This window comes from Pseudomonas sp. HS6-2 (genome assembly GCF_049325675.2).
GTDB lineage: Bacteria > Pseudomonadota > Gammaproteobacteria > Pseudomonadales > Pseudomonadaceae > Aquipseudomonas > Aquipseudomonas putida_N.
This window is the reverse complement of the sequence record NZ_CM143906.1, coordinates 5744915-5972243: the sequence shown is the minus strand read 5'-3', so window position 1 is coordinate 5972243 and position 227329 is coordinate 5744915. Positions and strand designations below refer to the sequence as shown.

Sequence of the window (227329 nt, the reverse complement as noted above, 5' to 3'; positions counted from 1 at the left end):
CAGTGACGGTGCTTGCGGTGGCCATAGTGGCGGCCACGGTCGTAGTGGCGACGGTCGTCGTAGTCACGACGGTAGCGACGGTCGTCATGGCGCTCGTCTTCATCGGCCTTGTTGCCCATGTAGTTACCCAGCGCACCGCCGGCACCGCCGCCTGCGGCCGCACCGATATAGCTACCGGTTGTACCGCCTACCGAGCGACCTACCACGTTACCGCCTGCAGCGCCCAGGGCACCGCCGATGGCGGCTTCGCCACGCTGGCGCTTGTCGGCACCCAGGGCACCGCCGGCCGCACCGCCCAGACCTGCACCAATGGCACCGCCGGTGCTACCGCCGATGGAGTTGCCCACTACGGAGCCGAGTACCCCACCCAATGCGCCGCCAATGCCAGCCTCGGTATTGCCGCCTGCCATGGCAACGCCGCTGAGCAAGCTGAAAGACAACAACAGAATCGAGGAGTACTGAATCGCCCCTGGTTTCGTAGACACCTCCAAGCCTCATAATGAGGCCCAAATAGGAGGTGCCATGAGTCGTCAGCGTTACCCCGAAGAATTCAAGATCGAAGCGGTCAAGCAAGTGACCGAGAAAGGCAAACCTGTCGCCGATGTCGCCCAGCGCCTGGGCATGTCCGTGCACAGTCTTTACGCCTGGATCAAGGTCTACAGCAAGCCCCAAGAGCAGCGTCAGCAAGACGACGATCAGCAGGCCGAACTGCGCAAGCTACGCGCTGAACTCAAGCGCGTGACGGAAGAGCGAGACATCTTAAAAAAGGCCGCCGCGTACTTTGCCAAGGAGTGCGGCTGAAGTACGCCTTCATCAAGAAGCACTCGACTGATTACCCGGTGCGGCGCCTTTGCCAAACCCTCAAGGTGCACCCCAGCGGCTATTACGCCTGGCTGGCCGAGCCTCAATCTGCCCGAGCAAAAGAAGATCAACGTCTGCTTGGCTTGATCAAACACGCTTGGCTGGAAAGCGGAGGTGTATACGGCTACCGCAAAATTCACGATGACCTGCGTGAGCTGGGAGAGGAATGCGGCCGAAATCGAGTCAGGCGCTTGATGCAGGCGGAGGGACTGCGTTCTCAAACGGGCTATCGGCGGCGTCCAGGGTTCTATGGTGGAAAACCAACAGTGGCCTCGCCCAACCACCTCGCGCGGCAGTTCAAGGTAAGTGAGCCGAACAAGGTCTGGGTGACAGATATCACTTACATCCGCACCTATGAAGGGTGGCTCTACCTCGCGGTAGTGCTGGATCTGTTCTCACGCCAAGTAATTGGTTGGTCAATGAAGCCAAGGATGTGCAGCGACCTGGCTATCGACGCGATGTTGATGGCTGTTTGGCGACGCAAGCCTCAGCAGCAAGTTATGATTCACTCAGATCAAGGCAGTCAGTTCAGTAGCTCGGATTGGAAAAGCTTTTTGAAGGCCAACAATGTAATCAGCAGCATGAGCCGGCGGGGAAACTGCCACGACAATGCCGTAGCCGAGAGCTTTTTCCAGCTTTTGAAGCGAGAGCGAATCCGACGAAAGATCTACACAACCCGTGAAGAAGCCCGAAGTGATATTTTCGATTACATCGAGATGTTCTATAACCCTAAACGCCGACACAGCAGTGCTATGCAGCTGTCTCCAGTAGAGTATGAGAAACGCTATTTCCTGAGCTTGGAGAGTGTCTAGAAAACCAGGGGCGATTCATACTTCTTCATCAAAAGAGCCTCATAGGGATGACGTGGGCGAATTTGAGGCTACGGAGGGCGGCTGGCAACGAAAATCCGACGAGTAACACGAGTTGTACACAATTATCTAAGTTGCTGTATTTGCTGTGAAACTTTATCGCTTTTCGCGTGTCTGAGCTATTTGTGACAAAGCCCTGGACCTCGCGGTTCAGGGCTTTTTTCGTTCTTGCCGCGGCGTTTCTGCTTACAGGATTCGACCGTCGTCCCGGGCGCGTTCCAGCTTGATGGCAACGAACTTGGATGTCGGCGTATGGCTGCCGTCGCCGATGCTTTCCAGCGGGATCAGCGGGTTCACTTCCGGATAATACGCCGCCGCCTGCCCGGCAGGGATGTCGAAGGCCAGCAATGTGAAGCCATGCACACGGCGCACGTGCTCATCACCCCACAACGAGACGATGTCGACCTTCTGCCCAGGCTGAAAGCCCAGGCGGATGATGTCGGCCTCGTTGGCAAACAGCACCTCGCGCTGGCCGCGCACACCTCGGTAGCGGTCGTCCAGGCCGTAGATGGTGGTGTTGTACTGATCGTGCGAGCGCATCGACTGCATGATCAGGTCCGGCAACTGGCCGCTGGCGCGCACGCGCTCGTCGATCAGGGTGTCGGGCAGCAGGTTGGCCTTGAAGTTGGCGCGGCCCGTGGTGGTCTTCCACTGACGGCTGCCGGCGCTGTTTCCCAGGTAGAAGCCGCCCGGGTGGGCCAGGCGCTGGTTGAAGTCGGCAAAGCCGGGAATGGTGTCGCCGATCAGGTCGCGGATGCGTGCGTAGTCAGCCACCAGCCAGTGCCAGTCCACCGGCTGCTTGCCCAAGGTGGCGGCCGCGATACCGGCGACCACGGCAGGCTCCGAGCGCATCTGGGGCGACAGTGGCTTGAGCTGGCCATTGGAGGCATGGACCATGCTGAACGAGTCTTCCACGGTGACCGCCTGCGGCCCATCGGCCTGCAGGTCGATGTCGGTGCGGCCCAGGCACGGCAGTATCAGTGCCTGCTTGCCGTGGATCAGGTGGCTGCGGTTGAGCTTGGTGCTGATGTGCACGGTCAGTTCGCAGTTGCGCAGGGCCTGTGCGGTGCGTTCGGTGTCCGGGGTGGCCTGGGCGAAGTTGCCGCCAAGGCCGATGAACACTTTCGAACGGCCATCGAGCATGGCGTGGATCGCCTCGACGGTGTTGTGGCCGTTGTGCCGTGGCACCGAGAAGTTGAAGCGCTTTTCGATGGCGTCGAGCAGGGCCACCGGCGGGCGTTCGTTGATGCCCATGGTACGGTCGCCCTGCACGTTGCTGTGGCCACGTACCGGGCACAGGCCAGCGCCCGGCACGCCAATGTTGCCGCGCAGCATCTGCAGGTTGACGATTTCCTGGATGGTCGGCACCGAATGGCGGTGCTGGGTGATGCCCATCGCCCAGCACATGATCACCCGCTTGCCGCGGCAATACATGCGTGCGGCCAGCTCGATGTCGGCTAACGTCAGGCCGGATTGTTCCTGGATGTGCGCCCAGGAGGTGGCGTCTACCGCGGCCAGGTATTCCTCCACGCCATGGCCGTGCTCGGCGATGAATACGTGGTCGAAGACTGCCGGCTCGCCCTTGGCCTGTGCTTCGCGCTCCCATTGCAGGACGAACTTGGCCATGCCGCGCAACAACGCCATGTCGCCGCCCAGTGCTGGGCGGAAGAACGCGGTGTTGGTCGGGCGATCGCTGTTGGTCAGCATCTCCAGCGGGTTCTGCGGGTGCTGGAAGCGTTCCAGGCCACGCTCCTTGAGCGGGTTCACGCAGACCACCTGGGCGCCACGTTTGACCGCGTCGCGCAGGGGGTCGAGCATGCGTGGGTGGTTGGTGCCCGGGTTCTGGCCCCAGACGAAGATCGCATCGGCGTGCTCGAAGTCGTCATAGGTGACGGTGCCCTTGCCGACCCCGACGCTCTGCCCCAGCGCCACGCCACTGGCCTCGTGGCACATGTTCGAGCAGTCGGGGAAGTTGTTGGTGCCATAGGCGCGCACGAACAGCTGATATAGGTAGGCCGCTTCGTTGCTGGCACGGCCGGAGGTGTAGAACTCGGCCTGGTCAGGGCTGGTCAGCTTGTTCAGCTCGCGGGCGATCAGGGCGAAGGCGGCATCCCAGGTGATCGGCTGGTAGCGATCGCTCTGTGGGTCGTAGACCATCGGTTCGGTCAGGCGGCCCTGATACTCGAGCCAGTAGTCACTCTGCTGCAGCAGCGCACTGACGCTGTAGCGCGCGAAGAACGCCGCATCGACGCGGCGTTTGGTGGCCTCCCAGTTGACCGCCTTGGCTCCGTTCTCGCAGAACTTGACCATGCCGCCCTCGGGCGAATCGCCCCAGGCGCAGCCGGGGCAGTCGAAGCCGCCATTCTGATTGGTCTTGAGCAGGGCGCGGATGTTCTTCAGCGCGTTGTCACTGCCGACCCAGGCCTTGGCCACGCTACGCAGCGCGCCCCAACCACCGGCGGGGCCGTGGTAGGGCTGGTAGCGAGGGGTGGAGGCTGGGGCGTTGTCCGGGAGATGCTGGTACGAGGTCACGACTGTTACGACTCCGCCGCTGGGCTGTAGACCCGCGGTGCACTGTGTTTGGGCAGATGAATAAGGTTGAGGTTGTGCTTGCGCGCCCATTGCAGGGCCAGGCCGGTAGGCGCCGAGAGGCTGACGAGGGTCTGGATGCCGGCGCGCAGCACCTTCTGGATCAGCTCCAGGCTGCAGCGGCTGGTGACGATGGCAAGGCCGCCCTGGGTGCTGACGCCTTGGCGCAGCAGGGCGCCGATCAGCTTGTCGAGGGCGTTGTGCCGGCCGATGTCTTCGCGGCCCATCAGCAATTCGCCCTGGGCGTTCATGAACAGCGCAGCGTGCACGGCACCGCAGTGCTGGCCCAGCGGGGTGAACGTATCGATGCGATCGCGCAGGCCCGCCAGCCAGTGCGCTGGCGGTAACGGCGCGCCAGGCAAGGCGGTCAGTTCCGGCAGCGCCTGTTCCAGGGCTTCCACCCCGCACAGGCCGCAACCACTGGTGCCGGCCAGCTGGCGACGTTGGTTCTTCAGGTTCCAGAAGGCGCGGCTGGAAATCTCCAGGTCGGCATACATCGCCGAGCCACTGCCGGAGAGTTTCAGATCATAGATTTCCGAAGTGCCTTCGACGATGCCGCTGCCAACGCTGAAACCGACCGCGAAGTCTTCCAGGTCGGTGGGGCTGACCAGCATCACTGCCTGGTTCAGGCCGTTGTAGGCAATGGCCAGCGCGACTTCTTCGGCCAGCGGCGTGCAGGCGTGTTCGCCGTCGCAGAGCTGGACGTAGTCGTAGGTGTTGCTGGCGGCAGGCAGTGCCAAGGGCATGGAGGCCGCACAGACCGGAGGTTTGCTTTGCATCGGGCGAGAGAACCGGCGGCTATTTGATAGCACCAGCCTAGGCCGACGGGCCGGGCGCGTCTAATCGCTAGGGTCTATGCCTTGATAGATCGCGTCGATTGGTCGCAGAGGGGGCGGGCAGGGCAATCCTGGCCTAGACTCCTGGCTCCGAGGTTTACGTCAACAAGGAGCGCGTCATGAGCCTGTTCAGTTTCGTGAAGGAAGCCGGCGAGAAGTTGATCGACCTGCTGACTCCCGGCAATGCCAATGCCGAAGAGCAGCTGAAGAAACACGTGGAAAGTGTCGGCCTGGGCAACCCGAACATTTCGGCCACTGTAGAGGGTGACAAGGTCATTCTCAAGGGCGAGGTGGCCAGCCAGGAAGAGAAAGAGAAGATCATTCTCGCCGCCGGCAACATCGAAGGGGTGGCCAGCGTCGACGACCAGATCACCGTGACCGGTCCGGTCGTGGCGGCGGCAAGGTTCGTCACCGTGAAAAAGGGTGACACGCTGTCAGCGATCTCTGTGGTCGTGTATGGCAATGCCGGCCAGTACAACAAGATTTTCGAGGCCAACAAGCCGATGCTCAAGCACCCGGACAAGATCTACCCGGGGCAGGTGCTGCGCATTCCTGACTGATCTCTACCGCCTGGTCCGGCCTCTTCGCGGGGCAAGCCCGCTCCTACAGGTAATCACCATTTCAGCGCTTGTGGATAACCTGTAGGAGCGGGCTTGCCCCGCGAAAGGGCCCTAAAGGCCGACCAACAATTCCCGGTAATCCTCGACCGCTGCGAATTCTTCGGTATCCCTGGGCTGCGCCCGGCTATCCGGCTGGCGCACCGCCAAAAGATGCCCCACGCCAAACCGCCGCGCACTGCGCAGGATAGCCAAGGTGTCATCGATGAACAGGCTGCGCTGCGGATCAAAGCCGATATCCGCCTTCAAGGCATCCCAGAACTGCGCGTTTTCCTTCGGGTAGCCGTAATCGTGCGAACTGATCAGCCGTTCGAAATACGGCGCCAGTTCCACCCGCTCCAGCTTCAGTGACAGTGAGTCGCGATGGGCATTGGTGATCATCACCACGCGCTTGCCCGCCTTGCGGATGGCTGCGAGAAAGGTATCGGCATCGGGCCGTAGGGCGATCAGGTCGGCGATCTCGCGCTTGAGCTCGCGAATCGGCAGTTTCAGCTCGCTGCTCCAGAAGTCCAGGCAGTACCAGTTGAGGGTGCCGGCGTTGCGCTCGAACAGCGGCTGCAGCTCCATTTCTGCCGTGGCCCGGCTGACACCATGCAGCTCGGCGTAGCGCTGGGGCAGGTGGTCGAGCCAGAAGCGGTTGTCGTAGTGCAGGTCGAGCAGGGTGCCGTCCATGTCCAGCAGGACGGTGTCGATGGCAGACCAGGGAAGAACAGGCATGGGAAATTCTCGATCAGTCGGCTAGCCACGGTATAGTAACCCGTTCACGCCAAGGAGCTGCCCCATGCGCCAGAAACCCACCGTCCTCAGTCGCGAGATCGTCGCCAGCAGCCGCCTGTTCCGTGTCGAGGCCGTGCAGTTGCGCTTCAGCAATGGCAGCGAGCGTACCTATGAGCGCCTGGTCGGCCGCGGCAACGGCTATGGCGCGGTGATGATCGTGGCAATGCTCGATGCCGAGCACGCGGTGCTGGTGGAGGAATACTGCGGCGGCACCGACGAATACGAGCTGTCATTGCCTAAAGGCCTGATCGAGCCGGGTGAGGACGTGCTGGCCGCCGCCGACCGCGAGCTCAAGGAAGAAGCCGGCTTTGGCGCTCGCCAGCTGGAACACCTGACCGAGCTGTCGCTGTCGCCTGGCTACATGAGCCAGAAGATCCAGGTGGTGCTGGCCAGCGACCTCTACGAGGAGCGCCTGGAGGGCGACGAGCCGGAGCCGATGCGGGTCGACAAGGTCAACCTGCGCGAGCTTTCGGCCCTGGCCATGCACCCGCAGTTCACTGAAGGGCGGGCGCTGGCGGCGCTGTACCTGGCCCGTGACCTGTTGATCCAGCGGGGGCTGCTCGAAGCATGAACGACCTGCAACTGATGCGCGAAGTGGTCAAGCTTGCCCAATTGGCAGGCGAAGCCATCCTGCCGTTCTGGCGCGCCGACGTGGCGGTGACCAACAAGGCCGACGATTCGCCGGTGACGGCCGCTGACCTGGCGGCGCATCGGGTCATTGCCGATGGCCTGCTGGCGCTGGCGCCGCAGATCCCGGTGCTCTCCGAAGAGGACTGCAATATCCCGCTGGCCGAGCGCCAGGGCTGGAGTCGCTGGTGGTTGGTTGACCCGCTCGACGGCACCAAGGAGTTCATTGCCGGCAGTGAGGAATTCACCGTCAACATCGCGCTGGTCGAGAATGGCGAGGTGGTGTTCGGCGTGGTATCGATGCCGACCAACGGGCGCTGCTATTTCGGTGGCCGCAGCTTCGGCGCCTGGCGCACTGAAGGGGCTGCTGAGGCCCTGCCTGTCCAGGTGCGCAATGCGCCGCCCGTCGGTGGTCGTTTCACCGTGGTGGCAAGCCGTCGCCATTCCAGCCCGCAGCAAGAGGCGCTGCTGGCTGGCCTGAGTGCTGCGGTGGGTGAGCTGGAATTGGCAAATATCGGCAGCTCGCTGAAATTCTGCCTGCTGGCCGAAGGCAGCGCCGACTGCTACCCGCGCCTGGCGCCGACTTCACAATGGGACACGGCGGCGGCGCAGGGTGTCTTGGAGGGTGCCGGTGGCGAGGTGATCGAAGTGGATGGCCAGCCTTTCCGCTACCCGGCGCGTGACTCGCTGCTCAATCCGTTCTTCCTGGCGTTGCCTGCCAAGGCTGCCTGGCGCCAGGCCTTCCTTGACCTGGTCTGAAGCTCGCGCGACAGCCTTGTCAGCGATGTAGCACGTACTGCCCGCTGAAGGTGACGGCGGGCTCATCACTGCCGGCGTTGCTGACGCTGGTTGCCAATGTCAGCCGCGCCCGGCCACGGCGCTGGTACATCGTCAGGAACCGCTCCCAGGTCTTTTCGTCCGGCGCCGTGCAACGCGCTACCGCCGCGCCGGTCACCGGCAGCGGGTAGTTGATCAGGCCTTCCTGGATGACGATATGCCCGTCATCGATGCCCAGTTCGCGCAGGCGCAGGTGCAGCCAGCCCCATCCCACCAGCACCGCAGCACAGTACAGGCTGCCGCCGAACATGGTGCTCTTGTGGTTGACGTTGGCGGCCAGCGGCAGTTGCAGGCGCAGGGTATGGGCTTGCCAATCGATGACTTCCAGGCCCATTTCACGGGTTAGCGGAATGTCGCCGTGCAGCACGGACTGCAGGTATTGGCTATCGGAACTCATGGGCGGTTTTCCTCGTGGTCGTCGCTGCCGCTGCTACCGCCTTCGAAATGCAGACCGTGCTTGCGCAGCTTGTCGTGCAGGGTCTTGCGCGGGATGCCGAGGGCTTCGGCGAGGCTGCGCATGGAGCCATGGGGCTGGGCCAGTTCGGCGGCGATCAGGGAGCGCTCGAACTGCTCGACCTGTTCGCTGAGATTGCCCGGCAGTATCGGCGTAGCGCTGGGGGCAGGCGCCGGTGCCTGACCATCGAGGGCCAGCTCCAGGCCCAGGGCAAAGCGTTCGGCAGCGTTCTGCAGTTCGCGCACGTTGCCCGGCCAGTCATGGCGCAACAGCATGGCCCGCTGGGCCGGTTGCAGGCTGTGAGGTGGCAGGCCATGGCGCTGGCTGGCGGCATCGGCGAAGTGCTGGAACAGCACCAGGATGTCGTCACCACGTTCGCGCAAAGGTGGAATGCGCAGCGGCGCCACGTTCAGGCGGTAGTAGAGGTCGGCACGAAAGCGGCCCTGGTCGGCAGAGGTGCGCAAGTCTTCCTTGGTGGCGGCGATGATGCGGATATCCAGCGGGATCAGCTGGTTGCCACCGAGGCGCTCGACCACTCGCTCCTGTAACAGGCGCAGCAGCTTTACCTGCACGTCCAGGCTCATGCTCTCGATTTCGTCGAGGAACAGCGTTCCGCCGTTGGCGAACTCGAACTTGCCGATGCGCCGCTTCTGCGCACCGGTGAAAGCGCCTGGCTCGTGGCCGAACAGCTCGCTTTCGACCACCGACTCGGCCAGCGCACCGGCATTGATGGCCACGAACGGGCCGTCGCGGCGGCTGGACAGGTCGTGCAGGGCACGAGCGACCACCTCTTTGCCGGCGCCGGTTTCACCGAGGATCAGGACATCGGCACGGGTGCCTGCCAGGGCGCCGATCTGCTCACGCAGGCGCTGCATCGACGGTGAGTGGCCGACCAGCCGGGTGGCCAGTTGCTGACGGTCGCTCAGGGCCAGGCGCAGGCTGCGGTTGTCCAGCACCAGGCGGCGCAGGGCCAGGGCGCGGCGCACGCTATCGAGCAGGGCGTCGCTGGCGAAGGGTTTTTCCAGGAAGTCGTAGGCGCCCGCGCGCATGGCCTGAACTGCCAGCGGCACATCGCCGTGGCCGGTAATCAGCAGCACCGGCAGTTCGCTGTCGCGGCCGTGCAACTGCTCCAGCAATTGCAGGCCGTCGATGCCAGGCATGCGGATATCGCTGACCACCACGCCCGGCCAGTCGGGCTCGATGCGCTCGGCCAGGCCTTGGGCGTCAGCCAGGGCAACGACCTTGAGCCCGGCCAGGTCGAGGGTCTGGCTCAGGGCCTGGCGCAGGTGGGGGTCGTCGTCGACCAGGATCACCTGGGCCTGGCTGTCGATGTAAGGCTCGGTCGTCATGCCGAGGAGTCCTCCGAAGTGGGCAAGGTAGCGCCGGGTGCAGCCTCGCGCAGTTGCAGGGTGAGCAGGGCGCCACCTTCAGGGTGGTTGGCCAGCAGCAATTCACCGCCCAGCGTGCGCATCAGGCTTTCGCAGATGGCCAGGCCCAGGCCCAGGCCCTGGGTGCGGGTCTTGGTGGTGAAGAACGGCTCTTTGGCGTGCTCCAGAGCCTGGCGGCTGAAGCCCGGGCCATTGTCGCGAATGTACAGGTAGACGTAATCATCGTGCTTTTCGGCACTCAGCCACAGGCGCCGCGGGTTGGCCTTTTCCGTCAGGGCGTCGAGGGCGTTGGCCAGCAGGTTGCCGAGCACCTGGCGCAGGCGGGTTTCGCCGGCCTGCACCCACAGGGTGGCCTCGGGCAGGTCGCGGATCAGCTCCACGGCCATCGCCCGACGGCGCTTGGCCAACAGGGCCAGGGCATCATCCAGTGCCGGTTGCAGGGCCACGCTTTCCGGGGCGTGGCGGTCGCGACGGGCAAAGGCGCGCAGGTGGGCGATGATCGAGGCCATGCGCCCGGTCAGTTCGCCAATCAGCTTGAGATTGCCGCGGGCGTCCTCGGTGCGCTGGTGGTCGAGCAGGATTTCGGCGTTCTCGGCGTAGCTGCGGATCGCCGCCAGGGGTTGGTTGAGCTCGTGGCTGATGCTCGCTGACATGGTGCCGAGCACCGACAGCTTGCCGGCCTGGACCAGTTCATCCTGGGCGCGCACCAGCTCCTGCTGGGCGTTCTCGCGTTCCAGCACGGCGCTTTTCAGCCGGGCGTTAAGGCCTTCGAGGGCGGCGGTACGCTCGGCCACGCGGGTTTCCAGCTCTTGACGGCCACGGGCCTCGAAGTCGATGCGGTCGATGTAGTGGCGGCGCCGCTGCATCACCAGGCCGGCGAACAGCATCAGCACCAGCAGCGCGCCGGCGCCGATAGCCATCACCGTCTGCACCGAGCGATCGACCAACAGGCGCGGGGCGAGGATGCTCACCTGCCAGCCGGTTTCCTTGATGTCGCGGGTCTGGGTGAGCCAGGCGTCCTGGTTCAGCACCAGCGGTTGCGGGGCCTGGGTCGGGTAGGGCTGGATGGCGACGATTGCCCGGCGCTCGGCGTCAGTCAGCTCGCGGGTGGCGCGAAAACGCCACTCGGGGCGCGAGGTGAGGATCACCACGCCGTTGTGGTCGGTCAGCAGCAGTTGCTCGGGGGTACGGCCCCAGAGGGTTTCGGTGTGGTCCAGGTCGACCTTGACCACCAGCACGCCAACGATGCGCTCGCGGTCGCGCACGGCGGCAGCGAAGAAGTAGCCGCGTTTGGCCGAGGTGGTGCCCTGGCCGAAGAAACGACCCAGGCGGCCGGCCATGGCTTCGATGAAATACGGGCGGAAAGAGAAGTTGCGGCCTACGAAGCTGTCCTGCTTGTCCCAGTTGGAGGCAGCCAGGGTGTTGCCGCTGACGTCCATCAGGTACATCACCTCGGCGCCGGTCTGCTGGACGATGTCCTTGAGCAGGCGGTTGGCGTTGGTGACTGCTTCGAGGCGGAACGGGTCGGCCAGCACGCCGCGCAGCGCAGGTAGATCGCCGAGGATCTGCGGCAGGGTTTCGTAGCGGTGCAGGGTGCCGAGCAGGTTGGCGACGTACAGGTCGAGGGTCTGGCGGTTCTGCGAGGCCAGTTCGTCCTGGTAGTAGCGCTCGGCCAGATGGTGCAGTGGCCACAGCAGTGGCGCCAGGCACAGGGCCAGCAGGGCCAGGCTGCGCCAGCGGGGACGGCGAGGGGAGGTGGGTTTTGCAATCATCGCGTAAGTGCGCCAGACGGGTCTGGCGCAATTATGCGCTACTTGAGGCAGTCGATCAGCGCTTGCTGCCAGTGCGGCAGGTGTACGTCCCACTCACGGGCCAGGCGCGAGCAGTCCAGGCGTGAGTTGGCCGGGCGACGCGCCGGGGTCGGGTACTCGCTGGAAGGGATCGGCAGCAGCTCGGCGCAAGGCAGGCCGCGCGCCTTGAGGTGTTCGCCGATGGCCTGGGCGAAGCCAAACCAGGAGGTATCGCCCTGGGCGGTCAGGTGATAGGTGCCCCAGGCGCCGCGCTGCCCGGCTTGCCAGCGCTCGATGAGTTCCCGGGTGGCGGCGGCAATGGTCGTGGCCCAGGTGGGGGCGCCGATCTGGTCGTTGACCACGCGCAGCTGCGGTTTTTCCTGCAGCAGGCGTTGCATGGTCAGCAGGAAATTGCGCCCGTACAGCGAGTACACCCAGCTGGTGCGCAGAATCAGGTGCTCACCATCCACTGCGGCGATGGCTTGCTCCCCGGCCAGTTTGCTGCGGCCGTAGACACCCAGCGGGTTGGGACGGTCGGCTTCGGTATAGGGCAAGGCCTTTTCGCCATCGAAGACATAGTCGGTGGAGTAGTGGATCAGCGGCGCACCCAGGCGCACCGCCTCTTCGGCCAGCACTCGCGGGCCTTCTGCGTTGATCGCGAAGGCCAGGTCCGGTTCGGTTTCGGCCTGGTCCACTGCGGTATGGGCGGCGGCGTTGATGATCAGTTGCGGGGCCAGGCGCCGCAATGGCTCGCGCAGCGCCTCGGGGCTGGCCATGTTCAGTTGGTCACGGCCCAGCAGATGCACGTCGCCAAGCCCGTTCAACTGGGCCAGCAGTGCCTGAGCGACCTGGCCATGGTGGCCACAGACGAGAATCTTCATGGGAACAGGTCCGCATCTTTCAACAACACGGCTGCCTGGTCCTTGGCCGACAGGGTCGGGTTCTCCACATCCCAGTCGATGGCCAGGTCAGGGTCGTCCCAGCGGATCGAGCGCTCGGCGGCAGGGTTGTAGTAATCGGTAGTCTTGTACAGGAAGTCGGCTGTTTCGCTCAGCACCAGGAAGCCATGGGCGAACCCGGGTGGAATCCAGAACTGCAGGTGGTCGGTGGAGGTCAGGCGCCGGGCAACCCAGCGCCCGAAGTACGGCGAACTACGGCGGATGTCCACGGCCACGTCCAGCACTTCGCCCTGCACCACGCGCACCAGTTTCCCCTGGGGGTTGTCGATCTGGTAATGCAGGCCGCGCAGTACGCCACGCTGGGAGCGCGAATGATTGTCCTGGACAAAATGGCCGTCGAACCCGGTCTGTTTCTCGAATTCGCGGGCATTGAAGCTTTCGAAGAAGAAGCCACGGCTGTCGCCGAAGACCTTTGGTTCGATGATGACTACGTCGGGTATCTCGGTCGCTATGATGTTCATGGAGATTCTTCGGTCAGTGTGCTGAAGGTCCGACCTTGAAAGGTCCGCTCTACATCCGCCGTCTTGGCAAACTGAGCCTAGATCGGCTGGCGGTGAGCCAGCACGCGCCCACCTGTCGATTTCATCTTCGCACCGGGTTATCGGCCACAAGCCCGGCTTCCCCAGTAGAAACATGAAACAGGTTTCATCTTGAGGCTTTTTGGCATGCTGATGCAGCCTGTGCCAAGCGATTATATCGAACGTCGAGTGCCGGTAGATCCTGGCTGACCATTTGTCGATCTATATCGGTAAATAATAGCTAATGGTTGGTTTTTAATCGTTTTCAAGGCTTTTAAAGTCGATATGTATCGGTTATAAATTAGCCAGTCGCGGCGGGCATGACGCACCGTCGGCAATGTCACATTCACTTGCTATCCATCGACCATCGGCCCAGTGCCTTTGCAGAGGTTACCCATGAAAACCCTCAACTCCACCCCCCGCGCCGACGGTTTCCACATGCCCGCCGAATGGGCGCCGCAAAGCCAGGTCTGGATGGTCTGGCCAGAGCGCTCGGACAACTGGCGCCTGGGCGGCAAGCCAGCTCAGGCGGCCCATGTCACTTTGGCCAAGGCGATCGCCCGCTTCGAGCCAGTGACGGTGGCCGTTTCTGCCGCTCAGTACGAAAACGCCCGTCGTCAGCTCGACCTGCCGAACATCCGTGTGGTGGAAATCAGCAACGATGACGCCTGGGTGCGCGACACCGGCCCGACCTTCGTGATCAACGACCATGGTGAAGTGCGCGGCGTGGACTGGGGCTTCAACGCCTGGGGCGGCTTCGACGGTGGCCTGTATGCGCCGTGGAACCGTGATGAGGAACTGGCGGCCAAGGTACTGGAAATGGAGCGCTGCCAGCGCTACCACACCGAAGGCTTCGTGCTTGAAGGCGGTTCGATTCATGTCGATGGCGAAGGCACCCTGATCACCACCGAAGAATGCCTGCTCAACCGCAACCGCAACCCGCACCTGAATCGCGAGCAGATCGAAGAGATCTTGCGCGAGCACCTGTCGGTGGAAACCATCGTCTGGTTGCCCGATGGCCTGTACAACGACGAAACCGACGGCCACGTCGACAACTTCTGCTGTTACGTCAGCCCAGGCGAAGTGTTACTGGCCTGGACCGATGATTCCAACGACCCCAACTACGCCCGTTGCCACGCCGCCTACGAGGTGCTGAAAAACACCCGTGATGCCAAAGGCCGCGAGTTCGTGGTGCACAAGATGCCGATCCCCGGCCCGCTGTTCGCCACCGAAGAAGAGTGCGCGGGCGTTGATCAGGTAGCCGGTAGCCAGGAGCGCGACCCGTCGGTGCGCCTGGCCGGTTCGTACGTGAACTTCCTGATCGTCAACGGCGGCATCATTGCGCCGAGCTTCAATGACCCGGCAGATGCCCAGGCCAGAGCGATTCTGGCCAAGGTCTTCCCGGGCCACGAAGTGGTGATGATCCCAGGCCGTGAGCTGCTGCTCGGCGGTGGCAACATCCACTGCCTGACCCAGCAGCAACCGGCACCGGCCAAGCGCTGATACAGGCCACACGAAGAAGCCCGTCGAATGACGGGTTTTTTTTTGCCTGGACGATATCCGGAGGGCTGGATGGCATATGTTTTGTATTGTTTTTCAGTGAGTTACCCAGACAGGCCGGGCACACCGTTCTGTAACAATATCGACGTAAATTAGCCGCTCACGGGCCCAGGGAGTACGTGTAGACATGAACGCAGCAAGTGAGACGGCTTTGCGCCCATCGGCAGTGAATCACCAATCGCTCAGTATTCTGGCGCAGTGGTTGAAATACCATGGAGGCAAACGGGTCAGGACGACCGACCCACGACGTCTGCTTGACGGCCGCTATCCTCAAGGGCTGATCAGCGATGCTGAGCTGGATGCGCTGCTAGGGGTCTGGCACTGACCAGGGCAGGAGCCCGCCCCATGAAAAACGCCACCGCAGATGCGGTGGCGTTTTCGTTTGTACACGGCGCAGACGGCTGATCAGAAACTGTAGGTACCGGTCACCACCAGGCTGCGTGGGTCGCCGACCTGGATCTGCGCGGCGCTGGTCGCCGAGCTGTAATAGGTTTTGTCGGTGATATTGCTCAGCGCTGCCCGCACATCCCAGTCATGGGTACGGAAACCAACCAGCGCATCCCAACGGCCATAGCCTGGCAATACCGTGGTGTTCTGGTTGTCGGCGTAGCGTTCGCCGACCAGTGTGAGCCCAGTCTCGGCATACCAGCCCAGTTCGGGTTTCCAGGTCACGAACAGGCTGCCGTTGCGTTTGGCCACATCGTTGATGCGATTGCCTTCCAGGCCATTGTTGTCCTTGACGATGGTCGCATCCTGCAAGCCAATGCCGCCGCGCACATACCAGTTGCCGACGATATTGCCGGTGGCGGTCAGTTCGATGCCGCGCGAGCGTTGGAGGCCGCTGAGGAGGGTGATCTCCGGGTTGTTCGGGTCGCGGGTGCGGCGGTTGTAGAGTTCCAGTTCATAAATGGCCAGGGTGGTGCTCAGGCGCTCGTCCAGCCAGTCGCTCTTCACCCCGATCTCTTTCTGCCGGGTCAGCTCCGGGCTGGTGTCGTTGGTGTTGCCCGGCGCGCCTGGGGTAATGCCGATCAAGCCGCCGCCCACGGGCGAGAATGTCTTGCTCCACGACGCGTAGAAGGAGTGGTCGCGCCAAGGGGTGTAGACCACGCCCAGGCGCGGACTGGTGGTATTGCTGTCCTGTTTCTCGGACAGGTTGCGGACCTTGTTGGTGGTCTCTACCTCGAACTGGTCGAAACGCACCCCGGCCAGCAATTGCCATTGGTCATTCAGGCGGATCTGGTCCTGCAGGTAGAGCCCGCGGCTGTCGACCACGGTGTGGTTGTCGCTCGACACCACCATGCGGCCATTGTGCTGCAGGCTGCGGTCGGGGTTGTAGACATTCAAAGGGGGGACTGGGCTGCCCCCGGCCGAGACCGGCGCAGCGGTGTACAGCGTCGGGTCGCGGCGCTGATTGCCGAACTCCAGCCCGATCAACAGCTTGTGCTCAAAGCCGAGGGTAGCGAAATCACCTTCGGCTTCCAGGTTGTTGAACAGATTGCGGGTGGTCAGGTCTTGTTGCCAGCGCTGGCGGGTGACTGTCTGGTTGCTGGCGTTGTAGCCGGTCAGGTAGGTGTTGTCGAAGTCGCTGTCGAGCTTGAACAGGCCAAGCGTGTGGCGCAATTGCCAGGTTTCATTGAGCTGGTAGTTAAGCCGAGAGCGCAGCGATTGCGCGCGGTCATCGATGTAGTCGCGCTGGGTGTCGCCATAGGTGGTGCTGCGGCCGACATCCGCCGGGCGCCCGTTGACACCAGGAATGCCACGGTCAGGCGTGCGGTTGTAGCGGCTGTATTCGTACTGCACCAGCCAGTTGAGGTCGGGGGAAAGCTGCCAGCTCATCGACGGCGCGAACAGTTGCCGGCTACCGTCGATGCCATCGCGGAAACTGTTGTTGTCCTGGTTGCCCATGTTCAGGCGCAGGCTGATGGTGTCGCTGGGGTCGGCGCTGAGGTCGGCATACAGGCTGCGCAGGTCTTCACTGCCCCCTTGGGCTTCGATTGACGAGCGCCGTCCATGTTCTGGCGCCTTGCTTACCCGGTTGACGATGCCGCCCTGGCTGCCACGGCCATAAAGCACGGCTGCTGGCCCTTTGAGGACTTCGACCCGTTCGATGTTATGCAGGTCGCGAATGTACTGGCTGTCGTCGCGAATGCCGTCCAGATAGAAGTCGTTGCTGGCCTCGAAGCCACGAATACGGATGCTGTCGAAGCGTGTATCGGCACCGCTGCTGACGTTGGGAATGCCCTCCAGCGCCTTGCCCAGCGTATGGCTGCCGTAGTCCATGACGTTGGAAGTCTTCACCGTGTCGATGGCTTGCGGCACATAGCGCACCGGCGTAGACGTACGGGTCGCGGTGCTGACCTCCTTGACCTGTGGGTTGTCTTTTTCGCGCTCGCTCTCGGCAGTCACCGAGAGTTCGGGAAGTGTGGTGCTGGTGGCGCTGGCTAGGCTGGAGCTGATCAACAGAGACAGGCCAAGGCCAAGGAAAGGCAGGCGATTGGGGAAGGGCATCGGAACATCCGGGCAGGAGTAAATGAAAAACAGGCGCGAATGGTAATGCTTGTTATTTGCTTCTGCTCGGCTATTTGTAAAGGCTTGTCTTTACATATGTGTCAGTTTGTAAATTCCGCTTTTCCCCGGTTTGGTGCCGAAAAATCCCACGGAAGTCAAAATGACTGCCGATTGCGTCAAGTGGCATGAAAATGCACCAGTCACGGAAGTGAAATTGGTTATATCAACCTGCAATTCACGACTTTTTGACATTTGTAATCGCAGGCAGCTAGGATTCGGCCAACGCTTGCTGGCCACGACTGGCCATGCTGCTGCTTAAAGCCCGCCACACCACTGTCGGCGGGCTTTTCAGTTCGGATCCGCACAGCGTCGAACCTACGAAGGGGCGTTGGTTCCTGGCGTAATGGTGCAAAGCGTTTTTGATTTAGAAATAAGGAAAACAACATGTTGAAAACCAGGATCAGCCTGGTCGCTCTGGCGATGATCGCCGCGACCCAGGCCCAGGCCAACGATCAGGCCGACAGCAAGGGCTTCCTCGAGGACAGCCACGCCAACGTTCTGCTGCGCAACGCGTTCATCAACCGTGACAAGAAGCACGGCAAGAACGACCAGAGCGAATGGGGCCAAGCGTTCATCGGCAAATTCTCTTCCGGTTTCACCCAGGGCACCGTCGGCGTGGGCGTTGACGCCTTCGGCCTGTATGCAATGCGCCTGGACGGCGGCAAAGGCCGCAACGGTGCTGCCGGCATCGACTTCTTCAAGGCCAGCGACAACGACCCGAAGAACTCGCCGCACAACCTGGCTCGCGGTGGCGCTGCCATCAAGTTCCGCGTTTCCAACACCGTGCTCAAGTACGGTGACATGATGCCTGAGCTGCCGGTGCTGCAGTACGACGACAGCCGCCTGCTGCCCGAGAGCTACACCGGTACCTTCATCACCTCCAAGGAGATCGAAGGCCTGGAGCTGAACGCCGGTCACTTCACCGAGGAAGCGCGCAAGAGCGCCGAAGGTCGCGACAGCGGCCACCTGAAGTCGATCGATGTGTTCGGTGGCAGCTACAAGTTCACCGACAACTTCACCGCCTCCGCCTACACGTCGAACATCGAAGACGTGATGAAGAAGCATTACCTGGGCATGAACTACGTCTTCCCGATCGCGGCAGACCAGTCCCTGACCCTGGACTTCAACGGCTACAAGTCGGACATCAACAGCAAGTACGTCCAGAAAGCCGAGCTGACCGGTGACGAAAACACCATCTGGAGCCTGGCGGCCACCTACGCCTTCGGCCCGCACTCGGTGACCCTGGCGCACCAGCGCAGCACCGGCAGCACCGGCTACAACTACGGCTGGTACCAGGATCGCGGTGGCGTGGGCGACGGTGGTTCAACCATTTACCTGGCCAACTCCTACTGGTCCGACTTCAACGCCGAAGACGAGCGCTCCTGGCAGCTCGCCTACGGCCTGGACTTCGGCGCCTTCGGCATGCCGGGCCTGACCTACAAGATCGCCTACGTGGCGGGTGACAACATCAACACCCACGGCTTCGGCGAAGGTAAAGAGCGCGAAATCTTCAACCAGCTGCGCTACGTCGTTCAGGACGGCCCGGCCAAGGACCTGTCGGTCAAGCTGCGTGGTTCCTGGCTGCGTACCAACAACGCGGTACAGCAGAACGGCTACAACGACGACGGCAACGAAGTCCGCGTATTCGTCGAGTACCCGATCAGCATCTTCTGATCCTGACCGAGCGTCTCAAGCAGCCCCGGCCTATGCCGGGGCTGTTGCTTTGCGGCGCACGCTGGCCGCTGCCGGTGCGACTGCCACCTCGGCTGTCTCCGGCGCAAAGCTGTCACTGCGTGCCATCCGCCACATCCGCGCATGGAACTCGCTTTCAATCGAGCCGCTGAGCAATTCGCCCGGTTTGAGGAATTGGTGCAGGTCGGAAAACAGGCTGATCTGGCTGGTGCTGATGCGCCGCGCCAGGTGCTTGGGCTTGAGCTCCGAGGGGTGCTCCAGGCCAGCGGCCGCGAGCATTTCGGCCAGGGCATGCAGGGTGTTGCGATGGAAGCTGGCCACCCGCTCGGCCTTGTCGGGCACCACCAGCGCACGCTGGCGCAATGGGTCCTGGGTGGCGACACCGGTCGGGCACTTGTTGGTGTGGCAGCTCTGCGACTGGATACAGCCGATGGCGAACATGAAGCCGCGAGCGGAGTTGACCCAGTCGGCACCGATGGCCAGCACGCTGGCGATATCGAAGGCGCTGACGATCTTGCCTGCGGCGCCGATGCGAATGCTCGAACGCAGGTTCAGGCCGACCAGGGTGTTGTGCACGAACATCAGGCCTTCGCGCATCGGCACGCCCATGTTGTCGCTGAACTCCCGAGGTGCCGCGCCGGTACCGCCTTCCTTGCCGTCGACAACGATGAAGTCCGGGGTGATACCGGTGACCAACATGGCCTTGGCGATGCCCATGAACTCCCACGGGTGGCCCAGGCAGAACTTGAAGCCCACCGGTTTGCCGCCCGACAGCTCGCGCAGGCTGGCGACGAAGTGCAGCAGTTCCACCGGGGTGCGGAATGCGCTGTGCGCAGCGGGGGAGATACAGTCTTCGCCCACGCGCACGCCCCGGGTAGCGGCGATTTCCGGGCTGACCTTGTGGGCCGGTAGAATCCCGCCGTGGCCGGGCTTGGCGCCCTGGCTGAGCTTGATTTCGATCATCTTCACCTGCGGGCTGCGCGCCTGTTCGGCGAAGCGTTGCGCGTCGAAACGGCCGTCCTCGGTGCGGCAACCGAAGTAGCCGCTGCCGATCTCCCAGATCAGGTCGCCGCCATGCTCGCGGTGGTAAGGGCTGATGCTGCCCTCGCCGGTGTCATGGGCAAAGCGGCCAAGGCGTGCACCCTGGTTGAGCGCGGCAATCGCATTGGCGCTGAGCGCGCCGAAGCTCATGGCCGAGATGTTGAAGATCGAGGCGGAGTAGGGCAGGCGGCATTGCGGCCCACCAATGGAAATGCGGAACGACGCTGGGTCGGGTGTGGCGACCGGCAGCATCGAGTGGCTGATGAATTCGAAGCCGGGCTTGTAGGCATCGTTGAGCGTGCCGAAGGCTTTCTCGGCGCTTTCGTTCTTGGCCCGGGCATACACCAGCGAGCGCTGCGAACGGGAGAACGGCAGCTTGTCGTCGTCACCTTCGATCAGGTACTGGCGGATCTCGGGGCGGATGGTCTCGATCAGGTAGCGGATGTTGCCCAGGATCGGGTAGTTGCGGCGCACCGCGTGGTGGCTCTGGCGCAGGTCGTTGAGGCCGACCAGGCTGAGCAGGGCGGTCACCACCGTCAGTGGCCAGAGCCAACTGTGCTGGGCAAGGAATGGGATACTGGCGAAGGTGAACAGCAGGCACAGGGCCAGGCAGGCATAGCGGCTTGGGAGTGAATCTTTCATGGGTCCATCGCAGGCTGGATGACGCGGCCTAGGATAGGCAAACCCCAGGTCGGGAAAACCTGGGGTTTTGGTAAAAGACTATTACCTGAACGTGAGGGGCTGGATCACCGGGGCAGCAATACACTGACGCGCAATCCGCCGCCCTCGCGATTGTGCAGCAGTAATTCGCCGCCATGGCTGCTGGCGATGCGCTGGGCGATGCTCAGCCCCAGTCCATAACCCCCGGATGCCTGATTGCGTGACCCTTCGCCACGCACGAACGGATCGGTGATGGTGGCCAGCAGGCCTGGCGCAATGCCGGGGCCGCGGTCGTCGATGTGGATGTAAACGCCAGTGATGGCGGTTTCCAGCGTCACCGATACCTGCCTGGCGTAACGCAGGGCATTGACCACCAGGTTCTGCAGGCAGCGTTGCAGCAACAGGGCATCGATCCGCAGGCTACCAGCCTTGCCGTGTACAGGCAGTGGCTCCGCGCTGCTGGCAAGGTCTGCGCACAGCCGTGCCACCAGGCGGTCGAGGTCGATGTGCTGGCGGTTTTGCTGTTCGCCGGCGCGTAGGTAGTCGAGCACCTGGACGATCATGTTGTCCATCTGGGTGATGTTCTGCCGCAGGCGTTCGCGCTGCTCGTCATCCGGCAGCCGCTCCAGGCGCAGGCGCATGCGGGTCAACGGGGTGCGCAGGTCGTGGGACACGGCGGCCAGAAAGCAGGCCTTGTCGTTGACCATGGTGATCAGCCGCTGCTGCATGGCGTTGAACGCCAACGCGGCCTGGCGTACTTCCTCGGGGCCGTCCAGAGCCAGCGCAGGTTGTTCGAGGTTGCTGCCCAGCCCGCGCGCCGCGTCGGCCAGGCGCCGTAACGGGCGCAGGCACAGGCGCACCGCGATCAGGCAGACCAGCAACACGGCGACGATCCGCAGCGCATAGACCCGCAGCAGGTAGTCGCTGATCAGCACCCACGCCGACTCGCCGCTCCAGCCCTGTAGCTCCTGACCGTCGATGCTCAACCAATGGCCATCGGCCAATGGCACGGCGAACTGGATATGCGCCTGGGCGGTGCGCAGGCCGAACAGGCTGCGCCAGACGATCGGCTGGCCCAAGTCATCGGTCAGCTGCACCTTCAGCAGGCGCAGTTCCTGGGCATGGCCCAGTTCGTACTTGAGTGCCTGTTGCAGCAACAGCTCGACGCGCCGGTGCCCGCGCCGCTGATCCTCCTGCGGCGCAGGTTCGCTTTCGGCGCAACGCAAGTGGTAGTGCGCCGGTATCTGCAGGTGTTCCGTGTGGCAATCGGCCTGGGCAATCAGCGCAGCGCTGCGCGCGGCCATGAGCCGGATCGGTGCTTCGAGCACTTGGGCGAAACGTACATCGAACCAGATGCTGCTCGACATCAACTGGATTACCAGCGTGCCGCTGACCATGATCAGCAGCAGCTGACCAAACAGCGTGCGTGGCCACAGGCGACGGAGCCAACGCATTTCAGCTGTCGGCCTCGGCACGGGCGATGCTCAGCAAATAGCCTTCGTTGCGGATGGTCAGGATCTGGATGTCGCTGGCCGGCGCACGGCGCAGTTGCTGGCGCAGGCGGCTGATGCACATGTCCACCGAGCGATCGTCAGGGTGGTGATCGCGGCCAAACGCACTGCGTGTCAGCTGATCCCGTGAGACCACGCGGTTGTTGGCCTCCAGCAGTTCGCGCAGCACCCGGTAATCGGAGCGGGGCAGGGTGAGGGTTTCGCCGTCCGGGCGGGTCAGCAGGCGCTTGACGTGGTCGAGGCTGAAACCCGCGAACTGCTGACCTTCGGTTGCTGGCTCTTCGGCAGAACTGTCCAGCCGCTGCGGGCGGCGCAGCACGGCCTTGATGCGGGCGATCAGCTCACGCGGTTCGAACGGCTTGGCCAGGTAGTCATCAGCACCCACTTCCAGGCCGATGATGCGATCCAGCGTGCTGCCCTTGGCCGACAGCATGATCACTGCCAGACCCGGCGTCGCCTGCAACTGGCGGCATAGGCTCAAGCCATCTTCGCCAGGCAGCATCAGGTCCAGCACCACCAGGTCGACCTTGCTCGCGGCGAGTTGCTCGCGCATGCCATCGCCGTCGGCGGCCGCCAGAACGGTATAGCCGGCATCGGAAAGGTAATCGCAGAGAAGTTCGCGGATCTCGTCGTCATCGTCGACAACCAGCAAGGTTGTGCTCATCGGGGTAAAACACCTGTTCGGGGAGGGCTGGCAGCGCTCGTTACGTTCAATTACATCCCCGTACAAGCCGGGTATGGAGCCCAAAGGGCGGATCTCTAGAATCGTAACAAAAAATCATCTGCAAATACGAAGATTTCCCAAATGAATCACAAGAGCGCCATGAACGACTTCACTCCTGTTGTCCGGGGCGGTAGCCGCCTGCACCCGCTTGCCTTCTTCGTTGCCGTTGCCGTCAGTGGCAACGCCATGGCTGCCGAAAGCCAGCCGCTGGAGCTGGATGCCACGCAGATCGAGGACAGTGCGCTTGTGTCCGTAGATGAGACCGGGCAGCTCGGCTACACGGTGGAAAACACCCGCAGCTCCACCGGGCTGAAGCTGACCCCACGGCAAACGCCGCAGTCGGTCACCACCATCACCCGCCAGCAGATGGACGATCGCGATGTGCATTCCATCGAGCAGGCGTTGGACACCACCCCAGGTGTGAGTGCCACCAAGTCAGAAGTGGGTGGGCGCACCGATTTCCGTGCCCGGGGTTATTCGATCAGCAACTGGAAGGTCGATGGCCTGCAGTTCCAGGGTGGTTCCGACTTCAGCGGTGGCGGCAACGCGCTGAACATGGACCTCTACGAGCGCATCGATATTGTCCGCGGCGCCAATGGCCTGCTGGGCGGCACCGGCGACCCGTCGGCCACGGTCAACCTGATCCGCAAGGCGCCGACCAGAACCTTTGGCGGCAGCGCCTACGCCACCTACGGCAGCTGGGACAAACGCCGCCTGGGCGCCGACCTCAACTTGCCGGTATCTGAAGACGGCCGCCTGCGCTCGCGCTTCGTCATGACCCAGGGCGACGCCAACTCGTTCCGCGACAACCAGTCCGAACGCTCGCGCGCTGCCCTGGCCAGTTTCGCGTTCGACATCGACGACGCCACCACGATTGGCGCCGGCTACCAGTACGAATACAACAAGGTGGTCGGTGGCGGCTGGGGCGCCAACATCCCGATCTGGTACAAGGACGGCAGCAAGACCGACTTGCCACGCAGCACCAACGTGGTGCCGAGCTGGAGCTTCGGCGAGTACACCACCCGCACCGCCTTCGGCTCGCTGGAGCACCGCTTCGACAACGACTGGACCCTGGACCTGAAGGCCGCCCAAAGCACGGCCGAAGTGCTCAACCACCGTGGCCTGGCCAAGGTCAACTCGGCCGGCCGTGGCAGCTACGGCGGCTACTGGGACCAGGATGGCAGCGGCGCGGTGCTCAACGGCCTGCACAGCTCCAGTGACACCACCCAGCAGTCCGCGCAGATCGACCTGTCCGGGCCGTTCCAGCTTTTTGGCCGCACCCACCAGGCAATGGTCGGCTACAACGACAGCCGGACCGTGGCCTGGTCGCCGGAATACAGCTGCACCATGGTCAGCGATGACCGCGTCAGCGCGCCATCAGTGGGCTGCCAGTTCCGCGCCAACAACGGCTTTCCGCTTACCGACTGGCACAACGGCGTGGACGGCGACTACGACATGATTGCCTCGCGCACCGGTCGCCACAGCAAGACCACCACCCGTTTGCAGGGCATGTACGCGGCCACCCGGTTGAGCATTACCGACCCGCTGTCGGTCATCGTCGGCGTGCGCACCACCGATTACTCGGCAACCACCAACAGTGTCGCCGGCGTGCGCAGCAACCAACAGAACAACGGCATCGTCACCCCGTACCTGGGCGCGGTGTACGACCTCAATGACACTTACTCGCTGTATGCCAGCTACACCGACATCTTCAACCCGCAGACGGCCGAGACCGAAAGCGGTACCAAGGTCGAGCCGATTCGCGGCCAGAGCTACGAAACCGGCATCAAGGGCGAGTGGCTGGACGGGCGCCTGAACGCCTCGGCGGCGTACTTCCGCACCAAGCAACAGAACAAGGCGGTGCTCGACGACGGCTTGACCACGCCGACCGGTGGTGACGCCTACAAGGCCGGTACCGGGCAGGAAACCGACGGTATCGACCTGGAAATTGCCGGTGCGTTAACGCCGAACTGGAATGTGTATGCCGGTTATACCTACCTGCACTTCCGCCGCGTGGATAGCGACGGGCGCAGCGACCCGTCGCACCTGTTCAAGGCTTCGACCACCTATCGCCTGTCCGGCCCGCTGGAGCGCCTGACCCTGGGCGCGGGTGTGAAAGCGCAGACCAATATTCGCGCGATTTCCAGCCCGGCAGGGCAGCCGGTGAACGGCGTGAGTGCCGGGGCGACCGACGTGAACTGGTCGGGTTATGCGATCTGGAATGCCATGGCCAAATACCAACTGACCGACGACACCTCGGTGAGCCTCAATGTCGACAACCTGTTCGACAAGCATTACTACAACCAGTACGGGTTCTACGCCGGGGCGATCTACGGTGACCCGCGCAACATGTCGCTGACGGTCAGCACCGCGTTTTGATCAATTGGGGTTGCCTTGCAGGCTATGGCTGGCAAGCGCGGCCCCAGCAAGACATGTGCAAGCCTCTTCTTCTTGCATTTCATCCGTAACCATAACGCGCACATGCGCACCGTACGGTTCTTCCATGTGCAAGCCAAAGTAACGGGAGTCGTTGGCATCCCAGAATGCCTCGACCTGCGCCATGGAGGCATTGGCAAGGAGCACTTCGGCGTTGTGCTCCAGGATGATCGAGTAACGGATTTCGGCATTCATTGCAGAGGGGCTCACAACGGCGGATTGAATAAATGGACGGGCGGGTAAATCGCGATGCCATTATGCCAACCTGCTCATTTTCGATCTTCGCCACTCGTCGCACGGCGTAGTCTGTCGTCGGCAATCGATTTGCAGAGGCTTGCTCAACGAGTTGTCGAAACTATCCCAATCCTCCCCAAACAACTCCACCGGATGCATAGTCCGGTCTGCTCCATTGCCACAGGCCAGAGCCTTGGCCGGGCAATACTGATCAGCTCCCACACCGATCGTGTTGGCTTCAAGGCAATTGATTCGGCAGCCCCCAGGCGCTGAAAACAAAAAAGGCCCACCTTTCGGTGAGCCTTTTGAGTATTGCGTATGGTGCCGGCACCAGGAATCGAACCCGGGACCTACTGATTACAAGTCAGTTGCTCTACCATCTGAGCTATACCGGCAATGGGGCGTCATTATAACGATCGGTTGGCGCCTGTAAACCACTTCCTTGCGAAAGCGTGAAAATAGCCTAAGTTACCGGCCCAAAAGGATATTTTCTTACCAGCCGCGGTGGATGGTGTTGACGCTCGGCTCGCTCTTGCCGGGGTTGAAAAACAGCTTGTCGTTGTCGCAGCCGCGCTTGCGGCAGGGGCTTTCCACGCGCAGGGGCAGGCCGTTGTCGCCGCCCAGCTGCATGCCGGGGGTGTTCCAGTCCAGGTTGCTGGCGGGGTGCGGGGCAGGGCTGTTGCTGCAGGCGCCCAGGGTGAAGGTGAAGGCCAGCAGGGCAAGGGATTTGGCTTGGGTCACGATGGTTTAGTCCGTTAGTCCATTGTCGATTCTGGCGCAACGCCAGACGGTCGCAGGGCTGGCGGGCAGCGTGCGACGTAGCTTTTTAATGATTTGGGGGGCAGATGATACACCGTCGGGCCTCTCGCGGGTGAGCCCTCATCCAAAGAGACCGTGGTGGTTTTGTATCGGCACTGATCCTGTTCCAGCATGCATTGGCGAGCATGAGTGATGAGAAGGGGCAGGTGCATGAGTGATGCCGGATATGGAGGATCACCATAAGCTTTTGGGCGCTGCGGATTATCTGCTGGCCCTGGCCAAAGCGCTGAAGAACGATACCGAGATTGCCAAGAACAAGGTGCATTGATTCGAGGGCCCTTTCGCGGGCGCGCCCGCTTCCACAGAGGGGCAATTGCCTAATCGAATTTTTGTTTATGCACAAGAGGCATTGCCGCCTTGCGCGAAAGGCATGCCGCTTCTCCGTACCGCCGGTCTTTGCGCAAACGCCTGTTTTTACTGGGCTTGACGCCCAGGCTGGAATAAGCCAAACGCTTGAAATAGCGCTTTGCTCCATCCAGTCATCAAAAGCTTGTTCACAGACTTATCCACAGGTTGTGCTGCGGCTAACGGTCACGTTCGGCCAGGAGCAACATGTTGCGTGGGGTGAGCGGATAGTCGCAGAAAGTGCCCAGCCGAACGGTGTAGCCCTGTTCTTCGAGGAACAGGGCGCGATCGAGCACCAGCCACAGCTCCAGTGGGCGGCGGAACAGGTTGCGCAGGCGTTCGAGGTTGCGTACTACGGCCAGGCGCTGCCAGCCGGCGGCCTCCAGCGCGGCCCAGTTCGGGTTGCCGCGTATCGCCACACCGCGCAGTTCGGCCAGCTCACCGCAGTACTGCTCGAAAGACTTGTCCAGCCAGGCGATTGGCAGCGAAGGGGTGGACAGGTATTCATCACACTGGCGCTGTTCGCGCTGCAGCAGGTCGAAGCCCAGGCGCCGGGCCATGGAGCAGTCGCGTTGATGCCGCACGCGGGCGCTGGCGGTGACGGCTTCGTTCAGCGGCAGGCCGAGGTCGATCATGCTCAGCTGCAGCGGGGAGTGCTGTGCAGCTGTGGATAACGGCTGATAGTGCTCGCCGGGGATGCGGTTGTAGCAGCAAGGGGCCACGGCCAGGTGGCGGCAGCCTTGCTGGCTGGCCTGGCGCAGCAGGTGCACGTGCAGTTCGCCGCAGGCATGCAGGGCGACCACGCTTTTCTCGTGGTTCAGGTGCTGGGTGCTGCCGGCAGCCATCACATCCTGGTGGATGTGGGTCGCGGGCAGGTGATGGTGATCGCTCAGGGCCTGGCCAGCGGCGACCAGCTCGGGGTTGTACTCCAGGCAGGTCAATTGCTGGCCGGGTTGCAGCAGGCGGCGGCCGAGGTGGCCTTTGCCGGAGCACCAATCCAGCCAGTGACGAGTGTGCTCGCGAAAGCCCAGGCGGCGGCTGAAGGCTTCGATCTGCTGCCATTTGCGGCCGGGTACGGCGACGTCGAGGCGGTGGCCGGCGGTGGGCAGGCCGGTGTCGGGGAGCTCGCCCAGGGCTGACAGTTGCCCGGCTTGTGCGGCCAGTTGCGGGAACGGGGCGGGCAGGCCTTGTGGGTTGGTGTCGGCTTCGGCGTCGGCCAGGGTGCTCTGGCGCAGGTAGGCGGCGAGTTCGGGGTATTCGCTTTCCCAGGCCAGGCGCAGGGCGGTGAAGGGCCGGGGTTTCCACAGCGGTTGGTGCTCGGTCAGGAACTGGTCGAGGGCCTGGAAGCGGTCTTGCAGGTGGGGGCTGTGGAGATAGGAAGGCATGGTGGGGTCTGAGAGTTTGGATATTTTTGAGAGCCCTTTCGCGGGACAAGCCCGCTCCTACAGGGATCGCGCAGCCTCGTGAGAGCGCGATCCCTGTAGGAGCGGGCTTGTCCCGCGATGGGCTGCAAGGCAGCCCCGAGTGATATCAGCTTAGCGGCCCTGGCAGGCGTCCACGCGCAACCAGCGCTCCAGCAGTTTGAAGCCTTGCACCAGCACGAACGAGATCGCCAGGTAGAACACCCCGGCCGCGAAGAAGATCTCCACTGGCAGGTAGGTCCGGGCAATGATCGTGCGGGCCATGCCGGTCAGTTCCAGCAGAGTCACGGTACTGGCCAGGGCACTGGCCTTGAGCATCAGGATCACTTCGTTGCTGTAGGCCGGCAGGCCAATGCGCGCGGCACGTGGCAGCATGATGTAGAACAGTGTCTTGCCCCGCGACATGCCCAGCGCCCGTGCGGCTTCGATCTCGCCCTTGGGGATCGACTGCAGCGCACCGCGCAGGATCTCGGCGATGTAGGCGGCGGTGTGCAGGGTCATGGTCAGCACCGTGCACCAGAACGGATCGCGCAGGTACGGCCACAGCGAGCTGGAACGTACTGCGTCGAACTGCGCCAGGCCGTAGTAGACCAGGAACAGCTGCACCAGCAGTGGAGTGCCACGGAAGAAGAAGATGTAGCTGAACGGCACGGCGCGCACGTACCAGTGGCGCGAGGAGCGGGCGATGCCCAGCGGGATGGCCAGGATCAACCCGGCAACCACTGCGATGGCCACCAGCTCCAGGGTCAGGGTCGCACCCTGGGCCAGGCGTGGCAGCCACTTGAAGATGACTTCCCAATTCATTTATTCGGCCCTCGCAAAGCCGCGAGCGGCGCGTTTTTCCATGAAGTGCATGCCGGTCATGGCGATGATGGTCAGGCTCAGGTAGATGCAGGCAGCGACCATGTAGAAGGTGAAAGGCTCCTTGGTCACGGTCACGCCGATCTGCGCGTGACGCATGATTTCTTCCAGGCCGATCACCGACACCAGCGCGGTGTCCTTCATCAGGATCATGAACAGGTTGCCCAGGCCCGGCAGGGCGATGCGCCACATCTGCGGCAGGATGATCCGCGACAGGATGCGGCCCTGGGACAGGCCCAGTGCGAGGCCGGCCTCACGGTGGCCCTTGGGGATCGCCAGGATCGCGCCACGGAATACTTCCGTGGCGTAGGCGCCGAAGCACAGGCCCAGGGCGATGACACCCGCGGCAAAGGCGCTGAGCTCAAGGCCGGGCATGTTCAGGGCTTCGCCGAGGCTGTTCATCAGGCCGACGGTGCCGAAGTAGATGAGCAGGACCCAGAGCAGTTCGGGCACGCCGCGCACCAGGGTCGAGTAGAAGCCGCCAAGCCATTGCAACGGCTTGATCGTGGAAGTCTTGGCCAGGGCGCCGAGCAGGCCCAGGACCAGCCCCAGCAGCAGGGCGCAGAGCGCCAGTTTTACGGTCATCAGGGTGCCGGCCATCATGGCCGGACCGAATCCGTGCAGGTCGATATTCATGGGCAGGTCATTCTAGGGACTTGCGCGCCGCAGGGGCGCGCAGGTCAGGGCGGATCATTCGATGCTGAATGGGAAGTACTTGTCGTTGATCTTCTTGTACGTACCGTCAGCCTTGATTTCTGCCAGGGCTTTGTTCAGATCGTCGCGCAGTTTGGTATCACCCTTGCGCACGGCAATGCCGATCTTGTCGCTGTCCATCACCGGTTCGCCCTTGAACTCGTAGTTCATGCCGTCCTTGCTTTTCAGCCACTCGTACTGCACGTACTTGTCGGCAAGGATGCCATCGATTCGGCCGGAAACCAGGTCGAGGTAGGCGTTTTCCTGGGTGTCGTAGAGCTTGACGTCCACATCCGGGAAGTTGTCTTCAAGGTAGGTGCCTGCCAACGTGGCGCGTTGGGTGCCGATGGTCTTGCCCTTGAGCGAAGCCTTGTCGGTCTTGAAGTCGACATTCTTCGGCGCGATGAACTGCAGCTTGTTGGAGTAGTACGGGTCGGTGAAGTCGACGGCCTGCTTGCGCTCGTCAGTGATCGACAGCGACGACACCAGGAAGTCGAACTTCTTGGCGTTCAGGGCCGGGATGATGCCGTCCCAGTCGGAGGTGACCACCGAGCACTCGACCTTCATCTTGGCGCACAGGGCGTCGCCGATGTCCTTGTCGAAGCCGACGACGTTACCGCTGGCATCCTTGTTGTTGAACGGTGGGTAGGCGGCTTCGATACCCATGCGCAGTTTTTCCGCGGCCATGGCGTTTGCCGACATCACCAGGGTGGCAGCGGCTGCCAGGAGGAACTTCTTGTAAGTGTGCATGTATTGCTCCGTTAGCGGTGGCTGGACATGAATTGCTTGCAACGCGCCGAGGTCGGGTTCTCGAAGACCTGCTGCGGCGATCCTTGCTCTTCAACCAGGCCCTGGTGCAGGAAGACCACTTCACTGGACACCTGGCGGGCAAAGTTCATCTCGTGCGTCACCAGCAGCATGGTACGGCCTTCTTCGGCCAGTGCGCGGATAACGTTAAGCACTTCCTGGACCATTTCCGGATCGAGCGCCGAGGTCGGCTCGTCGAACAGGATGACCTTGGGCTTCATGGCCAGGGTGCGGGCGATGGCAGCACGCTGTTGCTGGCCACCGGAAAGCTGGGCGGGGTAGCTGTGGCGCTTGTCGTAGATGCCGACCTTGTTCAGCAGTGCTTCGGCGGCTTCGATGGCCTCGGCCTTGCTCTGGCCGAGCACCCGGCGTGGCGCCTCGATGATGTTGTCGAGGATCGACATGTGTGGCCACAGGTTGAAGTTCTGAAAGACGAAGCCGATCTCGCTGCGCAGGCGGTTGATCTGGCGGTTGTCGGCGGCGATCAGGTCGCCGTTCTTGGCGGCCTTGAGCTTGAGGCTCTCGCCGGCAACGAGGATTTCGCCCTGGTGAGGGTTTTCCAGCAGGTTGATGCAGCGCAGCAGGGTGGACTTGCCGGAGCCGGACGACCCCAGGATGGAGATCACGTCACCGTCGCGTGCGGTCAGCGAAATGCCCTTGAGAATTTCCTGCTCGCCGTAGCGTTTGTGCAGATTGCGGATTTCCAGCGCGGGCGTGGCCTGGGCCATGTGCGGTCCTCATGTGATCGGGTGCGTTCCCAGCTGTTGGCGGCCTTCCTGGCGAGCGCCACGCTAGCATAGCGGCAATATGACGGCCAACAGGGTCGCAGGGGGCTCAAGGTGTTGCCGGGGCAGTTTGTCGCATCGTTGCAGTGCAACGTCGCGCAGATGTCCGCAAAGGGTCTCGCCCAGCTCCATAGCCTTGATGAAAAAAGGCGCGATGGTGCCAGTTTTGGCCGGCACTGGGAAGCTGTTTTAGACCATTCGCGAGCCATTTGCTGATCTGTACTGCGGCTACGGGTGCGACTGCGACCTGCTGATTCGAAGACTGAAGGTTGTACCTATGGGTTGCGCTTTTTGTGCATTGCGTCGGTGCAAAGGTGTTACCGAGGAGCACCTTTGGTGCGTTTGTAAGTGGGTATTTCCGTAATCCGGACCTGGAATGGGGATTTGGCGGCCTTTCGGTCAAAGGTTGGCCGAATGCCCTGAAGCCCGCGCCGTTACGAGGTCGGGGTATCCATCTGACGAATGCATTCAGCACATGGCGCGCTTATTGCCAGTAGGAAACCGCCGATTGCAGCGACGCCTAGGCCAACCCCAGGTGCGCTCTGTTCCCGCAGTCGGCGTGGTCCACTCCTTACAAAGGTAGTTTTAATGAGCGGTAACAATTCCAATGACCTCGCTCAGGGGCTCAAACAACGGCATGTCACCATGCTGTCCATCGCTGGCGTTATCGGCGCCGGTCTGTTCGTGGGTTCCGGCCACGCTATCGCAGCGGCCGGCCCGGCCGTACTGCTGGCCTATGCCGCCGCGGGTACCTTGGTCGTACTGGTAATGCGCATGCTTGGCGAAATGGCGATCGCCTCGCCGGATACCGGTTCGTTCTCTACTTATGCCGACCGCGCCATTGGCCGCTGGGCCGGTTTCACCATCGGCTGGTTGTACTGGTGGTTCTGGGTGCTGGTTATCCCGCTGGAAGCCAACGCCGCTGCTGCCATTCTCCATGCCTGGTTCCCGTCCGTGGACCTGTGGGCCTTCTCTCTTCTTATTACCCTGGCGCTGACCCTGACCAACCTGTGCAGCGTCAAGAACTACGGTGAGTTCGAGTTCTGGTTCGCCCTGCTCAAGGTGCTGGCGATCATCGGCTTCATCGTCGTCGGCTGCATTGCCATGTTCGGTTTCGTGCCGAGCAGCCAGGTGAGCGGCGCTTCGCACCTGTTCGATACCCAGGGCTTCATGCCCAACGGCCTGGGCGCGGTACTGGCGGCCATGCTGACCACCATGTTCTCGTTCATGGGTACCGAAATCGTCACCATCGCCGCAGCCGAATCGAAAGACCCGGGCAAGCAGATCAGCCGTGCCACCAACTCGGTGATCTGGCGTATCTGCCTGTTCTACCTGGTGTCGATCTTCCTGGTTGTGGCCCTGGTGCCGTGGAACGACCCGGCGCTGGCCGAAGTGGGTTCCTACCAGACCGTGCTGAGCCGCATCGGGGTGCCGAACGCCAAGCTGATCGTCGACATCGTCGTACTGGTCGCCGTGACCAGCTGTCTGAACTCGGCGCTGTACACCTCGTCGCGCATGCTGTTCTCGCTGAGCAAGCGTGGCGACGCCCCGGCCATCGCCCAGCGCACCACCAAGGCGGCTACCCCGCATGTGGCCGTGCTGCTGTCGACCGCTGCCGCGTTCCTCTGCGTGTTCGCCAACTACGTGGCCCCGGCCCAGGTGTTCGAGTTCCTGCTGGCCAGCTCCGGCGCCATCGCACTGCTGGTGTACCTGGTGATTGCCGTGTCGCAGCTGCGCATGCGCAGCCAGCGTGAAGCGCGTGGCGAGAAGATCGACTTCAAGATGTGGCTGTTCCCGGGGCTGACCTGGGCGACCATCGCCTTCATCGTGGCCGTGCTGGCGGTGATGGCGCTGCGTGAAGATCACCGTGCCGAGATCATCGCGACTGCGCTGCTGAGCATTGGCGTGGTGGCGGCTGGCTTGCTGGTGCACCGCAAGCGCGAAGCTGCCGGGCGGGTGGCGCTGATAACTGATCCGCGCTTTCTGAAATGAAGAAAGGCCGCATCCTGCGAAGGATGCGTCCTTTTCTATTGCCTGTTCCGGGCCATTCGCGGGGCAAGCCCGCTCCTACAGGTACAGCGCATGCCCTAGGCTTGAGGTGATCCTGTAGGAGCGGGCTTGCCCCGCGAATGGGCCGGAACAGGTTGCCAAGCCCGATCAGCCAAACTGCTTCTGCTGTTGCTGCTGCTTGGCCACCAGCTCGGAAGCGGCGATATAGGCTTCCTGGAACTCATCGCTCTCCAGCCAGGCCATGGTGGTGTCTTCGTCGGCGCCGTCGAGCCAGGTGCGGTAGGCGTTGAACACCAGCACGATGTAGTCGGTGGCGTGCTCTTCCTTGTGGCCCTTGAGTACCAGGGCCAGCAGTGGGTCGACCAGGAACACCGAGATCATCGCCACCAGGCTGGTTTCCTGGGCGGCCTTCATCTTGTCGAACAGCTCTTTGTAGCTGTCGGTCTCCATGGCCTTGTTGAACACCTGCTCGATGCTCGCGCTGTCACCGGCGCTGGCCTTGACCGCCTGGCCGCTGCGCACCATGCGGTTCTGCTTGGCTTTGCTGGCGGCGCGCTTGGCGCGTTTCTGTTGCTTGGTTGGGGTGGCCATGGGGTGAATCCTTGGGGTGTTCGGAAATTGCGCGTATTGAAGCGCAGCGGCCCGGGTGATTCAACTGGCGGGTGTTGTCGGCTCATCCTCCTCGAACCCGCGCGATGCCCGCCCGACCAGCAGATCATCCGGTGCGTGCGCCACCCGGTGGTCCTTGCCCGGGTAATCCAGTGAATGCAGGAAGTGGCGGATGCAGTTGATCCGCGCGCGCTTCTTGTCGTCCGACTTGATCACCGTCCATGGCGCATCGGCGGTATCGGTATGGAAGAACATCGCCTCCTTGGCTGCGGTGTAGTCCTCCCACTTGTCCAGCGACTTGATGTCGATGGGTGACAGCTTCCAGTGCTTGAGTGGGTCGTCCCGGCGTGAAATGAAGCGGCGCAGCTGCTCTTCGCGGTTCACCGAGAACCAGTACTTGAATAGCAGGATGCCGCTGTTGCACAGCATGCGTTCCAGATCCGGCGCCTGGCGCATGAACTCCAGGTATTGCAGCGGCGAGCAGAACTCCATGACCTTCTCGACACCCGCGCGGTTGTACCAGGAGCGGTCGAAGAAGACCATTTCACCCGCCGTGGGCAGGTGCTGGATGTAACGCTGGAAGTACCACTGCCCCAGTTCCTGCTCGGAAGGCTTCTCCAATGCGACGATCCGTGCGCCGCGTGGGTTCAGGTGCTCCATGAAGCGCTTGATGGTGCCACCTTTGCCCGCCGCGTCACGCCCCTCGAACAGGATCACCACGCGCTGGCCGGTTTCCTTGACCCAGCTTTGTACCTTTAGCAGTTCGATCTGCAGCGCGTGCTTGGCCTTTTCGTAATCCTGGCGGCGCAGGCGGGTGCGGTACGGGTAGCTGGCCGGCAGGCGCGCCGAGGTGCTGTCTTCGGTACTGCCCTTCGGTGCGCTGGCCACTTCCAGCGCGGCCGGGGCCTGGCTGACCTGAGTGATAGTGGGCTCGGGTTTGCGCTGGCGAGGGCGGCGAGGGCGAGGTGCGACAGGGGCGGGGGAAGAGGATTCGCCGGGGGCGGGGAGGAGGAGGGTGGCTTCTTCGCTCATGGAGGTCCTTGCGAGGTCGGGTCGAATGTCCACCTGCAATTTTGAGTCTGAGCGAGAAAGGGCTTGTTGATACCGGTCAACGGCAGAAGGGAGGGCGGGGCAATAAATCACAGACAACAAAAAACCCGCACTAGGCGGGTTTCTCGTTGTCGCTTCGGGTAACTTTGCAACCACCAGAAGCTTGAAGGTGGTGCCCAGAGACGGAGTCGAACCGCCGACACGAGGATTTTCAATCCTCTGCTCTACCGACTGAGCTATCTGGGCGACGAGGTGAATTAAATAGATTTTCTGACGGCCCGTCAACGACTTTTTGAAAAAATTTTAAATTAATTCCGTCGCTTACGTTTCATGGGGTCATTCGGCGGGTGGAACGTAGCCTTCCGCCTGGGCGTATTCCTCGCCGGCGAAGAACTTGTCCATCTCGCCCTGAAGGAACTTGCGGTCCTCGCCGTTCATCATGTTCAGGCGCTTTTCGTTGATCAGCATGGTCTGGTGTTTCTTCCAGTCTTCCCAGGCTTTCTCCGAGATGTGTTCGTAGATGTCCTGGCCCTTGGCGCCGGGGTAGGGTGGGCGGTCCAGGCCTGGGAGTTCTTCTTTGTACTTGCGGCACATCACGGTGCGGGTCATTGGGCTTCTCCTGCGTTCAGTTCGTCGGCCGCGCGTTTGAGCAGCTTCTTGACCGGGGCGGCGAGGCCCAGGCGCGGCGGGGTGGCGAGGTTATACCAGAGCCAGTCGGCCTCGGCCACGTGCTGGCCGACCGGGTCGACGTGTACCAGCCAGGGCTCGATCGCCAGCTGGAAGTGGCTGAAAGTGTGGGTCAGGCCGTCCAGTGCGCGGCTTTCGGCCAGGCGCAGGCCATGCTGGTAGGCGAGGTCGTCGAGCTGGGCGATATCGTCGAGTTCCGGCAGGCTCCACAGGCCGCCCCACAGGCCGCTGGATGGCCGGCGGTAAAGCAGGATGGCGCCTTCAGGGTTGGCCAGCAGCGGCATCAGCGTGCGCCGTTGTGGCAACGCCTTGCGTGGCTTGGGCTCGGGGTAGCGGGTTTCTTCGCCGTGCAGGTGCGCTTCGCAGCCGAGCTGCAACGGGCAGATCAGGCAGCTGGGCTTGCTGCGCGTGCACAGCGTCGCACCCATGTCCATCATCGCCTGGGTGTAGTGGTTGGCGCGCTGCTGCGGGGTGAAGCGCTCGGCCGTGGCCCACAGCTGGTTGGCCACCTTGGGCTCGCCGGGGTAGCCGGCCTGGGCGGTGTAGCGGGCCAGCACGCGCTTGACGTTGCCATCGAGAATCGGCGCGCGGATGCCCATGCTGATGCTGGCGATGGCACCTGCGGTCGAGCGGCCGATGCCGGGCAGCTCGGTGAGCTGCTCGACGCTGCGCGGGAATTCGCCGCCATGCTGCTCGACGACGATCTTCGCGGCCTTCTGCAGGTTGCGTGCGCGGGTGTAGTAGCCAAGGCCCGTCCACAGGTGCAGCACTTCGTCCTCCGGCGCCGCAGCCAGAGCCTGCACGGTTGGCAGGGCCTGCATGAAGCGGTCGAAGTAGTTCAGCACGGTGCTGACCTGGGTCTGCTGCAGCATGATTTCCGACACCCATACCCGGTATGGGTTGATGCCCTGTTGCCAGGGCAGGTCATGGCGACCGTGCTGGTCGTACCAGTCCAGCACGGCGCTGGAGAACTGCGTGGGGGTCATCGCTTGAACAGCCCCTTGAGCGCGTCTTTCAGTTCTGGGCTCACTTTGTCTCCGAGTTTTTCATCGATCTTGTCTTTGAGGCGATTGCCGGCCAGCTTGGCCGCGACCTTGCCCAGGCCGTCCTGGTCCAGGCGGCAGGCCTTGGCACCGAGTTCCAGCGGGCCGCGGCAGCGCAGCGGCACTTCCACGCCCACGAAGCGTTCGTTGACCTGGCAAGCCGGGTCGGGCATGGCGCGCTGGTCTCCTTCGACGATCACGCCGATGTTGTAGTCCATGCCCAGCACGCGCAGGTCGAGGTCGCCATGGCCGTTGACGGTCAGGCCCGGGATACGTGCCTTGAGGTCAGGGTTGCTGGCCACGCCATTGCGAATCACCAGGCTGCCGCGCAGTTCTTCGAACGGGGTGTCCTTACCGCGCGGCTCACCGCTCAGGGTTTTGCGGTTGAGGGTGGCGATGGCCTGGCAGAGTTGCTGCTCAAGGTTGGCGTTGACCAGCACGCCGTCATTGATGACGAAGTTTGCGCTGCCATTGAGGGTATCGACCAGTGCTTTCTGGCTGTTACCGGTGGCGGTCAGATCACTGGTCAGGGTGAGCAGGCCTTTGACCGGCGGGGTCTGCTCCTTGCCTTCGGCCTTGATGAAGTGCTCGACCGGTACCCGGTTGATCTTGGTGTTGATACCGAGCTGCGGCACGGCAGGGCGTACGTCGAGGTTGCCCTTGGCTTCGAAAGTGCCGTTGTAGAGGCCGCCACGTAGCGCCTGCAAGGTCAGCAGGCCGCCCTGGCCGGTGGCCTGCAGCTGGGCGTCGCTGATCGGCAGCTTGTCCAGGGTCAGCGAGCCGAAGGCCAGGTCGGCTTGCAGGTCGAGTGCGCGCAGGCGGTCGACCGGCAGCAGCTTGTCACCGCTCCAGGCCATCTGGGTCGGGGCGTTGGGCAGCGGCGAGCTACCGGCAGCGGCCACGGCGCTGGATTCCTGTTGCTGGACCTCGGCCTGACGTGCGGCAGTGGCACCCTTGGCCTCTTCGCTCTTGGCCGGCATGTAGCGATCGGCGTCGAACTTGTCGCCTTTGAGCTGCAGGCGCAGGGCCTGCTTGGCGAAGTCCTCGATGGCCACACGGCCTGTGAAGGTGCTGTCGTCCAGTTTCACGGCCAGGTCGGCCAAGCTCAGGCTGGTTGGCGTGCCTTGCAGGCGGGTCACCAGCTCCAGCTTGCCGAACACGGCGGGGTCGGTGGTGACCGGCAGCGGGTGGCCGATGCCGTCGAGGAAGGTGCGCAGGTTGAACTGGGCGATGGACAAGCCGCCACTCAGTTGCGGGGTCTTGTCCAGTTCACGCACGTTCAGCTCGCCGAGGGCACGCAGCTGGTTGGCCGAGACCTTCAGGCTGTTCCACGAGGCCACGTTGGCACCCATGTCGACCAGCAACTGGCCCTGTGCGCCGAAGGTGACGGTCTTGCCACCGGTAGGTTCGCCCGAGGTTTCGCCGGTCAGGCGCAGGTCTTCGAAGTTGTAGCGCTTGAGCTTGCGGTCGAAGCGCAGCTCGCCAGCCAGCTCGGTGCGGGCCTTGATGGCCGGCTGGCTGGCGCTGAGGAAGGCGCTGGCCTTGAGGGCGATGTTGGTGCCTTCGTGGACCGGGCCGGTGCTCAGCTGGATGCTTTCGGCGCTGTAGCTCTGGCCGCTCTTGGCATCGGTGTAGTAGACCCGGGCGTTGTTCACGGTGAGGCTGTCGATGTCGAGCTTCACCGCGCGCTCGCTGCTGCTTTCGACAGGTTTGGCGGGCTGCTCGGCAGGTGCCTTGGCGGGGGCCTTGGCAGTGCCGTCGGTTGCAGCCGGCAGCGGCTTGCCGATGTCTTCCCAGTTGCCGTGGCCGTTTTCGTCACGCGCCAGGGTCAGGTTGAGGCCCTCGACGCGTACATCGCTCATCTGCACTTCGCGACGCAGCAATGGCAGCACGCGCACCGAGAGGCCGAGCATCTGCAGGTCGGCGAACGGTTCCTTGGGTTTGGTCAGGGTGGCGATGCTCGCTTCGTGCAGTTCCAGGCCCAACCAGGGGAACAGGCTCCAGCCGATGTCGCCGTTGAGGGTCAGCTCGACGTGGGCCTTGTCGCGCGCCAATTGGCGGATCTCGTCTTTGTAGTCGTTGGGATCGAAGAGGTGGGTCAGGGCGAAGCCCAGCGCCACGATGATCAGCAGCAACCCGAGAAGCCCAAGTCCCAGGATTTTGCCGAACGCTTTCATGGGCGAGTCCTTGTAGTCCGTAGTGTGAATTCCGAGCGGCTGAGTATAGCGCCGCAGGGGTGGGGCCTGCGTATTCGACTAGCGATGCAGGGCATTTCCGATGTTTGCGTGATTCGACAGCGGTGGTTTTGTCAGTTCCTTCGCCGCTGGATTGTGTAGAAATACCGATTCAGCCAAGCGAAAAATAACGATATCAGATTGCTTTCATGTCATCTGCGAACTGGTACCCTTGTGCCGCTTTGCGGAGCGGCCGCGACCCATTGTCGCGGGCCGTTGCCCAGGGAAAGTCCAGTTCGCCCTGCGTGCGAGCACAAGAGCCCGGGATGCCATCCGCCAGCACTGACTACCTATAAAAGGATCGAATCCATGAGCAGTACCATCACGGCAGAGGGGCTGGCCAGCGCGCCGAGCTTCCTGTCGAAGGAGCGTATCATTGCCCGCCCGGGCTTCAACCGCTGGCTGGTCCCGCCAGCCGCCCTGGCCATCCACCTGTGCATCGGCATGGCCTATGGCTTCTCGGTGTTCTGGCTGCCACTGTCGCAAGCCATTGGCATCACCGCGCCGGTTGCCTGTTCGGCCGACATGGGCTTCATCGCCCGTATGTTCAGCGCCGAATGCGACTGGCCGATCTCGATGCTGAGCTGGATCTACACCCTGTTCTTCGTCTTCCTCGGCTGCTCGGCCGCAGTACTCGGCGGCTGGCTGGAACACGCCGGCCCGCGCAAGGCCGGCCTGGTTTCGGCGCTGTGCTGGTGTGGCGGCATGCTGATCTCGGCGATCGGCGTGAAGACCCACCAGCTGTGGCTGATGTGGCTGGGCTCCGGTGTGATCGGCGGTATCGGCCTGGGCCTGGGCTACATTTCGCCGGTCTCGACCCTGATCAAGTGGTTCCCGGACAAGCGCGGCATGGCCACCGGCATGGCGATCATGGGCTTCGGGGGGGGGCGCCATGGTTGGCGCACCGCTGGCCACCGCGTTGATGGGCCACTTCGGCAACGAACATGAGGTGGGCGTGTGGCAGAGCTTCGTCGCCATGGCCGCGATCTACTTCGTGTTCATGACCGCTGGCGCCCTGGCTTACCGCGTGCCGCCGACCGGCTGGAAACCTGAAGGCTGGACCGCTCCGGTGAAAAAAGCGGGTAACGGCATGGTCACCGATCGTCACGTGCATGTAAGCGTTGCCTGGAAAACCCCTCAGTTCGCCCTGGTATGGCTGGTGCTGTGCCTGAACGTTTCGGCCGGTATCGGCATCCTCGGCATGGCGTCGCCGCTGCTGCAGGAAGTGTTCGCTGGCAAGTTGCTGGGCAACGAGCTGAGCTTCAGTGAGCTGAATGCCGCGCAATTGGCGCAGATCGCGGCCATTGCCGCTGGCTTCACCGGCCTCCTGAGCCTGTTCAACATCGGTGGCCGCTTCTTCTGGGCGTCGTTCTCCGACTACATCGGCCGCAAGAACACCTACTTCGCCTTCTTCGCCCTGGGCGTCGGCCTTTATAGCCTGGTGCCCAACATGGGCCACCTGGGCAACGTGGCGCTGTTCGTCGCGGCGTTCTGCATCATCCTGTCGATGTACGGCGGTGGTTTCGCTACCGTGCCGGCCTACCTGGCTGACCTGTTCGGCACGCAGATGGTCGGCGCCATCCACGGTCGCCTGCTGACTGCCTGGGCTGCAGCCGGCGTGCTGGGCCCGGTGCTGATCACCTACCTGCGCGAGTACCAGCTGGCGGCGGGTGTGGAGCGTGCAGCGGCCTACGACATGACCCTGTACATTCTCGCCGGTCTGCTGGTGCTGGGCTTCTTCTGCAACCTGCTGATCCGCCCGGTCGCCGACAAGCACTTCATGAGCGATGCCGAGCTGGCTGCCGAACGTGCGCTAAGCCACGACAAGGGTGCTGACGGTGCCCGTTCGCTGGAGTGGCATGCCGCACCGGGTAGCCTGCCGCTGGTGCTGCTGGCCTGGGCTGTGGTGGTCGTGCCTTTGGCCTGGGGTGTGTGGGTGACCCTGCAGAAGACCGCTGTACTGTTCCATTGATGTAGCCATCTGGGGGTTGCCTTGCAGCCCCCATGACCTGCTTGTATAGACCTGTAGGGCCGTCCGGCCCCGCAATTCCTTGCCATGCCATATGTCATCCGCGTTTCAAGCTGGCGCGTTCTGGGCCTATAATGGAGCCCTTTTCGCCCAATGATTTTGCGGAGCTGGTGATGGTCGAACGTAAGGCTTCCGTCGAGCGCAATACCCTGGAAACCCAGGTCAAGTGCTCGATCAACCTCGATGGCAGTGGCAAGGCCCGATTCGATATCGGTGTGCCTTTCCTTGAACACATGCTGGACCAGATCGCCCGTCATGGGCTGATCGATCTGGATATCGAGTGCAAGGGTGACCTGCATATCGACGATCACCATACCGTCGAAGACGTCGGTATCACCCTGGGCATGGCATTCGCCCAGGCCATCGGCGACAAGAAAGGCATCTTCCGCTACGGCCATGCCTACGTGCCGCTGGACGAAGCGCTGTCGCGCGTGGTCATCGACTTCTCCGGCCGCCCTGGCCTGCAGATGCATGTGCCCTACACCCGCGCTACCGTTGGCGGCTTCGATGTCGACCTGTTCCAGGAGTTCTTCCAGGGCTTCGTCAACCACGCCCTGGTGACCCTGCACATCGACAACCTGCGTGGCCACAACACCCACCACCAGATCGAAACCGTGTTCAAGGCTTTCGGCCGCGCCCTGCGCATGGCCGTGACCCTCGACGAGCGCATGGCCGGGCAGATGCCGTCGACCAAAGGGTGCCTGTAAATGCAGACGGTAGCCGTAATCGACTATGGCATGGGCAACCTGCACTCGGTGGCCAAGGCGCTCGAGCACGTCGGCGCCGGCAAGGTGCTGGTCACCAGCGACGCTGCGGTGATCCGCGAGGCTGACCGCGTGGTGTTCCCTGGTGTGGGTGCGATCCGCGACTGCATGGCCGAAATCCGCCGGCTGGGCTTCGATAGCCTGGTCCGCGAAGTAAGCCAGGACCGCCCGTTCCTCGGCATCTGCGTCGGCATGCAAGCGCTGCTCGACCATAGCGAAGAGAACGACGGTGTCGACTGCATCGGCCTGTTCCCTGGCCAGGTGCGCTTCTTCGGCAAAGACCTGAAAGAAGACGGCGAACACCTGAAGGTGCCGCACATGGGCTGGAACGAAGTCAGCCAAACCATCGACCACCCGCTGTGGCACGACATTTCCGACCGTGCACGCTTCTACTTCGTGCACAGCTACTACATCAATGCCGGCAAGCCTGGCCAGGTAGTCGGCCGCGGCCACTATGGCGTCGACTTCGCTGCCGCGCTGGCCGATGGCTCGCGCTTTGCCGTGCAGTTCCACCCGGAGAAGAGCCATACCCATGGCCTGCAGCTGCTGCAGAACTTCGTCGCCTGGGACGGGCGCTGGTAAATGAGCCGTTCGAAGACCAAGGCCCCGGTCATCACCCTGGCCCCCGAAGAGGAACGCGAGGCGCTCGACACGCTCAAGCGTTTTCTCGAAGACCGCTTCGAGCTGCAGCTCGGGTCGTTCGAGGTGGCCGAGGTCCTCGAGCTGTTCAGCAAAGAAATTGCACCCCATTACTACAACAGGGCGATTGCCGATGTTCAGCTGCACCTCAAGGAGCGGTTCGAGAGCATCGAAAGCGATCTGTGGGCACTCGAAAAGCCCTGAACCCCCAAGAACAGACAGGTTCCCAAGATGCTGATTATCCCCGCTATCGATCTGAAGGACGGTGCCTGCGTGCGCCTGCGCCAGGGCCGCATGGAAGACTCCACGGTATTCTCCGACGACCCGGTGAGCATGGCCGCCAAGTGGGTCGAGGGTGGCTGCCGCCGCCTGCACCTGGTTGACCTCAACGGCGCCTTCGAAGGCCAGCCGGTCAACGGTGAAGTGGTTACTGCCATCGCCAAGCGCTACCCGAACCTGCCGATCCAGATCGGCGGCGGTATCCGCTCGCTGGAAACCATCGAGCACTACGTCAAGGCTGGCGTCAGCTACGTGATCATCGGCACCAAGGCGGTCAAGCAGCCTGAATTCGTTGCCGAAGCGTGCAAGGCGTTCCCGGGCAAGGTCATCGTCGGCCTGGATGCCAAAGACGGCTTCGTCGCCACCGACGGCTGGGCGGAAGTGAGTTCGGTGCAGGTCATCGACCTGGCCAAGCGTTTCGAGGCCGATGGCGTCTCGGCGATCGTCTACACCGACATCGCCAAGGACGGCATGATGCAGGGCTGCAACGTGCCCTTCACCAAAGCCCTGGCCGAAGCTACGCGCATCCCGGTAATCGCCTCGGGCGGCATTCACAACCTGGGTGACATCAAGGCCCTGCTGGACGCCAAGGCCCCGGGCATCATCGGCGCCATCACCGGCCGTGCCATCTACGAAGGCACCCTCGATGTCGCCGAGGCCCAGGCCTTCTGCGACAACTACCAAGGCTGAGGACTGAACCATGGCACTGGCCAAGCGCATCATCCCTTGCCTGGACGTGGACAACGGCCGGGTGGTCAAGGGCGTCAAGTTCGAGAACATCCGTGATGCCGGCGACCCGGTGGAAATCGCCCGTCGCTACAACGAGCAGGGTGCCGACGAAATCACCTTCCTCGACATCACGGCCAGCGTTGATGGCCGCGACACCACGCTGCATACCGTCGAGCGCATGGCCAGCCAGGTGTTCATCCCGCTGACCGTGGGCGGTGGCGTGCGCACCGTGCAGGACATCCGCAACCTGCTCAACGCCGGTGCCGACAAGGTTTCGATCAACACTGCTGCGGTGTTCAATCCGGAGTTCGTCGGCGAGGCGGCGGACCGTTTCGGTTCGCAGTGCATCGTCGTCGCCATCGACGCCAAGAAGGTGTCCGGGCCAGGTGAAGCGCCGCGCTGGGAGATCTTCACCCACGGCGGGCGCAAGCCTACCGGGTTGGATGCCGTTGAATGGGCGAAGAAGATGGAAGGCCTGGGTGCCGGCGAGATCCTCCTGACCAGCATGGACCAGGACGGCATGAAGAACGGTTTTGACCTGGGTGTGACCCGTGCCATTAGCGATGCGCTGGGGATTCCGGTGATCGCTTCGGGTGGTGTGGGTAACCTGCAGCACCTGGCTGACGGGATTCTCGAAGGGCATGCCAGCGCGGTGCTGGCGGCCAGCATCTTCCACTTTGGCGAGTACACGGTGCCTGAGGCCAAGGCTTACATGGCTTCGCGCGGTATCGTCGTTCGCTGAACCATTGATTGGGGCTGCTGTGCAGCCCCAATGGCATCACCCGTGGTTCTTGCCGAGCAAGGCGTGGTAAAGCTCGGTATCCCCAAGTATCCCCACCACCTTGTCATTCTCCTGCAGCACCAGCTTGTTGCCCGTCTGGTAACGAATCTGCAGCGCCTCACGCATTCCGATATCGGCGTGCACCAGCGTCGGCTTGCGCCCCAGCCCTTCCACGGCCTGCCCCGGCACCCAGTTCTGCATGTCCAGCCCGTTCTGCCCCTGGCGTGCACGCTTGATCGAATTCCCTTCACCCAGGTCCAGCCACGAATCGCCACCCGGGTCCAGGCACACCGAGCCATTGACCCGTTTGCAGTTGTCCAGGCTGCGCATCAGGCTGCGGCCGCACAGCACGTTCAGCGGGTTGGTGTGGGCGACGAAGGTACGCACGTACTCGTCGGCCGGGTTCAGCACAATCTCTTCCGGCTTGCTGTACTGGATGATCCGCCCGTCTTTCATGATGGCGATGCGGCTGCCCAGCTTCAGGGCCTCGTCGAGGTCGTGGCTGACGAACACGATGGTCTTGCTCAGCTTGGCCTGCAGGCCCAGCAACTCGTCTTGCAGGCCCTGGCGGATCAGCGGATCGAGGGCCGAGAACGGTTCGTCCATCAGCAGGATGTCGGCATCCATCGCCAGCGCCCTGGCCAGGCCCACACGCTGCTGCATGCCGCCGGAAAGTTCGTCCGGCTTCTTGTTGCGCCACTGGGTCAGGCCGACCAGTTCGAGCTTCTCGTCGACCAGCTTGCGCCGTTCCTTTTCCGGGCGGCCCTGCATTTCCAGGCCGAAGCTGATGTTCTCGCGCACCGTCAGCCACGGCATCAGGGCGAACTTCTGGAACACCATGGCGATGCGCTTGGTGCGCATCATCTTCAGCTCTGCCGGGGTGCAGTGGGCAATGTCGATGTGTTTGCCCTCATGCTCGACGAACAGCTTGCCGCGGCTCACGGTGTTGAGGCCGTTGATGCAGCGCAGCAGGCTCGACTTGCCCGAGCCGGACAGGCCCATCAGTACGCAGATCTCGCCTTTGTTGATATCCAGGTTGGCCTTTTCCACACCGACCACCAGGCCGGTCTGCTTGAGGATCTGTTCGCGGGTCTGGCCCTTGTCCAGCAGCGCCAGTGCTTCGCGCGGCTTGTTGGAAAAGATGACGTCTACGTCTTCGAATCGAATGATGCTCATGCCTCACCCCTTACCGGCAGTTCCGGTTGCTTGCAGATACGGTCGAGCATGATCGCCAGCAGCACGATCGCCAGGCCCGCTTCGAAGCCCAGGGAGATATCAGCGGTGTTCAGTGCGTTGACCACAGGTTTGCCCAGGCCATCGGCGCCCACCAGGGCGGCAATCACCACCATCGATAGCGACAGCATGATGCACTGGGTGACGCCGGCGGCGATGCTCGGCATCGCGTGCGGCAGTTCGATACGAGTGAGCAGCTGGCGGCGCGAGCAGCCAAACGCCTTGCCGGCGTCCATCAGTTCTTGCGGCACGTCGCAGATGCCCAGGTAAGTCAGGCGGATCGGCGCGGCGATGGCGAACACCACCGTCGAGATCAGCCCCGGCACCACGCCCAGGCCGAACAGGGTCAGGGTCGGGATCAGGTAGACGAAGGTTGGCACGGTCTGCATCAGGTCGAGCACCGGGCGCATGGCGGTGTAGAACATTGGCTTGTGCGCGGCGACGATGCCCAGCGGCACGCCGATGGCCACGCAGACCACGGTGGCGAAGGTCACCTGGGCCAGGGTCTCCATGGTTTCCTGCCAGTACCCCAGGTTGAGGATCAGCAGGAAGGAAAGGGCGACGAATGCGGTAAGCGCCCACTTGCGCTGGATGAAGTGCGCCAAGGCGGCGAACAGGGCGATGAGCACGAACGGGTTGAAGAAGGTCAGGGTACTGGTGACGCCATGGATCATGAACTCCAGGCCTCGGGCAATGGCGTCGAAGTAGTTCGCGCCATTCTGGGTCAGCCATTCGACGAACGACGCGATGTACTGACCCAAGGGTATTTTCTGATCGATGAGCATGATAGCGAGCTTCCACCTGCAAAGATTGAAATCAGTCCGGGGCGGGCACGGTCCCGCCCCGAGGTAGCGCTACGACGTATTGCGTTATTGAGCGAGCTTGGCCTTGGCCGCCTCAAGGCCGGGTTTGCCATCCACGGTGGTGACGCCCGCCAGCCAGGTGTCCAGCTTGCCGGGGTTGTCCTTGAGCCACTTCTTGGCGGCCGCCTCGGGCTTCATCTTGTCGTCCAGGACATAGCCCATCATGGTGCTTTCATCCTTGAGCTCGAACGACAGGTTCTTCAAGAGCTGGCCGACGTTGCTGCATTCCTGCACATAGTCCTTGCGGGTGTTGGTCAGCACGGTGGCCTTGCCGAACTCGGGGCCGAAGAACTCGTCCCCGCCGGTCAGGTACTGCATCTTGAAGCGGGTGTTCATCGGGTGCGGCTCCCAGCCCAGGAACACCACCGCCTCGTTACGCTTCTGCGCACGGTCTACCTGCGACAGCATGCCGGCTTCGCTCGACTGGACGATCTTGAAACCGGCATCCTTCAGGCCGAAGGCGTTCTTGTCGATCATGCTCTGGATGGTGCGGTTGCCATCGTTGCCGGGCTCGATGCCGTAGATCTTGCCGTCCAGTTCCTTCTTGAACTTGGGAATGTCGCTGAAATCCTTGAGCCCCTTGTCATACAGCGCCTGGGGTACCGCCAGGGTGTACTTGGCGTTCTCCAGGTTGGCGCGCACGGTATCCACAGTGCCGGCGTCGCGGTACTGCTTGATGTCGTTCTCCATGGTCGGCATCCAGTTGCCGAGAAACACGTCCAGGTCCTTGCCGGTGGCCAGCGACTTGTAGGTCACCGGTACCGAGATCATGGTGGTGTGGGTCTTGTAACCCAGTGCTTCGAGCACAACGCTGGTGGTTGCCGTAGTCACGGTGATATCGGTCCAGCCGACATCGGAGAAGCGTACCGTCTGGCACTGCTCGGGCTCGGCGGCCTGGGCCAGCAGAGGTGCGGACAGCATCGCAACCAGCAACAGCGAGGGTGAACCTTTCATGGATGGACTCCTGTGATTTTGTCTTCGGGTTCGCATGGGTCGCCGGGCTTTCTCAGGGTCCGGTCGACCAGGCCTGCAGAGGGCAGGTTGCGTGGCCGTGCTTTACGAGTCGCTTTCGATAATCCTCCAGCGCCGGGCAATCGCCTACTGGTGGGGTCGTAACCAGTACGGAACGGGTCGCATCCAGTACTGGCGATGTCGTTTATGAGTTTTTCCACCCCCGTAGCCGCATTTTTGCGTCACCAGGCCGCTCGAAAGCGGCGCGCAGGTGGCCGAAAAGGCTGCGGCGCTGCTGGACAAAAGTACGTCGGTTGCAGACGGCGAGGGGGCAGGCAAAAGCCCGATGATGCGTGCATTCGTGGCGGCTCGCAGCTTCAGCCTAGCAGTTGCCCCGCCCTGCGCATGGCGCGCAGAGACAAGCCCAGCAAGAGGTGATTCGACAATGGCCATCAGCGTGTTCGACCTGTTCAAGATCGGTGTCGGGCCTTCCAGCTCCCACACCGTCGGCCCCATGCGTGCTGGCGCTTTGTTCGTCCAGGGCCTGCGTGAGCGCGGCGAGCTGGAACAGGTGCAAAGGATCGAAGTGCGGCTGTACGGTTCGTTGTCGGCCACCGGCATCGGCCACGGTACTGACAACGCCACCATCATGGGCCTGATGGGCGAATGGCCGGACGCCATCGACCCGACCCAGATCGTCCCGCGCATCGCCGACCTGCGCGAAACCAACACCCTGAAGCTGGATAACCGCCTGCCCATCGAGTTCGTCTGGGCCCGCGACATGCTGCTGTTGGACGAGAACCTGCCATACCACCCCAACGCCATGACCCTGATCGCCGAAGGCGCCCAGGGCGAGCTGCACCGCGATACCTACTACTCGGTCGGTGGCGGCTTCGTGGTCGACGCCGCCCAGGCCGCCAGCGGCGTGCTGGATGCCGACCAGACGGTGCTGCCGTATGATTTCAACAGCGCCGCCGAACTGCTGCGTCTGTGCAAGCAAAACGACCTCAGCGTGTCGCAATTGATGATGGCCAACGAGAAGGTCTGGCGCAGCGAGGAAGAGATCCGCGCCGGCCTGCACAAGCTCTGGGAAGCCATGCAGGAATGCGTCAACAACGGCCTGAAGTACGAAGGCACGTTGCCCGGCGGGCTCAATGTGCGCCGCCGCGCTGCCAAGCTGCACCGCAGCCTGCAGGAAATCGGCAAGCCCAACGTGATCGGCTCGACCATGAGCGCCATGGAGTGGGTCAACCTGTTCGCCCTGGCGGTCAACGAAGAGAACGCCGCCGGCGGGCGCATGGTTACCGCGCCCACCAACGGCGCGGCCGGCATCATCCCAGCGGTGCTGCACTACTACATGCGCTTCAGCGATGCCGTGAATGAGTCCAGCGTGGTCGACTACTTCCTCGCTGCCGCTGCCGTGGGCATCCTGTGCAAGAAGAACGCGTCGATTTCCGGTGCCGAAGTCGGTTGCCAGGGTGAGGTCGGCTCGGCCTGCGCCATGGCCGCTGCGGGCCTTGCCGAAGTCCTCGGGGCGACCCCGCCGCAGGTGGAGAACGCCGCAGAGATCGCACTGGAACATAACCTTGGCCTGACCTGCGACCCGGTCGGAGGCCTGGTACAGGTGCCGTGCATCGAGCGCAACGCGATTGCTGCGGTGAAGGCGATCAATGCTGTGCAGATGTCCCTGCGCGGCGATGGCGAGCACTTCATCTCCCTCGACCAGGTGATCCGTACCATGCGCGACACCGGTGCCGACATGCACGACAAATATAAAGAGACCTCGCGCGGTGGCCTGGCGGTCAGCGCCATTGAATGTTGATGCGCCGATAACGCGCTGATCCGCCTACAGCGCCCCGTTTCGGGGCGTTTGTGTTTCTACCGATCGTCGGGTGTCGCTATCAGTGCGGGCATTGTCGGTGACACTCAAGAGTGTCGTTTCTGGGCAACCTACACTGCGCGTGTCACCAAATTGCTCAGTTGTTACACGCAAGGCGCTAGCACGGCGCTTTGCGCAGACTGGCCAACTCGACCGAAGTCCCTGATTTGCCGAACGAAGGCGTCGTTTTCAGGTTTTTTTGGATGGCCGTTCAATTTCAGGCACGGCCTTTGCGTTGAGATTGGCAACCAAGCCCCTGCATACGAATCTGGGGCCATAACAAGAAATCAGTGCCCGCCTGAGGCATACCCTGCATTTGTGTGAGGAGAAATCGCGATGACGTCGTACACCTCCGGGAATCCAACCCAGAACCGCACAGCACCCCAGTCCATCGGGTTTCTTCTTCTGGACAATTTCACCCTGATTTCCCTGGCGTCGGCGGTCGAGCCGCTGCGCATGGCCAACCAGCTGTCCGGCCGCGAGCTGTACCGCTGGCATACGCTGACCGTCGATGGCGGCCAGGTGTGGGCCAGCGACGGCCTGCAGATCACCCCCGATGCCGCCATGCATAACGCACCGCCGATCGATACCGTGATCGTCTGTGGTGGCGTCGGCATCCAGCGTACCGTCACCCGTGAGCATGTCACCTGGCTGCAGGCCCAGGCGCGCCAGTCGCGCCGCCTCGGTGCAGTATGCACCGGCAGCTGGGCACTGGGCTGCGCCGGGCTGCTCGATGGTTTTGATTGCAGCGTACACTGGGAATGCCTGGCAGCCATGCAGGAGGCCTTCCCGCGGGTCAACATGAGCACCCGTCTGTTCACCCTCGACCGTAACCGCTTCACCAGCTCCGGCGGCACCGCGCCGCTGGACATGATGCTGCACCTGATCAGCCGCGATCACGGCCGCGAGCTGTCGGCGGCGATCTCCGAGATGTTTGTCTACGAGCGCATCCGCAACGAACAGGACCACCAGCGCGTACCGCTCAAGCACATGCTCGGTACCAACCAGCCGAAGCTGCAGGAAATTGTCGCGCTGATGGAGGCCAACCTCGAAGAGCCGATCGACCTCGACGAACTGGCCGTGTACGTATCGGTATCGCGCCGCCAACTCGAACGGCTGTTCCAGAAGTACCTGCATTGCTCGCCGTCGCGCTATTACCTGAAGCTGCGCCTGATCCGCGCGCGGCAGCTGCTCAAGCAGACGCCGATGTCGATCATCGAAGTGGCCTCGGTGTGCGGTTTCGTCTCCACGCCGCACTTCTCCAAGTGCTACCGCGAGTACTTCGGCATTCCGCCGCGTGACGAGCGTGTCGGCTCCAACACTGCGCAGCAGGTGGCGATGATGCCTATCCCGCAGGCCATGACCCTGTCGCCGCACAGCGGGCCGATGGCGGCCCTGAGCCAGGCTCGCAACGAGTCGACCTTTGCCAGCGTAAGGCTCTGAAATAGCACCGGCCTTTTCGCGGGCAAGCCCGCGAAAAGGCCGGTGCAGGAAAACTCGGTCAAGCGCGCTTGTTGAATTGCGCCAACGCTGGCAACAGCTGCTTGTCGATGGCCTGGCGCACTGCCGGTAAAATGGTCGCGCTTCCGGTATACATCTGCTCCACCATCCCCTTCAACGCCCGTGCATTAGGCTCGGTCAGCCCCCGCACCACCGCTTCGCAGGCCTGCTCGGCACTGGCCCCGGCCGGTATGTCGAACCCGCGAGCGCGCAGGTGGCCTGCCAGGTCGTCCTGGTCTATCAAATCCGCATGCATCATGGCTGTTGTCCCTTTTATCGCGAAGAGAGTGCTGCTGTGATTTACGACCGATTCTGTGTCCGCAGCGACAGGCTCGCAAGGGCAGAATGTCGCCATGGCTGGTTTGGCTAAGAACAGGTCGTTCCCGGCTAATTGCACGAGCCGGGAAGCCAGCAGACTGCATCCATTCACGGTCCACGGGGGTTTGGTCACCCTCACTCATGCACAGTGGATGTTGCTCGCTCTTGGCCCCGGATGCTCACGGCTTTCCGGGGTTATTTTTTTTCCATAATGACAATGCGTGCCATCGTCAATCACATGCACCTATCATTTTTGCCAGGTGCGGTAAGCGGCACAGCCTTCTTACAATATGGAAAACACTCCTTGGGCGTGGCCATTATGAAGTTGAAAGTATGGGTGAGTCTGCCGGCGATTTTGGTTTTGCTATTATTGTCTGCGTGTGCTGCGTTGACGAAAAATGGGTCTACTGCCATCGCCCCTGCACAACAGCTTTTTACTGAAACAAGTAGAGCGAGATCGGTGCTTCTGGAGCGGTCAGACAATAAATACCTGAAATCACTGTCAATGGATCCCAGCAGTAAGAAAGTAACCTTTGTTGATGTCAATTTGGCGATCATTGATGCAGCCTCAGAGCACATCGCTGTAACTTTGCCCGGTGGGCAATCTACGCTGTTCAGCAAGCGAGCTTTTAATGAGCTTGCTCCCGGAGTATCTGGTTGGGTTGGATATAAACCTTCCGTGTGGAAAGCGGAGCATCCAGAAGCAACGAAAGAGATTGATGCTGATCCACTCTATTCAATTTCCCTTGTGCGCGAGGGAGAAAATCTGGTGGGGGAAGTAGTCGATAACGGAACGCACTATCGCCTTGAATCAATTGGTCCTGCACAATTTGTACTGATCGAGGTTGACCAGAGCAAGTTACCATCTGAAAAAGAACTACTTATAGATGCGCAGAGCGCACCCACTGAGGATGCACCTGTTATACCAACTTCCGCAAGAAGCTTCATTAGAGTACTGTTGGTGTCAACCATCGAGGCACGCGCTAAAAATCCCAACTACAAAGCAGCAATGGCCCAAGCATTACAGGACGCCAATGTTTATATGATAAATAGTAATGTTGCCATTACTTATGAGATCGCCGGCTACTACGATGCTGAATACTCGGATGAGGGTAAGGGTAGCCAATTGGGGGACTTAAAAGAGCCGACCCGGCCACTCGGGGCCGCAGTGGCGCCCATACGTGACCAGCTCCGTGCTGATCTGGTAACAATGTATTCAACAAATCCAAGCTATTGTGGAATGGGGTTCGTCAATGCTGGCCGCAGTACCGCGTTTTCGGTGATCTCTTGCCTTTCTTCAATGTCACATGAGTTAGGGCACAATCTGGGAGCAAACCATAATTGGGAAGAGGGTCAAGCAGAGGGTAACCCAAAATACCAATATGGATTTCGTTACACTGGTACACCTCGCTTCCGAACTCAAATGTCATACGACTGCTCTGGGGGAGCATGTCCTAAGATAGGTTATCATTCGAACCCTCGTCTCACCTATGAAGGTATCGCAATTGGCACCGTTGAGCATCATGATGTCGCACGACGGTTCAATGAACGTAGAGAAACGGTAGAAAATTTCTATCCGCCACCCGTTACCCCAATACACTATACGCTATACGAGAAACCATTTCACAAAGGTAAGGCCTGCAGATTTGAGCGAAACTCAGAAGATAAAATTGATATCCAGCAACAATGTGGGTCTGATTGGAGCGATGTGGGGTCGGCTCAAGTCATTTATTTGAAGCCGGGGTACAGGGTGAGGTTTGGGTCCGATGAAGGCTCTATCAGCTTTGTCAATGTGGGTGACATGACCATTCTGAGAGCTCTTATTATAGGCTCGTCAATCGCACCCATCGGGTTCGATGTCGAATTTCATGGCGAGACTGGAAAAATAAAGTGGGTAACTACTACTCCGAAGTAGTCATGCGCTGCTCGCGCTTCATAAACTGCGAACCGCGTCAGGGCGGTTCGCAGCTTTATACTTTAGCTTGCCACGATGAATATTTCTATTTTGCAGGGGGGCATAACGCCGTCCCTCTTATATCAATATATTCCATGAGCTGGCACGATTGAACGTGCCGGTACCTGTATATAGGGAAGACTGTATTCAGGAGCCAGCACCCAGGCTCATGACCCGTCCGACGTACTTGGCTGCCGGTAGTTTATGTTGCTCATGCGCCAAGCGTTGTAGCAAGCCGTTACTTCGCTCACTGAACGGCGCCGACTTCGGCCCCGCCAGATCCACATGCAGCAGCATCTGCTCGCTCGCGGCTAGTACTTCGTCAAACCCCGCCCGATGCAGGCTGTGATAGACGTGCAGGCGCTTGCGATCGAAGCCGATGATCTGCGTCTGCACCCACACCTCGGTCCCCAGCTTCACCTCGTGCAGGTAGTTGACGTGGGCTTCCAGGGTGAACAGTGAGTTACCGCTCTGTCCCCGGCTGTCGGCGTCCAGGCCGATGCACTCCATCAGCGCATCGGTGGCGTAGCTGAAAATCAGCAGGTAGAAGGCATCGCGCAGATGCCCGTTGTAGTCGACCCAGTCCTCCTGGACTGGGGTGCGATAGGTGATCAATGCGGGCATCGTCTGCTCCTCAGTCGCCAAAGGCCATGCCGTGGCTGGCCTTGCTGGTCTTCACCGCTTCCAGCACGGCCAGCAGGGCGTCATCACGATAGCGCTCAAGCGCCGCAATGCTGCGGTCACCCAACTGTTCCGACGTGCCTTCGACCACATCGTCGATCAGCTTGTCGGTCAGCTCGGGTGCCGGCAGGTAGGTCCAGGGCAGCTTCAGCGCCGGGCCGAACTGGGCCATGAAGTGGCGCATGCCGGCATCACCACCGGCCAGGGTGTAGGTGAGGAAGGTGCCCATGAACGACCAGCGCAGGCCCGCGCCGAAGCGGATCGCGTCGTCGATTTCACCGGTGCTGGCCACGCCATCGTTGACCAGGTGCAGAGCCTCGCGCCACAACGCTTCGAGCAGGCGGTCGGCGATGAAACCGGGGACTTCCTTGCGCACATGCAGCGGGCGCATGCCGAGGGCGGTGTAGATGGTCTTGGCGGCTTCGATGGCTTCAGGTGCGGTGCGGTTGCCGCCGACGATCTCGACCAGCGGCAGCAGGTACACCGGGTTGAACGGGTGGCCGACCACGCAGCGCTCGGGGTGAGTGGCCGATTCGTAGAACTCGCTGGGCAGCAGGCCCGAGGTACTGGAGCCGATGATCGCGTTGGGCTTGGCGGCGGCGCTGATCTTCGCGTGCAGGTCGAGCTTGAGGTCCAGGCGCTCGGGTGCGCTTTCCTGGATGAAGTCGGCGTCGCGCACGCACTCCTCGATGGTGGCCACGAACTTCAGCCGGCTCTGCGATGCGCCTGGCGCCAGGCCTTGTTTCTCCAGTGCCGGCCAGGCGTTGGCGATGCGCTTGCGCAGGGCCTGCTCGGCACCGGGCGCCGGGTCCCAGGCGACCACGTCCAGGCCATGGGCCAGGGCGCGGGCGACCCAGCCACTGCCGATCACGCCGCTACCCAGAGCGGCGAAGGTCTTGATCTCGGTGATGAAGGGCATATCGGTCTCCAGAAGGGGATCAGCGGCGCTTGAGGTTCATTTTTTCCCGGCCTTCGGCCGGGCTGAGCACGCGGCCACCCATGCGGGTGATGATTTCGGCGGCGCGTTCCACCAGCTGGCCGTTGCTGGCCAGCACGCCACGGTCCAGGTACAGGTTGTCTTCCAGGCCCACTCGCACGTTGCCGCCGAGCAGCACGGCCTGCGCGGCCATTGGCATTTGCATGCGGCCGATGCCGAAGCCGGCCCAGGTAACGTTGGCTGGCAGGTTGTCGACCATGGCCTTCATGGTGGTGGTGTCGGCCGGTGCGCCCCACGGGATGCCCAGGCAAAGTTGGAACAGCGGGTCGTCGAGCAGGCCTTCTTTCATCATCTGCTTGGCGAACCACAGGTGGCCGGTGTCGAAGATCTCCAGCTCGGCCTTCACCCCCAATTCGGTGATGCGCTTGGCGCCGGCGCGCAGTTGCGCGGGGGTGGAGACGTAGATGGCGTTGCCGTCGCCGAAGTTGAGGGTGCCGCAGTCGAGGGTGCAGATTTCCGGCAGCAGGGCTTCGACGTGGGCCAGGCGCTCCAGCGGGCCGATCAGGTCGGTGCCGGGGCCGAATTCCATCGGCGATTCGCCCGGGCCGATTTCCAGGTCGCCGCCCATGCCGGCGGTGAGGTTGACGATGATGTCGACGTCGGCCTCGCGGATGCGCTCCATGACTTCGCGGTACAGCGCCACGTCACGGCTGAAACGGCCGGTCTGAGGGTCGCGGACGTGGCAGTGGACCACGGTGGCGCCGGCCTTGGCGGCTTCGACGGCGGATTCGGCGATCTGTTTCGGGGTGACCGGGACCAGGTGGCTCTTGGCGACCGTGTCGCCAGCGCCGGTGAGGGCGCAGGTGATGATGACGTCGTGGTTCATGGCGAGGTTCCTTGGGTTGTCTTTGCTGGCCCTTTCGCGGGGCAAGCCCGCTCCTACAGGGGACCGTGGAGGCCCTGGCATGCGTGTAATCTGTAGGAGCGGGCTTGTCCCGCGAAGAGGCCGGATCAGTTGGCGGTGAGCTTGAGGTTGTCCGCAGCCGGCTTGCCATCGAAGGTGGTCACACCTTCAAGCCAGCGGGCTTTGTCGTCGGGGTGATCCTTGAGCCACTGGCGGGCCGATTCCAGCGCGTCCTTGTGGTCGAGCAGCGGCTGCATCATGCGGCTCTCGTCCTCGGCGCTGAAGTTCAGGTTGGCCAGCAGGCGGTGGGCGTTGGGGCAGCGTTGGGCGTAGTCCGGCGCGGTCACCGTCCACACCGTGGCACGGCCTTCGTCCGGGCCCAGGGCGTCCTGGCTGTCGCCCAGGTAGGCCATGTCGATGTTCACGTTCATCGGGTGCGGCGCCCAGCCGAAGAACACCACCGCTTCCTTGCGCCGTACGGCGCGATCGACGGCAGCGAGCATGCCGGCTTCGCTGGACTCGACCAGCTGGAACTTGCCGAGGTCGAACTGGTTCTTGGTGATCATCGCCTTGATCTGGGTGTTGGCGCCGGAGCCGGGCTCGATGCCGTAGATCTTGCCGCCCAGTTCCTTCTCGAACTTGTGGATGTCGGCGAAGGTCTTCAGGCCCTTGTCATACAGATACTTCGGCACGGCAAGGGTGGCGCGGGCGTCTTCCAGGCTTGGCTTGTCGAGCACCTTGACCTGGTTGGCGTCGACGAACGGGGTAATGGTCTGGGTCATGATCGGGTTCCAGTAACCCAGGAACATGTCCAGGCGCTTGTCGCGGATACCAGCGAAGATGATCTGCTGCGAGGCGCTGGTCTGTTTGGTCTGGTAACCCAGGCCGTCGAGCAGCACCTGGGCCATGGCGCTGGTGGCGATGACGTCGGTCCAGTTGACCACGCCCAGGCGGACGTTCTTGCAAACTGCCGGCTCGGCGGCGAATAGCGGGGTGGAAGCGATGCTGCTCAGGGCAAGGGTCAACAGGCTGCGGCGGATCAAGCTATGCATGGTGGCTCTCCATCGGCAGTACATATTGTTATTGAGGGCGGCCTCTGCGGGCCGTGTGGATAAGCTACGCTGGCGACAGGGTGGGAAATCGCACCCTGGCGACCAAGATTTGCACGGAGGCGACCACCTTTCGTCGTGGAGCAAGTAATGCCGCAACTGATTCATTTCCTGTTGTTGCCGGGGTTCTCGGCAATGGGGTTCATCAGCGCACTGGAGCCACTGCGCGTGGCCAACCGTTTCAAAGGGCCGTCGTATCGCTGGCGCGTGCTCAGCCTGGATGGCGGTGCGGTACAGGCGAGCAATGGCATGTCGGTGAACGCCGACGCTGCGTTGGCGGAGAGCGAGCCAGGTGATGTGCTGCTGATTGTTGCCGGCTTCGAGCCGCTGGCCTGTTATGGCCCCCGCCTGCAGCAGGTACTGCGCCGGCTTGACCATGAAGGGGCGATTCTCGGTGGTATCGACACCGGCCCGGTGGTGTTGGCCGAGGCCGGACTGCTTGACGGTTATCGCGCGACCTTGCACTGGGAAGCGCTGGATGCGTTCAAGGAGCGTTATCCGCGCCTGCAAGTGACTCAGGAGCTGTTCGAGATTGACCGGCGGCGCATCACTTGCGCGGGAGGCACTGCGTCGATCGACCTGATGCTGGACCTGATAGCGCAGGCCCATGGCAGCGAGCTGGCGGTGCAGGTGTCAGAACAGTTCGTGCTCGGCCGCATCCGCCCGCGCCAGGACCACCAGCGGATGCAAATTGCCTCACGCTATGGCATCAGCAACCGCAAGCTGGTGCAGGTGATCGGTGAGATGGAAAAGCACACCGAGCCGCCGTTGAGCACCTTGGAACTGGCGTCCCGAGCCATGATTACCAGGCGTCAACTGGAGCGCTTGTTTCGTTTGTACCTGAATGACACGCCAAGTGGCTTTTATCTCGGCCTGCGCCTGGACAAGGCACGTCAGCTGCTGTGCCAGACGCAGATGAGCATCACCCAGGTCAGCGTGGCGTGTGGTTTCGAGCTGCCGTCGTACTTCACTCGCCGATATAAGCGGCGCTTTGGCCGCTGCCCGCGCGAAGAACGTCAAGTACTGAAGCCACAGGCGCCAGATCAGAACTGATCGAGGTTGGAAAGCGCCTGCAGTCGGCTTTCGAGCTGGGCTCGCCGAGCCTCGAATGCCTGGGTGTCAAGTTTCGCGCCCAGGTGATTCAGTAGCAGGGCCAGACGCGTGCGAGGGGCGTCCGGGTCGGTCGCACACCACAGGTGAAATATAATTGCCACGGGCTCGCCGTCATCATCCACGTCGAACGCGATGCTCATATGCGAGCTGGCCGATGTGCTGCGCAGCAGTGCGAGGTCTGGCTGTTTCAAACCATGGAGTATGTCACTGGCAACCCGTTTGAACTTGAGGTTTGGCTGTTGAGGTGGCGGAATCCAGCCAGAGAATACATCTTCAAACACAGCGTCCGTAGGCGTGCAGGTGATGTTTCTTGTTGTCCGTTCAAACAGTTTGGCCCCGTAATCTTCCAGGGTGAGCAGAAAGCGACTGAGCCAACGCTGGCCATCTTGCTGGCGGTCATGACTCCCGTTGGCCTCCAGTTGCGCCAGGCGCAAGCAGGCATGCAGGTCTTCGTAACGCTGGGCGGCAGGTTTCGCAGGCATGTAGCGGGCGCTCGGGTTATGCGCAAGAAGGGGAAACTGGCGCCGCAGGCGGCGCCAGGTTCGGGTCAGATGTCGAGAGCCAGGATGTCGAACGCTTGGCTGGCCAGCTTCAACCTGACGGCCTCGCGCATGGCTTCGAAGTGGCGAACACTGAACGAGCCTTGTTGCGAGGCGCGGTACACACGAGTGTTCGACTTGTCGATGATGCGGCCAGCGGAACCTGCCGCCTTTTCGGCCTTGTCGTAGCTCAGCTGAACGCTGGTCATGTGCATGATCGGCAGCCCTTGCGGCGACATTTCGCAGGCGGAAATCTGGATAGTGCTGGATTTGCCCGACACGCTCACGCTGCTTTCTTCAAGCAGTTGCTGCGCCTTTGGCGTTTTCACGATCACTTCGAAAGAGCGTTTCACACAGCGGCTCAAGCGATGGCTGCGGCCGATCTGGACAGTAACAATCTCCGGCGCCAGGGTTGCCAGCGTGTGGGTGTCTTTGTCGAGGGCTTCCTCAACATGGGCGGCGCCGGTCAGTGTCCAGCCGAACTTGCCCAGGCCGTCGTTGTAGTAGTTGTACCACTCGCGCTGCTGGGTTTCCTTGTCGAACTTCTTGTTGGCCGACAGGTTCATCAGGCGCATGCCATCCAGCACGTCTTCCGCAACGCTTGCCGGTACATCCGGAGCAAAGATGCAGACGGTGTTGGCGACCATGACGGCGCGCTCTTCGCCTTCTTTCTTCAGGGCAGCGATGGCGCCGTCCATGTCGGTTTTGCTGAGGTTGGAGGTCATATCTTGGATTCCGATCAAGTACATTCCAGCGCCTCGGGTGAGGCGCCTGGGATGCACTGTGGTTCGGATCACCCACGCAGATAAGCTGAAAGCCTTTCCCGCTCAGCGGACATTTCTACTGCTGGCCAATGGACTGCAAATATTCCGAGCGGTCATCGCTGCGCTGTGCCACGCAGGTATCCCAGGCTGCCTGGAATGCCTTGCTGCCAGGCTTCTCGGCATAGGTCTCGACCTTGCAATCGGCATCGCGCAGCTGCGTCCACAATTTCTCGGCGGCCTCCATGCGCCCGACCAGCGCCGTTGCCTTGTCGCCTTCATCGGCATACTGGTCGCGAATGCGCTGGATCAGGTCGTCATACGCCGATTTCAGCTCGCGCTCGGCGGTCTGCTTGTTGAATGCCGCACAAGCGAAGGTCTGCTGGTCGCTCTCGACGTTGTCGCACGGGGTGCTTTCTTCCTCGCTGGCGTGGGCGCCCGAGACGACCGCCAGCAGTACCAGCCATGCCATTGATTTCATCCGTTTTCTCCTTAACAAGGCTGACGAATCGGCTGGATTCTCGCTCAGCCGCAGAGAAGACGATAGCTCCCAGACGAAATGTTCATGAAACGGCGTGGGATGTCGTTATCGAGACTGTCTCTCATCCCCAGGCGGCGTGCCAGAGGCCGCGATGTCGCGCATTGACGCTTTCGGCAAACCCCCTGTCGTTTTTGCATCGGGGCGCCTTTGGGCACAGGCATATGCTGGCCCCAAAGCGCCGGCAGAAGATTCGGCGCGGCCCAAATCAACAAAGGGGACAGCCTGATGAGCCCAGCCGAACTTCACGCCGACAGCATCGTCATCGACGGCCTGATCATTGCCAAATGGAACCGCGAGCTGTTCGAGGACATGCGCAAGGGCGGGCTGACTGCGGCCAACTGCACGGTGTCGGTCTGGGAAGGCTTCAAGGCGACCGTTGACCAGATCGCCGCCAGCCAGAAGCTCATCCGCGACAATAGCGACCTGGTGATGCCGGTACGTACCACCGCCGACATCCGCAAGGCCAAGGAACTGGGCAAGACCGGTATCCTCTTCGGCTTCCAGAACGCCCATGCGTTCGAAGACCAGATCGCCTACGTCGATGTGTTCAAGCAGCTGGGCGTGGGCATCGTGCAGATGTGCTACAACACCCAGAACCTGGTCGGCACCGGTTGCTACGAGCGTGACGGCGGCCTGTCGGGCTTCGGCCGCGAGATCGTTGCCGAGATGAACCGCGTCGGCATCATGTGCGACCTGTCCCACGTCGGCTCCAAGACCTCCGAGGAAGTCATCCTCGAATCGAAGAAGCCGGTCTGCTACTCCCACTGTCTGCCTTCGGGCCTGAAGGAACACCCGCGCAACAAGTCGGACGCGGAGCTCAAGTTCATCGCCGACCACGGCGGCTTCGTCGGCGTGACCATGTTCGCGCCGTTCCTGGCCAAGGGCATCGATTCGACCATCGACGACTACGCCGAGGCCATCGAGTACACCATGAACATCGTCGGTGAAGACGCCATCGGTATCGGTACCGACTTCACCCAGGGTCACGGCCAGGACTTCTTCGAGTACCTGACCCACGACAAGGGCTACGCCCGTCGCCTGACCAACTTCGGCAAGATCATCAACCCGCTGGGCATTCGCACTGTCGGCGAGTTCCCCAACCTAACCGAGACCCTGCTCAAGCGCGGCCATTCCGAGCGCGTGGTGCGCAAGATCATGGGCGAGAACTGGGTCAACGTCCTCAAGGACGTCTGGGGCGAGTAAGCCGCTCTCCAAGCCTGATAGCCCCTGCCAGCAACGCCGGGGCACCCACATAAAAATTTTATGGAGTTGAGTTTCCATGGCCAAGATCGCCCCGCAATTGCCAATCGAAGTCGACAGCGAGACCGGTGTCTGGACCAGCGACGCCCTGCCGATGCTGTATGTGCCACGCCATTTCTTCGTCAACAACCACATCGGCATCGAGGAAGTGCTGGGCGCCGACGCCTACGCCGAGATCCTCTACAAGGCCGGCTACAAGTCCGCCTGGCACTGGTGCGAAAAGGAAGCCGAATGCCATGGCCTGGAAGGCGTAGCGGTGTTCGAGCACTACATGAAGCGGCTTAGCCAGCGTGGTTGGGGCCTGTTCGAGATCCAGGACATCGACCTGGATAAAGGCACCTGCAGCGTCAAGCTCAAGCACTCCGCCTTCGTGTACGTCTATGGCAAGTGCGGCCGCAAAGTCGACTACATGTTCACCGGCTGGTTCGCCGGCGCCATGGACCAGATTCTCGCTGCCCGCGGCAGCAAGATCCGCACCGTGGCCGAACAGGTCTACGGCGGTTCGGAAGAAGGCCACGAAGATGGCCTGTTCGTTACAAAGCCGTTGTAAGCCGGAGATAGCGTCATGGCATTCGAAGCAATGTTCCAGCCGATTCAGATCGGCAAACTGACCATCCGCAACCGTGTACTCAGCACTGCGCACGCCGAGGTCTACGCCACTGACGGCGGCATGACCACCGACCGCTACGTGAAGTACTACGAAGAGAAGGCCAAGGGTGGTATCGGCCTGGCGATCTGCGGCGGCTCGTCTGTTGTTGCCATCGACAGCCCGCAGGAATGGTGGGCCTCGGTCAACCTGTCGACTGACCGCATCATCCCGCACTTCCAGAACCTTGCTGACGCCATGCACAAGCACGGCGCCAAGATCATGATCCAGATTACCCACATGGGCCGCCGCTCGCGTTGGGACGGCTTCAACTGGCCGACCCTGATGTCGCCGTCGGGTATCCGTGAACCTGTGCACCGCGCCACCTGCAAGACCATCGAGGTGGAAGAGATCTGGCGCGTGATCGGCAACTACGCGCAGGCTGCGCGGCGTGCCAAGGAGGGCGGCCTGGACGGCGTGGAACTGTCGGCCGTGCACCAGCACATGATCGACCAGTTCTGGAGCCCACGGGTCAACAAACGTACCGACGAGTGGGGCGGCACCTTTGAAGGCCGCATGAAGTTCGGCATGGAAGTGCTCAAGGCCGTGCGTGCCGAAGTCGGTGACGACTTCTGCGTCGGCATGCGTATCTGCGGTGACGAGTTCCACCCCGATGGCCTCAGCCACGAGGACATGAAGCAGATCGCCGCGTACTACGACGCCACCGGCATGCTCGACTTCATCGGTGTGGTCGGCTCGGGCTGTGACACTCACAACACCCTGGCCAACGTCATCCCCAACATGAGCTACCCGCCGGAGCCGTTCCTGCACCTGGCGGCCGGCATCAAGGAAGTGGTCAAAGTTCCGGTGCTGCACGCGCAGAACATCAAGGACCCGAACCAGGCCACGCGCATTCTGGAAGGCGGCTACGTGGACATGGTCGGCATGACCCGTGCGCACATGGCCGACCCGCACCTGATCGCCAAGATCAAGATGGGCCAGATCGACCAGATCAAGCAGTGCGTCGGTGCCAACTACTGCATCGACCGCCAGTACCAGGGCCTGGATGTACTGTGCATCCAGAACGCCGCGACCTCCCGTGAATACATGGGCGTGCCGCACATCATCGAGAAGACCACCGGCGTCAAGCGCAAGGTGGTAGTGGTTGGCGCAGGCCCCGCCGGCATGGAAGCAGCCCGCGTGGCTGCCGAACGCGGCCACGACGTGACCCTGTTCGAGAAGAAGGACCAGATCGGCGGGCAGATCACCATCGCCGCCAAGGCGCCGCAGCGTGACCAGATTGCCGGTATCACCCGTTGGTACCAGCTGGAGCTGGCGCGCCTGAAGGTCGACCTGCGCCTGGGCACCGCCGCTGACGTGGCGACCATCCAGGATCTGCGCCCGGACGTTATCGTGCTGGCGGTGGGTGGCCATTCGTTCCTTGAGCAGAACGAGCACTGGGGCGCCGCCGAAGGGCTGGTGGTCAGCAGCTGGGACGTGCTCGACGGCAAGGTCGCACCGGGCAAGAACGTGCTGGTGTACGACACCATCTGCGAATTCACCGGCATGTCGGTGGCCGACTTCATCGCCGACAAGGGCAGCCAGGTCGAGATCGTCACCGACGACATCAAGCCGGGCGTGGCCATGGGCGGTACCACCTTCCCGACCTACTACCGCAGCATGTACCCCAAAGAAGTGATCATGACCGGCGACATGATGCTGGAAAAGGTCTACCGCGAAGGCGACAAACTGGTGGCGGTGCTGGAGAACGAATACACCGGCGCCAAGGAAGAACGCGTGGTTGACCAGGTTGTGGTGGAAAACGGCGTGCGTCCGGACGAGCAGCTGTACTACGCGCTGAAGGACGGTTCGCGCAACAAGGGCCAGATCGACGTGGAGGCGCTGTTCGCCATCAAGCCACAGCCGATCCTCAGCCAGCCGGGCGAGGGCTACCTGCTGTACCGCATCGGCGACTGCGTGGCCCAGCGCAACGTGCATGCGGCGATCTACGACGCCTTGCGCCTGTGCAAGGACTTCTGATCGCACCGCCTCTGTAGAGGCGGGACTGGCCCCCCTGTAGGAGCGAGCAGAGCTCGCGATGGCGTCAGCCTTGGCAACCGGGTTGTCTGATCGGGCGCTATCGCGAGCGATGCTCGCTCCTACAGGGGTCCGCGCCGCCCTTGAGGCGGCGCAAGAATCCAGCTGTTGTGGGAGCCTCCCATGTTGAACACCCTTCTACCCATCCTGCTGTTCGCTGCCCTTGGCCTGGCAGTGCTCGGCGCCCTGCGCCGGGTGCGCATGTGGCGGCGTGGCCGGCCGTCCAAGGTTGACCTGATCGGCGGCCTGCTGGCCATGCCGCGGCGCTACCTGGTCGATCTGCACCACGTGGTCGAGCGCGACAAGTACATGTCCAAGACCCACGTGGCCACTGCCGGCGGCTTCGTGCTGTCGGCGGCGCTGGCGATCCTGGTGCACGGCTTCGGCCTGCAGAGCAAGATCCTCGGCTACGCGCTGCTGGTGGCCACGGTGATCATGTTCAGCGGCGCCATCTTCGTCTTCAAACGCCGCCTGAACCCGCCTTCGCGCCTGTCCAAGGGCCCGTGGATGCGCCTGCCGAAAAGCCTGCTGGTGTTCGCTGCCAGCTTCTTCATCGCCACCTTGCCGGTCGCTGGCATCCTGCCGGCCAACACCGGTGGCTGGGTGATGGTCGGCATTCTCGGCCTGGGCGTGCTGTGGGGCGTGTCGGAGCTGTTCTTCGGCATGACCTGGGGCGGCCCGATGAAGCACGCCTTCGCCGGTGCCCTGCACCTGGCCTGGCACCGCCGCGCCGAACGTTTCGGCGGTGGCCGCTCCACCGGCCTCAAGCCGCTGGACCTGGAAGACCCGAACGCACCACTGGGCGTGGAAAAGCCAGTGGACTTCACCTGGAACCAACTGCTCGGCTTCGATGCCTGCGTGCAGTGCGGCAAATGTGAAGCCATGTGCCCGGCGTTCGCCGCCGGCCAGCCACTGAACCCGAAAAAACTTATCCAGGACATGGTCATCGGCCTGGCCGGTGGCAGTGACGCCAACTTCGCCGGTAGCCCCTACCCAGGCAAGCCGATTGGCGAGCACAGCGGCAACCCGCACCAGCCGATCGTCAACGGCCTGGTCGACGCCGAGACGCTATGGTCGTGCACCACTTGCCGCGCTTGCGTCGAGGAATGCCCGATGATGATCGAGCACGTCGACGCCATCGTCGACATGCGTCGCCACCTCACCCTGGAAAAGGGCGCGACCCCGAACAAGGGCGCCGAGGTGCTGGACAACCTGATCGCCACCGACAACCCTGGCGGCTTTGCGCCTGGCGGGCGGATGAACTGGGCGGCCGACCTCAACCTGCAATTGATGTCGGAGGTGAAGTCCACCGAGGTGCTGTTCTGGGTCGGTGACGGTGCCTTCGACATGCGCAACCAGCGCACCCTGCGTTCGTTCGTCAAAGTACTCAAGGCGTCCGGCGTGGACTTCGCCGTGCTCGGCCTGGAAGAGCGCGACAGCGGTGATGTGGCGCGCCGCCTGGGCGATGAAGCGACCTTCCAGCAACTGGCCAAACGCAACATCCAGACCTTGGCCAAGTACAAGTTCCAGCGCATCGTCACCTGCGATCCGCACAGCTTCCATGTGCTGAAAAATGAATACGGTGCCCTCGGTGGCGAGTACCAGGTGCAGCACCACAGCACGTATATCGCCGAACTGATTGCGGCCAGAAAGTTGAACCTCGGCCAGCACAAGGGCGGCAGCGTCACCTACCACGACCCGTGCTACCTGGGCCGTTACAACGGTGAGTACGAAGCCCCGCGTGAAGTGCTCAAGGCGCTGGGGATCGAAGTGCGCGAAATGGAGCGCTCGGGCTTCCGTTCCCGTTGCTGCGGCGGTGGCGGCGGTGCGCCGATCACCGACATCCCTGGCAAGCAGCGGATCCCGGATATGCGCATGGACGACATCCGCGAGACCCAGGCCGAACTGGTGGCCGTGGGTTGCCCGCAGTGCACCGCGATGCTCGAAGGTGTGGTCGAACCGCGGCCACAGATCAAGGACCTCGCCGAGCTGGTGGCTGATGTGCTGATCGAAGAGGAAACTCCCGCGGCCCCAAAGTCGCCAACGGTTAAACGCGAACCTGCGGAGGTGCATTGATGAGCGAAATCATCCGCCGCGACCCACGCGCCGAGTGGATCGCCCGTAACCGTCTGCATCCGCTGCATGCGGCGATGCAGACGCAACAGACCCGCTGGATGGGGCCAAACGGCCTGATTCGCAAGAACCCCCATGCGATTGCCGCAGGTTTCATCGGCCCTGCCGGCCTCAAGCGCATCGACCGCAGCGGTGCCCAGCAGGGCACCGGTGTCGGTGGGCGGCGTACGGCGGCAGCCGAAGTGCAGCTGCCGCTGCATCAGGTGCCGGCGCCGGCGTTCTATATCGCCGTGGTGCCGGACATGGTGGGCGGCCGCCTGAGCAGCCACGACCGCGACCTGCTGGGCCTGGCCCATGGCCTGGCTGGCAGCGACGGCGCAGTGCTGGCAGTGGTGTTCGGCGAACACAAGGAAAGCAACTTTTCCACAGCCGGTGTCGATCGCCTGCTGGTACTCGAAGGCGAGGAATTTGAAGGTTATGCACCGGAGCAACTGGTGCAGGGCCTGCGCGCTGTGGATAACCAGTTCGCACCGCGCCACTGGTTGCTGCCCGACAGCCGCAGCGGTGGCGGCGAGCTGGGGCGGCGCCTCGGTGCGTCCCTCGGCGAGCGCCCGGCAACGCGGGTCTGGCAGGTCAAGGACGGCCAGTGCATCGGCCGTGCCGGTGCCGGCCAGCAAGACCTGCAACGCGCCGTGCCACGCCTGATCCTGGGCGCGGCGGAGTGTGCCGAGCCGGTCAGCGAAACCCGCCACGAAGCGTTGCCGGTGGAGTTGTCCACAAGCGTGGTGCGCAGCCTGTCGCGCATCGAGGACCTGGGTTCGGTGGCCGTCGACCCGGCGACCATCGCCATGGCCGAAGCCGAGTTCATCGTCTCGGGCGGCAACGGTGTCAAGGATTGGGACCTGTACCACAAGGCCACGGCGGCCCTCGGCGCCACCGAAGGCGCCTCGCGGGTGGCGGTGGACGACGGCTTCATGCCGCGCAACCGCCAGGTCGGTGCCACCGGCACCTGGGTGACTGCACGCGTATACGTGGCTGTGGGTATCTCGGGCGCGATCCAGCACCTGCAGGGCATCGGCGCCTGCGACAAGGTGGTGGCGATCAACATGGACCCAGGCTGCGACATGATCAAACGGGCTGACCTGTCGGTGATTGGCGACAGTTCGGCGATTCTCAAGGCATTGATCGAGGCTGTGGACAACTTCCGCAGCGGCGCTCAACGCGACGCGGCATAAGGGCACGAGCATGAGTACGAAAGTGATCAGCCTGGTTTCCATCGGTGCCCACCCCAGCTCTGGTCGCGCCCGTCGCGCCGAGCAGGATGCCCGCGCCGTGGAGCTGGGCCTGCAGCTGGCTGGGGATAACTTGCAGGTGGTGCATGCCGGCGACCCGCGGGAGGAAGCACTGCGCGCCTACCTGGGCATGGGCCTGGACCATCTGGACGTGCTGGAACAGCCGGCTGGCGCCGATGTGCTGGGCGTGCTGGGTGATTACCTGCGCGATGCTGGCGCCCAACTGGTGCTGACCGGCAGCCAGGCCGAGACCGGCGAAGGGTCTGGCATGCTGCCGTTCCTGCTGGCCGAGAAGCTTGGCTGGCCGCTGGTGGTGGGGCTGGCCGAAGTGGAGTCGATCGAAAATGGTACTGCCCAGGTGCTGCAAGCGCTGCCACGCGGTCAGCGGCGTCGGCTCAAGGTGCGGCTGCCGTTATTGGCCACTGTGGATAACGCTGCGCCGAAGCCGCGCCAGAGTGCATTCGGCCCGGCACGGCGGGGTTTGCTGGCAGCGCGCAATGTGGCGATCGTTGAAGATGAACTTCTGGCCGAAGCCGAATTGCAGCCAGCGCGGCCACGACCTAAGCGCCTCAAGGTGATCAAGGCCAAGAGCGGTGCGGACCGGATGAAGGCGGCCACCGCCAAGGCCAGTGGTGGCGGCGGCAAGGTGCTGAAGGATGTTTCTCCACAGGACGGCGCCGAGGCCATCCTCAAGCTGCTGGTAGAGGAGGGCGTGCTGCGCTGAGCCTGCCTGCGCTTTTTGCAGGAGCGCCCCGGCAAGGCCGCTCCTGCAAAAAGCGGTTACTGCCGGACCACGTTGAACGCCCAGCTCGCCAGCGCTGCGGTCACCGGCATGAACGACACCCGTTCCCCCGCCGACAATCCTCCATTCTCTATCGCACAGCGCAACACCAGGTAATCCCAACTTTGCCCATCAGCGCTGATTACCCCCATCCCATGGCCCTCATCGAACCATTTCACAGTTCCAGCCAAACGCCTGTGCATAAGTTGCTCCTCAGTAATATCAAAGTAGTGGCCAATACTGAAGTACAGGGGCAATTGGGCGAAACTGACAAAAATGTCAGTTGCTTCGCAGTTTTGCCCACGGATTCTGTTCGCCACTATGTGGATAAAGTGTTTGCGCTTCGCTGGGGCCCTTGCCTGGCGCTGGCTAAGCGGGAGTGGTCAAAATATGATCAGCGGCACGGATAATGAAAACAGGCAGCTGCAGAACAGGCGAAGCCAAGTTTCCCACAATCACTGTTGGTGGGCTTGTGGATAATCTGTTTGGTAACAGCTGAAGGCCGCGAATTATGGGTGCTCTAGCGTGTTGTTCAATAAATGATCAAAAGGCTGCAGTTTCGCGCAGAGTCAGCATTTTCAGTCAGTTGTGCTGCTTACCCACAGAGTTTCACAGATCAAAATGCAACTGCGCACAAAAACTGTTGGCGCTTCTGTGGACAAGATGTTCGATATAGGCTGTAAGCCTTTAAATCAGAGGGTTACAGTGTTTTGATCAAATAATGATCGATTGTTGTTTGGGGGTATTGCTGAAGTGATTGCATTGCTGTCCACAAGGGCTGTAGCTAAAGCTGTGGATAACGTGTGAAGAAGCCCTGGATTGTCATGTAAAACGCCACGGCGGTTAACCCGGCCGTGGCGTTTTCAGTACAGTTGAACCATTACTGCGCTTGCACTTCCTTCAGGTAGGGCGCTGGCTCCGCACCCAGGTTGTTCAGCACCCGCTGGCTGTACCAGTCGATGAAGTTGACCACGCCGAACTCGTAGGTCTTCGAGTACGGCCCAGGCTGGTAAGCCGTGGAGTTGATCCCGCGCTGGTTCTCTTCGGCTAGTCGGCGGTCCTGGTCGTTGGTGGCATCCCACACCTTGCGCATGCGCTCCGGGTCGTAGTCCACGCCTTCGACGGCATCCTTGTGCACCAGCCACTTGGTGGTGACCATAGTCTCCTGGGCGCTGATCGGCCACACGGTGAAGACGATCATGTGGTCGCCCATGCAGTGGTTCCACGAGTGCGGCAGGTGCAGGATGCGCATCGAGCCCAGGTCCGGGTTCTTGATGCGGCCCATCAGCTTCTGGCAGGCCTGTTTGCCGTCCATGGTCATCGACACGGTGCCCTTGAGCAGCGGCATGCGCACGATGCGGTTACGCAGGCCATGGCTCTTGTGCAGGTACGGGATCTTTTCGGCTTCCCAGGCGGCGGCGGAGCTGGCCACGTGGTCCTTGAATTCCTGGCTGGCGCGCGGGTCGTTGGTGTCGTCCCATTCCAGCAGGGTTTGCAGCAGTTCCGGGTGCGAACCGGAGCAGTGGTAGCACTCGCGGTTGTTTTCCAGCACCAGCTTCCAGTTGGCCTTTTCCATCAAGGTGGTCTGCACCGCCACCTTGGTGTTTTCCATGTCGTACGGTTCCATGTAGTGGTCCAGGGTGGCCAGGAACTCGTCGATGGCAGGCGGGTTTTCCGCCAGGCTGATGAAGATGTAGCCGCCTGCGACCTTAACGTGCACAGGCTTGAGGCCGTACTCCTTCATGTCGAAGTCGGCGCCCATTTCGGTGCCGGCAAACAGTAGGCGGCCGTCCAGCTCGTAGGTCCACTGATGGTAGTGGCAGACCAGCTTGGCCACCTTGCCTTTGTCGCTCACGCACAGGCGCGAGCCGCGGTGGCGGCAGACGTTATGGAAGGCGTGCACCTTACCTTCAGCACCACGCACCACCAGGATCGGGTTCTTGCCGATCTGCAGGGTGATGTAGTTGCCCTTGGCCGGGATCTCGCAGGTCATGCCGGCGATCAGCCATTCCTTCTGGAAGATCTCCTGCATGTCGATCTGGAACAGACGCTCGTCGGTGTAGAAAGGCTGGGGCAGCGAGTAGGTGCGCTCGCGGGTCTGCAGCATCTCGGCGGTGGCCTTGCGTGCAGGTTCCAGTGGATCGCCCAGGCTCAGGGTTGCGGTGACGTCCATCGTGTATTCCTCGGGGCCGCGTGCGGCCGGCAAAAGGTGGCTAATCGTTGTTGTGGTGCCGCAAGGCTGCTTTTCAAAAACAGCAGTTCGTTTTGCCGTGGAGTGTGCGTCCGAAGACGCCATGAACCGTATCCATGGGCGACATGGCCGATTTGAATTACGACGCGCCAGCCCTTGTAGCGCGGGGCTGGTCGCGATAAGCACGCCGATGTCGCTGGCAGGAATGTACGCAGCCTTCAGCTTGCGCATTATCCAAGCCATAAAAAGGGCCATAGTCGGCCGCTGGAGATGAACATGTCCGATACCTTCCTCAATCCGGTCACCACCCAGACCTGGGCCAACGGCCGCCACATCGTGCGCTGCGTCAAGGTCATCCAGGAGACCTGGGACGTGCGCACCTTCTGCTTCATGGCCGACCAGCCGATCATGTTCTTCTTCAAGCCCGGGCAGTTCGTCACCCTGGAGCTGGAGATCGAAGGCAAGCCGGTGATGCGCTCGTACACCATCTCCAGTTCGCCGTCGGTGCCCTACAGCTTCTCGATCACGGTCAAGCGCGTGCCGGGTGGGCTGGTGTCCAACTTCCTCCACGACACCATGCACGAAGGCGCCGAGCTGCCGGTACACGGCCCGGTGGGGCTGTTCAACGCCATCGACTTCCCGGCGGGCAAGGTGCTGTACCTCTCCGGTGGCGTGGGCATTACCCCGGTGATGTCGATGGCGCGCTGGTTCTACGACACCAACGCCAACGTCGACATGGTGTTCGTGCACAGTGCCCGCTCACCGAAAGACATCATCTATCACCGTGAGCTGGAACAGATGGCTTCGCGCATCCCCAACTTCAGCCTGCACATCATCTGCGAGAAGCACGGGCTGGGTGAGCCATGGGCAGGTTATCGCGGCTACCTGAACCAGCGCCTGATGGAACTGATTGCGCCAGACTACATGGAGCGCACGGTGTTCTGCTGCGGCCCGACGCCGTACATGAGTGCGGTCAAGCGCATGCTTGAAGCGGTCGGCTTCGACATGAAGAACTACCACGAGGAATCGTTCGGCGCGACGCCACCGGAAGCCAAGGCCGATGCGGTGGAGCATGCCGAGCAGGCAGCCGATGCGCCGGAAGTGGCGGCTTCGGACCTCAATCTGGTGGAGTTCATCGGCAGCGAGAAGAGCATCCGCGTCGCCCCGGGCGAGACCGTGCATGCGGCGGCGGCGAAGGTCGGGCTGATGATTCCGAAGGCCTGCGGCATGGGCATCTGCGGGACTTGCAAGGTGCTCAAGCTGGGCGGCGAAGTGGAGATGGAGCACAACGGCGGGATTACCGAGGAAGACGAAGCCGAGGGCTACATCCTGTCGTGCTGCAGTGTGCCGAAAGGGGATGTGCGGATCGATTACTGATCCGAAATTGCCGGGGCCGCAAAGCGGCCCCAGTTACTTCAAGTACGGAACCGGGCTACCAGGCCATTGAGGTCCACTGCCAGGCGCGATAGCTCGGCACTTGCCGCACTGGTCTGATGCGCCCCGGTAGCACTCTGCACCGACAGGTCGTTGATGTTCACCAGGTTGCGGTCCACTTCCCGCGCCACCTGGGCCTGCTCTTCCGCCGCACTGGCGATCACCAGGTTACGCTCGTTGATCTGCGCCACAGCCCCGGCAATGGTATCCAGCGCCATGCCCGCACCCTTGGCGATGTTCAACGTCGACTCGGCGCGTTCGGTGCTGGTGCGCATCGACTCCACCGCCTGTTCGGTACCGCCCTGGATGCTGCCGATCATGCGCTCGATCTCACTGGTCGACTGCTGGGTGCGGTGGGCCAGCGCCCGCACTTCGTCCGCCACCACGGCAAAGCCACGACCAGCCTCACCAGCACGTGCCGCTTCGATCGCCGCGTTCAGCGCCAGCAGGTTGGTCTGGTCGGCCAGGCCACGGATCACGTCGAGCACCTTGCCGATGTCGCGCGATTGTTCGGCCAGGTGAGTGATCAGCTGGGCGGTGGCCTGCACGTCACCGCTCATGCGCTCGATAGCACCCACGGTTTCCATGACCAGGTCACGACCGTCGCCGGCCGAGCGGCTGGCTTCGCTTGACGCCTCCGAGGTGCTGACCGCATTGCGCGCGACTTCTTCCACGGCGCTGGTCATCTCGGTGACGGCGGTGGCGGCCTGTTCGATTTCGTTGTTCTGCTGCTGCAGGCCGCGGGCGCTTTCGTCGGTGACGCAGTTCAGCTCCTCGGCTGCCGAGGCCAGCTGGGTGGCGGAACCGGCGATCAATTGCAGGGTGTCGCGCAGTTTGTCCTGCATACGGGCCATGGCGCGCTGCAGGCGAGCTGCTTCGTCGGTACCTTCGGCGCGGATGACCTTGGTCAGGTCGCCGTCGGCCACTTGCTCGGCCGCCTGCAGCGCTTCTTCGATCGGCTTGACGATGCTGCGGGTCAGCAGGAAGGCACAGAGGAAGGTCAGCACAGTGGCGGCGATCAACAGGCCGATCACCAGGGCGAAGGCGGCGGCGTACTGGTTGGCGGCGGTTTCATTGGTGGCGCGGGTCTGGTCGGTGTTGATCTGCACCAGGGTGTCCATGACCTTGTTGATCTGTTCGGAGTTGGCCAGCAGGTCGCGATTGAGCAGGTCGCGCAATTCGTCCAGGCGGTCGGCCTGGCTCAGGCTGCGCATGCGCGACTCGAGCTGGCGGTACTGGTTGAGCAGTTGGGTGTACTGGTCGAAGGCGGCCTGCTCGTCGGCGGCACCGATCATCGGCAGGTAGGCCTGACGGGCACGGTCGATCTGGGCGTTGCGCTGGTCCAGCAGGTTGAGGGTATCGCGCTGGGTATCCGGGGCGCGATTGAGCAGCAGGCGATAGGACAGGGTGCGCATGCGCAGGTTGAGCGCGGTCAGCTCGTCCAGGGTCTTGATACTGGGCACGCTGATATTCTCGATGTCCACGCCGGCCTGGCGGATGTTGCCCATTTGCATGAGCGAGAAGATACCAAGGCCGAGCATGAGTACGCCGATCAGGGCGAACCCGAGCAACGCGCGCGGGGCGATGTTCATGTTGCGTAGAGACATGGGGAATAGTCCAGGCAAGGAATATGGAGGCGCGGTCCGTGCGACGAAATACGACCTACCTGTGTATCGGTCGTGACTGACCAGTCTTGAGGCTGACCGAGAAAAATGTGAGCCAGCTAACTATTTACCTGACCGGCGGTTGACCCAAGTCGGAACAAGGGGGCCGATACCCTGTCAATCTGCGGGGTAGAAACCTTAAGAATCCGATATTTAATGGCGGGGGCTCACGCTTTTCTTTATCGTGTGCGCCCTTTGCAACAACCCGAGATAGACCCATGCTGGAAGCCTCCCTGAATCAACTCGAGCAACTGGTCAGTGACCTGATGCAGAAAAACGCTCAACTCACCGAGCAGAACACCACCCTCGGCCAGGCACTGGCCCAGGCCAAGGAAGAAAACGAAACCCTGCAGCTGTCGCTGATGGAGCAGGAAGAGAAGCACGGCGCCACCGCTGCGCGTATCCAGGCGCTGGTTGACCGCGCCAGTGCAGGCGTCGTCGGCGCATGAGACTGCAAGCGCAGCCGATCAATGTCGTGTCGATCCTCGGCAGCGACTATTCGATCAAGGCGCCCGAAGGCCAGGAAGAGACCTTGGCCCAGGCAGTGCGGATGCTCAACACCGCGCTGAATGAAACCAAGCGCCAGTACCCGACCCTGATCGGCGACAAGTTGCTGGTGCTGGCCGCGCTGAACCTGTGTTCCAAACAGGTTGAACTGCAAAAGGAACACCAGCAGACCCTCGAGCGTACCCAGGCGCAGATCGACGCCACGGTGGACGCCATCGTCAAGACTATTGCTGAGTCCTGACACCTCTTCGGGGTCGCGATGCGGCCCCATTGTTCCAGATCACTGGATTAACTGAATACTCAAGTGTATACACTTCTCGCAAAACAATAATTAGCGGGGAGCGGGGCATGCGTATCTGGCGTAAGAGCATCCAGTGGCAATTGATTGCGAGCATGGGCGCGGCCCTGCTGGCAAGCATCCTGGTGGTTGTGATCATCTTCACGGTGGCGCTCAACCGCCTGACCGAGCGTTACCTGGTCGATACCGCCTTGCCGGCCAGCATCGAAGCCATCCGTAATGACATCGAGCGCATGCTTGGCCAGCCGTTGGTGGCTGCAGCCGACATCGCGGGTAATACGCTGCTGCGCGATTGGCTTGCCGCTGGCGAAGATCCCGCTCAAGCGCCGCAATTCCTGGAATACCTGCAGGCCGCCAAGCAGCGCAACCATGCGTTCACTGCGCTGTTCGCCTCGACCGAAACCGGCAACTACTACAACGAGAATGGCCGGGACCGCGTCCTCAGTCGCGGCAACCCCAATGACAGGTGGTTCTACGGCTACATCGACAGTGGTGCCGAACGCTTGGTGAATATCGACATCGACCATGCTACGGGCGAACTGGCGCTGTTCATCGATTACCGGGTGGAAAAGGCCGGCAAGCTGGTCGGCGTCGCCGGCATGGGCCTGCGCATGACCGAACTGTCGAAACTGATCCACGACTTCAGCTTCGGCGAGCGCGGCAAGGTCTTCCTCGTGCGCAACGACGGCCTCATTCAGGTGCATCCGGACGCGGCCTTCAGCGGCAAGCGCCAGCTCGCCGAGCAAATGGGCGAGGACGCAGCCAGGGCTGTAATGGCCAAGGGGGGGCAACTGCACAGCGGCCAGTTCAGCCGGGACGGCGAAGACTATCTGGCGCTCGGGTTGCCCCTGCGCGACTTGAACTGGACCTTGGTGGCCGAGGTGCCGAAGGCGGAAATCTACGCGCAGATGCGCCAGGCGGTGTGGCTGACCAGCCTGATCGGCGGCGCGATCGCGTTGATTTCGCTGCTGCTGGTGGTACTGCTGGCGCGTGGTCTGGTGCGGCCGATTCGCCGCGTCACCGCCGCGCTGGTAGAGATTGGCGGTGGGGGCGGGGACCTCAGCCATCGCCTGGACGATGCCCGCCAGGATGAACTGGGCGACCTGGCCCGTGGTTTCAATCGCTTCCTTGACAGCCAGCGCGGCCTGATTGGCGAGGTGTTGCGCACCAGTCAGCGGCTGCACCTGGCTGTGGAGCAGGTCACCCAGGTGGTGGATAACACGGCCGAACGCTCCGGTCGCCAGCAGGAAATGACCGAGATGGTCGCTATTGCCGTGCATGAGATGGGCCTGACCGTGCAAGACATTGCCCGCAATGCCGGCGATGCGGCCCAGGCATCGCAATCGGCGCGGGAGGAGGCGTTGCAGGCACGTGAAGTCGTGCAGCGTTCAATCCGCGGTATCGAGGGCATGTCGGGTGATATCGGCAAGGCGGCCGATGCCGTCGGCCAGTTGGCGGATGAAGTTGCTTCGATCGATGAAGTCTTAGCAGTGATCCGTAGCATTTCCGAACAGACCAACCTGCTGGCATTGAACGCCGCCATCGAGGCCGCGCGGGCAGGAGAGATGGGCCGCGGGTTTGCCGTGGTGGCCGATGAGGTGCGTACCTTGGCCCGGCGTACGCAATTGTCGACCGATGAAGTGCAGCAGATGATCCAGCGCCTGAAGCAGGGGGCAGGTTCGGCGGTCAGTTCGATGCAGGCGGGGCAACAAGCGACGGGCAGCGGGGTTGAATCGAGCCTGCGCACGGGCACATCGCTGGGCGCGATTACCGATCAGGTGGAGCACATCAGCGACATGAACCACCAGGTGGCCACGGCGACCGAGGAGCAGTCGGCGGTGACCGAGGAGATCAACCGGACGGTGCAGGGCATTTCCGACCTGGCGCGGGAGACGGCGGCCGAGGTGCAGGGGTGTCGCGAGGAATGTCAGGCGTTGCGTGGCTTGGCCGATGATCTGGCACGGCAGATGGGTGGGTTCAAGCTCTAGATCGGTGTTGGCTTCTTCGCAGGGCAAGCCCGCTCCTACAGGTGATCGCGTATCCCTGTAGGAGCGGGCTTGTCCCGCGAATGCGATCTGTCAGGCGTTGATGATGCTGCGGATATCCGCCGCCAGCTCACGCACCCGCTCTTCCTCGGTATCCCAGGAACACATGAACCGCGCGCCACCGCTACCAATGAAGGTATAGAACCGCCAGCCCCTGCCGCGCAGCGCTTCAACGGCGTGCTCAGGCATTTGCAGGAACACCCCGTTGGCCTCCACCGGGAACATCAGCTCGACCCCTGGCAGATCACCCACCAGCGACGCCAGCAACTGCGCACAATGGTTGGCGTGATTGCCATGGCGCAGCCAGGCGCCATTTTCCAGCAGCCCGACCCACGGCGCCGACAGGAAGCGCATCTTCGATGCCAGTTGCCCGGCTTGCTTGCAGCGATAGTCGAAGTCCTCGGCCAGTTGGCGGTTGAAGAACAGTATCGCCTCACCCACCGCCATGCCGTTCTTGGTGCCGCCAAAGCACAGCACATCCACGCCGGCCTTCCAGGTCAGCTCGGCCGGGCTGCAACCGAGGAACGCGCAGGCGTTGGTAAAGCGCGCGCCGTCCATGTGCAGGTTCAGGCCCAGCTCCTTGCAGGTGGCGCTGATCGCCTTCAGCTCGTCGGGGCGATAGACAGTGCCGACCTCTGTGGCCTGGGTGATGGTGACCACCCGCGGCTTGGGGTAATGAATGTCCTGGCGCTTGAGCGCCACTTCGCGGATCGATTCCGGCGTGAGCTTGCCGTTGACGCTGGGTGCGGTGAGCAGCTTGGAACCGTTGGAGAAGAACTCCGGCGCGCCGCACTCGTCAGTTTCGACGTGGGCAGTCTCGGAGCAGATCACGCTGTGGTAGCTCTGGCATAGCGAGGCCAGGGCCAGGGAGTTGGCGGCGGTGCCGTTGAAGGCGAAGAACACTTCGCAGTCGGTTTCGAACAGGTTGCGGAAGTATTCCGACGCACGCTCGGTCCATTGGTCGTCGCCGTAGGCACGGTCGTGGCCGTGGTTGGCCTTTTCCATCGCGGCCCAGGCTTCGGGGCAGATGCCGGAATAGTTGTCGCTGGCGAATTGTTGGCTCTTGTCTGTCATGGCGCTTCTGTCTTGTGAACGACGCAGAACAGCACTCTAAACCATCATTTGGTGGGTTGCCTATACAAGTTCGTTTAGGTGAATGGACTGCTGGGGCATGCACCAGGTCGACGATCGGGCATGCCAGCAACGCAAGAGCGTGCAGAGTGTCGCACCAAATTCGCTAGTATTCTCAATTTTCTATCAAGTAAATGTCCCAATAGATGCTATCGAGAAGGCCGGTGACTTCGTCGTAAGTTACATCGATATAGCGAAAATCAATTTTATAATCCTTATTGTTAAATTTTAGATTTCCGCTATTGGCTATTGCCGCATTACCCAGTGCGCTCTTGTCTTCAGGGAATACGCCAATAAGTTCCCCGTTAGTGTAAATATGGACGAAAGTATAAATTTTTTTCGTGACGTTTTCACGGCGGTGGCGGCTCGATCGCTCGGCCTTTCTGTCCTGAAAGCGTTGTGCGTTGATTTTCGCCGAAATATCCTCTGCTTTTAGTTCAGCGCCCGTGATGCGAACTAATGGCTGCGTTTCAATCAGGTCGGATTCAATCAAGCTTAGTTTTGCGGTAGAACGCCTTTGATCAAAAGACTTGATGTCAAGAAAATCTCCAGCCCTCGCATGAATTAATGAGCCATAGGCTTGAGGCTCCAATGGAAATGTAAACAGTCCAAAGCTAGCGTTGACTTGCATGGTCTATCTCCTTTTGTTTCAGCAAGAATGAGCTTCCCGATGAGAGAATCTTCAGGCACCCATATCAAGCTCAGCAACTGGCAGAAATGCTAGGTCTGCACGGGTTCGGCCCAGGCTCAACCCAACGACAGGCGCAGCTGCCTCGAAGGCGGAATGTCGTAAACGCGCCATTGCAAGGCGTGCGCAGGCATCTGACCCGCCCCGGCCAGTCATAACATCGCCACAAAGGGCCACAGTGCCCCACGACAAAAAACGATCGCTGCCGGGAGATACACGATGTTCAGCAAGCAAGACCAGATCCAGGGTTACGACGATGCACTGCTGGCGGCGATGAATGCCGAAGAACAGCGTCAGGAAGATCACATCGAGCTGATCGCTTCGGAAAACTACACCAGCAAGCGCGTGATGCAGGCCCAGGGCAGCGGCCTGACCAACAAATACGCCGAAGGCTATCCAGGCAAGCGCTACTACGGTGGCTGCGAGCATGTCGACAAGGTCGAGGCGCTGGCCATCGAGCGCGCCAAGCAGTTGTTCGGTGCCGACTACGCCAACGTCCAGCCGCACTCCGGCTCGTCGGCCAACGGCGCGGTCTACCTGGCCCTGCTGCAGGCCGGTGACACCATCCTCGGCATGAGCCTGGCCCACGGCGGCCACCTGACCCACGGCGCCAAGGTGTCGTCCTCGGGCAAGCTGTACAACGCCGTTCAATATGGCATCAATACCGACACCGGCCTGATCGACTACGACGAAGTCGAGCGCCTGGCCGTCGAGCACAAGCCGAAGATGATCGTTGCCGGCTTCTCGGCCTACTCCAAAACCCTCGACTTCCCACGCTTCCGCGCCATCGCCGACAAGGTCGGTGCGCTGCTGTTCGTCGACATGGCCCACGTTGCCGGCCTGGTTGCCGCAGGCCTGTACCCGAACCCGATCCCGTTCGCCGACGTGGTCACCACCACCACCCACAAGACCCTGCGCGGTCCACGTGGCGGCCTGATCCTGGCCAAGTCCAACGAAGAGATCGAGAAGAAGCTCAACGCCGCGGTATTCCCGGGCGCCCAGGGCGGCCCGCTGATGCACGTGATCGCCGCCAAGGCGGTGTGCTTCAAGGAAGCGCTGGAGCCTGGTTTCAAGGCCTACCAGAAGCAAGTGATCGAAAACGCCCAGGCGATGGCCCAGGTATTCATCGACCGCGGCTACGACGTGGTCTCTGGCGGTACCGACAACCACCTGTTCCTGGTCAGCCTGATCCGCCAGGGTCTGACCGGTAAAGATGCCGACGCCGCCCTGGGCCGCGCGCACATCACTGTCAACAAGAACGCCGTGCCGAACGACCCACAGTCGCCGTTCGTCACCTCCGGCCTGCGTATCGGCACCCCGGCCGTTACCACTCGCGGCTTCAAGGTCGCTCAGTGCGTGGCCCTGGCCGGCTGGATCTGCGACATCCTCGACAACCTCGGTGACGCTGACGTCGAAGCCGATGTGGCGAAGAACGTCGCGGCCCTGTGCGCTGACTTCCCTGTTTACCGCTGAGTGGAGTAAACGACCATGCAACGCTACTCGGGCTTCGGCCTTTTCAAGCACTCCCTCAGCCACCACGAAAACTGGCAGCGCATGTGGCGCACGCCGACCCCTAAAAAGGTCTACGACGTGGTCATCGTTGGCGGTGGCGGCCATGGCCTGGCCACGGCCTACTACCTGGCCAAGGAACACGGCATCACCAACGTCGCGGTGATCGAGAAGGGTTACCTGGGCGGCGGCAACACCGCCCGTAACACCACCATCGTGCGTTCCAACTACCTGTGGGACGAGTCGGCGCACCTGTACGAGCACGCCATGAAGCTGTGGGAGGGCCTGTCCCAGGACCTCAACTACAACGTGATGTTCTCCCAGCGCGGGGTCTACAACCTGTGCCACACCCTGCAGGACATGCGTGACTCCGAGCGCCGCGTCTCCGCCAACCGCCTCAATGGCGTCGATGGCGAGCTGCTCAACACCGCCCAGGTTGCGGCTGAAATCCCCTACCTGGACTGCTCGAAGAACACCCGCTACCCGATCCTCGGCGCCACTGTTCAGCGTCGTGGCGGCGTAGCCCGTCACGACGCCGTGGCCTGGGGCTTCGCCCGTGCCGCCGACGCCTTGGGCGTGGACCTGATCCAGCAGACCGAAGTGATCGGCTTCCGCAAGGAAAACGGTGCAGTGATCGGCGTAGAAACCAACAAAGGCTTCATCGGCGCCAAGCGCGTCGGCGTGGTCACCGCCGGCAACTCCGGGCACATGGCCAAGCTGGCTGGCTTCCGCCTGCCGCTGGAATCGCACCCGCTGCAAGCGCTGGTATCCGAACCGATCAAGCCGATCATCGACAGCGTGATCATGTCCAACGCCGTACACGGCTACATCAGCCAGTCCGACAAGGGCGACCTGGTGATCGGTGCCGGTATCGACGGCTGGGTCGGTTACGGCCAGCGCGGTTCGTACCCGGTGATCGAACACACCCTGCAGGCCATCGTCGAGATGTTCCCCAACCTCTCGCGCGTGCGCATGAACCGCCAGTGGGGCGGCATCGTCGACACCTCGCCGGACGCGTGCCCGATCATCACCAAGACCCCGGTCAAGAACATGTTCTTCAACTGCGGTTGGGGCACTGGCGGCTTCAAGGCGACCCCGGGTTCGGGCAACGTCTTCGCCGCGAGCCTGGCCAAGGGCGAAATGCACCCACTGGCCGCGCCGTTCTCCATGGACCGCTTCTACAACGGCGCACTGATCGACGAACACGGCGCTGCCGCCGTCGCCCACTAACCGGAGCCACCGTCATGTTGCATATTTTCTGTCCCCATTGTGGCGAGCTGCGCTCCGAAGAAGAGTTCCACGCCTCTGGCCAGGCGCACATCGCCCGCCCGCTGGACCCCAACGCCTGCTCCGACGAGGAGTGGGGAACCTACATGTTCTACCGTGACAACCCACGCGGTATTCACCACGAACTGTGGGACCACGTTGCCGGCTGCCGCCAGTACTTCAACGTCACCCGTAACACCGTGACCTACGAGATTCTGGAAACCTACAAGATTGGCGAGAAGCCGCAAGTGACCGACGCCGGCAAGCCAAGCAGCGCACCGTCGACCGTCAAAGGCCAAGGGGAAAAAGTATGAGCCAGACCTATCGCCTCGCCAGCGGCGGCCGTATCGACCGCAGCAAGGTCCTGAACTTCACCTTCAACGGCAAGACCTACCAGGGTTATGCCGGTGACAGCCTGGCCGCCGCGTTGCTGGCCAACGGCGTCGACATCGTTGGCCGCAGCTTCAAGTACTCGCGCCCACGCGGCATCATCGCCGCCGGTACCGAAGAGCCGAACGCCATCCTGCAGATCGGCTCCAGCGAAGCCACCCAGATCCCCAACGTGCGTGCCACCCAACAGGCGCTGTACGCAGGCCTGGTCGCCACCAGCACCAACGGCTGGCCGAACGTCAACAATGACGTCATGGGCATCCTCGGCAAGGTTGGCGGCAGCATGATGCCGCCGGGCTTCTACTACAAAACCTTCATGTACCCGAAATCGTTCTGGATGACCTACGAGAAGTACATCCGCAAAGCCGCCGGCCTGGGCCGCGCGCCGCTGCAGAACGACCCGGACAGCTACGACTACATGAACCAGCACTGCGACGTGCTGATCGTCGGTGCCGGCCCTGCTGGCCTGGCCGCCGCGCTGGCCGCTGCCCGCAGCGGTGCCCGCGTGATCCTCGCCGATGAGCAGGAAGAGTTCGGCGGCAGCCTGCTCGACACCCGCGAAACCCTCGACGGCAAGCCTGCCACCGACTGGGTCAACGCCGTGGTCAAAGAGCTGGAAAGCCTGCCGGAAGTGACCCTGCTGCCACGCGCCACGGTCAACGGCTACCACGACCATAACTTCCTGACCATTCACGAGCGCCTCACCGACCACCTCGGCGACCGCGCCCCGATCGGCCAGGTGCGCCACCGCGTGCACCGTGTCCGCGCCAAGCGCGTGGTGCTGGCTGCCGGTGCCCATGAGCGCCCACTGGTGTACGGCAACAACGACCTGCCGGGCAACATGCTGGCTGGCGCAGTGTCGACCTACGTCCGCCGTTACGGCGTGGCCCCAGGCCGCAAGCTGGTGCTGTCGACCAACAACGACCACGCCTACCGCGCCGCGCTGGACTGGCACGACGCTGGCCTGCAGGTGGTCGCCATTGCCGACGCCCGCCACAACCCACGCGGTTCGCTGGTTGAAGAAGCACGTGCCAAGGGCATCCGCATCCTCACCTCCAGCGCCGTGATCGAGGCCAAGGGCACCAAGCACGTCAGCGGCGCCCGTGTGGCCGCCATCGATGTGCAGGCGCACAAGGTCACCAGCCCGGGTGAAACCCTCGAATGCGACCTGATCGCCACCTCCGGCGGCTACAGCCCGATCGTGCACCTGGCGTCGCACCTGGGCGGTCGCCCGGTCTGGCGTGAAGACATCCTCGGCTTCGTGCCAGGCGATGCCCCGCAGAAACGCGAATGCGTGGGTGGCATCAACGGCGTCTACGCCCTCGGCGATGTGATTGCCGATGGCTTCGAAGGCGGCGCCCGCGCAGCCACTGAAGCCGGCTTCAAGGCCACCGTTGGCAGCCTGCCGAAAACCGTGGCGCGCAAGGAAGAGGCCACCGTGGCGCTGTTCCAGGTGCCGCACGACAAAGGCACTGCCCGCGCACCCAAACAGTTCGTCGACCAGCAGAACGACGTCACCGCGGCCGCCATCGAACTGGCCACCCGCGAAGGCTTCGAGTCGGTCGAGCACGTCAAGCGCTATACCGCACTGGGCTTCGGTACCGACCAGGGCAAGCTGGGCAACATCAACGGCCTGGCCATCGCTGCCCGTTCGATCGGCATCACCATCCCGGAAATGGGCACCACCATGTTCCGCCCGAACTACACGCCGGTGACCTTCGGTGCAGTAGCCGGTCGTCACTGTGGCCACCTGTTCGAGCCGGTGCGCTTCACCGCCCTGCATGCCTGGCACGTGAAGAACGGCGCCGAGTTCGAAGACGTCGGCCAGTGGAAGCGCCCGTGGTACTTCCCGAAAGCCGGTGAAGACATCCATGCCGCCGTTGCCCGTGAATGCAAGGCCGTGCGCGACAGCGTGGGCCTGCTGGACGCCTCGACCCTGGGCAAGATCGACATCCAGGGCCCTGATGCGCGCGAGTTCCTCAACCGCATCTACACCAACGCCTGGACCAAGCTCGACGTGGGCAAGGCCCGCTACGGCCTGATGTGCAAGGAAGATGGCATGGTCTTCGACGACGGCGTGACCGCCTGCGTCGGCGACAACCACTTCATCATGACCACCACCACCGGCGGCGCAGCCCGCGTGCTGCAGTGGATGGAGCTGTACCACCAGACCGAATGGCCGGAGCTGAAGGTGTACTTCACCTCGGTCACCGACCACTGGGCGACCATGACCCTGTCCGGCCCCAACAGCCGCAAGCTGCTCAGCGAGCTGACCGACATCGACATGGACAAGGAAGCCTTCCCGTTCATGACCTGGAAGGAAGGCAACGTTGGCGGCGTACCGGCCCGCGTGTTCCGTATCTCGTTCACCGGTGAGCTGTCGTACGAAGTCAACGTGCAGGCCAATTACGCCATGGGCGTGCTGGAACAGATCATCGAGGCCGGCAAGAAGTACAACCTGACCCCGTACGGCACCGAGACCATGCACGTACTGCGTGCCGAGAAGGGCTTCATCATCGTTGGCCAGGACACCGATGGCTCGATGAACCCGGACGACCTCAACATGAGCTGGTGCGTGGGCCGCAACAAGCCGTTCTCGTGGATCGGCCTGCGTGGCATGAACCGCGAAGACTGCCTGCGCGACAACCGCAAGCAGCTGGTGGGTCTGAAGCCGATCGACCCGACCAAGTGGCTGCCGGAAGGCGCCCAGCTGGTATTCGATCCGAAGCAGCCAATCCCGATGGACATGGTGGGCCACGTCACCTCCAGCTACGCCTCCAACTCCCTGGGCTATTCGTTTGCCATGGGTGTGGTCAAGGGCGGCCTCAAGCGCATGGGCGAGCGTGTGTACTCGCCGCAGGCGGATGGCAGCGTGATCGAGGCGGAGATCGTGTCTTCGGTGTTCTTCGATCCGAAGGGTGAGCGGCAGAACGTCTAAGGCCCCGGATGGCCGCGCAGCCTGCTTGCAGCGCTGCGCAGCCCTGACGAACAAGAATTCAAGGCAGGTAAGAAATGAGCGCTATCAACGTCTTCCAGCAAAACCCCGGCGCCGAGGCCAAGGCCCAGTCGCCACTGCACCACGCCGACCTGGCCAGCCTGGTTGGCAAAGGCCGCAAGAACGCAGGCGTGACCCTGCGTGAAAAGAAATTCCTCGGTCACCTGACCCTTCGTGGCGATGGCCACAACCCGGAATTCGCCGCTGGCGTGCACAAGGCCCTGGGCCTGGAGCTGCCGGTTGCCCTGACCGTGGTCGCCAACAACGAGATGTCGCTGCAGTGGGTCGGCCCTGACGAATGGCTGCTGATCGTCCCAGGCGGCCAGGAACTGGCGATCGAACAGAAACTGCGCGCGGCACTCGACGGCCAGCACATCCAGGTGGTCAACGTCAGCGGCGGGCAGAGCCTGCTGGAGCTGCGCGGCCCGAACGTGCGCGAAGTGCTGATGAAGTCCACCAGCTATGATGTTCACCCGAACAACTTCCCGGTCGGCAAGGCTGTCGGCACCGTGTTCGCCAAGTCGCAACTGGTGATCCGCCGCACTGCCGAAGACACCTGGGAACTGGTGATTCGCCGCAGCTTCGCCGATTACTGGTGGCTGTGGCTGCAGGACGCTTCGGCCGAGTACGGCCTGAGCATCGAGGCGTAAGGAGAGCAGAACATGAGTCGGGCACCGGATACCTGGATTCTCACCGCCGACTGCCCGAGCATGCTCGGCACCGTCGACGTGGTGACGCGTTACCTCTACGAGCAGCGCTGCTACGTCACGGAGCACCACTCCTTCGATGACCGGCTGTCGGGGCGCTTCTTCATTCGCGTGGAGTTCCGCCAGCCGGACGATTTCGACGAGGCGGGCTTTCGCGCCGGCCTCGCCGAGCGCAGCGATGCGTTCGGCATGGCCTTCGAGCTGACCGCCCCCAATCACCGCCCCAAGGTGGTGATCATGGTGTCCAAGGCCGACCATTGCCTGAACGACCTGCTGTACCGCCAGCGCATCGGCCAACTGGCCATGGACGTGGTCGCGGTGGTGTCCAACCACCCGGACCTCGAACCCCTGGCGCACTGGCACAAGATTCCCTACTACCACTTCGCCCTCGACCCGAAGGACAAGCCTGCGCAAGAGCGCAAGGTGATCCAGGTGATCGAAGAGACCGGTGCGGAGCTGGTGGTGCTTGCCCGCTACATGCAGGTGCTGTCGCCGGAGCTGTGCCGGCGCCTGGATGGCTGGGCGATCAACATTCACCACTCGTTGCTGCCAGGGTTCAAGGGCGCCAAGCCCTATCACCAGGCGTACAACAAGGGCGTGAAGATGGTCGGCGCCACGGCGCACTACATCAACAACGACCTCGACGAAGGGCCGATCATTGCCCAGGGCGTCGAGGTGGTGGACCACAGCCATTACCCCGAAGACCTGATTGCCAAGGGGCGTGATATCGAGTGCCTGACCCTGGCGCGGGCGGTGGGCTATCACATCGAGCGGCGGGTGTTCCTCAACGCCAACCGGACCGTGGTTCTGTAATTTTTTATTGGTAGTCACGAACTACAGCCGTTTTGCGGCGTAGTTCGTGGTGCGCTTCAAGCCTCCGACGCAGAAAGCGGAGCGTCATTGGCGAGTATCGGCAATGCTGTACTGGCCAAGGGCACGCCAGTCGGCCAGCGATAGCCACTGACTCGACTCAGCTCGAAGGCCCGGATGTTCACAGCATCGCTTTGATTGCCGCCCAGGACCATCAGGTTGCCATTCGCCGCCTTGCCGACCACGAAGCCGACATGGCCGCCACCGACACGCGTGAACACTACAATGCAGCCCACAGCTGGCTGTTCCAGCTGGGTGCCCCAGTCAAGGTAGGACTTCGCGCTTTCGAAACGGCTGGACCTGATACCCGCGCGTTCCAGCATTGCGCCGACAAATGCCGCGCACCAGGGCGTTTCGTCATCTTTTATCCCCCCGCGCTTGATGTCCTTCCACATCTGCAGGATTTCCGGGTGGTGCTGGCTGCCAGGTATCTCGCTGATACCAATCAGTTTACGTGCTTCGTTCAGCCAAGGTAGTTCGTTCATTGTGCTACTTCCAGAAGTTGAGGAGACGGCTGGCCAGCGGGCCGTGAGGCCGACGTGACCCTGGCCCAGCCTCCTCCTCACCAGCGGTAGCGACTATGGCCAATGGCGACAGCACTGCCGTAAAAAGGCATCTGTCTGTCGTTTCCAGTCAGCGTGATCAGCCGTATCAGGCCCACAATTCCTGCACTCCAGTAACACAAGCCGCCCATGGATGGCGGCGCGTTCACCACCGCTGCATAAATAAAAATCAAGCGAGGTAAGAGCATGTCTGGCAATCGTGGAGTGGTGTATCTCGGCGCGGGCAAGGTCGAGGTGCAGAAGATCGACTACCCGAAAATGCAAGACCCACGCGGCAAGAAGATCGAGCACGGCGTCATCCTCAAAGTGGTTTCCACCAACATCTGCGGCTCTGACCAGCACATGGTCCGCGGCCGCACCACTGCCCAGGTCGGCCTGGTCCTGGGCCACGAAATTACCGGTGAAATCGTCGAGATGGGGCGTGATGTAGAACGCCTGAAGATCGGCGACCTGGTGTTGGTACCCTTCAACGTCGCGTGCGGGCGCTGCCGCTCGTGCAAAGAGATGCACACCGGTGTCTGCCTCACCGTCAACCCGGCCCGCGCCGGTGGTGCCTATGGCTACGTCGACATGGGCGACTGGACCGGCGGCCAGGCCGAGTACGTGTTGGTGCCGTACGCTGACTTCAACCTGCTGAAGCTGCCGGACCGCGACAAGGCCATGGAGAAGATCCGTGACCTGACCTGCCTGTCCGACATCCTGCCGACCGGCTACCACGGCGCCGTCACCGCCGGCGTTGGCCCAGGCAGCACCGTCTACGTCGCTGGCGCCGGCCCCGTCGGCCTGGCCGCCGCTGCCTCGGCGCGCCTGCTCGGAGCGGCCTGTGTCATCGTCGGTGACCTGAACCCAGCCCGCCTGGCACACGCCAAGTCCCAGGGCTTCGAAGTGGTCGACCTGTCCAAGGACACCCCGCTGCACGAGCAGATCGTCGACATTCTCGGCGAGCCTGAAGTGGACTGCGCTGTCGATGCCGTAGGTTTCGAAGCCCGCGGCCACGGCCACGAAGGTGCCAAGCATGAAGCGCCGGCCACCGTGCTGAACTCGCTGATGCAAGTGACCCGCGTGGCCGGCAACATCGGCATCCCGGGCCTGTACGTGACCGAAGACCCGGGCGCGGTGGATGCCGCTGCCAAGATCGGCGCGCTGAGCATCCGCTTTGGCCTGGGCTGGGCCAAGTCGCACAGCTTCCACACCGGCCAGACCCCGACCATGAAGTACAACCGCCAGCTGATGCAGGCGATCATGTGGGACCGCATCAACATCGCCGAAGTGGTGGGTGTGCAGGTGATCAACCTGGATCAGGCGCCGGAAGGTTACGGCGAGTTCGATGCAGGTGTGCCGAAGAAGTTCGTGATCGACCCGCACAAGATGTGGGGCGCAGCCTAACCGCTAGATGCAACGCCCCCGCAAGGGGGCGTTGTACTTTCAGCAGGACGATAATCGGCCTGGAACAAAGTTCCGTGGCGCCAGTCCAATGCCTCGTTTCCCCGGCCATCCCGGCCAACGAGGTCCCTCCCGATGAAAGCATTCACTCTGGCAACCCTGATGACCCTGGCCGCAAGCCCGGTGTTCGCCTTCAACCTCAGCGACGCCGCCAACGCCGTCTCTTCCATGCAGAACCAGCAGCAACAAGGCCAGGTGCAGGCGCCGGAAGGGCAGGCCAACCTGCTCAACACCCTGGGCAGCCAGCTGAACATCACCCCCGAACAGGCCGTGGGCGGGGCAGGAGCCATGCTGGGGCTGGCGCGCAACAACCTGAGCAGCGACGACTATGGCCAGCTGACCAAGGCCGTGCCGGGCCTGGACCTGCTGTCGGGGGCCAATGCCCTGGGCGGGTTGAGTGGGTTGGGTGAGTTGCTGGGCAACAGCAAGGGCAGCCAGTCGGCCTTGGACAAGGCGCTGGGCAACGATGTGGAGAACCGTGGCGACCTTGACAATGCGTTCAAGGCGCTGGGGATGGATACCGGGATGATCGGGCAGTTTGCGCCGTTGATTCTGCAGTACCTGGGGCAGCAGGGGATTGCCGGGTCGTTGTTGCAGAATCTGGGGAGTTTGTGGACTACACCAGCGCCGCTGGCCCAGCCCTCGGTTTAATGCCCGATCTCAAACCATGCCCCAAGGGTGCGCGTGCCCAGGTACAGGCTTAACTGGCCCGAAACAGACGTAGGAGCGAGCGACAGCTCGCGATGCGCCGCGCGGGCGGCGCTCGATGTCACAGGCGCCACACTCCTCAAGGCATGCGCATGGCGGCCCTGACCGGGTCGCCTGCCAATCTCCTGGCATGGTCACACAGGCCTTTCAGGTATGACGCCAGGGGTTTATACCGGAAGATGATGGAGAGGCACCCAGGTGCTCGGCATCACACCTTCAGCGCCTATCCGATCGAGCGCCGCCCACGCGGCGCATCGCGAGCTATCGCTCGCTCCTACGTCTGTTTCGGGCTAATCAGTCCCGTGGGATCAGCGCGCGACCGCCTTCTATTTCGACGCGTTATCGTGGTGATCAGGCAGCCTCACTGAAGTCCACCAGGCGCACTGGGCGGCGGAAACCGGCGGTCAGAACTGCCAGGTAGGCCAGGCCGAAGGTAAACCAGCACAGGCCGATAACCAAGGTCAGGGCCGACAGGCTGGTCCACAGCCAAAGGGTCAGCGCCAACCCCACCAGCGGTACCGCGCCATAGCACAGCAACCCCTTGAGGTTACGCTGGGCACCATCGTCCATCAGGTGGGTCTTCACCACCGCCAGGTTCACCGCCGAGAACGCTACCAACGCACCGAAGCTGATCAGCGAGGCGAGGGTAGCCAGGTCGATCACCAATGCCAGCAGCGAGAACGCCGACACCAGCGCAATGGCAAATACCGGCGTGCCGAAGCGTGGCGACAGGTAGCCGAAGCTGCGACGCGGCAGCACATTGTCCCGCCCCATGGTGAACAGGATGCGCGACACCGCCGCCTGCGAGGCCAGCGCCGAACCCAGGCTGCCCGCGACATACGCGGCAGTGAAGAAGTTGGCCAGGAACTGACCGCCCGCCTTGGACATCACCTCGTTGGCTGCCGCATCGGCATTGGCGAAAGTGGTGCCCGGCATCACCAGCTGGCTGACATAGGCCAGCACGGTGAACAGCACACCAGCGAACAGGGTGGTGAGGATGATTGCCCGTGGCACGTCACGGCGTGCATCGCGGCACTCTTCTGCCAGGGTCGAGACGGCGTCGAAGCCGAGGAACGACAGGCACAGCACCGCCGCACCGGCCATGATCGCGCCAAAGCCGGGCTTGGAGCCATCGCCCATCAGCGGCGACAACAAGTCCAGCGGCTGACCGGCCAGCGACTGGCACGACAGCGCGACGAACACCCCGATGAAGACGATCTGCGCACCGACGATCAGGTTGCTGGTCTTGGCCACCGAGTGGATGCCGACCACGTTCAGCACCGTTACCAGCACGATCGAGGCCAGGGCGATGGACCACGCCGGAATGGCCGGGAAGGCGATGTTGAGGAACAGGCCGATCAACAGGTAATTGATCATCGGCAGAAACAGGTAATCCAGCAGCAGCGACCAGCCGGCGAGGAAGCCGACGTTGGGGCCGAAGGCCATGTTGGTGTAGGAGTATGCCGAGCCCGCGACCGGGAAGCGCTTGACCATGAAGCTGTAGGACGCAGCGGTGAACAGCATGGCTACCAGGGTGACCATGTATGCGCTGGCGGTGCGGCCACCGGTGAGTTCGGTGACGATGCCGTAGGTGGTGAAGATGGTCAGCGGGACCATGTACACCAGGCCGAAGAACACCAGGGCGGGGAGGCCGAGGACACGGCGCAGTTGGGCGGAGTTGGAGCTGGGTGGGTTGGCCATCGATCGATCCAGGCATTTTTGTAGTTGTGCTTTGGTCGATTTTTATCCACTTAGGGGGGTGAAGACAAAAAAGTATTACTTATTCTAATTATTAGCCTGGGTTTTAATCGGGGTTGTGAGCATTCCTGTGCCGGCCTCTTCGCGGGGCAAGCCCGCCCCTACAGGATGAACTGCGCCCCATTTGTTGGACAGTCTGTGATTAGGCTGCTGCAGCCTGACTCCTGTATGCCACGGGAGTCAGGCCGCCCAGCCCCATCTTGATTCGATCATGGTTGTAGTAGTTGATGTATTCATCGATTGCCGCCCTCAGCTCTGCGATGCTGGCGAAGCGCTGACCATGGTACATCTCTATCTTCAGTGTGCCGAAAAAACTCTCCATTCGTGCATTGTCCAGGCAGTTGCCTTTGCGCGACATGCTCTGCTCCAGCCCCTTTTCTTCGAGTCGATTCCGGTAGGCGTAGTATTGATACTGCCAGCCCTGGTCGGAATGCAGCATCGGCTTGGCTCCTTCCGGTAGCTTCGCAAGCGCCTGCTCCAGCATCTGGCCGACCAGAGGATAGTGCGGCGAAGTATCGATCTGATGCGCCACGATCTCCCCGCTAAACAGGTCCAATATCGGCGATAGGTACAGTTTCTCACCCGCCACCTTGAACTCGGTCACGTCTGTTACCCATTTCTCGTTGGGCTCTGCTGCCGTGAAATCGCGCTCCATTGTGTTGGGCGCAATGCGTCCGGGCTGACCGCGATAGGACTTGTACTTTTTCACGCGCACCGTGCATTTGAGGTCGAGTTCACCCATCAGCCGGCGCACAACTTTACTGTTTACTATTTGGCCAATGTTGCGCAGCGCTGCAGTCATGCGTCGATAGCCATAGCGCCCCTTATGCCGCCCCTGGGTCTCACAGATATGAGCCTTTAACGGGGCCAGCTTGTCACCTGCAGCCATCACCTTGAGTTGGTAGTAGTACGTACTGCGCGCCAGCCCAGCCAACTTGAGCAGGTTGTTGAGGGGGAATCGGTTACGCAAGGCCGAGATGATCAGGACTTTTTCTTCTCGGCCTTCTTCTGCCTCGCCTTCTCCTCGCGCAGCTCTTTTAACTTTTTTAGATAGGCGATCTCCATCTCGGCATGGCGCAGCTTGGCCAGCAACTCGGCGTGCGAGAGATCTTCATCGGCTACAGGTGGGGTGTTGGCGGGTGGAACAGGTGGTTTAGGCATGAGACTGCGCGGACCTTTGCTCTTTGCTGTCAGGGCTTTGATGCCGCCACTGTAGTACTGCGATTCCCATATGCCTATCTGGCTGGAGTGGCTCATATTGAAAACGGCTGCCGTCTGGCGCAGCGATAGCTTGTCGCGCCACATCCGCTCAAGCACCGAAAGCTTGAACTCAGGGCTGAAAGTCCGTGTTTGTCCGCAGAGGCTAGCCTCGCCATGGATGCGATAGCTCGCGACCCAGCGCCGAAGCAAGGAGGGATCCATCTGCAACTCAGATGCGATGGTGCGATAGCCAATGCCTCGCTGCAGAAAGGCATGGATGGCTGAAAGTTTGAACTGCTTGGTGTGCTTGCTCACGTAAAACGCCCCTGAGGTTGGATTTTTTGTCCAACATCAGGGGCGCAGTTCAGGACGGCGGTATTCCTGTAGGCGCGGGCTTGTCCCGCGAATGGGCCGGCACAGGCGAAGTGGATTCAGCCTATTTCTGCCCGCAGCTGCGCGATCCGCTGGTCCTTGTCCAACCACAGCTGGTTGACCCAGGCCTGCACGGTCTGGCGGAAGGCCGGGTCATTCTCGTAATCCCCATCCCACAATGCCGGGTCCAGCTCACGCACCTGAATGTCGATAATCACCCGGCTGATACTGCCATTGAGCAGGTCCCAGAACCCCGGCGCCTTATTGCCGGGATAGACGATGGTCACGTCCAGCAGCGCATCCAGCTGCTCGCCCAGCGCTGCCAGCACGAACGCCACGCCGCCAGCCTTGGGCTTGAGCAGGTAACGGTAGGGCGATTGCTGTTCGCGGTGCTTGGCCTCGGTGAAGCGGGTGCCTTCGAGGTAGTTGACCACGGTCACCGGCTGGCGCTTGAACAGCTCGCAGGCGGCCTTGGTGATCTCCAGGTCCTTGCCCTTGAGCTCTGGGTGCTTTTCCAGGAACGCCTTGCTGTAGCGCTTCATGAACGGGTAATCGAGGCCCCACCAGGCCAGGCCCAGCAGCGGTACCCAGATCAGCTCCTTCTTGAGGAAGAACTTGAAGAACGGCGTGCGGCGGTTGAGGCTTTCGATCAGCGCCGGGATGTCCACCCAGGTCTGGTGGTTGCTGACGGCCAGGTAGGACGTGTCCTTGCGCAGGTTCTCGACGCCACGGATGTCCCATTTGGTGGGGATGCACAGGGCGAAGATGGCCTTGTCGACCTCTGACCAGGCTTCCGCAAACCACATCACGGCAGCGGAGGCGTAGTCGCGCCAGCGCCCCTGCAGTACCAGCTTGAGCAGGGCGAAGACCATCAGCGGGCAGATCATCACCACGGTGTTGAGCAGCAGCAGGGTGGTTGTGAGAATGCCGGTAAACAGGCGACGCATAAGGAAACTCTTGTTGTGGGAAGTTGGCAGGGCGCAATGATAAGCAGCGCTGGGGTCTACGCCAAATGTCCAATGCCCGACGGTGGGGACAAATGTTTCACAACATGTTGGTTAGGCTTGTGAGAGCGAACCTATCCAGCCAGTGCAGTCTAAGCACTGACCCTTCTCAAGGAAGCCTGCCTGTGAAATCTCTGCTTGCCCTATTATCGCTGCTGGCGTTGCCGGTCATGGCCGCCGAACCCACGCTGTATGGCCGTTACGAGAACATCAAGTTGCCCGAGCTTGGCCAGACCCTGAAGGCCAAGATGGACACCGGCGCCTGGACCGCGTCGCTGTCGGCCAAGGACATCGAGCTGTTCACTCGCGATGGCGAGGAGTGGGTACGTTTCCGCCTGGCAACCAAGGACTCCGACGGCAAGGTGTATGAGCACCAGGTCTCGCGCATCAGCAAGATCAAGGGCCGTGCCGATGAAGAGGACGAGGGTGATGCACCGGACATCTCCAAGCGGCCGGTGGTCGACCTGGAGATGTGCCTGGGTGGCGTGAAGCGCACCATGGAGGTCAACCTGGTGGACCGCAGCCACTTCAACTACCCGTTGCTGATTGGTTCCAAGGCATTGCGACAGTTCAAGGCGGCGGTGAACCCGGCCAAGAAGTTTACTGCGGGCAATCCTGATTGCTGAATGTGATGTAGGTCTTGCCGGCCCTTTCGCGGGGCAAGCCCACTCCTACAAGCTCGTGAGGTACCTGTAGGAGCGGGCTTGTCCCGCGAAGAGGCCCGTCAGGCCACCGGAGCAGTGGCAACCATTGACGGCCGTTGGGCCGCCTCGGCGTACCATGCCGCCAAGCCAGGCTGGCATTCACGCCAGCCGAACTCTGGCTGACGTAGGTCCAAGTACCCTAGAGCACAAGCCACGCCGATCGCCGCGAGGTCGAAACCGCTAGCCAATTCAGCCAGGTGCTCCTGCTCCAGGTTCGCCAGGCTGCGGCGAATCTTCTCGCCTTGCGCTTCGAGCCAGCCGTCCCAGCGTTTCTCTTCAGGCCGCAGGAAGCTCTCGTAACGGCTCGACACCGCCGCATCCATGATCGCATCCGCCTGCGAGGCCAGGGTCATGCGCCGCCAGCGCGCCGAGCCCTCGCGTGGCAGCAGCGGCAGGCCGACATGCTGCAGATCGAGGTACTCGCAAATCACCCGGCTGTCGTGCAGCACGGTGCCGTCTTCCAGGCGCAGGGCCGGGATCTTGCCGATCGGGTTGCCATGGTTAAGCTGCTCGTCGCCGCTCACCGGGCTGATGTTCACCGGCTGAAGGCTGACGCGATCAAGCTGGCCAGTCTCGTGCAGCACCACCATGACCTTGCGCACGAAAGGCGACAGTGGCGAGTGGAACAGGGTCATCGTGCTCATGGTTCAGTTGCCCTGCAGGCTCGGTGGCAGGCACACGCCGGTGCCGCCGATGCCGCAGTAGCCGTCCGGGTTCTTGGCCAGGTACTGCTGGTGGTAGGCCTCGGCGAAGTACACGGTCGGCGCCTGGTCGATTTCGGTAGTGATTTCGCCGAAGCCGGCCTTGCTCAGTTCAGCCTGGAAGGCGTCGCGGCTGGCCTTGGCCTGCTCCAGCTGTTCAGGGCTGGTGCAGTAGATGGCCGAACGGTACTGGGTGCCGATGTCGTTGCCCTGGCGCATGCCTTGGGTCGGGTTGTGCAGTTCCCAGAACATCGCCAGCAGCTCCTGGTAGCTGACCTTGTCCTTGTCGAACACCACCAGCACCACTTCGGTGTGGCCGGTCAGGCCCGAGCAGACTTCTTCGTAGGTCGGGTTAGGGGTGAAGCCGCCGGCGTAGCCGACCACGGTGCTGACCACGCCTTCACGCTGCCAGAAGCGGCGCTCGGCGCCCCAGAAGCAGCCCAGGCCGAAGATGGCGAAATCGATGGCGCCTTCGAAGAACGGGCCAAGCAGTGGGGTGTCTTTGAAGACGTAGTGGAATTCGGGCAGCTGCATGGGCGTTTCGCGGCCAGGCAGGGCTTGCTCCGCGGTTGGCATGACGTTTTTGTTCACCAGGATTTCCGAGCGCAGGACCATGGCCGTTCCTCTGTGTTAATTCAGTTGGATAGGTGTTGGGGCCATTCGCGGGACAAGCCCGCTCCTACAGGGATCGTGCAGGCGCGGGCTTGTCCCGTGGAAGGGCCCGAATGGGGTCTAGTGTGCCCGAGCTTGAGGCAGCTGTCAGGCCATTGGGCCGCGTGGATAGCGCTTGAGTTTTTCTGCAAGCTCGCGGCCCGGGATTGGCCGGTCGAACAGGTAGCCCTGGCCGACGTCGCAGCGGTGCCGGCGCAGGAACGCCAGTTGCTCTGGCGTCTCGATGCCCTCGGCCACCACCTTGAGCTTGAGGTTGTGGGCCATGGCCACTACCGCCGAGGTGATTTCCATGTCGTCCTGGTTGTCGGGGATCTCGTTGATGAAGCTGCGGTCGATCTTGATGATGTCGATCGGGAACTTCTTCAGGTAGCTCAACGACGAATAGCCGGTGCCGAAGTCATCCATGGCCAGGGTCAGGCCCAGCGCCTTGAGCTCGTCGAGCTGGCGGTGGGTGTCTTCCGAGGCTTCCAGCAGCAGGCCTTCGGTCAGCTCCAGCTCCAGCAGGTGCGCAGGCAGGCCTTCTTCCTTGAGGATGGAGGCGATCGAGGCCACCAGGTCGGGGTCGGAGAACTGCTTGGGCGACAGGTTGATGGCCACGTGCAGGCAGCCCATGCCGGCTTCCTGCAGTTGCTGGCTCATGCGGCACGACTGGCGCACCACCCACTTGCCGATGGGAATGATCAGGCCGGTTTCCTCGGCCACGCTGATGAACTGGTCCGGGCGGATCATGCCGCGTTCGGGGTGGTTCCAGCGCAGCAAGGCCTCTAGGCCCAACAGGCGACCGCTGCGCAGGCACAGCTTGGGCTGGTAGAACACCTCCAGCTCGTTCTGGGTCAGGGCGCGGCGCAGGTTGTTCTCGACGAACAGCTTGTAGCTGGCTTCGGCGTTGAGCACTTCGGTGAACACCTGCACCTGGTGCTTGCCGTTGGCCTTGGCCTTGTGCAGGGCGAGGCCGGCGTTCTTCATCAGGGTGGTCGGATCGCTGCCGTGCAGCGGCGCGCAGGCCAGACCCACCGAGGCGGTAACGTTGATCAGCTGGTTGTCGACGAACATCGGCTTGTCGAGGGTGCGCAGTAACTGCAGGGCAACGCCCTGGCCGTCTTCCAGGCTGGTGTCGTCGAGCAGCACGGCGAACTCGTTGCTGGCAAAACGGGCGAGCACGCCGTTCACGCTCAGGCTGTTGCGCAGGCGCCGGGCCAGGCTGATCAGCAGCTTGTCGCCGGTCTGGTGGCCGAGGCTGTCGTTGATCCGCTTGAAGTTGTCGATGTCCACCAGCAGCAGGCAGATCGGGTTCTCGCTGTCGCGGGCGAAGCGCTCGTCGAGCTTGCGGATGAACGCCGGGCGGTTGCCGAGGTTGGTCAGGTTGTCGGTGTAGGCCAGGCGCTCGATGCGCTGCTGGGCAAGTTTGGTCTGGGTGACGTCTTCGTAGATGCCAATGTAGTGGGTCAGCTCACGGTTGTCGCCGTACACTTTGGAGATCGACAGCTGGCCCCAGTAGGGTTCGAGGTTCTTGCGCCGGCTTTTGAATTCACCCTGCCAGCTGTTGCCCATGGCCAGGCTCGACGGCGAGTCGAACAGCAGCTCGCTGAGGTTTTCCAGGGCAGGCAGCTCGGCCAGGTGGTGGCCCTGGACTTCCTCGGTGCTGTACTGGGTAATCGCCGTGAAGCTTGGGTTGACGTACTCCACCACGCCGTCGCGGTTGACCAGCAGGAAGGCGCTGGCGCTCTGTTCCACAGCCCGCTGGAACAGGTGCAGGGCGCTGGCTGCGGTGCGCCGGTTGTGGTTGGTGATGACCTGGGCGAACTGGTCGGCCAGCTCACCGGCAAAGGCGATTTCGTCGGACTGCCAGGCCCGCGGCTGGCCGGTCTGCTCCAGGCACAGTACGCCGACCACCTGGCCATCGACGCGAATGCTGGCGTCGAGCATGGCGTTGTTGTCGGCATACAGGGTCTGGGCCAGCTCTCGGGTCCGAGGGTCGTGGTTGGCGTTGTGCGCGTCGATGGCGCGGCTGGCGTGCAGGGCTTCGAGGTAGTCGGGGAAGCGGCTGGCATCGATCGGTTCGGGCAGGCGGTGCACTTGCTCGTTGCGCAGCCAGGCACTGATCGGCTCCAGGCGCTGGTCGTCCAGGTGCCAGATGCTGGCACTGTCGACCTTGTAGATTTCGCAGGCGCTGCGGGTGATCAGCTGGGCGGCTTCGAGCAGCGAGTTTTCGGCGCTGTAGCGCTGGCGGGCAAGGCGCAGGATGAGGTCTTGCTGGGCGCGCACGCGCTCCAGGTGCTCAAGCTGCTCCTGCTGGGCGCGCTGATTGATCTGCAGGGCCAGTTGCAGGCGGTTGTTGCGCGATTCCAGATCGTTGGTGTCGAGGTCGCTGTCGTCTTCGTCATCAAGCACCGTCAGGAAGCCGCGCAGCAGCTGGCGGTTGTGCTGCTTGAACGCTTCGCCGGCTTCCAGCAGGGGCAGCGCGCGGGCCTGGGTATGCAGGGTATAGCGCACGCGGTAGTAGCCACGGTTGCTCAGTTGCAGCTGGATCTCATCGTGCAGCCGATAGCGTGCTTCGGGTTCCATCAGGCTGGCGTAGGGCGAATCGATCAGTGCGCACAGCTCGGAAGCGGGCAAGCCGAACTGGCGGTCGCAGGCCGGGTCCAGGTAAAGCATCGCCCAGTTGGCTTCGTTCAGCCTTTCGAAACGCAACATGCCGAGCCGCGAGGGCACGGGGAGCTGCGTGACGACCTCGGCCGCCACACGGCTGGCGGCATCGGGTTGGCTTTTCATCGAAGACTCGCTTGAAGGGGGACGCGGCCTGGGCGGCGGCGCATCTGGCAAGGTTGCATCATGTCCCTGAGGCTGGCAAGCGGCCATGAGGGCTGTCATGTATATGTTTTCGGCCGGCTGGCCGAAATCCTTAGTTTGGCTTGAGGATTTGGGAACTGGCAGGCAAAAAAAGCCCCGCCATCTGGCGGGGTTGAGGTACGAGCGTGGCAGCTCGAAAAGAGTACTGCCCCTCGCAAGGAGGGGCAGTGTGCCGCCTTACAGCAGCATGGTGCGGATATCGCCCAGCACGTCGCCCAGGCGCTTGGTGAAGCGCGCGGCGGCAGCGCCGTTGATCACACGGTGATCGTAGGACAGCGACAGTGGCAGCATCAGTTTCGGCTGGAAGGCCTTGCCATCCCAGACTGGCTGCATGGTCGCCTTGGAGACGCCCAGGATCGCCACTTCCGGCGCGTTGACGATCGGCGTGAAGCCGGTGCCGCCAATGTGGCCGAGGCTGGAGATGGTGAAGCAGGCACCTTGCATGTCGTCGGCCGACAGCTTCTTGGTGCGCGCCTTCTCGGCCAGTGCAGCGGCTTCGGCAGCCAGTTGCAGCAGGCTCTTCTGGTCGACGTTCTTGATCACAGGGACCAGCAGGCCGTCCGGGGTGTCCACAGCGAAGCCGATGTGCACGTACTTCTTGCGGATGATGGCCTTGCCGCTTGGCGCCAGCGAGCTGTTGAAGTCCGGCAGTTCCTTGAGCAGGAAGGCGCAGGCCTTGAGCAGCAGTGGCAGCACGGTCAGCTTGACGCCAGCCTTCTCGGCCACGGCCTTCTGCGCAACGCGGAAGGCTTCCAGCTCGGTGATGTCGGCGGAGTCGAACTGGGTCACGTGCGGCACGTTCAGCCAGCTGCGGTGCAGGTTGGTGGCGCCGACCTGCATCAGGCGGGTCAGGGCGACTTCTTCCACTTCACCGAACTTGCTGAAGTCCACGGCCGGGATCGGCGGGATGCCAGCGCCACCGGTTGCGCCAGCGGCGGCTGGTGCGGCCGATGCTTTCTGCATCATCGCCTTGACGTAGACCTGCACGTCTTCTTTCAAGATGCGACCGTGGGGACCGGTGGCGGCCACTGCGCCCAGGTCGACACCGAATTCACGGGCCAGCTGGCGAACTGCCGGGCCTGCGTGAACCTTGGCATTGCTGCCGGCAGCCGGTGCGGTAGCGATCGGCGCTGGAGCTTCGGCTGGAGCAGCAGCTGGAGCGGCAGCAGCAGGCGCGGCAGCCGGGGCAGGTGCAGCAGCGGCTGGAGCCGGGGCAGCAGCAGGTGCTGCGCCAGCAACCTTGAGCTTGAAGATCAGGTCGCCAGTGCCGACTTCGTCTTCCAGCTTGCACAGGACTTCTTCGACCACGCCGGCAGCCGGCGACGGGATTTCCATGGAGGCCTTGTCGGACTCCAGGGTAATCAGCGACTGGTCGGCTTCGACGGTGTCGCCGACCTTGACCAGCACTTCGATGATCTTGGCCTTGCCCGACGAACCGATGTCCGGCACGTGGATGTCCTGCACGCTGGCGGCAGCCGGTGCTGCTGCCGGAGCAGGGGCGGCTTCGGCGGCCGGAGCCGGCGCAGCAGCTGGAGCCGGAGCAGCAGCGGCAGCTGGAGCCTCAGGGGCCGCAGCAGCGGCGCCCTCGGCTTCCAGAACCAGCAGCTCGTCGCCTTCTTTCAGGCGGTCGCCCAGCTTGACCTTCAGTTCCTTGATCACGCCGGCCTTGGGGGCCGGGATCTCCATGGAGGCCTTGTCGGACTCCAGGGTCAGCAGGCTCTGGTCAGCCTCGATACGATCACCGACCTTGACGAACAGCTCGATGATTTCACCTTCACCGCTGCCGATGTCAGGTACGCGAATGAGTTCGCTCACTTAAAAATACTCCTCAGCAGTCCAGTGGGTTGCGCTTGTCCGGGTCGATGCCGAACTTGACGATGGCGTCAGCCACAACCTTGGGTTCGATCTCGCCGCGGTCAGCCAGGGCTTCCAGGGCAGCCAGCACCACGAAGTGGCGGTCGACTTCGAAGAAGTGACGCAGCTTCTTGCGGCTGTCGCTGCGACCGTAACCGTCGGTACCCAGGACTTTGAACTCTTTGCTCGGCACCCACTGGCGAATCTGTTCGGCGAACAGCTTCATGTAGTCGGTGGAGGCGATGACCGGACCTTTGCGACCGTTCAGGCACTGCTCGACGTAGGTCTGCTGTGGCTTCTGGCCAGGCTTCAGGCGGTTGGCGCGTTCCACGGCCAGGCCGTCGCGACGCAGTTCGTTGAAGCTGGTGACGCTCCACACGTCGGCGCCGACGTTGAACTCTTCACGCAGGATCTTCGCCGCTTCGCGGACTTCGCGCAGGATGGTGCCGGAGCCCATCAGCTGCACGTGGTGCGCGGCCTCGCGGGTGTCTTCTTCGAGCAGGTACATGCCCTTGATGATGCCTTCCTCGACACCGGCCGGCATGGCTGGCTGCTGGTAGGATTCGTTCATCACGGTGATGTAGTAGAAGATGTCCTGTTGCTCTTCGGTCATCTTCTTCATGCCGTCCTGGATGATCACCGCCAGCTCGTAGCCGTAGGTCGGATCGTAGGTGCGGCAGTTCGGGATGGTGCCCGCCATCATGTGGCTGTGACCGTCTTCGTGCTGCAGGCCTTCACCGTTGAGGGTGGTACGGCCGGCGGTACCGCCGATCAGGAAGCCACGGGTGCGGCTGTCGCCGGCAGCCCAGGCCAGGTCGCCAATGCGCTGGAAGCCGAACATCGAGTAGAAGATGTAGAACGGCAGCATCGGCTGGTTGTGGCAGCTGTACGAGGTACCGGCAGCGATGAACGACGACATGGCGCCGGCTTCGTTGATGCCTTCCTCGAGGATCTGGCCCTTCTTGTCTTCGCGGTAGAACATCACCTGGTCTTTATCGACTGGCTCGTAGAGCTGGCCGACCGACGAGTAGATGCCCAGCTGGCGGAACATGCCTTCCATACCGAAGGTACGGGCTTCGTCCGGGATGATCGGGACGATGCGCTGGCCGATGTCCTTGTCCTTGACCAGCTGCGCCAGGATGCGCACGAAGGCCATGGTGGTGGAAATTTCGCGGTCGCCCGAGCCGTCCAGGATCGCTTTCAGCGTTTCCAGTGGCGGGGTCGGCACGCTGAAGCTCTTGGCGCGGCGCTGAGGCACGAAGCCACCCAGGGCATTGCGGCGCTCGGCCAGGTACTTGGCTTCGGCAGAACCTTCTTCCGGCTTGAAGAACGGCAGGTTCTCCAGGTCGGCATCCTTGACCGGGATGTCGAAGCGGTCACGGAAGTGACGCAGGCTGTCGACGTCGACCTTCTTGGTGTTGTGCGCGGTGTTCTTGGCTTCGCCAGCACCGGTACCGTAACCCTTGATGGTCTTGGCCAGGATGACGGTTGGCTGATCCTTGTGGTTTACAGCCTGGTGGTAAGCCGCGTAGACCTTGTACGGGTCATGGCCGCCACGGTTGAGCTTCCAGATCTCGTCGTCGGACAGGTCTTCGACCATGGCCTTGAGCTCTGGGGTGTTGAAGAAGTTCTCACGAACGTACGCGCCGTCTTTGGCTTTGTAGTTCTGGTACTCGCCGTCGATGACTTCGTCCATACGGCGCTGCAGGGCACCGTTGGTGTCCTTGGCGAACAGTGGGTCCCAGAAGCGGCCCCAGACGACCTTGTTGACGTTCCAGCCACCGCCACGGAACACGCCTTCGAGTTCCTGGATGATCTTGCCGTTGCCGCGAACCGGGCCGTCGAGCCGCTGCAGGTTGCAGTTGATGACGAAGATCAGGTTGTCCAGCTTCTCGCGGCCGGCCAGGGCGATTGCGCCCAGGGATTCCGGCTCGTCGCACTCGCCGTCGCCCATGAAGCACCAGACCTTCTGCTTGCCGGCCGGGATGAAGCCACGGGCTTCCAGGTACTTCATGAAACGTGCCTGGTAGATAGCCTGGATCGGGCCCAGACCCATCGAAACGGTCGGGAACTGCCAGAAGTCAGGCATCAGCCATGGGTGCGGGTACGAAGACAGGCCGTTGCCGTCCACTTCCTGACGGAAGTTGTTCATCTGGTCTTCGTTGATGCGGCCTTCCATGAAGGCACGGGCGTAGACGCCTGGCGATGCATGGCCCTGGAAGAAGATCAGGTCGCCGCCATGTTCTTCAGTTGGCGCCTGGAAGAAGTAGTTGAAGCCGATGTCGTACAGGGTGGCACTGGAAGCGAAGCTGGAGATGTGGCCGCCCAGGTCCGAGTCCTTCAGGTTGGTGCGCATCACCATGGCCAGCGCGTTCCAACGCACCATCGAGCGAATGCGGCGTTCCATGAACAGGTCGCCAGGCATGCGTGCTTCGTGGGTGACAGGGATGGTGTTGCGGTATGGCGTGGTGATTGCGTACGGCAGCTGGGAGCCACTGCGGGTGGCCAGCTCGCCCATGCGGGTCATCAGGTAATGAGCGCGGTCTTCGCCTTCTTTGTCGAGGACCGACTCCAGGGCATCCAGCCATTCCTGGGTTTCGATTGGATCGAGGTCTTGCATGGCTTGCTCCAGGGCGGAAAGGCCACCAGAATCGGGGGCCTGAGTTTGCGACTGGCCTTATGGGCAGACGTCGTGAATTCTTGGATTACCGGGGTGTCTCCCGGCGCCGTGTAGTTTTACTACATTTGCTTCGGCATTTCATGCTTTTGCACGCCATGGGTAGTAGTAAAACTACACAAATGCGACGTTTGGTCGCACCTTGGCTTGTGAGGAAAAACGTTCATGTTGGTTGGCGATGTGTCGCGAACAGGTGAATCTTGATGTTTCTTGCCAATGATTCGTTTTTTTCAGCTATTTCCAACTTTTGTATGACAGTCCAACCGAGGTTCGGCTTCCTCTTGGCCGCTTTTTCCCCTTCATTTCACGCCGATCAAGGATAGACCATGCGCCTACCTTTGCCGCTCGAACTGCCTGCTTCCCTGCAACCGCTGGTCGTGCGCAACCAGCAGTTTCTGAGCGATGCCGTGGCAGGCCACGCTGACCTCGACCTGCACACCTGGACCCCGTTGCACCGGCAACAGTTCGATCAGGTTGCCGCTGCCAGCGACTTCGTCCTTGGCATGGCCCAGCGCGAGCCGGCCATGTTGTTCGCCCTGATCGCCAGCGGTGAGCTGGACCGCCGCTACGCCCCGGGCGAGCTGCGCGGGCAAATCGCCGCTGCGGCCCAGGCCGCGCAGAGCGAGGACGAGCTGGCGCGCAACCTGCGCCGCGAGCGCAACCGCCAGCAGCTGCGGATCATCTGGCGCGACATCACCCGCCAAGCCGAGCTGGGCGAGACCTGCCGCGACCTGTCGGACCTCGCCGACGCGGCCATCGATGAAGCCTACCAGTGGTTGTACCCGCGCCATTGCCAGCAGTTCGGCACGCCGATCGGCAACCGCAGCGGCCAGCCGCAGCATATGGTGGTGCTGGGCATGGGCAAGCTGGGCGCGGTGGAGCTGAACCTGTCTTCGGACATCGACCTGATCTTCGCATTCCCCGAAAACGGCGAAACCGAAGGGGTCAAGCGCTCGCTGGAGAACCAGGAGTTCTTCACCCGCCTCGGCCAGCGCCTGATCAAGGCGCTCGACCCGGTGACCGTCGATGGCTTCGTGTTCCGCGTCGACATGCGCCTGCGCCCTTATGGTTCGGCCGGCGCGCTGGTGCTCAGCTTCAATGCGCTGGAGCAGTACTACCAGGACCAGGGCCGCGACTGGGAACGCTACGCAATGATCAAGGCGCGGGTGGTGGCCGGTGACCAGGCCGCTGGCGCGCAACTGCAGGACATGCTGAAGCCGTTCGTGTACCGGCGTTACTTGGACTTTTCCGCAATCGAAGCGCTGCGCACCATGAAGCAGCTGATCCAGCAGGAAGTGCGGCGCAAGGGCATGGCCGACAACATCAAGCTGGGTGCCGGTGGCATCCGCGAGGTCGAGTTCATCGCCCAGGCCTTCCAGCTGATCCATGGCGGTCGTGACCTGAGCCTGCAACTGCGGCCATTGCTCAAGGTGCTGGCAACCCTGGAAGGCCAGGGTTATCTGCCACCCGCCGTGGTCGCAGAGCTGCGTGAAGGCTATGAATTCCTGCGTTACACCGAGCACGCCATCCAGGCTATCGCCGACCGCCAGACGCAGATGCTGCCGGACAGCGAGCTGGACCGTGAGCGGGTTGCCTATATCCTTGGCTTTGCTGACTGGCAGAGCTTCCACGATCAGTTGATGCACTGGCGCGGCCGGGTCGACTGGCACTTCCGCCAGGTCATCGCCGACCCGGATGAAGACGAAGGCGAGGGCGAGCTGGTGGTGGGCGGCGAGTGGTCGCCACTGTGGGAACAGGCACAAGATGAAGAGGCCGCGGGCCGCCAGCTGGAGGAAGCGGGCTTCAAACAGCCGGCCGAAGCGCTGCGCCGCCTGGCCGCGCTGCGTGCCAGCCCGCAGCTGCGCTCGATGCAGCGCATCGGCCGCGAGCGCCTGGATGCGTTCATTCCACGCTTGCTGGCCCAGGCCGTGGAGCATGACAACCCGGACCTGGTGCTGGAGCGCGTGCTGCCGCTGGTCGAAGCCGTAGCGCGGCGATCGGCTTATCTGGTATTGCTCACCGAAAATCCGGGTGCGCTGCGGCGCTTGCTGACTTTGTGCGCCGCCAGCCCGTGGATTGCCGAGCAGATCGCCCGCTACCCGTTGCTGCTCGATGAGTTGCTCAACGAAGGCCGCCTGTTCAGCCCGCCACTGGCGCCGGAACTGGCCGCCGAGCTGCGTGAGCGCTTGACGCGCATCCCCGAGGACGACCTGGAACAGCAGATGGAGGCGCTGCGCCACTTCAAGCTGGCCCACAGCCTGCGTGTGGCTGCGTCGGAAATCAGCGGCAACCTGCCGTTGATGAAAGTCAGCGACTACCTGACCTGGCTGGCCGAAGCCATTCTCGACCAGGTGCTGGCCCTGGCCTGGCGCCAGACCGTGGCCCGTCATGGCCAGCCCAAGCGCAGTGACGGCAGCCTGTGCGACCCAGGCTTCATCATAATCGGCTATGGCAAGGTCGGCGGCCTGGAGCTGGGCCATGGTTCGGACCTGGACCTGGTGTTCATCCACGATGGCGACCCGCAAGCGGAAACCGACGGCGCCAAGCCGATCGACAGCGCGCAGTTCTTCACTCGCCTGGGCCAGCGCATCATCCACCTGCTGACCACCCAGACCAACTCCGGCCAGCTGTATGACGTCGACATGCGCCTGCGCCCATCCGGCGCGGCGGGGCTGCTGGTCAGCTCGCTGGGGGCGTTCGAGCGTTACCAGCAGAGCGAAGCCTGGACTTGGGAGCACCAGGCCCTGGTGCGTGCCCGTGTGCTGGTGGGCTGCAAGCAGGTGGCGACGGCGTTCGAGGGGGTGCGCGCCAAGGTCCTGGGCCAGGCCCGCGATCTGGGCAAGTTGCGCAGCGAGGTGAGCGAGATGCGCGCCAAGATGCGCGACAACCTCGGCACCAAGGCCACGCTTGCCGGTACCGCGGCCAATGCCTTCGAGGCCGGTGTGCCGTTCGATATCAAGCAGGATGCCGGCGGTATCGTCGATATCGAATTTATGGTGCAATACGCCGCTTTGGCCTGGTCTCACGAGCACCCGGCCATACTCCGATGGACCGATAACATCCGCATTCTGGAAGAGCTGGAGCAGGCAGGTTTGATGCCGGCCAGTGACGCGGTGCTGTTGCGTGAGGTGTACAAGGCGTTCCGCTCGGCATCGCACCGCCAGGCCCTGCAGAAGCAGGCCGGGGTGATCGATGCGGCGCAGTTTGCCGATGAGCGCCGCCAGGTGCGGCGGATCTGGGGTGAGCTGGGGCTGTCCTGAAGGCCCGGAAAGGGTCTGAGTGGTACACTGTCCGCCACATAGCCTGAATATAAAGAGGGGAGGCCAGGCTGTATGCAGCCTGTAGCCTCCCCGAGCGTTTCTGGACTAAGCATGAGAATACTGATCATTGGCCCCAGCTGGGTCGGCGACATGGTGATGGCGCAGACCCTGTTCCAGTGCCTGAAACAGCAGCACCCCGATTGCCTGATCGACGTGCTGGCACCCGAGTGGAGCCGGCCGATCCTCGAGCGCATGCCCGAAGTGCGCCAGGCCTTGAGCTTCCCGCTCGGCCACGGCGCGCTGGAACTGGCCACGCGTCGGCGCATCGGCAAGTCCCTGGCCGGCCAGTACGACCAGGCCATCCTGCTGCCCAACTCGCTGAAGTCGGCGCTGGTGCCGTTCTTTGCCGGCATCCCCAAGCGCACCGGCTGGCGTGGCGAAATGCGCTTCGGCTTGCTCAACGACGTGCGCAAGCTGGACAAGGCCCGCTACCCACTGATGATCGAGCGCTTCATGGCCCTGGCCTACGCGCCCGGTGCCGAGCTGCCGCAGCCGTATCCGCGGCCGAACCTGCAGATCGAAGCGCAGAGCCGTGAAGCTGCCATGGCTAAGTTCGGCTTGGCGCTGGACCGCCCGGTGCTTGCGCTGTGCCCTGGGGCCGAGTTTGGCGAGGCCAAGCGCTGGCCGGCCGAGCACTATGCCCAAGTTGCTGACGCGATGATCCGCCAGGGCTGGCAGGTGTGGCTGTTCGGCTCGAAGAATGATCACCCGGTCGGCGAGCAGATTCGCGACCGGCTGATTCCGGGGTTCCGTGAAGAGTCGTACAACCTGGCGGGCGAAACCTCGTTGGCCGAGGCCATCGATTTGATGTCCTGCGCCGATGCCGTGGTGTCCAACGACTCCGGCCTGATGCACGTGGCCGCCGCGCTGAACCGCCCGTTGGTCGCGGTGTACGGTTCCACTTCGCCAGGCTTCACGCCGCCGCTGGCCGAACAGGTGGAAGTGGTGCGCACCGGCATCGAATGCAGCCCGTGCTTCGACCGTACCTGCCGCTTCGGCCACTATAACTGCCTGCGCCTGCTGGAGCCTGGCAAAGTCATCGCTGCCCTGCACAGCCTGGGCGGTCCGAACCTGATCGATACCGTGGCCGAGGTCGACTAAGTGCGGGTACTGATCATCAAGACCTCGTCGCTGGGTGATGTGATCCACACCTTGCCGGCGCTGACCGACGCCGCCCATGCCATCCCGGGCATCCGTTTCGACTGGGTAGTGGAAGAAGGCTTCGCCGAGATCCCCAGCTGGCACCCGGCGGTCGACCAGGTTATCCCGGTGGCGATCCGCCGCTGGCGCAAGAACATCTGGCAGACGATCAAGAGCGGCGAGTGGAAGGCGTTCAAGCAGCGCGTTCGCGAGCACAAGTATGACCTGGTGATCGATGCCCAGGGCCTGGTCAAGTCGGCCTGGCTGACCCGCTACGTCAAGGCCCCGGTCGCCGGCCTGGACCGCTTCTCGGCCCGTGAAGGCTGGGCCAGCCGTTTCTACGACCGGCCGCTGTCGGTTGCCGTCGGCCAGCATGCCGTGGAGCGTGTGCGCCAACTGTTCGCCATGGCCCTGGCCTACGACCTGCCGGAAGGCATCGGCTACTACGGCCTCGACCTTGACCGCCTGCAACTGCCGCCGGCTGCGCCCTACGTGGTATTCCTGCACGGCACCACCTGGGCGACCAAGCACTGGCCCGAAGCCTACTGGCGTGAACTGGCCGAGCGCCTGGGCCGGCGCAAGCTGCAGGTGCGCCTGCCGTGGGGCAACCCGGCCGAGAAGGCCCGCGCCGAGCGCATCGCCCAAGGCTTGAACAACTGCCAGGTGCTCCCCAAATTGAACCTTGCCGGCGTTGCCCGTGTGCTGGCGGCGGCCAAGGCCTGTGTGGCGGTGGATACCGGCCTCGGCCACCTGGCTGCAGCGCTGGATGTGCCGACCATTTCACTGTTCGGGCCTACCAACCCGGGCCTGACCGGCGCCTACGGGCGCGTGCAGGTTCACCAGGCCAGCGATTTCCCGTGCGCACCGTGCCTGCAGAAGAAGTGCACCTATAAACCGAGCGCGGACGACCTGCGCCGGTTCGATCTGAAACGCGAGTGGCCGCTGTGCTTCACTCGCCTGAATCCCGAGCATGTAGCGAGCCGCCTGAGCGCGCTGCTGCTGGCTGAGGATGTTCGTTGATGCAACTGGCTTTCGTGCTTTACAAATATTTCCCCTTCGGCGGGCTGCAGCGCGATTTCATGCGCATTGCCCTGGAATGCCAGAAGCGGGGCCACCAGATCCGCGTGTACACGCTGATCTGGGAGGGTGACATTCCGCCGGGCTTCGAGGTGCTGGTGGCGCCGGTCAAGGCGATCTTCAACCACCGCCGCAACGAGAAGCTCAGCGCCTGGATGGAAGCGGACCTGGCCAAGCGCCCGGTCGACCGCCTGATCGGCTTCAACAAGATGCCGGGGCTGGACGTTTACTACGCCGCCGACGGCTGCTTCGAGGACAAGGCGCAGACCCTGCGCGGTGGCCTGTACCGCCGCTGGGGCCGCTACCGGCACTTCGCCGAATACGAGCGCGCGGTGTTCGCCAAGGACGCGCGCACCGAAGTGCTGATGATTTCCGAAGTGCAGCAGCCGCTGTTCATCAAGCACTACGGCACCCCCGTGGAGCGCTTCCACCTGCTGCCACCGGGCATTTCCCAGGACCGCCGCGCGCCGGCCAATGCCGCCGAGATCCGCGCCGAGTTCCGCAAGGAATTCAACCTGGGCGATGACGAGCTGCTGCTGGTGCAGATCGGGTCGGGCTTCAAGACCAAGGGCGTCGACCGCAGCCTCAAGGCCCTGGCCGCGCTGCCATCGGCGCTGCGCAAGCGCACCAGGCTGATGGTCATCGGCCAGGACGATCCCAAGGTGTTCCAGTTGCAGAGCGCCACCCTGGGCCTGGGCGAACAGGTGCAGTTCCTCAAGGGCCGCAGCGACATCCCGCGCTTCCTGCTGGGCGCCGACCTGCTGATCCACCCGGCGTACAACGAGAACACCGGTACGGTGCTGCTCGAGGCCCTGGTGGCCGGCCTGCCGGTGCTGGTGTCCAAGGTCTGCGGCTACGCCCACTACATCGCCGAGGCCGACAGTGGCCTGGTGCTGGACGAGCCGTTCGAACAGGAACAGCTCAATGCTTATCTGCAGCGCATGCTGGAAGACGGGCAGGCCCGCGCCGACTGGTCGCGCAATGGCCTGGCCTTCGCCGACAGCGCCGACCTGTACAGCATGCCGCAGCATGCTGCCGATGTGATCCTGGGACAGGAGACCGCATGAAGCTGATAGTGGCCGAACCTTTCAAGCGCCTATGGGCCGGGCGTGACGCCTTCGAGGCCGTGGAAGCGCTGCAAGGCGAGGTCTATCGCGAGCTGGAAGGCCGTCGCACGCTGCGTACCGAAGTCCAGGGCGAAGGCTTCTTTGTCAAGATTCACCGCGGCATCGGCTGGGGCGAGATCTTCAAGAACCTGCTCACCGCCAAACTGCCGGTGCTGGGTGCCGGCCAGGAATGGCAGGCCATCCAGCGCCTGCATGAGGTGGGCGTGCCGACCATGACCGCCGTGGCCTATGGCGAGCGCGGCAGCAACCCGGCCAGCCAGCATTCGTTCATCATCACCGAAGAGCTGGCGCCGACCATCAGCCTGGAAGATTTCAGCATCGACTGGGTGAAAAAACCGCCCGAGCCGCGTCTGAAGCGTGCGCTGATTGCTGAAGTAGCGAAGATGACCGGCGGCATGCACCGCGCCGGGGTCAATCACCGCGACTGCTACATCTGCCACTTCCTGCTGCACACCGACCGACCGGTGACGCCGGAAGACTTCAAACTGTCGGTCATCGACCTGCACCGCGCGCAGACCCGGGCGAAAATCAGCCGCCGCTGGCGTGACAAGGACCTGGCCGCGCTGTACTTCTCGGCGCTGGACATCGGCTTGACCCGGCGCGACAAGCTGCGCTTCCTGCGCGGTTATTTCCAGCAACCGTTGCGGCAGATCCTGGCCGAGGAGGCCGCGCTGCTCGCCTGGCTCGAACGCAAGGCGCAGAAGCTCTACGATCGCAAGCAACGCTATGGGGATGCACTCTGATGGCGGGTTGGACACTGGCGCCAGGCTACGAACATCTGGCGTCGGACTTTGGCAGCCTCGATGCGGTCTTTGCCCTCAAGGGCGAACACCTCACGCGTGATCCGCTCAGCGAGGTCATCCGCATCGAGCGTGACGGGGTCAACTACTACGTCAAGCGCTACACCGGCGCTGGCAAGCATATGCGTCGCTACCTGGGCCGGCCACGTATCAAGGCCGAATGGCAGAACCTCAAGCAGTTCGCCAAGTGGGAGATTCCCACGGCCGAAGTGGTGGGCTGGGGCCTGGAACGCAAAGGCCTGGCCTTTGGCCGTGGCGCGATGATCACCCGTGAGCTGCCGCACACCGAAGACCTCTCGGCCTTGGCTGAGCGCAACGACCCACGCCTGGCCGACCGGATGTGGGTCGACAAGCTGAGCCGTCAGCTGGCGCGCCACACCCGGGTGATGCACGAGCACCGTTTCGCCCACAACGACCTGAAATGGCGCAACTTGCTGGTCGACGACCTGGGCACGCTGTTCTTCATCGACTGCCCGACCGGTGACTTCTGGCGCGGCTTCATGTGGCGCCACCGCATGATCAAAGACCTGGCCTGCCTGGACAAGGTAGCCAAATATCACCTGTCGGCGACCCAGCGCCTGCGCTTCTACCTGCAGTACCGTGGGCGTCAGCGCCTGAATGTGCGCGACAAGCGACGCATTCGCCAGGTGCTGAGCTTCTTCGAGGGAAGGGAATGACCGATTACCTGGCCAGCGCGGACCTCGCGCTGCTCAAACGCCATGGCTTGAACGACTTCGAAGCGCTGTGGGCGCTGCAGCTTGACGCCGTGGACGAACCCAACACCGGCCGTGGCGGCTGGAGCAGCGTCTACCGCCTGGAGCTTGAAGGCAAAGGCTATTACCTCAAGCGCCAGAGCGATTACCTGACCCGCACCCTGCACCGGCCGTTTGGCGAACCGACCTTCGCCCGCGAATTCCGCAATATCAGCCGCTACCAGAAACTGCGCATCCCGGCTTTGCAGGCTGTGTTCTACGGCGAGCGCAAGCAGAACGGCCAGCACCGGGCGATCCTGATGACCCGTGCGCTGGACGAATGGAGCGACCTGGAGGGCCTGCTGGCCCAGTGGTCACAGCTTGCCGATGATACCCGGGTGGGCATCCTCAAGGCCTGCGGACATCTGGCGCGTACCCTGCACGGTGCCGGCCAGGTGCACGGCTGTTTTTATCCCAAGCACATCTTCCTGCGCCAACGCCGCGAAGGCTGGGAAGCCCAGCTGATAGACCTGGAAAAGACCCGGCCGTTGCTGTTCGGCATGCGCGACCGCCTGCGCGATCTGGAGCCGCTGCTGCGCCGTGCCAGTGCCTGGAGCGAGGCGGACGTGCGCCAGTTGCTGGCCGCCTACCTGCAGCAGCCTGCTGACAGCGCCCTGGTCGACACCTGGCTGCAACGTCTGATGCAACGCCGTCGTGAAAAAGAGGCCCGTTGATGCGTTTGTCCCAACTCAAAGACGCCGGGCGCAGCCCGACACTGCCCTTGAGCATCACCCTCGCCGATGCCGCCGGCACGGCGGACCTGCAATTGCTCAGTCTGCTGCGGGTGTTGCCTGGCCAGCGCTATGTCGGCGCTGGCATCTGGCGCGGCACCCCGGTGCTGGCCAAGTTGCTGGTCGGCAGCAATGCTGCACGGCATTTCCAGCGCGAACTGGATGGCGTGAAGCTGCTGGCCAAAGAAGGCCTGACCACACCGCAACTGCTGGCCGACGGCCTGAAGGAAGGCGAGGGCGGCTGGCTGCTGTTCGAGTTCCTCGATGGCGCTGAAAGCCTGGCCGATGCCTGGGCTGCGGTGGAAAACCTGCCGGTACTGGCCGACGAGCAGCACCTGGTCCTGGGCGAAGCCCTCACGGCCGTGGCACAGATGCATGCCCAAGGCCTGTGGCAGGAAGACCTGCACCTGGACAACCTGTTGCGCCACGGCGGCAAGCTGTACCTGATCGACGGCGCCGGCATCAAGGCAGAGACGCCCGGTCAGCAGCTGTCGCGCCCACGTGTGCTGGAAAACCTCGGGGTGTTTTTTGCCCAGTTGCCCAAGCGCCTGGAGCCGTTCATCGAAGAGTTGCTGGTGCACTACCTGCTGGCCAACGCCGAGCATGCGCTGCCGATGGAGGCGCTGCAGAAGCAGGTGGACAAGGTGCGCAGCTGGCGGCAGAAGGATTACCTGGAAAAGGCCGGTCGCGAGTGCAGCCTGTTCAGCGTCGAGCGCAGCCTTTCGGGCCTGCGCGCAATTCGTCGCAGCGAGGTGGACGCCATGCTGCCGGTGTTGGAGCAGGCCGACGCGCTGATCGACAAGGGCCACCTGTACAAGACCGGAGGTGCGGCCAGCGTGGCGCGCATCGAGGTGAACGGTCGCAAGCTGGTGCTCAAGCGCTATAACATCAAGAACACCGCGCACTGGTTCAAGCGGTTCTGGCGCCCGAGTCGCGCCTGGCATTCGTGGATCGAAGGGCACCGCCTGGAATTCCTCGACATCGCCACGCCCCGCCCGCTGGCGGTGCTGGAGCAACGGGTGATGGGCCTGCGCAGCCGCGCTTACCTGGTCACCGAGTATGTCGATGGCCCGGACCTGACTGAGTGCTTTGCGCCCTACGTGGAAAATGGGGATGCGCCTGAAGAGCAGGTCGATGCGTTGGTGCATGTGATGCAGCAGCTGATCCGCGAGCGTATCAGCCATGGCGACTTCAAGGGGCACAACCTGTTCTGGCACAACGGCCAATGGTCGCTGATCGACCTCGACGCCATGTGCCAGCACGCCACCCAGCTCAGCTTCGCACCGGCCTATGCCCGGGACCGGGCGCGCTTGCTGCGCAACTGGCCTACGGGCAGTGCTTTGCATCAGCGGCTCGACCGCCTGCTGCCCAAGCTGACCGAGTAAGCCTCAGGCAGGGCCAGCCAGTCGCTGCTGCGCCCAGCCTGACGCAGGCGGATGCGCCACTGGCCATCCCGCCAGCGCAGGATGGCCCATGGCACGACGCCGGCGTTGGTGGCTTCGGGGATCTGCAAGTGATAGTGACCGGCCAGCAGGTGGCGCCGCAGTGGCAGCTGACCGCCCTGGGTCTGCAGGTAGAGCTGTAGATGATCCGTGAACAGGCCCTCGGCGTCGCTGCTCGGTAAGCCGGCCAGCCGCACCTGCAGGCGACAATCGTCGAACAGGCGTACCAGGTCCGGGAGGCCGTCGTACCAGAACAGTGGCGAGTCGATGACCCAATTGCCGTCCGCCAGACGCTTGATTGGCTGCGTGAGATAGGCATCCGGGCGGTCAGGGTCGATGGCCCGCCAGCGGCTGCCATCGAACGTGACCTTGAAGTAACGGCCTTGGGCATCCTGAATGAAGTACTCGGACAAGCCGTCGAAGGCGGAAGTTTTTTCAAACACTTCCTCGCCGTACACGCCGCCGATGCGATAGCGCAGGTTGCTCGTTTCAGGGGTCACACTGAAACGTGGCGGCAGTGGCAGCGGCGGTTGCTTGGGCATTCCCCGCAGCATGCGGCGCATCAGCCCGGTGCTGGCCAGGCTGGTACCCGCATCATTGAGGTGGCTCAGGGCATTGTAGGCATGGTTGAGCACTCCATTGAGGTCCTCCTGGCGGTAGGCGTCAATGCCGTTCCAGATCTCCAGTGCCATGCGCCCGAGTGCCAACGGGACCATGAGTTTGGTCGGCAGGAGGAGGCTGATCAGGTCCAGTAAGGTCCAGCTTAGTTTCAGCGCCTGTTCGGCATCCACTTCGGCAGTGCTGTGGCTGTTGGCGTCTGCCGCTGCCAGCATGCCGCGAACTTCGGCCATGTAACAGGCCAGGAACAAGTCGTCGTCGATGGCCGGTGTCTCTAACACTCGGCCCAGGCGCCCTCTGAGCAGCAGCTTCTCGACCTGCGCAGCGGGCAGGAGCGGCAGGCACCGGGCGAAGTAGGTGCGCAGCAAAGGCTTGTCGCGCAGCAGGCGCAGCAGTGCACGGGGGTTGGCAAATGAGCGCCAGGCGCGTCGGTCCGGTGCGTTGGGTGTATAGAGCACGAAGGCGGTGATGTTGCGTGAGCCACTGGCTAGCAATAGCACTCCCTGCACGGTGTTGCGTTGGATCAACAGCTGGCGGGCAATCACCGCGTGCCCGTCCACGCGCGGGCGCAAGGCATTGTGCGGTTGCGACAGCACCTGCTCCACCCAGCGATAGTGGCGCTCTGACCAGTCCTTGGAGAGGTGTCCGGCGTAACGTGCCTTGGCCGCTTCGGCGCGCATGCGTGCACGGTTGACCATGCTGTGTGCATGCAACCGCCACTTGCCTTCCACTGAGTCGATCAACTGTGTGCGCAGGTAGCTGGCGTAGCTGTCACCAACATTCAGGCTTCTGACCAGCGTCTTGATGTAGCTTGGGTTCAGCTGGGCCGGCAGGGCTGTGCCGTCGCTCCTGGCTACCCGTGCGGTCAGCCAGTAGTCATAGTCGAACCAGGCAAGATTGCGGATGGCCAGCTCATCCAGCGGGTAACTGGCATGGATGGCCTCGACCAGTTCTCCGCCAACGTTCTGGAAGCCCCGCCAGGTCACGTAGGACGAAGGTTGCAAGGGGTTGAGCCAGGGCCCGGTCTGGCGTGTGTACACCACCTTGACCAGGATCTCTGACGGCTCAACGGTCAAGCCCAGGTCATGACGAAGGCGGTTTCGTACGCGTTGCCTGGCCCAGCCCTGCAGCGATTCGCGTTGCTGGAACTGCTTGAGCGTGAGGATGCCGGGAGCGGCGACTTGCTCGCCGGTAGCGATAAGCTCCTGCATCCCTTGCATGATGTGTGCGAGCGCCTGAGGCGTTGCCGAGCGCAGCCAGTCGGGCAGGTTTTTATCCAGGAGCGCCGCATAGCGGGTGTCGAGCAGTGCCTTGCTGCCAGCCTCCACGCGCAGTGCCATGGCCTCGCGCAGCTTTTCGGCCGCTCGCTCCGGGGCGTTGGCCGGCAGTGTCGACCAGGTCTGGTTGAGGCGCAGGCGCTGGGCTTCCAGCAGGCAGTCGACCTGCGCTTGCAACGGGTCATCGGCGTACCACTCGTAGCGCAGGCGGTCGGCCAGGCGGGCATTCTCGATTTGCGCATCGTTCACCAGCAACTGCAGCAATGGCCCGCTTTGAAGTGGATCGTCCAGGCGCTCGCACAGCTCTTGGTGCAGTTCGTGCAGCGAGGAATAGGCTTCCATGCCCTGTGCCAAGCCCAATAGCAGTGCAGGGCCGGTTGCCTGGTCGGCTTCGAGGTTTTGCCCTTCTGCCTTTCCGGTGACGATCACGAACATGCCCGGCAGTGCCGCGCGCCATGCCGGGCTGCCGCGCAAGAGCACCGGGCGGTAGGCCTGGGCGCGACGTGCGAGCGGCTGGTGCCGGCGCTGCCAGGCATGAGGAAGGTCGAGGAAGGTGCCGATGACACTGGCCAGGTCCGCGCTCAACGTCTGGTCGGCCGCGCGCAGGTCGGCCTCGGCATGCATCATCGCCCGGCGGATGTCGGCCAGCCGGGTGGCGCGCGAGCGGCCTTGGCTGTCGGTGGCGGCCCAATAGTCGGCGAGCTCGCCATGCAGGTGCTGACGTGACTGCGGTGGCAGGGTGACAACTGGCATCGCTTCGAGCAAGGCCAGCACCTGGTGGTGCAGGAAATCAATACGTTGCAGGGGTAGCATGTTCCGCTCTCCGCGAGTCAGGGAGCGGGCATGCTCAGGCGAGCAGGTGGCGCCTGGGAGTTAAACGTCTACCTCACTGGAGCAGGCCGCGCAGGCTAAGCCACGCGGGTATGCCAAGGCCAAGCCAGGCGAGCATGTCCCAGGCACCATCACCGAGCAGGGCGGCGAACAGCCCCAGCGCGCCCAGCAAGGCAATGGCGGCTGGCCAGACGAGCACTCTGGCAGTTGATCGCGAACGATGGCTCATGCCTTTGCCTCCCGTGGCCGGCGTTGCTTGCCCCACCAGAGGTACACGCCGCTGCCGAGCACGATGATGGTCAGCACGTCCAGCACCGCCCACAGGATCTGCATCGGACGGCCACCGTAGTCGCCGAAGTGCAGCGGTTGCGACAGCCCCATGGCGTCCATGTACCAGGGCCGCTCACCGACTGCGGTCACCTCAAGCGTGCGGGCATCGATCAGCACCGGTGTGAACAAGTGCGAGCTCAGGTGGCTGGCGCCGTTCATGAACACTGCGTAATGGTGCTCGCTGGAGAAGCGTGTGCCAGGGAACGCGATGAAGTCCGGGCGCATGCCGGGTGCGGCCTGTTCGGCGATGTCCAGCAAGCGGCTGGCTGGCGCCCTTTCGGTGAGCGGCGGGGCATCACGATAAGGGGCGACCATGGCGGCCAGGCTGTCGTTGCGCCAGGCGGCGATGACCAGGTCGGAGAGGGCGCTGATCACGCCGGTGACGCCGACAGTCAAGGCCCAGGCCAGGGTGACCACGCCGATCAGGTTGTGCAGGTCGAGCCAGCGCAGGCGGCGGGACTTGTCGGTGCGTACGGTGGCGAACTCCAGGCGGCGCATGAACGGTGCGTAGAGCACGCTGCCGGAGACGATCGCAACGACGAACAGCACGCCCATGAAGGCCAGCAGCAGCTTGCCGGGGAGGCCGGCGAACATGTCTACGTGCAGGCGCAGCATGAGCATCATGAACCCGCCATTGGCGGCCGGCATCGCCACGGCTTCGCCGGTGCGGGCGTCGAGCATGAAGGTATGGGAAGAATTGGGTTCGGTGCCGGCGGTGGCAGCTGTGATCGCAAGTACGCCGTTGGGTTGGTCCTTATCGAAGCCGAAGTACTGCACGACCTCACCGAAGCGGTGCTGCTCAGCTTTCAGCACCAGCTGTTGCAGGTCCAGGTGCGGGGTGCCAGCGGGCATCTCGCGCAGTTCTGCGGCATCGCCGAGCAGGTGTTCGAGTTCGTGGTGGAAGATCAGCGGCAGGCCGGTGAGTGCCAGCAACAGCAGGAACAGGGTGCAGACCAGGCTGCTCCAGGTGTGGACCACGGACCAGCGGCGGATAGTTGGGCTTTTCATTACATTATGTTTCTCAACGTCCAGAAAGACCAAAGCCGCCCCAGGTGGACGGCTTGGTCGACATGCTCAGCCAGTCAGGTCATCACCACTTGTAGGAAGCGCTGGCCACGACGCTACGTTCGTCGCCGTAGTAGCAGTAGTAGCCATCGCAGGTGGAGAGATAGTCCTTGTTGAACAGGTTGGTGGCATTGACCGCCACCGACGCGCCCTTGAGGCTGTTGCTCAGGCGCCCCAGGTCGTAGTGCACGGTAGCGTCGAACACCGTGTAGGCGTTGGCCTTGCCCAGGTAGGTGTTGGCTTGGTCGCCGTAGGTGTTGCCGGTATAGCGCGCGCCGCCGCCGATACCGAAGCCGTCGAGCATGCCGCTGTGCCAGGTGTAGTCGGCCCACAGCGAAGCTTGCTGGTTGGGCATCAGCTGCAGGCGGTTGCCCTTGTACAGGCCATCCTGCACTTGCGACTTGGCCAGGGTGTAGGCGGCGGTCAGCTTGAGGTTTTCGGTGACGTCGGAAACCGCTTCCAGCTCCAGGCCATGGACTTTCACTTCACCGGTCTGGCTGGTGAAGGTCACACCGCCTTCGTTGTTGGTGACCGAGACGTTTTTTTGCGTCAGGTCATACACGGCTGCCGACAACAGGGTGTTGGAGCCCGGTGGCTGGTACTTGATGCCCAGTTCCCACTGCTTGCCTTCGGTCGGTTTGAACGATTCGGTAGCGGACGCGGAGGCATTGGCGGCCGGCTGGAACGACTCGGCATACGACAGGTACGGTACGAAGCCCGAATCGAACACGTAGCTGATGGCGGCGTTGCCGCTGAACTGCTTGTCCCGCTGGGTATTGGTGGCATCACCCTGGTTGAAGTACTTGGTGCTGGTGTGCACCCAGTCTTCACGACCGCCCAGGGTCAGGCGCCAGTTGCCGAGGGCCATCTGATCCTGGACGTACACGCCGGTCTGACGGGTTTTCTGGTCATAGTCGTAGAACGCTGTGGAGCGGTCCGGGCGGGTGATCGGCACCCCGTAAACCGGGTTGTTCACGTTGCTGTCCGGCACGTTGAAGCCGAAGATCGACAGGTAGTTGGTGTTGACGCGCTGGTGGTCCAGGCCCAGCAGCAGGGTGTGGGTCACGTCGCCGGTGGCGAAGTCGGCCTGGAAGTTGTTGTCCACCGCGAACTGGCTGATGTCTTCATCGGTGTTGGTGGACATGCGGCTGACGGTGCCATCGTCCTTCACTGGCGGCGTGGTTGCGTTGTAGCTTCCGGGGGTGATGGTCTGGAACGCCAGGTCCGTCTTGGTGTAGCGCAGGTTCTGACGGAACTGCCAGACATCGTTGATGCGGTGTTCGAAGGCGTAGCCCAGCGCGTAGTAGGTGCGGTCGTAGAATTCGTAGTCCGGGTCACCCAGGTTCTTGTGGTGGGAAATCTTGCCGAACGGCATGTCGATCTTGGTGCCCTGGATCGGCCGGAACTGGCTGGTGGCGCCGGTATCGTCGCGGGTGAACTGGGTCAGCAGGGTCAGCGAGGTATCGTCGTCGATGTTCCAGGTCAGGCTCGGGGCGATGTTGTAGCGCTTGTCGTCGATGTGGTCGATCTGGGTACCGCCATCGCGGATCACGCCGCTGACGCTGTACAGGAACTGACCCTGGTCATCGATCTTGCCGGTGCTGGCAAAGTTGATCTGGCGGTGATTGTCGCTGCCGTACTGCAGTTCGATTTCGTGGGCGCTTTCAGCCTGCGGGCGGCGGCTGACCATGTCCAGCAGGCCGCCGGGCGGGGTCTGGCCATACAGCGACGAGGCCGGGCCGCGCAGCAGGGCCAGGCGGTCGAGGTTCCAGGTTTCGGCTTTCGGATTGGCATACACGCCGCGAGGCAGTGGCAGGCCGTCGAGGAACTGGGTCGGCTCGAAACCACGCACGCGCATCCAGTCGTAGCGGGTGTCGCTGCCGAAGCTGGCGGAGACGATACCCGGCATATATTTCACGGCGTCGTCCAGGCTGTGCACGCCGCGGTCACTCATCTGCTGACGGGTGGCCACGGAGATCGAGCGCGGGACTTCGACCAGCGCGGTGTCGGTCTTGGTGCCAGCGGCGGTGCGCTTGGCCAGGTAACCGTCGACCGGGCCCCAGGCGCTCTCGTAAGCGCTGGCGGCATTCACGGTGGTTTCCGGCAGGGCCAGGGCGCCCTCCGGTACAGCGACCAGGCTGTAACTGCCGACGCTGCTCTGCTGCAGTTGCAGCCCAGTGCCCAGCAGGGCGGCCTGCAGGGCGCCGAGGCCATCGTACTGGCCATTGACCGGGGCCGAGGTACGGCCGCTGACCAGCGCCGGGTCGATGGCCAGGGCGATGCCCGCCTGGCTGGCGATCTGGTTCAGGGTGCTTGCCAGCGGTGCGGCGGGCAGGTTGTAGGCGCGCGGCGCGGACTGCTCGGCGGCGAACAGTGCGGTACTGGACAATGGTGCGGCCATGGCGATGGCCAGGGCCATCAGGCTAGGACGCAGGATACGATCAACGGCACGGGACATGCAGCGGTTCCTCGACGGATAAGTGCTAACTGCTTCCTTGCCGAGCGAGATTCCAGAAGTGACAGGGGGAATCGGAAGAAAAGTGAGAATTATTTGAATCTGGCTTTTGCCTGCGCTGGCCCGTCGCGGGACAAGCCCGCTCCTTCAGGTGTGTCGCAGATTCAAGGGCTGCGGAAATCCTGTGGGAGCGGGCTTGTCGGGGCGCCGAACCGCCGCGAAGAGGCCGGTACAGGATTACTTGGGAACGACGGTCACCCACCACGGCGTATGCCGCTCGATTTTCACCGGCAGCGCCGGCACCAGCGAAGCCAGGGCCAGGTCGGTGTCGGTCAGCGGGAAGCTGCCGGTCACACGCAAGTCGGCCACTTCATCGGCCACGCCCAGGTGACCGCTGCGGTAGTGGCCCAGCTGTTTCAGCAGGTCGGCCAGGCGCACGTTGTCGACCACCAGCATGCCGCGGGTCCAGGCATCGGCCCCGGCGTGCACCGGACCTATCTGGCCCAGCCCGTTGCTGTTCATCAGCACTTGCTGGCCTTCGTGCAGGACCTGTTCGTCACCGCTGTTGTGCGGCATGGCGGCTACCGACGACTGCAGAACTTCCAGGCGCGTGCCGTTGGCTTCGCGGCGCACCAGGAAGCGCGTGCCCAGCGGCCGAAGGCGGCCATCGTCGGTACGTACCCACAACGGGCGAGGGTCGTCGTGGCCGGTTTCCACCGAAATTTCGCCTTGATGCAGCACCAGCACACGCTGGTCGCCGTCGAAGTCGATATCCACGGCGGTGTGGGTATTGAGGCTAAGCAGCGTGCCGTCGGCCAGGCGCAAGGTACGCAGTTCACCGGTGGCGGTGCGCTGATCAGCGAGCCAGTAACTGGGTGCCAACGAAGGCGTACCGACCCAGCTGAGTATCGCGCCGAGCAGAAACAGGCCGGCAAGCCCGCTTCCGGCCTTGCCGATCCGACGTCGCAGGCTGACGCGCGATTGCAGCAGGGCTTGGCGAGCCGGGCCGGCAGCGACGCTGACACGTTGGTCGAGGGCGCCTAGCTGGCGCCAGGCCCGGGCATGTTCCTCGCTGGCAGCATGCCAGCGGATGAATTCGTTGCGCTCGTCAGGGGTGCCGTTGCCATCGTCCAGGCTCATTTTCCAGGCAATGGCGGCTTCCAGCACCCGCGACGAAACCGGTGTGTTGTTCACGTCGGTTCCCCGTACAGGGCCACATAGCACTGGCGCATGCCTTGGGCGATGTACTGGCGCACGCGTGACACCGAAACGCCCAGGCGTTCGGCAATTTCGGCGTGGCCCATGCCATCCAGGCGGTTGTGCAGGAAGGCTGCGCGGGCCTTGCTCGACAGCTTGCTGAGCAGGCGGTCGATGGCTTTGAGGTCTTCGAGGATCAGGTGCTGGGTTTCCGCGGACGGGTGTTCGGCTTCGGGGATCAGCGCCAGTTCGGCCAGGTAGGCTTGCTCCAGCGCCGCGCGGCGGAAGTGGTCGAACATCAGGCCCTTGGCCACGGCCGCGAGGAAGGCACGCGGTTCGCGCGGGGTGTCGAGTTGCTCGCGCCCGAGCAGGCGCACGAAGGTGTCCTGGCTCAGGTCTTCGGCACGCTGGCGGCAAGCCATGCTGCGCTGCAGCCAGGCGAGCAGCCAGCTGCGGTGGTCGCGGTACAGCGAGCCAACCAGTTCGGCGTGTGGGCTGTGGACAGAAGACACGCAGCGTCCCCCCGGAACGAATGCATTAACTAACGATAATTATTCGCGATTGTTACAGAGGGGAGGGTGTCGGTGCAATGGACGCTTATCGGATGGCCATCATCAAAAACCGTGGTGATGCGCCTTGCGCCGCCGCCAGCCGCCCAGCCGCTGCTCCAGCTGCAGCGGGCTGTCGAGCTGCTGGCGCCGGGCCTGGCTGAACAGGATCAGCGCCAGTTCCGCCGTGACCTGCGCATCGGCGCTGGCATGGTGACGCTCATCCACCTGCAGGCCGAAGTGTGTTACCCAGTCATCCAGCCCGGCTTCGCGCAACACGGTGTCGGGGTTGAGCATCGGCGCCAGTTCTGCCACGTCGAGGAACGGCAACTGCAGGCGATGGCCCAGGCTCTCCTTCAAGGCGCGGGCAAGCATGCGCTGGTCAAACGGTGCATGGAACGCCAGCACCGGGCTGTCGCCGATGAATTCAAGCAGCTCTAGCAAGGCTTCGGCCGGGTCGCAGCCAGCGGCCAGGGCACTTGGCCCGAGGCCGTGGATCAGCACGCTGGCGTTGGTTTTCTGTTCGGGTCGGTGCAAGGTGCGTTCGAACTGCTGGGCGAAATCAATGGCGCCGTCCTCGATGGCCACCGCGCCGATCGACAGCACTTGGTCGCGATTCGGGTTCAGGCCACTGGTCTCCAGGTCGAGCACCACCCAGCGCTGCTCGCGCAACGAACACACCCCTGGCGGCTTGGCCTTGGGTAGCCGTGCCAGGCGCTGACGCAAGGCATCGTCCAGCGGCGGGGCAGCGGGGCGTAACCAGGCGAACAGGCTCATAATTGATACCGCAGGGCCAGGCTGCTCTGCAGGCGCTGGGCCTGGCGCAGCGATTCGCGCAGGATGCGCCGGTCCAAGTGGTTGAGGCTGTCCGGATCGAGGCGATTGGAGTACGGCAGGTTGTCGCGGGTCTGGCGCTGGTGCTGCTGCATGCGGGTTTGCTGGATGAAGTGGTAGGCCTCTTCGTAAGCTGCGCCGTCGAGCGCTTCGATGACCCCTTTGTCGACCAGCTGGCGCAGGCGCTCCAGAGTGTTGCACGCACCAATGCCGTTGGCCAGGGCCAGCAGGCGGGCACCATCGACGAAAGGTGTCAGGCCCTGGACCTTGAGGTCGAGGGTGGCGGCCTTGTCGTTGCCCTGGCGGGTCAGCACGAACTCGCGCAGGCGGCCCACCGGAGGTCGCTGGCGCAGGGCGTTGTCGGCCAGCATGCGCTGGAAGATGCGGTTGTCCGCCACCTGCTCCAGCAGCTGCCGGCGCAGTTGTTCACAGCCCTGTTCATCACCCCAGACCACGCGCAGGTCGAAGTAGATGCTCGAACCCAGCAGGTTCTCCGGGCTGGCCTCGCGCACGAAGCTGGCAAAGCGCCGCGCCCACTGCGCACGTGACAGGCAAAGCTCGGGGTTGCCGGCCATGACGTTGCCCTTGCACAGGGTGAAACCGCACTGGGCCAGGCACTGGTTGATGTACTGCGCCAAGGGCAGCAGGCGTGCGCGAATGGCCTCGGCTTCGGCGTCGTCGGTGGCTTCGAAGAGGATGCCGTTGTCCTGGTCGGTGTGCAGGGTCTGTTCGCGGCGCCCTTCGCTGCCGAAGCACAGCCAGCTGAACGGCACACCGGGGTCGCCACGTTCGGCAATGGCCAGCTCGATCACCCGGCACACCGTGTGGTCGTTGAGCAGGGTGATGATCTGGGTGATCTGCGTCGAGGAGGCACCGTGGGCGAGCATGCGCTCGACCAGCTGGCCGATCTCGCCACGCAGCTGCACCAGCGAGTCGAGGCGTGGCGCATGGCGGATGGTACGCGCCAGGTGCACCAGGTCGACCCGCTGCAGGGAAAACAGGTCGCGTTCGGACACCACGCCACACAGGCGCTGGTTGTCCACCAGGCAGACATGGGCGATATGCCGCTCGGTCATCGCCATGGCCGCATCGAAGGCGCTGGCTTGGGGGCTGAGGTAGAACGGCTTGGCGGTCATGTTCTGCTCGATTGGCGCGCCGAGGTCGGAATCGGCGGCGGCCACCACCTGGCGCAGGTCGCGCAGGGTGAAGATGCCCAGCGGGTGGCGCTGCGGGTCGACCACGACAATGCTGCCGACCTGCTGTTCATGCATCATCCGCACAGCCTCGCGCAGCGGTGTATCCGGCGCGCAGACCACTGGGTGACGCATGGCCAGTTCGCCCAGCGGGGTATTCAGCGAGTATTGGGTGCCGAGGTTTTCCGCTGCGCGCTGGCGGACCTGCTGGTTGACTTGGTCGAGCAGGCTGCTGACACCACGCAGTGCAAAATCTCGAAACACTTCCGACATCGAGAACAAGCGGATGAACGCGGCCTTGTTCAGCTGCAGGCAGAAGGTGTCTTCGCCGGCCAAATGTTCGGTGCGTGTCGCCCGCTCGCCGAGCAGCGCTGCCAGCGGGAAGCATTCGCCGCCGGTGATCTCGAAGGTGGTTTCCACCCCAGGCTTGACCAGGTGCTGGCGCTCGCCGACGACCCGGCCCTGCTTGACAATGTAGAAGTGCTCGACTGGCCCATCCGTAGGTTTGATGATGCTTTCGCCGCTGGCATAGAAGCGCAGCTGGCATTGTTCCACCAGGAAGGCCAGGTGGCTCTGCTCCATCTGGTTGAAAGGCGGGAAACGCTGCAGGAACTGCAATGTGCCCTGGATGTTCTGCAGTACTGCCGTTCTTCCCGCCTGACTGTAGGCGTCCTTTTTGCTCATGACACTGACCGTATCGCTACGCCGAACTATATATATCTATATATAGGAGCGGCCTTGTTGTTCTCGGTCCCCATGGTCGGCTGGCAGCGGGGTGGTGCCCATTGGACGTAAGTCTATGAGTGGCGCTGTCAAAGACCCGACGAAAGGCGAGCCGGGTTACAAGGCTTTTGCGGTCCTAACCACTGAGCGGGATTTTTTTGACGAGATGACCATGGCTGAGCATGACGACATTCTGAGTGACGCCGAACGCGAGGCGTTGGCCGTGGTGAGCGCACCTGTAGCATCCAGCCCGGTGGTGCTGATTGTCGATGACAATACAGTGAACAGCGAGGCGTTGAAGCTGTACCTGAAAAGCAAGGGCATCGAGTGCATGACCGCTGACGGCGCGCAGGAAGCGATGTTCAAGCTGCATTACGAACCGCGCATCGCGCTGATGATTACCGACCTGCGTATGCAGCCGAGCGACGGCCTGGAACTGATCCGGGAGATTCGTGAGTCGGAACGAGCGGCGTTGTCGATCATCGTGGTGTCGGGCGACACCGATGTGAAGGAGGCGGTGGACGTGATGCACCTGGGGGTGGTGGATTTTTTGCTGAAGCCGGTGGATCTGGGGAAACTGCTGGGGTTGGTGAAGAAGGAACTCAAGATCGAGTGACACAGGATCGGGGCCGCAAAGCGGCCCCTTTCACTGATGTTGCTTACAAACCGTTACGCGCCTTGAACTCGCGACGGCGGCGGTGCAGCACTGGCTCGGTGTAGCCGTTCGGCTGCTTGGCACCTTCGACCACCAGCTCGATGGCCGCCTGGAACGCGATGTTGTCGTCGAAGTTCGGCGCCATCGGGCGGTACTGGGCGTCACCGGCGTTCTGCTTGTCGACCACTGCAGCCATGCGCTTGAGGCTTTCCAGCACCTGCTCCTGGCTGACCACGCCATGGCGCAGCCAGTTGGCCAGCAGCTGGGCCGAGATGCGCAGGGTGGCACGGTCTTCCATCAGGCCGACATCGTTGATGTCCGGTACCTTCGAGCAACCCACACCCTGGTCGATCCAGCGCACCACATAGCCGAGGATGCCCTGGGCGTTGTTGTCCAGCTCGTTGCGGATCTCTTCGGCCGACCAGTTGGTGTCGGCTGCCAGCGGGATGGTCAGGATGTCATCGACCGATGCCGGGGTGCGCGACGCCAGTTCGCGCTGACGCGCTTGCACGTCGACCTTGTGGTAGTGCAGGGCGTGCAGGGTGGCGGCGGTCGGCGACGGTACCCAGGCAGTGTTGGCGCCGGCCAGCGGGTGAGCGATCTTCTGCTCGAGCATGGCGGCCATCAGGTCGGGCATGGCCCACATGCCTTTGCCGATCTGCGCACGGCCTTGCAGGCCGGTGGCCAGGCCGACGTCGACGTTGTTGTTCTCGTAGGCGCCGATCCACTTCTCGTTCTTCATGGCGCCCTTGCGCACCACGGCGCCGGCTTCCATAGAGGTGTGGATTTCGTCACCGGTGCGGTCGAGGAAGCCGGTGTTGATGAACACCACGCGCTCGGCGGCCGCCTTGATGCAGGACTTCAGGTTGACCGTGGTACGGCGCTCCTCGTCCATGATGCCGACCTTGACGGTGTTACGCTTCATGCCCAGCAGGTCTTCGACGCGGCTGAAGATCTCGGCGGCGAAGGCGACTTCTTCCGGACCGTGCATCTTCGGCTTGACGATGTACACGCTGCCGCTGCGGGTGTTCTTGCGGCTGGTGTTGCCGTTGAGGTTGTGCAGGGCGATCAGGTTGGTGAACAGGCCGTCCTGGATACCTTCGGGGATTTCGTTGCCCTGGGCATCGAGAATCGCCGGGTTGGTCATCAGGTGGCCGACGTTGCGCACGAACAGCAGCGAACGGCCGTGCAGGGTTACGCTGCCGCCATTGGGCGCTGCGTATTCGCGGTCTGGGTTCATGGTGCGGGTGAAGGTCTTGCCACCCTTGCTCACGCTTTCGGCCAGGTCGCCTTTCATCAGGCCCAGCCAATTGCGGTAGACGATGACCTTGTCATCGGCATCGACGGCGGCGACCGAGTCTTCGCAGTCCATGATGGTGGTCAGGGCCGACTCCATCAGGATGTCTTTGACGCCGGCGGCATCGGTGCTGCCGACAGGCGTGCTGGCGTCGACCTGAATCTCGAAGTGCAGGCCGTTGTGCTTGAGCAGCACGGCGGTCGGCGCCTTGGCGTCGCCATGGAAGCCGATCAGCTGGGCGTCATCACGCAGGCCGCTGTTGCTGCCGCCTTTCAGGGCGACGACCAGCTTGCCGCCTTCGATGCGATAGCTGGTGGAGTCGACGTGCGAGCCGGCCGCCAGTGGTGCGGCTTCGTCGAGGAAGGCGCGGGCGAAGGCAATGACCTTGTTGCCGCGCAGCTTGTTGTAGCCCTGGCCTTTCTCGGCGCCGCCTTCATCGCTGATGGCGTCGGTACCGTACAGGGCGTCGTACAGCGAGCCCCAACGGGCGTTGGCGGCGTTCAGGGCGAAACGGGCGTTCATCACCGGGACGACCAACTGTGGGCCGGCCATGTGGGCGATTTCTTCGTCCACGTTCTGGGTGGTGGCCTGGAAATCGTCGGCTTGTGGCAGCAGGTAGCCGATTTCCTGGAGGAATGCTTTGTAGGCTACGGCGTCGTGTGCCTGGCCTTTGCGTGCCTGGTGCCAGGCGTCGATCTTGGCTTGCAGCTCGTCGCGCTTGGCGAGCAGGGCTTTGTTCTTTGGAGCGAGGTCTTTAATGATCTCTGCCGCCCCTGCCCAGAACTTATCGGCTTCGATGCCGGTTCCAGGAATCGCTTCGTTGTTGACGAAGTCGTACAGGGCCTTGGCGACCTGAAGGCCACCGACTTGAACGTATCCAGTCATTGCTTGCCTCACCTCTGCTCAGCTATTTCGCTCTTCTGTATTAAGCCTGTAGCGCTTCTCTAAACACGTACCAGTGCTTGCCATCGGACTAGACCCGAAGGCGGCTGGGTGCAGCCGGCCAGACAGGCTGGCAGACAGTGTGCGTATTTTCACAGGCGCCTTGGCAGACATCCAAACGACGTTTTGTAGTCCGCGCCACGGGATACTACATGAAGCAGTAGGCGAGGCAAAATCAGACTAAAAGCGCCGTTATGCGACCGGTTGGTCGCGTATGGTCACGCTGGGAGAACGTATGTTCGCAAAAAAGCAGTGGATTGTTCCAGATAAATCTTGAAACAGTACACGATTGTTTGTGCGGATTGCCCTGCGGCAGGTTGACGCGCCTTGCCTATACTGAGTCGATCCCCCGTATTTTCGCCGCCTTGGGCGGCCCGACGCAGAGGAAGGGCCTGTGGATCATCTTGTACTGACCGTGATTGCCCCGGACAAGGCCGGCCAGGTCGAGCGCATTGCCCAGTGCATCGCCGATCATAACGGCAACTGGCTGGAGAGCCGCATGTCGCGGATGGCCGGGCAGTTTGCCGGGATCCTGCGGGTGGCGGTGCCGGCGGAAAACTACGACGAGTTGGTGAAGTCGCTGCAGGCGCTGGGGCAATACGATATTCGCGTGCTCATCGCCGAGAGTGGCATTGAGCCGTCATGTACCTGGAAGCCTATTGCCATGGAGCTGGTGGGCAATGATCGCCCAGGCATCGTGCGTGATATCACCCGCCTGCTGGCGGACCAGGGCGTGAACCTGGAGCGCTTCACCACCGAAGTGCGGCCGGCACCGATGAGCAGTGAGCCGCTGTTCCATGCCGATGCGCTGCTGGCGCTACCGTTGACCTTGTCTCTGGATGACCTGCAGCAGAGGCTGGAGAGCCTGGCGGATGACTTGATGGTGGAGTTGAAGCTGCGGCCGGAGGACTGATTCGAGATTGCCGGGGCTGCGAAGCAGCCCCTTGCGGTTATCCCGATTTCACGGGGAAGGCCCTGTGGATAACCTGGGGGCGCACCTCGCTAGCCCAGGAGCGGCAAGCCTTCCAGAGGTTTGGGCAAAAAACGCGCAAAAATCAGTCGCTTGTGCACAAAGCGCGGGGACGAGGGTGTGGATAACCTTTGGAGAGGTTGCTACAGGCCACGAACGACGTGGCCTGCGCAGTTTTGATCGTTTTTTGATCAGGCGCGCTTGCGCAGATTCAACCAGGCATCGACGCTGTAGAGCGCCAGGCCCGCCCAGATGCAGATGAAGGCCACCAGGCTGCTCGAAGACAAATGCTCATCGAAAAGCAGCACTGCCTGCAGCAGCACCAGCGTTGGCGCCAGGTACTGCAGGAAGCCCAGGGTGGTATAAGGCAAGTGACGAGCGGCGGCGTTGAAGCAGACCAACGGCACCAGCGTCACTGGGCCTGCTGCCATCAGCCACAGTGCTTCGCTGCTGGTATAGAACTCACTCTGGGCACTGACTGCCGTGGGGTTCAGCAGCAACCAGCCAAGTGCCAGTGGCACCAGCATCCAGGTTTCCACCACCAGCCCCGGAAGCGCTGCTACCGGAGCCTGCTTGCGGATCAACCCATAGAAACCGAAGGTCAATGCCAGCGCCAGCGACACCCACGGTAGGCTACCCACCTGCCACACCTGTTGCGCCACGCCCACCGCAGCCATGCCCACGGCCAGCCATTGCAGGCGGCGCAGGCGTTCTCCGAGCAGGAGCATGCCCAGCAGTACATTGATCAGTGGGTTGATGTAGTAGCCCAGGCTGGCTTCAAGCATGCGACCGCTGTTCACCGACCACACGTAGGTCAGCCAGTTGGCAGCGATGAGCGTCCCGCTCAGGGCCAGAATCGCCAGGCGGCGGGGGTTGTCGCGCAGCTCGCGCCACCAGCCTGGGTGTTTCCACACCAGCAGCAGCAGGGAGCCGAACAACGCGGACCAAAGCACCCGGTGGACGATGATCTCCACCGCCGGGACGCTCTGGATGGCTTTGAAATACAGGGGGAACAAACCCCAGATGATGTAGGCCGACAGGCCAAGAATATACCCGCGACGCGGGTTTGCGGCTTGCATGCAGAATCCTTGCTTAGGTAGCTAAATACAGCGACGCCTATTGTAGACAGACCCCTGCGGCTATCTAGAACAATTTCAATGGTTGTTCGTCCAGAGCCGCCGTCTGCTCTCGCAGGGCGAGGATTTGGTCACCCCAGTAACGCGGTTGGCCAAACCAGGGGAAGCTGCGCGGGAACGCCGGGTCATCCCAGCGCCGTGCCAGCCAGGCGCTGTGGTGCAGCTGGCGCAGGGCGCGCAGGGGCTCGATCAGTGGCAGTTCGCGTGGGTCGAAGTCGTGGAACTCGTTGTAGCCGTCGATCAGTTCGGCCAATTGGCCAAGGCGCTCTTCGCGGCTGCCAGCCAGCATCATCCATAGGTCCTGCACGGCCGGGCCCATGCGGCAGTCGTCCAGGTCGACGACGTGATAGACGTCGTCGCGATGCATCAGGTTGCCAGGGTGCAGGTCGCCGTGCAGGCGCATCACCTGATGCGGAGTGCGTGCGTAGATATCTTCGACCCGCTTGAGCAGTTCGCGGGCTACGGATTCGAACGCAGGCAGCAACTCACGCGGGACGAAATCGCCCTCCAGGAGTGTTTGCAGTGAAGCGTGACCGAAGTTGTCCACAGCCAATGTTTCGCGGTGTTCGAACGGGCGAGTTGCGGCAACCGCGTGCAGACGGCCGAGCAACTGGCCGAGGCGGTAAAGCTGGTCGAGGTTGCCGGGCTCCGGCGCGTGGCCACCCCGGCGCGGGAACAGGGCGAAGCGGAAGCCCTTGTGCTCGAACAGGGTCTGGCCGCCGTGTTGCAGCGGCGCGACCACGGGCACTTCGCAGTCGGCGAGTTCGGCGGTGAACTGGTGCTCTTCGAGAATTGCCGCATCGCTCCAGCGGCCCGGGCGGTAGAACTTGGCGATCAACGGTTGAGAATCTTCGATGCCCACCTGATAGACGCGGTTCTCGTAGCTGTTCAGCGCCAGGACCCGGGCATCGCTGAGATAGCCCAGGCTTTCCACGGCGTCCAGGACCAGGTCGGGGGTGAGGGTATCGAAGGGGTGAGACATGGGGGCTCCGGGGGTGGCGGCGTGTTGGCATGGTACCCCATTCCGGGAGTTGCCCAGATGTTGCCTGTGCCGTCCTCTTCGCGGGGTCACCCGCGAAGAGGACGGCACAGGTCAAACCGGTACCCCGAGCAGTACATAGGAAGGATGAAACTGCACCCGCAGTCTGCTCCCTTCATCGACAGCCTTTCCGGCCATCCATTGCGCTCCGGCAAATGCACACAACGTCTGCCCATTGCCCAGCGCCAGCCGCACTTCGCTGTCGCCCTGCACATCCGCCAGTACCTCTTCAACGGTGACGCTGAGCACATTGCTGCCGGCCTCGGCTTCATCCTCCGCTCCCAGCAACTGCACCCATCCGGCCTTGAGTAGCGCCATCACCGTGGTCCCCAGGGTCAGTTCTAGCCGCGCCGTGCTGTCATGGGTAATCAATGCGTCGATTTCCAGCCCGCCGCCCAGCGCCAGGCTGACCCGGTCATGCCGGCCCTCCCTGCGCAGCCCGCTGACCTGCCCCTGCAGCTGATTGCGTGCGCTGGTGCGCAGCATCAGGCGGCCAAGCAGGTCAAGGTCGCTGGACTCTTCCGCCGCTTCGAGAATCTGTGCCTGCAGTGCCTGCACTTTCTGGTACAGGCGCAGCACCCGTTCACCTTCTACCGAGAGCCTTGCGCCACCGCCGCCACGTCCGCCCGTACTGCGCTCGACCAAGGGCTGGCTGGCCAGGTTGTTCAGTTCGTCGATCGCGTCCCAGGCAGCCTTGTAGCTGATGCCGGCAGCCTTGGCCGCGCGGGTGATCGAGCCTTGTTCGGCGATGTGCTGGAGCAGGGCGATGCGCTGCGGGCGGCGGGCAATGTGCTGGGTGAGGAGTGCGGGCAGGGACATGGGTGGCGCCTATCTGGAACTGACCCCTCAAGCTTGCCCCGGTTTTGCCGTGCGTGCCAGGCAATACACATCGACCCTGCGTGCGCCGGCCTCTTGCAGCAGTTGCGCGACAGCCTGCGCGGTGGCGCCGGTGGTCAACACGTCATCGACCACGGCCACGTGGCTGCCCTTGAGCGATGCCGCGCTGGCCAGCGCGAAAGCCTCGCGCAGGTTGCCTCGGCGTGCCCGGGCATCGAGGTTCTGTTGTGCCGGTGTTTCGCGTGTGCGCAGCAACAACCGCTCATCACATTCGATAGCCAGGGCCTTCGACAGCCACCGCCCGAGCATGCCGGCCTGGTTGAAACCGCGCTCGCGCAGTCGACGCCGGGCCAGCGGGACAGGCAACAGCAAGTCTGGCCTGGCCAGGCCATCCTGGTAGCGATGGTGCAAATTGAGGCCGAGCATTTCAGCCATCAACCGGCCCAGCGGCCATTGACCGTTGTGCTTGAAACGGCTGATCAGCGTGTCCAGCGGGAACCCATAGTGCCAAGGCGCGACAACCTGATCGAAAGCCGGCGGGCGGCGGTTGCACTGGGCGCAGATCAGGCCGGCCATCGGCAAGGGCAGGGCGCAGCGCAGGCAATGTTCATCGAGCCACGGAAGTTCCTGCTCGCAGGCGACACACAGCGGGTAGCGCTGTTCGGCGAGTTCACCGCACAGCAAGCAGGTGTGATTAATATTTATACACTTGTAAACCAGTGCTTTTAACCAAGGTTGACAGTTCATAGGCCTTCCATGACTATGCGAGCTAACCGTGATGCGCTGGCGGGCACTTGTGCCTCGGCGCCAGTTACAGCCTAAACAAGGAAACGCCGATGAGCGCCAGCACAACTGCAACAACACGTCACGACTGGTCCCTGCCTGAGGTCAAGGCACTGTTCCAGCAGCCATTCAATGACCTGCTGTTCCAGGCGCAGACCGTGCATCGCGCGCATTTCGACCCGAACCGCGTACAGGTTTCGACGCTGCTTTCGATCAAGACCGGTGCCTGCCCGGAAGATTGCAAATATTGTCCGCAGTCCGGCCACTACAACACCGGGCTGGAAAAACAGAAGCTGATGGAAGTGCAGAAGGTGCTCGAGGAAGCTGCTCGCGCCAAAGCCATCGGTTCCACCCGCTTCTGCATGGGTGCGGCCTGGAAGCACCCGTCGGCCAAGGACATGCCTTACGTGCTGGAGATGGTCAAAGGCGTAAAGGCCATGGGCCTGGAAACCTGCATGACCCTCGGCAAGCTCGACCAGGAGCAGACCGTGGCCCTGGCCCAGGCCGGCCTGGACTACTACAACCACAACCTCGATACCTCGCCTGAGTTCTACGGCAGCATTATCACCACCCGCACCTACGGCGAACGCCTGCAAACCCTGGCCTACGTGCGCGATGCCGGCATGAAGATCTGCTCTGGCGGCATCCTCGGCATGGGCGAGTCGCTGGACGACCGCGCTGGCCTCTTGATCCAGCTGGCCAACCTGCCCGAGCACCCGGAGTCGGTGCCGATCAACATGCTGGTCAAGGTTGCTGGCACCCCGCTGGCCGAGGAAGAAGACGTCGACCCGTTTGACTTCATCCGCATGCTGGCAGTCGCCCGTATTCTCATGCCCAAGTCGCACGTGCGCCTGTCCGCCGGCCGTGAGCAGATGAACGAGCAGATGCAGGCCCTGGCCTTCATGGCTGGCGCCAACTCGATCTTCTACGGCGAGAAACTGCTGACTACCGCCAACCCGCAGGCCGACAAGGACATGCAACTGTTCGCCCGCCTGGGCATCAAGCCCGAAGCGCGCGAAGAGCATGCCGACGAAGTGCACCAGGCGGCCATCGAGCAGGCTTTGGTCGAGCAACGCAGCAGCGAGCTGTTCTACGACGCAGCAATGGTCTGAGATGGCCTTCGACCTGGCGGCGCGCCTGGCCGAACGGCGCGCCGCAGACCTGTATCGGCAGCGGCCGTTGCTGGAAAGCCCGCAGGGGCCGGAAGTCGTGGTCGATGGCCAGCGCCTGCTGGCCTTCTGCAGCAATGACTACCTGGGGCTGGCCAACCACCCTGAAGTGATCGCTGCCTGGCAGGCTGGCGCCGAGCGCTGGGGGGTCGGTGGTGGAGCCTCGCACCTGGTGATTGGCCACAGCTCGCCACATCATGCCGTTGAAGAGGCTCTGGCCGAACTGACCGGCCGCCCGCGTGCGCTGCTGTTCTCCACGGGTTACATGGCCAACCTTGGCGCCATCACTGCACTGGTGGGGCAGGGCGACACCGTGCTGCAGGACCGCCTGAACCACGCGTCGCTGCTTGATGGCGGGCTACTCAGTGGTGCCCGTTTCAGCCGCTACCTGCACAACGACGCTGCCAGCCTGGCCAGCCGCCTGGGCAAGGCCACCGGCAACACCCTGGTTGCCACCGACGGCGTGTTCAGCATGGACGGTGACCTTGCCGACCTGCCAGCGTTGGCCGCTGTGGCCCGCGCCCGCGGTGCCTGGCTGATGGTCGACGATGCCCATGGCCTGGGGACCTTGGGGGCTCAGGGTGGCGGCATCGTCGAGCACTTCGGCCTGGGCATCGACGACGTGCCGGTGCTGATCGGCACCCTGGGCAAGGCCTGTGGCACCGCCGGCGCTTTCGTTGCCGGCAGCGAAGAGCTGATCGAAGCACTGGTGCAGTTCGCCCGGCCCTATATCTACACCACCAGCCAGCCGCCGGCGCTGGCCTGCGCCACGCTCAAGAGCCTGGAGCTGCTGCGCCGCGAAACCTGGCGCCGCGAGCACCTGGCTGCGCTGATCCGCCAGTTCCGCCAGGGCGCCGAGCAAATCGGCCTGCAGCTGATGGACAGCCCGACACCGATCCAGCCGATCCTGATCGGCGACAGTGCCCAGGCCCTCAAGCTGTCGCGCATGCTGCGTGACCGCGGCCTGCTGGTGACCGCAATCCGCCCGCCTACCGTGCCTGCTGGCAGCGCCCGTCTGCGGGTCACCCTGAGCGCCGCGCACAGCGAGGCGCAGGTACAGCTATTGTTGAATGCATTGGCCGAGTGTTATCCACAGCTGGAGGCCGCCGATGCGTAACCGTTTGATACTTCTTCCCGGCTGGGGGCTGGGCACCGCCGCCCTCGAGCCGCTCGCCGCCAGCCTGCGGGCCCAGGACGCACGTCTGCAGGTCGAACTGATGCCCCTGCCGGAACTGGCCGATGCCGATGTGCAGGCGTGGGTAGACTACCTTGACCGCAAGTTGCCCAGCGATACCTGGCTGGGTGGCTGGTCGCTCGGCGGCATGCTCGCCAGCGAACTGGCGCGCAAGCGGGGCGACCACTGCTGCGGCCTGCTGACGTTGGGCAGCAACCCCAGTTTCGTGGCCCGCGCCGATTGGCCACATGGCATGGCCGAGGACACGTTCGGCACGTTTCTCGATGGTTGCCGCAGCCACACCTCGGTGACCCTCAAGCGCTTCCGCACCCTGTGCAGCGATGGTGCCCTGCAACCTCGCACGCTGCTGCGCCAACTGGGTGTCGGCGTGCCGGACACCGACCCGCTGTACCTGGCCACCGGCCTGGAAGTGCTTGCCAGGCTCGATACCCGCGAGGCCCTGCAGGCCTATGGCGGCCCGCAGTTGCACTTGTTCGCCGGCAGCGATGCGCTGGTGCCGGCCGAGGCGGCCAAAGCGCTGAGCGAGCTGCTACCCGACGTGGAAGTCGGCCTGGTCGAAGACAGTTCCCACGCCTTCCTGCTGGAATATCCACAGGAGCTGGCGGCGGGCATCAAGAGTTTCCTGCATGAGAGTGGCGATGACTGACCTTTCCCGTCCAAACCTGCCCGGTGCGCTGCCGGACAAGCGCCAAGTGGCCGCCTCCTTCTCCCGTGCGGCTGCCAGCTACGACAGCGTTGCGGCCCTGCAACGTGCGGTGGGCGTTAGCCTGCTGGACCAGTTGCCGGACGACATGGCGCCGACGCGCTGGCTCGACCTTGGCAGTGGCACGGGGCATTTCAGCCGGGTGCTGGGCGAACGTTTTGCCCAGGCAACCGGAGTTGCCGTGGATATCGCCGAAGGCATGCTCTGCCACGCACGGGGTGAGCCGGCTGGGGCGCGGTATTACGTGGCCGGCGATGCCGAGCGCCTGCCGCTGCGTGATGCCTGTGTCGACCTGGTATTCACCAGCCTTGCGGTGCAGTGGTGCGGTCAGTTCGCCAGCGTGCTGGACGAAGCCCGACGCGTATTGCGTCCGGGTGGGGTGCTGGCCTTCAGCAGCCTGTGCGTCGGTACGCTCGATGAGTTGCGTGCCAGCTGGCAGGCGGTGGATGGCATGGTGCATGTCAATCGTTTCCGCAGGTTTGAAGACTATCAGCGCCTGTGTGCAGCCAGTGGCCTCGCACAGGTCAGCCTGCAGCGTCAGGCCCATGTGCTGCACTACCCTGATGTGCGCAGCCTGACTCACGAGCTCAAGGCGCTCGGCGCTCACAACCTCAACCCTGGGCGGCCTTCTGGCCTGACCGGTCGTGCGCGCATGCAAGGCCTGTTGCAGGCCTATGAAGCGTTTCGCCAGCCCCAGGGGCTGCCAGCCACCTATCAGGTGGTCTATGGTGTGTTGCGCAAGCCACAGGCATGAGAGGAGCGACATGAGCCAGGCCTATTTCATAGCCGGGACCGACACCGATGTCGGCAAGACCACCATCGCCGCGGGGCTGCTGCATGCGGCACGGTTGCAGGGGCTGAGTACCTTGGGCGCGAAGCCGGTTGCTTCAGGTTGCACGATGACGGCCAAGGGCCTGCGCAACAGTGATGCCCAGGCGCTGATCGACGAAAGCTCGGTCAAGCTCGCCTACGAAGAGGTCAACCCGTTTGCCTTCGAACCGGCCATTGCACCGCACGTGGCTGCCCGGGAGGCGGGTGTTGCGCTGGAAGTCGCCGTGTTGTCCAGGGCCATGCGCCATGTGCTGGACCAGAGGGCAGACTTCACCCTGGTCGAAGGTGCGGGCGGTTGGCGGGTGCCATTGTCCAACCACGCCAACCTGTCGGACCTGGCAATTGCCCTCAAGCTGCCGGTGATTCTGGTGGTCGGGGTGCGCCTGGGTTGCATAAACCATGCGCTGCTCAGTGCCGAAGCCATTGCCCGGGACGGGCTGCAGCTGGCGGGTTGGGTAGCGAACATCATCGAACCGCGGACTTCGCGGCTGGAGGAAAACCTGGCCAGCCTGGCCGAGCGTTTGCCAGCGCCGTGCCTGGGACGGGTGCCGAAGCTCAAGCACGCTACGGCGGATGCCGTGGCGGAGCACCTGCAACTCGACTTGCTGGATTGAGCGTTGGCAGGTATGCCCATGGCCTATCAAGTAGCAGTGGGCCATTAGGGATTTAAACGGGCCTTTTCGCGCCTGGCCTGCTTTAATTAGCCCTGTTCATATCCAGCGTCATTGGAGTTCTGACATGGAAATCACCGGCAGCACCGCGTACTACGCCGGCCTCAACGCCATCTACAACGGCCAGAACCGCGTCGATCAGGCCGCCGGGCAGATCGCCAATGCCTCGGTCGAGCGCGCCGCCACCAGCCAGTCCAGCGACTTCCAGGCCGAGCGCCTGCGTGGGGTCGACCGCAGCCAGCAGATGGACCTGGCAACCAGCACCGTGCAATTGAACCTGGGCAAGACCGAGGTCGAACTCGGCGCCAAGGTGGCCAAGGCTTCCGACGAAATGCTCGGGCGGTTCATCGATACCTACGCCTGACTCCAGCCTCCTTGGCGAACCCTGTGGGAGCCGGTTTACCCGCGAATGCGTCCACCCGAAATCTCTGATCTCGGGCTGGCCCTTTCGCGGGTAAACCGGCTCCCACAGTCGTTTCTGCCTGCGGTTTCACGAAATGGCATAAACGCCATCTTTCGCGGCGTAAATGGCACTATAGTCCCTCCTTGACATCGGGCGGTCCTAAACGTAAGTTTCAAACAACTGTTTGACCGAAAGCCGACAAGCGCTGGTCGGTATCAGCGGTCCCCTACCGAACTCATCACAGAGGTTCATCGCAATGCCTGATTACAAAGCCCCCTTGCGTGATATTCGTTTCGTTCGCGACGAGCTGCTCGGCTACGAGGCGCACTATCAGAGCCTGCCGGGTTGCCAGGACGCCACACCGGACATGGTCGACGCAATCCTGGAAGAAGGCGCGAAGTTCTGTGAGCAGGTGCTGTCGCCGCTGAACCGTGTCGGTGACCAGGAAGGCTGTACCTGGAGCGAGTCGGGCGTGAAGACCCCGACCGGTTTCAAGGCGGCCTACGAGCAGTTCGTGGAAGGTGGCTGGCCGAGCCTCGCGCACGACGTCGAGCACGGCGGCCAGGGCCTGCCAGAGTCGCTCGGCCTGGCCCTGAGCGAAATGGTCGGTGGTGCCAACTGGTCGTGGGGCATGTACCCAGGCCTGTCCCACGGCGCGATGAACACCATCTCCGCCCACGGCACCGCCGAGCAGCAGCACACCTACCTGACCAAGCTGGTGTCCGGCGAGTGGACCGGCACCATGTGCCTGACCGAGCCACACTGCGGTACTGACCTGGGCATGCTGCGCACCAAGGCCGAGCCACAGGCCGACGGCAGCTACAAAGTCTCCGGCACCAAGATCTTCATCTCGGCCGGCGAACACGACATGGCCGACAACATCGTCCACATCGTGCTGGCGCGTCTGCCGGATGCTCCGGCGGGCACCAAAGGTATCTCGCTGTTCATCGTGCCGAAGTTCCTGCCCAACGCCGAAGGCGGCGTGGGTGAGCGCAACGGCGTGAGCTGTGGCTCGATCGAGCACAAGATGGGCATCCACGGCAACGCCACCTGCGTGATGAACTTCGACGCTGCCACCGGCTACCTGATCGGCCCGGCCAACAAAGGCCTGAACTGCATGTTCACCTTCATGAACACCGCACGCCTGGGGACTGCGCTGCAGGGCCTGGCCCACGCCGAAGTGGCCTTCCAGGGCGGCCTGAAATACGCCCGTGAACGCCTGCAGATGCGTTCCCTGACCGGCCCGAAAGCACCGGACAAAGCCGCTGACCCGATCATCGTCCACCCGGACGTGCGTCGCATGCTGCTGACTATGAAGGCCTTCGCTGAGGGCAACCGCGCGATGGTGTACTTCACCGCCAAGCAGGTGGACATCGTCAAGTACAGCCAGGATGAGGAAGAGCGCAAGAAGGCCGACGCCCTGCTGGCGTTCCTGACCCCGATCGCCAAGGCTTTCATGACCGAGGTCGGCTTCGAGGCTGCCAACCACGGTGTGCAGATCTACGGCGGCCATGGCTTCATCGCCGAGTGGGGCATGGAGCAGAACGTGCGCGACAGCCGCATCTCCATGCTGTACGAAGGCACCACCGGCATCCAGGCCCTCGACCTGCTGGGCCGCAAGGTACTGATGACCCAGGGCGAAGCGCTCAAGGGCTTCACCAAGATCGTGCACAAGTTCTGCCAGGCGCAGGAAGGCAATGACGCGGTCAAGGAGTTCGTCCAGCCATTGGCTGCGCTGAACAAGGAGTGGGGCGAGCTGACCATGAAAGTGGGCATGGCTGCGATGAAGGACCGTGAGGAAGTCGGTGCTGCGTCGGTGGATTACCTGATGTATTCCGGCTATGCGTGCCTGGCTTACTTCTGGGCTGACATCGCCCGCCTGGCGGCTGAAAAACTGGCTGCCGGCACCAGCGAAGAAGGCTTCTACACGGCCAAGCTGCAGACCGCGCGCTTCTACTTCCAGCGCATCCTGCCGCGCACCCGTGCTCACGTGGCCACCATGTTGTCGGGCGCCAACAACCTGATGGACATGAAAGAAGAAGACTTCTCGCTGGGTTACTAAGCCCTGGTGAGCTACTGAAAAAACGCCGCTCCTAGTGAGCGGCGTTTTGTTTTGCTTTAAATTTAATCAGAGCTGCTCGGGCCTGTCGTTGTTGTTTCAGCACTTTTAAATAAGCATGGCTGGCGCAGCGCAACTTTCGTGCGCGTATCGCTTTCGCTCTTCCAAGTTTCAGCTTGGCTTTATTCCACACTTCTCCAACTATTGGCCAGCCGTTCTGTATGAGATAGCAAATACGTTGCCAGGTTTAACCTAAGCTCAGGATGCCTGTAGGCGGGGGCTTTCTGGCGTCTGTGAACGCTTCGTGAACGCAGCATGGGGAATGCCACCCACTAGTGGGGGCGAATTTACACCGGAACTGAGTAAGTTGGGTGGTCAGTATTTATTGGTATGAGTGCCTAAATAAACCGGTATAAAAAATCACTGAATGTTACGCGCCGAAATACTTTGTTACAGCTATGGTGGCATTAAGCGCACTTAGTTGCGTGAACGATAAGCCTGAAAAACCTGAGCCGTCGGGAAGTCCATCATGGTCGACTATCTGAGTAACTTGCGAATCCCCCGTCTGGCCTGTGCGATAGCGATGACGCTCGCCGCCGGCCTCCCTTTGACCAGCGCTCGGGCTGCAGACCCGGCCGGGACCGCTCCGGTGGTGCCGGATGTGCCCAGCCTGCAGTCACTGCGCGGCATGACTCCGCCGGACCCTTCGGGTACCGAAGGTGGCCGCAAGGTCGACCTGATGTCCGATTATGTGATCAATCGCGGGGCGGTGGTGCTGTTGGGCAAGGCCCTGTTCTGGGACATGGCGATCGGTAGTGACGGCGCCACCGCCTGCGCTTCCTGTCACTACCACGCAGGTGTCGATCACCGGGTCACCAACCAGATCAACCCCGGCCAGGCCAATACCAATGCCAACGTCACGTCGATCTTCAACAAGCCGTTCACGGCCGCTGATATTCCCGGCGACGTGCCGAGCTACGCCATGCGTTCCGGTGGCAAGGGCGGCCCTAACTACACGTTGAAAAAGGGCGACTTCCCGACCCACGTGCTGGCCGATCCCCTGGATCGCAACTCGGCGATCGTCTATTCGAGTGATGACGTCATCGGCTCGCAAGGTGTGTTCGATGCCAACTTCGTCAAACCCCGTCAATCGCGCTTCGACAAGTGCACCCAGCAAGCGGACGGCATCTTCCAGGTGGGCGGCATCAACGTGCGCCGCGCCACCGGGCGCAACGCGCCGTCGGTGATCAACGCGGCATTCAACGTGCGCAACTTCTGGGATGGCCGGGCCAACAACGTATTCAACGGCCTCTCGCCGTTCGGTAATCGCGACCCTGACGCAGGGATCTTCGTGACCAAGGATGCCAGTGGCGTGGCGGTCAAGGTGCGGCTGGCCCTCAAGGATGCCTCGGCCGCCTCGCAAGCCGTCGGGCCTCCCGGCAGCGCGGTGGAAATGTCCTGTGGCGGGCGCACCTTCGCCGACATTGGCCGGCGCATGCTCGACACCATGATGCTCAAGGGGCAGAAGATCTCGCCCACCGACTCGGTACTCGGGCCTGTCTCCAGTGCCCGTCGGCCGACCTATCGCGAACTGATCAAGAACGCCTTCCAGCCCCGCCTGTGGAATGCCACGCAGCAGGTTCTGCTGGGCAGTGAGCCCTATACCCAGATGGAAGCGAACTTCCCATTGTTCTTCGGGCTGGCTATCCAGATGTACGAGTCCACGCTGATCTCCGACCAGGCGCCACTGGATGCCTATCTGCAGGGCGACCACACCGCCATGAACGCTCAGCAGGTACAAGGCATGGAGCTGTTCCTGGGCAAGGGCAAGTGTGTCGCCTGCCATGGAGGTGCCGAGTTGACCAACGCGGGCAGCCGGCTGCTGTTCCAGCCTCATGAGCGCATCGAGCGCATGGTCATGGCCGACGGCCTGACCACGCTCTACGACAACGGGTTCTACAACACCGGTGTGCGCCCGACCTCCGAGGACCTGGCGCTGGGTGGCTCAGATGCCTGGGGCAATCCTCTGTCCTTCACCCGTCAGTACAACACCCAGCTGCAAGGCGGGAATATTCCTGACCCACTGGAAGTCGATGTGTGCACCTTCGAGGCGCCGCTGAGCGCTGCGGTCCCCTGCGACCCGACCCTCAAGCCCAGTGTCGGCTTCCGCGACTCGGTCGATGGTGCCTTCAAGACCCCGACCCTGCGCAACATTGCCTTGACCGGGCCGTACTTCCACAACGGCAGCCGGGCAACGCTGCAGCAGGTGATGGAGTTCTACAACCGCGGCGGTGACCGGCGTGGCGAAGACGCCAGCAACACCAGCGGCTTCGAGCACCCGGCAGTCAATCAGCACAACGGCTCCAACCTTGATCCAGACATGACCGCGCTGAACCTGACCCCGGATGAAGTGGATGCATTGGTCAAGTTCATGGAGGTTGGCTTGACCGACCCGCGTGTCGCTTGGGAGCGGGCACCGTTCGATCACCCGTCACTGATACTGCCGCAGGGTGAGAAGGGTGACGAAAACGCGGTTACGCAAAAGCCGGGCAATAGCTCACGGCAAGCATTGGACGCCGAGTTCCAGCTCAATGCTGTCGGTGCCTCAGGTCGCTCCACGCTGCAGGGGCCGCTGCTGCCATTCAATAACGACCTGTAGGGATATCTCTGTGGCTGCGCGGTTCATGTGAGGCCGCGCTTGTCGTGGCGACGAACCGCGGCTAGCTCGGCTCCCACAGGGATCGAGATGACTTCAATCACGGGAAAAGCTCAAGCCCTCCACACCCGCTGCCGTTAACCCCACCGTTGTACTCATCTATTCACGTGTGCTGCCGATGAAGTAGAGGCACAATGCTATTATTGATCTGCCGGGTCGGAGATTGCCCTTGTTTCGTCTAAACGCTGTTCGCGCGAGCCATTTCCTGCCTTCGCTGTTTTTGCTGCTGGCTGGGCTTGCGGCGGCCTATGTAAGAGACCTCAGCGTCTTCTTCACGTCACTGTTCAATGTCCTCCCCACCCTGGTCCTGCTGCTGGGCGGTGCCTACTGCGCTGTGTATCGCCGCCAGCGTGAGCTGTTCCTGATGGTCACGGTGTACATCGCCTATTTCCTGCTCGATACCCAGACCGACTTCTATCGTGACAACGGCCGCGTGCGCGAGGATGCGGCCGTGATCTTCCACCTGGTGTGCCTGCTGTTGCCCGCCTTGTACGGGCTGTTCGGGGCCTGGCAGGAGCGCACCCACCTGGCCCAGGACCTGCTGGCGCGCTTCGCCGTGCTGTTTGCCGTCGGCAGCGTGGCCGTGGCCCTGGAACAAAGCTTCCCGCAGGCGCTGCTGGCCTGGTTGGCGGAGATCCGCTGGCCGTCGCTGCATGGCCAGTGGATGAGCCTGATCCAGATGGTCTACCCGGTGTTCTTCGTGGTGTTTGTCCTGCTGGTCGTGCAATACCTGCGCGAGCCCCGGCCCTTGCATGCGGCGCAGCTGATCGGCCTGGTCGGTATCTTCTGGATGCTGCCCAAGACGTTCATCCTGCCCTTTACCCTGAACATCATGTGCAGCCAGGTGATGCTGATGATTGCCGCCGCGGTATCGCACGAGGCCTACCAGATGGCCTTCCGTGACGAACTGACCGGTTTGCCTGGGCGCCGTGCGTTGAACGAGCGCATGCAACGCCTGGGTCGCAATTACGTGATCGCGATGACCGACGTCGACCACTTCAAGAAATTCAACGACACCCACGGCCATGATGTCGGTGACCAGGTGCTGCGACTGGTCGCCAGCCGGTTGTCCAAGGTCACTGGCGGTGGCCGCGCCTATCGTTACGGTGGCGAGGAATTCGCCCTGGTGTTTGCCGGCAAGACCGCCGAAGAGTGCGTACCGCACGTGGAAGCGGTACGCGAGATGATCGCCAACTACACCATGCACCTGCGTGACCAGAACAGCCGCCCGCAGGACGATTCCACCGGGCGTCAGCGTCGCAGCGGCAGCGCCGGCGGAACGGTCTCGGTAACCATCAGCATCGGCGTCGCCGAGCGATTGGTCGACCACCGCAACCCGGAGGAAGTGCTCAAGTCCGCCGACCAGGCGCTTTACAGTGCCAAGGGAGCCGGGCGTAACTGTGTCATGGTCTATGGTCAACAATCCCAGCGCGGGGCCGTGCGGATGGCGTGACCGGAAAAGACTATGCGGTCGCGTGATGACCCTATGTCTCGCAAAAGTTGTTCGGTTACACTGGATTCAACCCCGGGTTGCTTTTTTCACGAGCCGCCCCGTCCCGACCAGCGAGAGGTTGTCATGGCTGACTATAAAGCGCCCCTGCGCGACATGCGCTTCGTACTGAATGAAGTCTTCAATGTGGCCGAGCTGTGGGCGCAATTGCCCGAACTGGCCGAGGCGGTCGACGCGGATACCGCCATGGCTGTGCTGGAAGAAGCCGGCAAGGTCACCAGCAAGACCATTGCCCCCCTCAGCCGCGCCGCCGACGAAGAAGGCTGCCACTGGGACAACGGTGCGGTGCGTACGCCAGCCGGCTTCATCGAGGCCTACAACACCTACGCCGAAGGCGGTTGGGTGGGCGTGGGCGGTGACCCGCAATTCGGTGGCATGGGCATGCCCAAGGCGATCTCGGCCCAGGTCGAGGAAATGGTCAACGCCTCGAGCCTGGCCTTCGGCCTGTACCCGATGCTGACTGCCGGTGCCTGCCTGTCGATCAACGCCCACGCCAGTGAAGCGCTGAAGGAACAGTACCTGCCGAACATGTACGCCGGCGTCTGGGCCGGCTCCATGTGCCTGACCGAACCGCATGCCGGCACCGACCTGGGCATCATCCGCACCAAGGCCGAGCCCCAGGCCGATGGCAGCTACAAGGTCAGCGGCACCAAGATTTTCATTACCGGCGGCGAGCATGACCTGACCGAGAACATCGTCCACCTGGTGCTGGCCAAGCTGCCGGACGCACCGGCGGGGCCCAAAGGCATCTCGCTGTTCCTGGTGCCGAAGTTCCTGGTCAACCAAGACGGCAGCCTCGGCGCACGCAACCCGGCCACCTGTGGCTCGATCGAGCACAAGATGGGCATCCAGGCTTCGGCGACCTGCGTGATGAACTTCGACGAGGCCATCGGCTACATCGTCGGCGAGCCGAACAAGGGCCTGGCGGCCATGTTCACCATGATGAACTACGAACGCCTGGGCGTAGGTATCCAGGGCCTGGCGTCGGCCGAGCGTTCCTACCAGAACGCCGTGGAGTACGCCCGTGATCGCCTGCAGAGTCGCGCCCCGACCGGGCCGCAGGCCAAGGACAAGGCCGCCGACCCGATCATCGTCCACCCGGATGTGCGGCGCATGCTGCTGACCATGAAGGCGCTGATCGAGGGTGGTCGTGCCTTCTCCACCTATGTGGCGATGCAGCTCGACAGCGCCAAGTACAGCGAAGACCCGGTCACACGCAAACGCAGCGAAGAGCTGGTGGCGCTGCTGACTCCGGTGGCCAAGGCCTTCCTCACCGACCTTGGCCTTGAGTGCACGGTGCACGGCCAGCAGGTATTCGGTGGCCACGGCTACATTCGCGAGTGGGGCCAGGAGCAACTGGTGCGCGATGTGCGTATCACCCAGATCTACGAAGGCACCAACGGTATCCAGGCGCTGGACCTCATGGGGCGCAAGGTGGTGGCCAGCGGTGGCGCGTACTACAAGCTCTTCTCTGACGAGATTCGCCGGTTCATTGCCAGTGCTGATGGTCAGCTGGGCGAATTTACCAAGCCGCTGGGCGCCTACCTGGATCAGCTCGACGGGTTGACCGAGTGGGTGCTGGAGCAGGCCAAGGGTAATCCGAATGAGATCGGTGCCGCGTCGGTCGAGTATCTGCAGGCCTTTGGTTATGTCGCCTATGCCTACATGTGGGCACTGATGGCGCGTGCGGCCATGGCGGGTGAGGGCGACGAGGCGTTCTACTCGGCCAAGCTGGGCACTGCACGGTTCTACTTCGCGCGCTTGCTGCCACGGGTGAATTCGTTGGTGGCCTCGGTGAAGGCGGGCAGTGAATCGCTGTACCTGCTGGATGCCGAACAGTTTTGAAATGTTTGCGAAAGATTACTTCTTGTAAGCCTTTTCCTACATGACGTGGTGACTTTTCGCCACTGGCGCCAGATTGGATCCACAGTTAATCTTTCTACATGGACGTTGCGCAGGAAGCGCAAAGGACAGAACAGGGACAACGAAGGATTTCCTGCCAGGATGGCGGGGCGATAGGGATGTCACAGGGAAACAGTCTAGAGAACCCCGCTTCGGCGGGGTTTTCTTCGTCTGCGTTTTTTCAGCCAAGCACATCCAGCGGCGTGGTACCCAATTGCCGGGCGTCAGCCTCTTCCTCCAGCAACGTGCGCAGCAGTTCAACCGACGCCTGTTGGCGCTGGGCATCTCGGAACACCAAGCCGACCTTGAGCGGCACGCGTGGCTCGCTCAACGGTTTCCACAGCAAACCTTGTTCATCCTCGGCGGCATCCTTGGCCCGCCCAGGCAGGATGGTCGCCAGCGCGGTGTGCTCCAGGCTGTCGAGAATCCCCGCCATGTTGTTCATCTCGGCTTGCACCTGCGGCCTGCGTCCTTGTGCCGCCAGCTGCTCCTTCCAGATCTGGCGGATCTGGAATTCCTCGCCGAGCATCAGCATGGGTAATTCGGCGGCCTGCTTGATGGAGACTTTCTTGAAGTCCTTCAGAGGGTGGTTATCCGGGATGACAACCTGCAATTCATCTTCGTACAGAAGCGAGCCGTGCAGCCCTGGCTGGCGTGGTGGCAGGTAGCTGATGCCGATGTCCAGGTTGCCATTGAGCAGCCGCCGTTCGATCTCCAGCCCCGACAGTTCGTAGATCTGCACCACGAGATGCGGCTGGGCCTTGCGCACACGTTCCAGCAGCTGTGGCACTAGGCTTGGGCGTACGGTCTGCAGTACCCCGATGGCCAGGGTGCGCAGTGACTGGCCCTTGAAGTTGCGCATGGCCTCGTGGGCCCGCTGCAGGCCATCCAGCAGCGGCAGGGCATGGTTGTACAGGGTGTGTGCAGCCAGGGTCGGCAGCAGGCGCTTGTTGCTGCGTTCGAACAGGCTCAGGTCGAGGCTGTGCTCAAGCTGGCGAATCTGTTGTGACAGAGCCGGTTGCGACAGCGACAGGCGTTCGGCGGCGCGGCCAACGTGGCCTTCTTCATACACCGCGACGAAATAACGCAGTTGGCGAAAATCCATAAGTAACACTTATCGAAAAAGCTGAGAAAACGAAATGGCCGCAAACGCCGCCGAGGCCTAGTCTATCGCCGTATTCCAACGGGTTACAGCGATCAATCAGCTCATTGTTACCGCGTTTGAAAAACACTTTTGATAGGAAAGGCAAAATTATCCAGCGCCGGCAGCAAGACCGGACCCCTGGCCGCCCCTTTACCGTGATTGGTTGGAGCCCCAATGAACCTGTTCAACCTGCGCCGTTCGGCCCCTGCCGCGGTTGCCGAGCCCAAGCGTGCGCCGGTGATCGTGGCGGATGCGCCGCAGTTGTCGCGCGAGCGCCTGATGCCGAGCACCGAACGTGCGGCGCAAGTGTTTGTGCGTGGCCAAGGTTCCTGGTTGTGGGACAACGAAGGGCATGCCTACCTGGACTTCACCCAGGGCGGCGCGGTCAACAGTCTCGGTCACAGCCCGACGGCGCTGGTCAAGGCGCTGGGCAACCAGGCCCAGGCGCTGATCAACCCGGGCGCGGGCTACCACAGCCGTGGCCTGCTGGAGCTGGTCAACCGCCTGTGCCAGAGCACGGGTAGCGACCAGGCCTACTTGCTCAATAGCGGTGCCGAGGCCTGTGAAGGGGCGATCAAGCTGGCGCGTAAGTGGGGCCAGCTGCACCGTAACGGCGCCTACCACATCATTACTGCCAGCCAGGCCTGCCATGGCCGCAGCCTGGGCGCGTTGTCGGCCTCCGACCCGCTGCCGTGCAACCGCTGCGAGCCGGGCCTGCCGGGGTTCAGCAAAGTGCCGTTCAACGACCTGGCGGCGCTGCATGCCGAGGTCGATTCGCGCACCGTGGCGATCATGCTCGAGCCGATCCAGGGCGAGGCGGGGGTGATCCCGGCGACACGTGAGTACTTGCAGGGCGTGGAAAAGCTCTGCCGGGAACTGGGCATTCTGCTGATTCTCGACGAAGTGCAGACGGGCATTGGCCGCTGTGGGGCATTGCTGGCCGAAGAAACCTACGGTGTACGTGCCGACATCATCACGCTGGGCAAGGGCCTGGGTGGCGGCGTGCCACTGGCAGCCTTGCTCGCTCGCGGGACAGCCTGCTGTGCGGAACCTGGCGAACTGGAGGGCAGCCATCACGGCAATGCCCTGATGAGCGCTGCGGGTTTGGCTGTGCTGGAAACCTTGCTTGAGCCGGGTTTCTTCGGTCAGGTGCAGGACAGTGGTCGTCATCTGCGAGATGGCCTGAGCCGTCTGGCCGGCCGCTATGGCCAGGGCGAAGTGCGCGGCCAGGGGCTTTTGTGGGCGCTGCAGTTGCAGGAAAACCTGGCCAAGGAACTGGTCGAGGCTGCCTTGCACGAAGGTTTGCTGCTGAACGCGCCGCAGGCCGATGTCGTGCGCTTCTCGCCAGCGCTGACCGTGAGCAAGGGCAACATCGACGAGATGCTCCTGCGCCTGGCCCGGGCCTTTGCCCGCTTACATGCGCAACAACAGGCCCGCCGCGAAATGCCGGCCTGATCAAGAATTCTACGAACCGTCTGGCGTTTCTGCGCATCGCCCCGTGCCTGTTTCATTTGGCCCGGGGCGTTTTTTTTTGCCTGTGGAACCTCCAGCAAGCGCAACGGGTCTTCCTTGTAACCCCTTCAGGAGAGACCCGCATGGACTTCATTCGCATCATCATCGCCATCATCCTGCCGCCGCTGGGTGTGTTTCTGCAGGTGGGGTTTGGCGGGGCGTTCTGGCTGAACATACTGCTGACCCTGTTGGGCTACATCCCAGGGATCGTGCATGCGGTGTACATCATTGCCAAGCGCTGAGGATGCCGGGGCCGCACAGCGGCCCCGGGCTGTCAGCTCTCCAACACCCGGCAATAGAATTTCCACTCTTCCTCCAGCGCATGCGCCAGGTTCTCGGCCTTGCGGAACCCGTGCCGTTCCCCTGCATAGAAATGCCCGTCAGCCTCGATGCCATTGGCTTGCAACGCGGCCAGCATCGAGCGCGTCTGCTCCGGCACCACCACTGCATCCAGTTCACCCTGGAAGAAGATCACCGGCACCTTGATTTGCGAGGCATGTAGCAGCGGTGTGCGCTGGCGATAACGTTCGGCATCTTGCTGCGGGTCACCGATCAGCCAGTCCAGGTAATCACCTTCGAACTTGTGCGTGGCCTGGCCCAGGGCGATCGGATCGCTTACCCCGTAAAGGCTGGCACCCGCGCGGAACACTTCGTGGTAGGCCAGGGCGCACAGCGTGGTGTAGCCACCGGCACTGCCGCCGCGAATGAAGGCCTTGCCAGGGTCGATCAGCCCTTGCCCAGCCAGATACTCGACGGCGGCACAGGCATCCTGCACATCGCTTTCGCCCCAACGCAGGTGCAGCGCCTGGCGGTATGCCCGGCCATAGCCGGTGCTGCCTCGGTAGTTCAGGTCGGCCACGGCGAAACCGCGCCGGGTCCAGTACTGGATGCGCGGGTCGAGCACCGGATAGCAGGCCGAGGTCGGGCCGCCGTGGATAAATACCAGTAAAGGTGCAGGGCCCTTGGTGGCCGTTGCTGGATAGAAGAAGCCATGGGCAAACGCGTCGCCGCTCTTGTAACAGATCGATTGTGGCAGGCTGATATGCGCTGCAGGTAGCACTTCTGCGCCACCGGCCAGCACACTGACCTCATGGTTAGCGCGGGCAATGGCAATCACTGCGGGCGGGCTGATCGGTGACGCCGCGACGGCATAGAGGTATTCGGTATCCATGGCCAGATTGCGGAAGCGCGTATAGGCGCTGGCGAATCGCTCCACCCGTCCATCGTTCAAGCGCAGCCCCAGTTGCCCGAAGCCACCTTCAAACCAGCTGGCCAGGTAGCTCCGCGGCCCCATGGGCAGCCAGGTGCTGGTGCCCAGTTGCCAGGGCGCGGCGGCGTGGTCCGCTGGCTCTGCTGGCAGGGCTTGCCAGCGGCCGTCGATTTCGCCCCACGGTTGCCAGAAGCCATTGCGGTCGGACAGGCAATACAACCGGCCTTGAGCATCGAAGCGGGGCTGTTGCAGTGATTCGTCATCAGCCGCCATGCAGCGCACCGCACCCCAGTTGCCACTGGGGCTGCGCTCTCGGCACATCAGCCGGGTGATGGTCCAGGGCTGAGCCGGGCGGTCCCATTCGACCCAGGCCAGGCGTTGGCCATCGGCGCTGATCGTTGGCGAGGCATAGAAGTCGGCGCCCTCGGCGAGCACCTCGCGGGTGGTACCGTCCAGTGCCACCAAGCGATGTTCGACACTTTCGCTATGGTGCTCTTCGACTGCCAGCACCTTGCCGTCGTGCCACTGCACATCGCCATAGCGGCAATCGGCCTGGTCGGTCAGGGCGCGCGGTGCATCGCCTTCGAGGCGCTGGGTATAGACCTGCTGATCCATTTCGTTAATGAACAGCAGCCCATCGCCACCCAGGCAGAAGCTGCCACCACCGTATTCGTAGACCCGGCTGCGCACGCTGAAACCATCGGGCGTGAGGCAGCGCGCCTGGTGGTCACGCCACTGCCAGATGCGGCAGGCACCATCGGCCGGGCGGAATTCGTTCCAGAACAGCCCCTCGGCACTGACCTTGAGTTCGGCAAAGTCGGTGCCGGCGGCAACGGCCTGGGCGGCGCTGAAGTCAGCCGCGGACGATGACACGGGAGTTGCGCTCATTGCGGAAGGTCATCTCTTCGATGGCGAGTTGGGCGGTCTCCGCCTCCTCGCGGGCCTTGAGGATGATGCCGTGGTCGGCCGACTTGGCGCACACCGGGTCGGCCTTGCTGGCATCGCCGGTCAGCATGAAGGCCTGGCAACGGCAGCCGCCAAAATCCTTTTCCTTCTCGTCGCACGAACGGCACGGCTCGGGCATCCAGTCGTAACCGCGGAAGCGGTTGAAGCCGAACGAGTCGTACCAGATGTGGTGCAGGTCATGATCGCGCACGTTGGGGAACTGCACCGGCAATTGCCGGGCGCCGTGGCAAGGCAGGGCAGTGCCGTCCGGGGTGATGGTCAGGAACAGGCTGCCCCAGCCGTTCATGCAGGCCTTGGGGCGTTCCTCGTAGTAGTCCGGGGTGACGAAGATCAGCTTGCACGCGCTGCCCGCGGCCTTGAGCTTTTCCCGGTACTCGTTGGTGATGCGCTCGGCACGTTCTAGCTGCGCGCGGGTCGGCAACAGGCCCAGGCGGTTGAGGTGCGCCCAGCCGTAGAACTGGCAGGTGGCAAGCTCGACGAAGTCGGCTTCAAGGGCAATGCACAGCTCGATGATGCGGTCGATCTTGTCGATGTTGTGCCGGTGGGTGACGAAGTTGAGCACCATCGGATAGCCGTGGGCTTTCACCGCCCTGGCCATCTCCAGCTTCTGTGCAAAGGCCTTCTTCGAGCCGGCCAGCAGGTTGTTGACCTGCTCGTCACTGGCCTGGAAGCTGATCTGGATATGGTCCAGCCCGGCCTGCTTGAAGGCGGCGATGCGCGTTTCGGTCAGGCCGATGCCGGAGGTGATCAGGTTGGTGTAGTAGCCTAGCCGGCGAGCCTCGCCGATCAGCTCGGCGAGGTCCTGGCGCACCAGCGGTTCGCCACCGGAGAAGCCGATCTGCGCGGCGCCCATTTCGCGGGCCTCGGCCATTACCTTGAACCACTGCTCGGTGCTCAGCTCCTGGCCCTGGGCGGCGAAGTCCAGTGGGTTGGAGCAGTACGGGCACTGCAGCGGGCAGCGGTAGGTCAGCTCGGCCAGCAGCCACAGCGGCAAGCCGACCGGCACCTCAGGCGAGGGTGATCCAGTGTTCGGCACGGGCCACCTCCATGAATTGCTCGATGTCGTCGGCGACTTCGGGCACACCAGGGAATTGTTGTTCAAGGTCGGCAATGATCGCCGCCACGTCACGCTTGCCGTCGATCAGCCCGCCGATCAGGCCGGCGCTGTCGTTGAGCTTGATCATGCCCTCGGGGTACAGCAGCACATGGCCTTTCTGTGCCGGTTCGTACTGGAAGCGGTAGCCGGGGCGCCAGTTCGGCACTTGCTTGCGGTCAAAACTCATAGGGCAATCCCCTTGTGCCAGACCCGTTGCTGGGTGACGGTGTGATAGGGCGGGCGGTTCAGCTCGTAGGCCATGCTCATGGCGTCGAGCATGCTCCAGAGGATATCCAGCTTGAACTGCAGGATTTCCAGCATACGCTCCTGGCCCGCGCGGGTGGTGTAGTGCTGCAAGGTGATCGCCAAGCCGTGTTCCACGTCGCGCCGGGCTTGGCCCAGGCGGGTGCGGAAGTACTCGTAGCCGGCGGGGTCGATCCACGGGTAGTGCTGCGGCCAGCTGTCCAGGCGCGACTGGTGGATCTGCGGGGCGAACAGCTCGGTCAGCGAGCTGCTGGCTGCTTCCTGCCAGCTGGCGCGGCGGGCGAAGTTGACGTAGGCATCGACGGCGAAGCGCACGCCTGGCAGCACCAGTTCCTGGGAGCGCAACTGGTCGGGGTCGAGGCCGACCGCCTGCCCCAGGCGCAGCCAGGCTTCGATACCGCCGTCTTCGCCGGGCGCGCCGTCATGGTCGAGCAGGCGCTGAATCCACTCACGGCGGATTTCTCGGTCCGGGCAGTTGGCCAGGATCGCGGCATCCTTCATCGGGATGTTGACCTGGTAGTAGAAGCGGTTGGCCACCCAACCTTGGATCTGCTCGCGGGTGGCGCGGCCCTCGTACATCGCCACATGGTACGGGTGGTGGATGTGGTAGTAGGCGCCCTTGGCGCGCAGGGCCTGCTCGAATTCGGCAGGTGACATAGGCAGTGCGTCGCTCACGGGGGCCTCCTTACAGCTCGATGCTCATGCCATCGAAGGCGACTTCGACGCCGCGGCGCTGGACTTCGGCGCGCTCGGGGGAATCTTCGTCGAGGATCGGATTTGTGTTGTTGATGTGGACAAGCACCTTGCGCTGCCGTGGGAAGCCATCGAGCACTTCGAGCATGCCGCCCGGGCCGTTCTGCGCCAGGTGGCCCATCTCGCGGCCGGTACGGGTGCCGACACCGCGGCGCTGCATTTCATCATCCTCCCACAGCGTGCCATCGACCAGCAGGCAGTCGGCGCCGTGCATCATCTGCAGCAGCTGGGCATCGACCTGGCCAAGGCCAGGGGCATAGAACAGCTTGCCGCCGGTGCGCGTGTCATGGACCAGCAGGCCGAGGTTGTCGCCCGGGTGCGGGTCGAAGCGGTGCGGCGAGTAGGGCGGCGCGGCGCTGCGCAGGGGGAAGGGGGTGAACGTGAGGTTGGGGCAGGCGTCGATGACGAAACTGCCTTCAAGCTCGATGCGGTTCCACTGCAGGCCACCGTTCCAGTGGGCGAGCATGTTGAACAACGGGAAGCCGGTGGTCAGGTCCTGGTGGACCATGTCGGTGCACCAGACCTGGTGCGGGCAGCCTTCGCGCAGGCTGAGCAGGCCGGTGGTGTGGTCGATCTGGCTGTCGAGCAGGACGATGGCGTTGATGCCGGTGTCGCGCAGCGTACGCGCCGGCTGCATCGGCGCGAAGGCCTGGAGCTGGGCGCGGATGTCGGGCGAGGCATTGCACAGGATCCAGTGCTCACCGTCGTCGGACAGGGCGATGGACGACTGGGTGCGTGCCGTGGCATGCAGGCTGCCGTCGCGATAGCCCTTGCAGTTGACGCAGTTGCAGTTCCACTGCGGGAAACCACCGCCGGCGGCGGAACCGAGAATCTGGATGTACATGGCCACTCCTTCTGCGAAAAGCCGTATCGGAAAAACGACGACGCCCCGGCGGGCCGAGGCGTCGAACCGCAAAGCAGGGCTTAGCGGTTGGCGAAGTACATGGTCACTTCGAAGCCGATACGCAGGTCAGTGTATGCAGGTTTGGTCCACATGGGCGTTCTCCTTCCGGATGGGGTTGGGGTGCTTCAGCTACTCATTGGGTGCCACCTGGAGCTGGAGGTTCCATTGGCTGAGATAGCGTTATCTTACAAGAAAATTTTGTACTGAAAGGTTAATTATTTGATAAGCGCCCTTGCAGTAAACGTAACAATCCCCACGGGATCAGTGCCAGGACGCATCGGGTGCGGGGCTGTTGGCCAGGCAAAGCCAGGCGCAATCGCAGCCGAGCAGGCCGCGTAGCAGGTCGTCCAGATCCGCTTGTTGCGTCATCAGAATAGACCGTTGCAGCGCAAGCAGGTCGCCGGGTTGTGTGGCCAGGTGTGTCTGCCATGCCCATTCGGCGACCTCGGCGTTGGCCATGGCAAGTTCGTCGAATTGCTCGGCCACTGCCTGGCGGGCATGGCTATCGAGGGTGACGCCCTGACCCAGAAGCTGGCGCAGGTGATCGAGGATTTCGCCCTGGCTGGCATGTGGCGACTGCACACCGAACAGCAGGCCACCGATGCCTTCGATCTGACGGAAGGTACTGAAAACGGCATAGCCAAGTTGCAGCTCGACCCGCAGTCGTTGATACACCGGGCCTTGCAGCAGCTGGGCCAGCAGACGACCACTGGCTTGCTGCCCGGCGGGTAGTGGGCAGAACAGCAGCAGGGCATTTTCACTGCCCGGGACCTCGGCATGCTGCCAGCGATGGCCGGTCCAGAGGGCGGCAGGCGTGGGCACCGTGCCTTGTCCTGGGCAGCCTTGCAGCACTGCGCCCAATGCCTGCACGGCGCTGGTGTTGAAGCCGACGGCCAGGCCCTGCCAGTGGCTGTGTTGCCAGGCGTCGTCGAGCAGCGCCTGATCGAGGGTGCAGGGCGGCGTTTCGGCGGGGCGAGTGCCGAGCACGGCGTCAGGTAGCTGATTGATTAGCGCCCTGATCGGTATCAGGGCGAGCGCCTCGGTTGCAGATGGCTGCCAGTTGGAAGGCGCCTGCATCAGCGCCAGGGCCTGGCCTGTGGCGCGTACCACGGCTGCCGGATGGCCAGCGCAACGTAGCTGCCAGTATTCGCCTGAAGCGTTGAACTGCAGTTGCACGCAGGCCTGCTCGCAACGTACTTGCATGGGGTGAAGGGCGCGCTCAAGTACACCCTGCAGATGCTGGCGCATGGCCGATGGCACGTGCCAGCGTAGATAAAGTGCTGCGTATTGCCTGTCGGGTGGAAGCAGGTCGCTGATGCCCAGCGCACGCGGCAGCTCTGCAGTTCGAGCAGTGGGCAGTTCATCGAGCATCAACGGCTCGGCCGCAGGCAGCTGCCATTGCCCAAATGTGTGACGTGGCAGCTGCTCAAGCAGCGCTTCGAGGGCGATCAGCGCTTGTGTATCCAGCGCTGCAAATGGCTGCCCGGTGCTGTCGCGGCGGGCCAGCTCCAATGCGCTGGCGCTGCGTTCGCGACGTTGTTGCAAGCGGCCAAACGCGCTGTTGAGTTGGGCGGGGTCTGTCTGACGGATGAAGTCGAACCAGCCGTGCAGCAGCTTCAGCGCCTCATCGGTGTCGGCATCCGGGACGAGCTTCAGGTCGATGTGCCAGAGCAGTTGCCCGGCGAAGGCATACAACTTCTCGACCTTGCACCCTTTGAGCCAGCCGCGCTGTTCGAGAGCATCCAGCCAAGTGCCGGGGCGGTTGTCGCCGAGGTTGGCCAGCAGCAGTTCCAGCGCCTGCTCTGCACCTGCGGGCAGGCCCTCGTGGGCGAACAGTAGCGGCTTGTTGGCGGTCAAGGCGGGTGGCAAAGCTTGTGGCACAAGGTCGCCCGTTTCGAAGAGCCCGGCGTATTGCCTGCCGAGTTGTTCCAGTTCATCCAATGGCTGCGGGCCACAGAGACTCAGGGTGATCTGGCCGCCCTGGTAGAAGCGCTGGTGAAAGCCCTTGAGCGCTTGCTGGAAGGCAATATTGCGCAAAACGAGGGAATAGCGGTTGCCTGCATGAAAGCTGACCAGCGGATGATCGCCAGCCACCGATTGCAGTAAGGCAAATTGCTGCTGCGCCTGCGGGTTGCGTGACCAGGCGATGAATTCGGCGTGGATGACTTCCCGCTCGCGGCGTTGCCGTTCGATGCTCAGGTCCGGTTCGGCAAGCATCTGGCACAGGCGCTCCAAGCCACCGGCCAATGCGGCGGGCGGTACTTCGAAGAAGAACTCGGTGGTGCGCTCGCGGGTGGAGGCATTGACCTGGCCACCCAGAGCCTGGACGTAGCGCATCAGGCCGTTTTCCAGAGGGAAGCGTGCGCTGCCGAGGAAGAACAAGTGTTCCAGGAAGTGGGCCAGGCCCGGCCATGCGGCTGGAGCATCATGGCTTCCCGCATGCACCCTCAAGGCGGCCGCCGAGCGCTTCAGGTGCGGTGCATGGCGCAGGGTCAGCTGCAAGCCGTTGGCGAGGGTGAGGTGGCGGGTGGTGTCAGGCATGGGAACTCCGGAGCAGGTGTTCATGCTAACCCATTTGTAAGGCAGGCCCGGCCCCTGTCAGCGCTGGCGCAGATGCAGTTCCTGACGCAGATCGCTCAGGTAAGGAAACGCCTCACGCCCCCGCACCACCCGCTCATGCTCCAGCTCAGCCAGCAACTGGCACTCATCGCGCCCGGCCATGGCCAGCAAACTGCCATCGGGCCCGATGATGCTGCTCTGCCCACAGTAGTGGATCTCGTCCTCGGCCCCGCAGTAGTTGGCATACACCAGGTAGCACTGGTTCTCTTGCGCCCGCGAGCGCACGGTCACCTGGCAGACGAAGTCGTACGGCGTCATGTTCGCCGTCGGCACCAGGATCAGTTCGGCACCTGCCAGCGCCAGGCGCCGGGCGTTCTCTGGGAACTCGATGTCGTAGCAGATCAGCATGCCGACCTTCCAGCCATCCAGCTCGACCACCGGGAAATGGTCGGCGCCAGGGCTGAACATCGCCCGGTCCAGCTCGCCGAACAGGTGGGTCTTGCGGTAATTGCACAGGCTGCGGCCATGGGCATCGATCAACTGCACGCTGTTGTAGATCGCCCCGTCATCGGCGCGCTCCGGGTAGCCGTAGACGATGGCGATACGGTGCGCCTGGGCGATCTCCACCACTTCCATGGCCGAGGGACCATCGCCGGTTTCGGCCAGCCGTTCGACCTGCGCCAGGCCGATGTTGTAGCCGCTCAGGAACATCTCCGGGCACACCAGCAATTGTGCGCCACGCTCGGCCGCCAGCTGCGCCTGGTGGCGCAGCCGTTGCAGGTTGCCGGGCACGTCCAGCGGGTTGGGTGCGCCCTGGAACAGAGCGATGCGCATGCTGCCTCCTTGGTTTCAGTCAGCCAGGGCGATGGGCCCGATCTCGTCGAACACATCGCCCGGGCCTGGGTTGTCCGGGTGGGTGTGGCCACCGAAGTGGTTCATGATACCCCACACCGCATTCAGCGACGTCTGCACCGCACCTTCGACCCAGGCCGGGGTCCACGACACATCGTCACCGGCAATGAACATGCCACGCTGCTCGGCGGGCATGTCCTGCTGCATGAAGTGCGCATACATGCGCTGGTTGTAGCGGTAGTGGCCCGGCAGTGCGCCCTTGAAGGCGCCGAGGAAGTGCGGGTCGGCCTCCCAGGAAATGGTGATCGGGTCGCCGATGATATGCCCGGCGATATCGGTCTTGGGGTAGATCTTCTTCAGTGCATCCAGAGCCAGCTGCACGCGCTTTTCCACGGGATGAGGCAGCATCTTCAGGGCGTCGCTCATCCAGGCGTAGGACAGGCAGATCACCCCCGGTTTGTCGTCACCGTTGTCGAACAGGTAGGTCCCGCGGGTGAGGCGATCGGTGAGGGTCATGCTCATCAGGTCGCGGCCGGTCTGCGGGTCCTTGTCCTTCCAGAACGGCCGGTCGACCATGACGAAGGTCTTCGACGACTGCATGTAGCGGGTGCGATCCAGGGCCATCCACATCTTCTGCGAGAACAGCGACTCTTCGCAGTCGATCTGGGTGGTCAGCAGCCAGCTCTGGCAGGTGGCGAGTACCGCACCATAATGGCGGGTATCGCCCCAGTTGTCGGTGACCGCCAGGCGTCCGTCGGCCGCGCGGGCGATGCGCTTGACCCCGGTGCGTGGTGCACCGCCATGCAGCGAGCTGAGACTGGTGCCTTCCGGCCAGTGGGCGCAACGCTCCGGCACATGGCGCCAGATACCTTGGGGCACCTGCTCCACGCCGCCGACGATCAGGTGCTGATGGTCGTCGCAGTTGGTCATCACCACGCGGAAGATTTCCAGCATCGAGTTGGGGAAGTCCGAATCCCAGCCACCGGTGCCAAAACCGACCTGGCCGAACACTTCGCGGTGCTGGAAGCTCAGCTGAGCGAACGAGCGCGAGGTGGCGACGAAGTCGTAGAAGGTGCGGTCGTCCCACAGCGGTACCAGCTTGTTCCACAACTCTTTCAGCCGAGGCACGTCACGGTCACGGATCGCCTGCTGGATGTCGGCGAACCTGGCGCCGCTTTCCAGCGCATCCGCCCAGGCGTCGGCCACTTCATGGAACAGTTTCGGCAGGTCACTGGCCTTTTCGGCGTAGTAGGTCTGGCCTTCGAGGTCGATCACCGTGCTGCCCGATGCGGACGTCAGGGGGTTGGGGAAGGGCTTGGTTTCCAGGCCCAGCTTGTCGACGTAGTGGTAGAAAGCGGTTGAGGACACCGGAAAGCGCATGCCGCCGAGCTCGGCGATGATGCCGTCAGTGCCGTTGAAGGCCTGCGAACGCAGCCGCCCGCCGAGTTTCGAGGCCTCGTACACTACGGGCTTGAGGCCCAGCTTCATCAATTCATAGGCCGCGACCAGGCCGGCGATGCCGGCGCCAACGATGGCTACTTCCTCACCATGGTGCTCGGCTGGAATACTGCCCAGGCCGGCCGGGTGTTCCAGCCAATCGTCGAAGGCGAAGGGGAAGTCCGGGCCGAAGATGGTGATGGGCTGTTTGCCGTCGGCGGGGTGGCGGTTATTCTTGTTCATGAAGTGACCTTGCCAGAGCGGCTGCGCGAGGGGCGGAGCCTGAGTATAGGAGATGGCTGGGGGTCATTTTATGAAGCGGGGTGTTCGTAATTAAGATGCAGAATGATGGCGGAATGTAGTTTTTATCGTCGCTATGACCAGAGCTACATCAGTTTTAACGATCAGCTGATTGCCGCCCCGTTTGCCCTTGTGCCTGAGGGGATCAGAAAATCGGATTTTTCTAAGCCCTCCGGTTCCTCTGATGACATCGCCTGCATCTGGGCAGCTTGGTAAGTGGAGCCCGTCGATGGGCTTCAGCTTATACACGTCGGCGCGCTGAGAGAGCGTCATTGAATTGCAGCTTGTAACGCCTGTAGGAAGTGTCGGGATTACCCGGTAAGACTTTGGCAGTCCGACGGATCAGACAGGCTGCCCGCGATCGACCTTGCTGCTGAGAATGATCGACGTGGTGGTCTTTTCCACTCCCTCGACACTGCCAATCTGGTCCAGCAGCTGGTCGAGTTGCTCCGGCGAATCGCTGCGTAGCCAGGCCACGTAATCGAACTCGCCACTTACCGCGCACAACTGCTGTACCTGCCCCATGGCGCTCAGGCGACGCACTACTTCCTTGCCGGAGCGTGGCTGCACCGTGATCCCGACATAGGCCTGCAGCCCACCGCCAATCAGGCGCTGGCCAAGGCGCACGCCGTAGCCGGTGATGACCTTGTTCTTTTCCAGCCGTTCCAGGCGCGAGTTGACAGTGGTGCGAGCGATGCCGAGCTGGCGGGCGAGGGTGGCGACGCTTTCGCGGGCGTTGATCTGCAGCAGGGCGATCAGCTGGCGGTCGATTTCGTCGAGGGCGATGGGGCGGGAGTCCGACATGGTGAGTCTCTACGGAGGGTTCGTAAGCCTAGCCAGCCGCAGATAAGCAGGGCAAGCCCCAAATTGTCATCCTTCGCGCACAAAAAAGCCGCGCATCGGCGCGGCTTTCGTCATAGCTGGTGGGCCCACACGGACTCGAACCGTGGACCAAAGGATTATGAGTTGCTGGCGATCTCACCAAGCCAAGCGAAATCAATGAAAGCCTAGCATAGGTACAATTAGCTTCCTGTAAGCCGGGACTGTAATTTATCGAAACTGATCGAATCATAGTGAATCGCCCCTGGTTTCGTAGACACCTCCAAGCCTCATAATGAGGCCCAAATAGGAGGTGCCATGAGTCGTCAGCGTTACCCCGAAGAATTCAAGATCGAAGCGGTCAAGCAAGTGACCGAGAAAGGCAAACCTGTCGCCGATGTCGCCCAGCGCCTGGGCATGTCCGTGCACAGTCTTTACGCCTGGATCAAGGTCTACAGCAAGCCCCAAGAGCAGCGTCAGCAAGACGACGATCAGCAGGCCGAACTGCGCAAGCTACGCGCTGAACTCAAGCGCGTGACGGAAGAGCGAGACATCTTAAAAAAGGCCGCCGCGTACTTTGCCAAGGAGTGCGGCTGAAGTACGCCTTCATCAAGAAGCACTCGACTGATTACCCGGTGCGGCGCCTTTGCCAAACCCTCAAGGTGCACCCCAGCGGCTATTACGCCTGGCTGGCCGAGCCTCAATCTGCCCGAGCAAAAGAAGATCAACGTCTGCTTGGCTTGATCAAACACGCTTGGCTGGAAAGCGGAGGTGTATACGGCTACCGCAAAATTCACGATGACCTGCGTGAGCTGGGAGAGGAATGCGGCCGAAATCGAGTCAGGCGCTTGATGCAGGCGGAGGGACTGCGTTCTCAAACGGGCTATCGGCGGCGTCCAGGGTTCTATGGTGGAAAACCAACAGTGGCCTCGCCCAACCACCTCGCGCGGCAGTTCAAGGTAAGTGAGCCGAACAAGGTCTGGGTGACAGATATCACTTACATCCGCACCTATGAAGGGTGGCTCTACCTCGCGGTAGTGCTGGATCTGTTCTCACGCCAAGTAATTGGTTGGTCAATGAAGCCAAGGATGTGCAGCGACCTGGCTATCGACGCGATGTTGATGGCTGTTTGGCGACGCAAGCCTCAGCAGCAAGTTATGATTCACTCAGATCAAGGCAGTCAGTTCAGTAGCTCGGATTGGAAAAGCTTTTTGAAGGCCAACAATGTAATCAGCAGCATGAGCCGGCGGGGAAACTGCCACGACAATGCCGTAGCCGAGAGCTTTTTCCAGCTTTTGAAGCGAGAGCGAATCCGACGAAAGATCTACACAACCCGTGAAGAAGCCCGAAGTGATATTTTCGATTACATCGAGATGTTCTATAACCCTAAACGCCGACACAGCAGTGCTATGCAGCTGTCTCCAGTAGAGTATGAGAAACGCTATTTCCTGAGCTTGGAGAGTGTCTAGAAAACCAGGGGCGATTCAAAGTGATGGCCCGTCTTGTGGAAAAAGGATGGAGGCTTGACGAAGATTTTAAAATCTACAGGTATGTAGATGATTATTTCGTTTTTTATAATAGTGAAGAGTGTTGCTATCAAGCAAAAATGCTGCTCCAGGAGATTTTAAAACGTTTCAAATTGTCTTTGAATAAAGGTAAGGAAGAAACCCTGTCGAGGCCTATGGTTACCCCGATATCTATTGCAAAGAAAAAGATATCCGACTTATTTGATAGGTCGATTACTTGTGACATTGCAAGCGACGTGAAGGATGGTGAAAGCCTTCCTCGAGGGGATATTTATATAGGCCGGTCTGCCCTGGTTACTGATTTCAAGTCGATTCTCTCAGTCTCTGGCGTGGGGTATGGGGATGTACTTAATTATTCACTCTCCGTAGTTGAGAGGAAGGTGGGGACATTAATTGGATCGTATGGAAAAATTGAAAAGCTACCAGGGCTCGATAAGCGTTTTTCTAAAGCGCTAGAGTCTTTATTATGGTTTGTCTTCTTCGTTTATGCTGTGTCGCCCAAGGTGAATACAACTATAAAGCTGTGTAGAATCTGTCAGCGAATATTAGCCTTCTATAAAGAGAACTCGATTGGGCTAAGCTATGGGGCTTTAATCTCGCAAGTTATTAATGAAAGAAGTGCTAGTATCATTGATAAATACTCGGATGGGAAAGGTGCGCGTATTGAAGTTATGTATCTTCTGGTGCTGATGGAGCAGCTCGGGAAGAACTATCGTGTAAGTGAGAGCCTTCTTGCTCGTTGTTTTGGCCTAGAAAAGACGGAAGGTCGTTATATAGTAACAAATGAAATGGATTACTTTTCCATTATTACGCTATTTTTTTATGTGGGGCAGAAAGTTCGATATTCTGAGATTAGAGAGGCGTTAGAGGCCTATGTTCTACACCGGTTCACTCGGAATAGAGCGTCTTTAGTTGGAAGCTCAGAGATGACTCATTTGGCACTAGATCTTTTGGTATGCCCCTACGTTAGTAGAGAAACGAAAGTCTCCATAATGAGTTATTATGGAATGGACGGCTCTGATCTTTCTCGGTTCCAATACTATAACGACTACTGGTTTACAAAATGGGCTAACTTTGACTTTTCCAAAGAGCTGGACGCCAAGGTCAGTCAGGAAGTATACTGATGCCAAGCGCTGCATGCACTATGAAGACCGTTTGCGGTCGCACACACCAGCGCTTTGAGCCAGTTGTTCTATGTACGAAAGCTTGCTCTCCTAGGGTCCGCATGCATCTTGGGGTCTTGACTCCTCGCCACCTCTCAGAAGGCCTAGGCTGACTGAAGAGGTGGCAGGGGGCTAGATTTTGAAACCCTCCTTTTTCCTGTCTTGTAAACTGATTAGGGGCGGCCACTCCAGGCCAAATGAAGACTCACACATTCTTTTTATAATTTTCAATTCGTCTTCACTCCCTCCAGACGCTATTTCTCTTAGCAGCTTTATTGCGTAGCTTGGATTTTTTCTCAGCAGCTTCACCATATAGAGAAAGTGGGAATTATCTCGATTCATAATTTTCTCTTGAAAGATGCTCTAGAATTTCAGTTTGATCGAATGAACTTACTTATTATCTTTGACTATTCTAGACATGATTGGAAGTAGCATGTGCTGGAGTCTACGGAATTCGTTCATTATTGCTTCCACGTCGGTCGGTCTTGCACCTTGGCCGCGCTTCTCTGCGAGCCAAAGTTTCAATATTCCAGCGACCCGCCCGAGATCGCCATTGACCTTGCCCAGATCGACGACGGCTTGTAGATCTACAACCGACCGGATCGGCTCACTCAAACCAACAGCCCGCAAGAACGCTGACTGAGACATACCCGCTTGCGCGGCACGGTCTACCAGCTCGGAGCGCTCGTCCTCGGTCACGAATACCTTAATGTATTCGTTCCGGGGCCGGGTGCCGTAAGTCGTTTTTTTCTTCTCTGCCATTCGTCTCTCGCTCTTGCCGCAGCGACGGCTAGGTGGCGAAGCAGCGCGCCTTTCCTTTGGTGCCGCTCGGGCGTTCAGTGTCTGGTCGCGGCAGCGACGGTAAGCCTCGCAGAGCAAGATGCCGTCGAACCGCAGGTGAGTAAGTGGCGGTGTTGGGGGAGAACAGGCGAAGCCTGTGGACCCACAACACACATCTTGCCGTCTTGTTGTAAGCGATTAAAGGAAATATAAAAAGCAAAATCTACCATCTGCATTAACTTTCAATAAATTGCCTTGAGTTGCCTTGAGTTGCCTTGAGTTGCCTTGAGTTGCCTTGAGTTGCATATAGTTGCGTTTGATTTCATTGGTTTTCGATGTGTAGTTATTTCGTGTTTTCTTAGACTTTCATTCGTGCTAAAACCAACTGCATTAGCAGGAGGAAATGCCGATGCGAAGTGATAGTCTAAAGCGTATCAAGAGAAGAGCTGGGCGCGCCGAATTCTTCTCGGTCAGGGAGGAGTTGGAAACGAAAATACTGCTTGGTCACACACTCAAAACTCTTTATGCCGAATATGTGGGTAGATTTAGTTTTGGATATGTTCAGTTTACACGATACGTATCTCGCTACTGCAAGAAAACAAGGTCATTTGTCATGACAGGCTCACATTGGGGGCAAAAATGAAGCAAGCACTTAGATTAATAGCTGTAGCTATTATTTTTCTTCTCACGCAGCAGAACGCTTTCGCTATCTACTGCGCAAATTGTTCTACATTTTATCAGCAAATGTTTGAATATGCGGAGCAGGTCAACACAGCGCTGAACACGGCCGAACAGTTACAAACGCAGATTCAGCAGTATCAAAACATGGTAACTCAGGGCACGGGCTTGCCCGATTCGATGTTCGGCAGCATCGCGGCGGACTTAAAAAGCGCGGTCAATATCTATAACCGCTCGCAGGCTCTGGGCCGCCAAATCCAGAACATGGACTCTCAGTTCCACACGGCTTTTCCCGGCTTCGAGTACTACCTGAATCAAGCAGCGAACTTGGCAGAGGTCCCGGCGCAGGATCGCTATAAAAAGTGGTCGCAACAGGGCCGCGACAACGTGAAAACGGCGATGGAAGCGACGAACCTCAATACCAGCACCTTCGAGTCCGAGGACGCTCAGCTAAACCGAATGGTGGCTCGTTCGCAGTCAGCCGTTGGTCGGATGCAGGCGATTCAGGCGGGCAATGAAATTGCCTCGCAGAACGTGCAGCAACTGCAAAAGCTGCGCGACTTACTGGCCACGCAAATCAACATGCAGGGCAACTACATGGCTCAGCAAGGCGACCGGAAGGCTGTCAGCGAAGCAGCGGAACAACAATTCGAGGCCAGGAAAAATAACTGGGGACCTTCGGAGGATTTCTAACCATGTTTATTTCTAAGATTTTTATTGCTGTGTTGTGCATCGCTTCTGCTCTTGGTGGTGCTTTTGTGTCCGGTGTCGTGGTGTCCATCAACACTAAATGCGTGATTGCTGAGCGGCCTACGCCGACTGACGCTGATAAAAAATTCGAAGCCCGGAAAAACATCTGGGGATCATCTGAGGATTTCTAACTATGCAACGTTCAGCACTTCTCGCGTTCATCGGTGCGGCGCTACTGTTTTCGGTCGGCACTGCTGCCGCAGCAGGAGATATAACCCAGGGCAATGAAATGAATGGTCTTTTGCGGATGCTATATGACGCCGCAAGTGAATGGTCACCACGTCTCCAGGGCTATGCACTCAAATTACTGGGCTCCCTTGCACTAATCCAGCTAGTGTGGACGTTCATGCCTCTAGTCATGAAACAAGCTGACCTAGGCGAGATTGTTGGTGAGCTAATCCGTTTCTTCATGGCAGTCGGCTTTTTCTACGCCATTATTGAGCATTCCGTTCCTTGGGCGACAGCAGCAGTTAGTAGCTTCCGGGAAGCGGCGGGAACGGCCAGCGGTTTGGGTCGAGCGATTCAGCCGGGTGATATGTTTGCAGTGGCTGTCGATTTCTCACGCACTATCGTAGAGGGAATCTCTGTTTTCTCTCCGGGTAAAGCGATCCTCATTGCGATTGTTGGCTGTTTAGTTTTATTGTGTTTCGCATTCATCGCGGCATTCATGTTTGTGACGCTTGTAGAGTCGTATGTCATCATCAACGCCTCCGTGCTGTTCTATGGTTTTGGTGGTTCGCAGTGGACACGCGATTTTGCTATCGCTCCGCTCCGATTCGTTATTGCAGTTGGCGCTAAGCTGTTCGTCCTGACCTTGATCGTAGGAATTATCGTCACTTCAGCGAAGTCGTGGTTAGCAGCATATACCAACGACGAAGCGTCATTGATGACATTGGCGGGCTTGGCTCTGGTATGCGCTTATCTGACTAAAACTATTCCCGAATTGATCGGTGGGATGATTAGTGGCACGTCGATGGGCGGCGGCTCGGCAATCGGTGGTATGGCGGCGGCCGGTGCGGCTGGTGCTGCGGCGGCCATTGCAACCATTGCAACAGCGGGTGCCGCAGCTCCAGCGGCGGCAGCGATTGGTGCGGGCGGGAGTAGCGCAGGCGCTGCCGGTGCGGCTGGCGGCCTTGCGGGCTCGCTCAACTCCAGCATCGCTGCCGGTGCTACCTCGGCCGGTGTGGCGGCAACCTCTGCCGGCGGCACAGCGTCATCCGTAGGTATTGGCACCAGTACCGGCGGTGGGGTCGCCGCGAAGGTTGCGAGTTCGACCGGCTCACGTTTAGGTGGCAGCACTGCTAGTTCGACACAATCGGCTGCACCTACGCAGCCCAGCAGCGGCGTACAGCCGGCCGCCAGACAGGCAGGGAAGGCTGCGCAGGGCAACGACGAAAAAGACCCGCAAGCGACACCAAAAGGGGGATCTGTCAGCGCCGGTAACGCGCTTTCGCAATCGGCCAATGGTGGCGCAAAGATGCTTGGCGTGATGGCCTCGATGGCAGTGCCTGGTATGGAGAATGCGCACTCACTGTCTCTTGGTGCAGGATCTTCGCCGGCTATTCCTGACGGTGCTAGCTCGATCATTCCAGCCAATGGCGCGGAAACAATCGCGGAAGCTGCGCAAACAGAATCTAACGTCATCCGTCCAGCCTCGGACGCAAGCCCCCCTGCAAGTCGACTAGCCTCGTTCAATGTGCCCGGCATGGCCTCAAACAACCACACCTCGGAGAAATAACCATGATGGACATACTGATGTTCGCTGGATTCGTAGTAATCGCATCGACGTTTGCCATCTGCATGTGGGCGCTCGGTCGATGGCTGCGTAGCAAGGGCTACGGGCCGCAACTCGATAGGTTGGATCGTCAGTACACGGCCTTGCAGCTTCGAGTAAGCCCACTCGCCTTGTCGGCTTCCTATAGCATGTTTGCCGGCGCACAGGCTATAAATCGCCTGCCTCTGCTGGGCAGCAAGAATAGCGCAGCCCTGAATCAGCAGGCGTTGCTGGCCATCCAGGCCGCGCAGGAAGCACAGAAGCAGCAGAAAGCACAGAAGTAAGAGAGACCTGCCACTGCCAAGGCTCTCTATCCAGCACTGCTATGCAAATCTATGAATTGAGGGCAGTTTTTCATAGATAGATAGCACATAAGGGGTAAGGAGTTCTCCCAACCAAGCTTCATATTTAGTCTTTCGGCTTAAAAGTCCTACACCAGTTGAGCAGAATATGTCTTGTCAAATAGTTGAAGGTGTGTAAATTGATAGGAACATCTCTCTCTTTCCATTCTCGACTTAACCAGTCTTTCTCTTTCTCGACATTAGGTTTTTCCTCGAATTTAATTGGTGCCTTGGACATTAATGATGGAAAACGTTGACCCGTATGAAGATAGTTTGATCTGTGACCATAAACAGTTGATAGGATTTTTTTTATATTTTCCAAACTCCAGATGACACGAGCATCTATATCATCAGGTCTGCTGCAAGGCTCAGCCGGCAAGTGGCGAAGACAAAATCCAATAAATTTAGAGGTGGCTTTAAGGGTAGGGGCAACAATAGGGGCGACTTTATGTACTACGGTGGGGTCGGCGCAGTTTTGTAGAGTTTCATATAAGGATGGAAAGCTATCTTTTAATACTTGTTCGGGTGGTATTTCAAACTCGGGTTCAACCACAGCAGCTGTTTCAAGAGCTGAAACCATTAAAATCCAACTCAGATTCGGATCATGGTCCACCATGTCAAGGGCATCCTTGTACAAACATGCGGATCGTATAAATGCTTTGTAGCGATCCGGCGTTGCAAATTCAAGGCTTTCCAGGGTTGATAGATGGCCCTCTGACGGTGAGCACATTGCCGCCGTGACGTCTGGAAGAATAGGAAAAAGTTCTGCAATGTGCAGACCGGGAGGTGAGAATTGTTCTGAAAAACAAGGTTCCCCGTACGGGTCACCGAATTTAGAGTTTGGAGGATTAAATCTTCTACTAATGCCGGCACAAAAAACTTTGATACCTAATCCTATCGATATAAGACCAGAGATTTCGTCACCTACATGGGCATCAAAACTCAATGTTTCTTGTTGCTCTTTTTTTGACGAGTTATTTATAAAGAGACGCACCCTTGCGGTTATGAGCGTCTGAGCAATATCGTTTTTTGCTATGCTATTGAAGATGAATGTATAGGGTCCAATTTTAACTTCGCTACACAAAATTGCATTAGGCGAAAATAGCTGGTACTCCTCCATCATAAACCAATTAGTAGTTTTGGATGAGCTCCAATTTTCCAGTGACCAGGGTAATAAACTATTCGACATTTCGACTTCCTTGGCTTTATGAGACTATTCACCTAAGATGGGTGAGGTAGAGATAAACTGGGGCGCATTACTAGTGCGCGATTAGCCATTGACTATAGAAAATTATTAGTAAGAATCGGCTATGCTATATTCATCCTGCATCATTTAAAAGCATTTTGGCGGCTGCTGCGTCGTTCTGGTTGGTCGTTCGCTACTAGACCTTTACTTTTTGTGTGTCCTCGGATGCCGCAGACGGCGCGATGCACTTGGTGGTTTTGGTGGTAGGTGTTCGACGGTGCCGCCCTTCCTTTTGGTGCACAACGGCCGTAGGCCGACCAAGAGCAGCAGGCGATGAGCTGCGCCATCAAGGCGCGGAGCTTAGCGCCCATGATGGAGATTCTTAGAGAATCTTGGATGGAATCTGCGAGCGGCCCGCAAAGGCCCGCCGGTGCTGGGTTTTCAGAAACTGGCGGGGTGCCGTTAAACAGGGGATTGGATACTGTTAAACGGGGGGATGGGTGCCGTTAAACAGGGCGGCGCAGCGTTAAACTCGGATGCCTTGGGTCGCCCGATCTCCCATTTGCCCTTAGCATACTCGTTCAGTCTCCAACCAACGGTAGCAAGCTCAACCAGCGCCTTGCGTGCTGTCTGGCGGCGTTTTTTGATGGTATTCGGGTTCGTCGGTTCATCCGGCCAAACATAGCCGCATAACGTGTTCAGCTCTACCCGCCCCGACTTGCCGAGGTCGATCCAGCCGCACAGTCGTTGATGAATCAGACGGGCAGGATCGGTCTGTAGCTTCCTGACTTCGGCCATGTCTATGCGGATGTGCTGCCCTCCCATGATTGCGCGTGCAATAAGAGGGTTCAATGCTACATACAGCTTGCCCTGCTGCTCATCACTTGCGTACTCGGACAGCAAACGGAAGCCCTGCCGCTTGCTTCCATTTTGCGCAATGATAGAGACTTTCCAGAGCCTCTCAATGCAATCGCGTACTGGCCTCGTATTATCTATGTCCGCATACCCAACCTCACGGGCCAGCGACCGATAACTACCCTTGACCACCATCGCATCCTGCTGGACGGCTTCCCACTTAGGTTCGAGAAATAGCCTGAGCTGACGACCGGCTTCGGTCTGAGGATCGGGAGAAAGTACAAGGCCAGAAGGCCCAGCCATTGCTACCAGTCCTTGCAGAATGCGGAGATCGTCGGCCCCCAGTGGTTCCGGCCCGCTGAACTCGATGCGCTTGCCGTTACCGTAGTCATACGCAACGTCCAGCTTATTGCGCTTGCGTTCGCCACGTTTGAGGCTACGGAACAGGCCGGGTGCAAGACAATGCACCGGGTCGTGCCGGGCATGAGTCAAATCATGCTTGCTCACGTTGACGCCCTTTTCCGCTGTCCTGCTTGACGTTCAACAACTCCACCGGCATCAAAACGCCGCCGTCGCGGCGTTGATACCATTGCTCATGCGGTGCAGCGTCGTAATTCTGTTTGCTGACACCAAAGCGGACAAAGAAGCCGCGCCGGTCGTTGCCGATGGGCTGACGGTCATAGGCGCGGTCGCTGAGGCTCTGGGCCTCGTCCTCTGTCATCTTCGCAACGAAGCCACACCAACGGGCATTGTCGATTAGAGCAGATGCGCCACGTGCTGCCTGCTGTTGATCCGTCTGTCCTTCGCGGGCACTGCCCTTGCTGACATGGTGAAGGTACAAAACTGAGGCCCCAGTGCAGGTCGCAACATGCTCAAGCGTGGCGACGAGTCTTGCCATATCGCCATTGCTGTTCTCGTCCTTGTCATGAATGCGGCTCAGGGTATCCAATACTATCAACCGGCTGCCTTCACAAAACTCAATTAAGCGAACAAGGTGCCGTTCATCCATGACGTTCAGGCGTTTGCCCATGAGCGGCTCCACGATGAGGTTCTGAGCGATTGCGCAACGAGCGTCTCTGTTCAGGTGGTGGCCTATCGCATGAATACGGCGCACTAACGCAACGTTCGGGTCTTCGCCTGCGAGATAGACCACCTTTCCGTTTAGTGCTGGAGAGAGCCCAACAAGGTCGCCTCCGGCAACGCTGCACGCGACAGACATGGCTGCCTCGAGCGCCCAGTAGCTCTTGCCGGTGGCTCCTGGGGCGATCAACGCCCCTACCGTGCCTGCAAGGAAGCCAGGCCATATGAAATCAAGCTGCGGGGGAGGAGTTTCGAAAGCTGCGGCTAGATCGATAGCCATCAAATACGCCCGCCATCTTCGAATGAGTCTGCGCTAAGGACCTCAGCAATTTGAGAGGTCCGGAAGTAGACTCTGCGGCCTATCTTCAGACGGGCTCTGTTGATGGGGAGGGTCCAAGGGTTTTGCGTTCTCAGGCTGATTCTTAGGCCATCTGGTGATCGATCCAAGATCGTCGCCAACTGAGGCAAGCTCAATAGTGGTCCAAATCGCTCCAAAAGGTTTTCTTCGATACCCATCGCTCATCTCCATTTGTGATCGGATTTATCCGTATCGTAGGGAGGGCGCTGGTTGATAACATCCTTTTAATTGATCACTATGGTTGACATGAGCGCAAGCGAAACAGAAATCCCAGTCTGGCCCAACTGTTCACCGATCATGGAAGCGGCGGTGCGAGAGCTCGTCGCCAACTGGCGGCCATACTCAAGCAGCGCGAGACGTTTTCCGATACGCAGGCTGATTGAGCAACTGATCGACCCGGCTATCGCGCTGCTGTGTGTCGATGCGGTGTTTCAGCGATACATATTGGGTGCACCGGGAACTGTCGCCCTGAGTGATCTGATACATTCAATTCACTACAAGGGAGCTATGCAGGCTCAGCGAGTTCTGATCCGTCAGTACATGAGCGCGACGCGTCATACTGGAGAGCAATCGAGAGAAGTGATCGGGACGCTTGAAACATTGGTGGAGGTAATCGAAGCTTGCGGCCGCAAGCGTCCTGCTCGCTCACGATGTACCGTTGAGGGCGTAACTCAAAATGCGCAGCGCAACAGAGACTTTTGTGAGATGTGCGGGCAGCCGTCTGAACTCGCTCATCTGATCAATACAGGTGATTGGCCAGAAAGCGCCGATACCGACTACGCACTGCACCTCAGTAATCGGTATTGCGCTTCCCATCGACCTCGGCATGTTGATGGGACTTGGAACCCGCAGTATCAACGTGCAAAGCGCTCAAAGAATCTCTTTAATCTCGAACTGGCCCGGCTCACAGAACAAAGTGCTCAGCGCACACTGTCACCGAAGCATGACACTCCTGCTGCCGAACTTTTTGCTTTCCATATCACGCATAGCAACGGTCTTACCGCCGCAGATGAAGGTGCACTGCGTGAGCAAGCCCGCTTTATGATTGATGCTCGTCTGACGGACGCCAAGAAACAGATGCTGATTCTTCGGGCGTCCGGTTTGAACCAGAGCGAGATTGCTCGGAGGATGGGCATCAGCCGTCAGGCAGTGTCGAAGGCGCTGGGGTCGATTCCTTCTTCTTTCCAGTTCGCCGACGCGCCAGAACATCCAGTTCATTGACTAGATCTTCAGCTCGTAGATGGGTGTAGCGTCGGAGCATTTGCATTGATTTGTGGCCGCTGATGGCGGCGACCTTTTGGTCGCTGAGGCCACCTTCGACTAAACGGCTGACGGCTTCATGACGCAAGTCATGGAACCTGAAATCGGCCAGACCGAGATTTTTCTTGATGTCTAACCAGACCTTGTTGAAGTTGTAGGGGCGACGCTTACCGTCTTTGCCAGGTTCACCGAAGAAAACCAAATCAGAGTCGAGTGGACGAATCGGGTTGGCCAATGCCTCGCGGAAAGCGGCGGTGGCATCGGTTGTCAGTGGGACGGTTCGAGGCTGTGTGTTTTTGGTATCAAGCAGACGGACGATACGGCGCGCTACATCTACCTGACCGCGGCGCAGGGTTGTGATTTCGGAAGAGCGCATACCAGTTTCTAGTGCGATGCGCACGATCCAATTCAGCATGGGATTGCTGTGCTTTTTAACCGCAGCAATGAGTTTGCGCTCTTCATCAGCGGTAAGGCGGCGGTCACGTCCTTCTCCTGGGCTTGGCTTTCTGATGTTCAGCACAGGATTGAACGTTAGGCCTAATCCCCATTCTTGAATGGCCACTGTGAACAGGTGGCTCAGCAGCGCTAGCTCCAAGCGCACCGTATTGTTGCTGGTTGGCTGACCGCGTGTGGTAAAGGTGGAGAGACGCTTATCCCGGTAATCGGCTATCACTTCGGCAGAAAGTGCAGCGAGCGAGTATTTACCCAGCCCCTTGATTAACTGCTTCGCCTTGGTGATCTCCGCCCGCTGAGTCGTTGGTTTCTTCGTCGGCGTGATTTCCCGTAGATATCGCTGCAAGGCTTTTTCAAGCGTCAGGCGCTCGGACCCGCTGCGCTGGATATACACCCCCCGCACCATTTCATCTTCGGTGCGTCGTGACCAATCCTCGGCGTCGCGTTTGGTGCGGAAGGTCTTGGCGTTGGTCGGCCATCCGGTTTTGCGGATTACGGCCTTCCAGGTGCCGGCTGGGGTTTTGACGATTGTGGCCATCTGAAGGACTCCAAAGGCGTGCAAGCGAAGCCGCACTGTACCTAATTTGTACCTTTGGACCATAGGACTGTATCTGAGGTAGTCCCACCAGAAACACAAAAGCCGCGCAATGCGCGGCTTTCAAGTTGGTGGGCCCACACGGACTTGAACCGTGGACCAAAGGATTATGAGTCCTCTGCTCTAACCAACTGAGCTATAGGCCCTCAGTAAGTGCCCGGATTATAACGAGGGTTTTGAAAGCGTGCCATCCGAAAGATCGGACAGTGCTATACGAAGAAACGTCGCTGCGAACTCATCCGGCGGCAATGGCAGGCTGACGATGTAGCCCTGGATCTGCTCGCAGCCCTCGGCAGCAAGGAAGCGTTGCTGCGCCTGGTTCTCTACACCCTCGGCAATGATCGTCAATTGCATGCTGCGCCCCAGTGCAATGATGGCGCGGGCGATGGCGGCGTCGTGCGGGTCATCCGGCAGGCCGCGGATGAACGATTTGTCGATCTTGAGGATGTCCAGCGGCAGGCGCTTGAGGTAGCTCAGCGACGAGTAGCCGGTGCCGAAGTCGTCGATCGCCAGCTGCACGCCCAGCTTCTTGAGCTGGTGCAATATGGCCAAGGCCTCCTCGGCCTGGCTCATGATGAAGTTTTCGGTGATTTCCAGCTGCAGGTCGCCCGCTTTCAGTTGGTAGACTTTCAACAAATGCTCGATGCGTTTGGCGAGGTTGGGGTGACGCAGCTGCGCGCCCGCCAGGTTGATCGACAGTGGCCCAAAGGCCTGGTAAGTCTTCTTCCAGCGGTGCATCTGCTGGCATGCCTGCTCCAGCACCCAGTCGCCCAGCTGGAGAATGGTGCCGTTCTCTTCGGCCAAGTGAATGAAATGCTCGGGCGGTACCTCGCCGAATGTCGGGTGGCTCCAGCGAATCAGCGCTTCGGCCCCGACTAGGGTCTGGGTCTTGAGGCTCAGCTTGGGCTGGAAGCTCAGGCTCATCTCGTTACGCTCGATGGCGCGGCGCAGCTCGTGCTCCATGGCGATGCGTTCGCTGGCCTGCACGGTCAGGTCACGGGTGTAGGCTTCCACGCGGTTGCGGCCTTTGGCCTTGGAGCGGTACATGGCAGCATCGGCGTTGCGGATCAGCGTGGCGACGTCGGTGCCATCCTGCGGGTAGAGGCTGATGCCGATGCTGGCGCTGGTGAAGAACTCGTGCTCGCCGGCCTGGAACGGGGCGACGAAGCAGGCCAACAGCTTGTTGGCGATGGCATGGGCATCGCTGGGTTTGTGCAGGCCGGGCAGCAGGATGATGAACTCGTCGCCACCCAGACGGGCCACGGTGTCGACGTCGCGCACCTGTTCCTTGAGGCGTTGGGCGATGCCTTTGAGCAGCAGGTCGCCGACCGGGTGACCGAGGCTGTCGTTGATGTGTTTGAAACGGTCCAGGTCGAGGAACAGCACCGCGCCCTGGCGATTGGAGACCTGCGAGCAGGTCAGCACGGCCTGCAGCCGGTTTTCGAATAGGGCGCGGTTGGGCAGGCCGGTCAGTGGGTCGTGGTGGGCCTGGTAATCGAGTTTGGCCTGGGCATGCTTGAGACTGGAAATGTCGGCGAACACGGCGACGAAATGGGTGACGTCGCGCTCGCTGTTGCGTACGGCGCTGATGGTCAGCCAGCCGGGATACAGCTCGCCATTCTTGCGTTTGTTGTAGATCTCGCCCTGCCAGTGACCTTCAGCAGTGAGCTGGTGCCACATGGCAGCGTAGAAAGCGCTGTCATGCTGACCAGAGGCGAGCAGGCGCGGGGTCTGGCCGAGTGCTTCGATCTCGCTGTAGCCGGTGATCTCGCTGAAGGCACGGTTGACTGCGCTGATGCGTTGGTCGGTATCGGTGATCAACACGCCTTCAGCGGTATTTTCGAACACGGTGGCAGCCAGTTGCAGCTTTTCCTGCATCAGGTGGCGTTCGGTGATGTCGCGGGCGATGGTCAGCATGCAGTCGACACCACCGATCGGCAGTGGCCGAGCCGACAGCTCGCAGAGGCGAATCTGCCCGTCGCTGCGGCGCAGGTGGCAACTGAAGTCTCGCACGAAGCCATCGCGGCCAAGCTGGTCGATCAGGCGCTTGCGTTCGTTGAGGTCTACCCAGATCCCCAGGTCGAACGAGGTCTGGTCGATAGGCGGGTTGAATTCGTAACCGGTCAGGCGGCAGAAACCCTCGTTGACCTCCAACAGCAGGCCATCGCTCTGACGCGACAGCAGTAGGCCATCAGGTGATGCGTGGAATGCCTTGGCAAACTTTTCCTCGGAAGTCTGCAACTGTTGCTGGGTTTCCTTGAGCTGGTTGATGTCGCGAACGGCCACGACCAGCGCCAGGGTGCCGTCAAGCTCGAAGGTTTCGGCTGAGGTCAGGCCGGTGAACAACTGGCCGTTGCTGCGGCGGAAGGTCATTTCGATGTTGCGGATGCCGCCTTGGTGCAGGCGTTCGAGCAGCCTCGGGCCCATTCCTTCGATGCCCCACAAGTTGAGCTCGGTGGCGGTGCGGCCGATTACTTCGCCCTGTGTCAGGCCAATCTGCTCTTCGAACGCTTCATTGACCTCGAGCAGCACGCCATCGCTGTGCCGTGCGATCAGCAGAATGTCCGGGCACTGCTCGAACACCGAGGCGAACTTCTGTTCCGACAGGCGCAGGGCGACTTCGGTGCGTTTGGTCTCGCTGATGTCGATCATCAGGCCGCGCATCACGGGCCGGTGGCCGTGTTCGATCATGCTGACGATATTGCGTACCCAAAGCGGTTGGCCGTCGGCGCGCATCACGCGGTAATCGAGGCTGTGGTCACGCCCGGCAGCGGTTTCACTCTCGCAGAAGGCCTGGGCCCAGAGTGCGTCTTCGGGGTGCAGGATGCTGCGCCAGAAGCCGGGCTTGAGCCAGTCGTGCAGGGGGTAACCCAGCAAGTCTTCGGCATGGGGCGAGACATAGCTGTAGGTGAAGTCGTTGGCGTCGGCTTCCCAGGCGATTGCCGACAGGCTCTCGATCAGGCCGCGATAGTGGTATTCGCTGCTGCGCAGCTCCTGCTCCAGGGCGATGCGCCGGGAGATTTCCGAACTGAGCCGGCGATTGATGCGGATGACCACGGCGAGAATGGCGATCAGCAGCAGGACGGCGGGCAGGCCATAGAGCAGCGTGTCACGCCAGAAGCTGCGTTGGTCGACCACGTTGCCAACCCAGCGCTGCTGGATATGGCTGACTTCATCGCTGGACATGTCGGCCATCACCTTGTCGAGGATGCCGATCAGTACCTGCTGGTCACGGGGCGCGGCCATTGCCAGTTGATAGCGGTAGGGCGTTTCGCCGCTCACGTATAGCCCTTCGAGCTTGAGCTGGCGCAAGCTCCAGATGCTCGAGGCGAGGTCGCCGACCACGGCGTCCACCGCGTCCGTGGCCAGTGCCTGCAGGGTCGAGCTGACATTGGGCATCGCCACCAGGTTGAGGTCCGGGTGGTGAGTACGTAGCAGTTCATGGGGCGCGTAGTTTTCCACCACGGCGACCTTCAGCCCGTACAGGTCCTTGAGCGTGCGCGGTTGCGGACCGCCATCATGGGCCAGGATGACGATGGGGAAATCGAGGTAGGGGCGGGTGAACGCCAGGTAGCCCTGACGTTCCGGCGTCGACATGATGCCGGGCAACAGGTCGATACGGCCTTCGCGCGCCTGCTGCAGCACCTCGGTCCAGCTGCTGGGTTCGACCGGTTTCAGTGATACTCCCAGGCGATCCTGGAGCAAGGCGATGTAATCGGCGGCCAATCCCTGGTACCGGCCCTCCTGGTCACGAAATTCAAATGGTGGCCAGGAGGCGTCGACGCCCAGTCTCAACTGCGGGTGGGCAGCGAGCCAGGTTTTTTCCTCGTCTGTCAGGGTCAGGGCGCCGGCCGTTGTGTTCCACAGCATCAGGAGCAGCAACAGAATGGCCGGCTTCGGCAGCATAGCGGCCTCGCATTCAGTTGGTCTGAAGTCGAGTGTAGACGGGCATTCAGCCAGCCGAGCGGCCGATCACAACTATTTGTCGGATAAGAAAAACCCCGGCCTGGGCCGGGGTTTGTCATCACTCGTCGAGGAAGGAGCGCAGGTGCTCGCTGCGAGTCGGGTGGCGCAGTTTGCGCAACGCCTTCGCTTCGATCTGACGGATCCGCTCACGGGTCACGTCGAACTGCTTGCCCACCTCTTCGAGGGTGTGGTCGGTGTTCATGTCGATACCGAAGCGCATGCGCAGCACCTTGGCTTCGCGTGCGGTCAGGCCCGAGAGCACGTCACGGGTCGCTTCCTTGAGGCTTTCGACCGTGGCCACGTCGATCGGGGACTGCATGGTCGAGTCCTCGATGAAGTCGCCCAGGTGCGAATCTTCGTCGTCACCGATCGGGGTTTCCATGGAGATCGGCTCTTTGGCGATCTTCAATACCTTGCGGATCTTGTCCTCAGGCATTTCCATGCGCTCACCGAGCTCTTCCGGGGTCGGTTCACGACCCATTTCCTGCAGCATCTGGCGGGAAATACGGTTGAGCTTGTTGATCGTCTCGATCATGTGCACCGGAATACGGATGGTGCGCGCCTGGTCGGCGATCGAGCGGGTGATCGCCTGGCGGATCCACCAGGTGGCGTACGTCGAGAATTTGTAGCCGCGACGGTATTCGAACTTGTCCACCGCCTTCATCAAGCCGATGTTGCCTTCCTGGATCAGGTCGAGGAACTGCAGGCCACGGTTGGTGTACTTCTTGGCGATGGAGATCACCAGACGCAGGTTCGCCTCGACCATTTCTTTCTTGGCGCGGCGGGCTTTCGCCTCACCGATGGACATGCGACGGTTGATTTCCTTGATCTCGGCGACGGTCAGGCCGGTTTCGGTCTCAAGGTCGATCAGCTTCTGCTGGCAGGCGACGATGGCGGCGTCCTTTTCACCCAGGGCGGCAGCCCACTTGGTGCTGCGCTTGGCCAAGTCACCGGACCAGGTCTGGTCGGTTTCGTTGCTCGGGAACAGGCGCAGGAAGTCGGCACGCGGCATGCGGGCGTCACGCACGCACAGCTGCATGATCGCACGCTCTTGCTGACGCAGGCGGTTCAGGGCATCGCGCACACGCTCGACGAGGACGTCGAACTGCTTCGGTACCAGCTTGATCGGCATGAACAGATCAGCCAGGGCCTGCAGGGCTTCGATGCTTTCCTTGGCGTTGCGGCCGCCCTTCTTCAGGACCTTGTTGGTGGCCTGAAGCTGATCGGCAACGGCGCCGAAGCGCTGAGCTGCAACGACCGGATCAGGCCCGCTTTCGGCCTCTTCCTCGTCGTCACCGCCTTCACTTTCTTCCTCTTCGTCGTCCGACTCTTCCTTGGCCGCAGGGGCCTTGGCGCCAGGTACTGGCACTTCTTCGGTCGGCGCGGCAATGTTGTCGTCAGGGTCGATGTAACCGCTGAGAACGTCGGACAGGCGGCCGCCTTCGGCGGTGACGCGGTCGTATTCGCCGAGGATGTAGTCGACAGTACCCGGGAAGTGAGCGATGGCGCCCATGACTTCACGGATGCCTTCCTCGATCCGCTTGGCGATTTCGATCTCGCCTTCGCGGGTCAGCAGCTCGACGGTACCCATTTCACGCATGTACATGCGCACCGGGTCGGTCGTGCGGCCGATATCGGTTTCAACTGCCGCCAACGCAGCAGCGGCTTCTTCGGCCGCGGCTTCGTCGGTGTCGGCTTCCGCCAACAGAAGGGCATCCGCATCCGGAGCACTCTCGAATACGTTGATCCCCATGTCGTTGATCATGCGGATGATGTCTTCCACCTGTTCCGGATCTGAAATATCCTCAGGCAGGTGGTCGTTGACCTCCGCGTAAGTCAGGTAGCCCTGCTCACGACCGCGGGTGATCAACTCTTTGATACGAGACTGCTGTTGCGCTTTTCCGGACATAACACCCTATCCACTGAAGGTCTTGGCGGGCAAAAAACAAGCCGAGGATTATACCCGAGCATGGGCCTCACGCGCCAGATGAGGTCGGCGTTTGTGCGGGAACATTCCGGCTCAGCAGGGCGAGGAGCTGTGATTTTTCCTCGCTGGTCAATTCGCTTTGACGTGATTTCCTGAGCAGTTGTTCCAGGCTGCGCTCGCGTTGGCGGGCGGACAAGCTAGTTATAGTGTCGAAAAACTGTTGTTCAAGGTTGTCAGCCACGATCAACCATTCCTTTTCAGCCAGGGCCCGCAGCAGGCGGCCTTGTTCAGTGCCGTGCCAACGTGCGATCAGCTGCATTGAGCTTAGCCCAGGATTCTTCTGCGCAGCTTCGATCAGGGCCACCAGCAGTTGACTGTACAGGTGTTCTTCGTCGGCGAAGTGGCTGGCATCCTCGACCTTGCCGGCCAGTAGCGGGTGGTGCAGCAAGGTGCGCAGGGCAGCCAGGGTCGGTGGTTCGACCGGTGCCGGCACCCGCGGCGGCGCTTCGTCGCGCTGCTGCCATGGCTTGCCGCCCTTGCGGTTCTTGTCCCACGGCTTATCGCTCCACTGCTTTTTGCCCCCGTCTTTGTTCGGCTTCCACTCCGGCTCTTGATGAACGGGAGCGTAGTCGTGCTGTGGCATGTCGCCGTAGTCGGGGGTGAAGCTGGCCATGGCATCGTAGTCATAGCCAGGGTCATAGTCAGGCACACTGCTGGCCGCCGGAGCCTGTTGCGACAGTTGCTCGACCTGCTGTGGGTCCAGGCCGGTGATTTCCTTCAGGCGGTTGCGCATCAGCTGACGCAAGTTGGCGCCGGGGATCTTTTCGATCAACGGTGCGGCCAGAGTCGCCATGTGTGCCTTGCCTTCCAGCGAGCGCGGGTCGGCTTCATTGCTCAGTTGCTCGAAGAAATAGTCGGCCAGTGGCTGCGCGTGCTGGTTGATCCGCGCCTTGAAGGCATCGGTGCCTTCGGCACGCACCAGGCTGTCCGGGTCTTCGCCTTCGGGCAGGAACAGGAAGCGCGCACGGCGGCCGTCCTGCAGTGCCGAGAGGGTTGATTCCAGTGCGCGCCAGGCGGCCTTGCGCCCGGCCTGGTCGCCATCGAAGCAGAACAGCACGCTGGGCACCACGCGGAACAGGCGCTTGAGGTGCTCTTCGCTGGTCGCGGTGCCGAGGGTGGCCACGGCATTGCGCAGGCCCTGCTGGGCCAGGGCGATCACGTCCATGTAGCCCTCGACGACGATGATCTCGTCGAGGTTGCGGTTGTGCTTGCGTGCCTCGTACAGCCCGTAGAGTTCCTGACCCTTGTGGAACACCGGGGTTTCCGGGGAATTGAGGTACTTGGGCTTGTCGTCGCCCAGTACCCGGCCGCCAAAGGCGATGATGCGCCCGCGGCTGTCGCGGATCGGGAACATCACCCTGTCGCGGAAGCGGTCGTATCGCTTGCCGCTTTCGGCGTTTTCGATCAGCAGGCCGGCGTCGATCATCACCTTCTGTTGCAGGGTGTCGGCGCCCAGGTGCTTGAGCAGGTTGTCCCAGCCCGGCGGGGCGAAGCCCAGGCCGAAGTCGCGGGCGATTTCGCCCGACAGGCCGCGGCCCTTGAGGTAGTCCACCGCCGCCTTGCGGGTCGGATGGCTGCGCAGGGCCTGGCGGTAGAACTCCGAGGCGGCATCCAGCAATGGGTACAACGGCGAATCGGTCGGCTGGCGCGGCTTGTTGTCGCGACGGCCTTGTTCCCTGGGTACTTCCATGCCAGCTGCGCGGGCCAGTTCTTCGACGGCCTGGGGGAAGTCCAGGTTGTCGTGGTCCATGACGAAGCCGAGGGCGTTGCCGCCAGCACCGCAGCCGAAGCAGTAGTAGAACTGCTTGTCGGGGCTGACCGTGAAGGAAGGGGTCTTTTCCTTGTGGAACGGGCAGCAGGCGGAGTAGTTCTTGCCGGCTTTTTTCAGCTGAACGCGCGAACTCACCACGTCGACAATGTCGAGGCGGTTGATCAGGTCGTCGATGAAGCTTTGGGGAATCAGCCCGGCCATGGCAGTCTCGTCATCTGGCAACTGGCAAGTCTAATCGCTAACGCGCCGCAGAGGGGCGAATGCTGAGTAGGGGAAGTGCGAGGGAATGTGTGCTCGTCTGTAGCCGCAAGGGCCCGTCAGTCAGGACGTGCACGCCTGGCCGAAGCCAGATCTGACGCTTTGATGCATTTGCCCACTGCAGGTTGCGACGGGCGCCTTGGGCTAGCTGCTCAAGGTTTGAATCAAACCGCTGCCATCGGCCCGGCGGTGAACCGGGCAGGGCAGAAGCTCTAGCGTAGAACGTCTGTATTAGTACAGACGAACGGCGCGGCGCTGTTCGCGCTGAACTTTCTTGGCGTGACGCTTAACAGCAGCAGCTGCTTTGCGCTTACGCTCGGCGGTCGGCTTCTCGTAAAACTCGCGGCTACGAACTTCAGCCAGTACACCGGCTTTTTCGCAGGAGCGCTTGAAACGACGCAGAGCTACGTCGAAGGGTTCGTTCTCTTTAACTTTGACGGCTGGCATCCAGGGCTACCTTAATTCATTACCGGGGTAGACGTGCTCCTGGCAAAACAAAGGTGTGCTGGAGAACGTCGGTTTTCAAGGGTTGCGGATGTTAACCCTTAGTACGCCGGAATGCAAAGCCTCTGATCGAAAACCGCTGGTCGGCACCCGGCACGGGGACTATCATGCGCGGCTTCGAATTCAGCCCCCACAAGGGACGAGCCCATGCTAGTACTGGGATTGGAAACATCCTGCGACGAAACCGGCGTCGCATTATACGACAGCGAGCGCGGTTTGTTGGCCGACGCGCTGTTCAGTCAGATCGACCTGCACCGCGTGTTCGGTGGCGTGGTGCCCGAGCTTGCCTCGCGTGACCACGTCAAGCGCATGCTGCCGCTCATCCGCCAGGTGCTGGAGGAGGCTGGCTGCGTCGCCACCGAGATCGACGCCATCGCCTACACCGCGGGTCCTGGCCTGGTCGGTGCGCTGCTGGTCGGTGCCTCGTGCGCCCAGGCATTGGCCTTCGCCTGGGATATCCCGGCGATCGGTGTGCACCATATGGAAGGCCACCTGCTGGCACCGATGCTGGAGGAAAACCCGCCCGAGTTTCCGTTCGTCGCTTTGTTGGTTTCCGGCGGCCATACCCAGCTGGTGCGGGTGGATGGCATCGGTCACTACGAGCTGCTGGGCGAGAGCCTCGACGATGCGGCTGGCGAAGCGTTCGACAAGACCGCCAAACTGATCGGCCTCAACTACCCAGGTGGCCCGGAAATCGCGCGCTTGGCCGAACAGGGGGTGCCTGGGCGCTTCGTGTTCCCGCGACCGATGACCGATCGTCCGGGCCTTGAGTTCAGCTTCAGCGGTCTCAAGACCTTCGCCCTGAACACCTGGCAGCAATGCAAGAATGCTGGCGACGACAACGAGCAAACCCGTTGCGACGTGTCCCTGGCATTCCAGCAGGCGGTGGTGGAGACTCTGACCATCAAGTGCAAGCGCGCCCTCAAGCAGACCGGCCTCAAACGCTTGGTCATCGCCGGTGGCGTCAGTGCCAACAAGGCGTTGCGCGCCTCGCTGGAAGACATGCTGGCCGGTCTCAAGGGCAACGTGTACTACGCGCGTCCGCAGTTCTGCACCGACAACGGCGCGATGATCGCCTATGCCGGTTGCCAGCGCCTGTTGGCCGGGCAGCATCAGGACCTGGCGATCAGCGTGCAGGCGCGCTGGCCGATGGAGCAGTTGCCGCCGGTGTGAAGGCTTGCGGGCGTGTCAGAAATGCCTTTCGCGCCCGGCAAACAAATCGCGCAGATTGTTGCGGTGGCGCCAGACGATCATCACCGTGAGCACAGCGATCGGCAGCAGCGCCTCCGGCTCGCGCCAGGCCAGCAGTGGCAAGGTCAGCGGGGTCGCGACAAGCGCTGCCAGCGAGCTGGTGCGGGTGAGGTAGAAGGTCAGCAGCCAGGCGCCGATGGCCAGCAATGCGGCCGGGAAATACAGGCCCATGAGCATGCCGGCGGCGGTGGCGACGCCTTTGCCGCCGCGAAAGCGGAAGTACAGCGGGAACAGGTGGCCGAGCACTGCGCAGACACCGATCCAGGCCTGCTCCTGCAGGCCAAGGCCGGCAGCGCGGGCGAGCAAAACCGGCAGCAGGCCCTTGCACAGGTCGCCAAGCAGGGTCAGGATCGCCATTTTACGGCCCGCCAGGCGTAGCATGTTGGTGGCGCCGGCATTGCCCGAACCGCTGGAACGCGGGTCCGGGCTGCCCGAAAGGCGGCTGAGGACGATGGCGAAGGACAGCGAGCCGAGCAGGTAGGCGAGCAGCGCCAATAACCAAAACATGCTAACTATTCCGGGCGAGGACGCCCTGATTCTAACGGCGCCAGTCGCCCTTGTCGTGCTGTGGAGAGAAGTGCTTGGACAGAGTGTTCATCGAAGGCCTGGAAGTCGATACCGTCATCGGTGCCTATGACTGGGAACGGGATATTCGCCAGTGCCTGCGCCTGGACCTGAGTTTTGCCTGGGACAACCGTCCGGCAGCGGCCGGTGACGACCTGAACCTGGCGCTCGACTACGCCAGTGTTTCGGCACGAGTCCAAGCATTTGCCGAGCAGGCGCGCTTCGAGCTGGTGGAAACCTTTGCCGAGCGCCTGGTGGCAGCGCTGATGGAGGAATTCCACATTCCCTGGGTTCGCTTGAAGCTGACCAAGCCGGGTGCCGTTCCCGCTGCCCGTGGCGGTGTTGGCGTGGAGATCGAGCGCGGATGTCTCTGAGCACGGTTTATCTGGGCCTTGGCAGCAACATTGATCGCCACCAGCACCTGTGTGCGGGGCTCGATGCGTTGGCGGCCATTCTCAGCGACATGCAATGTTCCCCGGCGTTCGAGAGCCAGGCGGTGGGGATCAAGAGCGGGCCGTTCATCAACTTCGTGGTCACCGGCAAGACCGATCTGCCCCTGATGGAGCTGGATCGCCGGCTCAAGTTCATCGAGGCGGACAACGGCCGCTATGCGCCGGACCGCAAGGGCCTGCCGCTGGATATCGACGTGCTCATGTATGACGACCTGCATGGCACGTTCGATGGGCTGGTGCTGCCTCGGGCGGAGATCCTGAAGAATGCCTTCGTGCTGTGGCCGTTGTCGCTGCTGGCGCCGGAGCTTGTGCTTCCCGGTGCCGGGAAGCGCATGGCGCAGTTGTGGCAGGAGGCGCGGATCGACCAGGTGTTGGCGCCTGTTGCCTTCGAGTGGCGCGGTTTGCAGCTGACTAAGGCGTGAGCCTGTAACGGCCCGTCTTGTAAGTTTCGAGCGCTTTCAGTCGCTCATCTTTGAGAGCCTCGCCCAGGCCTTGCCCGGTCATCCCGGCTTCCACCAGCGGCTTAACATCCACCGCCCGTGCCGCCACCGCTGCTCCTCGCAGATAATCGGCCTGTGGATAACTTCCAGGCGAGGCCATCTCACACGCTGCAATGAAATCCTCGAAACGCTGCGGCCGCCGATAAACGTCGAACTTCTGCAACATTTCCAGCAAATCTGCAGGCGTTAGCTGCAAAGCCTCGTCGGCGCGCATGGCAAACTCACCCACCAGCACGGCCAGTTCCTGGCATTCACGCGGGGCCTTGAAACGCTGGTTGAGCGCCTTGATCGCCACTGGTTCCAGCCCTCGCAGCAAGCACGCCCAGCGCACAGCCAGCGGCTGTTGGTGCTCTGCCGCCCGGTGAAGTGCAGCCAGCGTATCCGCGCTGTGTTCCAGTTCCGGCATCAATTCCTTCAGGGCGCCACAGGCGTGCAGCACCTGGATGAATACGTGCGGCTGGCTTTCCATCAGCGCCCGTTCGATCTCCTTCCAGCTACGTTCGGCTGTCAGCGCCTGCAGCTCGCCCGATTCGGAGATCTGGCGCATCAGTGCCAATGTTTCATCGGCGACCTGAAAACCTAGTGGGGCATAGCGCGCGGCAAAGCGGGCAACGCGCAGCACGCGCAGGGGATCTTCGGCGAACGCGGGCGAGACGTGGCGCAGAATACGTTGCTCAAGGTCGGCCTGGCCGTGGTAGGGATCGTAGACCGCTCCCTGTTCATCCTCGGCCATCGCATTGATGGTCAGGTCTCGACGGATAAGGTCTTCTTCCAGCGTCACGTCGGGGCTAGCGTGAAAAGTGAACCCGCCATAACCGCGCCCACTCTTGCGCTCGGTGCGCGCCAAGGCATATTCCTCGCCGGTCTTCGGATGCAGGAACACCGGGAAATCAGCGCCGACCGGGCGAAAACCCTGGGCGTGCATTTCTTCGACCGTGGCGCCGACCACCAGCCAGTCGATATCGCTGACCGGGCGCCCGAGCAGGCGGTCGCGTACTGCGCCGCCGACTTTGTAGATGTGCATGTGCAGCCTCCATTACTGCCCACAGGATACCCTGTCGGCAGCAATGGCGGTGCATCAGAGGTGGTGGATGACGGCGAGGTCCATGCGCCCGTAGTCGCCGCTCTCGGCATGCTCCCCACGCGGCGGCATGTGATGGGTCTTGACCACCTGGTCGCCCTGTACGGTCTCCAGATGGATATCGAAGCCCCACAGGCGGTGCAGGTGCTTGAGCACTTCCTCGGTGGAATCGCCCAGCGGTTTGCGGTTGTGTTGCTGGTGGCGCAAGGTCAGCGAGCGATCGCCACGGCGGTCGATGCTCCAGATCTGCACGTTGGGCTCGCGGTTGCCGAGGTTGTACTGCGCTGCCAGTTGCTCGCGAATGATCCGGTAGCCAGACTCGTCATGGATGGCCGGTACCAGCAGGTCATCGCGCTGGTCGTCATCGAGGATGCTGAACAGCTTCAGGTCACGCATCACCTTGGGTGACAGGTACTGCAGGATGAAGCTCTCGTCCTTGAAGCTGCTCATGGCGAACTTGATAGTAGACAGCCAGTCGCTGCCGGCAATGTCGGGGAACCAGCGGCGATCTTCCTCGGTCGGGTTTTCGCACATGCGACGGATGTCGGTGTACATGGCAAAGCCCAGCGCGTAGGGGTTTATGCCGCTGTAGTACGGGCTGTCGAAACCGGGCTGGAACACCACGCTGGTGTGCGACTGCAGAAACTCCATCATGAAGCCTTCAGTGATCAGGCCTTCGTCGTACAGGTCGTTCATCAGGGTGTAGTGCCAGAAGGTAGCCCAACCTTCGTTCATCACCTGGGTCTGACGCTGTGGGTAGAAGTACTGGGCGATCTTGCGCACGATTCGCACCACTTCGCGCTGCCAGGGTTCCAGCAGCGGGGCGTTCTTCTCGATGAAGTAGAGGATGTTTTCCTGCGGTTCGGAGGGGAATCGCGCATCGTCGCGCTCGCCACTTTTTTCGGCACCCTTTGGAATCGTGCGCCAGAGGTCGTTGATCTGCCGCTGCAGGTGCTCTTCACGGTCCTTCTGGCGCCGGCGTTCTTCTTCGGCGGAGATCGGATAGGGGCGTTTGTAGCGATCCACTCCGTAGTTCATCAGCGCGTGGCAAGAGTCGATCAGATCCTCCACGGCATCGATGCCGTGGCGTTCCTCGCACTGGGCGATGTACTGCTTGGCGAACACCAGGTAGTCGATGATCGACGTGGCGTCGGTCCAGGTGCGGAACAGGTAGTTGCCCTTGAAGAAACTGTTGTGGCCATAGCAGGCGTGGGCAATCACCAGTGCCTGCATGCACATGGTGTTTTCTTCCATCAGGTAGGCGATGCACGGATCGGAATTGATCACGATCTCGTAAGCCAGGCCCATCTGCCCCCGGCTGTAGGACTTCTCGGTACTGAGGAACTGCTTGCCGTAAGACCAGTGGTGATAACCCAGCGGCATGCCGACGGAGGCATAGGCATCCATCATCTGCTCGGCGGTGATCACCTCGATCTGGTTGGGGTAGGTATCCAGGGCGTAACGCTCGGCCAGCCGGCTGATTTCCCGGTCGTAGGTCTGGATCAGCTCGAACGTCCACTCGGACCCGGTGGAAATGGGTTGGCGTCTCTGTGCTCTGGCGGTCATGTGGCTAACCTGCGCTGGAAGAGTTCACGGAAGACCGGGTAGATATCGCCGGCCGATACCAACTGCTGCTGGGCGAATGTGTCGGGGAAGGCCTCGCCGATTCGCTCGTACTCGTACCACAGCGCCTGGTGCTCACGCGGGGTGATCTCAACGTAAGTGTAGTACTGCACATGCGGCATGATCTGCTTGGACAAGATCTCGCGGCAGATCGGCGAGTCGTCGTTCCAGTTGTCGCCGTCTGAGGCCTGGGCGGCGTATATGTTCCAATCGGCGGCCGGGTAACGTTCAGCCATGATCTCCTGCATCATCTTCAGCGCACTGGAGACGATGGTTCCGCCAGTTTCCCGGGAGTAGAAGAACTCTTCCTCGTCGACTTCGCGGGCGCTGGTGTGGTGGCGAATGAACACCACCTCGATGCGGTCGTAGTTACGCTTGAGGAACAGGTACAGCAGGATGAAGAAGCGTTTGGCGATGTCCTTGGTGGCCTGGGTCATCGAGCCGGACACGTCCATCAGGCAGAACATCACCGCCTTGGAACTGGGGTTGGGCTGCTTGACCAGCAGGTTGTACTTGAGGTCGAAGGTGTCGAGGAAGGGCAGGCGGTTGATGCGTGCCTTGAGCCGCTCGATTTCCTGTTCGACTTCCTGGATGTCGGTGAAGTTGTCGGGTTCCTCGACTTTCAGTCGGTCCAGTTCCTTCTGTGCTTCGCGCAGCAGCGCTCGGCTGCTGCCGGTCAGAGCGATGCGCCGGGCGTGGGCCGAGCGCAGGGTGCGGACAATGTTGATGCGTGACGGGTTGCCTTCGTTGGCGATACCGGCTCTTACGGTCTTGAAGGTGTCGGCGCCGGTCAGGTGACGTTTGACCAGATTGGGCAGTTCGAGGTCTTCGAACATGAATTCGAGGAACTCTTCCTGGGTAATCTGGAAGACGAAATCGTCCATGCCCTCGCCGGAGTTGCCGGCCTTGCCGCGACCACTGCCACCCCCACCGCCTTGCGGCCGAGGGATGTGCTCGCCAGCGGTGAACTCCTTGTTGCCTGGGTGCACGATGGTCTGTTTGCCGCCACGACCATGGTGCAGCACGGGTTCATCGATGTCCCGTCCCGGAATGCTGATCTGTTCACCGTGCTCCATGTCCATGATGGAACGGCGGCTCACGGCCTCTTCGACCGCCTTCTTGATGTGTTCACGGTAACGCCGCAGGAAGCGCTGGCGGTTGACCGTGCTCTTGTTCTTGCCGTTCAGGCGTCGGTCGATAACGTAGCTCATGGTCCCTCCGGTAGCTGGGAGCAGCTGCAAGCCACAAGCTTCAGGCTGCAGAAAAGAGCAGCCGCCGCTGCTGCAAGCTACGGCGCCGGGCTTGCGCCCGGCGCTGGGCAGCTTGAAGCGTGCGGCTTGTAGCTTGCCGCTTTATTGCGATTTCCTGACCCGCAGGTACCATTCCGACAGCAGGCGCACCTGTTTGTCGGTGTAGCCACGCTCCACCATCCGCGTGACGAAGTCGTTGTGCTTCTGTTGGTCCTCCTTGCTGGCCTTGGCGTTGAAGCTGATGACCGGCAGCAGGTCCTCGGTGTTGGAGAACATTTTCTTCTCGATCACCACCCGCAGCTTCTCGTAGCTGAGCCAGCTCGGGTTCTTGCCATTGTTGTTGGCACGGGCACGCAGCACGAAGTTGACGATTTCGTTGCGGAAGTCCTTCGGATTGCTGATGCCTGCCGGTTTCTCGATCTTTTCCAGCTCTTCGTTGAGGGCGATGCGGTTGAGAATTTCGCCGGTCTCCGGGTCGCGGTATTCCTGATCCTGGATCCAGAAGTCGGCGTACAGCACATAGCGGTCGAAGATGTTCTGGCCGTATTCGCTGTAGGACTCAAGGTAGGCGGTCTGGATTTCCTTGCCGATGAACTCGATGTAGCGCGGTGCCAGGTATTCCTTCAGATAGCGCAGGTAGCGCTCGCGTACTTCGGCCGGGAACTGTTCCTGCTCGATCTGCTGTTCCAGCACATACAGCAGGTGCACCGGGTTGGCTGCCACTTCATGCGGGTCGAAGTTGAACACCTTGGAGAGAATCTTGAAGGCGAAGCGGGTTGACAGGCCGTTCATGCCTTCGTCGACGCCCGCCGCATCGCGGTACTCCTGGATCGACTTGGCTTTCGGGTCGGTGTCCTTGAGGTTTTCGCCATCGTAGACCCGCATCTTCGAGTAGATGTTGGAGTTTTCCGGCTCCTTGAGGCGCGAGAGCACGGTGAACTGGGCAAGCATCTTAAGCGTGTCTGGCGCGCAATGGGCCTTGGCCAGCGAGCTGTTGACCAGCAACTTGTCGTAGATCTTGATCTCATCGCTGACGCGCAGGCAGTACGGCACCTTGACGATATAGATCCGGTCGATGAATGCCTCGTTGTTCTTGTTGTTGCGGAAGGTGTGCCACTCCGATTCGTTGGAGTGGGCCAGCAGGATACCGGTATAGGGAATGGCCCCAAGGCCTTCGGTACTGTTGTAATTGCCTTCCTGGGTGGCGGTAAGCAAGGGGTGCAGGACCTTGATTGGCGCCTTGAACATCTCGACGAATTCCATCAGGCCCTGGTTGGCCCGGCACAGTGCGCCCGAATAGCTGTAGGCATCGGCGTCGTTCTGCGGGAATTCTTCGAGTTTGCGGATATCCACTTTACCGACCAGGGCGGAGATGTCCTGGTTGTTCTCATCACCCGGCTCGGTCTTGGCGATGGCGATCTGGTTGAGGATCGAGGGGTACAGTTTCACCACCCTGAACTTGCTGATATCACCGCCGAATTCCTGCAGGCGCTTGGTGGCCCAAGGCGACATGATGGTGTTCAGGTAGCGCCGCGAGATGCCGTACTCTTCCTCGAGAATGGCCCCGTCTTCGGTGGCATTGAACAAGCCCAAGGGTGACTCGAATACCGGCGAGCCCTTGATGGCGTAGAAAGGTACCTTTTCCATCAGCTGCTTGAGTTTCTCGGCCAGCGACGATTTACCGCCGCCTACCGGGCCCAGCAGATAGAGGATCTGTTTCTTCTCTTCCAGGCCTTGGGCGGCATGGCGGAAGTACGAAACGATCTGGTCGATGCACTCTTCCATGCCATGGAAGTCGGCAAAGGCCGGATACCGGCGAATGACCTTGTTGGAGAAGATTCGCGACAGCCTGGAGTTGGAAGAGGTGTCGATCAGTTCTGGCTCACCGATGGCCAGCAACAGCCGTTCAGCCGCCGATGCGTAGGCACTGCGATCCTCTTTGCACAGCTCGAGGTACTCCTGCAGCGAGAGTTCTTCCTGGCGCGTAGACTCGAAGCGTTGTTGGAAGTGGCTAAAAATACTCATGACGTCACCTCGCTCGATACGTGGAGACGACGCCGGATCAGTCAGCTGATGCTGGCATGCAACCGGGTTCGCCGATTGCTGTATACCCCCCAGAACACCCTGTAACGCTACCGATGACCCGCACGCCGGTGTACCGGCTCTCCCCTTTTTCTGGATGGCCTGCGCTTAAGAATAGTTGGTTATCCGCAAGATCAAGGGCGGGCGGCGGAGAAGTTGCGAACGACCGTTCGTCAGGTGGGCTGCGAGCCCGCGTGGGACGCGGGCTGGAGTAAAAATGAAAAAAATTATTCGGCGGTGCCCTGGGCGGTCTCGGCCGGGTAGGTGCTACGCCACAGTTCGAAGCCGCCATCGACGCTGTACACGTCGGAGAAGCCCTGGCCGACCAGGTAGGCGGCTGCGCTCTGGCTGGAATTGCCGTGGTAGCAGACCACCAGGGTCGGTGCATCCAGGTCGGCATTGCGGATGAACTCGGCGACCGAGTGGTTATCCAGATGCATGGCGCCGGTGATGTGGCCAGCGGCAAAGGCTTGCGAGTCGCGAATGTCGACGACTACCGCACCTTGCGCGCGCAGGGCCAGGGCCTGCTCGGGAGGGATGCGCTTGAATTCGCTCATGGGTACGGTTCTCTTCAGGGTTGATCGTTCAGTGTAGTGGCTTGTGGCGGCAGGCGGACATGGCCATCGTCGGTACAGTCGCAGCGCTGGTATTCGCCGCTGTCGACGTTGTACAGGGTCATGGCGCCGCCCCACACGCAGCCGGTGTCGAGGGCGATGATGCCGGGTTCGTTGACCTGGCCTTGGAGGGCAGCCCAGTGGCCGAAGATGATCTTCACGTGGCGCGAGCGGCGGTCCTTGTGCGCATACCAGGGCTTGTAGCCTTTGGGTGCGGTATCGAGGCCTTCTTTGCTCTTGAGGTCGAGCTTGCCTGCCGCGGTGCAGAAGCGCATGCGCGTGAGGTAGTTGGTGATCACCCGCAAGCGCTCGACACCGGTGAGGTTCTTGCTCCACTTGTTCGGCTCGTTGCCGTACATGCCGTCGAGGTAGAGTTGCAGGCGGTTGTCGTCGCGCAGCACTTGCTCGACTTCTTCGGCCAGTTGCAGTGCCTGGCCCAGGGTCCATTGCGGCGGAATACCGGCATGGACCAGGGCGATGCCGCGCGGCTCATCGTAATGCAGCAGCTTCTGCTGGCGCAGCCAGTCAAGCAGTTGATCGGCGTCCGGCGCTTCGATGATCTCGCGCAGGGTGTCGCTTTTCTTCAGGCGCTCGACGTTGTGCCAGGCGGCCAGCAGGTGCAAATCATGGTTGCCCAGCACGCATACCAGCGATTGGCGGATCGAATAGAGGTAACGCAGGGTTTCCAGCGAGTCGGGGCCGCGGTTTACCAGGTCGCCGACCAGCCACAGGCGGTCGACCGCCGGGTTGAAGTTGACCCGTTCGAGCAGGCACTTGAGCGGCCCCAGGCAGCCTTGCAGGTCTCCGACGGCGTAGGTGGCCATCAGTGCAGCGCCCCAGGCACCGCGAGGCGGAAGGGTGCGATGTCGGCTTCGAAGCGCTTGCCGTCTTCGGCGAACATTTCGTAGCTGCCCTGCATGGTGCCGACGCGTGTGCTGATCACCGCGCCGCTGCTGTAGGTATGGCTCTGGCCGGGCTCGATGGTTGGCTGTTGGCCAACTACGCCGGCACCGCGCACTTCCTCGACCTCGCCATCACCGTTGGTGATCAGCCAGTGACGCGACAACAGCTTGGCTTTGACCGAGCCGTTGTTTTGCACGGTGATGGTGTAGGCGAAGGCGAAGCGACTGCTTTCGGGGTCGGATTGATCTTTCAGGTAACGGGTCACGACGCTGACGTCGATCTGATAGCGAGGGTCGGACATGCAAGGGCCTTGGGCGAACTGACGCAATAATGCAGTCTAGGCCATTGGCAGGGGGGAGGGCCAGCGGCGCGCAGCCTCGGGGGAGTGCGGCCTCTTCGCGTCCAACCGTCGCGAAGAGGCCAGTACAGGCTGAATCAGGCCTGCTGGTCGGCCAGCTGATCGGCCAGGCGCACGAAGGCCGCCAGGTCGAGCTGTTCAGGGCGCAGGCTGCCATCCACGCCTGCGGCTTCGATGGCGGCGCTGTCGAGCAGTCCTTTCATGGTGTTGCGCAGGGTCTTGCGACGCTGGTTGAACGCTTCACGCACCACTTGCTCCAGCAACCGTGCATCCTTGGCAGGGTGGGGCAGCACTTCGTGCGGTACCAGGCGCACGATCGCTGAGTCGACCTTCGGCGGCGGGTTGAACGCGCCCGGGCCCACGTTGAACAGGTGTTCCACCCGGCAGTGGTACTGCACCATGATCGACAGGCGGCCCCAATCACCACCGCCTGGGCCGGCCGCCATGCGCTCGACCACTTCCTTCTGCAGCATGAAGTGCATGTCACGGATCAGCCCGGCGTGGCTGAGCAGGTGGAAGATCAGCGGGGTGGAGATGTTGTACGGCAGGTTGCCGACCACCTTGAGGCTGCGCGGCGGCACACCAAGCTGGTTGAAGTCGAACTTCAGGGCGTCGCCCTGGTGCAGGCGGAAATTGCCGCGGCCGGCAAACTTGTGTTGCAGGATCGGCACCAGGTCCTTGTCCAGCTCCACCACGTCCAGCTGGGCGCCACTGCCCAGCAGGCCTTCGGTCAGGGCGCCTTGGCCCGGGCCGATTTCCAGCAGGTGTTCGCCAGCCTTGGCGTTGATGGCGCGCAGGATGCGGTCGATGATGCCCGCATCGTGCAGGAAGTTCTGGCCGAAGCGCTTGCGCGCCCGGTGTTGGTATTGCTCGTTCATGGTCGGTTCTCGGCCATCTGGTAGGCGGTTTCCAGGGCGACGCGCAGGCTGCCGGTGTCGACCTTGCCGCTGCCGGCCAGGTCCAGGGCGGTGCCGTGGTCGACCGATGTGCGGATGATCGGCAGGCCCAGGGTCACATTGACGGCAGCGCCAAAGCCTTTGTACTTGAGTACGGGCAGGCCCTGGTCATGGTACATCGCCAGCACCGCGTCGCAGTGCTCCAGATATTTGGGGGTAAACAGGGTATCGGCCGGCAGCGGGCCGCGCAGGTCCATGCCTTCGGTACGCAGGCGGGCCAGCGTTGGCTCGATGATGTCGATTTCTTCGCGGCCAAGATGGCCGCCTTCCCCGGCATGCGGGTTGAGGCCGCAGACCAGGATGCGCGGGTTGGCAATGCCGAACTTGTCGCGCATATCAGCGTGCAGGATGCGGGTGACCCGCTCCACGCGCTCGGCAGTGATGGCGTCGGCAATGTCTCGCAGCGGCAGGTGCGTCGTCACCAGGGCGACACGCAAGCCACGGGTGGCCAGCATCATCACTACCTGGGCGGTGCTGGTGAGGTCGGCAAGGAATTCGGTATGGCCGGAGAAGGCGATACCGCTTTCGTTGATCACGCCCTTGTGCACCGGCGCGGTGATCATCCCGGCGAATTGCCCGTCAAGGCAGCCTTGGCCGGCACGGGTCAGGGTTTCCAGCACGAACGCCGCGTTGGCCTTGTCCAGCTGGCCTGGCACCACTGGCGCGGCCAGGGGTGTGTCCCACACATACAGGCTGCCGGCAGGCGCAGGCAGGTCGGGCCATTGGCCTGGCATTACCGGCAGCAGGTTGACAGCCAGCCCCAGCTGCGCGGCCCGCTCGGCGAGCAGGTCACGGCTGGTGATGGCAATCAGGGGGTGGGGCTGGGCGTCGGCGGCGAGCAGCAGGCACAGGTCGGGGCCTATGCCGGCTGGTTCGCCGGGAGTGACGGCGAAGCGCAGGGGCTTCACTGTGCGGCCTGGTCAGCGCCAGGCAGCTTGATTTCAACGTAGGCTTCGTCGCGGATCTGGCGCAGCCAGGTCTGCAGCTCTTCGTCGTACTTGCGGTTGCGCAGCACGTTCATGGCCTGTTGCTCACGCGCCTGCTCGGTGCTGTCGGTGGCACGGCGGCCCAGCACTTCAAGGACGTGCCAGCCGTACTGGGTCTTGAACGGTTTGGTCACCACGCCTTGCTGGGCGTTGGCCATCTGCTCGCGGAACTCCGGTACCAGGCTGTTCGGGTCAACCCAGTTGAGGTCGCCGCCGTTGAGTGCGGAACCAGGGTCTTCCGAGAAGCTCTTCGCCAGCTCGCCGAAGTCCTCGCCGTTCTGGATGCGGTCGTACAGGCGCTCGGCCAGCTGTTTGGTGGCTGCTTCGCTGCGGATTTCGCTCGGCTTGATCAGGATGTGGCGGACATGCACTTCGTCACGCAGCACGTTCTCGCCGCCACCGCGCTTCTCCTCGAGCTTGAGGAGGATAAAGCCGTTGGGGATGCGAATTGGCTGGGTAATGTCGCCGACCGCCATGCTGCTGAGCATCTTGGCGAAGTCCGGTGGCAGCTGGGCCGCTTTACGCCAGCCCATCTCACCACCCTCAAGGGCGTTTTCGCTGGCCGAGTTGGCAATCGCCACCTGGCCGAAGTCGGCACCCTGGCGCAATTGCTGGTACAGGTCGCCGACCTTGCGCGCAGCCTTCTGGATGTCGTCCGAGTTGGCGGCTTCCGGGGTCGGGATGAGGATGTTGGCCAGGCGGTACTCTTCCGACATCTGCATCTTGCCCATGTCCGAGGCGAGGAAGTTCTTCACTTCCTGCTCGGAAACCTGGATGCGCTCGGCAACGCGGCGCTGACGCACGCGGCTGATGATCATCTCGCGCTTGACCTGCTCACGGGCGTCGTCGAACGACAGGCCATCATGGGCAAGGGCGGCGCGGAACTGCTCCAGGGACATGCCATTGCGCTGGGCAATGGTGCCGATGGCCTGGTTCAGCTCTTCGTCGGTGATGCGGATGCCCGAACGTTCGCCGATCTGCAGCTGCAGGTTCTCGACGATCAGGCGTTCCAGTACCTGCTGCTCCAGTGCGCCAGTCGGCGGCACGCCGCCGCCGCGCTTGGCGATGGTCTGCTGCACCTCGTGGACACGCTGGTCCAGTTGGCTCTGCATGACCACGTCGTTGTCGACGATGGCCACCACGCGGTCGATGGGTTGTACCGCGGCATGCACCGCGCCACTCAGCAATGCAGCGCCCAGCAACACCGGGCGCAGTCGATCAATAAGCTTGGTCTTCACGTGTACGGTAACCTTGAATGCCTTGGTCGAGGAACGATTCCACCTTGTTGCCCACTACGCCGCCGAGGCCTTTCAGGACGATTTGCAGGAAGATGCCGTGGTCGCCTTTTTCGTTTGCAGGGGTAGCCTGGCTGAAGTCGTCGTAGTCGACCCAGTAACGGTTGATCAGGCGCAGCTTCCAGCAGCAGTTGTCGTACTCGAAGCCGCCCATGGCTTCCAGGGTACGGTTGCGGTTGTAGTCATGCTGCCAGCGGGCGATCACGTTCCATTGCGGTACGACCGGCCAGATGACCGAGAAGTCGTGCTGCTGGATCTTGTAGTAATCCTTGATGTAGTTCGGATCGCCCGGCGTGCCATAGTCGCCGCCGCCCACTTTCCAGGTACCGGTAGTGGAGTCGTAGGCGATGGTGTCGTTGCGGTAGCGATAACCGACGTTGACGATCTTGTTCGGGTTGTCTTCAGGCTGGTAGTGGAACATCGCGCTGCCCGAGCGGGTGCTGCGGCTGTCCGGGTCCCAGTTGAAGTCCGAATTGAAGCGCCAGTCGCGGTTGAAGTAGTAGTTGTACAGCAACGCGTACGGCGACACATCCGACAGCGAGTCCTTGCGGGTACGGTAGTCGATGCCTGGCAGCTGGACCTTGCGGTCCTTGAAGTAGTAAGCCTGGCCGATGCTGAAATTCTGACGCTCGAAGCCGTTGTCCTCGATCCAGCGCGTGGTCACGCCCAGCGACAGCTTGTTCTCGTCACCGATGCGGTCGGTGCCGGAGAAGCGGTTGTCGCGGAACAGCGAGTCGTAGCTGAACAGGGTTTCACCCGTATCGAACAGCGGGATGTCCTTCTGGTCCTTGTACGGGACGTAGAGGTAGTACATGCGCGGTTCGAGGGTCTGCCGGTAGTTGGTACCGAACAGCGACGTGTTGCGGTCGAAATACAGGCCGCTGTCGACCGAGGCGATCGGAATGTCACGGTTCAGCGTGCTGTTGTAGCTGCCGTATGCCGGGTTGGCCGATTGCGCAATCGCCTGTGCCTGGCCTTGGCTGTCCAGGTCGAGGTCATAGTGCGTGTACGCATACTTCAGCTTGGGCGTGATGTAGCCATAGCTGGCTTGCATCGGCAGGCTGATCGACGGCGCGACATTCAGGCGCGTACCGTTGGCCCGCGCAATACCAGTGATGTTCTGGTCCAGGCGGCGGCCATCGGGACCGGCGGTGGTGTCGAGGTTGCCGTCCTTGTCGAATACCTTGTCGTTCTTCAGGTCACGATCAAAGCGTACCGCTTCGGTTTCGTAACCCATGTCCAGGCCACCTGGATGGAACGGCAGCGCGCCGTTGAGGGTGATCTGCGGCAGTTTGTCGTACGGGGTGATCTGCGACAGGGTCGCCATCTCGTACGCTTGTGCATTCAGGCGGGCGGTGTAAGTGTCGCCACGCCAGGTCAGGGCACCTTGCTGGTTGACCACGTCCCGGCTCTTGACGCCGATCTGGTCGGTTTCAAGGTCCTGGAAGTAGAACGGATCGCTGATGTCGGTGTAGTCAACTTCAGTCATCAGGCGCTCGTCCAGGCCACCTTTGTGCTGCCAGTTGATCATCCAGCGTTCTTTCTTGTAGTCCGTCTGCAGCTTGCGGTCGTCGTCCTCGTCATTGAGGTAGCCGCCACCGAACTGGCCTTCGCTGGACTTGGTCAGGTAGCGGAACTCGCCTTCCATCAGCATGCCGCGCTTGGTCATGTAGCGCGGGTACAACGTGGCGTCATAGTTGGGCGCCAGGTTGAAGTAGTAAGGCGTGACCAGCATGAAGCCGGTGTCGCTGGTGCTGCTGAACGACGGCGGCAGGAAGCCGGACTGGCGACGGTCATCGATCGGGAAGTAGATGTACGGTGTGTAGAGCACCGGGAAATCTTTGACCCGCAGGGTGACGTTTGTCGCGGTACCGAAACCGGTCGCCGGGTTCAGGGTGATGTTGTTGCCCTTCAGCTGCCAGGCGTTGCTGCCCGGTTCGCACGTGGTGTACGTACCGTCCTTGAGACGGATGATGGCGTTTTCGCCACGCTTGGCGTACAGGGCGTTGCCGCGAATGTGCGACTTGTGCATCACGTATTCGGCGTTGTCGACCTGGGCTTCGCCGGTATCGAGCTGAATCTGCGCCTGGTCACCGACGACCAGCGAGCCGTTGTCGCGGATCTTGACGTTGCCCTTGAGCTCACCACGGTTCTCGGCCTGGTACAGGTTGGCCTCGTCGGCTTCGGCCTGCATGCTGCCCTGACGCATGACCACGTCACCGGCGAGGGTAGCGATCTGCTGCTCCTGCTGGTACTTGGACACCTTGGCGTTGATGTAGGTCGGCGATTCGTCCTTGGGCGTGGAGTCGGCCATGCCTGGGCGAGTGGGCTCGATGTACGCGCCACCGCAGTACGGGCCGGTTTCGGCCAGCTGGGCTGCAGTGAGCTTCTCGCGTGGAACCCAGTCGAGGTGGCTGTAGTCTTCGCTGCGCGACTTCAGGCCACGGCCCTTGGCCTCGGTGACCAGCATCGGCTTGTCAGCGGACTCGGCCGGCTCGGCTTCGGTGCCCGACGTGAGCGCGGCGCCTTCATGCACCGGGCGCGGAGGCAGGTTGTTGGCTGGGGTCTTGGGCTTGCAGTCCCAACCACCGGAGGCGGACACTTGGCAGTCGAACTGCTCGGCAGCCACCACATAGGGGGTGGCCAAAGGTTGCATGGCCAGCAGGCCGCCGGTCACCAGCAACGGAAACTTTCTACGAAACGCGGGGGATTTCAATGCCATCTTATTAGTCCGGGCTTCCTGCGTGCCATCTGCCCGCGTGTGGGGCCGCACGCCTCTCGATGGTCTGAAAAAGATGCTGGATAATAAAGCATGACCCGCTTGACGGCTAGGGCCGTCGGAGACCCTTGTAATGCCTGAACACGATGTACGCCTGCAACAACTGACCGTCTGGCTCCGTGAGCAGCTCGATCAGCTTTTCCGCGACAACGCCTGGGGTGAGGTGCCTGAGGGCAGCCTGACTGCCGCCAGCAGCGATGCCAGCTTCCGCCGTTACTTCCGCTGGCAGGGCGCAGGCCACAGCTTCGTGATCATGGACGCGCCACCGCCACAGGAAAACTGCCGACCATTCGTCGCCATTGATCATCTGCTGGCCCGCGCAGGCGTGCATGTGCCGCAGATTCATGCGCAGGACCTGGAACGTGGTTTCCTGTTGCTGGGTGATCTGGGCCACCAGACATACCTGGACATCATTCAGGCTGACAACGCCGATGCATTGTTCGCGGATGCCATCGAGGCTCTGCTGGCTTTCCAGCGCCTGCCGATGGACGCGCCGCTGCCCAGCTACGACGACGCCTTGCTGCGCCGTGAAGTCGAACTGTTCCCAGAGTGGTACGTTGGCCGCGAGCTCGGCCTGGCCCTCACTGATGCGCAGAAAGCCAGCTGGCAGCGTATCAGCCAACTGCTGATCGACAGCGCCCTGGCCCAGCCCAAGGTACTGGTGCACCGGGACTACATGCCGCGCAACCTGATGCAGAGCACCCCGAACCCAGGGGTACTGGACTTCCAGGACGCGGTTTATGGGCCGGTCACCTACGACATCACCTGCCTGTTCAAGGATGCGTTCCTCAGCTGGCCGCAGGCGCAGGTCGAAGGCTGGCTGCGCAGCTACTGGGAGCAGGCGCAGGCTGCGGGCATTCCGGTACAGCCGGTATTCGACGATTTCCAGCGCGCCAGCGACCTGATGGGCGTGCAGCGCCATCTCAAAGTGATCGGTATCTTCGCGCGAATCTGCCATCGTGACGGAAAACCGCGTTATCTGGCCGACGTCCCGCGATTCTTCGCCTATATAGATGAAGTGGTCAGCCGTCGCCCGGAGCTTGCCGAACTGGGCCAGCTGATCGCCGAGTTGCAAGACGGAGCGCGTGCATGAAGGCGATGATTCTTGCAGCAGGCAAAGGCGAGCGCATGCGCCCGCTGACCCTGCATACCCCAAAACCGCTGGTGCCAGTCGCGGGTCGGCCACTGATCGAGTATCACCTGCGCGCGCTGGCGGCGGCCGGGTTTACCGAGGTGGTGATCAACCACGCCTGGCTTGGCCAGCAGATAGAGGACCATCTGGGCGATGGCAGCCGGTTCGGCCTACGCATTCGCTACTCGGCCGAAGGTGAGCCGCTGGAAACCGGCGGTGGCATCTTCAAAGCCCTGCCATTGCTGGGGAATGAACCGTTCGCCCTGATCAACGGCGATATCTGGACCGACTATGACCTCAGCCTCCTGCGCGCGCCGCTGCGCGGGCTGGCGCATCTGGTGCTGGTCGATAACCCCGGCCATCACGGGCGTGGCGACTTCCGTCTGAGCGAGGGTCGGGTGGTCGATGGTGACGACGCCCCCGGCACGCTGACCTTCAGCGGCCTCTCGGTGCTGCACCCGGCCTTGTTCGAAAGCTGCCAGGCGGGCGCCTTCAAGCTGGCGCCGTTGCTGCGCCAGGCGATGGCGTCAGGCCAGGTGAGCGGTGAGCATTTCCGCGGCCACTGGGTGGATGTCGGTACCCTGGAGCGCCTGGCCGAGGCCGAGCGCTTGATCGGCGAGCGCGCCTGACATGTGGTGGCCAGGCACGGTAATCGGGCTGGGCGCAGGCTTTGCGGTCGCCAGCATCCCCGGTGCGTTGCTCGGTGCCTTGTTGGGCCAGGCGATGGACCGACGCATTCGCTTGCAGGGCTGGGACGACATGTGCGAGCGCCTGGGCGGTCGCCCGGTCTTGCAGGACGATGAATTGCTGTTCGTCTTGCTCGGGCGGCTGGCCAAGAGCGATGGCCGTGTGGCCGAGCAGCACATCCAGCAGGCGCGGCAGGAAATGGTCCGCCTGGACATGGCCGAGGCTGCGCGTTTGCGGGCCATAGCCGCGTTTAACCGAGGCAAGGCTGGCAAAGACCGGCTGTCCGGTCACCTGCGCCGCATCCGCCTGCAGCCGCATGCCGCCGAGGGTACCTTGCGAGCCTGCTGGCGCATGGCCTGGGCCGACGGCAAGGCTGGGCGGCACGAGCGTGAACTGCTGCTGGAGTGGGGGCACAAGCTGGGCCTGAGCCGGCGTCAGGTGCAGGCGATGTCACTGGAGTACGAGCCGCGCAAGGCACCGGTGTCAGCGGGTGTGATGAACTTCGCGGCAGCGCTGCGCTTGCTGGGCGTCGAGGCCGACACCGAGGGGGACCAGGTCAAGCAGGCTTACCGGCGCCTGGTCAGCAAGCATCATCCCGACAAACTGGCGGGCAGCGGAGCAAGCGAGGCGCAAGTGCGCGAGGCGACCGAGCGGACCCGCGAGCTGCACCAGGCCTATGCGATCGTTCGCAAGCGGGGCGGGTTCTAGAAGGGGGCGCCTGGGCGCCCCTGGCAACCTGAAACTACTGTTGCGGGCTCATCCAGCCCCGAACCCTGCGGAACAATTGCTCCTGTTCACCGTCCTTGTTGGCCGGCATGGCAATCAGTGACAGCTGCTTGTATTGGCTGTCCTTCTGCCGCTTGCTGGCCTGCAAGCGCTGCGCCGCCGCATTGCGGTCCCCTGTACGGGTGGCGTAGTAGAGGTCGGCCGTCGGCACTTTGAGGGTTGGCGCAAGGCTTTCCAGGTCGTGCTCGACCCGGGCCGGCGTCTGTGCGGCAACCATCACCAGCTTCTGCACCTGCGGCGGTTGCTTTTCGCTCAGGTAGCGTGCTGCCCAATAGGCGCCACTGCCGTGGCCAATCAGCACGATGCTGCGCGAGTTGTGCTGTTGGGCATAGGCCACGGCAGCATCCAGGCGAGCGAAGATGCGTTCGGCATCGGCCGCGTCGTTCTGTTCGCTGGCCTGCTCGGCGTCGGTGCTTTCTGCGGTATCGGTGTCGGCGGCGGTGGCCTGGGCGATGTTGGCGTTGGCGTCGGCGGGGGTGTCTTTGGCCGGTGCGCTTTCGCCTGCTTTCTTCTCAGGCGCTGGCGCCGGCCTGTCCTCTACCCGCGCTTGCGGGGCGTCAGCGAGCAGGTCGGGCAGGCTCACGCTCAGGCTGTGCCAGCCGATATCCGGGAACTTACGCCGTAACGGGCCGACTGTGTTGGGCCAGTCGGCATTCTCGCCAGCGCCCGGGACGATGATCACGGCACCCTGCGGATCACTGTCGTTGGCCGGCTTCCACAGGGCCAGGAAACTGTCCGCTCCGGCCTGCAGGGTCTGTTGTTCGGCTTTTGGCACCAGGCGCTCCAGGGCTTGCGCGTCTTCCTGGCTACGCTCCAGCAGCGGCGGGCGTGGCGCCGGGGCGGCGGGCGCCTCGGCTGGTGCCTCCGGCTTGGCGGCGTCAGCGGCCAGGGCGCCGAGTGGTAGGAGCGAGGCCAGGCAGCACATTGCCAGCGTCGTGCGATAAAGTGTGGACATGAATCAACCCAAGGCCAGAATGATACCGGCAGCCTAATAGTATTTGCCCGCGGCGGCCATGCTGCATGGCCGCCCTTGCCAAGACGAGCGTGTAGATGAAGCGATTGCGTCGCCTGTTGGTTATCGGCTGGTTGTGCCTGCCCTTGATCGCCTTGGCACGGCCGCAAGTGCCGCCAACGGTGACACTGGAGCCTGCCCAGCAGCAATGGCTCGAGAGCCATCGCAGCCTGCGTGTCGGCTTGGTGCTGCAGGCGCCCTACGCTCAGTTTGACCGCCGCCTGCAGCAACTTTACGGCGCCAACGTCGAGTTGGTGAACTGGCTGGGGCAAGCGCTGGGCCTGGACCTGACCTGGCGCAACTTCACCGACCAGGCCAGCCTTGAACATGCCTTGCAAGCGGGGGAGATCGATTTCGCCCCGGGGCTGACGCAAACACCGGCCAGCTTGCGCCTGTGGCTGTTCAGCGACCCTTACATGCGAGTACCGCAGCTGGTGGTGGGGCCGCGTACCGGGGCGATGGCCGTGGAGCTGGAAAAGCTCGATGCTGAAACCCGCGTCGCAGTGCGCATGCCCAGTGCCCTTGCCGACTATCTGCGTGGCAACTACAGCGGCCTCAATCTTCAGGGCGTGCCCAGCGAGCGCGAGGCTTTGCAACTGGTGGTCGGTGGCCAGGCCAGTTACGCCGTGCTCGATGAGGCACAGCTGAGTCGGCTATCACGGGAAAGTGAGTTCGCCGAGCTGGTGGTGGTAGGTGATATTGGTTTGCCGCAGTTGCTGCGAGTGGGTTCGCGACGCGACTGGCCGGTGCTTGCCGATGTGCTCGAACGCGGGCTGCAGGCCATGCCGGCCAAGGAACTGGAGCAACTTCATCAGCGTTGGTTGCAGCCCAAGTACCCGCGCTTGAGTGAGTCGCCGGGCTTCTGGCAGAACCTGGCCTTGCTGTTCGGCATGTTGCTGCTGTGCGCCCTGGCCACGCTGGTGTGGCAGCGTCGGCAGCAACGCCAGCTGGAACGCAGCCTGCTGGCCGCACGGGAAAGCCTGACCGAGCGGCAGGGGCGCGAAGAGGCACTGCGCCTGAGCCAGTTCGCCATCGATCAGAGCACGGTGGGCATTCTCTGGGTCAACTGGGACAGCCATGTACGCTACGCCAACCATGCGGTGGAACACATGCTCGGCTATGCCGAGGCCGAGCTGCTGGAGCGCCCGCTGATCGACTTCGAGCCGAACCTGACCATGGACCGCTGGCTCGAACTGTGGAAGGGCGCCCGTGCCGGCGATGGCGGTGCCCGACAATTCGAAACCCAGTGTCGACGCGCCGACGGCAGCTTGCTACCGGTGGAACTGTCGCTCAGTTTCCTGCGCTTTCGCGATGCCGAATACCTGGTGGTATACCTCGCCGATGTCACCGAGCGCCATCGCGCACTGGCGGCCTTGCGCGAAAGCGAGGCGCGGCTCAAGGGCATCGCCGGCAACGTGCCGGGCCTGGTGTTCCGCCTTGAGCCAGCACCTGCCGAAGGTGAGCCGGAATTTCCGTACATCAGCGAGGGCAGCGAGGCGCTGGTCGGCTACACGCCCGCGCAGATCCAGCACCCACTGATGGGTTTGCGCAATCTCGTTCACCCAGACGATCGGGCCGATTATCACCAGGTCCAGGATCTGGCGATTGCCAGCGATCAGGACTGGTCGTGGCAGGGGCGTATCCTCACCCGTCAGGGCGAGCAGCGCTGGGCCGACATCAAGGCCAGTGCCCGGCGTTTGCCCAATGGCCGGGTGGCGTGGGACGGTATCGTCTGGGACATCACCCAAGGCAAGCGCGCCGAGCTGGCGCTGGCCCAGTCGCAGGAGCAGCTGCGCGAGCTGTCGGCGCACCTGGAGAGCGTGCGCGAAGAAGAAAAGGCCCGCATCGCCCGTGAAGTGCACGATGAACTTGGGCAGATGCTGACCGTGCTCAAGCTGGAAGTGTCGATGTGCGAGCTGGCGTTTGCCGAGCTGGATCCTGGCCTGCACCAGCGCCTGGGCAGCATGAAGCGCCTGATCGCCCAGCTGTTCCAGCTGGTGCGCGACGTCGCCACCGCGTTGCGTCCACCGATCCTCGACGCGGGCATCGCCTCGGCCATCGAATGGCAGGCGCGGCGCTTCGAAGCGCGCACGCAGATACCGTGTCTGGTACAGGTACCGGATAATCTGCCAGCATTGAGCGATGCCAAGGCCACCGGCCTGTTCCGCATCCTGCAGGAGGCGCTGACCAACGTGATGCGCCATGCCCAGGCTCACAGCGTTGAGATCGAGCTGGTGCGTGAAGACGGGCAACTGCGCATGACCGTCAGTGACGATGGCACCGGCTTCTGCCAGGACCAGCCCAGGCCCACGTCGTTCGGCCTGGTCGGCGTGCGTGAGCGGGTGCTGATGCTCGGTGGCAGCATGGCGCTGGACAGTGAACCAGGCGAGGGCACCAGCCTGAGCGTGGCCATTCCCTTGGAGTAGGAGAGCGAGCGTGATTCGAGTGCTGGTGGCCGAAGACCACACCATTGTCCGGGAAGGTATCAAGCAGTTGATCGGCCTGGCCAAGGACATGCAGGTGGCGGGGGAGGCCGGGAATGGCGAGCAATTGCTCGAGACCCTGCGCCACACGCCTTGCGAGGTGGTATTGCTGGATATCTCCATGCCGGGGGTAAATGGCCTGGAGGCGATTCCGCGCATCCGCGCGCTGAACGATGCCCCGGCGATCCTGATGCTGTCGATGCACGATGAGGCGCAGATGGCTGCCCGCGCGCTGAAAGCCGGTGCAGCGGGCTATGCGACCAAGGACAGCGACCCGGCCCTGTTGCTCACGGCGATTCGCCGGGTGGCAGGGGGCGGGCGCTATATCGACCCGGCACTGGCCGACCGCATGGTTTTCGAGGTGGGCCTGACCGAGAGCCGGCCACTGCACACGCTGCTGTCGGAGCGCGAGTTCTCGGTGTTCGAGCGCCTGGCCCAGGGCGCCAACGTCAACGACATCGCCCAACAGCTGGCACTGTCGAGCAAGACCATCAGCACCCACAAGGCCAGGCTGATGCAGAAGCTCAAGGTCAATTCGCTGGCGGAACTGGTGAAGTACGCCATGGAGCACAAGCTGGTCTGATTGCGACATCCTTGTAGGGATTGCCCTACAACAAATCTTCCAGCGGGATGATGGCATTCTCTCAGCACCGCCGATTTCCGGGCGCTTGCGGCTCTTCTACTCTTTTGCCTACGCAGTCATTCCAACAAGAAGGTGCAGGCATGAGCGAGGCGAATTCGAACGCTGCCACCGGCGAGACGCTGGTCAGCTTCCGTGGTGTGCAGAAGAGCTACGACGGCGAATCGCTGATCGTCAAAAACCTCAACCTGGACATTCGCAAGGGTGAATTCCTCACCCTGCTCGGCCCTTCCGGCTCGGGCAAGACCACCAGCCTGATGATGCTGGCCGGTTTCGAAACCCCCACCGCCGGTGAAATCCAGCTGGCCGGGCGTTCGATCAACAACGTGCCGCCGCACAAGCGTGACATCGGCATGGTGTTCCAGAACTACGCACTGTTCCCGCACATGACCGTGGCCGAGAACTTGGCCTTCCCGCTAACCGTACGCGGCCTGAGCAAGACCGACATCAGCGAGCGGGTCAAGCGGGTACTGAACATGGTCCAGCTCGATGCCTTCGCCAAGCGCTACCCCGGCCAGCTTTCCGGTGGTCAGCAGCAGCGTGTGGCGCTGGCCCGGGCGCTGGTGTTCGAACCTCAGCTGGTGCTGATGGACGAACCGCTGGGCGCCCTCGACAAGCAGCTGCGTGAACATATGCAGATGGAGATCAAGCATATTCACCAGCGCCTCGGCGTGACCGTGGTCTACGTGACCCACGACCAGGGTGAGGCGCTGACCATGTCCGACCGCGTGGCGGTGTTCCACCAGGGCGAGATCCAGCAGATCGCCGACCCGCGCACTCTCTATGAAGAACCCTGCAACACCTTCGTCGCCAACTTCATCGGCGAGAACAACCGCATCAACGGCACCCTGCTGGCCAGCGATGGCAAGCGTTGCCAGGTGCAGCTGGCCCGCGGCGAGCGGGTCGAGGCGCTGGCGGTGAACGTCGGCCATGCCGGCGAGCCGGTGACCCTGTCGGTACGCCCCGAGCGCGTGCGCCTCAACGGCCACAGCGAAAGCTGCGTCAATCGCTTCTCTGGCCGCGTGGCCGAGTTCATCTACCTGGGCGACCACGTACGGGTGCGCCTGGAAGTCTGCGGCAAGGCCGACTTCTTCGTGAAGCAGCCGATCGCCGAGCTCGACCCGGCGCTGGCCGTGGGCGATGTGGTACCGCTGGGCTGGGAGGTGGAGCACGCCCGCGCGCTCGATCCGATTGCCGAAGCCCACTGATGGATTGCTTCACCAACCCTGTACTGTGGAGAGAATAATAATGCGCAAGCAGTTGAAACTGACCGCCCTGGCCCTCGGCCTGTGCGTCGCTGGCCAGGCCATGGCGGCGGACCTGACCGTGGTTTCCTTCGGCGGTGCCAACAAGGCGGCCCAGGTCAAGGCGTTCTACGAGCCATGGGAGAAGGCCGGCAAGGGCAAGATCGTCGCGGGCGAGTACAACGGTGAAATGGCCAAGGTCAAAGCCATGGTCGACACCAACAGCGTGTCGTGGAACCTGGTGGAGGTGGAGTCGCCAGAGCTGGCTCGTGGTTGCGACGAAGGCATGTTCGAGGAGCTCGACCCGGCGCTGTTCGGCAACGAGTCCGATTATGTGAAGGGTGCCATCCAGCCTTGCGGCGTGGGCTTCTTCGTCTGGTCCACGGTGCTGGCCTACAACGCCGACAAACTCAAGACCGCACCCACCAGCTGGGCTGACTTCTGGGACACCAAGAAATTCCCGGGCAAGCGTGGCTTGCGCAAGGGCGCCAAGTACACCCTGGAGTTCGCCCTGATGGCCGACGGCGTTGCGCCGAAGGATGTGTATCAGGTGCTGGGTACCAAGGAGGGTGTGGACCGCGCCTTCAAGAAGCTCGACGAGCTCAAGCCGAGCATCCAGTGGTGGGAAGCCGGCGCCCAGCCGCCACAGTACCTGGCCTCGGGTGACGTGGTCATGAGCTCGGCCTACAACGGCCGCATCGCCGCGGTGCAGAAAGAGAGCAACCTAAAGGTGGTGTGGAACGGCGGTATCTACGACTTCGACGCCTGGGCGATCCCGAAAGGCGCCAAGGATGTGGAAGAAGCGAAGAAGTTCATCGCCTACACCGTGCAGCCAGAGCAACAGAAGACCTACTCCGAGAACATCGCCTACGGCCCGGCCAACTCCAAGGCCGTCCCGCTGCTGGCCGATGCGGTGAAGAAGGACATGCCGACCACGCCTGAGAACATCGCCAACCAGGTGCAGATCGACGTGGCCTTCTGGGCCGACAACAGCGAGCAGCTGGAGCAACGCTTCAACGCCTGGGCGGCGAAGAAGTAACAACCCGGGAAGCGGGGCCGCTGTGCGGCCCCAATTTCAGCCTGTATCGCGGAGTTCGCCATGGCCATTGCAGTGCCCCTCAACGAAGGCGCAGGTCCAAGCCTCAAGCAGCGCCTCAAGCATGCCGAGCGGGTCAACCGCTGGAAGGCGCAGGCGTTGATCGCGCCGCTGGCGCTGTTTCTTCTGCTGGTGTTCCTGGTGCCGATCGCGGCGCTGCTGTACAAGAGCGTCGGCAACCCGGAAGTGGTCGGCGGCCTGCCGCGCACGGTCGAGGTGATCAGCCAGTGGGACGGCAAGAGCCTGCCGGGCGAAGACGTCTACAAGGCACTTAGCCAGGACCTGGCCGAATCGCGCAAGAACCAGACCCTGGGCGACCTCTCCAAACGCCTGAACATGGAGCTGGCCGGCTACCGCAGCCTGTTGGCCAAGACTGCACGGGCGCTGCCGTTCAAGGCCGAACCTGCCTCCTATAAAGATGCCTTGCAGGCTCTCGACGAGCGTTGGGGCGACCCGGCCTACTGGCAGGCAATCCGCCGCAATACCAGTTCGGTGACTTCGTTCTACCTGCTGGCTTCGCTCGACCACCGTATCGATGACCTCGGCGAGCTGGCCAAGGCTACCCCCGACCAGGCCATCTACCTGGATATCTTTGCCCGCACCCTGTGGATGGGTGTGGTGATCACCGCCATCTGCCTGGTGCTGGCCTATCCGCTGGCCTACCTGCTGGCCAACCTGCCGACGCGGCAGAGCAACCTGCTGATGATCCTGGTGCTGCTGCCGTTCTGGACCTCGATCCTGGTGCGGGTGGCCGCATGGATCGTGCTGCTGCAGTCCGGCGGCCTGATCAACAGCGCGCTGATGGCGATGGGCATCATCGACCAGCCGCTGGAGCTGGTGTTCAACCGCACCGGGGTGTACATCTCGATGGTGCACATCCTGCTGCCGTTCATGATCCTGCCGCTGTACAGCGTGATGAAAGGCATTTCGCCGAGCTACATGCGTGCGGCGATTTCGCTGGGCTGCCACCCGTTCGCCAGCTTCTGGCGGGTGTATTTCCCGCAGACCTACGCCGGTGTGGGTGCCGGTTGCCTGCTGGTGTTCATTCTGGCCATCGGCTACTACATCACCCCGGCACTGCTCGGCAGCCCGAACGACCAGATGGTCAGCTACTTCGTCGCCTTCTACACCAACACCAGCATCAACTGGGGCATGGCCACCGCGCTGGGCGGGCTGTTGCTGCTGGCGACCGTGCTGCTGTACCTGATCTATAGCTGGCTGGTCGGCGCCAGCCGCCTGCGCCTGAGCTGAGGAGCCTTGAGATGCTGAGCCCCTACATGTCGCCCGTCGAGCGGGTGTGGTTCTACACCCTGCGCATCCTCTGCGGTCTGATCCTGCTGTTCCTGGTATTGCCGGTGCTGGTAATCGTGCCGTTGTCGTTCAACAGCGGCAGTTTCCTGGTGTACCCGCTGCAGGGCTTTTCGCTGCAGTGGTACCACGACTTCTTCGCCTCGGCCGAGTGGATGCGGGCGCTGAAGAACAGCATCATTGTGGCGCCAGCGGCCACGGTACTGGCCATGGTGTTTGGCACCCTGGCGTCGATCGGCCTGACCCGTGGTGATTTCCCGGGCAAGTCGCTGGTGATGGCGCTGGTGATTTCGCCGATGGTGGTGCCGGTGGTGATCATCGGTGTGGCCAGCTACCTGTTCTTCGCCCCGCTGGGCCTGGGCAACAGCTTCATCTCGCTGATCCTGGTGCACGCGGTGCTGGGTGTGCCGTTCGTCATCATTACCGTGTCGGCGACCCTGCAGGGCTTCAACTACAACCTGGTACGTGCGGCGGCCAGCCTCGGTGCCTCGCCTTTGCTGACCTTCCGTCGAGTGACTTTGCCGCTGATTGCCCCCGGGGTGATCTCGGGAGCGCTGTTCGCCTTTGCCACGTCGTTCGACGAAGTGGTGGTGACGCTGTTCCTCGCCGGGCCGGAGCAGGCAACCTTGCCACGGCAGATGTTCAGCGGCATTCGCGAGAACCTCAGCCCGACCATTGCGGCGGCGGCGACCCTGTTGATTGCCTTCTCGGTGGTCTTGTTGCTGACCCTGGAGTGGTTGCGTGGACGTAGCGAGAAGCTTCGTACCCAACAACCCGCCTGAAGCAATGGTGTGGTCGGGGTTGATACCAATCAGCCCCGATCCGTTTCCCTGAGTTACAATGCGCGCCACCGTGATTCTGCCAACAGGTGCGCCATGCAGCCCTACGCTATTGCCCCCTCCATTCTCTCTGCCGATTTCGCCCGTCTGGGCGAGGACGTCGACAAGGTTCTGGCCGCGGGTGCCGACATCGTTCACTTCGATGTCATGGACAACCACTACGTACCCAACCTGACCATTGGCCCGATGGTCTGCACCGCACTGCGCAAGTACGGCGTGACCGCGCCAATCGACGTGCACCTGATGGTCAGCCCGGTCGACCGCATCATCGGCGACTTCATCGAGGCCGGCGCCACCTACATCACCTTCCACCCGGAAGCCTCGCAGCACATCGACCGTTCGCTGCAACTGATCAAGGATGGCGGCTGCAAGGCCGGCCTGGTGTTCAACCCGGCCACCAGCCTGGACGCCCTGAAGTACGTGATGGACAAGGTCGACATGGTCCTGCTGATGAGCGTCAACCCAGGCTTCGGCGGGCAGAAGTTCATCCCCGGTACCCTCGACAAGCTGCGTGAAGCCCGCGCGCTGATCGACGCCAGCGGCCGCGATATCCGCCTGGAGATCGATGGTGGCGTCAACGTCAATAACATCCGCGAAATCGCCGCCGCTGGCGCTGACACCTTCGTGGCCGGCTCGGCGATCTTCAACGCCCCGGACTACCAGGAAGTCATCGCCAAGATGCGCTCCGAACTGGCCCAGGCCCGCCCATGAGTGGCTTCGAGCAGCTGTTCCCGGGGACGCTGCCCAGGCTGGTGATGTTCGATCTGGACGGTACCCTGATCGACTCGGTACCCGACCTGGCTGCCGCCGTGGACCGCATGCTGCTCGAACTGGGGCGCCCGCCCGCCGGCCTTGAGGCCGTGCGCCACTGGGTTGGCAACGGCGCCCAGGTGCTGGTGCGCCGCGCCCTGGCCGGTGGCATCGAGCATGATGCCGTGGACGATGCGCTGGCGGAAAAGGGCCTGGCGCTGTTCATGGATGCCTATGCCGAAAGCCATGAGCTCACCGTGCTCTACCCTGGGGTGAAGGACACCCTGCGCTGGCTGCAGAAGCAAGGCGTGGAAATGGCGCTGATCACCAACAAGCCGGAGCGTTTCGTCGCGCCATTGCTCGACCAGATGAAGATCGGCCGCTATTTCCGCTGGATCATCGGCGGCGATACCTTGCCGCAGAAAAAGCCCGACCCGGCAGCGTTGCTGTTCGTCATGCAGATGGCCGGTGTCAGCCCGCAGCAGTCGCTGTTTGTCGGCGATTCGCGCAGCGATGTGCTGGCGGCCAGGGCGGCCGGCGTGCAATGCGTGGGCCTCACCTACGGCTACAATCATGGCCGGCCGATCACCGAGGAGTCCCCCAGCCTGGTGATCGACGACCTGCGCGCACTGCTGCCCGGTTGCGCAGACCCGGCCACTGGGATAACGTTGGCGGACCTTCAAGCCTCCCAAGACAGAGAGTCCACCGTGGCGGTCACTGGCAAATTCTGGATGAAAGTCATCAAGGCCCTGGCCCGTTGGCGCTGGCGCGCCTGACTTATGCCCGCCGGCGCCTGCCGGCCCGTCCGCTTGCCCGACCCCATTGCTGCTTGCCACGAGGCTACCCATGACCCGCGAAGAATTCCTGCGCCTGGCCGCTACCGGCTACAACCGCATCCCTTTGGCCTGTGAAACCCTGGCCGACTTCGACACGCCGCTGTCGATCTACCTGAAGCTGGCCGACCAAGCCAACTCCTACCTGCTCGAGTCCGTGCAGGGCGGCGAAAAGTGGGGCCGTTACTCGATGATCGGCCTGCCGTCGCGCACCGTGATGCGCGTGCATGGCTACCACGTGAGCATCCTGCAGGATGGCGTGGAAGTGGAAAGCCACGATGTCGAGGACCCGCTGGCCTTTGTCGAAAGCTTCAAGGACCGCTACAAGGTCGCCGACATCCCTGGCTTGCCGCGTTTCAACGGCGGCCTGGTCGGCTACTTCGGCTATGACTGCGTGCGCTATGTCGAGAAGCGCCTGGGTGACAGTCCAAACCCGGACCCGCTGGGCGTGCCGGACATCCTGCTGATGGTTTCCGACGCGGTGGTGGTGTTCGACAACCTGGCGGGCAAGATGCACGCCATCGTGCTGGTCGACCCGGCAGAAGAGCAGGCCTTCGAGCAAGGCCAGGCACGCCTGCAACGCCTGCTGGAGAAACTGCGCCAGCCCATCACCCCTCGCCGTGGCCTGGACCTGAGCGGGCCGATGGCTGCCGAGCCGGAATTCCGTTCCAGCTACACCCGTGATGACTACGAGAACGCGGTGGGCCGTATCAAGGAATACATCCTGGCCGGTGACTGCATGCAGGTCGTGCCGTCGCAGCGCATGTCGATCGACTTCAAGGCTGCCCCCATCGACCTGTACCGCGCGCTGCGCTGCTTCAACCCGACGCCGTACATGTACTTCTTCAATTTCGGCGACTTCCATGTGGTCGGCAGCTCGCCGGAAGTGCTGGTGCGGGTGGAAGACAACCTGGTCACCGTGCGCCCGATTGCCGGAACCCGCCCGCGTGGAGCTACCGAGGAGGCCGACCGTGCTCTGGAAGACGACCTTCTTTCGGACGACAAAGAGATCGCCGAGCACCTGATGCTCATAGACCTGGGCCGCAACGACGTGGGCCGGGTGTCCTCGACCGGTAGCGTGCGCCTGACCGAGAAGATGGTGATCGAGCGCTACTCGAACGTGATGCACATTGTGTCCAACGTGACCGGCCAACTGCGTGAAGGCCTGACCGCGATGGATGCGCTGCGGGCAATCCTGCCGGCGGGTACCTTGTCGGGCGCGCCGAAGATTCGCGCGATGGAGATCATCGACGAGCTGGAGCCAGTCAAGCGTGGCGTTTACGGTGGTGCGGTCGGTTACTTCGCCTGGAACGGCAACATGGATACCGCGATTGCCATCCGTACTGCGGTGATCAAGGACGGCGAACTGCACGTGCAGGCTGGTGGCGGCATCGTTGCCGACTCGGTGCCGGCGCTGGAGTGGGAAGAGACCATCAATAAGCGCCGGGCAATGTTCCGTGCCGTGGCGCTGGCTGAGCAGACTACCGCCAAGTAAATCGATTGGGGCCGCAAAGCGGCCCCAATGTTTTAGAAGTCCACGCTGACTCCAAGGCTGACACCTTGCTGAGTCAACTCATCACTCTTGCGCCAGTTATAGTTCCCGCGCAGATGCACCCCCGCCATGAGCTCATGAGTCACCCCCAGGCTCGCCCGAGTCAGATCACTGTGCGGCGTATACCCGGTCAACGTGAAGTCATTCGCTGGCAAAGTGGTCAGGTGCAAGGTCACATCCTGCTGATCATCCTCGAATTCATGCTCCTGCGCCACCTCGGCGAACAGCCGGGTGCTCGGCAGTACCTGTACGCTGCCTAGCAGCCCAACGCCCAGGCGCCGTGAAGTCCGCTCCTGGTCATCGACGCCCAGTGCTGTCGAGCGCCCGCTTTTCTCGTCATAGCCATCGACCTTCACCCGCGCATAATCGGCACTGATAAACGGTGCCAGTTGCCAGCGACTGCTGTCGGCCGCCAGGTTGTAGCCCATCCGGGCCGTCACGGCCCAGGCCTCGCCATCGGTGTCGCCCTTCTCGCTGCGGTCGTTGACGCCAAGCGCAAAGGTGCGCTTGAGGTCGTGGTAATCCAGATGGCCGGCGCTCAGTGCGGCGTCGGCCCACCAGCGGTCTTGACGAAACTGGGCGAAGGCGCTGGCCAGGTAGCTGTCGAGCTTGTAGTCCGAGTCTTGTTCACCGGCCTCCAGCTTCTGCCGGTACACGCCACCGGCAAGGCCCAGGCGCCAGGCATCATTGAGCCGGTAACTGCCGCCCAAGGTCAGGTTGTAGCCGTGCCCGTCAGCGCTGGCCGCACTGTGCTGGTCATCGAAGTCCAGATCCTGCCCGCCAGTGCTGACGAAGGCCTGCCATTGGCCCACTGCCTGCCAGGGTGTCTGCCACTGGTTGCGCAGTTCGTCCTGGTGCGCGCGGAGGCTGGCGTGGGCCATTTCCGGCAGCAAGGTCAGCTCCCAAGGGGCGGAAATGATCGAGTAGGCGTAATCCGCGATCAGTTGCTGCCCGGCGATGGTCGGGTGTACCGAGTCGTTGAACAGCAGTTTGGTTGGGTCTGGCGTTATGCCGTTGATGCCATATACCGGGTTTTGCACGCATCCTTCGCCGCTGTAGCAGGTGCCAACAAGGTTCTGGCCGGTGGCCAGACCGAACTGACTGGGGCTGGCCAACGCCTCGCTCAGTAGCACAGGAATGTTCAGGGGGATGATTTCGGCATCGACCTGCCTCAGTTGGCTGAGCAGCGACTGGTTAAACGCGCTGGACAGCTGCGACAGCGGGTTCTGCTGTGGCGTACCGCTGAAGTTGGGGGTCTGCCCCAGGTCGGGCAGCAGCCAGACCACGATGTAACGGGCGCCGCCTTGCTGCAGGGCCTGGGCGCTAGCTGCCAGGCGGCCTCCGGCGGCCACGGCGTCGGCAGGGCTGTTTATCTGGCCCTGAAGAAAATCATTGCCGCCACCGGTCAGGTAGTAAAGGGCATTGGGGTCGGCGCGCAGGCCGTTGGCCAGGTAGCCTGGCTTTTCTCGCAATACCTGCCCGGCGCCGGGGCGCCCTGGCGGGATGATCGTCTCAGACGTGGTGGTGATCGAATCCAGAATCTGCTGGGTGGTGTAGCCACCGACCGCCCAGTTGTTGCCATCGGCAAGTCCCAGCGCCTGGTTGACGGGGGAGGTGGAAGGGCCCAGCTCTGTCGGGCTCACACCCAACCGCCCGCCCAGGATCATCGGCGACACCGGGGCATAGTTGCCATTGGCATCGCGGTTGGTGAAGCGCGCGCCACCAAACTGCCCGGCATCACTGAGGCTGTCGCCAAACACGATCAGGGTGGAGTAGGGCGAGGGGGCGGCGAAGGCCTGGCTGCAAGCCAAGGCCAATGAGGCAAAGGTAAAGCGCAACAACGGTGCTTTTCGCATCAGAGAACATCCTTTTCTTTATTTTTATCAGGACAACCCGATCGACCTTAGCAAATTGCCGCGCATCCCTCCCAAGTCCATTCGTTTCCCCGTGTTTACGGGCATATTGCGCCCGCCGCCCCGGTAGGCTACTGTGCGTGCAAGTATGAGCGAGACCTATCCTGTGTTGATCGTCAGCAAACTCTTGATGCGCGTTATCAAGGCCCACGCCCGTTGGCGTTGGCGCGCCTGACTTTATCTCCTGCCGGCCCGTCCGGCCCGCCCCCGTTTGCCTTCCTGTCCGTTTAGCGACCGCCCCTCGTGGCAAAGCCGTGCCCATGGCCGGTGTAGGAAGGTTCGTTTTTTGAAGTCAGTAGATTCAAGAGGTTTAGCCCGATGTTACTGATGATCGACAATTACGACTCATTCACTTACAACGTCGTTCAGTACCTTGGCGAGCTGGGTGCCGAGGTCAAGGTCATTCGCAATGATGAAATGACCATCGCCGAAATCGAAGCCCTCAACCCCGAGCGCATCGTTGTTTCCCCAGGCCCGTGCACGCCGAGCGAAGCTGGCGTGTCCATCGAAGCCATCCTGCATTTTGCCGGCAAGCTGCCGATCCTCGGCGTTTGCCTGGGTCATCAGTCCATCGGCCAGGCCTTTGGCGGTGATGTGGTGCGTGCCCGTCAGGTCATGCACGGCAAGACCAGCCCTGTGCACCACCGCGACCTGGGCGTGTTCGCCGAACTCAACAACCCGCTCACGGTGACCCGTTACCACTCCTTGGTAGTCAAGCGCGAAACCCTGCCGGACTGCCTGGAAGTCACCGCCTGGACTGCCCATGAAGACGGTTCGGTCGACGAGATCATGGGCCTGCGACACAAGACTCTGAACATCGAAGGGGTACAGTTCCACCCCGAGTCCATCCTCACCGAGCAGGGCCACGAGCTGTTCGCCAACTTCCTCAAGCAGACCGGCGGCCGCCGCTAAGGATCGACCATGGATATCAAGAGTGCATTGAGCCGCATCGTCGGCCACCTGGACCTCAGCACTGATGAAATGCGTGATGTCATGCGCCAGATCATGACCGGCCAGTGCAGCGAAGCGCAGATCGGCGCCTTCCTGATGGGCATGCGCATGAAGAGCGAGAGCATCGACGAGATCGTCGGCGCGGTCTCGGTGATGCGCGAGCTGGCAGACAAGGTCGAACTGAAAAACCTTGATGGCGTGGTCGACATCGTCGGTACGGGTGGTGATGGCGCCAACATCTTCAACGTTTCCACCGCGTCGTCGTTCGTCCTCGCTGCCGCTGGCTGCACCGTGGCCAAGCATGGCAACCGCGCGGTATCGGGCAAGAGCGGCAGCGCCGACCTGCTGGAAGCCGCTGGCATCTACCTTAACTTGACCCCGACCCAGGTCGCCCGCTGCATCGATAGCCTGGGGATTGGCTTCATGTTCGCCCAGAGCCATCACAGCGCCATGAAATATGCCGCTGGCCCGCGTCGTGATCTGGGGCTGCGTACCCTGTTCAACATGCTCGGCCCGCTTACGAATCCGGCCGGTGTGAAGCACCAGGTAGTCGGCGTGTTCACCCAGGCGCTGTGCCGTCCACTGGCCGAGGTGCTGCAGCGCCTGGGCAGCAAGCATGTGCTGGTGGTGCATTCGAAGGATGGTCTGGACGAATTCAGCCTGGCCGCGCCAACCTTTGTTGCCGAGCTGAAGAACGACGAGATCACTGAGTATTGGGTCGAACCCGAAGACCTCGGCATGAAGAGCCAGAGCTTGCATGGCCTGGCGGTGGAAAACCCACAGGTGTCGCTGGAGCTGATCCGCGATGCCCTGGGCCGGCGCAAGACCGAAAACGGCCAGAAGGCCGCCGAAATGATCGTGCTCAATGCCGGCGCGGCCCTGTATGCCGCTGACCATGCTATGAGCCTGAAAACTGGCGTGGAACTGGCCCACGATGTACTGCACACCGGGCTGGCCTGGGAAAAACTGCAGGAACTGGGCGCCTTTACTGCAGTATTCAAGGTGGAGAACGAAGCATGAGTGTGCCGACGGTGCTGGAAAGGATCATCGCCCGCAAGTTCCAGGAAGTGGCCGATCGCAGCGCGCGCGTCAGCCTTGCCGAACTGGAGCGCCTGGCCAAGGCAGCCGATGCCCCGCGTGGCTTTGCCAATGCGCTGATCGAGCAGGCCAAGCGCAAGCAGCCGGCGGTAATCGCCGAAATCAAGAAGGCTTCGCCAAGCAAAGGCGTGATCCGCGAAAACTTCGTGCCTGCAGACATCGCCGTCAGCTACGAGAAAGGTGGGGCGACCTGCCTGTCGGTGCTGACCGATGTGGATTACTTCCAGGGCGCAGACGAGTACCTGCAGCAGGCTCGCGCGGCTGTTTCGCTGCCGGTTATCCGCAAGGATTTCATGGTCGACTCGTATCAGATCGTCGAGGCCCGTGCCCTGGGTGCTGACTGCGTGCTATTGATCGTGTCGGCGCTGGATGATGTGAAGATGGCGGAGCTGGCTTCGGTGGCCAAGGATGTCGGCCTCGACGTGCTGGTCGAGGTGCATGACGGCGATGAGCTGGAGCGTGCGCTGAAAACCCTGGATACGCCGCTGGTGGGGGTGAACAACCGTAACCTGCACACCTTCGAAGTCAGCCTGGAAACCACCCTCGACCTGCTGCCACGCATTCCACGAGACCGTTTGGCGATTACCGAGAGCGGAATTCTCAACCGCGCCGATGTCGAGCTGATGGAGATCAACGAGGTCTACTCGTTCCTGGTCGGTGAGGCGTTCATGCGCGCCCCGCAGCCGGGGCTGGAATTGCAGCGGTTGTTCTTCCCGGAACAGGTGAAGAAGACTGTTCAGCCTCTGGACTGATCAAAATCGAAGCCGGCTTTATGCCGGCTTTTTTGTACGCCTGTTACGGCCCATTCGCGGGCTTGCCCGCGAAGAGACCGGTAAACCCAACATCAAAGGTGGATCAATGACCGATCAACCCCTGGCCCTCACCGTCGAACAGGGCCTGCATGCCGAGCAGGAGCTGCTGGCTGCTGTGTGCCGCGGCGAGCGCGATTGCGGCGTGCTGTTCTGGCGTCCCACCGATCACGCCCTGGTCATGCCGCGCCGCATGAGCCGCCTGGACAACTTCGAAGCAGCCTGTTCGGAACTGGCGGTTGCCGGCTGGCCGGTCCTGCTGCGTGAAACCGGTGGCGAGCCGGTTCCGCAGTCGCAAGCGACGGTGAATGTTGCGCTGGTTTACGTGGCGCCGCGCAGCGAAGGCGATCATGGCCGTATCGAAAGCGCCTACGAACGCCTGTGCCTGCCATTGTGCGATGTATTGCGCGAGTGGGGTGGCGTCGCTTCGGTGGGTGAAATCGACGGTGCCTTCTGCGACGGCCGTTACAACGTCAACCTCAACGGCCGCAAACTGGTCGGCACGGCCCAGCGCTGGCGCCAGGGTCTGGGTGGCAAACGCCCGGTGGTGCTGGTGCATGGCGCGCTGCTGCTGGACAACGAGCGCGAATCGATGGTCGCGGCGGTCAACCGCTTCAATGAATGCTGTGACCTTGAGCAGCGCTGTCGCGCCGACAGCCATATCGCCCTGCACGAAGTTGCGCCCGAGGCGCCCTGGTTCGAGCGCCTGTCCGTGGCCTACCGCGACGTGCTGGCGGCGCTGCCCAAGGATTAACGGGTGCCGTACACCACCATGGTCTTGCCCTTGACCTGTACCAGGCTGCGTTCTTCGAGGTCCTTGAGGACGCGGCCGACCATCTCCCGTGAGCAACCGACGATTCTGCCGATTTCCTGACGGGTGATCTTGATCTGCATGCCGTCCGGGTGGGTCATGGCGTCCGGTTGCTTGCACAGGTCGAGCAGGCAACGGGCGACGCGGCCGGTAACGTCGAAGAAGGCCAGGTCGCCGACCTTGCGCGTGGTGTTGCGCAGGCGTTGGGCCATCTGGCTGCCCAGGGCGTAGAGAATCTCCGGGTCCTGGCGGGCCAGTTCGCGGAACTTGTCGTAGCTGATCTCTGCTACTTCGCACTCGGTCTTGGCGCGTACCCAGGCGCTGCGCTGTTGCTCGCCGCCTGCCGGTTCGAACAGGCCTAGCTCGCCGAAGAAGTCGCCATTGTTGAGGTAAGCGATGATCATCTCGTGGCCTTCGTCGTCTTCGATCAGGATGGTGACCGAGCCTTTGATGATGAACGACAACGTTTCGGCAGGGTCACCGGCGCAGATGATGTTGCTTTTGGCGGTGTAGCGGCGGCGCTGGCAGTGAACCAGCAGCTTGTCGATGTTCTTGATCTTGGCGGGTAGGGCTGAGGCAACCATCACGAAATCCTGTTCGATGCGAGGCATAGGCTCTTGTTAGGCCTTGTCTGACGCGACGCGCCAGTCAATTGGCGCCAGCTTATCAGACAGCGCTGGAAAATTTGACACTAAAGCGACTCGCATTGAGCTTTTCCGACAGGCATACAAGGCTTAAGCTGACACCCTTTTGCGAAATCCAGGAGTACGGACAGATGAAGGCACGCATCCAGTGGGCCGGTGAAGCGATGTTCCTCGGTGAATCGGGGAGCGGCCACGTGGTGGTGATGGACGGCCCACCCGAAGCCGGTGGCCGCAACCTGGGCGTGCGCCCGATGGAAATGCTCCTGCTCGGCCTCGGTGGCTGCAGCAGCTTCGACGTGGTGAGCATCCTGAAGAAGTCGCGCCAGGCGGTGGAAAGCTGCGAAGCGTTCCTGGAAGCCGACCGTGCCAGTGAAGACCCGAAGGTGTTCACCAAGATCCACATGAACTTTGTGGTCAAAGGCCGTGGGCTGAAAGAGGCTCAGGTCAAGCGTGCGGTGGAGCTGTCGGCAGAGAAGTATTGCTCGGCGTCGATCATGCTTGAGCGTGCCGGCGTTGAAATTACCCATGGCTACGAAATCGTAGAGTTGGGCTGACTTCGAGATTTTGGGGCTGCACAGCAGCCCCGGCGATTTCCAGTCAGTCGCGCAGGGCCGGAAGGGCGACCAACAACCATTCCGGCAAGCTGCTTCTGACCGCCAGGCTCAACTGCTCCCGCCGCTTCTGATACCCCAACCCCAAGCCAATCACCGCCAGCCCGATCAAAGTCAGCGCCACCGGGAACAGTAGCGAGTCGGCAAACACTTCGTAAGACAGATACCCCAGATAAGCCGCCACCCCCAACGCTCCGAAGACCATGAACACCGGCCGGCGCAACAGCACCGCCATGCCCATCAGGCCCAGGTTGATCAGGCAATACAGCGCTTTGCCCAGTTCGCTGTCGCTGTCCATCATCGTCAGCCCACCCCAGAATGCCGCCAGGCCGGCCAGGTAGCCCCAATGGGCGAAGTCCTGGCGGGTACGACCGTCGATAGCCAGGAACACCAGCAGCAAACCGAGCCCGAACCACAGCGACACCGTGCGCCGCTGTTCCCAGGAGAAGGGCGAGCCAAATACCCATTCGCTCAGATCCATGGACATGAACCACAGGGCTACGGCAATTGGCATCACTACGAAGGGGTAGGGGATCAGGCGCAGCATCAGCAGCCCGGCAACCACTGTGGCGGCCTCCATCAGCAGCCAACCGCCCTGCACGTAGGTGTAGTACTGGTGGTAGTCCGCTTGTGCATCATCCAGTGGCCACCAGCCCGTCAGGCGTTCGATGGCGAACACGACCAACGGCACGATGCTGACCGCGACGGCGGCCAGTACACCGGCGGCAACCGGTTGCTTGCGCTTTTGCAGGTTGAGGGCGAACGACGTGAGGAGGACGATATAAAGCGTGGCGACTGCCAGTAAGGCGCCATCGCCAATACTCATCCAGGCTTTGGTGAGCAGCCAGCCCATCGCCCCCATGATAAGCAGTGCGCCGAAGTAGAAGGCGACATGGGCAAGCTGGAAACTGCCACGGGTGGGCGGTTGCCGGCGCAGAAACGCCAGCAAGGCCTGATCCTGGCCTGGCTGGAGAATGCCGGCTTGAACGGCGCGCGCCAGGTCCTTGGCGTCGATACGGTCCGTCATGGGTGCGCCCTTGTCAGATGCGGTAGGTGCTTTTGGTCATGACCTTGGCCAGCAGGCTCATGCCGAAACGCACCGGCATCGGGAAGCGATAGCCGCCAGCTTCGAGTGCTGACTCGGCGTGCTGCTCTTCATCCATGCGCATCTGTTCGAGGATGGCGCGGGATTTCTCGTCTTCCTGCGGCAGCTGTTCCAGGTGTTCGTCCAGGTGCTTGCACACCTGATGCTCGGTGGCGGCGACGAAACCAAGGCTGACTTTGTCGCTGACCAGGCCGGCGAGGGCGCCGATGCCGAACGACATGCCGTAGAACAGTGGGTTGAGCACGCTCGGGTGGCTGCCCAGCTGGCGGATGCGCTGTTCGCACCAGGCCAGGTGGTCGATTTCTTCCTCGGCGGCATGCTCCATGGCCTTGCGCACTTGCGGCAGCTTGGCGGTCAGGGCCTGGCCCTGATACAGCGCCTGGGCGCAGACTTCGCCGGTGTGGTTGATACGCATGAGCCCGGCAATGTGGCGGGTCTGGTCGTCGTCCAGCTCAGCATCCGGTTGGATGATCGCCGGCGATGGGCGGGATGGTTGGCCGCTGAAGGGCAGCAAGGTGCGCATGGCGGTATCGGCCTGCAGCAACAAGCGGTCGAGCGGCGAGTAGTGACGTTCGGTGGCCATCGGGCACCTCCGCTTAAGTGATGCCCGACAGTTTACCTCAATCGCTTGGGAGGAGCTTGCCTTGGGTCAGCCCGGTGGCCAGTGCATCTGGCGCTGGCCAAGCACGTGCATGTGGATGTGGTAGACGGTCTGGCCACCTTTCGGGTTGCAGTTCATGACCACGCGGAAGCCTTCTTCGCAACCTTGCTCGACCGCCAGGCGTTGTGCGGTGAACAGGATATGGCCGGCCAGGGCCTTGTCCTCTTCGGTCAGGTCGTTGAGGGTGCGGATGTGTTTCTTCGGGATGACCAGAAAATGTACCGGCGCCGCTGGGGCGATGTCCTTGAAGGCCAGGATCTGGTCATCTTCATAGATGATATCCGCCGGGATTTCCCGGTTGATGATTTTGAGGAATAGATCGTCCACAGCACGTGCTCCATGGTGAGTGTCGGCCGAGTGTACTCAGCCGGGCGCCACTCGCCCAGAGGCTATTCCATGCCGACCGGGCAGTAACGGCGGTGGATGAAGCCGGCCAGCTTGCGCGTCAGCCAGCGCGGCAGCAGGCGCGGAGCGAAGGCCAGCCAGCGATTGCGGCGTACCGGCATGATCACTGCGCGATTTTTGGCCAGTGCGCGCACGGTATACAGCGCCACTTCTTCAGGGCTCAGGCAACGGGTGTTGCCTTCAAGCCTGGGGATGCGTCGGCGCGCCGAGCGTACCGGGCCGGGGCAGAGTACCGATACCTTGATGCCAGCGGGCTTGAGCTCTTCGCGCAGCGCTTCGCTGAAATTCATCACATAGGCCTTGCTGGCGGCATAGGTGGCCATGCCCGGCCCCGGGGCGACGGCGGCCAGGCCGGCGACGTTGAGGATCTGCCCGCCACCTTGCACCGCCATCAGGTTGCCAATGGCGTGGCACAGGCGGCTCAGGGCGAGGATGTTGACCTCCAGCAGGTCCTGCTCGTCGGCCCATTCGTGCGCCAGGAACGGGCCATAGGTGCGCTGGCCGGCGCAGTTGACCAACAGGTCGATGCGTCGTTCGCCTTCTTCCAGTTCCAGCACGAAACCGGACAGCCGCAGGGGCTGGCTGAGGTCGCAGGCGCGCAGCAGCACTTCGACGCCGAAGCGTTGGGCCAGTTCGAGCGCTATCGGCTCCAGCGTTTCTCGATGGCGTGCCACCAGGATCAGGTTGCGCCCGCGCCGTGCCAGGGCTTCCGCCAGGGCCAGGCCCAGGCCGCTGGAAGCTCCGGTAATCATGGCGTAACGGGTCATGCAAGGCTCCTGGGGGCTGAAGAGGGCGCCTAGTGTACAGCCTGGCCAGGCGAGTTGTTGCCTTTTGCTACAAGGCCTTGACGCGCAAGGCTTGGATACGCTCCAGAGCGGTGCGGTACTCGCCGTGCAGGCGTTCGATCAGCATGGCGGCAGTGGGCAGGTCATGGATGTCGCCGACACCCTGGCCGGCGGACCAGACGGTTTTCCAGGCCTTGGCTTCATCGTCGATCGGCTTGAGCTTGCCTTGCTCGTGCCCGGATTTAAGTGCGGCCATGTCATAGCCGGCCTGTTCCAGGCTGGGGCGCAGGAAGCTGGCGGGGATGCCGGACACGGCGGGGGTGTGAACGATGTCTGCGGCTTGGGCCACAAGCAGCATCTGCTTGTAGGCCGCTTGGGCATGGCTTTCGTGGGTGGCAATAAAACGTGTGCCCATGTAGGCCAGGTCGGCACCGAGCAGCTGCGCGGCGAGAATCTCATGGCCGTGGTTGATGCATCCGGCCAGCAGCAGGGTCTTGTCGAAGAACTGGCGGATCTCGGCTGCCAGGGCAAACGGGCTCCAGGTACCGGCATGGCCACCGGCGCCCGCTGCCACGGCGATCAGGCCATCGACGCCGGCTTCGGCGGCTTTCTCCGCGTGGCGCCGGGTGGTGACATCATGAAACACCAAGCCGCCGTAGCCGTGCACCGCATCCACCACCTCCTTCACGGCGCCGAGGCTGGTGATGACAATGGGTACACGGTGCTCGACGCACAGTGCGAGATCGGTCTGTAATCGCGGATTGGTCGGGTGGACGATCAGGTTCACAGCATAGGGCGCTGGCGCCAGCAACTGTGCCAATCCAGCCTCGATTTCTTCCAGCCAGGCTTTGAAGCCGGCGCTGTCACGCTGGTTCAGCGCCGGGAAGCTGCCGACCACGCCGCTGCCGCAGCAGGCCAACACCAGCTGGGGATTGGAGATCAGGAACATCGGCGCCGCCACCACAGGCAAGCGCAGGCGTTGTTCGAGCGAGGCGGGCAGGGACATGGGTAAGGCTCCATCGGGTTATGTCAGAACGGTTTGACCACCACGAGAATCACGATGCCCAGCAGGAACAGCACAGGCACCTCGTTGAACCAGCGGTAGTACACGTGACTGCGGGTATTGCTGCCCGCTGCGAAGCGTTTGCGCTGGGCACCACAGATGTGATGGTAGCCGGTCAGCAGGATCACCAGGGTGAGCTTGGCATGCAGCCAGCCTTGGCTCAGCCAGCCTGGGGTTAGGTAGAGCATCCAGGCGCCGAACACGTAGGTGGCGATCATTGCCGGGTTCATGATGCCGCGGTACAGCTTGCGCTCCATGGTGACGAAGCGTTCCTGGCTGATGCTGTCCTGGCTCTGGGCGTGGTAGACGAACAGCCTGGGCAGGTAGAACAGGCCGGCGAACCAGCAGACCACGCTGATGATATGCAGCGCTTTGATCCATAGGTAAAGCATGGAGGGAGTTCCTTCAGGTGATCACGGTCGTCAGATAGTAGAGCTCAAGCGCCCGAAGGGGCACCCCAAGAGTTGTTACAGACGCTTTGCGCCCCTATTATCGTGCGCTTTCCAGACGGCTCGTTGATAAGGGGCAAGCGTTATGATCAAGGTCGGTATCGTCGGCGGCACGGGTTACACCGGCGTCGAACTTTTGCGTCTGCTGGCACAGCATCCACAGGCCGAAGTGGCGGTCATCACTTCGCGCTCCGAAGCGGGCGTGGCGGTCGCCGACATGTATCCGAACCTGCGCGGTCACTATGACGGCCTGGCTTTCAGCGTGCCGGACAGCAAGACTCTGGCCGCTTGCGACGTGGTGTTCTTCGCTACCCCGCACGGTGTCGCCCACGCCCTGGCTGGCGAACTGCTGGCTGCCGGGACCAAGGTCATCGACCTGTCTGCAGACTTCCGGCTGCAGGACGCGACCGAATGGGGCAAATGGTATGGCCAGCCCCATGGCGCTCCAGAGCTGCTCAAGGACGCCGTGTACGGCCTGCCTGAAGTCAACCGTGAAAAGATCCGCCAGGCGCGCCTGATTGCGGTGCCGGGTTGCTACCCAACCGCCACCCAGCTGGGCTTCCTGCCGCTGCTGGAAGCCGGCCTGGCCGACCCTTCGCGCCTGATTGCCGACTGCAAGTCGGGCGTCAGCGGTGCTGGCCGTGGTGCAGCAGTCGGCTCGCTGTTCTGTGAGGCTGGCGAAAGCATGAAGGCCTACGCGGTCAAGGGGCACCGTCACCTGCCCGAGATCAGTCAGGGCCTGCGCCTGGCCGCTGGCCAGGACATCGGCCTGACCTTCGTGCCGCACCTGACCCCGATGATCCGTGGCATCCACGCCACCCTGTATGCGACCGTCACCGACAAGTCGGTAGACCTGCAGGCGCTGTTCGAGAAGCGCTATGCCGATGAGCCGTTCGTCGACGTGATGCCGGCCGGCAGCCACCCGGAAACTCGCAGCGTGCGCGGTGCCAACGTCTGCCGCATCGCCGTTCATCGCCCGCAGGGTGGTGACCTGGTGGTGGTGCTGTCGGTGATCGACAACCTGGTCAAGGGCGCGTCGGGCCAGGCAGTGCAGAACCTCAACATCTTGTTTGGTCTGGACGAGCGCATGGGCCTGTCACACGCCGGCCTGCTGCCGTAAGCGCTTGTTGATGGAAAAGGCCCGCCATGGACGCGCCATGTGCGGGCCTTTTTGTTTGTCGCGACTAAAGCCGCACAATTCTTGACCAATTTTCTCGGAGAAGCGGATAATGCGCGTCATCGAGTTTTATGGCGGCTACTGCGCCGGGAGAATCAACATGAGCGTCGAAACCTTCACCCCTACGGCTTTGGAATTCACCCACGGCGCCGCGCAAAAGGTGAAGAACCTGGTTTCCGAGGAAGGCAATGACCGCCTGAAGCTGCGCGTGTTCGTCACCGGTGGCGGCTGCTCGGGCTTCCAGTACGGTTTCACCTTCGATGAAGATGTGGCCGAAGATGACACCATTGTCGAGCGTGAAGGTGTTTCGCTGGTGGTCGACCCGATGAGCTACCAGTATCTGGCCGGTGCCGAAGTGGACTATCAGGAAGGCTTGGAAGGTTCTCGGTTCGTGATCAAGAACCCGAATGCCGCGACTACCTGCGGTTGTGGCTCCTCGTTCTCGATCTGAGGCCAGGCTGTATGAAAACGCCGCGCAATTGCGCGGCGTTTTGCATTCTGGCTTGGGATCAGGCCGGGTAGATCGCGCCGAGTACGCGTAGCCCCTTGGCTGCCGTGACGCTTGGGCGATTGGCGGGTATGCCTTCAAGGCAGCAGTGGGCAAGCCAGGCAAAGGCCATGGCTTCAACCCAGTCCGGGTCCACGCCATGGGCGCCGGTGCTGGTGACCTTGGCCTTTGGCAGCAGTTCGGCAAGCCGAGCCATCAGGGCACCATTGCGAGCACCTCCGCCGCAGACCAGCAGCGCCTCGGTATCTTGCTGGGCGTTCTGCAGCGATTCGATGATGCTGCGCGCGGTCAGCTCCAGCAGGGTAGCCTGGACGTCTTCGTCACGGAAGGCAGGCAGATTCGCCAAGTGGCCATCCAGCCAGGGCAGATTGAACACTTCACGGCCGGTGCTTTTCGGGCCGCTGCCGGCGAAGAACGGGTCACTCAGCAGGCTGCTGAGCAAATCGCCTTGCAGCTTGCCACTGGCAGCCCAGGCACCATCGGCATCATAGGCCTGGCCTCGCTTTCGCTCGATCCAGGCGTCCAGCAATACGTTGCCTGGCCCGCAGTCGAAGCCATGCACTGGCTTGTCGCGTTCGATCAGGCTCAGGTTGCTGAAACCGCCCACATTGAGCACCGCCAGGCGTTGGCCGAGGTGGCTGAACAGGGTTTCATGGAATGCCGGCACCAGCGGGGCACCCTGGCCACCTGCCGCTACATCGCGACGGCGGAAGTCGGCAACCACGCTGATGCCGGTCAGCTCGGCGAGCAGCGCCGGGTTGCCGATCTGCACAGTGAAGCCGCGAGCCGGCTCATGGCGGATGGTCTGGCCATGGCTGCCGATGGCGCGGATGGCGTCGGCCTGGAGCCCGTGCTTGGCCAGCAGTTGCCGCACACCTTCACCTGCCAGGCTGGCCCAGCGGTTTTCTGCCAGGGCGGCGCGGGCAATCTCGTCAGCGCCGCTGCTGCAGAGGCTGAGCAGTTGCTGGCGCAGCTCGGCCGGCATGGGGACGTAGTGAGTGGCGAGCAGCTGAAGCCGCTCGCCTTGATCTATCAAGGCGATGTCCAGGCCATCGAGGCTGGTGCCGGACATCACCCCCAGATATAGCGCCATGGATCAGCGCTTGTTCGCTGCGAGCATGGTGGCCTTTTCCTGGTCCATGCGGGCGATCAGTGGTTGGCTCTGCTGCAGGAAGCGCTGACGTTCGTTCTTGGCGATCGGGTCAGCCATCGGCACCTTCTGGCTCAGCGGGTCGACGTGCACGCCGTTGACCTGAAACTCGTAGTGCAGGTGCGGGCCGGTCGACAGGCCGGTAGTGCCGATGTAGCCGATGATCTGGCCCTGCTTCACGTTGCTGCCGGTCTTGATGCCCTTGGCAAAGCCCTGCATGTGACCGTAAAGGGTCTTGTAGCTGTTGCCGTGGGCGATGATCACGGTGTTGCCGTAACCACCGCGGCGGCCAGCCAGTTCGATGCGACCATCACCGGCTGCCTTGATCGGCGTACCACGCGGGGCGGCGTAGTCCACGCCCTTGTGCGCGCGGATCTTGTTCAGGATGGGGTGCTTGCGGCCGGCGGAGAAGCGCGAGCTGATGCGGGCGAAGTCCACTGGGGTGCGGATGAACGCCTTGCGCAGGCTGTTGCCGTCGGCGGTGTAGTAGCTGGTGTTGCCCTGCTTGTTGGTATAGCGCACGGCGGTGTAGGTCTTGCCGCGGTTGGTGAAGCGTGCGGACAGGATGTTGCCGGTACCGACCACCTTGCCGTCCATGACCTTCTGCTCGTAGACCACGTCAAACTCGTCGCCCGGGCGGATATCCTGGGCGAAATCGATGTCGTAGCCCAATACCTTGGCCATGTCCATGGTCATGCTGTGGGACAGGCCGGCGCGCTGGGCCGAGGCCGACAACGAACTCTTGATCACGCCATGGGCGTAAGCGGTGCGGACCACAGGCTTGCTGATCTCGCGATCAAAGGTGTAGCCCTTGGCGGTCTTGGTCAGGCGGATGGTTTCGAGGTTGCTCACTTTGCTGTGCAGGCTGGCCAGTTGGCCATCCTTGTCGAGTTCGAACTGCAGCACCTGGCCATGCTTCAGCTGGCTGAACTGCTTGGCTTGCTTGTTGCTGGCCAGCAGGTCGTGCACTGCATTGGCCGGCAGGCCGACCTTGGCGAACAGGGTAGACAGCGTGTCGCCGCGGGAAACGGTGACCTCGCGGTGGCCGGGCTCCTTGGCTTCAGGCTTTTTCTCGCTGGCAGGCGCTTCTTGTGCTGCCTGTTCGGTGTTGGTTTCGGCGCCGTCGATCTGGGCGAAGGGAGAACCCTGATCGCCTTGAGTCTGTACCAGCGGGGCGGCGTTGGACTCATCCTTCAGCTGCTCGGCCGGGCTTTCCAGCTCCAGGCTGAGGGTGGTCTTCTTGGCTTCGACTTCGCTGGAGGGAAATACCAGCAGTGCCAGGCTGAGCAGGGCGGCGATGCCGCTGGCGGCCAACAGATGGCTTTTCGGATAAAGCGGGGGCGCTTTAGGCGTTTCGTTGGTCATAGGTAAGGTGACTTTGAAGAAAAATGAATATGGAAAAGATGAATGACATGATGAAGATGAAATAACTGTATAAAATATAACCAAATCTACTTTCGCGCAAGGGCGCGTAGACGCCGTGACGCGTCGGTCGGGTCACATTTCATTTCGAAACTTGTAATTGACGGCCGATCTTGTATGGTTGGCTCCCTTTGAATCTGAGCCTTGCGGGTCTGTCTATGAAGTCGGTTGAAGAGCAGCTGGCGCTTATCAAGCGCGGTGCGGAAGAGGTATTGGTCGAGTCGGAACTGGTCGAGAAGCTCAAGCGCGGCCAGCCTCTGCGTATCAAGGCAGGCTTCGACCCGACTGCGCCGGACCTGCATCTGGGGCACACGGTGCTGATCAACAAGCTGCGCCAGTTCCAGGAGCTGGGGCACCAGGTCATCTTCCTGATCGGTGACTTCACCGGCATGATCGGTGACCCGAGCGGCAAGAGCGCCACGCGTCCGCCGCTGACCCGCGAGCAGGTGCTGGACAACGCCGAGACATATAAGCAGCAAGTGTTCAAGATTCTCGATCCGGCCAAGACCGAGGTTGCGTTCAACTCCACCTGGATGGACAAGCTGACGCCGGCCGACTTCATTCGCCTGGCATCGCAGTACACCGTTGCGCGCATGCTCGAGCGTGACGACTTCGACAAGCGTTACACCACCAATCAGCCGATTGCGATCCACGAGTTCCTCTACCCGTTGGTGCAGGGCTACGATTCCGTGGCGCTGAAGGCTGATGTGGAGCTGGGTGGTACCGACCAGAAGTTCAACCTGCTGATGGGGCGCGAGTTGCAGCGTTCCTATGGGCAGGAGGCACAGAACATCGTGACCATGCCATTGCTCGAAGGGCTTGATGGCGTGAAGAAGATGTCCAAGTCGCTGGGTAACTATGTTGGCATCCAGGAAGCGCCGGGTGTGATGTACAGCAAGCTGGTGTCGATCCCGGACACCCTGATGTGGCGTTACTTCGAGCTCCTGAGCTTCCGCTCGATGGAAGAGATCGATCAGTTCCGTGCCGACGTTGCCAACGGTGCGAATCCGCGTGATATCAAGATCAAGCTGGCCGAAGAGATCGTTGCGCGCTTCCATGGTGAAGAGGCTGCGGCCAATGCTCACCGTGCGGCGGGTAACCGCATGAAGGAAGGCGAACTGCCGGAGGATCTGCCAGAGATCGAAGTGGCTGCAGCTGAAGACTTGCCAATCGCTGCCGTGCTGAATCGTGCGGGCCTGGTGAAGAATTCGGCGCAGGCGCGTGACCTGCTCAGTGGTGGGGCGGTGAAGGTCGATGGTGCGGTGGTCGACAAGGATTTCATGTTTGCCCTCGGCGCGACTCATGTGTGCCAGGCGGGTAAGAAGTCGTTTGGCCGGGTTACCCTCAAGGCTGAGTGATCGCCTGGTGGTGTAGCTATATAGAAGCGGGGAGGCCGATAGGCCTCCCCGCTTTGCTTTTCAGCGATGTTGAAGTTTCTTGAAATTAAAGGTTGACGCGCTTTCGAATCCCCTTATAATGCGCCCCACTTCCAGCGACATCGGAACGACAAACTCCTTGGAATTCAATGAGTTAAGTAGTTGAGGTGATGTTGGAGGGGCTTCGATCGAAAGATCGATAGCGGTTGAGATGAAGGTTGACAGCGGTTTTAAACGCTGTATTATTCGC

At 62.1% G+C, this 227329-nt stretch carries 197 protein-coding genes, 3 tRNA genes and 4 pseudogenes (1 of these 204 only partly in view); 91 read left to right on the top strand and 113 right to left on the bottom strand.

The window, feature by feature from the left end; all coding sequences use genetic code 11:
- On the bottom strand, window positions 1–410 hold the 5' portion of the coding sequence (locus ACOKS3_RS27990) for a glycine zipper domain-containing protein (protein WP_463581494.1). 10 nt of this gene lie to the left of the window's left edge; the window shows 410 of its 420 coding nt (coding positions 1–410); its start codon is at window positions 408–410; the stop codon falls past the left edge of the window.
- 112 nt (window positions 411–522) lie between these two features.
- On the opposite strand from ACOKS3_RS27990, the gene ACOKS3_RS27985 reads away from it, so the two are divergent.
- Window positions 523–1673, top strand: a protein-coding gene (locus ACOKS3_RS27985; protein WP_087535084.1) for an IS3 family transposase whose coding sequence is annotated in 2 segments (ribosomal slippage) — window positions 523–757 and window positions 757–1673 — 1152 coding nt in all. Because the reading frame shifts where the segments join, the coding sequence is not laid out codon by codon here.
- Window positions 1674–1916: 243 nt separating this feature from the next.
- On the opposite strand, the gene ACOKS3_RS27980 is transcribed toward ACOKS3_RS27985, so the two are convergent.
- Entirely contained in the window at window positions 1917–4262 is a 2346-nt protein-coding gene (locus tag ACOKS3_RS27980) for an FdhF/YdeP family oxidoreductase (RefSeq protein WP_103448600.1), read from the bottom strand.
- Window positions 4263–4267: 5 nt separating this feature from the next.
- Window positions 4268–5098 (bottom strand): formate dehydrogenase accessory sulfurtransferase FdhD, encoded by an 831-nt coding sequence (fdhD, locus tag ACOKS3_RS27975; RefSeq protein ID WP_422764440.1) that lies wholly within the window; start codon window positions 5096–5098, stop codon window positions 4268–4270.
- A gap of 176 nt (window positions 5099–5274) precedes the next feature.
- Here fdhD and lysM point away from each other — a divergent pair, with 176 nt between their 5' ends.
- Window positions 5275–5715, top strand: a complete 441-nt coding sequence (lysM, locus tag ACOKS3_RS27970) for a peptidoglycan-binding protein LysM (protein ID WP_060507543.1) — start codon at window positions 5275–5277, stop codon at window positions 5713–5715.
- Window positions 5716–5826: 111 nt separating this feature from the next.
- On the opposite strand, the gene yrfG is transcribed toward lysM, so the two are convergent.
- Window positions 5827–6489, bottom strand: a complete 663-nt coding sequence (yrfG, locus tag ACOKS3_RS27965) for a GMP/IMP nucleotidase (protein ID WP_103448602.1) — start codon at window positions 6487–6489, stop codon at window positions 5827–5829.
- A gap of 64 nt (window positions 6490–6553) precedes the next feature.
- On the opposite strand from yrfG, the gene nudE reads away from it, so the two are divergent.
- Together nudE and cysQ are read left to right on the top strand one after the other, a co-directional pair.
- Window positions 6554–7120 carry an ADP compounds hydrolase NudE gene (gene nudE / locus ACOKS3_RS27960; RefSeq protein ID WP_103448603.1) on the top strand — a complete coding sequence of 189 codons (567 nt, stop codon included), beginning with the start codon at window positions 6554–6556 and terminating at the stop codon, window positions 7118–7120.
- Window positions 7117–7935 carry a 3'(2'),5'-bisphosphate nucleotidase CysQ gene (gene cysQ / locus ACOKS3_RS27955; RefSeq protein WP_103448604.1) on the top strand — a complete coding sequence of 273 codons (819 nt, stop codon included), beginning with the start codon at window positions 7117–7119 and terminating at the stop codon, window positions 7933–7935. Before nudE ends, cysQ begins: the two co-directional genes overlap by 4 nt.
- Window positions 7936–7954: 19 nt before the next feature.
- On the opposite strand, the gene ACOKS3_RS27950 is transcribed toward cysQ, so the two are convergent.
- The 5 genes from ACOKS3_RS27950 to rfbC are packed head-to-tail and all read right to left on the bottom strand — an operon-like array spanning window position 7955 to window position 13065.
- Entirely contained in the window at window positions 7955–8410 is a 456-nt protein-coding gene (locus ACOKS3_RS27950) for a thioesterase domain-containing protein (protein WP_103448605.1), read from the bottom strand.
- Complete coding sequence (locus ACOKS3_RS27945; RefSeq protein ID WP_103448606.1) at window positions 8407–9816, bottom strand: sigma-54-dependent transcriptional regulator; 1410 nt, start codon at window positions 9814–9816, stop codon at window positions 8407–8409. The genes ACOKS3_RS27950 and ACOKS3_RS27945 overlap by 4 nt, the downstream gene beginning before the upstream one ends.
- Window positions 9813–11627 (bottom strand): sensor histidine kinase, encoded by a 1815-nt coding sequence (locus ACOKS3_RS27940; protein ID WP_422764441.1) that lies wholly within the window; start codon window positions 11625–11627, stop codon window positions 9813–9815. The genes ACOKS3_RS27945 and ACOKS3_RS27940 overlap by 4 nt, the downstream gene beginning before the upstream one ends.
- Before the next feature lie 38 nt (window positions 11628–11665).
- Window positions 11666–12526 (bottom strand): dTDP-4-dehydrorhamnose reductase, encoded by an 861-nt coding sequence (rfbD, locus tag ACOKS3_RS27935; protein ID WP_103448608.1) that lies wholly within the window; start codon window positions 12524–12526, stop codon window positions 11666–11668.
- The gene (gene rfbC, locus ACOKS3_RS27930; protein WP_103448609.1) at window positions 12523–13065 is read right to left on the bottom strand and encodes a dTDP-4-dehydrorhamnose 3,5-epimerase; all 543 of its coding nucleotides are present in this window, start codon (window positions 13063–13065) and stop codon (window positions 12523–12525) included. Before rfbC ends, rfbD begins: the two co-directional genes overlap by 4 nt.
- Window positions 13066–13518: 453 nt before the next feature.
- Here rfbC and aguA point away from each other — a divergent pair, with 453 nt between their 5' ends.
- Entirely contained in the window at window positions 13519–14625 is a 1107-nt protein-coding gene (aguA, locus tag ACOKS3_RS27925; RefSeq protein WP_103448610.1) for an agmatine deiminase, read from the top strand.
- Between the two features lie 462 nt (window positions 14626–15087).
- Here the strand turns inward: aguA and ACOKS3_RS27920 are convergent, their stop codons facing one another.
- Window positions 15088–17190 (bottom strand): TonB-dependent receptor, encoded by a 2103-nt coding sequence (locus tag ACOKS3_RS27920; protein ID WP_103448612.1) that lies wholly within the window; start codon window positions 17188–17190, stop codon window positions 15088–15090.
- A 444-nt stretch (window positions 17191–17634) separates the two neighbouring features.
- On the opposite strand from ACOKS3_RS27920, the gene ACOKS3_RS27915 reads away from it, so the two are divergent.
- On the top strand, window positions 17635–18924 hold the full coding sequence (locus tag ACOKS3_RS27915) for an OprD family porin (RefSeq protein ID WP_103448613.1): 1290 nt from the start codon (window positions 17635–17637) through the stop codon (window positions 18922–18924).
- A gap of 30 nt (window positions 18925–18954) precedes the next feature.
- Here the strand turns inward: ACOKS3_RS27915 and ACOKS3_RS27910 are convergent, their stop codons facing one another.
- The 3 genes from ACOKS3_RS27910 to ACOKS3_RS27900 form a co-directional block, all read right to left on the bottom strand.
- Window positions 18955–20625: an FMN-binding glutamate synthase family protein gene (locus ACOKS3_RS27910; RefSeq protein ID WP_422764442.1), complete on the bottom strand. Its 1671-nt coding sequence runs from the start codon at window positions 20623–20625 to the stop codon at window positions 18955–18957.
- 104 nt (window positions 20626–20729) lie between these two features.
- Window positions 20730–22097, bottom strand: a complete 1368-nt coding sequence (locus ACOKS3_RS27905) for an ATP-binding protein (RefSeq protein ID WP_103448615.1) — start codon at window positions 22095–22097, stop codon at window positions 20730–20732.
- Window position 22098: 1 nt separating this feature from the next.
- Window positions 22099–22818: a response regulator gene (locus ACOKS3_RS27900; RefSeq protein ID WP_422764443.1), complete on the bottom strand. Its 720-nt coding sequence runs from the start codon at window positions 22816–22818 to the stop codon at window positions 22099–22101.
- Between the two features lie 141 nt (window positions 22819–22959).
- Between ACOKS3_RS27900 and ACOKS3_RS27895 the strand changes: the two genes are divergently transcribed.
- Complete coding sequence (locus ACOKS3_RS27895) at window positions 22960–25257, top strand: TonB-dependent siderophore receptor (protein ID WP_422764444.1); 2298 nt, start codon at window positions 22960–22962, stop codon at window positions 25255–25257.
- Here ACOKS3_RS27895 and ACOKS3_RS27890 read toward each other — a convergent pair whose 3' ends face one another.
- The 4 genes from ACOKS3_RS27890 to ACOKS3_RS27875 all read right to left on the bottom strand — a co-directional run bounded on the left by ACOKS3_RS27890 (window position 25258) and on the right by ACOKS3_RS27875 (window position 26289).
- A complete protein-coding gene (locus tag ACOKS3_RS27890) occupies window positions 25258–25509 on the bottom strand; it encodes a hypothetical protein (RefSeq protein ID WP_103448618.1) in 252 nt (83 codons plus the stop codon). It abuts the gene before it with no gap.
- A gap of 60 nt (window positions 25510–25569) precedes the next feature.
- The gene (locus ACOKS3_RS27885) at window positions 25570–25800 is read right to left on the bottom strand and encodes a DUF3079 domain-containing protein (protein WP_103449862.1); all 231 of its coding nucleotides are present in this window, start codon (window positions 25798–25800) and stop codon (window positions 25570–25572) included.
- Window positions 25801–25867: 67 nt separating this feature from the next.
- Window positions 25868–25943, bottom strand: a tRNA-Thr gene (locus ACOKS3_RS27880).
- A gap of 97 nt (window positions 25944–26040) precedes the next feature.
- Window positions 26041–26289, bottom strand: coding sequence for a hypothetical protein (locus tag ACOKS3_RS27875; RefSeq protein ID WP_103448620.1), 249 nt, complete (start codon window positions 26287–26289; stop codon window positions 26041–26043).
- A 241-nt stretch (window positions 26290–26530) separates the two neighbouring features.
- On the opposite strand from ACOKS3_RS27875, the pseudogene ACOKS3_RS27870 reads away from it, so the two are divergent.
- A pseudogene (locus ACOKS3_RS27870) lies at window positions 26531–26635 on the top strand (DUF3077 domain-containing protein); the annotation flags it as partial.
- A 256-nt stretch (window positions 26636–26891) separates the two neighbouring features.
- Here ACOKS3_RS27870 and ACOKS3_RS27865 read toward each other — a convergent pair.
- The 5 genes from ACOKS3_RS27865 to ACOKS3_RS27845 form a co-directional block, all read right to left on the bottom strand.
- Window positions 26892–28097 (bottom strand): methyltransferase, encoded by a 1206-nt coding sequence (locus ACOKS3_RS27865; RefSeq protein ID WP_422764445.1) that lies wholly within the window; start codon window positions 28095–28097, stop codon window positions 26892–26894.
- Between the two features lie 150 nt (window positions 28098–28247).
- Window positions 28248–28937 (bottom strand): ABC transporter permease, encoded by a 690-nt coding sequence (locus tag ACOKS3_RS27860; RefSeq protein WP_103448622.1) that lies wholly within the window; start codon window positions 28935–28937, stop codon window positions 28248–28250.
- Entirely contained in the window at window positions 28938–29630 is a 693-nt protein-coding gene (locus ACOKS3_RS27855; RefSeq protein ID WP_103448623.1) for an ABC transporter permease, read from the bottom strand. It abuts the gene before it with no gap.
- 54 nt (window positions 29631–29684) lie between these two features.
- Window positions 29685–30437 carry an ABC transporter substrate-binding protein gene (locus tag ACOKS3_RS27850; RefSeq protein WP_422764446.1) on the bottom strand — a complete coding sequence of 251 codons (753 nt, stop codon included), beginning with the start codon at window positions 30435–30437 and terminating at the stop codon, window positions 29685–29687.
- 11 nt (window positions 30438–30448) lie between these two features.
- Window positions 30449–31222, bottom strand: coding sequence for an ABC transporter ATP-binding protein (locus ACOKS3_RS27845; RefSeq protein WP_085677911.1), 774 nt, complete (start codon window positions 31220–31222; stop codon window positions 30449–30451).
- A gap of 645 nt (window positions 31223–31867) precedes the next feature.
- On the opposite strand from ACOKS3_RS27845, the gene gabP reads away from it, so the two are divergent.
- A complete protein-coding gene (gene gabP, locus ACOKS3_RS27840) occupies window positions 31868–33271 on the top strand; it encodes a GABA permease (RefSeq protein ID WP_422764447.1) in 1404 nt (467 codons plus the stop codon).
- Window positions 33272–33436: 165 nt separating this feature from the next.
- Here the strand turns inward: gabP and ACOKS3_RS27835 are convergent, their stop codons facing one another.
- The 6 genes from ACOKS3_RS27835 to ACOKS3_RS27810 all read right to left on the bottom strand — a co-directional run bounded on the left by ACOKS3_RS27835 (window position 33437) and on the right by ACOKS3_RS27810 (window position 38855).
- On the bottom strand, window positions 33437–33880 hold the full coding sequence (locus ACOKS3_RS27835; protein WP_027917576.1) for a hypothetical protein: 444 nt from the start codon (window positions 33878–33880) through the stop codon (window positions 33437–33439).
- Between the two features lie 60 nt (window positions 33881–33940).
- Window positions 33941–34930 carry a polyphosphate kinase 2 gene (gene ppk2, locus ACOKS3_RS27830; RefSeq protein WP_103448626.1) on the bottom strand — a complete coding sequence of 330 codons (990 nt, stop codon included), beginning with the start codon at window positions 34928–34930 and terminating at the stop codon, window positions 33941–33943.
- Between the two features lie 188 nt (window positions 34931–35118).
- Window positions 35119–35194 (bottom strand) — tRNA-Phe (locus ACOKS3_RS27825).
- Window positions 35195–35284: 90 nt separating this feature from the next.
- Window positions 35285–35557, bottom strand: a complete 273-nt coding sequence (locus ACOKS3_RS27820; protein ID WP_103448627.1) for an oxidative damage protection protein — start codon at window positions 35555–35557, stop codon at window positions 35285–35287.
- Entirely contained in the window at window positions 35554–36621 is a 1068-nt protein-coding gene (gene mutY, locus ACOKS3_RS27815; RefSeq protein ID WP_422764448.1) for an A/G-specific adenine glycosylase, read from the bottom strand. Before mutY ends, ACOKS3_RS27820 begins: the two co-directional genes overlap by 4 nt.
- Entirely contained in the window at window positions 36618–38855 is a 2238-nt protein-coding gene (locus tag ACOKS3_RS27810) for an AsmA family protein (RefSeq protein ID WP_422764449.1), read from the bottom strand. The genes mutY and ACOKS3_RS27810 overlap by 4 nt, the downstream gene beginning before the upstream one ends.
- A 366-nt stretch (window positions 38856–39221) precedes the next feature.
- Between ACOKS3_RS27810 and ACOKS3_RS27805 the strand changes: the two are divergent.
- The 6 genes and pseudogenes from ACOKS3_RS27805 (at window position 39222) to hisF (ending at window position 44094) form a co-directional block, all read left to right on the top strand.
- Window positions 39222–40884 (top strand): annotated as a pseudogene (locus ACOKS3_RS27805) (OFA family MFS transporter).
- A gap of 170 nt (window positions 40885–41054) precedes the next feature.
- The gene (gene hisB, locus ACOKS3_RS27800; protein WP_027917570.1) at window positions 41055–41648 is read left to right on the top strand and encodes an imidazoleglycerol-phosphate dehydratase HisB; all 594 of its coding nucleotides are present in this window, start codon (window positions 41055–41057) and stop codon (window positions 41646–41648) included.
- Window positions 41649–42287, top strand: a complete 639-nt coding sequence (hisH, locus tag ACOKS3_RS27795) for an imidazole glycerol phosphate synthase subunit HisH (protein ID WP_060512243.1) — start codon at window positions 41649–41651, stop codon at window positions 42285–42287.
- Window positions 42288–42548, top strand: coding sequence for a DUF2164 domain-containing protein (locus ACOKS3_RS27790; RefSeq protein WP_060512242.1), 261 nt, complete (start codon window positions 42288–42290; stop codon window positions 42546–42548).
- 27 nt (window positions 42549–42575) lie between these two features.
- Window positions 42576–43313, top strand: coding sequence for a 1-(5-phosphoribosyl)-5-[(5-phosphoribosylamino)methylideneamino]imidazole-4-carboxamide isomerase (hisA, locus tag ACOKS3_RS27785; RefSeq protein ID WP_003255731.1), 738 nt, complete (start codon window positions 42576–42578; stop codon window positions 43311–43313).
- Window positions 43314–43323: 10 nt separating this feature from the next.
- Entirely contained in the window at window positions 43324–44094 is a 771-nt protein-coding gene (gene hisF, locus ACOKS3_RS27780) for an imidazole glycerol phosphate synthase subunit HisF (protein ID WP_011536177.1), read from the top strand.
- Window positions 44095–44130: 36 nt separating this feature from the next.
- Here hisF and choV read toward each other — a convergent pair whose 3' ends face one another.
- From choV to ACOKS3_RS27765, 3 genes are all read right to left on the bottom strand, one after another.
- Entirely contained in the window at window positions 44131–45309 is a 1179-nt protein-coding gene (gene choV / locus ACOKS3_RS27775; RefSeq protein ID WP_054886704.1) for a choline ABC transporter ATP-binding protein, read from the bottom strand.
- Window positions 45306–46154 (bottom strand): choline ABC transporter permease subunit, encoded by an 849-nt coding sequence (gene choW, locus ACOKS3_RS27770; protein WP_177408542.1) that lies wholly within the window; start codon window positions 46152–46154, stop codon window positions 45306–45308. Before choW ends, choV begins: the two co-directional genes overlap by 4 nt.
- Before the next feature lie 81 nt (window positions 46155–46235).
- Window positions 46236–47183, bottom strand: a complete 948-nt coding sequence (locus ACOKS3_RS27765) for a choline ABC transporter substrate-binding protein (protein WP_103448631.1) — start codon at window positions 47181–47183, stop codon at window positions 46236–46238.
- A gap of 442 nt (window positions 47184–47625) precedes the next feature.
- On the opposite strand from ACOKS3_RS27765, the gene ACOKS3_RS27760 reads away from it, so the two are divergent.
- The gene (locus ACOKS3_RS27760; RefSeq protein ID WP_103448632.1) at window positions 47626–49002 is read left to right on the top strand and encodes an L-serine ammonia-lyase; all 1377 of its coding nucleotides are present in this window, start codon (window positions 47626–47628) and stop codon (window positions 49000–49002) included.
- A 393-nt stretch (window positions 49003–49395) separates the two neighbouring features.
- A complete protein-coding gene (gbdR, locus tag ACOKS3_RS27755; protein ID WP_103448633.1) occupies window positions 49396–50502 on the top strand; it encodes a choline metabolism transcriptional regulator GbdR in 1107 nt (368 codons plus the stop codon).
- Window positions 50503–50560: 58 nt separating this feature from the next.
- On the opposite strand, the gene ACOKS3_RS27750 is transcribed toward gbdR, so the two are convergent.
- On the bottom strand, window positions 50561–50818 hold the full coding sequence (locus ACOKS3_RS27750) for a hypothetical protein (RefSeq protein WP_003255717.1): 258 nt from the start codon (window positions 50816–50818) through the stop codon (window positions 50561–50563).
- 297 nt (window positions 50819–51115) lie between these two features.
- Here ACOKS3_RS27750 and ACOKS3_RS27745 point away from each other — a divergent pair, with 297 nt between their 5' ends.
- Window positions 51116–52792: a reprolysin-like metallopeptidase gene (locus tag ACOKS3_RS27745; protein ID WP_422764450.1), complete on the top strand. Its 1677-nt coding sequence runs from the start codon at window positions 51116–51118 to the stop codon at window positions 52790–52792.
- A gap of 186 nt (window positions 52793–52978) precedes the next feature.
- On the opposite strand, the gene ACOKS3_RS27740 is transcribed toward ACOKS3_RS27745, so the two are convergent.
- From ACOKS3_RS27740 to choX, 4 genes are all read right to left on the bottom strand, one after another.
- Complete coding sequence (locus ACOKS3_RS27740; protein WP_103448635.1) at window positions 52979–53455, bottom strand: thioesterase family protein; 477 nt, start codon at window positions 53453–53455, stop codon at window positions 52979–52981.
- Window positions 53456–53465: 10 nt separating this feature from the next.
- A complete protein-coding gene (locus tag ACOKS3_RS27735; protein ID WP_103448636.1) occupies window positions 53466–54431 on the bottom strand; it encodes an L-carnitine dehydrogenase in 966 nt (321 codons plus the stop codon).
- 19 nt (window positions 54432–54450) lie between these two features.
- Window positions 54451–55335 carry a 3-dehydrocarnitine:acetyl-CoA trimethylamine transferase CdhC gene (cdhC, locus tag ACOKS3_RS27730; RefSeq protein WP_103448637.1) on the bottom strand — a complete coding sequence of 295 codons (885 nt, stop codon included), beginning with the start codon at window positions 55333–55335 and terminating at the stop codon, window positions 54451–54453.
- A 125-nt stretch (window positions 55336–55460) separates the two neighbouring features.
- Window positions 55461–56405 carry a choline ABC transporter substrate-binding protein gene (gene choX / locus ACOKS3_RS27725; protein WP_422764451.1) on the bottom strand — a complete coding sequence of 315 codons (945 nt, stop codon included), beginning with the start codon at window positions 56403–56405 and terminating at the stop codon, window positions 55461–55463.
- Between the two features lie 147 nt (window positions 56406–56552).
- Here choX and ACOKS3_RS27720 point away from each other — a divergent pair, with 147 nt between their 5' ends.
- Window positions 56553–57515, top strand: coding sequence for a GlxA family transcriptional regulator (locus ACOKS3_RS27720; RefSeq protein WP_103448639.1), 963 nt, complete (start codon window positions 56553–56555; stop codon window positions 57513–57515).
- Here the strand turns inward: ACOKS3_RS27720 and ACOKS3_RS27715 are convergent.
- From ACOKS3_RS27715 to ACOKS3_RS27705, 3 genes are all read right to left on the bottom strand, one after another.
- A complete protein-coding gene (locus ACOKS3_RS27715) occupies window positions 57506–58057 on the bottom strand; it encodes a hypothetical protein (RefSeq protein ID WP_422764452.1) in 552 nt (183 codons plus the stop codon). The two genes, ACOKS3_RS27720 and ACOKS3_RS27715, sit on opposite strands and share 10 nt — an antisense overlap.
- Window positions 58058–58122: 65 nt before the next feature.
- Window positions 58123–58839: a hypothetical protein gene (locus tag ACOKS3_RS27710; protein ID WP_258035894.1), complete on the bottom strand. Its 717-nt coding sequence runs from the start codon at window positions 58837–58839 to the stop codon at window positions 58123–58125.
- Window positions 58840–58954: 115 nt separating this feature from the next.
- Entirely contained in the window at window positions 58955–59356 is a 402-nt protein-coding gene (locus ACOKS3_RS27705) for a lysozyme inhibitor LprI family protein (protein WP_103448642.1), read from the bottom strand.
- A gap of 285 nt (window positions 59357–59641) precedes the next feature.
- Between ACOKS3_RS27705 and ACOKS3_RS27700 the strand changes: the two genes are divergently transcribed.
- From ACOKS3_RS27700 to etfB, 6 genes are all read left to right on the top strand, one after another.
- Complete coding sequence (locus tag ACOKS3_RS27700; protein ID WP_009682902.1) at window positions 59642–60619, top strand: dipeptidase; 978 nt, start codon at window positions 59642–59644, stop codon at window positions 60617–60619.
- 76 nt (window positions 60620–60695) lie between these two features.
- A complete protein-coding gene (locus ACOKS3_RS27695; protein ID WP_008091518.1) occupies window positions 60696–61226 on the top strand; it encodes a DUF5943 domain-containing protein in 531 nt (176 codons plus the stop codon).
- A gap of 15 nt (window positions 61227–61241) precedes the next feature.
- Window positions 61242–63302 (top strand): dimethylglycine demethylation protein DgcA, encoded by a 2061-nt coding sequence (dgcA, locus tag ACOKS3_RS27690; protein ID WP_103448643.1) that lies wholly within the window; start codon window positions 61242–61244, stop codon window positions 63300–63302.
- Window positions 63303–63482: 180 nt separating this feature from the next.
- Window positions 63483–65435 (top strand): dimethylglycine demethylation protein DgcB, encoded by a 1953-nt coding sequence (gene dgcB / locus ACOKS3_RS27685; protein ID WP_103448644.1) that lies wholly within the window; start codon window positions 63483–63485, stop codon window positions 65433–65435.
- Complete coding sequence (gene etfA / locus ACOKS3_RS27680; protein WP_422764453.1) at window positions 65435–66667, top strand: electron transfer flavoprotein subunit alpha; 1233 nt, start codon at window positions 65435–65437, stop codon at window positions 66665–66667. Before dgcB ends, etfA begins: the two co-directional genes overlap by 1 nt.
- Window positions 66668–66677: 10 nt before the next feature.
- A complete protein-coding gene (gene etfB, locus ACOKS3_RS27675; RefSeq protein ID WP_103448646.1) occupies window positions 66678–67448 on the top strand; it encodes an electron transfer flavoprotein subunit beta in 771 nt (256 codons plus the stop codon).
- A gap of 56 nt (window positions 67449–67504) precedes the next feature.
- Here the strand turns inward: etfB and ACOKS3_RS27670 are convergent, their stop codons facing one another.
- Both ACOKS3_RS27670 and gbcA read right to left on the bottom strand, forming a co-directional pair.
- Window positions 67505–67708, bottom strand: coding sequence for a S1 domain-containing protein (locus ACOKS3_RS27670; RefSeq protein ID WP_103448647.1), 204 nt, complete (start codon window positions 67706–67708; stop codon window positions 67505–67507).
- 677 nt (window positions 67709–68385) lie between these two features.
- Window positions 68386–69678: a glycine-betaine demethylase subunit GbcA gene (gene gbcA, locus ACOKS3_RS27665; RefSeq protein ID WP_103448648.1), complete on the bottom strand. Its 1293-nt coding sequence runs from the start codon at window positions 69676–69678 to the stop codon at window positions 68386–68388.
- 294 nt (window positions 69679–69972) lie between these two features.
- On the opposite strand from gbcA, the gene gbcB reads away from it, so the two are divergent.
- Entirely contained in the window at window positions 69973–71073 is a 1101-nt protein-coding gene (gene gbcB, locus ACOKS3_RS27660; protein ID WP_103448649.1) for a glycine-betaine demethylase subunit GbcB, read from the top strand.
- Between the two features lie 38 nt (window positions 71074–71111).
- Here gbcB and ACOKS3_RS27655 read toward each other — a convergent pair whose 3' ends face one another.
- Both ACOKS3_RS27655 and ACOKS3_RS27650 read right to left on the bottom strand, forming a co-directional pair.
- Complete coding sequence (locus ACOKS3_RS27655; RefSeq protein WP_371922791.1) at window positions 71112–71975, bottom strand: methyl-accepting chemotaxis protein; 864 nt, start codon at window positions 71973–71975, stop codon at window positions 71112–71114.
- Window positions 71967–72722 (bottom strand): annotated as a pseudogene (locus tag ACOKS3_RS27650) (MCP four helix bundle domain-containing protein); the annotation flags it as partial. The gene ACOKS3_RS27655 and the pseudogene ACOKS3_RS27650, both read right to left, overlap by 9 nt.
- 290 nt (window positions 72723–73012) lie before the next feature.
- On the opposite strand from ACOKS3_RS27650, the gene ACOKS3_RS27645 reads away from it, so the two are divergent.
- From ACOKS3_RS27645 to ACOKS3_RS27635, 3 genes are all read left to right on the top strand, one after another.
- Window positions 73013–73243, top strand: a complete 231-nt coding sequence (locus tag ACOKS3_RS27645; protein ID WP_103448651.1) for a hypothetical protein — start codon at window positions 73013–73015, stop codon at window positions 73241–73243.
- Window positions 73240–73542, top strand: coding sequence for a cell division protein ZapA (locus ACOKS3_RS27640; RefSeq protein WP_027917545.1), 303 nt, complete (start codon window positions 73240–73242; stop codon window positions 73540–73542). Before ACOKS3_RS27645 ends, ACOKS3_RS27640 begins: the two co-directional genes overlap by 4 nt.
- A gap of 107 nt (window positions 73543–73649) precedes the next feature.
- Window positions 73650–75587, top strand: a complete 1938-nt coding sequence (locus tag ACOKS3_RS27635) for a methyl-accepting chemotaxis protein (RefSeq protein ID WP_463581463.1) — start codon at window positions 73650–73652, stop codon at window positions 75585–75587.
- Window positions 75588–75677: 90 nt separating this feature from the next.
- Here the strand turns inward: ACOKS3_RS27635 and ACOKS3_RS27630 are convergent, their stop codons facing one another.
- Window positions 75678–76718, bottom strand: a complete 1041-nt coding sequence (locus ACOKS3_RS27630; RefSeq protein ID WP_422764454.1) for a threonine aldolase family protein — start codon at window positions 76716–76718, stop codon at window positions 75678–75680.
- Between the two features lie 172 nt (window positions 76719–76890).
- Complete coding sequence (locus ACOKS3_RS27625; protein WP_422764455.1) at window positions 76891–77406, bottom strand: hypothetical protein; 516 nt, start codon at window positions 77404–77406, stop codon at window positions 76891–76893.
- A gap of 276 nt (window positions 77407–77682) precedes the next feature.
- Here ACOKS3_RS27625 and ACOKS3_RS27620 point away from each other — a divergent pair, with 276 nt between their 5' ends.
- The 6 genes from ACOKS3_RS27620 (at window position 77683) to purU (ending at window position 85143) form a co-directional block, all read left to right on the top strand.
- Entirely contained in the window at window positions 77683–78936 is a 1254-nt protein-coding gene (locus ACOKS3_RS27620; RefSeq protein WP_103448655.1) for a serine hydroxymethyltransferase, read from the top strand.
- Window positions 78937–78951: 15 nt separating this feature from the next.
- The gene (locus tag ACOKS3_RS27615; protein ID WP_003255680.1) at window positions 78952–80202 is read left to right on the top strand and encodes a sarcosine oxidase subunit beta family protein; all 1251 of its coding nucleotides are present in this window, start codon (window positions 78952–78954) and stop codon (window positions 80200–80202) included.
- 14 nt (window positions 80203–80216) lie between these two features.
- Window positions 80217–80552 (top strand): sarcosine oxidase subunit delta, encoded by a 336-nt coding sequence (locus tag ACOKS3_RS27610; RefSeq protein WP_103448656.1) that lies wholly within the window; start codon window positions 80217–80219, stop codon window positions 80550–80552.
- Complete coding sequence (locus ACOKS3_RS27605; RefSeq protein WP_422764456.1) at window positions 80549–83566, top strand: sarcosine oxidase subunit alpha; 3018 nt, start codon at window positions 80549–80551, stop codon at window positions 83564–83566. Before ACOKS3_RS27610 ends, ACOKS3_RS27605 begins: the two co-directional genes overlap by 4 nt.
- Window positions 83567–83640: 74 nt before the next feature.
- Window positions 83641–84273, top strand: a complete 633-nt coding sequence (locus ACOKS3_RS27600) for a sarcosine oxidase subunit gamma (RefSeq protein WP_103448658.1) — start codon at window positions 83641–83643, stop codon at window positions 84271–84273.
- 12 nt (window positions 84274–84285) lie between these two features.
- Entirely contained in the window at window positions 84286–85143 is an 858-nt protein-coding gene (gene purU / locus ACOKS3_RS27595; RefSeq protein ID WP_103448659.1) for a formyltetrahydrofolate deformylase, read from the top strand.
- Window positions 85144–85199: 56 nt separating this feature from the next.
- Here purU and ACOKS3_RS27590 read toward each other — a convergent pair whose 3' ends face one another.
- Together ACOKS3_RS27590 and ACOKS3_RS27585 are read right to left on the bottom strand one after the other, a co-directional pair.
- Window positions 85200–85685 (bottom strand): TIGR02594 family protein, encoded by a 486-nt coding sequence (locus ACOKS3_RS27590; protein ID WP_103448660.1) that lies wholly within the window; start codon window positions 85683–85685, stop codon window positions 85200–85202.
- Window positions 85686–85762: 77 nt separating this feature from the next.
- Window positions 85763–85951: a hypothetical protein gene (locus ACOKS3_RS27585; protein WP_146048986.1), complete on the bottom strand. Its 189-nt coding sequence runs from the start codon at window positions 85949–85951 to the stop codon at window positions 85763–85765.
- Between ACOKS3_RS27585 and fdhA the strand changes: the two genes are divergently transcribed.
- A complete protein-coding gene (gene fdhA / locus ACOKS3_RS27580) occupies window positions 85950–87149 on the top strand; it encodes a formaldehyde dehydrogenase, glutathione-independent (RefSeq protein WP_422764457.1) in 1200 nt (399 codons plus the stop codon). The two genes, ACOKS3_RS27585 and fdhA, sit on opposite strands and share 2 nt — an antisense overlap.
- Before the next feature lie 132 nt (window positions 87150–87281).
- The gene (locus ACOKS3_RS27575; protein WP_103448661.1) at window positions 87282–87857 is read left to right on the top strand and encodes a DUF2780 domain-containing protein; all 576 of its coding nucleotides are present in this window, start codon (window positions 87282–87284) and stop codon (window positions 87855–87857) included.
- A 408-nt stretch (window positions 87858–88265) separates the two neighbouring features.
- Here the strand turns inward: ACOKS3_RS27575 and ACOKS3_RS27570 are convergent, their stop codons facing one another.
- The 3 genes from ACOKS3_RS27570 to ACOKS3_RS27560 all read right to left on the bottom strand — a co-directional run bounded on the left by ACOKS3_RS27570 (window position 88266) and on the right by ACOKS3_RS27560 (window position 92191).
- Entirely contained in the window at window positions 88266–89615 is a 1350-nt protein-coding gene (locus ACOKS3_RS27570; protein WP_422764458.1) for an APC family permease, read from the bottom strand.
- Window positions 89616–89814: 199 nt separating this feature from the next.
- A protein-coding gene (locus ACOKS3_RS27565; RefSeq protein WP_422764683.1) for an IS3 family transposase occupies window positions 89815–91187 on the bottom strand; the annotation gives its coding sequence in 2 pieces (ribosomal slippage) (window positions 89815–90711 and window positions 90714–91187; 1371 coding nt in all).
- A 116-nt stretch (window positions 91188–91303) separates the two neighbouring features.
- Window positions 91304–92191 carry an acyltransferase gene (locus ACOKS3_RS27560; protein WP_422764563.1) on the bottom strand — a complete coding sequence of 296 codons (888 nt, stop codon included), beginning with the start codon at window positions 92189–92191 and terminating at the stop codon, window positions 91304–91306.
- A 182-nt stretch (window positions 92192–92373) separates the two neighbouring features.
- Here ACOKS3_RS27560 and rloA2 point away from each other — a divergent pair, with 182 nt between their 5' ends.
- Window positions 92374–92874, top strand: a complete 501-nt coding sequence (rloA2, locus tag ACOKS3_RS27555) for a retropepsin-like aspartic peptidase RloA2 (RefSeq protein WP_103448664.1) — start codon at window positions 92374–92376, stop codon at window positions 92872–92874.
- Between the two features lie 98 nt (window positions 92875–92972).
- Here rloA2 and ACOKS3_RS27550 read toward each other — a convergent pair whose 3' ends face one another.
- From ACOKS3_RS27550 to aceE, 5 genes are all read right to left on the bottom strand, one after another.
- The gene (locus ACOKS3_RS27550) at window positions 92973–93596 is read right to left on the bottom strand and encodes a glutathione S-transferase (RefSeq protein WP_103448665.1); all 624 of its coding nucleotides are present in this window, start codon (window positions 93594–93596) and stop codon (window positions 92973–92975) included.
- 3 nt (window positions 93597–93599) lie between these two features.
- Window positions 93600–94268, bottom strand: coding sequence for a peptide-methionine (S)-S-oxide reductase MsrA (gene msrA / locus ACOKS3_RS27545; protein WP_103448666.1), 669 nt, complete (start codon window positions 94266–94268; stop codon window positions 93600–93602).
- Between the two features lie 144 nt (window positions 94269–94412).
- Window positions 94413–97097, bottom strand: a complete 2685-nt coding sequence (locus tag ACOKS3_RS27540) for a putative bifunctional diguanylate cyclase/phosphodiesterase (protein WP_103448667.1) — start codon at window positions 97095–97097, stop codon at window positions 94413–94415.
- Window positions 97098–97352: 255 nt separating this feature from the next.
- Complete coding sequence (gene aceF, locus ACOKS3_RS27535; RefSeq protein WP_103448668.1) at window positions 97353–98990, bottom strand: dihydrolipoyllysine-residue acetyltransferase; 1638 nt, start codon at window positions 98988–98990, stop codon at window positions 97353–97355.
- Between the two features lie 13 nt (window positions 98991–99003).
- Window positions 99004–101649: a pyruvate dehydrogenase (acetyl-transferring), homodimeric type gene (gene aceE / locus ACOKS3_RS27530; protein ID WP_060512192.1), complete on the bottom strand. Its 2646-nt coding sequence runs from the start codon at window positions 101647–101649 to the stop codon at window positions 99004–99006.
- A gap of 383 nt (window positions 101650–102032) precedes the next feature.
- On the opposite strand from aceE, the gene glnE reads away from it, so the two are divergent.
- From glnE to ACOKS3_RS27490, 8 genes are all read left to right on the top strand, one after another.
- On the top strand, window positions 102033–104966 hold the full coding sequence (gene glnE / locus ACOKS3_RS27525; RefSeq protein ID WP_103448670.1) for a bifunctional [glutamate--ammonia ligase]-adenylyl-L-tyrosine phosphorylase/[glutamate--ammonia-ligase] adenylyltransferase: 2934 nt from the start codon (window positions 102033–102035) through the stop codon (window positions 104964–104966).
- Between the two features lie 111 nt (window positions 104967–105077).
- Entirely contained in the window at window positions 105078–106127 is a 1050-nt protein-coding gene (gene waaF, locus ACOKS3_RS27520) for a lipopolysaccharide heptosyltransferase II (RefSeq protein ID WP_103448671.1), read from the top strand.
- A complete protein-coding gene (gene waaC / locus ACOKS3_RS27515; RefSeq protein ID WP_103448672.1) occupies window positions 106128–107186 on the top strand; it encodes a lipopolysaccharide heptosyltransferase I in 1059 nt (352 codons plus the stop codon).
- Window positions 107186–108310: a glycosyltransferase family 4 protein gene (locus ACOKS3_RS27510; protein ID WP_103448673.1), complete on the top strand. Its 1125-nt coding sequence runs from the start codon at window positions 107186–107188 to the stop codon at window positions 108308–108310. The genes waaC and ACOKS3_RS27510 overlap by 1 nt, the downstream gene beginning before the upstream one ends.
- A complete protein-coding gene (gene rfaP / locus ACOKS3_RS27505) occupies window positions 108307–109113 on the top strand; it encodes a lipopolysaccharide core heptose(I) kinase RfaP (RefSeq protein WP_103448674.1) in 807 nt (268 codons plus the stop codon). The genes ACOKS3_RS27510 and rfaP overlap by 4 nt, the downstream gene beginning before the upstream one ends.
- Complete coding sequence (locus tag ACOKS3_RS27500) at window positions 109113–109847, top strand: lipopolysaccharide kinase InaA family protein (protein ID WP_103448675.1); 735 nt, start codon at window positions 109113–109115, stop codon at window positions 109845–109847. The genes rfaP and ACOKS3_RS27500 overlap by 1 nt, the downstream gene beginning before the upstream one ends.
- Complete coding sequence (locus ACOKS3_RS27495) at window positions 109844–110596, top strand: lipopolysaccharide kinase InaA family protein (protein WP_103448676.1); 753 nt, start codon at window positions 109844–109846, stop codon at window positions 110594–110596. Before ACOKS3_RS27500 ends, ACOKS3_RS27495 begins: the two co-directional genes overlap by 4 nt.
- Window positions 110596–112038, top strand: a complete 1443-nt coding sequence (locus ACOKS3_RS27490; RefSeq protein ID WP_422764564.1) for a lipopolysaccharide kinase InaA family protein — start codon at window positions 110596–110598, stop codon at window positions 112036–112038. The genes ACOKS3_RS27495 and ACOKS3_RS27490 overlap by 1 nt, the downstream gene beginning before the upstream one ends.
- Here ACOKS3_RS27490 and ACOKS3_RS27485 read toward each other — a convergent pair.
- From ACOKS3_RS27485 to ACOKS3_RS27450, 8 genes are all read right to left on the bottom strand, one after another.
- Complete coding sequence (locus ACOKS3_RS27485; protein WP_422764565.1) at window positions 111999–114803, bottom strand: dermonecrotic toxin domain-containing protein; 2805 nt, start codon at window positions 114801–114803, stop codon at window positions 111999–112001. The genes ACOKS3_RS27490 and ACOKS3_RS27485 overlap by 40 nt on opposite strands.
- 73 nt (window positions 114804–114876) lie before the next feature.
- Entirely contained in the window at window positions 114877–115050 is a 174-nt protein-coding gene (locus ACOKS3_RS27480) for a hypothetical protein (RefSeq protein ID WP_181004529.1), read from the bottom strand.
- A complete protein-coding gene (locus ACOKS3_RS27475; RefSeq protein WP_103448679.1) occupies window positions 115047–116159 on the bottom strand; it encodes a PepSY-associated TM helix domain-containing protein in 1113 nt (370 codons plus the stop codon). The genes ACOKS3_RS27480 and ACOKS3_RS27475 overlap by 4 nt, the downstream gene beginning before the upstream one ends.
- An 82-nt stretch (window positions 116160–116241) precedes the next feature.
- Window positions 116242–118674 (bottom strand): TonB-dependent siderophore receptor, encoded by a 2433-nt coding sequence (locus tag ACOKS3_RS27470; RefSeq protein WP_103448680.1) that lies wholly within the window; start codon window positions 118672–118674, stop codon window positions 116242–116244.
- Window positions 118675–118908: 234 nt separating this feature from the next.
- Window positions 118909–119865 (bottom strand): FecR domain-containing protein, encoded by a 957-nt coding sequence (locus ACOKS3_RS27465; protein ID WP_422764566.1) that lies wholly within the window; start codon window positions 119863–119865, stop codon window positions 118909–118911.
- The gene (locus ACOKS3_RS27460; RefSeq protein WP_422764567.1) at window positions 119862–120380 is read right to left on the bottom strand and encodes an RNA polymerase sigma factor; all 519 of its coding nucleotides are present in this window, start codon (window positions 120378–120380) and stop codon (window positions 119862–119864) included. The genes ACOKS3_RS27465 and ACOKS3_RS27460 overlap by 4 nt, the downstream gene beginning before the upstream one ends.
- Window positions 120381–120482: 102 nt before the next feature.
- Window positions 120483–121193, bottom strand: a complete 711-nt coding sequence (locus tag ACOKS3_RS27455; protein WP_422764568.1) for a 3'-5' exonuclease — start codon at window positions 121191–121193, stop codon at window positions 120483–120485.
- Window positions 121190–123127 carry a DUF294 nucleotidyltransferase-like domain-containing protein gene (locus ACOKS3_RS27450; RefSeq protein WP_103448684.1) on the bottom strand — a complete coding sequence of 646 codons (1938 nt, stop codon included), beginning with the start codon at window positions 123125–123127 and terminating at the stop codon, window positions 121190–121192. The genes ACOKS3_RS27455 and ACOKS3_RS27450 overlap by 4 nt, the downstream gene beginning before the upstream one ends.
- A gap of 115 nt (window positions 123128–123242) precedes the next feature.
- On the opposite strand from ACOKS3_RS27450, the gene ACOKS3_RS27445 reads away from it, so the two are divergent.
- Window positions 123243–123782, top strand: coding sequence for a response regulator (locus ACOKS3_RS27445; protein ID WP_103448685.1), 540 nt, complete (start codon window positions 123243–123245; stop codon window positions 123780–123782).
- Between the two features lie 43 nt (window positions 123783–123825).
- Here ACOKS3_RS27445 and ACOKS3_RS27440 read toward each other — a convergent pair whose 3' ends face one another.
- Window positions 123826–126003 (bottom strand): malate synthase G, encoded by a 2178-nt coding sequence (locus ACOKS3_RS27440; RefSeq protein WP_422764569.1) that lies wholly within the window; start codon window positions 126001–126003, stop codon window positions 123826–123828.
- A gap of 451 nt (window positions 126004–126454) precedes the next feature.
- Here ACOKS3_RS27440 and ACOKS3_RS27435 point away from each other — a divergent pair, with 451 nt between their 5' ends.
- On the top strand, window positions 126455–126973 hold the full coding sequence (locus tag ACOKS3_RS27435; protein ID WP_103448687.1) for a glycine cleavage system transcriptional repressor: 519 nt from the start codon (window positions 126455–126457) through the stop codon (window positions 126971–126973).
- Window positions 126974–127221: 248 nt separating this feature from the next.
- On the opposite strand, the gene rarD is transcribed toward ACOKS3_RS27435, so the two are convergent.
- The 4 genes from rarD to ACOKS3_RS27415 all read right to left on the bottom strand — a co-directional run bounded on the left by rarD (window position 127222) and on the right by ACOKS3_RS27415 (window position 130789).
- Complete coding sequence (gene rarD / locus ACOKS3_RS27430; RefSeq protein WP_103448688.1) at window positions 127222–128109, bottom strand: EamA family transporter RarD; 888 nt, start codon at window positions 128107–128109, stop codon at window positions 127222–127224.
- A 64-nt stretch (window positions 128110–128173) separates the two neighbouring features.
- The gene (locus ACOKS3_RS27425) at window positions 128174–129148 is read right to left on the bottom strand and encodes a serine/threonine protein kinase (protein ID WP_422764570.1); all 975 of its coding nucleotides are present in this window, start codon (window positions 129146–129148) and stop codon (window positions 128174–128176) included.
- A 111-nt stretch (window positions 129149–129259) separates the two neighbouring features.
- The gene (locus ACOKS3_RS27420) at window positions 129260–130024 is read right to left on the bottom strand and encodes a TOBE domain-containing protein (protein WP_103448690.1); all 765 of its coding nucleotides are present in this window, start codon (window positions 130022–130024) and stop codon (window positions 129260–129262) included.
- 27 nt (window positions 130025–130051) lie between these two features.
- The gene (locus ACOKS3_RS27415; protein WP_103448691.1) at window positions 130052–130789 is read right to left on the bottom strand and encodes a ComF family protein; all 738 of its coding nucleotides are present in this window, start codon (window positions 130787–130789) and stop codon (window positions 130052–130054) included.
- 89 nt (window positions 130790–130878) lie between these two features.
- On the opposite strand from ACOKS3_RS27415, the gene bioB reads away from it, so the two are divergent.
- From bioB to ACOKS3_RS27365, 10 genes are all read left to right on the top strand, one after another.
- On the top strand, window positions 130879–131937 hold the full coding sequence (gene bioB / locus ACOKS3_RS27410; RefSeq protein ID WP_103448692.1) for a biotin synthase BioB: 1059 nt from the start codon (window positions 130879–130881) through the stop codon (window positions 131935–131937).
- Window position 131938: 1 nt separating this feature from the next.
- A complete protein-coding gene (gene bioF / locus ACOKS3_RS27405; RefSeq protein WP_422764571.1) occupies window positions 131939–133111 on the top strand; it encodes an 8-amino-7-oxononanoate synthase in 1173 nt (390 codons plus the stop codon).
- A complete protein-coding gene (locus ACOKS3_RS27400) occupies window positions 133104–133835 on the top strand; it encodes an alpha/beta fold hydrolase (protein WP_103448694.1) in 732 nt (243 codons plus the stop codon). Before bioF ends, ACOKS3_RS27400 begins: the two co-directional genes overlap by 8 nt.
- Window positions 133828–134646 (top strand): malonyl-ACP O-methyltransferase BioC, encoded by an 819-nt coding sequence (gene bioC, locus ACOKS3_RS27395; protein ID WP_422764572.1) that lies wholly within the window; start codon window positions 133828–133830, stop codon window positions 134644–134646. Before ACOKS3_RS27400 ends, bioC begins: the two co-directional genes overlap by 8 nt.
- 10 nt (window positions 134647–134656) lie before the next feature.
- Window positions 134657–135337: a dethiobiotin synthase gene (gene bioD, locus ACOKS3_RS27390; protein WP_103448696.1), complete on the top strand. Its 681-nt coding sequence runs from the start codon at window positions 134657–134659 to the stop codon at window positions 135335–135337.
- Window positions 135338–135461: 124 nt separating this feature from the next.
- A complete protein-coding gene (locus ACOKS3_RS27385; protein WP_103448697.1) occupies window positions 135462–135758 on the top strand; it encodes a pyrroloquinoline quinone biosynthesis protein PqqE in 297 nt (98 codons plus the stop codon).
- Window positions 135759–136053: 295 nt separating this feature from the next.
- Window positions 136054–137859: a phenylacyl-CoA dehydrogenase gene (locus ACOKS3_RS27380; protein ID WP_103448698.1), complete on the top strand. Its 1806-nt coding sequence runs from the start codon at window positions 136054–136056 to the stop codon at window positions 137857–137859.
- A 526-nt stretch (window positions 137860–138385) separates the two neighbouring features.
- Window positions 138386–140515 carry a cytochrome-c peroxidase gene (locus tag ACOKS3_RS27375; protein WP_422764573.1) on the top strand — a complete coding sequence of 710 codons (2130 nt, stop codon included), beginning with the start codon at window positions 138386–138388 and terminating at the stop codon, window positions 140513–140515.
- Window positions 140516–140741: 226 nt separating this feature from the next.
- Window positions 140742–142025: a GGDEF domain-containing protein gene (locus ACOKS3_RS27370; protein WP_103448700.1), complete on the top strand. Its 1284-nt coding sequence runs from the start codon at window positions 140742–140744 to the stop codon at window positions 142023–142025.
- Window positions 142026–142148: 123 nt separating this feature from the next.
- On the top strand, window positions 142149–143927 hold the full coding sequence (locus ACOKS3_RS27365) for an acyl-CoA dehydrogenase C-terminal domain-containing protein (RefSeq protein WP_422764574.1): 1779 nt from the start codon (window positions 142149–142151) through the stop codon (window positions 143925–143927).
- A 238-nt stretch (window positions 143928–144165) separates the two neighbouring features.
- Here ACOKS3_RS27365 and ACOKS3_RS27360 read toward each other — a convergent pair whose 3' ends face one another.
- The gene (locus tag ACOKS3_RS27360; protein ID WP_422764575.1) at window positions 144166–145089 is read right to left on the bottom strand and encodes a LysR family transcriptional regulator; all 924 of its coding nucleotides are present in this window, start codon (window positions 145087–145089) and stop codon (window positions 144166–144168) included.
- A gap of 213 nt (window positions 145090–145302) precedes the next feature.
- On the opposite strand from ACOKS3_RS27360, the gene ACOKS3_RS27355 reads away from it, so the two are divergent.
- Entirely contained in the window at window positions 145303–146583 is a 1281-nt protein-coding gene (locus ACOKS3_RS27355; protein WP_103448703.1) for an aspartate aminotransferase family protein, read from the top strand.
- A gap of 140 nt (window positions 146584–146723) precedes the next feature.
- Window positions 146724–146882 carry a YqaE/Pmp3 family membrane protein gene (locus ACOKS3_RS27350; RefSeq protein WP_009681539.1) on the top strand — a complete coding sequence of 53 codons (159 nt, stop codon included), beginning with the start codon at window positions 146724–146726 and terminating at the stop codon, window positions 146880–146882.
- Between the two features lie 32 nt (window positions 146883–146914).
- Here the strand turns inward: ACOKS3_RS27350 and ACOKS3_RS27345 are convergent, their stop codons facing one another.
- The 11 genes and pseudogenes from ACOKS3_RS27345 to ACOKS3_RS27295 form a co-directional block, all read right to left on the bottom strand.
- On the bottom strand, window positions 146915–148738 hold the full coding sequence (locus ACOKS3_RS27345; protein ID WP_103448704.1) for a S9 family peptidase: 1824 nt from the start codon (window positions 148736–148738) through the stop codon (window positions 146915–146917).
- Window positions 148704–149852: a pyrroloquinoline quinone biosynthesis protein PqqE gene (pqqE, locus tag ACOKS3_RS27340; protein WP_103448705.1), complete on the bottom strand. Its 1149-nt coding sequence runs from the start codon at window positions 149850–149852 to the stop codon at window positions 148704–148706. Before pqqE ends, ACOKS3_RS27345 begins: the two co-directional genes overlap by 35 nt.
- Window positions 149824–150099, bottom strand: coding sequence for a pyrroloquinoline quinone biosynthesis peptide chaperone PqqD (gene pqqD, locus ACOKS3_RS27335; protein ID WP_103448706.1), 276 nt, complete (start codon window positions 150097–150099; stop codon window positions 149824–149826). Before pqqD ends, pqqE begins: the two co-directional genes overlap by 29 nt.
- Complete coding sequence (gene pqqC / locus ACOKS3_RS27330; RefSeq protein ID WP_181004558.1) at window positions 150096–150833, bottom strand: pyrroloquinoline-quinone synthase PqqC; 738 nt, start codon at window positions 150831–150833, stop codon at window positions 150096–150098. The genes pqqD and pqqC overlap by 4 nt, the downstream gene beginning before the upstream one ends.
- Window positions 150834–150861: 28 nt before the next feature.
- The gene (gene pqqB / locus ACOKS3_RS27325; protein ID WP_422764576.1) at window positions 150862–151773 is read right to left on the bottom strand and encodes a pyrroloquinoline quinone biosynthesis protein PqqB; all 912 of its coding nucleotides are present in this window, start codon (window positions 151771–151773) and stop codon (window positions 150862–150864) included.
- An 80-nt stretch (window positions 151774–151853) separates the two neighbouring features.
- A complete protein-coding gene (gene pqqA, locus ACOKS3_RS27320; protein ID WP_003243383.1) occupies window positions 151854–151925 on the bottom strand; it encodes a pyrroloquinoline quinone precursor peptide PqqA in 72 nt (23 codons plus the stop codon).
- A 169-nt stretch (window positions 151926–152094) separates the two neighbouring features.
- The gene (gene pqqF / locus ACOKS3_RS27315) at window positions 152095–154374 is read right to left on the bottom strand and encodes a pyrroloquinoline quinone biosynthesis protein PqqF (protein ID WP_422764577.1); all 2280 of its coding nucleotides are present in this window, start codon (window positions 154372–154374) and stop codon (window positions 152095–152097) included.
- A 57-nt stretch (window positions 154375–154431) separates the two neighbouring features.
- Window positions 154432–155226, bottom strand: coding sequence for a carbon-nitrogen hydrolase family protein (locus ACOKS3_RS27310; protein WP_422764578.1), 795 nt, complete (start codon window positions 155224–155226; stop codon window positions 154432–154434).
- Between the two features lie 15 nt (window positions 155227–155241).
- Window positions 155242–156924: a flavin monoamine oxidase family protein gene (locus ACOKS3_RS27305; RefSeq protein ID WP_422764579.1), complete on the bottom strand. Its 1683-nt coding sequence runs from the start codon at window positions 156922–156924 to the stop codon at window positions 155242–155244.
- Window positions 156925–157083: 159 nt separating this feature from the next.
- Window positions 157084–157185, bottom strand: a pseudogene (locus ACOKS3_RS27300) (toxin); the annotation flags it as partial.
- Window positions 157186–157323: 138 nt separating this feature from the next.
- Window positions 157324–157785: an Lrp/AsnC family transcriptional regulator gene (locus ACOKS3_RS27295; RefSeq protein WP_422764580.1), complete on the bottom strand. Its 462-nt coding sequence runs from the start codon at window positions 157783–157785 to the stop codon at window positions 157324–157326.
- Between the two features lie 333 nt (window positions 157786–158118).
- On the opposite strand from ACOKS3_RS27295, the gene ACOKS3_RS27290 reads away from it, so the two are divergent.
- Window positions 158119–159269 (top strand): IS3 family transposase gene (locus ACOKS3_RS27290; RefSeq protein ID WP_087535084.1). Its coding sequence is split into 2 segments (ribosomal slippage): window positions 158119–158353 and window positions 158353–159269, totalling 1152 coding nucleotides; the frame shifts between segments, so codons are not numbered across the junction.
- A 23-nt stretch (window positions 159270–159292) separates the two neighbouring features.
- The gene (locus ACOKS3_RS27285; RefSeq protein ID WP_463581462.1) at window positions 159293–160450 is read left to right on the top strand and encodes an RNA-dependent RNA polymerase family protein; all 1158 of its coding nucleotides are present in this window, start codon (window positions 159293–159295) and stop codon (window positions 160448–160450) included.
- Between the two features lie 429 nt (window positions 160451–160879).
- Here ACOKS3_RS27285 and ACOKS3_RS27280 read toward each other — a convergent pair whose 3' ends face one another.
- Complete coding sequence (locus ACOKS3_RS27280) at window positions 160880–161251, bottom strand: plasmid mobilization protein (RefSeq protein WP_422764540.1); 372 nt, start codon at window positions 161249–161251, stop codon at window positions 160880–160882.
- Window positions 161252–161672: 421 nt separating this feature from the next.
- Here ACOKS3_RS27280 and ACOKS3_RS27275 point away from each other — a divergent pair, with 421 nt between their 5' ends.
- The 5 genes from ACOKS3_RS27275 to ACOKS3_RS27255 are packed head-to-tail and all read left to right on the top strand — an operon-like array spanning window position 161673 to window position 164755.
- Entirely contained in the window at window positions 161673–161912 is a 240-nt protein-coding gene (locus ACOKS3_RS27275; RefSeq protein WP_463581461.1) for a TraK family protein, read from the top strand.
- Window positions 161909–162640, top strand: a complete 732-nt coding sequence (trbJ, locus tag ACOKS3_RS27270; RefSeq protein WP_422764542.1) for a P-type conjugative transfer protein TrbJ — start codon at window positions 161909–161911, stop codon at window positions 162638–162640. The genes ACOKS3_RS27275 and trbJ overlap by 4 nt, the downstream gene beginning before the upstream one ends.
- A gap of 2 nt (window positions 162641–162642) precedes the next feature.
- The gene (locus ACOKS3_RS27265) at window positions 162643–162828 is read left to right on the top strand and encodes a hypothetical protein (RefSeq protein WP_422764543.1); all 186 of its coding nucleotides are present in this window, start codon (window positions 162643–162645) and stop codon (window positions 162826–162828) included.
- A gap of 2 nt (window positions 162829–162830) precedes the next feature.
- Window positions 162831–164435, top strand: a complete 1605-nt coding sequence (gene trbL / locus ACOKS3_RS27260) for a P-type conjugative transfer protein TrbL (RefSeq protein ID WP_422764544.1) — start codon at window positions 162831–162833, stop codon at window positions 164433–164435.
- A gap of 2 nt (window positions 164436–164437) precedes the next feature.
- Entirely contained in the window at window positions 164438–164755 is a 318-nt protein-coding gene (locus tag ACOKS3_RS27255) for a hypothetical protein (RefSeq protein ID WP_422764545.1), read from the top strand.
- A 124-nt stretch (window positions 164756–164879) separates the two neighbouring features.
- Here ACOKS3_RS27255 and ACOKS3_RS27250 read toward each other — a convergent pair whose 3' ends face one another.
- The 3 genes from ACOKS3_RS27250 to ACOKS3_RS27240 all read right to left on the bottom strand — a co-directional run bounded on the left by ACOKS3_RS27250 (window position 164880) and on the right by ACOKS3_RS27240 (window position 168213).
- The gene (locus ACOKS3_RS27250) at window positions 164880–166001 is read right to left on the bottom strand and encodes a hypothetical protein (RefSeq protein WP_422764546.1); all 1122 of its coding nucleotides are present in this window, start codon (window positions 165999–166001) and stop codon (window positions 164880–164882) included.
- A 459-nt stretch (window positions 166002–166460) separates the two neighbouring features.
- Window positions 166461–167360, bottom strand: coding sequence for a replication protein C, IncQ-type (gene repC / locus ACOKS3_RS27245; RefSeq protein WP_422764547.1), 900 nt, complete (start codon window positions 167358–167360; stop codon window positions 166461–166463).
- Entirely contained in the window at window positions 167347–168213 is an 867-nt protein-coding gene (locus tag ACOKS3_RS27240; protein ID WP_422764548.1) for a helicase RepA family protein, read from the bottom strand. The genes repC and ACOKS3_RS27240 overlap by 14 nt, the downstream gene beginning before the upstream one ends.
- A 324-nt stretch (window positions 168214–168537) precedes the next feature.
- Between ACOKS3_RS27240 and ACOKS3_RS27235 the strand changes: the two genes are divergently transcribed.
- On the top strand, window positions 168538–169512 hold the full coding sequence (locus ACOKS3_RS27235) for a LuxR family transcriptional regulator (RefSeq protein ID WP_422764549.1): 975 nt from the start codon (window positions 168538–168540) through the stop codon (window positions 169510–169512).
- On the opposite strand, the gene ACOKS3_RS27230 is transcribed toward ACOKS3_RS27235, so the two are convergent.
- The 6 genes from ACOKS3_RS27230 to rpsU all read right to left on the bottom strand — a co-directional run bounded on the left by ACOKS3_RS27230 (window position 169427) and on the right by rpsU (window position 179028).
- A complete protein-coding gene (locus ACOKS3_RS27230; protein WP_422764550.1) occupies window positions 169427–170542 on the bottom strand; it encodes a site-specific integrase in 1116 nt (371 codons plus the stop codon). The genes ACOKS3_RS27235 and ACOKS3_RS27230 overlap by 86 nt on opposite strands.
- A gap of 126 nt (window positions 170543–170668) precedes the next feature.
- Window positions 170669–170745, bottom strand: a tRNA-Ile gene (locus tag ACOKS3_RS27225).
- Window positions 170746–170761: 16 nt separating this feature from the next.
- Window positions 170762–174505: a bifunctional diguanylate cyclase/phosphodiesterase gene (locus ACOKS3_RS27220; protein WP_103448713.1), complete on the bottom strand. Its 3744-nt coding sequence runs from the start codon at window positions 174503–174505 to the stop codon at window positions 170762–170764.
- 118 nt (window positions 174506–174623) lie between these two features.
- Complete coding sequence (rpoD, locus tag ACOKS3_RS27215; protein ID WP_103448714.1) at window positions 174624–176474, bottom strand: RNA polymerase sigma factor RpoD; 1851 nt, start codon at window positions 176472–176474, stop codon at window positions 174624–174626.
- Window positions 176475–176541: 67 nt separating this feature from the next.
- Entirely contained in the window at window positions 176542–178524 is a 1983-nt protein-coding gene (gene dnaG, locus ACOKS3_RS27210; protein WP_422764551.1) for a DNA primase, read from the bottom strand.
- A 288-nt stretch (window positions 178525–178812) separates the two neighbouring features.
- A complete protein-coding gene (gene rpsU / locus ACOKS3_RS27205; protein WP_003255575.1) occupies window positions 178813–179028 on the bottom strand; it encodes a 30S ribosomal protein S21 in 216 nt (71 codons plus the stop codon).
- 204 nt (window positions 179029–179232) lie between these two features.
- On the opposite strand from rpsU, the gene tsaD reads away from it, so the two are divergent.
- Window positions 179233–180258 (top strand): tRNA (adenosine(37)-N6)-threonylcarbamoyltransferase complex transferase subunit TsaD, encoded by a 1026-nt coding sequence (tsaD, locus tag ACOKS3_RS27200; RefSeq protein WP_103448716.1) that lies wholly within the window; start codon window positions 179233–179235, stop codon window positions 180256–180258.
- Window positions 180259–180273: 15 nt separating this feature from the next.
- Here the strand turns inward: tsaD and plsY are convergent, their stop codons facing one another.
- Window positions 180274–180843: a glycerol-3-phosphate 1-O-acyltransferase PlsY gene (plsY, locus tag ACOKS3_RS27195; protein WP_103448717.1), complete on the bottom strand. Its 570-nt coding sequence runs from the start codon at window positions 180841–180843 to the stop codon at window positions 180274–180276.
- Window positions 180844–180917: 74 nt separating this feature from the next.
- Here plsY and folB point away from each other — a divergent pair, with 74 nt between their 5' ends.
- Window positions 180918–181274: a dihydroneopterin aldolase gene (folB, locus tag ACOKS3_RS27190; protein ID WP_103448718.1), complete on the top strand. Its 357-nt coding sequence runs from the start codon at window positions 180918–180920 to the stop codon at window positions 181272–181274.
- On the top strand, window positions 181265–181774 hold the full coding sequence (gene folK, locus ACOKS3_RS27185; protein WP_422764552.1) for a 2-amino-4-hydroxy-6-hydroxymethyldihydropteridine diphosphokinase: 510 nt from the start codon (window positions 181265–181267) through the stop codon (window positions 181772–181774). Before folB ends, folK begins: the two co-directional genes overlap by 10 nt.
- Here the strand turns inward: folK and ACOKS3_RS27180 are convergent.
- The 11 genes from ACOKS3_RS27180 to ACOKS3_RS27130 form a co-directional block, all read right to left on the bottom strand.
- Window positions 181764–182876, bottom strand: a complete 1113-nt coding sequence (locus ACOKS3_RS27180; protein ID WP_103448720.1) for a multifunctional CCA tRNA nucleotidyl transferase/2'3'-cyclic phosphodiesterase/2'nucleotidase/phosphatase — start codon at window positions 182874–182876, stop codon at window positions 181764–181766. The two genes, folK and ACOKS3_RS27180, sit on opposite strands and share 11 nt — an antisense overlap.
- Window positions 182877–182930: 54 nt before the next feature.
- The gene (locus ACOKS3_RS27175; protein WP_103448721.1) at window positions 182931–184499 is read right to left on the bottom strand and encodes a SpoVR family protein; all 1569 of its coding nucleotides are present in this window, start codon (window positions 184497–184499) and stop codon (window positions 182931–182933) included.
- A complete protein-coding gene (locus tag ACOKS3_RS27170) occupies window positions 184496–185767 on the bottom strand; it encodes a YeaH/YhbH family protein (RefSeq protein ID WP_103448722.1) in 1272 nt (423 codons plus the stop codon). The genes ACOKS3_RS27175 and ACOKS3_RS27170 overlap by 4 nt, the downstream gene beginning before the upstream one ends.
- Window positions 185768–185908: 141 nt before the next feature.
- Window positions 185909–187831, bottom strand: coding sequence for a PrkA family serine protein kinase (locus ACOKS3_RS27165; RefSeq protein ID WP_060484777.1), 1923 nt, complete (start codon window positions 187829–187831; stop codon window positions 185909–185911).
- Window positions 187832–188115: 284 nt separating this feature from the next.
- The gene (gene glpE, locus ACOKS3_RS27160) at window positions 188116–188445 is read right to left on the bottom strand and encodes a thiosulfate sulfurtransferase GlpE (RefSeq protein ID WP_103448723.1); all 330 of its coding nucleotides are present in this window, start codon (window positions 188443–188445) and stop codon (window positions 188116–188118) included.
- A 14-nt stretch (window positions 188446–188459) separates the two neighbouring features.
- Window positions 188460–189326: a symmetrical bis(5'-nucleosyl)-tetraphosphatase gene (locus tag ACOKS3_RS27155; protein ID WP_103448724.1), complete on the bottom strand. Its 867-nt coding sequence runs from the start codon at window positions 189324–189326 to the stop codon at window positions 188460–188462.
- On the bottom strand, window positions 189326–189706 hold the full coding sequence (gene apaG / locus ACOKS3_RS27150) for a Co2+/Mg2+ efflux protein ApaG (protein ID WP_027917463.1): 381 nt from the start codon (window positions 189704–189706) through the stop codon (window positions 189326–189328). The genes ACOKS3_RS27155 and apaG overlap by 1 nt, the downstream gene beginning before the upstream one ends.
- A gap of 134 nt (window positions 189707–189840) precedes the next feature.
- Window positions 189841–190641: a 16S rRNA (adenine(1518)-N(6)/adenine(1519)-N(6))-dimethyltransferase RsmA gene (rsmA, locus tag ACOKS3_RS27145; protein WP_422764553.1), complete on the bottom strand. Its 801-nt coding sequence runs from the start codon at window positions 190639–190641 to the stop codon at window positions 189841–189843.
- Complete coding sequence (pdxA, locus tag ACOKS3_RS27140; protein ID WP_103448726.1) at window positions 190638–191627, bottom strand: 4-hydroxythreonine-4-phosphate dehydrogenase PdxA; 990 nt, start codon at window positions 191625–191627, stop codon at window positions 190638–190640. The genes rsmA and pdxA overlap by 4 nt, the downstream gene beginning before the upstream one ends.
- The gene (locus ACOKS3_RS27135; RefSeq protein ID WP_103448727.1) at window positions 191624–192943 is read right to left on the bottom strand and encodes a peptidylprolyl isomerase; all 1320 of its coding nucleotides are present in this window, start codon (window positions 192941–192943) and stop codon (window positions 191624–191626) included. The genes pdxA and ACOKS3_RS27135 overlap by 4 nt, the downstream gene beginning before the upstream one ends.
- The gene (locus ACOKS3_RS27130; protein ID WP_422764554.1) at window positions 192924–195722 is read right to left on the bottom strand and encodes an LPS-assembly protein LptD; all 2799 of its coding nucleotides are present in this window, start codon (window positions 195720–195722) and stop codon (window positions 192924–192926) included. The genes ACOKS3_RS27135 and ACOKS3_RS27130 overlap by 20 nt, the downstream gene beginning before the upstream one ends.
- A 130-nt stretch (window positions 195723–195852) precedes the next feature.
- On the opposite strand from ACOKS3_RS27130, the gene ACOKS3_RS27125 reads away from it, so the two are divergent.
- From ACOKS3_RS27125 to ACOKS3_RS27115, 3 genes are read left to right on the top strand one after another with little or no spacing between them, the layout of a single operon-like run.
- Window positions 195853–196872 carry an aminoglycoside phosphotransferase family protein gene (locus tag ACOKS3_RS27125; protein ID WP_103448729.1) on the top strand — a complete coding sequence of 340 codons (1020 nt, stop codon included), beginning with the start codon at window positions 195853–195855 and terminating at the stop codon, window positions 196870–196872.
- Window positions 196869–197540 carry an N-acetylmuramate alpha-1-phosphate uridylyltransferase MurU gene (gene murU, locus ACOKS3_RS27120; RefSeq protein ID WP_422764555.1) on the top strand — a complete coding sequence of 224 codons (672 nt, stop codon included), beginning with the start codon at window positions 196869–196871 and terminating at the stop codon, window positions 197538–197540. Before ACOKS3_RS27125 ends, murU begins: the two co-directional genes overlap by 4 nt.
- Window position 197541: 1 nt before the next feature.
- Complete coding sequence (locus ACOKS3_RS27115) at window positions 197542–198306, top strand: TerB family tellurite resistance protein (RefSeq protein WP_103448731.1); 765 nt, start codon at window positions 197542–197544, stop codon at window positions 198304–198306.
- Between the two features lie 34 nt (window positions 198307–198340).
- Here the strand turns inward: ACOKS3_RS27115 and ACOKS3_RS27110 are convergent, their stop codons facing one another.
- Entirely contained in the window at window positions 198341–199339 is a 999-nt protein-coding gene (locus tag ACOKS3_RS27110; RefSeq protein ID WP_103448732.1) for an alpha/beta hydrolase family protein, read from the bottom strand.
- Window positions 199340–199434: 95 nt separating this feature from the next.
- On the opposite strand from ACOKS3_RS27110, the gene ACOKS3_RS27105 reads away from it, so the two are divergent.
- The 9 genes from ACOKS3_RS27105 (at window position 199435) to trpE (ending at window position 210084) form a co-directional block, all read left to right on the top strand.
- Window positions 199435–201822 (top strand): PAS domain-containing sensor histidine kinase, encoded by a 2388-nt coding sequence (locus ACOKS3_RS27105; RefSeq protein ID WP_422764556.1) that lies wholly within the window; start codon window positions 199435–199437, stop codon window positions 201820–201822.
- Between the two features lie 10 nt (window positions 201823–201832).
- A complete protein-coding gene (locus tag ACOKS3_RS27100; RefSeq protein ID WP_103448734.1) occupies window positions 201833–202462 on the top strand; it encodes a response regulator in 630 nt (209 codons plus the stop codon).
- 140 nt (window positions 202463–202602) lie between these two features.
- Window positions 202603–203727 carry an ABC transporter ATP-binding protein gene (locus ACOKS3_RS27095; protein WP_103448735.1) on the top strand — a complete coding sequence of 375 codons (1125 nt, stop codon included), beginning with the start codon at window positions 202603–202605 and terminating at the stop codon, window positions 203725–203727.
- A 40-nt stretch (window positions 203728–203767) separates the two neighbouring features.
- Window positions 203768–204802: an ABC transporter substrate-binding protein gene (locus ACOKS3_RS27090; protein ID WP_103448736.1), complete on the top strand. Its 1035-nt coding sequence runs from the start codon at window positions 203768–203770 to the stop codon at window positions 204800–204802.
- 60 nt (window positions 204803–204862) lie between these two features.
- Window positions 204863–206110, top strand: a complete 1248-nt coding sequence (locus ACOKS3_RS27085) for an ABC transporter permease (protein ID WP_103448737.1) — start codon at window positions 204863–204865, stop codon at window positions 206108–206110.
- Between the two features lie 11 nt (window positions 206111–206121).
- Entirely contained in the window at window positions 206122–206949 is an 828-nt protein-coding gene (locus ACOKS3_RS27080; RefSeq protein ID WP_079226329.1) for an ABC transporter permease, read from the top strand.
- A 93-nt stretch (window positions 206950–207042) separates the two neighbouring features.
- Window positions 207043–207717, top strand: a complete 675-nt coding sequence (gene rpe / locus ACOKS3_RS27075; protein ID WP_103448738.1) for a ribulose-phosphate 3-epimerase — start codon at window positions 207043–207045, stop codon at window positions 207715–207717.
- Complete coding sequence (locus tag ACOKS3_RS27070; RefSeq protein ID WP_422764557.1) at window positions 207714–208532, top strand: phosphoglycolate phosphatase; 819 nt, start codon at window positions 207714–207716, stop codon at window positions 208530–208532. Before rpe ends, ACOKS3_RS27070 begins: the two co-directional genes overlap by 4 nt.
- 70 nt (window positions 208533–208602) lie before the next feature.
- Window positions 208603–210084 carry an anthranilate synthase component I gene (gene trpE, locus ACOKS3_RS27065; protein WP_422764558.1) on the top strand — a complete coding sequence of 494 codons (1482 nt, stop codon included), beginning with the start codon at window positions 208603–208605 and terminating at the stop codon, window positions 210082–210084.
- A 32-nt stretch (window positions 210085–210116) separates the two neighbouring features.
- Here the strand turns inward: trpE and estP are convergent, their stop codons facing one another.
- Entirely contained in the window at window positions 210117–211997 is a 1881-nt protein-coding gene (estP, locus tag ACOKS3_RS27060) for an esterase EstP (protein ID WP_422764559.1), read from the bottom strand.
- Between the two features lie 375 nt (window positions 211998–212372).
- Here estP and ACOKS3_RS27055 point away from each other — a divergent pair, with 375 nt between their 5' ends.
- The 4 genes from ACOKS3_RS27055 to ACOKS3_RS27040 all read left to right on the top strand — a co-directional run bounded on the left by ACOKS3_RS27055 (window position 212373) and on the right by ACOKS3_RS27040 (window position 215666).
- Window positions 212373–212966, top strand: coding sequence for an aminodeoxychorismate/anthranilate synthase component II (locus ACOKS3_RS27055; RefSeq protein WP_054885201.1), 594 nt, complete (start codon window positions 212373–212375; stop codon window positions 212964–212966).
- A gap of 9 nt (window positions 212967–212975) precedes the next feature.
- On the top strand, window positions 212976–214025 hold the full coding sequence (gene trpD, locus ACOKS3_RS27050; RefSeq protein WP_422764560.1) for an anthranilate phosphoribosyltransferase: 1050 nt from the start codon (window positions 212976–212978) through the stop codon (window positions 214023–214025).
- Window positions 214022–214855: an indole-3-glycerol phosphate synthase TrpC gene (gene trpC / locus ACOKS3_RS27045; RefSeq protein ID WP_422764561.1), complete on the top strand. Its 834-nt coding sequence runs from the start codon at window positions 214022–214024 to the stop codon at window positions 214853–214855. Before trpD ends, trpC begins: the two co-directional genes overlap by 4 nt.
- A 106-nt stretch (window positions 214856–214961) precedes the next feature.
- Entirely contained in the window at window positions 214962–215666 is a 705-nt protein-coding gene (locus ACOKS3_RS27040; RefSeq protein ID WP_103448744.1) for a lipoate--protein ligase family protein, read from the top strand.
- Here the strand turns inward: ACOKS3_RS27040 and crp are convergent.
- On the bottom strand, window positions 215663–216307 hold the full coding sequence (gene crp / locus ACOKS3_RS27035) for a cAMP-activated global transcriptional regulator CRP (RefSeq protein ID WP_103449863.1): 645 nt from the start codon (window positions 216305–216307) through the stop codon (window positions 215663–215665). The two genes, ACOKS3_RS27040 and crp, sit on opposite strands and share 4 nt — an antisense overlap.
- Before the next feature lie 191 nt (window positions 216308–216498).
- Here crp and ACOKS3_RS27030 point away from each other — a divergent pair, with 191 nt between their 5' ends.
- A complete protein-coding gene (locus ACOKS3_RS27030; protein WP_060482851.1) occupies window positions 216499–216921 on the top strand; it encodes an OsmC family protein in 423 nt (140 codons plus the stop codon).
- A 43-nt stretch (window positions 216922–216964) separates the two neighbouring features.
- On the opposite strand, the gene ACOKS3_RS27025 is transcribed toward ACOKS3_RS27030, so the two are convergent.
- From ACOKS3_RS27025 to hemJ, 6 genes are all read right to left on the bottom strand, one after another.
- Window positions 216965–218005, bottom strand: coding sequence for a DUF2157 domain-containing protein (locus ACOKS3_RS27025; RefSeq protein ID WP_422764562.1), 1041 nt, complete (start codon window positions 218003–218005; stop codon window positions 216965–216967).
- A 13-nt stretch (window positions 218006–218018) separates the two neighbouring features.
- Window positions 218019–218666, bottom strand: a complete 648-nt coding sequence (gene coq7 / locus ACOKS3_RS27020) for a 2-polyprenyl-3-methyl-6-methoxy-1,4-benzoquinone monooxygenase (RefSeq protein ID WP_103448746.1) — start codon at window positions 218664–218666, stop codon at window positions 218019–218021.
- A gap of 66 nt (window positions 218667–218732) precedes the next feature.
- Complete coding sequence (locus ACOKS3_RS27015) at window positions 218733–219071, bottom strand: histidine triad nucleotide-binding protein (RefSeq protein ID WP_011531867.1); 339 nt, start codon at window positions 219069–219071, stop codon at window positions 218733–218735.
- A gap of 62 nt (window positions 219072–219133) precedes the next feature.
- On the bottom strand, window positions 219134–219916 hold the full coding sequence (locus tag ACOKS3_RS27010; RefSeq protein WP_103448747.1) for an SDR family NAD(P)-dependent oxidoreductase: 783 nt from the start codon (window positions 219914–219916) through the stop codon (window positions 219134–219136).
- Window positions 219917–219983: 67 nt separating this feature from the next.
- Complete coding sequence (locus ACOKS3_RS27005) at window positions 219984–220940, bottom strand: NAD(P)H-dependent flavin oxidoreductase (RefSeq protein WP_103448748.1); 957 nt, start codon at window positions 220938–220940, stop codon at window positions 219984–219986.
- Between the two features lie 23 nt (window positions 220941–220963).
- The gene (gene hemJ / locus ACOKS3_RS27000) at window positions 220964–221389 is read right to left on the bottom strand and encodes a protoporphyrinogen oxidase HemJ (protein WP_103448749.1); all 426 of its coding nucleotides are present in this window, start codon (window positions 221387–221389) and stop codon (window positions 220964–220966) included.
- A 142-nt stretch (window positions 221390–221531) separates the two neighbouring features.
- Between hemJ and argC the strand changes: the two genes are divergently transcribed.
- The gene (gene argC / locus ACOKS3_RS26995) at window positions 221532–222566 is read left to right on the top strand and encodes an N-acetyl-gamma-glutamyl-phosphate reductase (RefSeq protein ID WP_103448750.1); all 1035 of its coding nucleotides are present in this window, start codon (window positions 221532–221534) and stop codon (window positions 222564–222566) included.
- A 157-nt stretch (window positions 222567–222723) separates the two neighbouring features.
- Complete coding sequence (gene erpA / locus ACOKS3_RS26990; protein ID WP_027917433.1) at window positions 222724–223074, top strand: iron-sulfur cluster insertion protein ErpA; 351 nt, start codon at window positions 222724–222726, stop codon at window positions 223072–223074.
- 58 nt (window positions 223075–223132) lie between these two features.
- Here the strand turns inward: erpA and ACOKS3_RS26985 are convergent, their stop codons facing one another.
- Window positions 223133–224224, bottom strand: a complete 1092-nt coding sequence (locus ACOKS3_RS26985; RefSeq protein ID WP_103448751.1) for an anhydro-N-acetylmuramic acid kinase — start codon at window positions 224222–224224, stop codon at window positions 223133–223135.
- Window positions 224225–224227: 3 nt separating this feature from the next.
- The gene (locus ACOKS3_RS26980) at window positions 224228–225646 is read right to left on the bottom strand and encodes a peptidoglycan DD-metalloendopeptidase family protein (RefSeq protein ID WP_103448752.1); all 1419 of its coding nucleotides are present in this window, start codon (window positions 225644–225646) and stop codon (window positions 224228–224230) included.
- A 215-nt stretch (window positions 225647–225861) separates the two neighbouring features.
- Here ACOKS3_RS26980 and tyrS point away from each other — a divergent pair, with 215 nt between their 5' ends.
- Complete coding sequence (gene tyrS, locus ACOKS3_RS26975) at window positions 225862–227061, top strand: tyrosine--tRNA ligase (protein ID WP_103448753.1); 1200 nt, start codon at window positions 225862–225864, stop codon at window positions 227059–227061.
- The last annotated feature ends 268 nt before the right edge of the window (window positions 227062–227329 follow it).

Coding starts and splice junctions, on each gene's coding strand:
- cysQ (WP_103448604.1), top strand. CDS start 7,117: ATGAACGACCTGCAACTGATGCGCGAAGTGGTCAAGCTTGCCCAATTG.
- ACOKS3_RS27590 (WP_103448660.1), bottom strand. CDS start 85,685: ATGAACGAACTACCTTGGCTGAACGAAGCACGTAAACTGATTGGTATC.
- ACOKS3_RS27415 (WP_103448691.1), bottom strand. CDS start 130,789: ATGAACTGTCAACCTTGGTTAAAAGCACTGGTTTACAAGTGTATAAAT.
- aceE (WP_060512192.1), bottom strand. CDS start 101,649: ATGCAAGACCTCGATCCAATCGAAACCCAGGAATGGCTGGATGCCCTG.
- pqqC (WP_181004558.1), bottom strand. CDS start 150,833: ATGTCACCTGCCGAATTCGAGCAGGCCCTGCGCGCCAAGGGCGCCTAC.
- nudE (WP_103448603.1), top strand. CDS start 6,554: ATGCGCCAGAAACCCACCGTCCTCAGTCGCGAGATCGTCGCCAGCAGC.
- ACOKS3_RS27765 (WP_103448631.1), bottom strand. CDS start 47,183: ATGAAAGGTTCACCCTCGCTGTTGCTGGTTGCGATGCTGTCCGCACCT.
- ACOKS3_RS27380 (WP_103448698.1), top strand. CDS start 136,054: ATGCCTGATTACAAAGCCCCCTTGCGTGATATTCGTTTCGTTCGCGAC.
- aguA (WP_103448610.1), top strand. CDS start 13,519: ATGAAAACCCTCAACTCCACCCCCCGCGCCGACGGTTTCCACATGCCC.
- ACOKS3_RS27615 (WP_003255680.1), top strand. CDS start 78,952: ATGCAACGCTACTCGGGCTTCGGCCTTTTCAAGCACTCCCTCAGCCAC.
- ACOKS3_RS27715 (WP_422764452.1), bottom strand. CDS start 58,057: ATGCCTGCGAAACCTGCCGCCCAGCGTTACGAAGACCTGCATGCCTGC.
- ACOKS3_RS27125 (WP_103448729.1), top strand. CDS start 195,853: ATGCCTGAACACGATGTACGCCTGCAACAACTGACCGTCTGGCTCCGT.
- ACOKS3_RS27080 (WP_079226329.1), top strand. CDS start 206,122: ATGCTGAGCCCCTACATGTCGCCCGTCGAGCGGGTGTGGTTCTACACC.
- trpE (WP_422764558.1), top strand. CDS start 208,603: ATGACCCGCGAAGAATTCCTGCGCCTGGCCGCTACCGGCTACAACCGC.
- ACOKS3_RS27025 (WP_422764562.1), bottom strand. CDS start 218,005: ATGACGGACCGTATCGACGCCAAGGACCTGGCGCGCGCCGTTCAAGCC.
- gbcB (WP_103448649.1), top strand. CDS start 69,973: ATGTCCGATACCTTCCTCAATCCGGTCACCACCCAGACCTGGGCCAAC.
- ACOKS3_RS27635 (WP_463581463.1), top strand. CDS start 73,650: ATGCGTATCTGGCGTAAGAGCATCCAGTGGCAATTGATTGCGAGCATG.
- pqqB (WP_422764576.1), bottom strand. CDS start 151,773: ATGTACATCCAGATTCTCGGTTCCGCCGCCGGCGGTGGTTTCCCGCAG.
- ACOKS3_RS27235 (WP_422764549.1), top strand. CDS start 168,538: ATGAGCGCAAGCGAAACAGAAATCCCAGTCTGGCCCAACTGTTCACCG.
- dnaG (WP_422764551.1), bottom strand. CDS start 178,524: ATGGCCGGGCTGATTCCCCAAAGCTTCATCGACGACCTGATCAACCGC.
- choV (WP_054886704.1), bottom strand. CDS start 45,309: ATGAGCATCATTCGATTCGAAGACGTAGACGTCATCTTTTCCAACAAG.
- rfaP (WP_103448674.1), top strand. CDS start 108,307: ATGAAGCTGATAGTGGCCGAACCTTTCAAGCGCCTATGGGCCGGGCGT.
- ACOKS3_RS27155 (WP_103448724.1), bottom strand. CDS start 189,326: ATGGCCACCTACGCCGTCGGAGACCTGCAAGGCTGCCTGGGGCCGCTC.
- ACOKS3_RS27420 (WP_103448690.1), bottom strand. CDS start 130,024: ATGTCCCTGCCCGCACTCCTCACCCAGCACATTGCCCGCCGCCCGCAG.
- ACOKS3_RS27860 (WP_103448622.1), bottom strand. CDS start 28,937: ATGAATTGGGAAGTCATCTTCAAGTGGCTGCCACGCCTGGCCCAGGGT.
- ACOKS3_RS27480 (WP_181004529.1), bottom strand. CDS start 115,050: ATGAGCCATCGTTCGCGATCAACTGCCAGAGTGCTCGTCTGGCCAGCC.
- ACOKS3_RS27095 (WP_103448735.1), top strand. CDS start 202,603: ATGAGCGAGGCGAATTCGAACGCTGCCACCGGCGAGACGCTGGTCAGC.
- ACOKS3_RS27670 (WP_103448647.1), bottom strand. CDS start 67,708: ATGCACAGGCGTTTGGCTGGAACTGTGAAATGGTTCGATGAGGGCCAT.
- rpsU (WP_003255575.1), bottom strand. CDS start 179,028: ATGCCAGCCGTCAAAGTTAAAGAGAACGAACCCTTCGACGTAGCTCTG.
- trbJ (WP_422764542.1), top strand. CDS start 161,909: ATGAAGCAAGCACTTAGATTAATAGCTGTAGCTATTATTTTTCTTCTC.
- ACOKS3_RS27310 (WP_422764578.1), bottom strand. CDS start 155,226: ATGCGCATCGCTCTGTTCCAGGGCGCACCCAACCCGCTGGACGTGCCC.
- ACOKS3_RS27740 (WP_103448635.1), bottom strand. CDS start 53,455: ATGCCCGCATTGATCACCTATCGCACCCCAGTCCAGGAGGACTGGGTC.
- rsmA (WP_422764553.1), bottom strand. CDS start 190,641: ATGAACGAGCAATACCAACACCGGGCGCGCAAGCGCTTCGGCCAGAAC.
- ACOKS3_RS27895 (WP_422764444.1), top strand. CDS start 22,960: ATGAATCACAAGAGCGCCATGAACGACTTCACTCCTGTTGTCCGGGGC.
- rpoD (WP_103448714.1), bottom strand. CDS start 176,474: ATGTCCGGAAAAGCGCAACAGCAGTCTCGTATCAAAGAGTTGATCACC.
- ACOKS3_RS26980 (WP_103448752.1), bottom strand. CDS start 225,646: ATGACCAACGAAACGCCTAAAGCGCCCCCGCTTTATCCGAAAAGCCAT.
- lysM (WP_060507543.1), top strand. CDS start 5,275: ATGAGCCTGTTCAGTTTCGTGAAGGAAGCCGGCGAGAAGTTGATCGAC.
- apaG (WP_027917463.1), bottom strand. CDS start 189,706: ATGTCCGACCCTCGCTATCAGATCGACGTCAGCGTCGTGACCCGTTAC.
- hisF (WP_011536177.1), top strand. CDS start 43,324: ATGGCACTGGCCAAGCGCATCATCCCTTGCCTGGACGTGGACAACGGC.
- ACOKS3_RS27400 (WP_103448694.1), top strand. CDS start 133,104: ATGCGTAACCGTTTGATACTTCTTCCCGGCTGGGGGCTGGGCACCGCC.
- purU (WP_103448659.1), top strand. CDS start 84,286: ATGAGTCGGGCACCGGATACCTGGATTCTCACCGCCGACTGCCCGAGC.
- ACOKS3_RS27560 (WP_422764563.1), bottom strand. CDS start 92,191: ATGCGTCGCCTGTTTACCGGCATTCTCACAACCACCCTGCTGCTGCTC.
- ACOKS3_RS27110 (WP_103448732.1), bottom strand. CDS start 199,339: ATGTCCACACTTTATCGCACGACGCTGGCAATGTGCTGCCTGGCCTCG.
- ACOKS3_RS27630 (WP_422764454.1), bottom strand. CDS start 76,718: ATGACAGACAAGAGCCAACAATTCGCCAGCGACAACTATTCCGGCATC.
- ACOKS3_RS27180 (WP_103448720.1), bottom strand. CDS start 182,876: ATGCACATCTACAAAGTCGGCGGCGCAGTACGCGACCGCCTGCTCGGG.
- ACOKS3_RS27450 (WP_103448684.1), bottom strand. CDS start 123,127: ATGAGCAAAAAGGACGCCTACAGTCAGGCGGGAAGAACGGCAGTACTG.
- gbcA (WP_103448648.1), bottom strand. CDS start 69,678: ATGGACGTCACCGCAACCCTGAGCCTGGGCGATCCACTGGAACCTGCA.
- ACOKS3_RS27835 (WP_027917576.1), bottom strand. CDS start 33,880: ATGGCCACCCCAACCAAGCAACAGAAACGCGCCAAGCGCGCCGCCAGC.
- ACOKS3_RS27005 (WP_103448748.1), bottom strand. CDS start 220,940: ATGTCCCTGCCCGCCTCGCTCGAACAACGCCTGCGCTTGCCTGTGGTG.
- erpA (WP_027917433.1), top strand. CDS start 222,724: ATGAGCGTCGAAACCTTCACCCCTACGGCTTTGGAATTCACCCACGGC.
- coq7 (WP_103448746.1), bottom strand. CDS start 218,666: ATGGCCACCGAACGTCACTACTCGCCGCTCGACCGCTTGTTGCTGCAG.
- ACOKS3_RS27010 (WP_103448747.1), bottom strand. CDS start 219,916: ATGACCCGTTACGCCATGATTACCGGAGCTTCCAGCGGCCTGGGCCTG.
- ACOKS3_RS27385 (WP_103448697.1), top strand. CDS start 135,462: ATGGAAATCACCGGCAGCACCGCGTACTACGCCGGCCTCAACGCCATC.
- ACOKS3_RS27865 (WP_422764445.1), bottom strand. CDS start 28,097: ATGCCTTCCTATCTCCACAGCCCCCACCTGCAAGACCGCTTCCAGGCC.
- ACOKS3_RS27605 (WP_422764456.1), top strand. CDS start 80,549: ATGAGCCAGACCTATCGCCTCGCCAGCGGCGGCCGTATCGACCGCAGC.
- ACOKS3_RS27600 (WP_103448658.1), top strand. CDS start 83,641: ATGAGCGCTATCAACGTCTTCCAGCAAAACCCCGGCGCCGAGGCCAAG.
- dgcB (WP_103448644.1), top strand. CDS start 63,483: ATGTTGAACACCCTTCTACCCATCCTGCTGTTCGCTGCCCTTGGCCTG.
- ACOKS3_RS27705 (WP_103448642.1), bottom strand. CDS start 59,356: ATGAAATCAATGGCATGGCTGGTACTGCTGGCGGTCGTCTCGGGCGCC.
- ACOKS3_RS27350 (WP_009681539.1), top strand. CDS start 146,724: ATGGACTTCATTCGCATCATCATCGCCATCATCCTGCCGCCGCTGGGT.
- ACOKS3_RS27490 (WP_422764564.1), top strand. CDS start 110,596: ATGCGTTTGTCCCAACTCAAAGACGCCGGGCGCAGCCCGACACTGCCC.
- ACOKS3_RS27175 (WP_103448721.1), bottom strand. CDS start 184,499: ATGACCGCCAGAGCACAGAGACGCCAACCCATTTCCACCGGGTCCGAG.
- ACOKS3_RS27090 (WP_103448736.1), top strand. CDS start 203,768: ATGCGCAAGCAGTTGAAACTGACCGCCCTGGCCCTCGGCCTGTGCGTC.
- ACOKS3_RS27440 (WP_422764569.1), bottom strand. CDS start 126,003: ATGACTGGATACGTTCAAGTCGGTGGCCTTCAGGTCGCCAAGGCCCTG.
- ACOKS3_RS27345 (WP_103448704.1), bottom strand. CDS start 148,738: ATGAGCGCAACTCCCGTGTCATCGTCCGCGGCTGACTTCAGCGCCGCC.
- hisA (WP_003255731.1), top strand. CDS start 42,576: ATGCTGATTATCCCCGCTATCGATCTGAAGGACGGTGCCTGCGTGCGC.
- ACOKS3_RS27820 (WP_103448627.1), bottom strand. CDS start 35,557: ATGACCCGCACCGTGATGTGCCGCAAGTACAAAGAAGAACTCCCAGGC.
- ACOKS3_RS27585 (WP_146048986.1), bottom strand. CDS start 85,951: ATGCTCTTACCTCGCTTGATTTTTATTTATGCAGCGGTGGTGAACGCG.
- ACOKS3_RS27105 (WP_422764556.1), top strand. CDS start 199,435: ATGAAGCGATTGCGTCGCCTGTTGGTTATCGGCTGGTTGTGCCTGCCC.
- ACOKS3_RS27130 (WP_422764554.1), bottom strand. CDS start 195,722: ATGGCATTGAAATCCCCCGCGTTTCGTAGAAAGTTTCCGTTGCTGGTG.
- ACOKS3_RS27115 (WP_103448731.1), top strand. CDS start 197,542: ATGTGGTGGCCAGGCACGGTAATCGGGCTGGGCGCAGGCTTTGCGGTC.
- ACOKS3_RS27735 (WP_103448636.1), bottom strand. CDS start 54,431: ATGCCCTTCATCACCGAGATCAAGACCTTCGCCGCTCTGGGTAGCGGC.
- ACOKS3_RS27575 (WP_103448661.1), top strand. CDS start 87,282: ATGAAAGCATTCACTCTGGCAACCCTGATGACCCTGGCCGCAAGCCCG.
- ACOKS3_RS26985 (WP_103448751.1), bottom strand. CDS start 224,224: ATGGCGCTATATCTGGGGGTGATGTCCGGCACCAGCCTCGATGGCCTG.
- folK (WP_422764552.1), top strand. CDS start 181,265: ATGTCTCTGAGCACGGTTTATCTGGGCCTTGGCAGCAACATTGATCGC.
- ACOKS3_RS27610 (WP_103448656.1), top strand. CDS start 80,217: ATGTTGCATATTTTCTGTCCCCATTGTGGCGAGCTGCGCTCCGAAGAA.
- dgcA (WP_103448643.1), top strand. CDS start 61,242: ATGGCATTCGAAGCAATGTTCCAGCCGATTCAGATCGGCAAACTGACC.
- ACOKS3_RS27950 (WP_103448605.1), bottom strand. CDS start 8,410: ATGAGTTCCGATAGCCAATACCTGCAGTCCGTGCTGCACGGCGACATT.
- ACOKS3_RS27455 (WP_422764568.1), bottom strand. CDS start 121,193: ATGAGCCTGTTCGCCTGGTTACGCCCCGCTGCCCCGCCGCTGGACGAT.
- bioB (WP_103448692.1), top strand. CDS start 130,879: ATGAGCGCCAGCACAACTGCAACAACACGTCACGACTGGTCCCTGCCT.
- ACOKS3_RS27030 (WP_060482851.1), top strand. CDS start 216,499: ATGAAGGCACGCATCCAGTGGGCCGGTGAAGCGATGTTCCTCGGTGAA.
- ACOKS3_RS27915 (WP_103448613.1), top strand. CDS start 17,635: ATGTTGAAAACCAGGATCAGCCTGGTCGCTCTGGCGATGATCGCCGCG.
- ACOKS3_RS27275 (WP_463581461.1), top strand. CDS start 161,673: ATGCCGATGCGAAGTGATAGTCTAAAGCGTATCAAGAGAAGAGCTGGG.
- ACOKS3_RS27425 (WP_422764570.1), bottom strand. CDS start 129,148: ATGTCTCACCCCTTCGATACCCTCACCCCCGACCTGGTCCTGGACGCC.
- trpC (WP_422764561.1), top strand. CDS start 214,022: ATGAGTGTGCCGACGGTGCTGGAAAGGATCATCGCCCGCAAGTTCCAG.
- ACOKS3_RS27470 (WP_103448680.1), bottom strand. CDS start 118,674: ATGTCCCGTGCCGTTGATCGTATCCTGCGTCCTAGCCTGATGGCCCTG.
- waaF (WP_103448671.1), top strand. CDS start 105,078: ATGAGAATACTGATCATTGGCCCCAGCTGGGTCGGCGACATGGTGATG.
- bioC (WP_422764572.1), top strand. CDS start 133,828: ATGACTGACCTTTCCCGTCCAAACCTGCCCGGTGCGCTGCCGGACAAG.
- ACOKS3_RS27745 (WP_422764450.1), top strand. CDS start 51,116: ATGCACCTATCATTTTTGCCAGGTGCGGTAAGCGGCACAGCCTTCTTA.
- ACOKS3_RS27360 (WP_422764575.1), bottom strand. CDS start 145,089: ATGGATTTTCGCCAACTGCGTTATTTCGTCGCGGTGTATGAAGAAGGC.
- ACOKS3_RS27810 (WP_422764449.1), bottom strand. CDS start 38,855: ATGAAAGCGTTCGGCAAAATCCTGGGACTTGGGCTTCTCGGGTTGCTG.
- fdhD (WP_422764440.1), bottom strand. CDS start 5,098: ATGCAAAGCAAACCTCCGGTCTGTGCGGCCTCCATGCCCTTGGCACTG.
- ACOKS3_RS27165 (WP_060484777.1), bottom strand. CDS start 187,831: ATGAGTATTTTTAGCCACTTCCAACAACGCTTCGAGTCTACGCGCCAG.
- crp (WP_103449863.1), bottom strand. CDS start 216,307: ATGGTTGCCTCAGCCCTACCCGCCAAGATCAAGAACATCGACAAGCTG.
- ACOKS3_RS27910 (WP_422764442.1), bottom strand. CDS start 20,625: ATGAAAGATTCACTCCCAAGCCGCTATGCCTGCCTGGCCCTGTGCCTG.
- hisH (WP_060512243.1), top strand. CDS start 41,649: ATGCAGACGGTAGCCGTAATCGACTATGGCATGGGCAACCTGCACTCG.
- estP (WP_422764559.1), bottom strand. CDS start 211,997: ATGCGAAAAGCACCGTTGTTGCGCTTTACCTTTGCCTCATTGGCCTTG.
- ACOKS3_RS27900 (WP_422764443.1), bottom strand. CDS start 22,818: ATGAGCACAACCTTGCTGGTTGTCGACGATGACGACGAGATCCGCGAA.
- ACOKS3_RS27700 (WP_009682902.1), top strand. CDS start 59,642: ATGAGCCCAGCCGAACTTCACGCCGACAGCATCGTCATCGACGGCCTG.
- ACOKS3_RS27620 (WP_103448655.1), top strand. CDS start 77,683: ATGTTCAGCAAGCAAGACCAGATCCAGGGTTACGACGATGCACTGCTG.
- ACOKS3_RS27640 (WP_027917545.1), top strand. CDS start 73,240: ATGAGACTGCAAGCGCAGCCGATCAATGTCGTGTCGATCCTCGGCAGC.
- glpE (WP_103448723.1), bottom strand. CDS start 188,445: ATGAGCGAATTCAAGCGCATCCCTCCCGAGCAGGCCCTGGCCCTGCGC.
- rpe (WP_103448738.1), top strand. CDS start 207,043: ATGCAGCCCTACGCTATTGCCCCCTCCATTCTCTCTGCCGATTTCGCC.
- ACOKS3_RS27550 (WP_103448665.1), bottom strand. CDS start 93,596: ATGAGCACGATGACCCTGTTCCACTCGCCACTGTCGCCTTTCGTGCGC.
- ACOKS3_RS27295 (WP_422764580.1), bottom strand. CDS start 157,785: ATGTCGGACTCCCGCCCCATCGCCCTCGACGAAATCGACCGCCAGCTG.
- ACOKS3_RS27070 (WP_422764557.1), top strand. CDS start 207,714: ATGAGTGGCTTCGAGCAGCTGTTCCCGGGGACGCTGCCCAGGCTGGTG.
- ACOKS3_RS27750 (WP_003255717.1), bottom strand. CDS start 50,818: ATGATGCATGCGGATTTGATAGACCAGGACGACCTGGCAGGCCACCTG.
- choX (WP_422764451.1), bottom strand. CDS start 56,405: ATGCATAGCTTGATCCGCCGCAGCCTGTTGACCCTTGCCCTGAGCAGC.
- argC (WP_103448750.1), top strand. CDS start 221,532: ATGATCAAGGTCGGTATCGTCGGCGGCACGGGTTACACCGGCGTCGAA.
- ACOKS3_RS27500 (WP_103448675.1), top strand. CDS start 109,113: ATGGCGGGTTGGACACTGGCGCCAGGCTACGAACATCTGGCGTCGGAC.
- bioF (WP_422764571.1), top strand. CDS start 131,939: ATGGCCTTCGACCTGGCGGCGCGCCTGGCCGAACGGCGCGCCGCAGAC.
- ACOKS3_RS27485 (WP_422764565.1), bottom strand. CDS start 114,803: ATGCTACCCCTGCAACGTATTGATTTCCTGCACCACCAGGTGCTGGCC.
- ACOKS3_RS27305 (WP_422764579.1), bottom strand. CDS start 156,924: ATGAACAAGAATAACCGCCACCCCGCCGACGGCAAACAGCCCATCACC.
- rfbC (WP_103448609.1), bottom strand. CDS start 13,065: ATGAACATCATAGCGACCGAGATACCCGACGTAGTCATCATCGAACCA.
- ACOKS3_RS27940 (WP_422764441.1), bottom strand. CDS start 11,627: ATGATTGCAAAACCCACCTCCCCTCGCCGTCCCCGCTGGCGCAGCCTG.
- ACOKS3_RS27695 (WP_008091518.1), top strand. CDS start 60,696: ATGGCCAAGATCGCCCCGCAATTGCCAATCGAAGTCGACAGCGAGACC.
- ACOKS3_RS27790 (WP_060512242.1), top strand. CDS start 42,288: ATGAGCCGTTCGAAGACCAAGGCCCCGGTCATCACCCTGGCCCCCGAA.
- ACOKS3_RS27285 (WP_463581462.1), top strand. CDS start 159,293: ATGGCCCGTCTTGTGGAAAAAGGATGGAGGCTTGACGAAGATTTTAAA.
- pqqF (WP_422764577.1), bottom strand. CDS start 154,374: ATGCCTGACACCACCCGCCACCTCACCCTCGCCAACGGCTTGCAGCTG.
- ACOKS3_RS27625 (WP_422764455.1), bottom strand. CDS start 77,406: ATGCAAGTCAACGCTAGCTTTGGACTGTTTACATTTCCATTGGAGCCT.
- pqqD (WP_103448706.1), bottom strand. CDS start 150,099: ATGAGTTTTGACCGCAAGCAAGTGCCGAACTGGCGCCCCGGCTACCGC.
- fdhA (WP_422764457.1), top strand. CDS start 85,950: ATGTCTGGCAATCGTGGAGTGGTGTATCTCGGCGCGGGCAAGGTCGAG.
- hemJ (WP_103448749.1), bottom strand. CDS start 221,389: ATGCTTTACCTATGGATCAAAGCGCTGCATATCATCAGCGTGGTCTGC.
- cdhC (WP_103448637.1), bottom strand. CDS start 55,335: ATGAACCACGACGTCATCATCACCTGCGCCCTCACCGGCGCTGGCGAC.
- ppk2 (WP_103448626.1), bottom strand. CDS start 34,930: ATGAGCGAAGAAGCCACCCTCCTCCTCCCCGCCCCCGGCGAATCCTCT.
- ACOKS3_RS27760 (WP_103448632.1), top strand. CDS start 47,626: ATGGCCATCAGCGTGTTCGACCTGTTCAAGATCGGTGTCGGGCCTTCC.
- ACOKS3_RS27055 (WP_054885201.1), top strand. CDS start 212,373: ATGTTACTGATGATCGACAATTACGACTCATTCACTTACAACGTCGTT.
- tyrS (WP_103448753.1), top strand. CDS start 225,862: ATGAAGTCGGTTGAAGAGCAGCTGGCGCTTATCAAGCGCGGTGCGGAA.
- yrfG (WP_103448602.1), bottom strand. CDS start 6,489: ATGCCTGTTCTTCCCTGGTCTGCCATCGACACCGTCCTGCTGGACATG.
- ACOKS3_RS27570 (WP_422764458.1), bottom strand. CDS start 89,615: ATGGCCAACCCACCCAGCTCCAACTCCGCCCAACTGCGCCGTGTCCTC.
- trpD (WP_422764560.1), top strand. CDS start 212,976: ATGGATATCAAGAGTGCATTGAGCCGCATCGTCGGCCACCTGGACCTC.
- etfB (WP_103448646.1), top strand. CDS start 66,678: ATGAGTACGAAAGTGATCAGCCTGGTTTCCATCGGTGCCCACCCCAGC.
- glnE (WP_103448670.1), top strand. CDS start 102,033: ATGCGCCTACCTTTGCCGCTCGAACTGCCTGCTTCCCTGCAACCGCTG.
- ACOKS3_RS27855 (WP_103448623.1), bottom strand. CDS start 29,630: ATGAATATCGACCTGCACGGATTCGGTCCGGCCATGATGGCCGGCACC.
- ACOKS3_RS27265 (WP_422764543.1), top strand. CDS start 162,643: ATGTTTATTTCTAAGATTTTTATTGCTGTGTTGTGCATCGCTTCTGCT.
- ACOKS3_RS27920 (WP_103448612.1), bottom strand. CDS start 17,190: ATGCCCTTCCCCAATCGCCTGCCTTTCCTTGGCCTTGGCCTGTCTCTG.
- ACOKS3_RS27890 (WP_103448618.1), bottom strand. CDS start 25,509: ATGAATGCCGAAATCCGTTACTCGATCATCCTGGAGCACAACGCCGAA.
- ACOKS3_RS27720 (WP_103448639.1), top strand. CDS start 56,553: ATGCCGCAACTGATTCATTTCCTGTTGTTGCCGGGGTTCTCGGCAATG.
- ACOKS3_RS27375 (WP_422764573.1), top strand. CDS start 138,386: ATGGTCGACTATCTGAGTAACTTGCGAATCCCCCGTCTGGCCTGTGCG.
- rfbD (WP_103448608.1), bottom strand. CDS start 12,526: ATGAAGATTCTCGTCTGTGGCCACCATGGCCAGGTCGCTCAGGCACTG.
- gabP (WP_422764447.1), top strand. CDS start 31,868: ATGAGCGGTAACAATTCCAATGACCTCGCTCAGGGGCTCAAACAACGG.
- etfA (WP_422764453.1), top strand. CDS start 65,435: ATGAGCGAAATCATCCGCCGCGACCCACGCGCCGAGTGGATCGCCCGT.
- ACOKS3_RS27170 (WP_103448722.1), bottom strand. CDS start 185,767: ATGAGCTACGTTATCGACCGACGCCTGAACGGCAAGAACAAGAGCACG.
- ACOKS3_RS27845 (WP_085677911.1), bottom strand. CDS start 31,222: ATGGCCCAGGCCACGCCCGCGCTGGAAATCCGCAATCTGCACAAACGC.
- mutY (WP_422764448.1), bottom strand. CDS start 36,621: ATGACCCCCACGCAGTTCTCCAGCGCCGTGCTGGACTGGTACGACCAG.
- ACOKS3_RS27255 (WP_422764545.1), top strand. CDS start 164,438: ATGATGGACATACTGATGTTCGCTGGATTCGTAGTAATCGCATCGACG.
- hisB (WP_027917570.1), top strand. CDS start 41,055: ATGGTCGAACGTAAGGCTTCCGTCGAGCGCAATACCCTGGAAACCCAG.
- ACOKS3_RS27365 (WP_422764574.1), top strand. CDS start 142,149: ATGGCTGACTATAAAGCGCCCCTGCGCGACATGCGCTTCGTACTGAAT.
- ACOKS3_RS27510 (WP_103448673.1), top strand. CDS start 107,186: ATGCAACTGGCTTTCGTGCTTTACAAATATTTCCCCTTCGGCGGGCTG.
- ACOKS3_RS27655 (WP_371922791.1), bottom strand. CDS start 71,975: ATGCAGGACAAACTGCGCGACACCCTGCAATTGATCGCCGGTTCCGCC.
- ACOKS3_RS27905 (WP_103448615.1), bottom strand. CDS start 22,097: ATGCGTTGGCTCCGTCGCCTGTGGCCACGCACGCTGTTTGGTCAGCTG.
- gbdR (WP_103448633.1), top strand. CDS start 49,396: ATGACGTCGTACACCTCCGGGAATCCAACCCAGAACCGCACAGCACCC.
- ACOKS3_RS27445 (WP_103448685.1), top strand. CDS start 123,243: ATGAGTGGCGCTGTCAAAGACCCGACGAAAGGCGAGCCGGGTTACAAG.
- ACOKS3_RS27040 (WP_103448744.1), top strand. CDS start 214,962: ATGACCGATCAACCCCTGGCCCTCACCGTCGAACAGGGCCTGCATGCC.
- plsY (WP_103448717.1), bottom strand. CDS start 180,843: ATGTTTTGGTTATTGGCGCTGCTCGCCTACCTGCTCGGCTCGCTGTCC.
- ACOKS3_RS27355 (WP_103448703.1), top strand. CDS start 145,303: ATGAACCTGTTCAACCTGCGCCGTTCGGCCCCTGCCGCGGTTGCCGAG.
- ACOKS3_RS27250 (WP_422764546.1), bottom strand. CDS start 166,001: ATGTCGAATAGTTTATTACCCTGGTCACTGGAAAATTGGAGCTCATCC.
- ACOKS3_RS27475 (WP_103448679.1), bottom strand. CDS start 116,159: ATGAAAAGCCCAACTATCCGCCGCTGGTCCGTGGTCCACACCTGGAGC.
- ACOKS3_RS27230 (WP_422764550.1), bottom strand. CDS start 170,542: ATGGCCACAATCGTCAAAACCCCAGCCGGCACCTGGAAGGCCGTAATC.
- ACOKS3_RS27645 (WP_103448651.1), top strand. CDS start 73,013: ATGCTGGAAGCCTCCCTGAATCAACTCGAGCAACTGGTCAGTGACCTG.
- ACOKS3_RS27240 (WP_422764548.1), bottom strand. CDS start 168,213: ATGGCTATCGATCTAGCCGCAGCTTTCGAAACTCCTCCCCCGCAGCTT.
- msrA (WP_103448666.1), bottom strand. CDS start 94,268: ATGGTCCTGCGCTCGGAAATCCTGGTGAACAAAAACGTCATGCCAACC.
- rarD (WP_103448688.1), bottom strand. CDS start 128,109: ATGCAAGCCGCAAACCCGCGTCGCGGGTATATTCTTGGCCTGTCGGCC.
- ACOKS3_RS27280 (WP_422764540.1), bottom strand. CDS start 161,251: ATGGCAGAGAAGAAAAAAACGACTTACGGCACCCGGCCCCGGAACGAA.
- ACOKS3_RS27850 (WP_422764446.1), bottom strand. CDS start 30,437: ATGCACACTTACAAGAAGTTCCTCCTGGCAGCCGCTGCCACCCTGGTG.
- ACOKS3_RS27220 (WP_103448713.1), bottom strand. CDS start 174,505: ATGCTGCCGAAGCCGGCCATTCTGTTGCTGCTCCTGATGCTGTGGAAC.
- trbL (WP_422764544.1), top strand. CDS start 162,831: ATGCAACGTTCAGCACTTCTCGCGTTCATCGGTGCGGCGCTACTGTTT.
- ACOKS3_RS27945 (WP_103448606.1), bottom strand. CDS start 9,816: ATGACGACCGAGCCTTACATCGACAGCCAGGCCCAGGTGATCCTGGTC.
- ACOKS3_RS27540 (WP_103448667.1), bottom strand. CDS start 97,097: ATGAAAAGCCAACCCGATGCCGCCAGCCGTGTGGCGGCCGAGGTCGTC.
- ACOKS3_RS27495 (WP_103448676.1), top strand. CDS start 109,844: ATGACCGATTACCTGGCCAGCGCGGACCTCGCGCTGCTCAAACGCCAT.
- murU (WP_422764555.1), top strand. CDS start 196,869: ATGAAGGCGATGATTCTTGCAGCAGGCAAAGGCGAGCGCATGCGCCCG.
- ACOKS3_RS27710 (WP_258035894.1), bottom strand. CDS start 58,839: ATGACCTCCAACCTCAGCAAAACCGACATGGACGGCGCCATCGCTGCC.
- bioD (WP_103448696.1), top strand. CDS start 134,657: ATGAGCCAGGCCTATTTCATAGCCGGGACCGACACCGATGTCGGCAAG.
- ACOKS3_RS27085 (WP_103448737.1), top strand. CDS start 204,863: ATGGCCATTGCAGTGCCCCTCAACGAAGGCGCAGGTCCAAGCCTCAAG.
- tsaD (WP_103448716.1), top strand. CDS start 179,233: ATGCTAGTACTGGGATTGGAAACATCCTGCGACGAAACCGGCGTCGCA.